Raw genomic sequence first — 192712 nt, 5'->3', positions numbered from 1 at the left:
TAACATAAAAAGTGCATAAATTCCTACATTTTGATGTTGGAACTTTTATGCACTTTCATATTAACATTTACAAATATTCTTGCTCATTCATCAAATTGTAAAACGCTTCTTGTGAATTTTCCCCTTTTGAAATACCTATAACTTGTAAATTCTCTATATCAGGTATATCAGAGTTTGACTTAGCTTGATAAGTACATCCCTCAGCTGTTAAAAATATATAATTATACATTTATGTTCTCCTTACATTAAAATATCAAATTTAATTTTATAAAAGAAGAAATCTAAACTTAAGTAATATTATTTATCTTCCTTTTCTATGATACTATGTAATTTCTTTCCCATGTGTTCTACTAAATTTACAACTAGCGCATTCCCCATACAGAAATATCTAAATGAATTAGTCATTCCTGTATTAGTCCAATTATCTGGAAATCCGTTTATTCTCTCACATTCAATAGGAGTTAATAGCCTTAGTTTTCCAGTTTCAATGTCTCTAACAACATGGGTACTTCTATTTTTACTACCTTCACTTGTCAACATCGTACGTGCAGGTTTATCTATAGGATCCGGAAAAGCTATTCCACCTTCTCTAAATACATATTTATGACCATCTTTAGAAGTTCTCTCAATAGCCTTTGGTCCTTTCATATAAGTCCATTTTTCCAAATCATCTTCAGATAATATATATTTTTCATCCACAGTTTTCTCTAGAATATCTTCTAACGTTATTGGCTTATTTACCAATAAATTGTTTGGAGTGGTTTCTACTGTATATATTACTCCATTTCTATATATACCAGAATTCTTAAATCCAAATGCAAAATTATTAGAAATTTCGAGTATATCTAAACTATACTTTTCTTTTATATCTATACTACTAATAGCATCTTCAGGAAATTTTTCTACGTTAAATGTAGAACTAAAGAATCCATAAGATTGAAGTTCTTCATATGGGCTTTGATTCTGCAACTCTTTGAAGTACTTAGTTGTATTATGTACTGCAAAAATAAATATACGTCTTCTTCTTTGTTGGAACCCATATTCAGCTGCATTTATTACTCTCCATTCAACTGAATATCCTAATTTAGCAAAACAACTTATTATAATTCCAAAATCTCTCCCACGTTGACTAGATGGCGATTTTAATAATCTATCAACATTTTCTAAAATCACAAATGGTGGTCTCTTTGCGTCCAAAATTCTTTCAATCTCCCACCAAAGTACTCCTTTTTTTCCTTGTATCCCACGAGCACCAGTACTAGCAACCGAATAATCTTGGCATGGAAATCCACCAACTAACAATGTATGATTTGGAATATGTTCTACAGGAACTTGAGCTATATCTATATTACTATATTTATCTATCCCACCAGAGGTTTCAAAATGACTCTTATAACATTCAAAAGCGTGCTGAACTTTTTTACTAGGTTCCCATTGGTTTGCCCACACTGTTTTCCAATCTAGTGAACTTTTTTCAAGCCCTACTCTGAATCCACCTACCCCAGCAAATAATTCACAAATTGTATGTTCCATATTGATAACCTCCTATTTAATGTATTGGATTATGCTATAATTTCAAACAAAATTTTACTAAACTAATATTAAATAAACTTTAATACTAATAAATCGCACACACCCAAACGATCGTTCTTCTTATATTTTTAGCACATTTTTAATACTTATTCAAGTATTATTTTTAATAATATTATTATATAGAAACTACTTAACTATAGTAAAAAAATAGATAACCTTAGTAACTTAGAAAATTAAAGGTTATCTATTATATAACTTATTCTACTTTGCTTACCTCACTGCTATTGTTAATAAAATTTATTTATCTGATCTTTAATATATTTAGCATTTAACCAAAAACATTTTCTTCTCTCATAACTTCCTTGAGGGGTAATAATCAAATCTTCCTTATTTCGAGCCTTCGGCCTTATATGTGCTATTTCATTATCACTTATTTTTATGAAAGATTCGTATTTAACCTTCTTAATTTTATCAACCGTATCAAGCCATACCCTATACATACTTCCTTCTAAATCAGATATAGGCATGTTCCAAAACATTACTTTATCCAAAATAATATCATCCAAACTTAATTCTGATTGTTTTTCAAAATTAATTTTACTCTTAAAAATTACCCACAAATGTTTTTTATTTTCGAATTTATCTTTTATAGTTGATGTTTCCCATTCTTCATTTACTATTTCGCAATAATCAATTTGTTCAAAGGACATAGATTCCTTTGGCATTCCATTAGGTTTAAGTACTATTGTTTTAAGCTCAATTGAAGCCTTTTTAAATTCCTCAAAATTTTCAAGCTTGTCTCCAAATACCGCTTTACATACATCATCTACCACTAATCTAATAAAATTTTTAGCCTTTCTTTCTCTATTTATTGAGTAAATACTCATTATTTCAGATACGCTTTTATTCAAAATTCCATTAAATATATTATAAATCTTTTCGTCAAATAGAATATTATCATCTGATAACGACTTTGATGCTTTTACTTTTTTATACTGCTCTTTTTCAAGTAACTCATCTATTATATAATCAACATATTGTCTTTTATAAGAAAATGCCCTTTGTTGGGCCATAATTTCTGAATTAGGCTGAGCTCTTTTACTTTTTTCTGCTGTGCTGCCTTTAGTGCACGCTCCTAGATACATTGTATCTCCTTCAGAAATCTCATGGGCTCTTCCCTCTTTAACCTTATTCGATATTATATTCCAATCTTTCTCTATAATCTTTATATCTTTTTCAGATGGACTCCATAAGCTTATAATTTTAAATATTAATTCTTCTTTTGGAATATCTTTCTCATTCATGTAGAACATTAAAAGAAGCTCTTTACATTTTTGCATTATAGAGTTATTTTCCCAAGACTCTTCATTTAGTTTAAAATAATCTATAATGCTAAGGACTATTCTTTCTTTTGCTGAATATCCAAGTTGTTCTCTCATACTATTTGATTTCGATTTCTTAGTAATATTCTTTAACGGACATACTTTTAATTCTACTCCAACTTCTTTGAAATCAGCTTCCTGTCTGCTATTAACTTTATATCCAAAATACTCCTCTTCTACAACTTGTCCTAATCTCCCCTTAGATTTTTCATTGTTAAATTTACTTTCTTTGCTACTCGTATTTATATTACTCAAACTTTTGTTAAGTAACCTTCTTGCATATTCCTCTATTGATTCTTTATCATTTCTATCATAGTTATATTTCATAATTTTTCATCCTCCACATAATAATCTCTATATAGATTATTATACTAAATATTCTATATAATTTAAAATTTCAGTATAAAACTTATAACTATTAATAAGAATGTACTCTAATTGACTCCTTTATTACTAAAATTATAGAAATCAATATCTAGTACTATATATTAATTATTTATAGGTACTTTTTAATTATATTAATAATATCTTCCCCATACTTACTTATCTTCACGTCTCCAAATCCAGATACCTTTTTTAATTCTTCATTACTTAATGGCATTTTAGAAATTAAATCATTTAATTGTTCATTATTGTATATAAAATATGGTTTTATATTTTCTTGCCTACTTTTATTTAACCGAAAAGATTTTAATTCCTTATAAATTTCTGTATCTTCTATATTTACTTTATTACTTATGTATTTATTATAAGTTTCTTTAACTATATTTATATTGCTTTTTATATAATCTGTTTTGCCATCTTCAACTAAATATTTATTATATTTTTCTAAGTAAGATATATCTTTTTCTTTATGAATTTTAAGAAAGGATTCTGCCCAAGAAAATAATGCTTTCTCTGACATTTCTAGTTCTTTAGATTTATTGTAATTATCTTTTATATAGCTAACTAATTGATCTGCCCTAATAACCTTATCTTTAATTTCTTTCTTTGCAAATCTTGAATTAAGTAAAGTTTTAGGATTAGCTAAAACTACTACTGTCTTATATGAACTTTCAAATAGCTTGTCTGTAATAAATTTCATTATTACATTTGACTTATTTTCTATAGCTATTTTTTTCATTAACTTTAAGTGTCTCTCATTCTGAGTTATTGGTGAGTATATTCCTTCTTTAATTTCCTTACTACCGAAATCCATATTTCTAATAAAGTCACCTTGATTATTTATTTCTATATTTCCAAATAAATTTTTACACTCAATTACAAAACAAATCTTTTTTGTAATCACTAGATAATCTATTTGAGAACTCAAGTCATCACTTTCTATATACAAATCATGTATTATATACATTGGCATATGACTATTTCTTAGTTCAAATTCAATATTTTTTTCACCTATGATTCCATACTCAATACATTTTATTTCTTTTTTAATTTTTTCTTTTCCTTCAGAATTTAATTTTGGTTCTAATTCCTTTAACTTTTCTATTTGCTCTATAGCTTTACTACTTTCCTTTAAAAACACAGGTTCCCTTAACCTATCAAATAATCCCATATATGCCTCTCCTCTGCGTAAAGTAATTTTTTTGCATTTGTAATATAGTTATATTTTTTACAAATGTCCCCATATAATAAAATTCTATTACAAAGTTTTTTTCATGTCAAATTTTGCAAAACTTACTTTTTTGTTATAGAAAATCAAGAAAAAAGCCAGCACTTGATTTTAATAAGTACTGACACTTTTGAATTTCTGTATAAACTTAATCTTTCTTCTTAGTCTTTTTACTATGTTTATTCCCTGAATTATTTAATTTCTTTTCTGCCTCCTGCTGAGTGTTAGCAATCTTTTTTTCTGCCATAGCATGTATTCCTCCTAAATAAGAATTTATAATTGTATCATTATATATCTTGTTCAAAATAAGTGTTAATAATACTCTTACTATTTAGAATACTTTATAATGATATTTTATTAAAATCTTGGAATTTTATAATTAAATTCCCTAGTTAAAATCTATTGAACATATAAATTAAAAGTGTTATTATAATTTCATAAAGAAGAGCCAACTTGAAAACAACTCTTTAAAAGTTCTGAAATATGCGTTAAGCTCCTATTTTGAACCTACACATTTGCTACGGGAGTTCAATATTTAGATAAGGAAATGTACCATCATGTGAGGCCCTTAGACGGCATTGAAGGAGATTGATATATCTGTGAGGACACCCACCTATCGAGAGATAGGGATCAAAATCGGAGTACCGGTATTTTGGATAATTTTCTAGGGAAAGCTAAGACTATTACTTATTTTTAATAAGTAATAGTCTTTTTATAATTTCCTTCAGTTTTAAGTAAAAATATGTAAGTTTGCGTTGACTTGGAGCAAAGCGAGGTCATAAGCAAACTTACATATTTAACTTTATCTTATAAAGTTAGTTCTAACTGTTTCTTCTCTTTTTGGATATTCTATCCCTGCATTTTTACCGGCTTCTATACATCTAAGAAGCCAAGCCATATTTTTCCCAAGAGTCCTCATTGTTTGCATTCCTTCTTTATCTTGAAGAACTTCTTCTCTTGTATTTCCATGAACCATGTTCCAATATTGAGAAGATACAATTGGCATACAGCTAATTGTAAAATATTTGTTTATTTGATCGAAAGCTGAACTTGCTCCACCACGACGACAACTAACTATAGCTGCACCTGGCTTATTTTTAAATATACTGCCATCACTATAATAAACTCTATCTAAAAATGAAGTTAACATTCCTGAAGCTGAAGCATAATGTACAGGTGATCCATATATAAATCCATCTGCGTCTTTAGCCTTGTCCAAAAATTCATTAACTATATCATTTCTAAAACATCTTTTACTATCACGACATGCACCACATCCAATACATCCAGCTATAGGCTTATTTCCTAACTGAAATATTTCTGTTTCGATGTTTTGTTTTTCTAATTCCTTTGCTACTTCTAACAGCGCAGTATAAGTACATCCATTTAAATGTGAACTTCCATTTACTAATAATACCTTCATATATCTTACTCCCTTTTTAATTTAAAATTTATATACCTCTTAATATATGTTATAAAAAAAAATATTTATTATCAACATCTATTATAAAACTTTTATTCTTAGCTTTCTAATTTTCTTTATAAATTTAAGAAGCCAAGAATTATTGACACAATTATACACATTAGTATATAATTTACTTGAATTTAAAAGGTAATAATTTATTTTATAAATTTTGAAAACTACTTTATGCTTGGGAGGAAATAAATATATGAGTAAAGATAATAATGGCTTGAGTTTTTGGGGAGTTGTAGGTGCTGTACTTGTAGCATTAATAATATTCTCATTATGTGGTTAATATGATACGATATAATTTCTATAACGAAGATGATAAACAAAATGTTTTTTTTATCTTATTATCGGCAATCCTTTTTTATATTAATGAACTAATAAAATTTAAGGTAGATGTACCTTATTTAGGATATTTACTTAGAAATCATTATAATGATTTTTGGGGTGGATTTTCATTCATGGCTTTATTAAACGTTATCCTACTTTTTAGTAAATATAATAAAATAAAAAAACTTACAATTATTCTTCTTTTCGGGCTAATGTGCAGCATATTTTGGGAAGTAATCACACCAATTTTTTTAGTTACTAGTACGGGAGACTTTTGGGACTTTGTTTCATATATTTTAGGATTTTCATTTTATTGGCTAATAAAAAAATTAAAAAACAAAGATACAACATATAGTATTTATTGATTTCTTCTCAATTTTAAATCTTTTAAGAAAAATTAAAGCCATTACTTAATTTTAATAAGTAATGGCTTTTTTATATTTATTTTATATTTATTTATAAAATTTAGATGATTAACCCTATTAATTATCTAATAGGGCAAATTCCACCTTCGCACCCTTCATTTCCAATATCAAATTCGACCTCTTCTTTTTCGTATTTAGATATTAATGAAGGTACAAAAGGCTTCATTTCTTTCACTCTCTTTTCATATTCTTCCTTATCTATAGCTTCATATGGTAATAACTCATAAAAACTATCATCTAGTGGCAGGAATGATACAGCAACAACTGAATCCCAATTATCCCATACCCACTGTTCAACTTCTTCCCACTCATGATTTCTAACATGAACAGTTATTGAACAATTATGCTCAACATAGTTTTCCATAAACATCTTGTAATTTTCAAGTTGTTCTATAGCACTTACTTCATACTTAGTTTTTCCTTCTGGAGCCTTAACTGGGAATTCCACTACTTTAGTTGTGCAATTTTCAATACTTTGCCCTACCTCTGGTACTACTGGATAGCCTAATTCCTCACATACTTTAACTAATGGATCATCACTTGATATTCTAACACGTCTTATAAAGTATGGTGAATGTGAATAATGCACTCCACTTGATACTGTAGGTAATTGAGATAATGTACCTTCTGGTTTAATTGTAGTTACTAAAATTGGTTCATTTTGTCCTAATTCCTTAGCATACTCTAATGCGGCATCTTTTGCTGCCTTTTTTAGTTTTCTAAGCAATTCTGCTTCTTGCTCCTTAGTAAAGCTAGTTGCATTTATCATGTCTTGCCATCCAGTTAATGAACATCCAATTAATTTATCTCTTTGCTGTACTCTATCCCAGTCTGGAAGTTCAAGTTCTACACAAGTCATTCTATATCCTGCTCTTGCTGATAATCTTTGTGCTTCAAGTAATTCTTTTTCATCGAAGCTTCCATCTTCTTTAACAAAAGCAAATACATTTACAGTTGTTAAATTACATAAGCCTTGTGAATCTAATAATATTTCACCACATGGATTAACTCCATTCATATTTGGCCTTCTCTTCTCAGCAGCTTCAGCATTTATCCATCCTGGTTCCCCTGAATATCTCATTTTTTCTATATTCCATTTTAATCTTTCTCTAGATGGCTTCTTTGTATAATAAATTGAATTATTGCTCATTTGTCTATGAATTAAATCTTTATTAACACTCCACTTGCCATCTTCTTGCTTATATAAATTAGATTTTGCTTCTATACATTCTTCATCATTAGCATCAATTATTACCATTTCAGCAGTTCTTCTAACGCCACCTACTACAACATTTTCTCCAATAATGTTAGCAATGTCTAAACAGTCTATAGGTGAAAGCTTAATATTATCTTTTTCTAATAAAAGTGATTTTCTTTTTATTACCTTATCAATTTTGTAGAACATGTTTTTTAAGCTTTCATGTCCAGATGCTGTACCTCCAAAGGTTCTAAGTCTTTCTCCTTTTGGTCTTACATGAGAATAATCTATAATTATTGTATTTATATTTCTATATTGGCTTCTTCCAACAAGATTTAAGAAATGCTCTAGTGCTTGAACCCATCCTTCTTTTGAGTCTCCTATTACAATTTCAGCTGAAGTATTATTATAAAAAACTAATGATGTACTATCTTCTCTAAGCATTTTAGGCTTCTCTACATAATCCTTATGAATTAATTTATAATTAGTTCTAAGTTTAGGTATCTTATTTACATCTTCTCTAAGAACTCTTACTCCAACTCCAGAACCTATCATAAGTAAATAAAACAAATCTGTAAAAGCCTGGAATGAATCAATTTTTTGGAATGCACAATTAAAATTACTCATAGGATATTGCTTAGAAACATTTGTATTTCCTACCCAAAAAGTTCTTCCAGATAAAAATTGCCTAAGGTTAAATACATTATCATATAGTTTTTCTGCTTCTTCCTTTGATGTTGGCACTATAGAAGTATTATATTCTACAGCTCTTCTTACAGTTTCCCACCAATACTCTCTTCTTCCTTGTTCCATAAGAAATCTAGAATATGTTCTATAATAAACAAAGTTACCTAATTGACCCATAGGAGATGAATTGTGTTTGTATTTGCTTACAAAATCATCTTTTATCATCTTATAGGCTTCTTTACTTAAATTTTTTCTTCTTTCTTTTTCTTTTTCACTTCTATATATTATATATCTTTTTGCTACATCTTTTCTTTCACTATCCATCAATTTGAACTCTACAACATCTTGTATATCTTCAACTTCATGATACTTTTCAGGTCTATTAGATAAACTTATAAATACCTCATTTGCTATTTGCTCACTTAAATTATGATCTACTCCAATTTTAGTTTCTTCCATTGCCTTTTCAATTGCCTTAACTATTTTATCCTTAGTAAAATCTACTAAGTTTCCATCTCTTTTTCTTACTTTCATATTAACACCTCATAAATTATAGTTAAATTAATAATACTAGATAAATTTCATTATTTATCCATCTATATAATTATACTACATATTGTGTATTTATCCATAGTATTTTTAAAAATATACAATATATTGTTATTATGATGTGAATAAGTTAATATTAGTATCTTCTTTATCTGCAAATTGACTATTATAAAGATCTTTATAAAAACCGCCTTGCTTAATTAACTCTTCATGAGTTCCTTGCTCTATTATATTTCCATTGTTAATTACTAGTATTAAATCAGCACTTTTTATTGTTGAAAGTCTATGCGCTATAACAAAACTAGTTCTACCCTTCATTATATTTCTCATAGCTTTTTGTAGTAATAATTCTAATCTAGTATCTACCGAACTTGTAGCTTCGTCTAAAATTAATATAGCCGGATCTTTAAGTATTGCCCTAGCTATAGTTAAAAGTTGTTTTTCTCCTTGAGATATATTTGATGCCTCTTCGTTTAAAATCATATTATATCCATCTGGCAAGGTCTTAATAAAGTGATGAACATTTGCAATCTTAGCAGCTTCTATTATTTCTTCTTTTGATGCACCAAATCTACCATATTCAATGTTATCATAAATACTTCCATTAAATAACCAAGTATCTTGAAGAACCATACCAAACATAGCTCTTAAATCTTCGCGTTTCATATCTTTTATATCTACACTATCAATTTTAATTGAGCCGCTTTGAATTTCATAAAATCTCATTAAAAGGTTAATTAAAGTAGTTTTACCTGCTCCAGTTGGTCCAACTATAGCTACCATTTGACCACTTTTAATCTCTGCACTTAAATCTTCTATTAATATCTTATCTTCATTGTAACCAAACTTTACATGTTCAAAACTTACATTTCCTTTTGGATTTTCAAGTTTATTAGTATTATTTGAAACTTTCACCTCTTCTTCTTCCTCTAAAAATTCAATTACCCTTTGAGCTGCAGCTACTGCTGATTGTATTGCTGATGATAATTGAGTTACTTGAGATAAAGGTTGATTTATTTGCCAAATATAACGTATAAATGCTTGAAGATTACCAACAGTTATACCTCCTGATATTACTGTTATAGCACCTACAACACCTATTGCTGCTATTCCTAAATAGCTAACAAGACTTACTAAAGGAGACATGATACTTGATATAAATTGAGCTTTAAAGCCTGCTGCACACAATTCTTCATTTGCTTCTATAAAATCACTTAATGAATCTTCTTCTTTACCATATAACTTTATTTCATTAAAGCCAGTATACATTTCTTGAACTCTTCCATTAAGTCTTCCTAAAGCTGCTTGTTGCTTATTAAATAACCCTTGTGATTTTTTTACTATTATATTAGTAATTAAAATACTTAATGGTATTATTAGAGTTGCTAATATTGCAAGTTTAATATTAATTGAGTACATCATTATAAGTGCTAAACTTAGTGATAAAATAGCATTTATTACTTGAATAAAGCTTTGCTGTAATGCATTTGAAATAGTATCAACATCATTTGTAATTCTACTTAGCACATCACCATAACTATGACTATCAAAATATCTTATAGGAAGTCTACTTATTTTTCTTTGAACTTCATTTCTAATATCCCTCATAGTATTTTGAATTGCATTTGTTAATAAAAAGCTTGCTATAAAAGTTGAGCCAGCACTTCCTATATAAATCAGAAATAGCAATATTAATACTTTAATTATATAATTAAAGTTAACTGAAGCTCCGGTAACTCCTTTTACCATATCTTCAACATCTTTAATTAATTGAGTAATTATTAATCCTTCAGTTCTTGGCGCTATTGCTACAAAAACTGCTGATGAAATTATAAATAAAATAGCTCCGAAGAAAGACCATTTATACTTATTAACAAAAGGAGAAATCTTTTTTACTACTAACTTGAATTTATTCATTATGCTAATTCCTCCTCTGTAAGTTGTGATATTGCAATTTCATGGTATATTTCACAATTTTTTAAAAGTTCCTTATGAGTACCTATTCCTACAACTTCTCCTTCATTTAATACAATAATTTTGTCAGCATCCATTATAGAACCTATTCTTTGAGCCACTATTAATACTACCGAATCCCTTGTCTCAGCTTTAAGCCTTTTTCTTAAAACTGCATCTGTTTTAAAATCTAAAGCTGAAAAACTATCATCAAAAATATATATTTCTGGCTTTCTAACTATAGCCCTGGCTATTGAAAGCCTCTGCTTTTGTCCTCCTGATACATTTGATCCACCTTCACTTATTGGTTCATCAAACTTTTTAGGTTTACTAGAAATAAAATCATATGCTTGAGCAACTTTAGCTGAATATTCTATTTCTCCAGTTTTTGCATTCTTCTTACCAAATTTTATGTTGCTTGCAATACTACCTGTAAACAAAAGATTTTTCTGTGGAATAAAACCTATCTTTTTACGTAAAGCCTTTAAATCATATTTTCTTACATCTATACCATCTATTTTTATACTTCCTTTGGTAACATCATAAAACCTTGGTATTAAATTAATCAATGTACTTTTACCACTACCTGTACTTCCTATAAAAGCAATAGTTTCTCCCTTTTCAGCTTTAAAGGATATATCTTTAAGAACAGGAACTTCTCCATTGGGATAAGTAAATGATACATTATCAAATTCAATAACACCCTTTATTTCTGTTTCCTTAATCCCATTTTCAGGATTTTTTATTATAGGATTTTCATTTAAAATCTCGGTAATTCTATTAGCAGATACTTGAGCTTTAGGGTACATAACAAATACCATTGAAAATAGCATAATAGAAAACATTGCATGGAATAAATACTCTATAAAAGCTACTAATTGACCAACTTGAAGTACTCCTATATTTATCATCTTACTTGAAACCCAAAATATAACAATAATTGCTATGTTAAGTAAGAAAAAGAAGGTAGGCTGAGAAACTGCCATAAGCTTATTTAACTTTTTAGATGTATCTGCATACAAATCATTAGTTTTCTCAAATCTTTTTCCTTCATATTTATCATTTCCAAAAGCTCTAATTACCCTTATTCCTGTTAGATTTTCTCTAGAAATTCTATTTAGTTTATCTAACCTCTCTTGTAATTTTTCTGATAAAGGTTCTGAAGTTTTTACTATTACTACAACTCCTAAAATTATAAATGGAATTACTACGGCTAAAATCAGAGATAATGATAAACTGGTTCTAAGTATCATTATTAAACTTACAGTAAACATTACAGGTGTAAGTAAAGCTGTTCTTAAAAGTGTATTAGTAAACTGTAAAAGAACAAAAGCATCATTTGTAGTTCTTGTTATAAGTGATGACACTCCAAATTTATCGTATTCTGTATGCGAAAATTCCTGTGCTTTTTTAAATATATCATTTCTTATATCTCTAGTAATACCTGTTGAGATTCTAGATGAACAATACCCTAATAATATTGTTCCAATAACTCCAATTATAGATATAAATGCTATAACAAATCCCATTTTTCTTATATAAGTAATATCATTATTGATTATTCCATTGTCTATAACCTTAGCCATAATAGTAGGAATTCCAAGCTCTACTAAAGCAAATCCAAATACCGATATTATGTTTAAAAGAATAAATGGCTTATAGTTTTTTAAATATTTTAGTATTAATTTCATTACTGTATTTCACTTCCTTTCTTTAATTGAATCAATATAAAATAAAAATGAAATTTCTTCATTAATAACATTTTAATTTTCTTATAATACTTAATTCAAATTATCCCAACATTTTATCATAAGTTATGTTAAAAAGCTATTTTTTATAAATATTGTAAAACATAGATATATGTAATCTTTTTATTCATTGCTTTTAGGTAATCTAAATTTAAATAAAATTATAGCTTTTTATCCTTATTGCAATTTATTGCCCCCTTTGATAAACTGAATTTATGATGATGAAAGGGGGATATTTATTGTTAGATTCTATTGATAATGAGGTTTTAAGTAATCTCACTAAAAGTGAATTATCCATATTACAATATATTGATAATAATGCATCTAAAGTCCTAAGTATGAGTATCCATGAGTTATCTGAGAATGTATTTTCATCAACAGCTACAATTTTACGTTTATGTAAAAAGCTAAATTTTAGTGGCTATTCGGAATTAAAATTTGTATTAAAAAATAACCTTGCTTCTAAAAAAACTTTAAATAGTAATCCTTTGTCTGATGATAACATATTATTAGATTTATATTCTCAAGTTGAAAATACTGGTCGTCTTCTAAATACTAAGAATATAGAATCAGTAATAAGTTACCTCTTGAGTGATAAAAAAATCCATTTATTTTCTACGGGGATAACAAATGTAATTTCTGAATATATGCAAAGATATCTCTTGGCAGTTGATCGATCTGTAATCTTATATAAAATAGATAAATTGTCTTTGGATTCTACTATTAGTTTTACTAAAAATGATGTTTTAATTTTAGTAAGTGTTACTGGAAATGAACCATCTATACTAAAAATTGCTAGACTTGCCCAAAGCAATAACGTTCCTATTATAGCTATTGCTCCACTTACAAGCAGTCCTTTATCGCAAATAGCTAATATTACTCTATACTTTTATTCAAAAGAACGTTCTTTTTCTAATTATGATATATCAAATAGAATTTCTATTTTTTATATAGTTGATATGTTATTAGAGTATTATTTCTATCATTTAAGTAGTTCTAAAAATAATAATAATGTTTAAAGGAAGGAGAGATAAAGTGCTTAATAATTTTGATTCTGATGCTGTTAAATCTTTAACTTCAAATGAGGATATTATATTACAATATATTATTTCTCATAAGGATGAAGTTATAAAAATGAATATTAATCAATTAGCACAAAATACTTATGTATCTACTGCGACTATCTCTCGTTTATGCCATAAATTAAATTTAAAAGGATTTAGTGATTTAAAATTCAAATTAAAATCTGATAATTTACATAAAAATGATTTATTATCTAATAATACATTAGAAAATAAATCTTCTGAAATAAATGATATAATTCCAAATAGCCTTAAAAGATTAAAGAACACTGTTGAGAAGCTCAATGTAGAGGATTTAAATTATATAGTAAATTGCTTATGTAGTGATAAAAATATTCATATTTTTGCTAGAGGTCTTACACAAATGCCTCTAGAATATCTCTCTAATACGCTATTATCCTTAAATAGATCTTCTACATTTTATATTGATCCACCACTTATTTATCGTGCTGCTTCTCGTATGACTTCAAATGATATTATGATTATTGGGAGCTCAGGTGGAGCTACAATACCAATTATAAAGACAGCAGCCCTAAGTAAATCCAATTCTGCTATCGTAATTGCAATCACCTCAGACCCTTCTAGCGAATTAGCTAGTATTGCTGATATAACCTTATATGGTGAAATTGAACGGAAGGACTTTTTTGGAATAGATATTAATTCAAGATTATCAATTCAGTTCATTATAGAAGCTATTTTAGAACTTTATATTAATAAATTAAAAACTAACAACATTTTATAATTATTGAATAAAAAAAGAGCAACATAAAAGTTGCCCTTTTTTATAATCTATCTTTTCATTGCGTCTTTTACTTGCTTAGCAATTTTTTCAATCTTTGGTCCATAAACCACTTGAATATGAGTATCTGATGGTTTAACTATTCCCATTGAACCTGTAGATTTTAAAAGTGCTTCATCTGTTAAAGACATATCTTTAACATCTACTCTTAATCTTGATATACAATTGTTTACAGCAATTATATTATCATATCCGCCTAGTCCATCGATGATTTTTATTGCTAAACTTGTTACTCCTCCAACATTTTCTTCTTTAGAAAGCTCTTCTTCATCTTCACTAACATCTATTGAAATATTTCTGCTTGAAAAATACCATTTGAAAACAAAATAGTATATAACTGCAAATACTATACCAACTAACACTATTACATACCATCTTGAACCTGGAACTAAAACACCATAGATTAAAAAGTCTATAACTCCGCCTCCTGTATTACCAACTCCAACACCTAATAAGCTTAGTAGTCCAAAAGAAATTCCTCCCATAACAGCATGGAATAAAAATAATTGTGGAGCGATAAACATAAATGCAAATTCTAACGGTTCAGTAATTCCTGATACAAAACATGCAGCTACTCCTGCAATCATTAATGCTTTTACTTTTGACTTTTTCTCTATTGGAGAAGTCTTGTAAATGGCATATGCTGCTGCTGGCAGACCAAACATCATAAATGGCATTTTACCTTGACCTAAGAAAGCTGTAAATTGTCTTAATTCTGAAATAGGAACTGAATCAAAGAACTTTAAGAAAATATTTAAGCATCCTTCAACTCCTTGATATACTCCACCAACAGATGTAGTACGGAATACTCCATTTAAAACATGATGTAATCCAGTTGGAATTAATATTCTTTCTAAGAAACCAAATATAAATACTCCTACTGATCCTAAACTTGCTATTAAAGATCCTAACCAGTTAATTACTGATGAAACTGGAACCCAAATAAATGGCATTACTTGTCCTAAAAGCGTCATAGCTCCAATAACTACAATAGCAACAAATCTTTTTCCTCCATAGAAAGCGATTGCAACAGGAAAATCAACATTAAAAAACTTATTATGAAGAACTGCGGTTAATATACCTGTTATCATCCCTGCAAATGCACCCATCTCTATTGTATCTGCTATACCTAAGATAGTTGACATTTTTAGTGAACTAAAATCAAAGAATCCTGATCCTATTACTAAAGATGCACTTAATAGAAAAACATAATATCCTATAAATCCTGCAAATGCAGCAATTTCTTTTTCTTCTTTTGCTAGTCCAAATGCTATACATATTGAAAATAATACCGGAATCATACCAAATACAGTTGAAGTAATCGTTTTTATAACGGTTATTATATAATTAAATGATTGTAATTTTAAAAATGGTAGCAAATCTTGAACTTGTGGTTTTAGAAGTGCAGATGTTAATCCTAATAATAGCCCTGCTGCTGCTAAAGTAGCTATTGGTAACATTAAGCTTCTACCAAGAGCTGAAAAAAAACCCATAACTTTATTATTATTTTTTCTCATTTATAATTCCCCTTTTCTAAATTTATTTTAAAGGCTTTTATAGCATGAGCTGCCAAATTGAGCTTTCAATATAGGCAGCTCCATACACAATTACTATTTAAACTCTGGCCAGTAGCCTTTGTTTGCTTCTATTAATGCATCTAATACTTTTCTTGCTTTCTTAGCATCATTAACTAATCTATTTAAAGTAAATGCTTGAAGTGCTTTAGAATAAGACTTTTCATAATAAGCATCCACTAGTAATTTTTCACTTGATACTTGATTAACTAATAATCCTAAATAAAATTGAGGTATATTTCCAACACCCATAGGTCTTGGTCCATTTATACCAAGTTCTGCAACTACTTCTACCATTGCATCATCTTGCATATTGTTTATTGATCCATTATTTTCTGTTATTATAATATATCTTCTATTTTGATTGTAAGCTATTGATTGAGCTACTTCTATCATCATTTCAGCATGAGCATCACTTTCAATTTTTACTCTGCCTTCTGTTGTACCAGCAGCTGCAACTTCTCTACATTCATTAAATACACGATTTTCTCTATTAGCCATAACTTCATCAGCTCTTGTAAAGTTTGGATCAAGATGTGAAACTTTATATTCTGGATATAAATAATATTGATCATAAGTGTTTGGTAAGTAATCAGGGAAGTCTTCCATTATTGTTTGGACCATTCCATAAGTATCTAACCAAGATTTATCTCTTTGCTCTGCATCTTGAGGTAAAAATCCTCTTTCTTTTATTAATTGCTTTAATTTAGGTAATAAATCTTCTCCTGTCTTTCTATCATATATATTAGTAAACCATCCATAGTGATTTAATCCAAAATATACAGGATCTAAATCCTTCCAGTCACATCCTAATAGTCTACTGCATGAACGTACAACATTTTCAGGTTGATCGCATATGTTTAAAATTTTCTTATCATTTGGAAATTCTCTTCTTAATGCTTCTGCAACTATAGCTGCTGGATTAGAATAATTTAATATCCATGCATTTGGAGAATATTTTCTTATATCATAAACAGCTTCAATCATTCCTACTATAGATCTTAATCCATAAGCCATTCCACCAGCTCCACAGGTTTCTTGTCCAATAAGCCCCATACTTAATGGAATATGTTCATCTTGGGCTCTCATCTTAAGTCCACCTACACGCATTTGCATAAATACAAAATCCATATCAGTATAAGCTTCTTCGATATCTGTAGTATAGCTAAATTCAACCTCTGGATATCTTTCCTTCATTAATATTTTTCCAAACTCACCAATTGGTTCTTGTCTTTCTGCATCTATATCAAATAAAACTAATTTATTTAATGGAAATTCTTCCTTCAATCTACAAAATGATTTTAAAAATCCTGGTGTAAATGTACTTCCACCACCAACTATAACAACATTATATCTTTTCATAACAATCACTCCTAATATTAATTTTATAATTACTGCGACTAAGTTTTAAATTATAACTAAAATTTATAAAAACGGCCGTTTCTTTTCTATACTCATATTCTATATTCTGATATCGTTTTAATCAATAAGTTACAAGCTTATAGTCATGAATGATTCAATATGTTATTTGTGACATGAAAAGTAATTTTTTACTCTATTTATCTTATTTATAATAAGTAAAAATAAATATAGTAAAAGGAGCCATATTTTTAGGCTCCTTTTACTATATTTATGGAATTCTATAATAACTCTTTTCTTAATTCTTCAGCTGATTTTGGTGATAAATAGCTAAATGGTATATCTAGTACAGTACGAGCTCCCCTTTGACCTTCTTTATATAATCTATAAACTGCTCTTGCATAAGCTACTAACACGCTTGAAGTAAACTCTGGATTACTATCAAGTTTTAAACTGAATTCCATTCTTTGATTTGTACTTTCTCCAGTAATTCCTGTACGAATAACAAACCCACCATGTGGCATCCCTTTATGATTTGTATTCATTTCTTCTTCAGTTATAAAATTTACTGTTGTATTATAGTGCGCAAAATAATTTGGCATATTTATAATTTTATTTTTAATATCCTCTAAATCAGCTCCATCCTCTGGCACGACATAACAAATTCTTTCATGTTTTTCTTTAATTGAAAGTTCTTTATTTTTTCCAGTACGAACCATTTCAATAGCACTCTCAATTGGTACCGTATATTGAACTCCATTTTTAACACCTTTTACTCTTCTAATTGCATCTGAGTGCCCTTGACTTACACCTTTTCCCCAAAAAGTATAATCTTTTCCTCTTGGAAGTACTACCTCTCCTAAAAGACGATTTAATGAAAATAATCCTGGATCCCAACCAACTGATATAAGTCCAATAGTACCAGAGCTTTTTGCTACATCATCTAACATACTGAAATATTCTGGTATCTTAGCATGAGTGTCAAAACTATCTACCGTATTAAACATTTTTACAATCTCCGGCGTCTGTTGTGGCAAATCAGTGGCAGAACCTCCACAAAGAATCATAACATCAATTTTCCCCTTATAATTCTCAATTTCTGAAATATGTAACATTTTTGAAGTTGCTACTAACTTATCTGGATTTCTCCTTGTAAAAATAGCCTCTAATTCAAAATCTGAATTTTGTGCTAACGATAATTCTACACCTTTTCCAAGGTTTCCATACCCTACAATACCTACTCTAATCTTATTGCTCATAAATTTTCCTGACTATAAAGTCAGGTGCCCCCTTTCTATAATTTATATTTTTAATTTAGCCATTCTTCTATTAAATTTATAATAGCTATATCATGTGATATGTTTAATTTTTTACATTTGTCATCAAATTTTTCATATAGTTCATTTGGTACATTTATAAAGAACTTCGATTCGTCTTGTGATATATTCCTCTTTATACTAATGTCATCATTATTGATATTATCATTATTAATATAATTATTATTATATTCTACAATAGCATTTTTAGCAGTTTCATCTGCTAAGTCATTATATATACTTTCGTTACTATGAGCTTTAACTTTTATAAAACATATTTCAATTTCATTACTAAATTTCTCAATATTTTTTACATATTCTTGTGTATATTCATTTTTGGCTTGCCATTCTCCGCTAGCCCATAATGAAATGTTTTTCAAATCATGATATATTGCTACTCTTTTAGCCTTATATTCTTCTTTTGCTATATTTAAAGCTAATTTTGTTGCCTCTAACTCTCCTACGATATTCCATTGATTCCATTTATCATAACCAGCACAAGAATAAAGCTTATGCTCATTATTTTCTAAATTTAAGACTACTACACCTGAGCCATATGTTTTGCTTTCTTTATCATAACTCCCATCTACAAATGCAATAAATTCATATTTATCTTTTAATTCATTATAATCTATATAAGATTTAAAAACATTTATTTTAGCAGAACTCCTGATTGGTGTAATAAGGCTTTCTTTCTCTAAATTATACTCTACTTTTTTCTCTTTACTTTTTATATCTTCTTTAGAAATAACTTTTCCTAAAAAGTCGTTAGCTTCTTCAAGTGTTGAAAATCCTTGATATTTTGCTCCTGGAAAACCATCTATGCTTTTTTTACACTCATCCCAATTATCAAATATACCTATTTCTCTACCTACTTTAACTGCATAAACCTTTTTTTTAGCCATATTTAACTCTTCCTTTTTTATTATATTTAACATAACTACTTATAAATATAAAATTTAATTCAAAATTACTGTAATATCTGAATTTTACTTATATTATTTGAAAAATAGCCTTTATTTTCATTTTATCATATAAATTTAATTTATGACTATTTATTTTAGCTTATATAATTCTTTAAGAATGTTATATTAATGATTTATATATAAAAAATAAACAAGTTGCAATATATTATTGTCACTTGTTTATTTCTCTATTTACTATATTACTTATATATTACTAAATAGTATTCATTATTAGTCTATTCGCGTTAACTTTAGGGTTTCTCCATTACCTATGATGATAGGAACTTTCTCTATTCTAACAATACTAGTATCTATTCCAAACCACTTCTCTGGTGAAACAGTTAATTTCTTTATTAATAATTTAGTACTTGTAACAAAATTATCCCATCTAGATAATTCACTTTCATTTGAAAGTATTTCTTGTAATAATACAAATTTAAAATCTCCAACAAGATGCTTATTACTATGGCCAATCATATATTCCTTTGGAGTATATTTTATCTCCTCGCTACGTACAAGATCTTGAATAACTTGATATAAAAATATATTAACCTTTTGTTCTACACGAAATCCAAGGTTAAATTGAATATAAAATGCTTCATTTGGCACTATTGTTTTTACATTATATTCTTTTGTATATGGTTCATCTGTTACCTTAACATTTACAAACCAATAAAATTTTGCACGCTTAGGTTGCTTATTAAAAATAGAAAAGATTATTTTACTTTCAATTTCTTCATAATTTTGAGATTCTGTTAAATATACAAGATTTGTTGCAAATAAAGGTAATTCCTTATCTTCTTTTAATGCCCTAAAGTGTTTTTTAAAGCATAATATTCCAACATACTGACTAAATCTCTTTCTTATAACTGTACCATAAATCCATATGTACATTAAAAATATTAATGCGCCTGCAATTATAATTGTTACATATCCACCATTAATAAATTTAAATAAGTTAGCATATAAGAAAGCTGCCTCTATAACAGTAAAAACAACAAAAACTATTATTGCCATTGATGCTTTCTTTTTAATATACCTTATGTATTGTGACAATAATACAGTTGTCATAAGCATTGTTATTGTAATTGCTAGTCCATATGCAGCTTCCATATGTTCTGATTTTTGAAATTTTAGTACTAATAGTACACATCCAATATAAAGTAACATGTTTACTGCTGGTATATAAACTTTGCCCTTATCTTCATTTGGATATCTAACTTGAAGCTTTGGAAATAAATTCAACTTAATAGCTTCAGAAACTAATGTAAATGAACCAGTTATAAGGGCTTGACTAGCTATTATTGCTGCAATTGTAGCTATTATAGTGCCAGGTATTATAAACCATTCCGGCATAATTAAGAAAAATGGATTTTCTTTAATCACATTTCCTTCTCTTAACATAAGCCATGCACCTTGACCTAAGTAATTAAATATTAAACTTATTTTTACAAATACCCATGTATAATGAATATTTCTTTTACCACAATGCCCAAGATCTGAATAAAGAGCTTCTGCTCCTGTAGTACAAAGAAATACTGCGCCTAAAATATATACACTTCTAGGACTTGTTATTAATAAGTGTATACCATAATAAGGATTTATAGCCTTTATTATACCAGGGAATTGTGCTACTTGAACTATACCTAAAATAAATAACATTACAAACCATATAACCATCATAGGTCCAAAGACTTTTCCTATTACATCTGTTCCAAATCTTTGAAGCAAAAATAATAGTGTTAATATAGTTATTACAATTATAATTATACCTCTTGTTTCAATTGGTATAACTAAGTTTAGTCCTTCTATTGCAGAAGTTACAGTTACAGGTGGTGTAATCATTCCATCTGCAAGTAATGTTGCCCCCCCTACAACAGCAGGTATTATTAGCCATTTAGCCTTTTTTCTTACCAAGGTATATAATGAAAATATTCCTCCTTCACCTTTATTATCAGCTTCTAAAGTTATCATTACATACTTTATTGTTGTTTGAAGGGTCAATGTCCATATAACAAGAGACACCCCTCCTAAAATAAGATCTTTTGATACATGTCCATTGTCTACCATAAGCATTGATTTCATAACATAAAGCGGTGATGTTCCTATATCTCCATACACAATACCTAGTGCTACTAAAAGAGATGCTATACTAACTTTTTTGTTAACTTTCATTTTGTATACCTTCCTACATTTCTTACAATATTAATTCATATAACTACATATTACGCAATTTTTTAATCTCTATTTGTAAAAGTTATTATTTTATAGAATAATGTCGCTCTCAAAATCAATATTTTATAGCAATATTATATTTAAAACAACATGCTTATATCCTTATATGAACGTTAATTTTATCTATCTATCCCCGTTATCTCAAATCTTGCATATATTATCTCTTTATTTATATTTTTTATGCTGATTTTCTTTAGTTTTTATAAAAAAAGGACTGTGAAATAATATATTTTTAATATTATTTCCACAGGCCTTATACTTCTGTCATATTAACTTTTATATATTAGTGTAACGTCTTCCTTTTGGTACTATAAATGGTGAAGAGGATATTCAATCTGTTAATATATATTCTCCTTATCTATTTTATTGATAGCTTAACAGCAGCTGCTAATGCTGCTCCAGAAGATTATCACAGTTTAGTAGTGAATTCCTCTTTCTTAATTAGAATAGTCATTTTAGTTCCTTCACCTATTTTACTTTCACAGTATATTTTCCCACCTAAAAGCTCTAATATCCTTTTTACAATAGAAAGGCCAAGACCATTTCCTAAATTTTTATGCGATTCATCACACTGATAAAACCTTTCAAAGATTCTAGTTGTTTTTTCTTCTGAAATACCAATTCCTTCATCACAAATTATTACCTCTACATTATCATCTATAGAAGTTAATATAATTTTAATAGTACTTTTAGGCCTTGAGTATTTAATTGCATTATCAATTAAATTTGTCCATACCTGATAAAGTAAATCATAATTACTCTTAATAATGACTTTATCTAGCTGCAGATCAAAATTATTCTCTCTGTTATCCCATTTTTCTGATAACATAATTATGCATTTACGAAGCTGTTCATCTAAAGAAAATTCTTTGTTCTTATCAACAATAGACTGATTGTCTAACCTAGAAAGCTGTAACATATTTTCAGATAGTTTTGATAATCTTACTGATTCATTATATACATATCCTAAATACTCTTGTTCTTCTTCTTTACTTAATCCACCATCCATAAGTAGTTCTGAAAATCCTGTAATAGCAGCAACAGGAGTCTTTACCTCATGGGATACATTGCTCATAAAGTCTTTTCGCATATAATCCATTCCACTTAATTCAGCTGACATCTTATTAACACTTTCAGCAAGTTCATCAATCTCATTGCTATACTGATATTTTCCTCTTAATTTTTCATTTCTCTTAATTTTAACTGTAAAATCACCTTCTGAAACTTTTTTTACTGCATTACTAACTTCTATAATAGGCTTTATAAAATGTGCTGTACCTACCCAAAGAAGTATTCCACCTAATACAATCGTCATAATACAAGCAAAAATGCACATAAAGATTGATATTGGCATTGTAACTTCACCCTTATAAAAAAGCTTCATGCCTAGCAGTACAATAACACAAGAAATAATACATGAAAAAGTCAGTGTAGCAATTGCTACTAATGAAAAGTGTATTCTTAATGACATTTTTAATTTTTTTTGCTTTTTCTTAGTTCTAATATTACTTAGTTTCTTCATAATTCTCTCCATTTAAAGCTTTGCCTTGTATCCTAATCCCCTGACTGTTACAATTTCAAAATCATTACTTTTTTCAAATTTTCTTCTAAGCTTTTTAATATGTGAATCAACAGTACGATCATTAATATCATTTTCCATTCCCCATATTTCATCCATCAATTCATACCTTGTGAATATTTTATTGGGATTGCTAAGTAATTTAAATAGTAAATAAAATTCCTTTGGTGGCATATCATAACTTTCAGTATCTGTATTAACAGTTAATGCATCATAATCTAATATAGTATTTCCAACTATTATCTTTTTTTCATTTGCAATTTGTGCTCTTCTAAGAAGTGCCTTTACTCTAAGGACCATTTCTTTCATATTAATAGGTTTTATCATATAATCATCACTACCTACCATAAAGCCCTTTTCCATATCTTCCATTTGGTCCTTTGCTGTAACCATTAGAATTGGTAGCATATATGAAGCATTTCTTAATTCTTTAACAAGTTCATATCCATTTTTATTTGGCATCATTATATCGCTAATAATTAAATCGATATGGTTTTTATCCATAATATCTAATGCTTGCTGTCCATCAAAGGAGGAAAAAACCTGGTAGTTTTCTTTTTTTAATTTTGCAGATATCATCTTATTTAGAGTCATATCATCTTCAACAACAAGAATAGAAAACAATACCTCCACCAACCTCTCTATGTTAGTTTTCTTTTAATTATCTCTCACTAATACGCCTTTGTCCATACGATAAATTACATCTACTAAGTCTAAAATACGTTCATCATGTGTTACCATAACTGCAGCTTTATTATGCTTCATTACTTCTTTTTTAATCATTTCAACTACCTGTCTGCCTCTAGTTCCATCTAAACTAGCTGTAGGTTCATCTGCTAAGATAACATCTGGATTATTCATAAATGCCCTAGCTATAGCAATTCTTTGTTTTTCCCCACCAGACATATTACTTGGATATTTTTTTGCACAATCTTTTAATCCAAGCTCTTTTAATGTTTCATTTACATCAAGAGAAACTTTTTTATTCATATTTTTAACTAATTTCAGCTGATCCTCAACTGTAAGATAAGGTAGTAACTGATGATTTTGAAAAATGAACCCAATTTGCTTTCTTCTAATTTTAGTCCAATTTTTTTGTTTTTCATCTGATAAGCATTTACCATTTAAAACTATCTCCCCACTATTTGGAGATAAAAGCATCCCCGCTATGGAAAGCAGTGTACTTTTCCCAGAACCTGATGGCCCAACTATTGCTACAAATTCTCCATGTTTTACATTTAGAGAAATATCTTTTAAAACTATATTTTCACTTTCTCCATCATGATATTTTTTTGTTATATTCTTAAGCTGTAATGCATATTCATTCATTATTCGTTACCTCCACCTATTGTAATCATTGGATCTACTTTTGCTACTTTTCTTGTAGAAATAATACTACATAAAATTGATATTAAAATAAATATAACTGAAATTGAACATGCAGAGCTTACTTTTAAATAAAAAGGCATACTACTTGGAAGTATTGATGCTATACCAAAAGCTAATGCATTTCCAAAAACAACTCCTATTAATGCTAGCATTATAACTTGGCTAACAATAAAATTAGTTAATTCTTTCATCTCCATTCCAATTGCTTTTAACACTCCAAACTGCTTTTCTTTTTGAATAGTTATAACATAAAAGAAAACACCTAATATTGCTGCTGAAATAACTACTAAAACCCATAATATCATTTTTATTGTAGTTTGCTCTGCAGAATAACCTGGAATATTTTCAATAATAGTTCCCTTATCAACTACCTTTACTCCATCAATATTAATTTCTTCTATATTTTCACCTTGTACTGCAATTGCATTATATTGTAGTTCGTAATTAGGATTCAATTCTTTTCTTATATCTATATATGTTTTTATAGATATAAACCCAACTGGTGTATGACCATACATTTCATCACTTGTAAAACCTACTACTGTCATTTTAATTCCTGTTGATGAATCTTCTACTATATCACCTATTATTATGCCCTCTTCTTTAAAAGAATCATTTAAAACAATCGTATTTTCAGAATCCGTATCTATAAATGCAGTCCCTTCTGTAATTTTAGGCAATATGAAGCTTTCTGTATCAATTGCAAAATATGTTAAATTAATCTTACTTTCTTCACCTGATTTTAAAATATACATTCTCTGCATATTTAATACTGCTACATTATTTTGTGTCTTGTCTCTAATCATTTCATAATCCTCTGTAGATAAATTAGAAACTGTAATTAGGTTTTCAGAATCCTCACTAATTATAAAATTCTTTGCATCTACATTATCAATTGCTGAACTTACTGCTCTTCCAAGTCCATTTGCAAGCCCTGATAAAAAGAGTACCATAAATATCATTAAAACTAATATCATCTCAACTAATAAATATTTCTTCTTATTGTATTTTAATTCTTTCCATGCTAATTTCATTTGTTACCTCTTTCTCTATGTTTAATATTTTTAACTTAATATAGTTCAAGAATATGACCTGAATATGACGCAAAAAAACTTTGTATAAAAAAAGCGGATTCACACTCAAATCCGCTTTCTTATCATATAGTATTAAATTATATTAATAATTAATGACTACAACCTAACAATCTATACTCACTTGTTATATCTATGACTAATTTACAACTTCCTATTTTATGATTATTGTCAATTACTTTAATTAAGAATTTACTTGATTAAAGTAATTCAAATTAATCTATATTAAATATTTCTAAATTTGCAATTCCATTTCCTTTTAGTTTTAAAGTAGTATCTATAGCATCATTGTAAATTCTAGTGCTAAACACTTCTTCTCCACCATTTAAGAAAATTTCTAAAGAAGAATTGTCCGAGAATATTCTTAAAGAGTTTACTAAGTCTATCTTTACTACTCTCACATCTCTTCCATAACCTGATTTTCCAAGTTCTAATTTAAATACTCTATTACTAAATGAAAGCTTACAGTTTTCTCTAAATTCAATTTCAAATTCAGTAGAGTTTTCAAAGTTAATTTTTAATTCAAAGGTATGATTTTCAAATATCTCTAAAATAGGATTTTCATTTAATAAAACTTCATTCTTTACTGAATCTCCTTTTCTTAAAGCTTCTAGTTCAACAACAGGAATTTGATATATCTTATCATTTCTTAAAACCAATTCTCTTGGAATAGTTAATTGATGTTGCCAAAAGTTATCTATAGTTGGATTTTTATGCTCAACTGCATCAGGTACACCCATCCAACCTATAATTATTCTTCGCCCTTTAGAATCTTTAAATGTTTGTGGAGCATAAAAATCAAAACCTCTATCTATTTCAACAAACTTTCCATGATTAAATTCTTTTTTATTATTAATAAATTCTCCTACAACATATCCGCATTGATATACATTATTGTACTTATATCCTTCTGCCTTTATTCCTTGAGGTGATAATAATAACACATCCTTATCCCCTAACTTAAAAGTATCAGGACATTCCCACATATACCCCATGTTATCTAATTTTCCTGCTGGTACTGAAACAAACTCCCAATTATGAAGGTCTTTTGATTTATATAATAATATACATCCCTTATCATCCTTAGTTCTAGCACCAAGAACCATATAGTAAGCACCATTTTCTTCCCAAACTTTAGGATCTCTAACATGTAAAGACATATTTCCTAGGAAATCTTCATTTCTAAGTAATACCTTCTTCTCCGAGAAATTTATACCATCTTTACTTGTTACTAAGATAACATTTTGTTCTCTTCCTGTTAATATATAATCATGCTTTCCAGGATGCTTTACATTACCTGTATAGAAAAAGTAAATTGTATCATCTTTAACAAATGCTGAACCTGAGTACACACCATCTTTATCTTCTTTTATATCAGGATATAGAGCTACCCCTTTATCTTCCCAATTAACTAAATCCTTAGAGGCAGTATGTCCCCAGAATTTTAATCCTCCTGTAGGAGACAATGGTGAATATTGATAATAACAATGGTACTCTCCATTAAACTCACATAATCCATTAGGATCATTTATCCAACCTATTGGTGGCATTATATGATATTTATTTCTCCATTTATCACTATTAACTAATTCTAAATTTTTATCCATACACTCTTTAATTCTTACATCAAATTTTTCTTTTAACATAAACTTATCTTCCTTTTACTAATGCTAATACTTCATCTTTATTTGGCAGTGCTCCTATAGCTCCCCTTTTACATACTGTTAATGCTGCTGTCGCATTAGAAAAAGTTAATATTTCTTTTATCTTTTCTTCTTCTAAAGTAACTAAACTTTCTAAAGTATTATTTTCTTCAGCTATCTGGTATAAAAATGAGCCTATAAATGAATCTCCAGCACCTGTTGTATCTTGTGCTTCTACCTTAAAAGATGAAGAAAACACTTTTCTTTCCTTAGTTATAAATTCTGCTCCATTAGTTCCTTTAGTATATATTATGACCTCAACATCTCCTTGCATTAAGAAGTTTAATGCCTCTGTTTCATCTGATATTCCAGTTATAAATTCTAATTCTTCATCACTAATTTTAACTATATTTGAAAGGGGTAAGAATTCTAATATTGCCTCTCTGCAAGCTTCCTTACTTTCCCACAATGGTAATCTAACATTTGGATCAAAGCTAATTAAACAGTTATGCTTTTTAGCAAATTCTATTGCTTTTCTATGAGCCTCTTTAATTGGTGCATCTATTAAGCTTACTGAACAAAAATGTAATATTCCTTCATCTTTAAAAACATCTTCATCTATTTCAGATTCATTTAATAACATATCTGCACTTGGATTTCTATAAAATGAAAAATCTCTTTCCCCATCTTCTTTTAACGAAACAAAAGCTAATGCAGTATTTGCTTCTTTTGTTCTTAAAACCTTTGAAATGTCTACTCCTAAAGGCTTAACTTCCTCTAATATATGGTCTCCGAACCCATCCATGCCTAGCTTAGTAAGCATTTGAGACTTACCACCTAGCTTTGCAACTGCTGCTGCAACATTAAGTGGAGCTCCACCTGCAACTCTTAAAAAGTTATTTACATCCTTTAATGCCACTCCCTTTTCATGTGGAATAAAATCAATTAAAGCTTCTCCTATTGAAATTACCTTTTTCATCTATTATCCTCCTAACAACACCCTGGGGAACATTCCCTCAAAAATCAACATCTATAATTCTAGTCAATATATTTCACTAATCCAATTATATATAATAACAAATTAAACTTGTATATATGATTTATAAGCTTTTGTAAAAAAGTTACCACAATTAGAATTTAATCCTCTATTGTGATAACCTCTTAATAATTTTGTTACTTTTTATTATTTTCTAAAAAATCAATAATTACATCAATTATTTCCTTACAATAAAAAACATTTCCTCCATGATCTCCATCATCTACACAATAAAAATCAACATTCTTATTATAATTAACGCATTTTTCATATAGCTCTATACTTTGCTCAAATGGAACAACACGATCTTTATTCCCATGAATTATTAGTAATGGATCATCATTAGAATTTTCATTAATATAATATATAGGGGATGCCTTTAAAGCTATATCTAAATTATCTGAAATCCTATCAACTCCAAGAATCATAGTTCCTGGTGAATATTTATCATGATCAAAAGCTGAACAGTATTTATGCATCGTTGATAAATTACTTATACCATATAAGTTTATAAATCCTCTTACATCACATAATGGTTCATCTGTATAATCTAGTTTATAATTCTTCCAAGTAGCCCAACACATAGTAGATGTATGTCCTCCACTTGATTCCCCTGACACAAATACATTATTCATATCAATTTTTAATTCTTCACTATGTTCTCTAATATACCTCATTGCACACTTTGCATCTAATATCTGTCCAGGAAATAAGGCTACATCACTAGGACGATATTCTACAACAGCTAAAATGTATCCTTTAGTTACAATATCCTTAAAATCTAAAATATGAGCATTTAGATTTTGTTTCAGCCAAGCTGAACCTTGAACGTGGAAGAATAAAGGATATTTTTTATTTTCATCAAGATTCTCTGGATATACAAGCCTTAACTTTAAGTCAATTCCATCTTTCTTGCAATATACAACATCTTTTCCAATAAATGCTCTTATATTATTTTTATCACCCTTAATAACCTTAGTTCCTTCTGGATAATTAATAACTTTCGGCATTTCTTCATAAGTATATCTCATTTCAAATATCATATTTTTCTCCCTTCTAAAAATCACTCAAAAAATATCTCTTTTAAAAAGTCAGCCATCATCTTCCATGCTCTTTCAGCTTCTTTCTCATTATATTCTTTAAGCCATTTATGAGTAAAACCATGTTGACAATCCTTAAATATCTCAAATTTAACGTTATTACCTTGAGCTTTAGCCTTATCTGCAAACTCCTTTTCTTCTTTTAACAAAGAATCATATTCTGCAGCTAATATAAGCATTCTTGGAAGATTACTTAAATCTGCTAATAATGGAGAAGCTAGTGGATCATCTAAATCATTAAGATCTTCAAAATACCAATTTATATATTGCGCTATTCTACTTGGATTCATTGCTTTACTAGGATCAAGCGCCTTCCTATCTTCTTCACTTAAGGATTGTTTTAAAGGAGAATAATCAATAATTTGTCCACTTATGCCAATTTCTTTTTTTTCACGATCTAATAAGCATAATGCAGCTGAAATATACCCTCCAGCACTATGACCACCTACAACAATTCTACTTGGATCAATTTTATATAAATAACTATTTTCTTTTATTTTTACTATTGCTTCATATGTTGAATAAATTGGTTTTGGAAATTTAAATTCAGGTGCTAAACAATAATCCATGTTTATTACTGCACAATTAGCTTCATTAGCTAACCTTTGACAGTAAACCCCATCTACTTCTGCATATCCAAGAACATTTCCACCACCATGGAAATTAAACATAACTGGTAAAACTTCATCTTTATCACAAGCTTCAGGTCTATATATATATCCATCTACATATCCAGAAATACTAGTTCTTACAGAAATTTTTTCAAATTTTCCATTTAATCTTTCATTATATACTACTTCATGATTTTGTATTTCTTTTTGCATTCTGTATTCATAAATTGAATAATCTTCTTTTTTCATATTAACTCCTTTCTATAAATCATCATATGTTATTAATGAAATATTATTTTCTTCTAAATATTCTTTTGTTTTTATATCGCATAACATTTCAACTTCATAAACTCTTGGAATATTAACTGAAGAATTTTCCAATATAAATGCATCAATATATCCAGGATGTGTAATAACCATATCACAATCACCAATATGATTATGTTCAACAGCTTCTATTAATGGATCAATAGATTTTTGCTCACTTGAAGTTACTATATGAACATAAACATTAGTATTACCAACTAACATAGGAATTTCTCCAAAAGTTAATCCTGAATATTTTAATCTATATTTTTTAGCAACTATTTCTAACCCCTTAAAAAAGTTTTCGCTTTTAATAGCATGCCCATCTAAATATCTAGGCTTATCTCCTGTTAATTCAATAAACCTCTTATATTGTGCTTCAATTTCAATTATAACTTCATCTAAATCAACAATATCTTCATTTGAATTGCGATAATTACTAGATGCCTTAAATTGCCCATTTTCATTAACTAAACTAGGAATTAATTTAGGGTCACTAACAGGTTTTCCTACACAAATATTAGTATGTTGCCCTAAGCATATATTATATTCTTTTATTAAATTAAAGCCATGATTAGCAGCAGGCATGTTTGTCATCATGCCTACTGATTTAACTAATCCATCTTTTATAGTTTTTTCTATCCCATAATTTACTGCTTCACTATATCCAAGATCATCAGCTCTTATTAATATTTTTTTTACTTTATCATTACTAATATTATTTTTCGCCATTTATTTGTTCCTTACTAAATCCAAAGAAATAAGTAACTGCTGCTGCGACAATAACAGAAATTAAAGAACCTATAATACCATGAACTGTATTTGCAGTTGTATGTCCTGTAAAGCATAATAAACTAATTATATTTGTAACTGGAATTAAAGTATAGTGACCTATATTTAAAATACCAAAGTATAATCCACCTGCAAATCCACCTGCAATCATTCCTAATAAAGGTTTCTTATATCTAATTGCTACTCCATAAAGACCTGGTTCAGTAATACCACCAACAATTAATGAAACAAAATATCCCCATGATAATGATTTTTCTTCTTTATCTTTAAGTCTTAAAGCAGCTCCTAAGCACATACCAAGAACTGCAAATGTTGCAGCAGCCATACCTGGGGCAACAAAGGATTCACTTCCATTTATCATAAATGTTTGAATTAAAGCTGTGATTAAAATAATATGCATTCCTGTTAAAACTAATAATTCAAATGTAGCTCCAATAAGTGCAACTCCTATAAATCCAGCAACACCATTTAAATTTAATATACCTTGGCTAATTGAAGCACCAATCCATGCACCAGCTGGTCCTACAGCACATAGAGTTATAGGTAACATAACAGCAATTGTAAGAGCTGGAGCTAAAACGCTTCTTATAGCAGAATGTAAGTGTTTATTAAAGAACTTCTCAACATAAGACATAACCCATACGCTCATAATTATTGGTAACATAGTACTTGAATAGTTTTCTACAGTACTTGGAATACCAAATACACTAAATGCTCTTCCCTCTTCAACCATCTTCATAAATGTAGGATGAAGCATGATAGCACCTAATAATATTCCTAATAAAGGATTAGTATTAAATTTCTTAGCAGAAGTGTATCCAATTATTATTGGGAAGAAATAAAATCCAGCATCACCTACGAAAGTTGCTAGAACATATAAATCACTTGTTTCAGAAATTAAATTTAACATTGTTGGTCCAAAAATAGCAGGTATCATCTTAAAGAATGCTGCTATTGTTATAATTGGAATAGCTGGTGTTAAACTTCCTGATAATGCATCAAGTATTCCATTTCCTATTGATTTTAAAGTGATCTTCTTCTTTTCATTTTCTGATTCGCCACTTAATTTAATATCAGCTGAAAAGTTTCCAATATTACATACTTCTTTATAAAGTATTGAAACATCTTGACCAATTATGATTTGAAGTTGTCCACCTGCGTGCATAACCCCAATAACTCCTGACAAGGCTTTTAATCTTTCATCATTAGGTATACTTTCATCCTTTAAGTTAAAACGTAATCTTGTAGCACAATGAGCTACATGCATTACATTTTCCTTACCACCAACCTCTTCTAGAATTCTTTTGGCTAGTTCATCATAATTTTTCTTTTTACTCATTATTATTCCTCCTTAAAATATAAAAAAACCAAAGCAAAAATAAGATAATCTTATTTCACTTTGGTTATGCCTCCATTACGAGTAACAATCCTTATAAAGTTTAATTATTCACTTTTTTACTAATCCTATTTATATGAATCATTAAATAAAACAATTCATCATCTGTATGCTTAGACTTTAATTTTTTATCTATATAATTTGCAACTAGAATAGAACATTCATAAGCTTTAGGATTATCATTTTTTAATTTTTCCATCAGACTTCCAACATTATCAACAAATTGTTCTTTATTTTGAACCCTATTTAAATAATATCTAAGGTGATTAGCAAACCTATTAAATATAAAGTCCTTACGATTAATTTCCATATTAAAATAATCTTGTATAATTGCAGTAACTTCATCAATTAAATCTTCACTATTTACATCTTTATCAATACTTTCATTTTCTTCTTCCGCACTAATAAAATGCATAGCTATATTAGTAACTTCACTTTCTGGTAAATTAACCATTAACTTTTTCTGAATTAAATTAACTGCCATTCTCCCAAGCTCTGTTTCTTTAGGATATAATCTCTCAATTTCAAATGAAAAAGCAAGCTTCATTTCCTTATATTTTTTGAGTCTAACCATTGCAAAATTAATATGATCTGCTAAGCTTACTACTAAATTAGGATTTAAATTACAATTTAATGTATTTTGAGCTATATCAACAATCTGTGCAGATACTTGTAAAATATCGTCTGGTATTTCTTCTATCATCTTGTATAAGTTTGAATCAATTCTATAGAAGGTCATTTGAATTACTGATAAATCTGTTATTTCATAAGGCATTTTAGGAAATCCTATTCCTTTTCCAAAAGCTATTAATTCTTTAGCATTGTTATCCATGCATATTGCAACATTATTATTAATTTTTCTTATAGCCCTCATTCATACCCTCCTTTACGCAAAAAAACTCCTCAAAGCATACCAAAAATAAATCTGGTAATGCCTCAAAGAGTAACAATCCGTATCTGTAAATAAATAATAACATCTAATGTAATTGTTGTCAATATAATTTTATATTTATACTCACTAATAATTTAAATTAATATTCTAACAACATTCTCTACTGTTTTTTCTAAATTTCTTGATCCCTCCTTTAGTGCTTCATCTAAAGAAGTTACTCCTCTTAGTATTCCAAAAATAGAAGTTATTCCTATATCATATAGATTTTCTGATCCATCTTCTACTTTACCAGCAAAAGCAATAGTTTTTACCCCTTGTCTTTTTGCTGCTGACGCAACCCCCATGGGAGTTTTTCCAAATATAGTTTGACTATCTATACCCCCTTCACCAGTAAATACAAAGTCAGCTCCTTCTATTTTTGATTCAAGGTCGGTATGTTTAATTATTAATTCTATTCCTCTTAAAAGCTTTGCATTAAGAAATGCTAAAAGTGCCGCTCCAAGGCCTCCTGCTGCACCTGCTCCTTCAATATAAGCAACATCTTTTCCTAAATCATTTTTTATTACATTAGCATAGTTTTCTAAAGCTTTATCTAAAGATACTATCATTTCTTCTGTAGCACCTTTTTGAGGACCAAATATTCTTGATGCTCCCTTTTCTCCTATTAATGGATTAGTAACATCACAAGCAACTTCAAAGGTCACTCCGTTAAGACTTTCATTTAAATTACTTAAATCTATCTTATTAAGCTTTGATAAAGCAGCTCCACCAAAATGAAGTTCATTGCCCTTATCATCTAATAAGTGTCCACCTAAAGCTTGTATCATACCAGCTCCACCATCGTTAGTAGCACTTCCTCCTATTCCAATTAAGATATGCTTTGCTCCATTTTTTATTGCATCTAATATTAGTTCCCCTGTTCCAAAGGTTGTAGCTATTAAAGGATTTCTTTCTTCTCTTTTTACAAGTTGTATTCCGCTTGCACTTGCCATTTCTATTATAGCCTTACTTCCATCTCCAAGAAGTCCATAAGTTGCTTTTACTTTTTCTTTTCCAATTGGAGGAGTTACAAATGTTTCTACAAGTTTTCCTTCTGTAGCCATAACTAAAGCTTCTACAGTACCTTCTCCGCCATCTGCCATTGGAACTTTTATACATTCTGCATCTTTAACAACTTTTTTTATAGCTCTTTCCATTGCATCACAGGCTTCTTTTGCTGTCATACTTTCTTTAAATGAGTCTGGTGCTAATACGAATTTCATTTTTTCTACCTCCACTTTTACCAGTTAACAATTAATAATTAACTATTAATAATTTTCTATATTTACTATTCTATAAAATTACTCCAAATACTATTGTTGATACTATTGTCATTACTAAACCTACTAAAGATTCATAAGGTATAAGTTTTAATCTTTCTTTTATTTCCATGCCTACACTTCCACCTGTTGCATGAAAGAAGCTTCCATGTGGAAGATGATCTAGTACAGTAGCTCCACTATGTATCATAGCTGCTGCATTTAATCCTGGTATTCCAAGTTCAAGGATTGTAGGTCCAAATACAGATGTTCCAACCGCTGTTCCTGAGGTAGTTGATGCTGTTGCTGCTGACATTAATATACCAGCTATTGGTGCTAATAATATACTAGGCAAACCAACTTTATCAACTCCATTTATAATTAAATCTTTTAATTGTGAGTTAGAAATTATACCTGCTAAAGTTCCTGTTCCAAGTAAAAGAATTGCAACACCACTCATTTTATTTAAACCAACTACTGCATAGTTTGAAATTTGTTTTCCCTTACCCATTATTATTGCTCCAATTATACCTCCAACCGGTAGTGCTATTAATGGGTCTATAACTATTCCTGCAATAGGTCTTAACATAAGTAATATTATTGTTATTATAGGACCTGAAATTGCTGCTATAAAGCTTGGTAACTCTTTAGATTCTTTTTCTTCACCTTCTATATTTTGAATTTTTACACCTTTTTTATCTATCCATTTTGCTAACATACAAGTTACTATAACTCCAAATATTGCTGGTATAATTCCTGCAATCATTAAACTTGTTAGAGGTACTTGTAAGTTTTCTGATGCTACTATAGCATTTGGATTTGGTGACATCAAATTCCCTGCTTTTCCTCCACCTATCATAGCTAACAAAATTGCTGGCTTACTAAGATTTGCTTTCTTTGCAATTGCTATAGCTATTGGAGAAACTGTAATAACTGCTACATCTATAAATACTCCAACCATAGTTAAAAGCATTGTAGCTATTGCTAATGCTATAAGCGCTCTTTGCTGACCTATTTTACTAACTATTGTTTCTGCTATTTTAATAGCTGCTCCTGATTCAATAAGAACTCCTGCTAAAACACCCGCTGTTAAAATTCTAAGGATAGCAGTTATCATTCCCTTTGCACCATCCATCATGAAATTAACAGTATTAACTAATGAAACTCCACCTACTAAGCCTCCAATTAATGCTCCTAAAATTAGTGCATATGCTGGATGAATTTTTTTAATAATTAAAGTGATTGAAATTATAAGTGCAACTATTGCACCTAACGCTGATACTGAAATAACATCCATTTTCTAAACCCTTCTTTCAAATCTTTTATTAATAATTACAATTTTATTGTAGCTTCATTAGAAAATGTTTTCATTGTGAACTTGCACAATCTTTATTTAAATATCTTTGTTAATGTGAATATATATTGTAATAAATATAAGTATTTATTAATCTAAAAATATCAATGGAATTATTAAAGGATAACCCTGTTAATTCTTCTATTTTAGATAATCTATAGCTTAAAGTATTTCTATGAATATGTAATAATTCTGCTACCTTACCCCTTTCAAAATTTTCACTTACAAAAACTCTAAAAGTATCTATAAGCTCTTCTCCCCCTTCTTGTATCTTCTCTAATAATAATTTTGAATCTTTATTTTTTACTATTTTCTCTATTTCAGAATAAAAAATAGCATCTTCATCTCTTATTACTTTTTTCTTTATACCTAAAGCCATTGCTATATTTACAGTACTTATTCCTTTATAAAAGGTCTTTGATAATATATCTGATTTTTTTAAAAATATCATTAAATTTACTTCTTCTTTTGCTTTTTCAAGCAAATCCTCTATTAAATTATTATTTCTTTCTATATTGTTATTAAGCACAATACATATCCTAGATGAATTTAAACTAATTATATCTACTTCTTTATTAAAATAAATTTCTATTATCTTTTTAATTTTTTTACTATATTGCTTTTTATAATCAATTATTAGAAGGTAACCTTTTTCTTCTATATCAATATTAAGTTCCTTACCTCTGTCTATAAACTCATCATCATAAATTTCTTTTCTATGAATCCATTCATACAAATACTCTTCTTTTAATTTATTTTTTATTATATACTTTTCAATACTATACTCCTGTTGAATCAAAAGTTCTGTTGTAACCTTAACTAACTCACCAAAAGACCTTACCTTTTTGGGGCTTCCTGTTATTCCAACTACACCTATACTTCGTTTATTAAACATTATAGGCATATTAACGCCTGGTTTTACCCCTTCTCTTTCTTCATATACTTCTATAGCTGAAGTTCCCTGCAATGCTTCTTGAGCTCCTAAATGCAATGTATTAATCCTATCTCTATCTCCACTTGCTATAATTATTCCATCCTTATCCATAATATTTACGTTATAAGGTATTATGTCCATCATTCTATCAACTATTTTTTGTGCTAAAGATTTACTAAGCATAATATATTTCTCCCTATAAATTATTAATATTCTTTAATTAAATTAATATCATAAAAAACACTTTATATTTTATCATATTTAAATCATTAGATATATTTTTATAAAGTAAAAAGTGATAGCTACTATTTTTAGTAACTATCACTTTTATTATATTTCTTTTAAAGAATTTACTACAAGTATATCAGCTGGTAACCAATAAAGAAAAAAGATAACCTACTATTATTAGTAAAATCATCTTCCCAGCTTAATTATACCATGTAAAAAATATAAAATATAGACTTATATTTTTCATTTTGTCTATGATAAGATAATGTAAATATATTATTCTACTAAAAAGGAGAATTCATATGAGTATTGAAAACAAACTAACTAACAGCCCTAAAGCAGATATAATTTTAGATAACGGACCTTTTTATCATGGAACAAAGGCTGACCTTAAAATAGGAGATTTAATTAAAATAGGATTTTCATCTAATTATGGTAAAGCTAAAAAAGCTAATTTTGTTTATATGACAGCAACTTTAGACGCAGCCATTTGGGGGGCAGAACTAGCATTTGGGGATACTAGTCAAAGAATATATATAGTTGAACCTACTGGTGAATTTGAAAATGATCCTAATTTAACTGATAAAAGATTTCCAGGAAATCCTACTCGTTCTTATCGTACAGCCTTCCCATTAAAAGTAATTGGAGAAATAACTGAATGGAAAGGCCATTCACAAGAAGAACTTAAAAATATGAAAGATAATTTAAATAAACTAAAAGAACAAGGAATTGAAGCTATTAATGAATAAAGGGAGAGGTTAGTCCTTCCCTTTCTTTATATTCTCTTACAAAAAAGCTATTTTATTGTTAAGTTTTATGTCGTAATATAGCTTCTTAACTTCAATAAATTCACCATTACTTTTATTAAAAATCGCTCTTGTGTATTTAATATTAACTTTTTAATTTCTATAAAAATCCACCTCAAATACTAAGTATAAATACCTAATATTTGAGGTGAACTTTATAAGTTGTTTCTATTAGACTGAACTTATTTGGAAAATCCTACAATTCCAAATGAACCTGGTCCTCCATGAGTTGTAATTACACAGCCTGTTTGCATCCATGTAACTTTTTCAAATCCCATTTCCTTTACTTTATCTTCAGCCAATTTACGGATGGCCTCTGATAATCCTATTGACCACAATAGATACACTTCTTTTTTATCTAAATTTTTATCATTGCTGTATTCTTCTATTAGTTTGGGAATTATACTTTCCATTTTTCCCCTATACTTTTTCTTGGCTACTAAATATCCATTTTCAATTTCAATTGATGGATGTATTCTTAGTATTTTACCACCTATAAATACGGCATTACTTACACGGCCTCCTGCTCTAAGGTACTCCAATTCAGCAGGAACAAAACACATTTTAGTATTATCACTTATTCTGCTTACTTCTTTTAATAATTCTTCCATAGTAACATCAGGATTTTCTTTTAGATATTTAGCTGTTTGAATAACAACTGCCGCCTGACCAACTGATACATTCTTAGTATCAAAGCTTGTAACATAATCTCTATGCTCTGCAGCTATTAGTGCACTTTGGTAAGAACAAGTTGTTACCGCTGAATATGCCAAATGTAATATTTGTTTATCTGGATATAATCTGTGAATATCATCAAATACCTTTTCAAAATCCTGTGGTGAACTTCCACTTGTCTTTGGTATTTTATTTGTATTGTTATAATACTCACAAATTTTTTCTACTGGAAAAGTTCCATCATCATAAGTATTATCTCCCATAGTAACATGCATTGGAACAAGGAAAATCCCCATTTCTTTTGCAATGTCTTTTGTAATATCTGAACCTGTTTCTGCTACTAATATAATATTATTCATCCTTAATTACCCTTCTATTGTTTATTTGTATATAATCAACTTTACATATATATTTATATTATACCATTGTTTCAATAATTTTATAATTTTTTCTTACTTTCTAATATCTCTACAAACTTTGTAGAAGCTAGCGAAAGTGGAACCTTCTTTAAATAGCACACACCAATACTTCTGCTTGGTATTTCTTCTAAAATCTTAACTTCATAAAGCAATCCTTTTTCTAAATATTCTTTTGAAAATTCTTTTACTACACAAGCAATACCTAAGTTTATTTTTGCAAACTCTAATAATAAATCAAATGATCCAAGTTCAAACTCTGGAGATATTTTTACACCTTTTGATAACATAAACTTTTCTACATACTTTCTTGAATTTGAACTAGGCTCTAGAAATATTAAAGGATATTTAACCATTTCCTCTAATGGAATTTTTTTATTTGTTAAGTCCTTATATTTTTCTCCACAAACAAAAATATCTTTAACCTTTCCACATGGTTTTACTTCTAGTGAAGAATCATTAATTGGAAGGTTACAAATTGCAATATCAATTTCTCCACTCTTAATTAAATCACAAAGTTCTGATGTAGTTCCATTTATAATTTTAAATTTAAGATTAGGATATTTATTATGAAATATTTCTAAATATGGAAGTAAAAAATATTTAGATATAGTGTCTCCTACTCCAATTTTCAGCTCTCCCACAGTTAAATCCTTAGATTCTAATATTTTTTCTTCTCCTGAACTTATTAAGTTAATTGCTGAGTTTACATATTCAAATAAAAGTTTTCCTTCGTTAGTCAAAGTTACCCCTTTTGGTGTTCTATTAAAAAGTCTAATATCTAATTCTCTTTCTAACTGCATTACAGCCTGACTTACAGCTGGTTGTGTCATATAAAGCTCTTTTGATGCTTTTGAAAAGCTTTTGCTCTTTGCTACCTGACAAAATACTTTATATAAGTCTAATTTAGCAATCATATAAGTACTCCTTATATCATTTATTAATTCTATTTATTTTACTTATACCACTTATTGTTGTATAGTACAAGAGTATTAAGTATTTAAAACAAATTTAAAATTGTTAGGAGAGATTGTTTTGGAAAGAGTTGTTGGTACAGTTGTTAGAGGACTTCGTTGCCCTATCATTAAAGAAGGGGATAAAATTGAAGATATCGTTGTAGAAAGTGTACTTAAAGCTTCTGAAGCTGAGGGCTTTACTATAAATGATAAAGATATAGTTACTGTAACTGAATCAATAGTTGCACGTGCTCAAGGAAATTATGCTTCAATAGATAATATAGCTACAGATATTAAAGCTAAATTTGGTGACGATACTATTGGTGTAATATTTCCAATTCTAAGTCGTAACCGTTTTGCAATTTGTCTTCGTGGTATAGCAAAGGGAGCTAAAAAAATAGTATTAATGCTAAGTTATCCATCTGATGAAGTTGGAAATCACTTAGTTGATTTAGATATGTTAGATGATAAAGGTGTTAATCCTTGGACAGATGTTTTAACAGAAAAAGATTTCCGTAATTTATTTGGATATAATAAACATCCTTTCACAGGTGTTGATTATATTGATTATTATAAATCTTTAGTAGAAGAATATGGTATTGAGTGTGAAGTAATATTCTCAAACAATCCTAAAACTATATTAAATTATACAAAGAGTGTTCTTACTTGTGACATTCACACAAGATTTAGAACTAAGAAAATTTTAAAAGCAAATGGCGGAGAAAAAATTTATAGTCTTGATAATATATTATGTGAATCTATTGATGGAAGTGGATGTAATGAAGCTTATGGATTATTAGGTTCAAATAAATCAACTGAAAATACTATTAAACTATTCCCAAGAAACTGTCAACCTGTAGTTGATAAGATTCAATCAATCTTAAAAGAAAAGACTGGTAAGACAGTTGAAGTTATGATTTATGGGGATGGCGCTTTTAAAGATCCTGTAGGTAAGATTTGGGAACTAGCTGATCCAGTAGTTTCACCTGCTTTCACTAAAGGACTTGAAGGGCAACCAAATGAAATTAAACTTAAATATTTAGCAGATAATGAATTTGCAAACCTTAAAGGTGAAGAACTTAAAAATGCAATTTCAGAATATATTAAAAATAAAGATTCTGATTTAACTGGTAATATGGCTTCACAAGGAACTACTCCTAGAAGACTTACTGACCTTATAGGTTCATTATCAGATTTAACTTCAGGAAGTGGAGATAAGGGAACTCCTATTATATTTATTCAAGGTTATTTCGATAATTATACAAAGTAATAAATTAAAAAGTATCTACTACGAACAGATAAAAAATCTATTAGTAGTAGGTACTTTTTAATTAAAAATATTTTTAAAATTGTTTTTATAAGTATTTATTAGTTGCCTATTTATCCATATGATTTATCTATCAATATCCTAATAATCTAGCTTATTACTTTCAATAACACCTAAAACATTTTTATTTGTAGTAACTACTCTTGGTATCTTAATTTGATTTTTAGAAATTCCTTTCATGAATAGAAATTCTTTCACCTTATTAAAAGTTCCTTCTTCAAGCATTATTACTTTTGGCATCGCTAATCCACTTTTACTTCTAAAGCGCTTGTACGCTAAATTGCAATTTCTAAGTTCTTCATCTAGCGTAATCTCTATACTTCTAACTAATTCTTTTGTAACTTTTCCTTTAACTTCAAAGTAAAATTGATATCTACCTGGTGTTATTGAATTGTCAGCCACTGTTGTATAATCTATCAAATCAAGTTTTAGTCTATTTTTTGTGTTTCTAATTGCATCTGTTAAATGTTCCTCAGTTGTTTTTTCTGATACCATGTTTAATACTTGATTTCTTCTATATAAAAATTCTATTTCAGGTGAATTATTATAAAAGCCTACTACCTTAACAACATCACCTATCCTATACCTATAAAGACCTGTATAGGTAGTAATAACTATTTCATAACTTTTTCCTATCTCTAGTTGATCTGAAGAAATTGCTTTTGGATTATTTTTACTTAATTCTTCTGATGGAATAAACTCATAAAAAACTGTATCTGGTATTATTACATATCTTATATCTTTAACATATGGATTTATTCCCATAATACCTTCTGATGCAGCATAACAAGGTGAATATATTTGAACTGGTCCTAAATAATACTTTACCGCCTCATCATAAATTGTAAAATTAGCCCCTGTAACAGAAGCTATATACTGTAAGTTTGGCCATACTCTTTTGCATATTCCTTTAAATCCCTTTTTAAATTCATTTTCTAATTCATCTGCTCTGCTTGCATTTGGTGTTAAGTATTTATTTAATTCTTTTCTAGTTTCTTCATCAATATTCAGTGTTTTACTTATCCTTCCTTGGCGGATATCTTTTACTAATTTATCTGAATTCTTTTCCATAACTCTTAATAAATCTAGTATATTTGAAATAAAAACCCCAGATATATATAATAATTTTTTCTCTTTTAACCCAAAAAGTACGTGTAAATAAAGTGCTACTTCTTTCTCTTTAATCTCCATAACTTCATAAGGTGAAGTATATAAATATGGTAATAGAGTTTTTATACCATTAATTCCACCTGAAGTAGCTGAACAAATAGGGATTCCCCCCTTAGTATAAGTACTCATAACAATATCTGCAATCATTAATCCCTTACCATAATTCCAATCTTCTTTTAAGTTATTATAAGAAAACCTGGTAATTAATAATGCCATATACTTTGCACCCTTCATTTTAGTACGCTTTGTTACGGGAATTAACTTTTGTTTACCCGTAGTCCCAGAAGTATGCCCAAAATACTCAACCTTCCCTTTTATTAGTATATTTTTTTCACCATTAGCCATACGTTCAATATAATTATCGTAATAAGAATATTCAGTTAATGGTACTTTCATCTTAAAATCCTCTTCCGAAAGTATATTTCTAAACTTAAATTTTTCTCCTATCTCACTACTAGCATTTTTAGATAAAATATCAAGTAATAATTCATTATTTACTTTTTTAAAGTTTTTAGTTTCTTTATTAAACTTTTTTTCTACAACTCCTCCACAGCCAATAATTGTCCTATAAAGTAAATTACTTATTATGGACATACTTGTACACTTCCTATGATAGTTTTTCATAAGCATTATATGAAATTGACTTAAAACTGTTAATAAATTGTTACAATAGAAATCTCAAATTTTCATGTGCAATACGTTTTAACTATATTTATTACTTATTCTTATTTCTCACAACATATAATAATTTATCTACATATCTTTTATCCATTTGTACATACCTTGAGCCATTTTCACTAGAAGTTTTTTCAGCTCCACTATCCATAATATATTGATCTATATCAACATATTCTTGCCATGAATCATTTTCATATTTATCAGAAGGCTGAGTCATAGATGGGTAAGCCAATTTTATCTTTTTACTATCTTTCAATTGAATATTATAAAAGAATTCTCCCTTATTTCTTCCTCTATCAACAAATCCAGTATTTACATATTCTACATCACTAAAGTTGTATTTCTTACCCTTTAAGTTATAAAAGCTATAATCATAAATACCATCTTCTGTAACCACAACTACGCTAGTTATTACTATGTATATAAGTGGAATTATTATTAATATCAAAAATTTATTAACTCCTCCCCATATAACTGAACCTTTATTCCTAGAATATTCTTTCTCTTTTCTTAAAAATAACATTCTAATTGTAATAGCAGCTATTGCAAGTATTACAAATAATAAATATGAGTATGGAGACTTTATAAAATAAGTTAAATACTCTCCTTTTACAAATAACTTTCTTTGTATAAATGCAATTCCTATATAAAATGCTATAAAGGATATTACTATTACTGCTATCAATAGGATGTAAAATATAAAGGATACTATATGCCTTAGTAGATCTACTGGAGCACTGTATTTTTTATTGTACACTTTTAAATAATTTCTAATATTATAAACAACTAAAGTAAGCCCAAGTATAACAAAAACTATGTTAAGCACTATATTTTCATAATTTTTATCACATATGTTTATAAATAGCCAAAGTACTGGCCCCAAAGCTATAAGTATAGATGAGAATAGTCCATATTTAATATACTTTTCATCTTTCATGTATATATCTCCTTAAATTTCTATATTTTTAATTAATTTATATAGTTATATTGCATATAAAAAATATAATTAACTTATAATACTAATACGTATAATTATATATATTTAATTATATACAAATAAAGGAAAAATGAAAGTAAAGAACAATATTTATAATGGATTTCTTATAACATTGTTTAAAAATTAAGCAAGAGAGCTATTTTATAGCTCTCTATATGTCTAGGTTAATATAATTTTTAATAGAAGAAAATTTATTTAGTATCTATTAGTTTATATTGTAAGTCATTCAAAGTTTAATATTTTACTCTAATTATAATACCAAACTAATTTCGAACTTCAATTTCCTGTCTCCTTATTACCTGCTTTATCTTTATTTCTCACTGGTACAAACTCTGAAGTAGTATCATTTGGATCAATATAAACATAATCTCCATTATTATCTTTTTTAAGACCTAAAGATGCCATTTTCTTTTTACTATTTTTATATTTTGTACTCATTAACTTCACCTCTTAAATGTTATCTGCATTATTTACTTTTTACATACATAAAATACATATAAGAAATTGAATAGTTTTATTTTAGAAGCTCTCTTTTAGTAAAAGGAGACATCATAAATCTCTTTGCTGACTTCATATTTGTAAGCCAAACTAAATGTGCATCTTGTTTTGTATTATTAAGAATTCTAGGAACAAAAAAATTAGCTACTGTTTCAGGTTCATCTGCAAGAGTATTAAAAACTTTTTTAAATTCGTGGTCTTGAGTAACAGATGATGTCTCCCCAGTAGGTGACTTTGTAATAAACTCAGTAAGCATCATTCCTGGTGATAACCTACCTACTTTTACCTCCGAATTCTTTAATTCCTTAGCTAATCCTTTGGTAAAATAAGTAAGCGCTCGTTTGGAAGTACCATATAAAATAGTTTGCTCAATAATCATGTCATTTGAGCCTAGCCCCTCCATATTCCAGATTTGACCATAACCTTGTTTGATCATATTTTCAGAGGCAATCCTAGAACCATACATAACTCCCTTGATATTTGTATCCACAACTGCATCAATATAATCATCAGGTGTATCCCAAAGAGATTCACGAGGACAATTCTGACCAGCATTATTAATCCATATATCTACACTTCCCCATTTATCAACTGATTTTATCCATAAGTTTTTAATATCTGATTTGTTTCTAACATTACAAGTAATGTATATATACTTGTCTTTAAATTTATTAAGCTTTTCTCTTGCATTATTAAACGATTCAGGTTTTGATCCAGAAATAGTTACATTACAGCCTAACTCTAAAAACTTCTTGGCCATTTCAAATCCCAACCCACGAGTACTTCCTGTTATTACTACATTTTTCATTTTAAGACCCCTTCACCCTTTTAGTTTATACATTTATATTCGTTAAACTTTTTAAAAATCCTTTGAATAATCTATCTTATAAAAGTTTTTTTCATTATACTTCTTAAATACTTTATATAAATCTTTTCCTTTTCACATATATTTTCTATTTTATACATATTTATTATATCCTTAACAAGCAATTTATTTTTTATTCTTTTAAAATATTCTACATTCTAAATAACATAATAGTTTAAAAGATAGTAACCTAAATCTTAATACCATTTCATAAGTAAAAAAACATTACTCAGCTATAATATTAAAAGAATTTAACACTTAAAAATAGAACCTTTATAAATAACTCTTTTCTCAAAGTGTCTATTATATAGGTTCTATTTTAGAAATTACTCTATGTATTTATTAATCAAATCTATCTATCTTAAAAAGTTCTAAATCTTTATCTACTTCTCCTAAGTATAATTTACTTAGCATAATTCCACCTAAAATAGCAAATAAAATTCCATTTGCACCATAGCCTAAACAATACCACAATTTAGGATTTTTAGGGTCTTTACCTAAAAATCCTAAATTATCTGGCGTAGATGCAAAAGCCCCACAGTATTTATATTCTATTTCTATATCTAATTGGGGAAATAAATTTTTAAGTCTTTGTTCTAATTTTTCATAACTTTTATTACATAGCTCTTCATTAAATATATCTGGCAAAAAATTTATATCTTCTCCTCCAATTATTATTCTATTATCATCTGTGGTTCTTAAGTAATTATAAGGATCTTCATTGTCTCTAATAACTGTATTCTTATAAATATCTTCTATGTTGTTTAGTGGCTTTGTTGCAATATTAAAGGTTGTAGTTTTAATACCAAGGTTTCTTTTTGTAAAAAGAGTTGTATTATATCCCGTAGCCACAATAAGTATTTTTCCTTTAACTTTATGACCATAAACTGTTTCTGCTATTACTCCATCTTCATTGTATTGAATTTTTATAACTTCAGTATTTTCATATACCTTTAAACCCTTTTTAGTACTTACATCTAGCAAGGCATGAGTATATTTATAAGGATCGAAGTGTGCTCCTCCAGCCTTACTTGAAACACCAGCTTTTACATCTAAAGAAAATGGATTATTCTCTTTATTAATAAATTCTACATCTAATCCACCCTCTTTTCTGATTTCATATTCTTCTTCCATTTCTTTTATTTCTAAATTCTTTGCTGTATATAAAAAACTATCTACTCTTTTAAAATCACAGGCATTACCATATTCATTAATGAACTCTTCAATTTCATTTAATGCCTTTAACCCTAACTTATAAGATTTTATAACATTATCAATAGATGTATAAGATTTTAACTCCAGAGCATTACTATCTAATTCATATTGAAGAAGAGATGTTGTTATACTAGTGCTTCCATGAGCTATTCTAGACTTTTCTAAAATTACTGCATTAATATTATTTTTAGTAAAATAATATCCTAAAATAGCTCCTGTTACTCCTCCTCCTACTATTATTACGTCTGTATTTATGTCTTCAGTTAAATAATCATATTGCTTAGTTACTTTGTTTATTCTAGTAAAAATACAATCTCCTTGTACATATTGAATATCTATAATAATCCCCTGCCTTCTTATCATAATCAATTTATATATTTGTTTATATTTGATATTTATTATTTCAAACATTATTATTTTTTTAAATTTCTCTTTATTTATACATTGGTAGCTTTATATTCTCATAAAAAAATTAAGCGATTATACAGGTTAACTTTTAAAAATTCTATTAATTAATAGAATTCTAGAATAACTTGTAATTTATAATATTTTCTACTAAAAATCAAATACTATTATTAGGAGGTGAAGATTTGAGAGCAATAAAAGTTAGAATAAAAGACAAACATATAATTAGTTATTTAAAAGATAAAATTCTTATTACTCAACATCTTGAAAATATGATGATAATTTTAATTAATCAAGATTTAAATCAAAATAATGGTAACAACTTTAAATTTTTAACCAACGGAAGAGTTATGAGAGCCGTATTCACAAATAGTAGTGGTGGCAAATTGAAAAAAGATGTGGATTATATTAAAAACTATTATAAAAATAATTCTCTAATGAATGATATAATAGATGTTACTAAGGAATTAAAAATCCATAACATTGTTGAACAAATTAAAAATATAAGAAAGAATTATATATCTACTTATACCAAATCACAAATGGGTGATTTCAAAGCAAATAAACCATCTACCAAATCATTAGCTCTTGCAAATCATATAACATTATATATGGATGGTTATAAATCTATGACATTTAAAAGGAAAAATATAATAGGCCTAAATTTAAATGATAAAATGATTTATACTCATGTAAAGCATGAGCCCTTATTGAGAATAGTAAAAGATTTAAATAATATAAAAAATATTAACTTGAACTATTCAAATGGTTATATTTATATGATAATAAATTATACCCATCCTAAAATACATATTATTCCTGCTGAAAAAGTAAAATATGCTGGATTAGATATTGGAATTAAAAATTTAGCCTCAATATATGTGCACGATAACACGACTAAATCATTAATAATTAGTGGAAAAAAATTTATTAGCTATAATTCTAGCTTTAATAAACTAATTTCAAAATTAGATAAGGATATTAATGAACTTGAAAAGACTAGCAACTTCGAAAAAGTTAACTATTTAAATTATTATAAAAAATTTCTTTATGAAAAAAAATATAATTTCTTTTTTTCAGAATTTCATAAACTCTCAAAATACATATTAATATATTTAAAAGATAACGATGTAACACATTTAGTATTATCAAAAACAATAAACGAATTAAAAAACAATGGTAAATGTAAAATATCAAAAAATATAAAGAACCATTTTCTTCAAATACCTATAATAAAATTAATAAATGATATTTGTTTAAAAGCTCCAAGTTTTAATATAAACGTAATAGAAATTGATGAATCATATACATCTAAGACTTCGTGTTTAAGTGGTGACATTTTCGAAGTAAAATCAAAAGCCTTTAACAATTCAATCTCAACTGATGTTTTCGGAGGAAGACGAGTTAAAAGAGGATTGTTTAAAGACTATAAATACAATAAAATAATAAATGCTGATTTAAATGCAGCCTTTAATATTTGTAAGTATGGTAGCTTTGAAATAAATAATTTTGAAAATATTAAAATTCATTACTATAAATTATGTAATCCCATAAAAATATATACGATGGCAATCTAATATTAGTAGCTTAATCGAATAAAAGGATTTTTCCTAACGTAAAATGTTTACGGCGAGGGGTCAAAGCAAAAATTAAATATTTCAGCCAAACCCTACTTATTAATAATTTTAAATACTTATTATTTTTACATAGAAATTTATGAATAATATATTATTTAAAAGTTATACTATTAGTATCTAATTAAATATATAAAAAAGCCGTGAATTTCTTCACGGCTTATTATGGTGGAGGCGAGGGGTATCGAACCCCTGTCCGAAAGCAGACCAGCCTGACTTTCTACGAGCGTAGTTTGTGACTAAAATTTCGGTCCTTAGTTTGCTCACAAACAAACTCCTAATTCCCTAGCTTCATGAATACCCCTTTAGCTCAAAGCTTTGCTAAACTTCGTTTCCCACTTCAATGACACCAGTGATCCAGAGCGTGGGCACCCTGGGCTGATGAACAGCTATATTAAGCTGCTAATGCAAAATTGTCTTCTGCGTTTATCTTTAATGCATACTTTATTATCGAGGTGACATGCTTGCCTCGGCCCGCTTATCAAACCCATCTTACCCCCGTCGAAGCCAAAACGCCCCCATGTTAGGTAAATTAGTTTAACGCGAAATATTCAATTTTGACTATGTGTAAATTATATATTATATAATTTACTGTGTCAACTTAGATTAAATCCTTGATTCCCATGATTTTCTTATAATCTAAAGTTAACTTTATATAATGTATAACTTTTATATACTTATATTATAATACTTTATATTTATTTTAAAGTTAATCTTATTAGCATTTTGGGAAAAAGCTTCTTATATTTCTATTTTTATAGTTAACTTAATAGTAAAAACAAGAAAAAGCTATTGCACTAATTGAGCTTAATCTGTTAATGCAATAGCTTACTTCTATTAATTGTTATTCTTTGAAGAATTCTTATTTTCTGTTTTATTTAAATTTTCTTTATTATTTTCTGTTTTATTAACTTCACTTTTATTTGAGTTATTAGTTTTTTCATTATTTTCTTTTATATTATCTTTATTTGCTGCATTGTTTGTTTTTTCTTCATTTTTTTCTAAGTTTACATTGTTATCTTTATTTGAAGAGTTCTCATTATTCTTTTGATTTTCTTTGTTAGTGTTTCCATTATCATTAGAGTTTATTGACTCTTTTGTCTCTTCTAAATTTTGATTTTCTTCAGTTTCTGTTTTGCTATTTTCTATCTTACTTTCCTCTTTTGCTTCAACTCTTTGTTCTTTTATTTTTTTCATAATATCTTTAACTGATGAGTTTGCATAATCATCTAAGTTAGCTTCTGGTAATACTGCTTGAAGCTTTTGAATTAAATTTACTTTTCCAGGTGATATTCCTAATCTTTCAGCTTCATCAAATCTTTCCTTATTAATATTTTCTTTTATTATTTCAGTGTTTTCTATTTCTTCTTCTTTTAAGCCTTCGTCTACACCATTTTCTGCTTCCTCTAATATCTCATCACTAGTTGAAGCAAGCATAACTGCGTTTTCATCATCTTTAGCTATGTAGCCATTGTCTACTGCTGATTCTACCAATAACTTAATAGCTTCTTTAACATTTTTATTCTTTATCTTTAACTCTTTACTTATAGTTTCTCCATCTGAATTTAATGCTTCTGCCTTTATTACTTTATCATATCTATTAGTAGTTAGTTTTACACTTGGATTTATATCTAGTGTTAAATAATCCTTTGGAGCTGCATAAGAGTATCCATATCCCCCTACTCCAGCTAATAATACACATGTCATTGCAAATACTATACCTTTTTTCATAGCTAATCCCTCATTTCTTTCATATTCATCGCCAACTTTTAAATTCAATTTATTTTTAATTTTCTTAAATCTACCTTTATTATCAAGAACAATCATATTATTATCATTTATTTCTACCACTAAGGCTTTTTTCATATCAAACCTCCAAATTTATATATTCTTTTATATATTGATAATCGCCTAAAAGTATTATCAGTACTGATATTATATATTTTCGTGATCTCTCTATTGTTTTTCGGGGTACACTAGTATTTTTTTGAATTTTTAATATTGGAATTTTATTATTTAGATATATTTCTTCAATAATCTCCCCATCTTTTATTATGTAATTAATTATTTCATTATATTGTTTTCTAGTAGATTTCCATTTAGGAGAAGCTTTTATTAACTCTTTAAAAGTTATGTTATATTTTGATAGTTCATCAATTAAATTTTCTATTTCAAGTTTCCTTAAATATGAAACATCTTGCCTCTGATAACTTTCTATAGACTTACTTAGTAAAAATTTATCTTTATTATCTTCATCTTCTTCTAAGGATTTTTCATTTGATACTTTTTTATTTTTTCTATAATAATCTATTAATCTAAATTTTATAACTCTTTGGGCATATGAAAAGAAATTTCCTTTATTTATGTCATAACTTTTTATAGATTCAAAAAAAGCCATAAGAGCTATGCTATACTCATCATCATTATCTGTATCTATGTACCTATTTAGTGACTTATTACAATAAGCTATAATAAACGGTTTATAATTATCTATAAAAATATTTATTTTCTCTTTATCATTTTTAATCATCATAATTTCTTCATTTATATTTTCTAACATAACTCACCTCTTTTAATAAAATTCGTATGATTGAATGCCTTTTTTAAGGTAACTAGAAAAATATTTATCTTATTGTATTATTATTTAATTTATAAACAATATACTTTTAAATATAAAAAATAAACCAGATATTATCTGGTTTATTTTCATACTATTAAAAATCCCACTGTCCTGGCAGTTTTAACTTCTGCATATAAGGAAATTTCTTGTCAAATTCTTCTACTTTTTCTTCGATTAACTCTTCAAATACTTTAGATTCATAAAACCTTCCATGTACATCCTTAAGTCCATTTGGCACAAGTTCAATTGCCATAAATGCAGGAAAGTTTTTAGAATCTTTGGTAGTTATTCCAAAGTTATCACAAGTTTTAAAACCATACCTTGGATAATATTCTGGTTCCCCGTATATTATAATTGCCCTATGTCCATCTTTCTTTGCTAACTCCATAGTTGTTTCTAATAAAGCTTTGCCTATACCTTTATTTTGATAACTTGGCTCTACACATAAAGGGCCAAAGGTTAAAACCTCGGTGCTATCTGTTTCATTTATAACATAAGATTTTGTGTACATTATTGTTCCAACAATTTCTCCATTAAGTTCAGCTACCCTACTTAAATCCTCAATATAATCATCACTTTTCCTGAGAATATTAACTAAATAATGCTCACTACATCCAGGTACATGTAAATTCCAAAAAGCCTTCTTAGTCATATATTCAACATTAAAATAATCCTCTTCTCTTTCTCTTCTAATTATTAAATTCTCCAAATCATCATCCCATTTTTTCAAATTCATTTTATTATATTATTGTCCATTTAAATCCTCAATTATTAATTTACTTCTATATTTTCTTAACAATTGCATTCATCTTTAAGTAATACATATTCATAAGTATCTTTCCAAATTAGATTACCATCTTCATCAGATAAATATCATACAAATCCTCACCATCAGTTTCCCTAAAACCTCGTATTAATAAATGCTCTGTTACTAAATCCTTCAAAATTCCTATGCCATAACTCCAACTGTGAACCGTGCCTTGTGCACTGTGAACTATAAACCTGTTACCTGTTACCTGTTACCTAACCCAACTGTGAATTGTGCACTGTCAACTGTCAACTAACCCAAGTCTGCTGGATAAACAACTCCAATTTGTTTTCTTGCTTCTTCAATAACTTCAATTGTATTTCTTGAAACTTCTAAAGAATTTATCTTAGATTCTCTTTCTTTATTTTTAATCAAGTTAGCGAATTCTTCTACTTCATAACACATATTTGCTTCTTTATGTTCTAGTGTTAAATCTTCTTCTCTGCCATCTCTATATATTATTTTTACATTTTCAAAGGTATTGATTTTATTTATTATAATGCTGCCCTCTTCTCCTTGAATTTCTGATGGGAGATATGAATTGCTTATTTTAGAGTATATAACAACTCCTTCCATATCATCATATCCAAAGACTACACTACCTTCTCCATCTACTCCAGTTTCTAGCATTATTCCATTTGCTTTTACTGTATTTGGCTTACCAAAAAGATTCACCATTGGTGCTATACAATAAACTCCTATATCCATAATAGCTCCATTTGATAATTCTTTCTTAAAAGCATTTAAAACTTCTCCAGCCTTATATTTATCATATCTTGAAGAGTATTGGCAGTAGCTTGCAAAATACTTTCTAACTTTACCAATCTTATGAAGATTATCTTTTATAACTCTAAAGTTTGGTAGTAATGTTGTTTTCATAGCTTCCATTAAAACAACATCATTTTCCTTTGCTGCTTTTATCATTTCATCAACTTCTTTAGTATTTGATGCAAAAGCTTTTTCCCCTAAAACATGCTTTTTATGCTTTAAAAACAATATAGCTTGCTTAGCATGCATTGAATTAGGTGAAGCTATATATACTGCATCTATTAGATCACTCTTAGCCATTTCCTCTAAGTCTGTAAATATATTTTTTATATCAAATTTATTTGCAAACTCTTTTGCCTTCTCCTCTGTTCTTGAATAAACAGCAGATATATTTACTCCTTCAACTTCTCTAGCTCCAGCTATTAACCACTCAGTTATAAAATTAGTTCCTATAACACCAATATTAATCATAAATTATCCCTCCAACTCATTAGTAACCGTTTTTATTTTTATTATATCCTATATTGTTATCATTATCTATTAACACTTTAACACTATTTTTGCAATTTTTAATTTTTTAAAATATTTATCCATTTTATGCACATACTACTATTATTAATTTATATTTAATTGTTAATGGTTATTTGTTAATTAGAATATGGAGGTTTTTATATGAAAAACATCTTTAAGGATTTAGAAAAGAAAAAAGTATTAATTGCAATAAGCTATGCTTTATTTTCAATTTTTCTTGTAGGTAATTTTATTTTCTTTATTTCTAAGACCTCAACTTCATCTTTTGTGCCTTCTGTTTTTTTTAGCGAAGGTTATGATAATGAACCAATTGCAAATGTTGGTACTTTTATAACTGATGCTGATGAAAATGTTGAAAGTTCAATTATTTCATTTTTAAATGATTTATATGATACTAGAAATGAATCTTTTACAACTGGTAATGTTGAGGAGCTTTATAAATTTTATGATACTTCTCAAACTTTTAGCTGCTATTCTTTAAATCATGAATTCAAAAGAATTGCTTATTTAAGAGATTGGGCTAATGAAAGGGATGTAACCTTTAAAAATATAGAATCTATACCTAAAATTAAAGCATTAAAAATTAAAGACAATACTTATAATTTAACTTTAAGTGAAGAATATAAATTTGATTACATATATAATAATGTGCCTGAAAAAGTTAATAGTTTTGGGGTTTCTTTGATTCATACTTTAGAATTAAAAGAATTTGGAAAGTCCTTTATCGTAACTAAGGATTATTATCAAGATTGTTTTGAAAGTGGTCTTGAAGGTTATAACTTTAATTTAACTGAAAAAAATATTCCTTTAACTAAATTTAAAACATATAATTTAAATTTCAATATTGATGATAGTACTGAATATAGTGGAATTTATAATCGAAAGGCTGCTGTGGACTATGCTAATAAGTATTCTGGAGTATCTCTTTCTACTAATTTAAATAATACTTATAATTCAAATTACTATACTTATGTTGCTGGATCAGGAAATTCAACTAATTTTATCTCTCAATGTTTAGCTGATAATATTGAGGGGGGTGGGCTTTCTCAGGATAAAGACTGGTCTTATAAATATACTGTATCAAAAGGTGTAATGGCTAGTGATACTTGGGTTAATTCTGAAAAGCTTTTAGATTATCTTTTATCTAGTAATAAGGCTTTTGTATCTTTTTCTGGTACTTTTGATGAAATACTAGAAAATATGTCTAGCTCAAATGATAAAATTAAGATTGGTGACTTAATAATGTATAAGTATGGTGATTATATAGAACATAGCGCTATAATTACAGGATTTGATAACTTTGGATATCCCTTAGTAAATTCAAATTCTATTGATAAATATAAGATTCCTTTTGATTTAGGTTGGAAAAACTCCTCCTGTGAATTTTATGTAGTTTCCTTAAGATAAACATCTCTAAAGAGAAAATGAGCTATAATTACATTATTGTTCTTATAGCTTATTTTCCTTTTTAACTTCTTCGCTTCTTAATAACTAAATAAAAAATAATTAACTAAATGGTCTGATATGACTTTAATTTTAATAATAAATTTATTAATTTCTTAAATTATTGCCTAACTTTTATGTTATACGCTTATATTTTCTTGCTTAAGCAAATCTTGAAGTGTATATTGTGAAAATTCATTTAAAAAAGCACTTAATGAATTTTGCATTATTCCTTTTAGTTTGCAACCTGAATTTATAAATGGACAGCAATCATCTTTATTGAAGCATTGTGCAATATTTAGATTGTCTTCTGTTACAAGAATAACTTCCCCTAAGTTGATATTTTGTGGATCTAGCCCCAGCTTTAATCCCCCTGTTCTTCCTTTCATAGATATTATCAAGTCTGTCTTTGCAAGCTTATGAATAATCTTTTTTAAATGATGTTCTGAAATTTCTAGCTTTTTTGCTAACTCTTCTACTGTGCATAGCTTGTCTCTGTTTTCTGCTAAATATACTAATGCCCTAAATGAGTAATCAGTAAATTTTGATAAGTACATGGAAAATCCCCCTCTTTCGTATATAAGTGGCGCTTATCCTTTAAGTATATATTCCATTCATTTTGTTGTGTTTCTCAAATAAGTCTATTTAGTATTTAATATATGAATATAAATTGAAACATATATCATAAAGTAAGCATGAATATTTATTCGTAAACTTAAACAAATTATTTTTTTCAGCTAAGGTAAATCAACTAGTTTAACCTTTACATATTAAATATTCACTATGTATAAAAATTTAATTGTTTTGATTATACTATAAAGTAACATTAAATTACTAAAAGATATAAAAAATATTTACAAATTCTTAACATTTAACTATTTATTTAAGTATTTAGTTATTAAGTTCATATTTAAGTATACTAAAAAGAGTTATTCCTAGCAACTTATATTAATAAGTATTATGCTAGAAATAACTTCTTTGTCAATTATTTTTCATTTAAATATTCATCTATAGCTTCTGCCGCTTTTTTTCCAGCTCCCATTGCTAAAATAACAGTTGCTGCTCCTGTAACAGCATCTCCTCCAGCATAAACTCCTTCTTTTGTTGTAAGTCCAGCTTCATCTGCAATTATACATTTCCACTTATTAGTTTCAAGTCCTTTTGTTGTTGAAGATATAAGCGGATTTGGTGAAGTTCCAAGAGACATTATAACTGTATCAACATCCATAATATATTCTGAACCTTCTTTAACTACTGGCTTTCTTCTTCCTGATTCATCTGGCTCTCCAAGCTCCATTTCAACACATCTCATGCCTTTAACCCAACCATTTTCATCTACTAAAATTTCTGTTGGATTAGTTAATACATCAAAAATTACGCCTTCTTCTTTAGCATGATGTACTTCTTCAACTCTTGCTGGAAGTTCAGATTCACTTCTTCTATATACTATATGTGATTCTGACCCCAATCTTAAAGCAGTTCTTGCAGCATCCATAGCAACATTTCCGCCACCTACTATTGCTACTTTTTTACCTATTTTAACTGGTGTATGATATTCTTCTTTAAATGCCTTCATTAAATTTACTCTTGTTAAAAATTCATTTGCTGATAAAACTCCATTTGCATTTTCACCTGGTATTCCCATAAATTTAGGAAGTCCAGCTCCTGAACCTATAAATACTGCTTCAAAGCCTTCTTCTTCAATAAGCTCATCTATAGTGATAGTTCTGCCTATTATAACATTAGTTTCTATTTTTACACCTAATTTTTTTATGTTTTCAATTTCTGGTCTAACCACATCATCCTTAGGTAATCTAAATTCAGGAATTCCATAAACTAAAACTCCACCTGGTTCATGCAGTGCTTCAAATATAGTCACATCATATCCTCTTTTAGCCAAATCACCTGCACAAGTTAAGCCCGCTGGTCCACTTCCTATAACTGCAACCTTTTTTTCTTTAGATTCTTCTGTTTCTGCAAGCTCTATATTATTTTTTCTTGACCAATCTGCTATAAATCTTTCTAGTTTACCAATAGAAACTGGCTCACCCTTAATTCCTAATACACATTTACCTTCACATTGACTTTCTTGTGGGCAGACTCTTCCGCAAACTGCTGGTAATGCACTGTATTTTGCTACTTCTTTAGCTGCGTTTTCAAATTCTTCTTTCTTTATATATGATATAAAGCCTGGAATATTTATTGATACTGGGCATCCATCTACACATTTTGGATTTTTACAATTTAAACATCTATTTGCTTCTCTTACAGCTTCTTCATCTAAATACCCTAAGCATACTTCTTCAAAGTTTTTTGCTCTAACTTCTGGAGCTTGTTCTGAAACAGGTACTTTTTTCATTCTATCTTGTATATTCATAATTATTCCACCTTGCATCCACAACCGCCATGATTATGAGTGTCCCCTTCCTCAATTTTTAACTGAGCTCTTCCTTCCTCAGACTTATACATAGTTTGTCTTCTCATTGACTCATCAAAATCAACTAAGTGTCCATCAAATTCTGGTCCATCTACACAAGCAAACTTTACTTTTCCTCCTACAGTAACTCTACATGCTCCACACATTCCTGTTCCGTCTACCATAATTGGATTTAAGCTTACTGTTGTTGGTATATTTAATTCTTTAGTTAGTAAACTCATAAATTTCATCATTATCATAGGTCCAATTACTATTGCATGATCATATTTATTTTTCTTTTCTTCAACCAAATATTTTAAACAATCTGTAACTCTACCATTAAAACCATATGTTCCATCATCAGTTGATATATATAAATTACCTGCTACATTCTTCATTTCATCTTCTAATATTAGCAAGTCTTTAGTTCTACTACCTACTATTACGTCGCAATCAATACCATTTTCATGCATCCATTTAACTTGTGGATATACCGGTGCTGCCCCCACACCACCAGCAATAAATATTATGTTCTTATTTTTAAGATCTTCTAAATTTTCATGTATAAATTCACTAGGTTGTCCTAAAGGTCCAACAAAATCAGCAACATAATCTCCTTCTTCAAAATTAGCTAATTCCTTTGTTCCTCTTCCTACTGCTTGAAATACTATAGTTACAGTTCCTTCTAATCTGTTATAATCTGCTATAGTTAAAGGTATTCTTTCACCTTTATCATCATTTTTTATTATTATAAATTGACCTGGTTTAGCAGATTTGGCAACCCTTGGCGCTTCTATATCCATAAGATATATATTGTCTGTGAGTTCTCTTTTCTTAACTATTTTATACATGTTTGTACCCCCCTGACTTATTTTTCCTAATAATATAATCTTATCATTTTTTAAATATTCATACAATTAATTACTGTAAATATTATTATATATTACTAAATACTTTAAACTTTTGATTATTTATACTATAAATAAAAACCTTAAATTAAGGTTACCTCAAAAAGAAGAAACTTCTGTTTAAGATAACCTTAAAATTCAATTTATTATATACTATAAAATTTAACCTATTTTAGAAATTAACTTTAGTTCCATAATATGTGCATTCAAATAGTTTTTCCATTGTTGCATCGTCAATTTCTCTTGGGTTAGATCCTGTACATGCATCTAAAACTGCATTATGAGAAATAAATTGTAGATTTGCTTTAAAGTCTTCTTCTGTTACTCCGTATTCTTTAACTGTATGTGGAATATTTAATTCTGTATTTAAATTGTTTATCATTTCTATTAATGAATCTGTTAGTTCTGCATCTGTTTTGCCTTCTAATTTTAACATTTTAGCTATATCTGCATATCTATTTTCACATTTAGCTCTGTTATATTGAATTACATATGGTAAGAATATTGCATTTGCACATCCATGAGGAATATGGAATACTGCACCTGTTTTATGAGCCATTGAGTGAACTATTCCAAGTAAAGCATTAGAGAATGCCATTCCTGCTAAACATTGAGCTTCATGCATTAAATTTCTAGCTTCTTTATCACCTTTATAAGATTCAACTAAGCTTTCTTTAACCATTTCTATAGCCTTCATAGCTAATGGATCTGAGAAATTAGATCTAAGTGATGCAGTATATGCTTCTATAGCATGAGTTAATGCATCCATTCCAGTATGTGCTACTAATTTTGCTGGCATAGTTTGTGCTAAATCTGGATCTACTATGGCAATGTCTGGAGTTATGTTAAAATCTGCTAGAGGATATTTAATTTTTGCTTTATAATCTGTTATAACTGAGAAAGCTGTTACTTCTGTAGCTGTACCACTTGTTGATGGAATTGCTACAAATTTAGCTTTTTGTCTAAGTTCAGGTAATCCAAATGGAACAACTGCTTGCTCAAATGTAAAGTCAGGATATTCATAGAAAATCCACATTGCTTTAGCTGCATCTATTGGTGAACCACCACCCATAGCAACTATCCAATCTGGTTCAAACTTTCTCATAGCTTCTGCACCACTCATAACAGTTTCAACTGATGGATCTGGTTCCACGCCTTCAAAAAGTTCAACTTCCATTCCTGCTTCTTTTAAATAACTTTCAACTTTATCTAAGAATCCAAAGCGCTTCATTGAGCCTCCACCAACTACAACCATCGCTTTCTTTCCCTTTAATGTCTTTAATACTTCTAAGGAACCTTCTCCATGATATAAATCTCTTGGTAATGTAAAACGTGCCATAATAAAAACCTCCTAAAATATATATAATTTATTTCTTACTTATTTACACTTAATATAATAGCAATACTCATGCCAAAAGTTTTTTATTTAACAATATTGTTAAATTATTGACTTTCCCTAAGATATATTTTTTCTGCAAAAATAAATATGTCCTAAAATAAAACAACTTTCAAAATGAAATCGTTCTATTTTAGGACACTGTCCTGTTATAATACAGTTGGCTAGTTCACAGTGCACAATTCACAGTTTAGGATAAAACTACTGTGTAGTTTTTAAAATTTAGTTTCTTTTAACTATTTTAAAGTTATTAAAAAATTTCTTAATTCAGCTCTGCTGAATTATTTCAATAACTGTGAACTGTGAATTGTGAACCGTGAACTAAAATAAATTGTGAAGCAATTTATTTGACGTCAATATTATATTTTTTTATTTTAAGGTAAAGTGTATTTCTACTTATTCCTAAAACTTTTGCTGTCTTTGTCATATTGTGCTTGTTACTCTCTATTGCATTTATTATTGTTCTTTTTTCTATTTCTTCTAAATTAAATGATTTTTCCTTTATATTTTCTTCTAAGATTTCTTTATTATCTATAGTTAAGTTTGTACTTACTTTTTCTTCGTATTCATCTATTATATCTACTGAAAGTTCTCCATTTAAGTTAACTATATTTTCTATGGAATTTTCTAATTGTCTTATATTACCTGGCCAATTATATCCAAGTAACTTATTGTATAACTCATTACTTATTACAGGAATATCTTTATCTAATTTTATTGATTTCATATTAAGGAAGTATTCAATAAGCTTTGTTATATCTCCTTTTCGTTCTTTTAAAGGCGGTAGTTTTATTGGAATTACACATAATCTATAATATAAATCTTCCCTAAATTTTCCTCTTTTAACTTCTTTTTTTAAATCCTTATTTGTTGCTGCTATCACTCTCATATCTACAGATATTTCTTTGCCTCCTCCAAGTCTAGTTACTCTTCCCTCTTGAAGTACTCTAAGTAGCTTAACTTGCATATCAAGTGGCATTTCTCCTATTTCATCTAAAAATAAGGTTCCTCCATTTGCAAGTTCAATTTTTCCTATCCTTCCACCCTTTTTACCACCAGTAAAAGTTCCATCTTCATATCCAAAGAGCTCACTTTCAATTATATTGGCTGGTATAGCTCCACAATTTATAGCTATAAATTTATTATTTTTTCTTAAACTATAATTATGAATTGATTGTGCTAAAACTTCTTTTCCTGTTCCACTTTCTCCTTGTATTAAAACTGTTGATGGACTATTAGCTATAATCTTACAATTTGTTATTACATTTTTAATTGCATCACTTTCTCCTATAATATCATTAAATGTAAAAAATGCACCTGTAAAATTATTACCTTTATTTTCTTCCTTTAGCCTAGTTAAGGTTGCTACAATTCCTATTATTTTTTCATTATGTTTAATTCCTTTAAATATAACTTCTGTTTTATATTTACTAGCATGACTTAATTTTATTTCCTTTGTTATAGGTTTGTTGTTTTTTGATATTTTATCAACTACATTTTGAAAATTCGGTATTATGTGATTTATATCTTCATTTATTAAATTATGATTTCTCTTATCTAAAATATTTAAGCCAAGTTCATTTATATTTATGATTTTTCCATGAGTATCAACAATCATTATACCTTTGTCCACATTTTCTATGACAGTTTTCATATAATTGTAAGTTTGATTTAATATATAATTTGCTTTAATTCTATATAATTCATTTTCTATTGCTGTTACTCCAAAAATAACTAATCCTAAAGTGTGTGGATGTTTCATATTACTTTTTCCTGTTAAATTTAATGTACCTATTATTTCACCTTTACTATTATGGATAGGTGCTGCAGAGCATGTTAAACTTTGAAATATATTAACATAATGCTCTTTTGCTGTTATTTGAATACATCTATTTTCTTTTATGGCTGTTCCCATTGCATTGGTTCCAATATTTTTTTCATCCATATAAGCTCCAATTTTTAAGTTTAGCTTACCTAATTCATCTTTTATTTCATTGGCTCCCTTAATATAAAGAATACATCCATTATTATCTGTTAAAATTATTATAAAATCTCTATCTTCAACAGATTCAACTACCATGTCTATATAAGGCTTTGATATTTCTATTAATTCTTTATTTAATTCTAATGCTTTCCTAAGTTCATCTCCATGCAATATCATCTTTGAATGATTACTATCTTTTTCAATACCATAATCTTCACTTCTTTTATGAGAATTCTCAATCAATAAACTCTTATTATACATACCCATACCCCTTAGCCTTTTTTATATTAATATTTATGTCTGTTTATGCCTATAATATAAGTTTACTATTAGATTGATAATTTTTCTACAAATAAATAAAACTATAATCTATTTTTAAATTTATAGATTATAGTTTTATACATATAAGTTCACGTTATTGAACTATTAACTTTTCTTAAATACAATAAACTTCAAATAAGTTTAACTAATTTTAAATATTTATTGTTTTTATATAATTTTTAATTTTAATATCTTGTAGAATTCTTTAATTGTCTTTCTATATCTCTCTTATGAGCTTTTTCTAGCATAGAATCTCTCTTATCATAATTCTTTTTACCTCTACAAAGGCCAAGTGCAACCTTTACTTTACCATTTTTCAAATATAATGATAATGGCACTAAAGTAAAACCTTGTTGTGATACAAGCCCTGCAAATCTTGATATTTGTTCTTTATGAAGTAAAAGCTTTCTTTCTCTTAATGGATCTACATTAAAAATATTACCTTGTTCATAAGGACTTATGTGCATACCTTTTATAGTAATTTCACCATTTTCTACATCTGCATAAGATTCTTTTAAGTTACATTTTCCTGCTCTTATTGATTTAACTTCTGTACCAACTAAAGCTATCCCCGCTTCTATAGTTTCTTCCACAAAATAATCATGCCTAGCTTTTCTATTTTCAGCTAGCGTATTACTATTTTTCTTTCTTACCATACTCTCACCACTCATCTTATTTTTCTTTAAGTATAACAGAATTGATATAAATTGCGAAGCAATTTATTCAATTCACAGTTTACAGCTCTTCAGTGCTGTTATCTTCTTCTATTAATTCACTTTTCATTTCTTCTTTTACTTCTTGAATCTTTTCGCTAAGCTTTTCGCTAGGTATTATTTCTTGTTTAGGTTCTTCTTCTACTAAATCAAAGTAAACCTCTCTATTATCAATATCTACTCTAGTACATTTTACTTTAACCTCATCACCTAATCTGTATATCTTTTTAGTTCTTTCACCAATTAAACATAAATGAGCTTCATCGTAAATATAGTAATCGTCGTCTAAAGCTGTTATGTGAATTAATCCTTCTATAGTATTTGGAAGCTCTGCAAACAACCCAAAAGATGTAACAGATGATATAATTGCTGAGAATTCTTCTCCAATTCTTTCTTGCATGTATTCTGCTTTCTTTAAATCATCTACTTCTCTTTCTGCTTCTTGTGCTAATCTTTCCATTTCTGATGATTGTTTTGATGCTATTTCAACAATATTTGTTAATCTTCCAGCTCTCTTTTCATCTATTTTTCCATTTAATTGTTCCTTTATAATTCTATGAATTTGAAGATCTGGATATCTTCTTATTGGTGATGTAAAGTGACAATAGTACTTAGCTGCAAGACCAAAATGTCCTACACATTCTGGAGAATATTTGGCTTGCATCATTGAACGTAGTAAAAGTGTACTTACTACTGTTTCTTCTTTTTTGCCCTTTACTTTTTCTAATATATCTTGAAGAGCTCTTGGATGAGCCTCTTGACCCCATCTTACTACATAACCTAAATTATATACAAACTCTTTAAACTTTTCTAACTTTTCTTCATCTGGTTCCTCATGAATTCTATATACAAAAGGTAAATTAGTCCAGAACATATGCTCAGCTATTGTTTCATTACATACAAGCATAAATTCTTCTATTATTCTATTTGCAATTGCCCTGTCATAAGGTTTAATATCTATTGGCTTTCCTAAGTCATTTAAAATTATTTTTGACTCTTCAAAGTTAAAATCTATAGCTCCCCTCTTCATTCTTTTTTCACGAAGAATAATACATAATTCTTCCATAGCTTTAAAATCATCGACTAAATAATCATATCTTTTAATAAGATCTTCATCATTATTTTCTAAAATTTTTGTTACATCTGTATAAGTCATTCTTTCACTAGTTTTTATAACTGTTTCTTCTATTTCATGTTGAATAACTTTTCCACTCTTATCAATAACCATAAAGCAGCTCAAAGCTAATCTATCTACCTTAGGATTTAATGAACAAATACCATTTGATAATTTTCTAGGAAGCATTGGGATAACTCTATCTATCAAATATACTGAAGTTCCTCTTTTTAAAGCTTCTTTATCTAGAGGATTCTTTTCTCTTACATAATGAGTTACATCCGCAATATGAACTCCTAATCTAAATTTGCCATTATCAAGTCTTTCTATTGAAACAGCATCATCTAAATCTTTAGCATCTTCTCCATCTATTGTTACCATTCTTAAATTTCTAAGATCTTTTCTTCTTGCATATTCCTTATCTTCTATTTTTTCCTCAATATTTTCTGCATAGCTTAAAACCTTTTCCGGGAATTCTTCTGGTAGACCATATTTCTTAATTATTGTAAGAATATCTAGTCCTTTATCTCCCTTTTTACCTAAAACTTCTTTAACTATTCCTTCAGGACTTCTTCTTTTATCTCCCCATTTAACTATTTCACAGATTACTACATCTCCATCTTGTGCTCCATTTCTATCCTTTTTAGATACAAATATATCTTGATTTAATCTTGTATCTTCTGGAACTACAAAGCCAAAGTTTCTACTATCCTCATATACGCCTATAACTTTATTATTTGCTCTTTCTAGTACTTCTTGTACTTCACCTTCTCTTTTCTTACCATTTAAATCTTCTCTTGTTATTTGAACTAAAACTCTATCTCCATTCATTGCACCCTTCATAGATGAGCTAGGAATGAAAACATCCTTTTCTCCTTCTGTATCTGGCAATAAAAATCCAAAACCTTTTTGATGAACTTCTAATTTACCTGTAATTAATCCAAGTCTTTCTGGAACACCAAATTTATCCTTCTTAGTTCTAACTATTACCCCTTCTTTTTCCATTGATTTTAATACTTTTTTAAAAGATTTATATTCATCAGGATTTATATCAAATACAGAAACCAATTCTTGTATATCCATTGGTCTATATGCTTCTTCCCTCATAAAACTTAATAATGTTTGTTTAACTCCCATATATATTATTTCCTCCATACTATTTTTTAGTGCACAGTTCACAAGGCACAGTTCACAGTTATTAAAATAATTTAAGCAAAGCTGAATTAAAAAATCCATATATAAGCTATGAAAGAGTTTATATAATTTATTTTTTAAAACTACAAAATAGTTTTATATTCAACTGTGAACTGAGCAAAATTGCTTTACAACTTACCACACTTTATATTTTAACCAACTTACTTTTATATTACACAACTTAAAGGCATTTGCCTATTAAATTCACTAAATTCCCTTCAAATGTTTTATTTACCAATATATATTTAATCAAAAAAATAGACAATCAACAACCCACATTGCCAATTGCCCATTAACACTATAAATTATAAATTTATCTGTTGTTATTTGTATATTTATTCTACAAACAACCATTCTTCATAATTCAACCAACGTGAATTACTTTCTAAACTTTTTCACTCTTTCATTATTTCCTATAATTCAGTTCGCTTGAATTATCTTAGGCAGTATTCTGCCAGTACAGTTTGTAGTTCATAAATATTTAAACTACTATTAAATTGTTTTTCTATTGGAAGAGCCGTTCCCGAAATCCATATTTTTAATTCTGCATCTAAATCCAAATGTCCTGCTGTTTCAATACTAAAGTGGGTTATTGATTTGTAAGGAATTGAATGATATTCTGTTTTCTTTCCTGTCATACCTTGTTTATCAACTAAAAGTAACCTTTTATTAGTGAAGATAAACATATCTCTTACTAGTTTATAGGCTTTTTCTATAGTTTCTGTTGATGTTAATATTTTTTCATACTCTTTTCTTAAAGAACTTAAATCAACTTCTGATGCATTTCCCATTAGTCCATTGAATATACCCATAAAATCACTCCTAATTTTATAATATAAAAGAGCTACCAATTAACAGCAGCCCCTTCTTATAACATTATATTAAAGATAATGCTATTGTATTCACAGCAAATAAAGTCATAGTAATAATGGTTACTTTAATTAACATAGATTCCTTAGTTCTAGCCTTATTCTTTGAAAAGAAAGTTTCATTTTTACTTCCTTGAATTAATCCGCTTAATGCATCTGTTTTACTTGGTTGCAGTAATACTGATATTATAATTGCTATTCCTAGTATTGCTTCTAAAGCTAATAAAAAATTCTTCATAACTATACCTCCCATGGTAACTTAAAACGGTCGTATTTAGATAAGGATATCTTAACATATTAAATTCTATATTACAAGTGGATAATTACAAATTAATACCTTTATACAAAAATAAGGATAAGTTTTTTACTTATCCTTATTACTAATTTTTAATTACTTTTTAATATTGAAGAATGCTTTTCTTCCTCTGTATTCTGCTACATCGTCTAATTCTTCTTCAATTCTTATTAATTGGTTGTACTTAGCAACTCTTTCAGATCTTGCTGGAGCACCAGTTTTGATTTGACCAGCGTTAACAGCTACAACTAAATCAGCAATTGTAGTGTCTTCTGTTTCTCCTGATCTATGAGAAATAACTGCTGTATAACCAGCTCTGTTAGCCATTTCTATAGCATTTAGAGTTTCAGTTAAAGTACCGATTTGGTTTAATTTTATTAAAATTGAGTTACCAACGCCTAAGTCAATTCCTCTTTCTAATCTTTCAGTGTTTGTAACGAATAAATCATCACCAACTAATTGAACCTTCTTACCTAATCTTTCAGTTATTAGCTTCCAACCTTCCCAATCTTCTTCAGCCATACCATCTTCAATTGAAATAATTGGATATTTATTAACCCAGTTTTCTAAGAAATCAACCATTTCAGCTGCAGTTAAAGTTTTTCCTTCATGTTCTAATACATACTTTCCATCTTTGTAGTATTCTGATGAAGCAGCATCTATAGCTATAAACATATCCTCTCCAGCTTTGTAGCCAGCTTTAGTTATAGCTTCTATAATAACTTCAATAGCTTCTTCGTTTGACTTAAGGTTTGGAGCAAATCCACCTTCATCACCGATAGCTGTTGAATATCCTTTATCGTGTAAAGTCTTCTTTAATGTGTGGTAAACTTCAGCACACATCTTTAATGCATCGCTAAATGTCTTAGCTCCAACTGGCATAACCATGAATTCTTGTAAATCAACTGAATTATCAGCATGTGATCCACCATTGATTATGTTCATCATAGGTACTGGTAAAACTTTTGCATTTACTCCACCTACATATTGATATAATGGTAAATCTAATGATTTAGCAGCTGCATTAGCAACAGCAAGTGAAACACCTAATATAGCATTAGCACCTAATTTGGCTTTATTTGGAGTTCCATCTAGTTCAATAAGCATTTTATCTATATATGGTTGATCATATACGTTACATCCAATTAACTCTTCTGCAATTGTATCATTTACGTTTTGAACAGCCTTTAAAACACCTTTTCCTAAGTAATTATCTTTATCTCCATCTCTTAATTCAACTGCTTCATACATACCAGTTGATGCTCCTGATGGAACTGCTGCTCTACCTACAGTACCATCTTCTAAGTAAACTTCAACTTCTACTGTAGGGAAACATCTTGAGTCAAGAATTTGTCTTGCTACAACGTCTACTATTTCACAATAATTTTTCATTATTTTTTCCTCCTTTATTTTAAATGTAATTTGTTTTTTCCTATATCTATACCTTTATTATTATTTCATTCACCAATAAAATTATTCATTAATGTGATTTCGTATAGACCTTTATAGGACCAAATAACATTTTTTAGCAAATAATAATCATTATCACATTTTCAATATTATTATACCACTTTGTCCATATTTTTCAATATGTTTTTACTTATGTATACATTTAACTAGAAACTTTTTATAATTCCCCAAAGAATAAAAAATAACCTGTAAGATGAATTGTTTTATTTCAATTCATTTTATAGGTTATATCTCACTAAATAAAATATTTGTATAACTTTATTCTAAATCATTATTTTGAGCATATTGTTGAAATTTCTTTTCCCACTCATTAGCTACCTTCTTATTTATTTGCCTAATGTCTTCAATAAAGCTTTCTAGTACTCCAACTTTATAAAGTCCCTTCATAAGATGCCTTGGATAATTTACCTTTCTCTTATAGCATTGCTTTGGATCTATTACCATAACTTTATTATCATTTGTTATGTAAATATCTCTGCATCTAGCATCTAACTTAGTAAATTCAAGTTTTTTAAATTCCTCTATCAAATAATATAGATTCTCTGCGATTTCATAATTAAAACCTTTTTTCTTAATATAATGATCTAACCTATGTCCCTCAACCTTATCTCTTACTATATAGAACTTGCCTGTATTATATATCTTAGGAAAATACTTTGACCTACTTACTTTTTTAAGTATATCTCCTTCTTCCCTGCAACATTTTGCCTCTTGAAATATCTTTATTGCTTTATTATCAGGTAGTTCATAAACAATACCATTATGACCTTCACCAAGAAAAACAGCTTCCTTAAAAAGTTCTTCAGTTTCAGAATCAAAATCTGCTGAATAAGAATAAGTTCTAGCCATATAACTCTCCTATAAAAATGTTATTATTATATATTATTAGTTCATAATCATAATGATGACAAGTTTCTTGAATGAAATTTAATAGCATTATATTTAATTTATTTTTTTATATATTTTTTAATAATAGCCTTAACTAATATTACTGATAAAAATATAAAACTCCAATTTAAGAAAGCATCTCTATAAGCTGTTTTTGATAGTTCTCAAAAAAGACAGATATAATTCCAAATTTAATCATACCTATCCTTTTTTCTATTAATTACTATATCATTTTTTTTACAAAAACTCTCTCTTCTTTGCTTTTAATTAAAAATAACTGCTTCTGGTTTTATTGTATCTCCATAAGCTGGAACTAAAGTTTTTTCAAAAGCTTCCTTAAAGAATCCTTCTGAAGTAAGAGTATCTATTTCTTTGTTAACCCAATCTAAAAGTTCTGTATTTCCTTTTTTAACTGCAGGTGCTATCGCATCTTCATCTCCTAAGCTTGAAATAAAGGTTGTATATCCTTCATTTTCTCTAGCCCAAGCAAATAATAAAGTATTATCATGAGCTAAAGCTGCTCCTCTTCCATCTTTTAATGCTGCAAATGCTTCTGTATTTTGTTCAAATTTTACTAACTCTATATCAGGATAATTCTTTGCAAAATATGTTTCTGCAGTTGTTCCTTTATTTACTACTAATTTTTTACCCTTTAGGTCATCTACTGATTTTATCGGACTTCCATCTGGTGATACTACTCCTAATGAAACCTTCATATAAGGATTTGCAAAATCTACTTTTTCTTTTCTTTCTGGTGTTACTGTAAAGTTAGCTAGTATTATATCAACTTTATTTGATTGTAAATATTCAACCCTATTAGCTGCTTCAACTAATACAAATTCAACTTTATTTTCATCTCCCAATAAATCTTTAGCTATTCTTTTAGCTAAATAAACATCATATCCTTGATTGGCTCCTTTTTCATCTACGAAACCAAATGGTGGTTTATCACTAAATACCCCAATTCTTATTTTTCCTGCTGCTTTAATTTCATCAATTGCTGATTTGCTTTCTTCTGCTTTACTTCCACATCCAACTAATGCTCCTAATGCTAGTACTAAAGTTAATAATAATGATAATATTTTTTTCATTTTATTTGCCCCTTCCTTTTACTTTTCTTTATATAGATCAAATGAAGCTAAAAAGCTTTTTGCTCTTTCAGTTTTTGGATTTGAGAAAAATTCTTCTGGAGTTGATACCTCTACTATAGTACCTTCCTCCATAAAAACAATTTTATCTGCTACATGTTTTGCAAACTCTAATTCATGAGTAACAACAACCATTGTCATTCCATTTTGTGCTAATTCTAGTAACACTAAAAGTACTTCTCTAACCATTTCTGGATCTAATGCTGCTGTAACTTCATCAAAAAGCATCATTTCTGGATTCATACATAATGCCCTTACTATTGCTATCCTTTGTTTTTGCCCTCCTGAAAGTTCTCTTGGATATGCAAATTTTCTATTAAATAAACCTACTCTTTTTAGTAGTTCATCTGCTTGTTTTGTGACTTCTTCTTTATCTCTATTTTGTGCCTTAGTTGGTCCAAGTAGAATGTTGTTTATAACATTCATATGAGGAAATAATTCATAGCTTTGAAAAACCATTCCTATTGTGCCTCTTACTTTTTCAAATTCTACTTCCTTTCCTAAAATTCCATGTCCTTTTAAAGTTATTTCTCCTTCTTTTATATTTTCTAGTCCGTTTAAGCATCTTAAAAACGTACTTTTACCACAACCTGAAGGACCTAAAACAACTACGACTTCACCTTTTTTAACATCTAAATCTATTCCTTTTAATGCTTCTATTTCTCCATAACTCTTTTTTAAATTTCTAACTTTAAGCAATACTTCTTCCTTCATAAGATCCCCCTAATTTAATTTTTTCTCTAATGCCTTTGCTCCCAAGGATATTGGAAAACAAATTAAAAAATAAATTATCAGTAATAGTCCATAAATCCAAAATGATGCCATTGGCTCTGTTAAAACTGTTCTTTCTATAATTTGTTGTCCAACTTTAACTAAATCTACTGTTCCTATTAAAGTCATTAAAGTTGTAGTTTTAATCATTCTTGTGCTTAAATTTATAATTCCAGGTAAAACTCTTCTTATACTTATTGGAATTATTATATATCTATAGGTTTTTGCTTTATTTAATGAAAGTGCCATTGATGATTCATAATATATTTTAGGTATTGATGTAATTGCACCTCTCACTAAGTCTCCAATTTCTGCTGTTCCCCATAGTGTAAATACTATATATCCAACTATTACAGAATCTAGATGTATATCTAAAAGTGTTGGTACCCCAAAATAAAATATGAAGAGCCACACCATTATTGGAATTATTCTTATACTCTCTAGATAAATATTGCATATAATTTTTACTATCTTTTTTTTACTTGTCATAACTATTCCAAAAATTATTCCTAGAATTGTTGATAATACAACTGATACTACTGCAATATTTAAAGTTACTAGTAATCCTTCTATAAGTCTTTTTCCATTATCAAAATTAAAAATTATGTTATTGCCCAAACTCTCCATGTCTTAACCTCCTCTCTAGAATTCTACTTAGTATTGAAATAGGAAGTAATATTATAAGATAAAATATAACAACTAATATTAAGGCTTCAGTTGTTTTATAATACATTCCTATAACATCTTTAGTCACAAACATAAGCTCTGCAACTGCTATTGATCCTATTATGGAAGTTTCCTTTACTAAAAATAGACAATTTGCAGCAATAGATGGAATTGATATTGAAATACTTATAGGCAACACTATATGCCTTAATATTTGCATTTTATTTAATCCTATAGCTTGGCCGCTTTCTATTTGTGATTTCGCTACTGCATCTATTCCACCTCTAAAGGATTCAGCCATATAAGCTCCACCAAGAAATGATAATCCTATTACACCACAAGTAAATCCGCTTAAGGTTATTCCTAATTTGGTTAATCCATAATATAAGAAAAATACTTGTAATAACAAAGGGGTATTTCTCGAAAATTCTATATATGCCTTTGATATAATATTTACTAATTTTACATTGAAATATCTTGCTATTTCTATTATTAATCCAATTAAAATTGATAATATAATAGATATAAAAGCCAATTCCACCGTAATTATTGTAGCTTTTAAGAAATTTGGTAAACTACTAATTATAAAATTTAAATCCATCTCCATGTAACATCCCCCAATTTTAAAGCAATTTAAACATAAAAAAAGCTCCATCTCTAATACCTTATAAGAGACGAAGTTATACTCCGCGGTTCCACTCTAATTGAACATAGTTCCACCTTAAAAATTCGCTATAAACGGCGATCCGTTAAAATGCTACTATTATTTCACATTTTATACTCCGAAGTGCACTTCATATATTAACTGCTAAAGGTTCTCATCAATTCCTTCTTTCTGTAAGCCTCATTAAAATACTACTTTCTTCATCATCATATTATTCCTACTATTCCGATATGTTTATTTTTATTATACTATTATCTTTTTATTTGTCAATATTTTCTTTGCTATATTTTTCTCATTATTTATTTTCACTTATATATTATGCTTTGTCTAATAAATAGGATAATAATAATTTCTTAAATAACAAAAAAACTCCCGTAGGAGTTTTTTTAATTAAAATATTCTTTAATAATGATAACAAATTGCATAATAATCTTTTAATTTTGTTATATTTATGATGTCATAATTCTATCTTTCAGTTCCTATAAATACTACGCCTAAAGTCCCCGGTCCACCATGAGTTCCTATTACTGATCCTATAGATGTAATTATTATATCCTTAACCGTAACTTCTTCAAGTATCATTTTCTTTATATCTTCTGCCTCATCCTTACAATCTGCATTACATATAAAGATTACTTGTTCTTCTGGATTTATTGCTTTGTCTTTTAGTTGTTTAACTAAGTATTTTAAAGCTTTTTTTCTTCCCTTTATTTTATCCCCTGGGATTGCTTTTCCTTCATCATCTATTTTAAGGGTTGGCTTTATTCCAAGTAAGCTTCCTACAGTAGCAACGGCTCCTGAAATACGTCCTCCTCTTTTTAAATGATTTAAATCATCTACTGTTATAGCATGTATAACATGTCTTTTAGTATTTTCTATAAATTTTACTACTTCATCTATATCTATATTGTTATTTAACATTTCATTAGCCTTATATACTAATAATCCTTCACCTACTGATGCACTTAACGAATCTATAATATATATTTTTGCATCTGGATATTCCTCTAATATCATTTCTCTTGCTGTATTAGAACTATTATATGTTCCACTTAATGCTGAAGACAATCCTATATATAAGATTGTTTCCCCTTGCTTCACATATTTTTTAAATATCTCTAAAAAAGTACCAACATTCACTTGTGTTGTAGATGGCATTGCTCCTTCTTTTATCATTTTATAAAAATCTTCATGTTTCAAACTTTGTCCCAAATCATCTGGTATAAATTTTCCATTTATATTAACCATTAATGGTGCTACGTCTATTTGGTTTTCTTCTATATATTCTATTGGCAAATCACATGCTGAGTCTGTTATAAGCCTAACCTTCATAATATTCAACTCCTATAAATACTTTCATTTTAGTAATTGATATTATACATTCAAAATTTTTAATTGTCAAATCTTTTGACTGTCAAAGTATTTTTTGTTTGCCAAATCATTCATCACTTAACTTAATAGTAAAGTTTGTATAGTGTTGTCTTAAGTTATCACTAAACATTATATTTTCCTTTTCTATTTCAGTATACGGAATTCTAAATGGATGATTATAATTAATATAATTTACTATATTTGCACCTGATATAGTTCCTTTTTGGACACCTATTTTATAGAAAATATACCCTCTTTGTTTTTTGGAGTTATATGGATAATTTATAGCCCCTGTAATCTTATTATCTTGCCTTTCATCTCCAAATACATTAATACTTTTAATCATTCCTTCATTTAATCTAGGTATTTCAGCAAAGTAATTAATTCCATCTTTTTCATATAATATTTTACCATTTACCAATTCTAAAGGCCATGTATTACTTATTGCAAAACCATTTTGCCAGTAAGATCCTTCTTCCCCCCAATTAAAATATTCAATTGTATATATTTCATTATCAATAAGTTCAAAAAAGATAGTTGTTACCTTCAATTTACTTCTATCTTTATTTAAAATAGATTTAAAATTTAAATTTTCACTAAAAACTTCAGCATTTACTAAATTTTTAAGCTTAATAATGTCTTTATCTTCTATGTCTTTAACTATTTCTATAGGAATTCCTTTGTCTATTAACATATTTCTAGTTCCAAATTCCTTTACCTCAATAACTTCAGAAGAATCTAGTTTAATGTGATTAGAAATAATACAGCAAACTCCAACTATAAAAATACAAATAGTTGAATATATAAAAAGAAACTTTTTATTACTAATTCTTTTGTTCTTTTCTAATAATTTATAATTAATGGTTTCAAGATCATAACTTAACTTATAAAGTAATCTAAAAATATAAAAATAGTAAATGATTATTGGAATAACTATAATCCAAATTTCTCCTAAGTTTGTTATAGCACAAATAAAAACTATGATTTTAAAAATAATTATTTTTAAAATAGGATCTCTTTTTTGTATTACATTTGAATTATTAAATACTTTTTTTATTCCTTTTCTAAATATAATAAGAAATATTATTTGAAAACTTATTGAAATAAATGCAATTATAATATTATTTTCAAAGATAATATTTAAAGGTGTACTTATATATATTAAATTCAACATATGCAATACTATATTTATTATAGAAAATATCCAGGCTCTATTAAGTTCTTTATTTTCTATTCTTAAATCCCTGAAACCACTGTATAAAAGTACTACTGATATTGTAGGCAAAATATAATTTAATCCTAATAAATTAAAAGTCATACAATTAAGCATAAAACCAAGTGTTATTTCTTTTATAGGCCTATGCCAATAATTTCTTTCAATAATTTTATATTCCATATGTCCTTCTCCTTAATATATTTTAAATAGATACAATACAATTATATAATAAAAAAGTTTATATATGGAATTTTTTTGTGCAGAGCTTAACCCATTTTATCCACGGCATAGTTAGTGGTTTTTAATACAATAAAAAAACGCAACCTTCAGGCTGCGTTCTTTATTGATTACTTATTTATTATTAAAGTTTTACCGCTCATTTCTTCTGGTATATCAAGTCCCATTACAGTTAGCATTGTTGGTGCTATGTCTGCAAGTTTTCCTTCTTGTAAAGTTCTACCTTCTGTATTATTAGCTACCCATATAAATGGAACTGGATCTGTAGTATGTGCTGTGAATGGATTTCCTGTTGAGAAATCTATCATTGTCTCTGCATTACCGTGATCAGCAGTTATAAATAAAGTTCCTTCTTTTTCTAGTATTTTATCTGAAATTTTTCCTAAGCACTCATCTACAACTTCTATAGCTTTTACAGCCGCTTCCATTACTCCTGTATGTCCAACCATATCTGGGTTAGCAAAATTAAGTATAATCATATCATACTTATCTTCATTAATTCTATTAATTAATTCTTCTGTTACTTCATAAGCACTCATTTCTGGTTTTAAATCATAAGTTGCAACTTTTGGTGATGCTATAAGAGCTCTATCTTCACCTGGATTTTCTTTTTCAACTCCACCATTAAAGAAGAATGTAACATGGGCATATTTTTCTGTTTCAGCAATTCTTAATTGATTTAATCCCTTGCTTGATACATATTCTCCTAAAGTATTATTTATGCTTTCTGGTCTATATGCAACATTAACGCCCTCTAAAGTCTTATCGTATTGAGTCATTGTTACAAATGTTAAGTTTAAAGTTTCTCTCTTAAATCCTGCAAACTCTTTATCGTTTATAGCTCTAGTTATTTCTCTAGCTCTATCTGGTCTAAAGTTAAAGAATATTACTGAGTCTCCATTTTTAATCATTCCATTTGAATCTACAACAGCTGGTAATACAAACTCATCTGTTTTATTATCATGATATGATTTTTCCATTGCTTCTACTGCTGAAGTTGCAATTTCACCTCTACCAAGTACCATTGCATTATATGCAAGTTCTACTCTTTCCCATCTGTTATCTCTATCCATTGCATAATATCTTCCTGAAACAGTAGCAATTTTACCTACTCCAATTTCATTCATGTAATTTTCAAGCTCTACTACGAAATCTTTTCCTGATGATGGTGGAACGTCTCTTCCATCCATGAAGCAATGTACATATACTTTTTCTAATCCAGCGTCTTTAGCTAGTCTTAATAATCCTTTTACGTGATCTATATGTGAGTGAACACCACCATCTGATAATAGGCCCATTAAGTGAAGTGCTGAATTTTTTTCTTTTGCATTATTAACTGCAAGAGTTAATGCATCATTTTTGAAAAATCCACCTTCACTAATTTCTTTTGTTATTCTTGTTAATTCTTGATATATAATTCTTCCTGCGCCTATATTTAAATGACCAACTTCTGAGTTACCCATTTGTCCATCTGGTAATCCAACATATAATCCACTTGCTTGTAATTGAGTGTGTGGATATTTTCCAATTAATCTATCAAAGTTTGGTTTTTTAGCTGCTTCTACAGCATTTCCATCTGACTTTGGAGCTATTCCAAATCCATCTAATATCATTAACATTACAGGTTTCTTCGCCATAATTCCCTCCAAATTTTTATCAAAATCTATATTTGACAATATTTTAGTATTATCTTTCTTAATTTATATCTATATTATACTATAATTAGTGACTTTAAACAATAAAAGCACTTATGAGGTAAACCTTTGCAACAAATTATTTTAATCCTAAAAAAGAATATTTTAGAATTTTGGTTTTTTTTTCTTTGAAAGTACTAAAATATGACTTCATATATCTGTACAATATATTATTGAAATATTAGAGGTACAATAGCAAACTCATATTTTTTAATTTACTATTTCTTCCCCATTATAAGAATTTCAGAAATAGCAAATTCTTTTTTATTACTAAACTCTACAACTATTTCTTTTGTATTAACTTCATCAAAAGAAATTATAGTAGCTTCTCCTGGTAATTTTGCCAAACTAGAATCAATCCCTTTAAATATTTTATCTTTTGAAACTTTTATTTTCTTTATATCTGGTCTTTTACTTTCTTCGATATTACCATATATAAGTATATCTGTAGCTTTTATTTCTTCTCTAAATTTTATAGTTAGTTTATTTTTCCCATTACTTCTCCACTCATAATCATTAAAGTTATTATGAAAAACTATTTCTCCATCATATAATAGTTTTTCGTTTTTTTCTGATTTACCTTGTACTTCAATAGCTTCTATTAAATAATTAAGATTATCACTACTACCAGTTCCTGATGGTAAAGGTTGAGGTGTTACACTAGGACCATTTATATACATTGTCCCATCTTCTCTAAATCCAAGTTTATCTATGTTTATTGACCTTCTACTTCCCCCCTCTTCTGGATTCATATGTGTATGATAAACTGAATATATTTCCTTGCCATCTTTTGATCTTATAACAGAATTATGCCCTGAACCTGAAACATGAGTCCAGTCTATTTCACTTGTTAAAATTGGGTTATTTTCATATTTGCCAAATGGCCCTAAAGGATTATCAGAAATGGCATAACCTATAGAATACAATTTATCCCAATATGGATAAGCTGAATACATTAAATAATATTTACTATTTTCCTTTAAAATTGTTGGACCTTCATTCCATGCCCATTCTCCAGGTATACTTTCCCATTCTTGTTCTGGGGTAGTTAGTAATACTGGTTCTCCTTTGAAAGTCACCATATCATCACTTAACTCTACCCCATATATTTGACTAATATTTTTACCACTTATAGAATTTGTAGAACAATCTTTAACATAATAAAGATACATTTTATCATCTTCCATAAGTATATTTGCATCAATAACAGCAAAGTCTTCACCTATTATAGGACTATTTGTTATGTCTTCAAAAGGTCCATATGGATTATCACTGGCAGCAACACCTAACCCAAGATTTTTTGTTTCTCTATCTCTTGCAGTATAATACATGTAATACTTTCCACTTTTGTAATATACCTCTGGAGCCCAGTAATCTCTATTGGACCAACTTCCCTTTTTAGCCATATAGGCAACGCCAACTTCTTTCCAAGTAATTAAATCATCTGACTCCCAAACTAAATATCCAGATGCTTGAATTTTATCACTTGTTCCATATGCATAATACTTTCCTTCCTTAGTCCTTAATACAAAGGGATCTGCTATTAAATCTATATTTTGTGGATTAGTATAGAACTTACTTTGGTCATAGTTATCTAAAGTAACTTGAATAAAACTCTCTCCTTTGTTCTCACAACTAATTAAAGTTCCCATTATTCCTCCAAGTATAAATCCTACTAATATTTTTTTATATTTCTTCATTTTTACCCCCACAACAATTATTCCTATCTGTTAAGTTATGTGAATATTACTTCCCTAAATCTTGATATCTGCAAGAAGTATTACATTATTTAATTTCTAAATTTTTAATATAAATCTTTGAACCATCTGCTCTAAAGCCAATTTTTCCGTGAATATATAAATCCAAATCAACATAAGATAATACTTCCTTATCATTAATCTTAATGACTATTGTATTTTCTTTAATTTCTATTTTAAAGTTAATGAACTCTTTTGGACTTATTTTAACTTCTGTGCTTATCAATTCTTCTCTTCCATAATTTAATTTGTGCAATATAAGTTTTTCTTCTTGGATTTGTAGATAATATCCAAACATTGAATCAGTCACTTGCTCTTTATATAAAGACTCATTTGTAGCATTAAAATAAATTCCAACATCTTTTACTACATTTCCTAGAGCAAAATCAACCGATAATGACTGTATCTTAAATTCATCCTTTCCATAAAATACTCTGTTTATTTCATCTCCCAAACTTTCAGTTGCATCATTCAAACTTGTCCATCCCGCTATCAAATTCCATTCTGTATCGCTTGGTACTTTATATAAGTTATTTTTATACTTTACCTTTGTATTTACTTTATAAATGTCTAGGCTTTCAATATTTAACAAACCTTCTTTTAACTTTAATTCTATTTGATGATAACCTTTCTTTAACTTCATTTCTCCTAAATATTCTTTGAACCACTCATTTACATTTTCATTTTTCTCTATAGTACATGTTAAATATTTTTTACCGTCAACTAATATATCTACTTTTCCCTTTATATCAGCACTTTTTACTATTGCATCTATTCCATAGCTATAGTCCTCTTTTACATTTATGTTATACAATACCGACTTACCTTTTTCATCTAATGTAATTGCTGAAATACTATCTTCATATTCTATTACAGGTATTTCATAAGCACTTTTATTGTAATGTATTGCATCTATTCTACCTGGAATAGCCTTAATAGTCTTACTATCACTTGTTCCAAATGATTCATTACTAAATGCTAAGAATGAATAATCTGCTGGATACTTTGCGTATTTATATCCAACTGAACCTGCTTTAAATCCATTATCTGTAGTTAATACCTTTATATTATCTAAAAGTACTTCCATCTTATTTGGATTATTTTTTATTCTTATAGTATGCATCTTACTAAAATCAAATTTATATGGTAAAGTATTCTCACTAATCAATGATTCATTCCCATTTTCTATTAATTTCATAGATACTTTATTATCCTCGATATCTATATTAGTTTCTCCATAATTTTTACTATCTTTATATGAAGTAACTATACAGACATTACTATCTTTTACATCTGAAAAAGAAAATTCAGCAGTAAATACTTCACTTGTCTCATCATTTGAAACAATAAACTTTTCTTCCCCTTCTTCTATATTTTTCATTTTATTATCTGTGTCATTATTTACCCATGTGTAAAACTGCGGCATATTAGGGCTTGGTTGATTAAAATTCGTAGGTCCCAAGACAGACATTTTTTCTCCATTAAAAACTAATCTATCTATATTCAACTTTCTTAGTGGAAACCCATTTTCTCCAACTAAATTATGATATGCTATATAATAAGAATCTAAATCCGGTCCTAAAACACTGGAACTATGTCCTAATGCATAAAACTCTTCTGAAGTATTAATTAATATAGGATTATTAACCCCTTCTTTATATCCCGTAATAGGAGATTCCAATGATGTTGAGTAATTCACTCTATATCCAGTGCTTTTAACATGATTTCCTGTATAAGTCATATAGTATATGTCATCCTTTTTTATAACACTCGGCCCCTCTGTCCACCAATTCATAAATGTATTATCAACGACCTTTGTTTCTTCTACTTCAGTTGGAGATTTCATAGGCGCAGCCATTATACCTTTAGGTGATGCATAATAAAAATACCACTTTGCATTATCATCTATGAAGACACTACCATCTATACTCATACCAATATTATCTGATATTAATTTAAATGGCCCTGTAGGTGAATCACTTTGTAGTACATAATGCCCTTTACCAGCTGGGGATGTATACATATAAAAATCTCCATCCCAATATATTATTTCTGGTGCATATGCTCCTAGTGTTTTCTTTTCCTCTGTAACTAATCCCTCATACTTCCAATCTACTAAATTATCTGAACTCCAACATTTTACCCCTACCTTATGATCATGAGTTGATACATATAAATAATATCTCCCATCATACCTGAAGATATATGGATCTCCTATTCCATAGTCATCTTCCCATTCATCCTCTAAAGTAAAACTATTTAAATATTCATTTTCCACATTAACATTATTCTCATTACCTACATATTTTGATGTACATCCTACCATTAACACGGTTGTAAGCAACAACCCCATAATTAACCTCCTCATAATCTCCTCCATTTAATGTATTTCTTTTTTATCTATATTTTCAATAATAATTCCTAACATTAATACTATTAGCACTTTGATATCTATTTTATAAATACAAAAAGCCAGATATGTTTTAAATACATTTTTCAATATATTTTTATACACTCTAGCTATAACCCTAAGTATATAGGATTTTATAAGATCTAATTTTTTAATTTACTAATCCATTATTAATTTTTAAAATAGCTTTATTTTTAGATAGCATAATTACTCCTGACACCATAAATAAAATAGCAGAAATTATATCCATAAAGAAATAAGAAATTACTGAACAAATAATAAGCCAAATTCCTTTTCCTTTTTCAATCATATTATTTTTAGTTTTTTTATAAATATATAAATTTACTAATCCCATAGCTATAAATAGAAATCCTACAGTAGTTGTAACTATATAAACATTGTCTAATAGTAATTGAATAGATGTAACATCTACTTTCGAAATATCTTCTATCCCCACTCCTTTAGTTTTTATATACGTTGCATAAATAAATATAGTAGCTAGTCCAGATAGTATTTGCCATACTGAACCTATAAGAATCATATTTCTTTCAAGCTTTCTATTTAACACTTTCATAATTATGCCTCCAATTTATAATATATAGTTGAGGCTGTCGCAGAAGATACTTAATATAAAATTTCAAAATTACTTTGAATCCATTTTACCTTAATTCCGTATTCTAAATTTTATATTTTCAATTATGCGACAGCTCCACTTATTTTAAATAAGGATTAACTTTATTTAATATCTGGTATCCATCTTCCTTCATTTATTGCCTTTATAATACTTAAGTCTACTTTTGGTTCTCTTGCATAGGTTAGTAAACCATTTATTTCTTGCTCTACATCAGTTACTTGAGTATAACAAAATCCTTGAATTAATTTCGATTTTAGCATTGGCGATACTACATTATAATATCTTAAGATGAAATCTTCATCAGATGTTGCTGCGGAATATCCCCAGCCTTCCCATTCACTTTTTTGATATGAAATTCCACCCATTTCTGAAATAATTATAGGTTGTCCTTCATACCCCCACTCTTTAGCAAACATACCTCTTCCTGAGTGTTTTGTCTTTAAAATATTATCTATGCAAGAATATCTCTCTGTTAAAATTTCATTTCTATACTCATAATCATGAATTGTAAGAAGATCTGTTTTTGTGTGTTCCCATCCATCATTAGAGACAACTACTCTTGTTTGATCAAATGACTTTGTTAACCAATACATAGCAGCTGAATGAGCTTGTTGATCCTTATTATTCATTATTGAATCTACACCCCAAGACTCATTTAGAGGAGTCCATGTAACTATTGAAGGATGATTATAATCTCTTTCTATCATTTCAATCCATTCATTATTTAGCATTTTAACATATCTTCTTGAATAAACATATGCGTTAGCCATTTCCCCCCAAACTAGCATACCTAATTTATCTGCCCAATATAAGAATCTTGGATCTTCTATCTTTTGATGCTTTCTCACACCATTAAATCCCATCTCTTTACACAATTTAATATCTTTAATAAAATGTTCGTCTGTTGGTGCGGTAAGTAATGATTCTTCCCAATATCCTTGATCTAATAATAATTTTTGGTAATACGGTCTGTTATTTAACATAAAGACCCCATCTACTACCTCTACTTTTCTTAATCCAAAATATGATTTAACTGTATCAATGATAGCATTTTTCTTATAAACATTAAACTTAATATCAAACAGTATTGGATTTTCCGGACTCCACGCTAAGGATTCATGATGATTCCAATCCAATGTTAATTCTTGATTTAATCCAAAAGCTCTCTTTTCTCTGCTACTCATTAAAGTTATTCTATCATTGACTATTACTGTATTCTTAACTGATATTTCTACTCCTAATGAGGTTTCAGTAATATTTCCTTCAAATTCATACTCAACTAAAACTGTCTTTTTATCCAAATCAGGAGTAAGCCATACTTTCTTTAAATATGTTTCACTTACTGGCTCTATCCAAACTGATTGCCAAATTCCTGTTGTTCTTGTATAGAATATTCCATGAGATTCTTTTCTCCAAAATTGTTTTCCTCTTGGCAATTCTAGATCAGTTGCATAATCTTCAACTCTTAAAACAATTAGATTATCTTTTTCCTTTATAACATTTGTTATATCTACCGAAAAAGGTACATGTCCCCCTTTATGGGTAAATAAATGTTCACCATTTACCCATAAATCTGCCTTATAATCAACAGCCCCAAAGTGCAGTATGTTCCTTTTATTTTTCATGACTTCATCTAAGTCAAAAGTTTTTGAATACCATACTATATCATGAAATTCCTTTATATTTATTCCTGAAAGCTCAGTTTGATAAGCATAAGGAACTAATATCTTCTTACCTAGCTTTGGATTTTTGTACCATCCATCCTTTATTCCTATATTATTGTCATCAAAATCAAATTCCCACTCCCCATTTAAATTAATCCAATTTTCTCTTACGAATTGTGGACGTGGATATTCATTTCTTGGTATATTAACTGTCATATCTATTCCTCCTAAATTTTAGCCCTTAACTCCTGATTGTAAAGACAATCCTTCCATAAAATACTTTTGTGCTACTAAATATAATATTAAAGTAGGTAAAATTGCTAATACTGTTACAGCCATTAAGTGGGCTACTTTTATGCTGTAGCCTGCTTGTAATGTTCTCAATCCTGCTGTCAATGTCAACCTTTCTGTGTCATTCATAATAATTGTTGGCCATAAGAAATCATTCCAAGAACCTGTAAATGAGAATAATCCAATTATTATTAATATTGGTTTACATAATGGTACTATAATCTTAGTATAAATTGTCCAGGTACTTGCACCATCAACTCTTGCTGATTCATCATACTCTTTTGGAATTCCCATCATAAATTGTCTAATTAAGAATATATTAACTACTCCTCCGAGTCCGGGAAATATTAATGCCCATGATGTATTTACCCAATTTAAAGTATCCATTATTTTATATAAAGGAATTAAATTCACAACTGACGGAAACATCATCGTCATTAATAAAAATCCAAAAATTGAATTTTTCCCTTTAAACTCCAATCTTGAATATGCATAAGCTGCCATTGAACTAATTATTACTGCCAAAATGGTATGTGTCACAGAAACAAAAAGTGAATTACCAAACCACTTAATTATTGGTGTAACTGTTGTATCTGACAATACATCAATATAATTATCAACTACCCATTTTGCGGGTAAGATACTAAATCCAGTTGTTTGTACTTCTACCTCTGACTTAAATGATGTCAAGACAGACCAAATCAATGGTGTAATCCATACTATAGCAAGCACTAAAACTAATAAAAAGCATGCTATTTTTTTATAATTGAACTTTTTCTTTTTTAGTTTATGCCCCATATTATTTTCCTCCTTCACTTAAGTTATAGGTAACATCAGTAATTTTCCTTTTGGCTTTATTTAATTTCCTATTCATTTTTCTTTGCTTTTTAGCTAAAACCTCATCTCCATCTCTTGATAGAACTGCTTGTAAAATGCAAATGAATAAAATACATATACCAAGCATTGCAGCCATCGCTGATGCAATACCTGCTAATGAAGTTCCTTGTCCAAATCCTAATTCTCTTATGTACATTAATAAAACTCTGTTAGCTCCATTTGGTCCACCATTATTAAACATAAGAGGTTGTCCATATATATTAAATTGTGCAATAGTTGTCATAACTAACGTATATAAAATTTGATTTTTTATTGATGGTAGAGTAATTTTGAAAAACTGTTTTATAGCTCCAGCTCCATCTATAGACGCTGCCTCATAATAATCACTAGGAACACTTGCAATGGCTGCTTGATATATTACCATATTGCTACCAATGCACCACCAAACAGTTATTATAATTAATGCTATCCAATACCAAGGGAACGTACTGCCCCAATTTACATCTGATTTAGTAATATTATTAACTAGTCCAAAAGTCTTATTAAACATAAAATTCCATGCTAACATTACTGCTGAAATAGAAAGTAATCCTGGAACGTAAAATACAGATTGAAAAAATTTATAGCCTTTAGGCTTAGTATTTAAAAGAACAGCGAATAACAATGGAATTGCTATACAGAAAGGAATTGTTAAAATTGAAAAAGTAAAAGTATTTTTTAATCCATTCCAAAACTGATCATAAAAAACAGATTCATTATTCACTAATATTTCATAATAGTTCTTAAAACCTACCCATTGCGGTGCTGAGTATATATCCCATTTAGTAAATGAAACATATATTCCAACTACAGCCGGAATTAAAAAGAATAGAACAAAAAGAATTAAATGTGGTGCTATAAATGAATATGGTGCTAAATCTCTCTTTTTACTCATATTTACCTCCTTGTAATATTTTGCAAAGCAATTTATATAGTTCACAGTGTGCAATTCACAGTTCACAGTTTATGATGAAGCTACTTCGTAGTTTCCGAATTTTAAGTTATATCAACTATTTGAGCGTTGATATAATTATTTCCATAACTGTGAACTATGCCTTGTGAACTGCAAACTAGAAATTTGGCTTTGCAATTTATTTTCTATTGTGCCATCTGAATCTTTTCGCTAGCTTCCTTTTGCATTGCTGCAGCTGCATCCTCTGGTGTCATTCTTCCAAAGCAGGCTTCAAACACAACCTTATCTAAAGCTTCCACAACATTTCCGTAGTATTTATAGTCATATATCTTTAATTTATTTGAATCTTCTAATACAAAAGCTTGAGGCATAGCTTTGAATTCTTCATTTTCTCTAATTGCATAGTTAGCTGGAACTTGTCCTGCTTTAGCCCATTCTAAACTATTCTCACCAATCCAATTGATAAACTCCATAACTCCCTTTGCTTTTTCATCCGTCATCTTATCATTCTTAAGCATTACAAATTGATGTGAAGAACTCCAATCCTTTGGATTATTTTGATCCATTGTTACCATATGTGTCATTCCCCAGTTTATATCTATGCCTTTAAGTGAATTTTGCATCCATATTCCTTCAGGCCAAAATACTAATTGACCTGCTCTAAATAATTGACCTGGATCATCTCCGTCTTGACTAGCTATTTTATCATTTACTAAACCATTTAACTCTGCAAATATTTTTTTAGCTTCTGGAGAGTCAAGGTTAACTGCTTTTCCATCCTTTGATACATCTCCATTTAATTGAGCTAAGTAAGATAAATATTGAACTCTCATCCAAGTTAATCCTAAAGCCGCTATATTGTCAGTAGATGATTTTTTACCAACTTCTTTTACTTCATCAAATGTTATAATTCCATCATCCAATACATTAGGCCCATATTTAGCTAAAAGATCTTTATTGTAATAAGTTACAAATGAGTGTACATCTAGAGGGATACTATATTGTTCATTATTTATATTTCCCATTTGCCATGCATTTTCCACATAGTTTGATTCTTTTATTACTCCACTTGTATCAATATATTTACCTAATGGTTGAAGTAGATTTTGTTCTGCAAACAAAGCAAGTCTTTCAGCATGAACTATAGTCACATCTGGTACATCCTTACCTGATCCAACTACTGTTGGTATTTTGGTATATAAGTCATCACCTTCAATAGGCATATGTTTTACTTTATATTCAGGATTTGTTTTATTATACTCGTCTATCATCCTAGTCATATTTTCCCCATCAGCTCCAGTAAAAACTGACCAAAATACTATTTCTTTCTTTCCACCAGAATTACTATCTGATGAATTTTCTTTTGAATTACCACAAGATATTAGACCTACTGATAATATTCCAGCTAAAATAACACTTAAAACTTTTTTCCTTTTCATAAAATCCTCTCCCTTTTAAAACAAAATTTTTGTTTAATTTCAAATTTATTATATCATTTAACTTATACGTTTTCAATCATTATTTAGAAGTTTTTTCTATTATTTTTGTTTCAATTGCTGATTTTATATGTTTTTTAGCTGTTTTTAAGACTTTAAAACACTTTTTCTGTTTTTAATATTAATTATATTCACCTATTTATTGATTTGTTTCAAATTAATTGTTTTTATTTGTTTGTTTAATTTCACCTATCATGTTATAATTTATATAGATATAATCTTTTATCTTCAACAATTTTACTATTTATATAAATATTTATAATTAAGAAAGGAAACTAAAAATGAAAAGCTTATCTGTAAATTTTAACGACATCGATAAAATGGCATCTTATGCTAAAGCTCTATCATCGGAAGATAGAATAAAAATTTTAAAAATAACTGCCAATAGTAACCCTACAGTCAACGAACTTTCAGAATCACTTTCTATCCCTCTTTCTACAACTGCAATGCATGTAAAGGTTCTAGAGGAATGTGGTTTAATATTAACAAGGTTAGAACCAGCCGTAAGAGGAACTAAAAAGGTCTGTTTCAGAAACGTAGATGATATTTTTATAGATCTTAATCTTCAACAAGAAGAAAACAAACACCGATGCCACTATATAAACATGCCGATAGGTTCTTATGTAAATTGTGAAATAAGCGGAACTTGTGGTATGGCTAACGAAAATTCACACATCGGAATTTTAGATAATCCCCAAACCTTCTATTATCCTGATCATTATACAGCACAAATAATCTGGTTTGAAAAGGGATTCTTAGAATATCGTTTTCCATTAGATATATTATCTTTCGGAGATTTAACTAGCTTTGATTTATCTTTCGAATGTTGTTCTGAGGCTCCATCTTATAATTCATATTGGCCATCTGATATAACTGTATGGATGAATAATGTAGAGTTACACACTTGGACATCTCCAGGAGATTTTGGAGGAAGATCAGGAAAACTAAACCCAGGATGGTGGCCTCACAGCTCTACACAATACGGTCTTTTAAGATCTTACAAAATAGATAGTTCTGGAACATATTGTGATGAAACTTTAGTTTCATCTGTTACTTTAAAAGATTTAGAAGTTACCAAAAGCCCTTACTTAACAGTAAGAATAGGAATAAAAGAAGATGCCGAAAATTCAAGAGGAATCAATATCTTTGGAGAAAAATTCGGAGATCATCCTCAATCCATATTACTAGGAATTGAATATAATTCTAAAATATAATCTTAAATACAAATAATTAACGTAATCTAAATGTTTCACCAAAATATAGTGTAAAAAAAGATGCTTTCTGTCTAATACAGAAAGCATCTTTTAGCTTAGATTGTTTTTTATCATCTTTAATTAATAGTAGATTTTATTAATATTAAATTAAACACCAACTAATACAATCATCTATAAAATTCAATATCTATCTAACTATAAACTTATAACTAGTTTCACTAGAATATTCTTTACCAACTTCAAGAATAGAATCTTCTATAAATAAATTAGATTTTCCAACAGGAATACTCTGAGTTTCAAGACAAACAGCATCTCTAGCTTCTATATTTCTACCTATAGACAACTTACCTTCACTTATATAATTTCCACTATAAACTACAATACCATTACAATCAGTAGAAATTAAAAGCCCTCTTCCAGACTCTTCATCATAAAGTTCAACTCTATTTTCAGTATCTATATCATCTCTAAATTTAAAAAAGTGATCATATCCTTTAGTTATATTAAGTTGATAATAATCTTCATAAATATCTCGTCCAATTTTTTTAGGTTTAGTAAAATCAAATGGTGTATTTATGACATCAATCATTTTTCCAGTAACAATTGACTCTTCATCTAATTCAGCAAATTCTTCAGCTTTTATTTGTAAAGTATGTCCAGTAATTTTTCTTTTACAATTCCCACTTAAATTAAAATAACTATGATTTGTCATATTTAATATTGTAGTTCTATCAGATACTCCATTATAAATAATCTTAAACTCATTATTATTATTTAATAAATAACAAACTTCAATCTCAACCCTTCCTGGAAAGCCGCTTTCTCCACATTCGCTAATATAATGAAAACTAACAGCAACATAATCGTTTGCCTTAATAGTTTCAAAATCAAATATCTTAATGTTAAATCCATTTTTTCCACCATGCAGAGTATTATTTCCATCATTTTTGTTTAATTTATATTTCATGCCATCAATTTCAACCTCAGCGCCCCCTATTCTTCCAGAATTTCTACCTATAATCGCGCCCAAATAAGCTGTACTAATTAAATTAGAATCACAATTTTCATAATTTAAAACTATATTTTCATATTTTCCATATCTATCAGGAACATTTATTTCTGTAATTATACATCCTAAACTAATACACTTAACCTCAATTCCATTATCATTAATTAAAACAATTTCTCTGTATTGATTTTTACTTTTTTCTCCAATAAAATTAGTTAAAATATCCATTCAATCCCTTACCTCTCATATTATTTTCACAAAAAGAGCTTTAAAATATCTTTTTCTCTTAATTTGAACTATTATTATTGTTTTATAACACTATTTATGTTTTAATTATAATCTAAATTACCTTTTTTTCAAATATTAATTTATATTTTTTAAATATAATTTTTTCGTTATCAGATATTATATTTTTTTCAATAACATAAAAAAGAGTCATGTAATGATTTATAAAATACATCACATAACTCTTTTTTAAAATAATATTAATAATTAACTATTTGTGAGAAATCAGCTGCTACTAAGCTAGCGCCTCCAACTAAAGCACCATCTATATCGGACATAGCCATTTGATCTTTAATTGTGTTTGGCTTAACTGATCCACCATATTGAATTCTAACTTTATCTGCTACTTCTTTTCCAAACATTTCAGCAACAACATTTCTTATTGCCATTATTGTTTCGTTAGCTTGTTCGTTTGTTGCAGTCTTACCTGTTCCTATTGCCCAAATTGGTTCGTATGCAATAACTACCTTTTCAGCTAATTCATTTGATAAACCATCTAAATCTGCTTTAATTTGAGCTCCAACAACTTCGTTAGTTGTTCCATTTTCTCTTTGTTCTAAAGATTCTCCACAACAAAGAATTGGAATTAAGTTATGAGCAAATGCAGCTTTAACTTTCTTGTTTAAAGCTTCATCAGTTTCATTGAAGTATTCTCTTCTTTCACTATGTCCTAAAACAACATAGCTAACTCCCATAGCTTCTAACATTCCTGGAGCAACTTCTCCTGTGAAAGCTCCTTTTTCTTCAAAATGCATGTTTTGAGCAGCAACCTTAATGTTTGATCCTTCTACTGCTTTTAATACAGCATCTAAACAAACAAAAGTAGGGCATACTACTACTTCACATGTAGCATCTTTTACTAATGGTTTTAATTCTTCTATAACTTTTACAGCTTCAGCTGGAGTATAATGCATCTTCCAGTTTCCTGCTATTATTGCTTTTCTCATTTATAAATCACCTCTTATATTTAATTTGAATAATGAAGGAGTGAAAGAATGAAAAAATTAAGGTAATTATTCACCGAAGCTGAATAATTAAAATTAAATTCAATTTATAATTTGACTTAAGTAGAATTATAAATATTTTTTTATTTTCTTAATCCAGTTCACTGGATTATTTCCTCAACACTCTCATTTATAGTTGAAAGTATAACTTTTAACTATAATTTTCACTTTTTCATTCTTCACTTTTAATAACTAAACTCGTTTTATTTATTATTTAGTGCTTCTATTCCTGGTAATGCTTTTCCTTCTAAGAATTCTAGAGAAGCTCCACCACCTGTTGAGATGTGAGTCATCTTATCTCCAAATCCTAAGATATTAACAGCTGCAGCTGAGTCTCCTCCACCAATAACTGTTGTAGCATCTGCATCTGCCATAGCTTTAGCAACTGCAATTGTTCCTTTGTTAAAGTTTTCGAATTCGAATACTCCCATTGGTCCGTTCCATATAACTGTTTTAGCATCTTTAATTGCATCTGCATATAAAGTTTCTGTCTTTGGTCCGATATCTAATCCCATGCTTCCTGCTGGAATGTTTTGATCTTCTGTAACTACTGGTTCAACATCTTTGAATTCTGCAGCAACTCTGTGGTCAACTGGTAATAAGAACTTAACGCCTTTTGCAGCCGCCTTTTCGATCATTTCTTTAGCATATTCAACTCTATCAGCTTCTACTAATGATGATCCTACTTCGTATCCTTGAGCTTTTAAGAATGTATAAGCCATTCCACCACCGATTATTAATGTATCAACTTTTTCTAATAAGTTGTTAATAACAGCTATCTTATCTGAAACTTTAGCTCCACCTAATATAGCAACGAATGGTCTAACTGGATTGTTTACTGCTTCACCTAAGAATTTTAATTCTTTTTGAATTAAGTATCCACATACAGCTGTATCTAAGAATTCAGTAACTCCAACTGTTGAACAGTGAGCTCTGTGAGCTGTACCAAATGCATCATTTACAAATATGTCAGCTAATGAAGCTAATTCTTTTGAGAATTCTTCAACGTTCTTAGTTTCTTCTTTTCTACATCTTGTATTTTCTAATAATACAACATCTCCATCTTTCATTTCTGCAACAGCAGCTCTAGCATTTGCGCCTACAACTTCTTCATCTCTTGCAAAAACTACTTCTTTGTCTAACATCTCGCTTAATCTCTTAGCAACTGGAGCTAATGACTTTGATGCATCTTTTCCTAAATGTGAGCAAAGTATAACTCTTGCTCCATTGTTAACTAAATATTTGATTGTTGGTAGTGCACCATTTAATCTGTTTTCGTCTGTTATAACTCCATCTTTTAATGGTACATTGAAATCACATCTTACTAGAACTTTTTTGCCTTTAACTTCTATGTCTTCTATAGTTTTTTTATTAAAACTCATTTATTTCACCTCTTAAATTTATTTTAATGAAATTATTCATTACTAAATAATAAAATCTTTAATATATGTTTAATTTAAAATTGGTCTGGCCTCATAGATTTTCTATAAAACCAGACCAACACTTAATGTTTAACTTTATACTTAACTATTTAATTATCTAGTTACGAAGTATTTTAAAGTTCTTATTAATTGGTTAGTGTATGACATTTCATTGTCGTACCAAGCAGCAACTTTAACTAATTGATCTTCACCAACTGACATAACTTTTGTTTGAGTTGCATCAAATAATGAACCATAAGTGATTCCGATTACGTCTGATGAAACTATTTCATCTTCAGTGTAACCAAATGATTCGTTAGCAGCAGCAGCCATAGCAGCGTTAATTTCTTCTACAGTTACTTTCTTATCTAAAGTTACTACTAATTCAGTTAATGAACCAGTAACAACTGGAACTCTTTGAGCACCACCATCTAATTTTCCTTTTAATGCTGGAATAACTAAACCAATTGCTTTAGCAGCTCCAGTTGAGTTAGGAACGATGTTTGCAGCAGCAGCTCTACCTCTTCTTAAGTCATTCTTTCCGTGAGGACCATCTAAAGTATTTTGATCGTTAGTGTAAGCATGGATTGTAGTCATAAATCCTTTTTGAACACCGAATTTGTCATTTAATACTTTAGCCATTGGAGCTAAGCAGTTTGTAGTACATGAAGCACCTGAAATAACTGTTTCAGTTCCATCTAATATATCATTATTTACGTTGTAAACAACAGTCTTGATGTCTCCAGTTGCAGGTGCTGAAATAACAACTTTCTTAGCACCAGCTTGTAAGTGTAAACCAGCTTTTTCTTGAGAAGTGAAGAATCCAGTACACTCTAAAACTACATCAACATTTAATTCTTTCCATGGTAAGTCTTGAGGGTTTCTTTCAGCTGTAACTTTGATTTCTTTTCCGTTAACAACGAAAGCTCCTTCTTTAACTTCTATTTCACCGTTGAATCTTCCTTGTGAAGAGTCATATTTAAATAAGTGAGCTAAAGTTTTAGCATCAGTTAAATCGTTGATTGCTACCACGTTAAATTCTGGGTTTTCAATCATTAATCTTAATGCTAATCTTCCTATTCTTCCAAAACCATTAATTGCTACATTTACCATTTGCAATTACCTCCTAAAATAGTTATATTTAAAATTTTTAAAATTTTAAGCTTGTTTAGTATGTTCCTTAATAAATTCTACAATTTTTCTACCTGCTGCTTCATCTGTTACTAATACTGCATTATGATTTTTCATCATTGTTGCAATAATAGCATCAACTTTATTTTCCCCAGCTGCTACTGCAATATGTGTGTTAATTTTTCTTGCTTCATTAATATTTATTCCAATTGAAGTATTTTCTGAAACTACTTTGGAATCTTTATTAAAATAACACCCAAATGCTTCGCCAACAGCTCCAAGAGATTTTAGTTTATTAAACTCTTCTTCTGAAACATCTCTTTTCTCAGCCATAACTAAAGCATCTCCAATACCATAAATCAATATATTCGCTTTATGAATATTATCTATAACTTCTTTAATTTCTCTTTCTTTTAGTAATGTATCTAAAAGCTCTAGACTAAGATTTTCTGGGAGATGAAGTAATTTATAAGAGCCATTTAACTTTTTAGCTAATGATGCCGCTAGTGTACTTGCTTGTATTTCAACTTTTCTCCCCATACCTCCTCTTGCTGGAACTACGAGGGTATTTGAAACATTATTTATTTTAGGTAACGCTTCTACAAATTCTTTAATAGTATTTCCACCAGTAATAGCTATTATATTATTATCTTTTATAATAGACTTTAAATAATTAGCTGTAGCTTTACCAATTTCTTTTAAAATTATATCATTTGTTTCTGCATCCCCTGGAACGATTATTACTTCTCTTAACCCTAGGAAGGACTTTATGTTTTCTTCTATATCTGATAAGCCTTTAATTTCATGTATAAAATCCTTTAGCTTATCAACTACTTCTTGTCCCTCTTCAGTTACTGTCATTCCTGGAGTATTAATTTCTATTAAGTTTTGTGATTTTAAAAAACTTATTTCAGTTCTTACTATTCTTTCTCCAAGATCCAACTGATTTGCTAAAACACGTCTTCCGATAGGCTGATTGTAATATATAGTCCTTAGAATATTGTATCTTTTTTCTAGGACTTCTACAAGTTCAGGAATTATTTTTTTCTGTAAAGACAATATTTCCTGCACTTCCAACCCTCCTTTGGCCTAAAAAGGTCCCACATATAATATATATGTCCCACATTTATTATTATAAAACACTTCTATGAATTTTAAAAGTACTTTCTTTAAAGTTTTACATTTTTTTAGCATTATGTCCTTTTCTTATATATTAAATGCTTATTTTGTTAACTTATTTTTCTTTTTCTTATAATAGAAAAACTAACCTTAGTTTAAATTATTTATCTTAATATTTTTTAATACTAGAGCTAGCTTTCTATTATAAAACCCCTTTATAATCCTTTACTCTATCCTTTTTCTTTTGCTTGAAGATTTTATTTCCATCTCTTCTCTATATTTTGCCACTGTTCTTCTTGATATATTCAAGTTTTTCTTATTTAACTCATCACATATTATTTGATCTGATAATGGTTTTTTCTTATCTTCATTATCTATCATTTCTTTTATTTGTTTTTTAATATTTACTACAGCTATATCTTCACCGCTACCTTGTACTTGACTCAATCCTGTTGTAAATAAATCTTTTATTTTTATAGTTCCAAAGCTTGTTAATATATATTTATCTTTTATTGCCCTACTTACTGTAGATTCATGTATTCCAAGTTCTTCAGCCATATCTTTTAACGTCATAGGTCTTAAGTACTTTTGTCCCTTATCAAAATAGTCCATTTGCTTATCAACAACTTTTTCTAATATTCTAAGTAAAGTACTTTTTCTTTGTTCTATGCTTTTTATTAAAAACATGGCATTGTTTAATTTCTCTTTTACATAATTTTCTGTTTTCTTGTCATCTTTATTATTTAAGATATCTTTGTATATACTACTAATTGATAGTCTTGGTATTACTCCATCATTCATAATAACAAAATATTGCCCATCAATTTTCCTAATAGCAGCATCTGGAATTATAAATTTAACTTCTTCCCCTGTATAAAACCCTCTTGAAGGTTTGGGTTCTAATTTTTTTATTACATCTCCTAGATCTTGAGCTTCTTTTGGAGTTATTTTCAGGTTCTTAGCTATTACATTGAATTTATTATCTGCTATTAAGTCTAAGTATTCGTCTATTATTCTTTCTAAATTATCATCTAACATTCCAACCTTTATTAGTTGTATTTTTAAACATTCCTTTAGGTTTCTTGCACCTATTCCATCTGGTTCTAAGTCTTGAAGTATTTCTAAGGCTTCTTGTCCTAATTCAAGTGAAATATTTAGCTCCTTACATATGTCTTCTAGAGGCATGTCCAAGTAACCTCTACTATCTATGTTTTCTATCATATAAGATACTATTGCTTTTTTATATTCATCTTCATCACTTTCAATTAATTGATTATTTAAATACTCTGTAAGTGATTCTTTTTGAGATATAAAATTAAATGGTGATACATCTTCATCCTTATTATATTCTCCATAACTTTGAGAACTATAATTATCAAATTCTAAATATTTTATCATTTCCTTATAATCAATTTTATCTTCATATGCCTTATCTTCTTGGACAAAATCAAAGTCACCTTCTAATATTGGGTTTTCTACAAACTCATTTTCTATGTATTCTCTTAAATCATAAGTAGACATTTGTAAAAGCTTTATAGATAACTGCATTTGTTGAGTCATTATTAACTTTTGTTCTTGTGTGAGATTTAAATTAAAATCTAATTTCATAAAGTACACCTTCATTTCAATAAACTACAAACTATAACTTTTACTAGTATTAAGGATAAATCCTTAATACTAGTATAAACTGTTAGTAAACGTTATATCAAGTCATTATAGTACTTTAAATTCTTGCACTTCTTCTTTTTTCTTAGGAATTTCTATTTTTTCTTTAATTACTTCACTTTTATAATTATTAATTAAATTTATTATTTCTGAATTAACTAAGTTATCATTTATAATAAATTCTATAGTATTTTCTTTCAATCCTTCATTAATTTTATTTATTTCTCCACTTTTAAACATACCTTTGTTTGCTTCTGATAAACTTTCGTATAATACTTTATCCAAATGTACTACTAATGAAGCAAGTGAATTGTCTATATAATCTTTATAAACTTCCTCTGCATTCATTCCACTATTAATTACATATTTACCTTTTTCCTTAGCTGCTTTAAAAACTCCTTCTGAAGCTTTTCCTGCTGCTGTTAGTACTATTTCACAACCTTTATCATATAATTTCTTTGCTTCTTCGTAAGCTAAATCTACGTTTGCACAATCTTCAATGTATTTTACATTTTCACCTGATAATAATCTTGTTACAGCTGACATATTAGTTACTTTAATTCCTGACATATATCCTGATAAAAGTAATTTATTGGGCTCATTATCTTTAATTGCTATGTATCCAACTTCTTTATTCCCGCTTTTTTTACCTGCTAATACACCTGCTAAAAAACCTGATTCTTCATATTTAAATGCTATATTTTGAACATTACTTTCTCTTATTTTGTTTGATGTAACTATAAACTTCTTATCTCTGTAGTTAGTTGCTGTCTCATTAACTACATTTTTGAATTCTTCTCCTACTACAATTATCAAATCATTAGTTTTGGCTGCTTTTATAAAATTCTTTTGAAAAGCTTCTTCATCATCTTTATCTATTTCTATAGTAGTTAATTTAACTCCAAATTCAGTTATAATTTTATTTATTCCTTCTAATCCTAGTTGATTTAAACCTTTATCTTCTAAACAGCCTTTATTTACAACATAAGCTACTTTAGGTTTATCTAAATCTATTATTGGGCTATTTAGCATTTCACAACTTATAAGTATAAATATTAAGCATATACTTAAGCTTAATAAAAGCAATCTTTGTTTTTTCACTATAACCACCTTCCTTTTTACTTTAGGTTGCCCAAATAAATATATAAAAATTCTTTATGTTTTATTCAAAAAAAATAAAGTAAATCATATCTAATATAACTTACCTTACTTATATCCCTTATTATTATTGTTTATCTCTATCTTTTTAAAGATTATTCTTTAACTATTATTTTTTAAAATTATTTTATTATTCCGCTAATAAACTTAATTATATATATCAATATAATTATTTATTATAAATTCTACTTACTTAAGAAAAATAGACCACTTACTCTAGTTCCTGAGTGTATACCAACTGCACATCCCGGAGTTGTTTCTATGTATCTTAAATTGTTTTCTTCTAAATATTTTTTAAGACTGTCTTTCATTTCTGGACTTTCAATTTCTATTAAAATAACAGGTTCATCTTTATCTGGATTGCTTGACTCATAATCTGATATTATTTTCTTTAGAGCCTTTTTATTTCCCCTAATTTTATCTTTCGCTGTCATCATTCCATCTTCAAATCCGATTATCACCCTTAATCCTAAAGCAGTTCCTATAGCACCTGCTGTTTTAGAAATTCTCCCACCTCTAACTAAATTTTCTAGAGATTCAAAACATAAAGAAGCATTCATTTTAGGTATTAATTTAAGTAATTCTTCTTTTATTTCTTCTACCTTTAACCCCTTATCTCTAAGTTCGCATGCCTTTAATACAAAAAAGCCTTGGGCTGATGTTATTACTTTTGTATCTACTATTACTATATCATCGCTTTCTAGCATATCTTTTGCTATACATGCTGAATTATATGTTCCACTCATATTTGAAGACATAAGTATAGCTAAAACCTTATATCCTTCATCTAAGCTTTCTTTAAAATATTTTGCAAATCTAACTGGAGTTATTTGTGCTGTAGTTGGAAGTATCTTATCCTTCTCTATTTTTTCTTGCATTTGTTGTAAGTTAATTTCTTCCCTATCAATATAACTCTCATCACCAAAATTAATTAAAACAGGCACTACTTCTATATTATTTTTTTTAATTAATTCTTCTGGAATATCTAAACAGCTATCTGTTAAAATTTTTATTTTTTCCACGCCTACTCCCCCTAAATCTATTTCATTTCAGGAAAACCAATTTGCCTTAAAGCCTCATATGCTATAATTGCTACAGTATTTGAAAGATTTAAACTTCTAGTACTTGTTTTAATCATAGGCACTCTTATTCCTGCATGATTTTTATGTACTTCTTCCGGAACCCCTGATGACTCTCTACCAAACATTATAAAATCCCCTTCTTTAAAAGAAGCTTCATCATAGTGTACTCCTCCATGAGTTGTAGCTAAGAATATTCTTTCATTTCCATACTTTTTCATAAATTCTTCATAGCTTTCATGTATTTCAAGCTTTAATTCACTCCAATAATCTAATCCCGCACGTTTTACTTGTTTATCATCTATTTTAAATCCCATTGGCTTAATTAAGTGAAGAGTTGAGTTTGTTAAAACACAAGTTCGCGCAATATTCCCTGTGTTTTGTGGTATTTCTGGTTGATATAACACTATATTTAAATTCATTTCTTCGTAACCTCCCATTAAAAAAGTAAGATGACCTCATCTTACTTTAATGAAACTATATAAAAAATGATACTATATCAATCTTCATTAGTCAAAGATTTTAGTATTTGTTAACAGAATATTTTCTTCTATCTTATGAAAACTAATTTATTTCTTTAATTAATATAGAAATTGATGTAAAACCATATTTTAAAGTTTAAATATTTTCTTTATGGCTTTTGCAACTCCATTTTTCTTATTTGTATCAGTTATATAATCTGCTAAGTTTTTAACTTCAGGTATTGCATTTCCCATGGCAACTCCTACACCTGCATATTCAATCATCGAAACATCATTTTCATTGTCTCCTATACAAACTATTTCTTCTCTTTTGAATCCATAATAATCTGCTAATGCTTTTACTGCATTTCCTTTTGAAACTCCTTGATTATTAATTTCAACGCTTCGACTTCCTGCTCCAAAATATACAATTTTGTCTATCCCATTTAGTTTTTCTTTAAGCATTGATATTCTTTTAGGATTTATTGAAAAGACTATGCATTTAGTTATTTTTCCTTTATTTTCTCTAAAGAATTTTTTCCAATTATCTATATCTTTAATAACATAATAATTTATTTTTAAGGTATCATATCCAACTTGTTTTGTCATATATAATTTAGTTACAAACTTCATTAATTCACTGCCACAATATATCCCATCTAATGTATAAAAATGAAAATTAAAATTCATTTCATATAAAGTTTCAACAAGCTTAATGCATTGCTCAGTTTCTATTGGGTTTTCATATATAACTTTATTAGTATGCTTTTCTCTAACTATTGCTCCATTTGCTGCAATAACAGGTGATTCAACCCCTAAAAGATGAGAGTAATACGCTGCATTATTATATATTCTACCTGTAGTTACTACTATTTCTACACCTTTTTCATGAATTTGTTTTATTACTTTTTTACTTTCTTCTGATATTTTTTTCCCTTTACCTAGTAAAGTTCCATCCATATCAATACAAACCATTTTGTATTCCATAAAAAACTCCTTTACTCACCCTTTAATATTACTATAATATCATTCTACTATAATTTCGACAATAAATTTAATATAAGAAAGAATTTATAATATATATTGTATTTGTATAAAAAAAGAATGATATCATTTTTAATATCATTCTTTTTATTTATTTAATTACTACTTTTTAATTTTATTTATTAAAATTCTATCATTTTAATTTGCTTCTGTTGGATTTACAGGTGCTTCATTTGGTTTTGTATTAACCTCTTTCTTTTTAGTTCCCTTTTTTATAATTGTATTTGTTGTTAGGTAGACATCTGTTGCTATAAAATCTCTAGAAACTTCCACTCCATTTTCATATGTTACTTGATAGGAGCTTGCTTTGTATCCAGGCATTCCATAAACTTCTACTTTTTCAGTTCCTTCTTCCATAGTTGGATCTTCTTCATAGGTTATTTCAGGATTATATTTTTCATGAACTTCATTTACAAGTTCATAAGTTTTTCCACCCATTGCGTCTACATTACCATATACACTAAATGATACTACTCCACCACCTACATACCCTTGAATATATACTGGGAAATCATATGAATTTTTGAACTTATAATCTATAACTCCATTTGCTACAGTTGCATCTAATCCTGGTTCTGAATAAGAAACCGTTAGAGAATGATTCATTCTTTCTGTTGACCTTAAATTTGCTCTCATAGCTGCTCTATAAAGAGTTGTTGATACTTGGCATATTCCTCCACCATAATCTGGTACTATTTTATTTCCTACATAAGTATTTGCTTTTTCATATCCCTTATCTGGAGTTGTATCACCTATTAATTCATTATAACTAAATTCTTCTCCAGGCATAACTATTGTACCACTAACAATTTGTGCCGCAATTTCCATATTTCTAACTCTTCCATCACCAGTATTTTTATAACTACTACTATACCCACTAATTTTTCCTGTTATTTTATTTAAATCATCAGCTTTTATCTTAGCTTGTTGTTCCTTTAATTCAAAAGATAATTCCTCCATACTATCAGGATTACCATTAATATTTTCTATTAATTGGTTATGAAGTTCTTCATCATCTATTCTCTTTCCATTAATATCTGGCGTAACTGTTATATTCCCTGAATTTATTTCTATTTCAGCATTTTTAGCTACTATATTCACTTCAGATTTTACTTTTTCTTCAAAGGCTTTTAAGCTTTCTTCATCAAATGAAATCTTTGATTCCATATTAACAACATTATTATTTTTTATCATCGAATTCTTTGCCATGATGCCTTTATCTTTTCCATAATTGATAGCATCTACTACAGTAGCCTCTATATCATATTTAGGATTTATATCCTTATAATTTAGCTCTAACTTCTTATCTCCAACCAAAACTGCTAGTTTCTTGTCCATAATTACGTTAGGTAATTTCTCATTTAGCAATGCTATGGCTTCATCTTTATTTAATCCACTTAAATTTACACCATAAACACTAATCCCTGGATAAATTTTATTTTCCCATGCTTTAACTCTGTTATTAACTGAAACAATATATGATATAATTCCTATAACTAATAATACACTTACTACTCCTGTAGTTATTAATAAGTTTTTATTCTTTTTTAGTATTAAACTTTTTTTGTTTTTATTTTTTTCTTCCAAATGCCCCACTCCTCTCTAGAATAAATTTATTATAATTTGAGAAAACATAACTTTTACTATGATTATAATATTACTATATCATTATTATTATATTATATTCTATAGTTTATTTTAATATATTTATGTAATGATAATAATTATTTTTTCTTATTTATATCTTGTGATAATATTTCTTATATACATTAAAAAGTGTACCTTTTTAATTACAATATAATTAAGGCCTATAATACTAAATTTAACTTTAATATTATAAGCCTTTAGATAAATTTTAAACTTAAATATTTTATTAAATATTCTATACAGTAACTCTACTTCTTACTTGAGAAGTTTCTCCATCATAATCAAAAGCCTCTATTGTTATATTAACAGGAGACGTTGTTGGAACTGGTAGTTCTGATAATGCAACTTGGAAATTGGTATCATCTTTTCCTACTGTTCCAATCCAATATCCATTTTCAAATAAATTATATCCTAATAAATCTACATCATCATTTCTTCTCCAAGAAACCCTTAATAACCCACCTTCTTTACGAGCTTTCAAGTCTCTTACTTGCCTTGGTTGCATAAGTAAATCTAAATTGTCTGGCCCCCAATTAGCATCTACTGGATTTCCTACGCCATTAACTTTTGCTGTTTCACTATATTGCCATATCCTCCATCGTTTCCATCCACCCACATCTGGTGGAAATGGAGGATTACTTGGAATAGCTGTGTACATTGCTATCCATAATGGCATACTTTTTAATGGTTGAGATCCATTTGGTAATTTAAAATTATTATATAATTCTACAAAGAACACTCCTGTATATAGCATTAATTTTCTTCTAGTTTTTCTTTCAAATCTTTTTCTAAATCTTTCTACCCAATCAACTAATGCCTTAGTACTTATTTTATTATCTGTTGGTGTCTCAACATCTAGTACTGGAAATAAATCTCCATAATTTCTTTCCCCAAATCCTTCCTGCAATATGTTTATGAAATCATCACATTGAGAATCTGCAGTAGTTAAATCATAAGATGGCACAGCATAATGATAAGCCCCTACTGGTATTCCATAATTTCGAGCTGCTTTTGCAAACTCCAAAAATCTTCTATCAACTCTAAATCTCCCCGAACCTGACCCTGATGACCTTAAATATAAAAAGTCTATAGTTCTTGCTAGAGTTTCAAAATTAACATTTTGAGTATATTCATTTATGTCTATTCCAAATCTACTATTAGGATTTTTATTTTGCATTTTTCCTCCAAGAAAAATAATCTCTATATTAGTTTATTACTATCTTTCTTAAAGGTTACTTTATTTAATGTCTTATTGACTTTAATTTTATAAAAAAGCTTACATCATTATCTATGCATTCAGCCCATATACTTCCACTATGTAACTCTATTATATTTTTTGAAATAGCAAGACCAAGTCCACTTCCCTTTGTATTAGAATTTCTAGCCTCATCAACTCTATAAAATCTATCAAACAGTCTATCTACCTTTTCTTTTGGAATATTTTCTCCTCTATTATTTATTACTATATTTACAAAACCTTCAGATTCATATGAAGATATTTTTACCTGTCCTGGCTTAAAGGAATATTTAATTGCATTAGAAAATAAATTTTCAAAAACTCTAACCATTTTTCCTGCATCAATTTCTACAATACTTTTTTCATCTACAAACTTTTTAACTACTTCTATTTCATTTTCTTCAAAAACAGGAATATACTCTTCTATAATCTGAGATAAAAACTCTACAATATTAACCTTAGTTTTCTCTAATACTATTCCCTTATTATTAAGCTTTGTATATTCAAATAAATCTTCTATAAGTTCTTTAAGTTGATTAGACTTATTAAAAGCTATATTTAAATATTCCTTCATAATACCTTCATTTTCATATTTTCCATCTTTGACTAATCCTATATACCCCATTACAGAAGTTAAAGGGGTTCTTAAATCATGTGAAACATTTGTAATAAGCTCACTTTTGGTTTTTTCTGCTCTTCGTTCTCCTTCAATTCTATTTTCTATTTCAAAAGCCATATTATTTATATTCTCCGCTAATTTCTTTATTTCATCTTTTCCCTTTTCTTCAATTCTATAAGATAAATTACCATTTGATATAACTGTTACTCCAGATACTATTTCTTCTATGTATTTCATTTTTTTATTAGTTATTATTATAAATATTGATATAAACATAATAACTGATAAGAAAAGAGCTAAAAATGAATTTTTATCTACATAATAATCATAAGATATATATGGTGTTGGTATTTTAAAATATATAAGATATGCTCTATCTTGACCTATATTAACTGGATAAAGAAAAACTCTCTCATCTCCGTCTTCCGCTACTGAATTACTCTTATCTATTACTGCATATATATCTAATTTTTCTTGAAACTCTCCATTTATCTTATATAATATCTTTCCATCTAAATCTGTTATATATATCTTAGTCTTTTCGTTATAATTTTGCTCTAAGATACCTTTTATTTTAGTTTCATCCTTTAGACCGTCTATTTCTTCTCCATACTCACCACTTAATCTTTTAGCTATATTATTAGCTTCTGATTGGATTTCACCAATATTATATTCAAGATTAGTTATTGTTTTATTTTGAGATAACATATTGTTAGCAAAACCATAAAACATAAATGATAGAAAGAAACATATTCCGAAAACAACCATAAGCTCAAATCTTATACTTTTCTCTATTCTTTTATATATCCATTCAAAAACTTCTCTAATTCTCATGCCTATTTTAGAGTTATAAAACTTGCTGATAATCCTAACTATAAAATTTCCTGAACTTCCTATTGATTTAGTACTATCTTTCTCAAGCTTTTCTTTTTTTTCTTTCTTCTCCTTTTTCTTTCTACCTATCAATTTTATATCCTACCCCCCATACAGTTTTTATGAACTTTGGTCTTCTAGGATCATCTTCTATTTTCTCTCTCACTTTTCTTATATGAACCATAACTGTATTATCAGATTGCATAAAATCTTGTTTCCACACACTGTTATATATATTTTCAATACTAAATACTTTTCCTCTATTTTCTCCTAGCAAAACTAATATATCAAATTCCGTTGGAGTAAGTTTTATTTCTTCCCCCTCTTTAAAAACTTCATGTGTTTCTAAATTTATACTTATTTCATCAATATATAGAATATTATCTTCTCTAACTTCAAGCTCTTCCTTAACAATTGTTTTATTAAATCTTTTATATCTTCTAAGTTGTGATTTAACCCTAGCTACAAGCTCCAATGGATTAAATGGCTTTGTTAAATAATCATCAGCACCTGTGTTTAGCCCTAATATTTTATCCATATCTTCAGATTTTGCAGATAACATTATTATAGGCATTTCCCTTTCTTCTCTTATTTTTAAACAAGCCTCTATACCATTTACCTTAGGCATCATTATATCCAATATTATTAAGTCAACATCATTATTTGAAAGCATATTTAATGCCTCTTCACCATTTTCTGCTTTTATTGTTTCATATCCTTCACCCTTTAAATATATATCTATTAAATCTCTAATTTCCTTTTCATCATCTACTATTAAAATTCTTTCTCTACTCAAAGAAATTCACTCCCCTCTACTTCTAAGAATTAGTTTACCATAAAAGAAGCAGTCTTTTAATTCTTCATTTTAATTTTTTACTTCAATTATTTGTATTAACTATTTATTTATATTTTAGTTAAAATATCTTAATATTAAACTTTATTATTCCTTAAAAAAACCTTAATATCTGATACTTTAGAATTATGCTTTGTAAAGACATACTATAAATATAATATATTTATTTAAACTTATATAAAAAAGAATGTTTAAAAGTAAATCAAGTTCTAACTTACTTTCAAACATTCTTTTTGTCATAAAATCAATCTTTACATTAATTAATCCCAATTTTACAGCTATTATTAGTTAACCTTAGTTCATTTATAATAGCATTTGTTATATTAAATTTCTATATCCTTAGCTAAAAGTAAACTTCCTATAATTCCTGCATTATCTTCAAGTATTGGTGGCACTATAAATTCTTCAAGATTAGGCATTTCAACATACTCTGCCATAAGTTTTTTTAATTCTCTTCTTATTAACGGAAAGACTTGCCTTTGCTTCATAACTCCACCACCTAAGATTATACGTTCAGGACTCAATATTAAAACATAACTCATTATTGCTTGGGCAATATAGTAAGCCTCTATTTCCCATGCTTTTTCATTTTTCTCTAATTCATATGCTTTCACTTTATATCTTTCTTCAATAGCTGGTCCAGCTGCCATACCTTCAAAACAATTTTTATGATATGGACATTTGCCTTCATAATTATCTTCCTCATGTCTTCTAACTAAAATATGCCCCATTTCTGGATGGCTAAAACCTTCTAATATTTTACTATTTACTACTGCTCCACCACCTATTCCAGTTCCAATAGTTAAATAAATACAACTGTTTAAACCTATTGCTCCACCCTTTTTAAGTTCTCCATAAGCTGCTGCATTTACATCTGTTGTCCATGCAATTGGAATATTATACTTTTCTTTTATTGCACCTATAAAATTATAATTATTCCATCCTTTTTTAGGAGTACTTGTTATATAACCATAGGTTTTAGAATTTTTATTTATATCTATTGGCCCAAAAGAACCTATTCCTATTGCACATATCTTATATTTATCAAAAAATTCAAAAACTTCTTTCATTGTTTCTTCTGGAACTGTTGTTTTTATACTTACTCTCTCTAAGATATTTAAGTTTTCATCACTTACTGCACAAACAAATTTTGTTCCTCCAGCTTCTATTCCTCCATATAGCATAATAATGCCCTCCCTTAGTTTTATTAATTCCTATATTATAATATAGAAATGTGTAATTGGAAATATTTTGATTGATTCATTTTAAAATCATATAATCCTATTAACTTTTATAATATTAACAGTATAACCAAGATTACATTGTTTATTTTGGTCTATGGTAATCATATATGGCTTCTCTTCAAAATACTTACTATCATCCGTCATAGCTGGTAGCCCATGCCAGGGTTCTAAACAAATAAAAGGCGCTCTCTTTTTAGGAAAGGTCCATAACGCTAATACAGGAAATCCCTCAAAACAAAATCTAACTCCATGATTTCTTTTATTATGTTTAAGAACAACTGAATGTGATTGTATTTTATCTAAAATTATTGCACCTATATCAAAAATTTCATAATTTAGCGGTAACACATTAGTGTTGTTAATATATGGAATAGATTCCTCTTTGCTAAAAGCCTCATCATTAGGAGGAATCATCGCTTCGTTTGTAATTCTTTTATCAAAAAGTATTGAATACTCATCAAAACTTTCATCATTATTCAAAGGCACTTTAAATCCAACATGGCCACCTATGCAAAAACTTATTGGCTTATCATCTATATTCTTTATACAATAAGATGTTTTAAATCCATACTCAATTAATTCATGCTTAATATATAATTCAAATTCATAAGGGTAAAATTTACGTGTATCATCATTACTTCTAAGTAAAAACAATATAAAATTGCTTCCCTTTTCAGCAACCAAGAAATCACTATTACGAGCAAACCCATGTTTATTAATACTAAACTTTTGTCCATCAATAATAGTCGTATTATCTTTTAAAGCCCCTATTATTGGAAAAAGATGAGGTGAGCGCCCTACCCAATATTTTTCATCTCCATTCCATAAATACTCTAATCCACTTTCGTCCTTATAAGAAATTAATTCTCCTCCAAATGTATCAGCAATTGCAGTAAATTCATTTAATTTTAGTTCAATTAACATAAAAACTACTCCCTATTAGCGAAAAAATACTTTACCAGAATTTCAAACCAGCTTATGCCATGAGCCTTTAGCCCTTTAAGATTAAAATGAGCACTATTATTAATTCTATTATCTCCCAAAATATTATCTGTGTTAGGTCCCAATAAAACATCTTTATCATTACAACAATTTCTTTGAGCCTCCAAAATAGCTTTCTTATCTATATTTTCTGCTTTTGGATGATAAGATGCATTGGCTATTACCCAAGGAATATTTAATCCAGTATCTCTACGGCTTCTATATATTAAACTCTTTAATAATACTTCATATTCTTCTCTAGTAGTTTTATTAACAGCATCAGTTTCTCCTTGATGCCACAGCACAGCTCTTGCTCCATTTTCCTTTATTGTATTTAGTGCATTAATTATTCTTTCATATTTAATAGTTCCTTCTCCGAATTCCTTAATTCCAGCCCCTCCCCATCCTGTTGCTAAAAAGCCTATTGGCATATCTAACTCTTTGGCTAGGGCTGACCCTAAAGTCGGCCAAATTGAGCCTCCATTCCCCATATCTACTTCCGGTCCAATTTCACATGGTTGAGGATCATTACATTTAATCCATTGGTTGATTTGTGTATTCCAAGATAATACTCTATTATCATCACTTTCAGTTAATACTTCTCCAAAATTCAGGGAATTTGATTGGCCACCTGTGATAAAAATCTCTCCTACACCTATATTTTCAACGAAGTCCTCTTCAACAACATTCTCATCTTCGTCAAAGGCTTTCATTCTAACTTTATACCATCCAGTGCATGGTAATTCTATTTTCACAGTTCCTCTACCATAATATAATTCTAAATTAATCCATGGAGTTTCAACATCTTTACCAGTTGCCTTAACTTTAATTGCTACAACAGGTCTTGTATAAATAATTTCAATAGGTATAATTGCTTTATTTTCATTATTTCTTTGATAAATACAAGGACTTAATGGTTTATTTATTATTGTACAACGTGGTTGCATTAATATCCCTCCTTAAAAAGACCATATCAGGAAGTAATTATAAGCTTCTTAATATGATCCTTTCATTTAATTCTATTTATACCTTAATCTTCTCTCCCTTTTTAGCAAATATAAATATTCCTATTACTATAAGGATACTTGCTATATACGGTAGTTTAGATGATGCATCCCCTGTATTCGGTAGATATCCAATCTCATTTGATTCTTCAATAGGATTAGTAGGCTTCTCAGCTGGATCTGTAGTTCCTTCTCCTGGATCTTCAGGCTGTTCACCTGGATCTATAGGCTCTTCTCCTGGATTTTCAGGCTCTTCACCTGGATCTGTAGGTTGAACTTCTATTACAACTGAAGTATGAGCAATCCTTGAACTAGGAATTGATCCTGTACCTGTAGTGCTTCCTGCTGTATAATACATGTGTAATATATTATCTTCCTCATAAAACCAAGCATCTGATGCTTTATTTGAATCAGGTTCTTCTAAAACCGAATCATAAAGTGTACCAATTCTCTGTACAGCTCTAAAATCATCACTTATAGATTCAATCTCTATATCTCCATTTGAATTATGAAAAACAATATATTTATTATTATCCCATATCAGCAACCTTGGTGATGCAATATTACCTTTATCCTTATCTATTGGCGTGATTAATGCCTCTTCATTTACTTCCCAATCTTCTCCATTCTGAGAAGTTGCATAGTTAACTTGTCTTTTACCTCCAACATTACCTGTTAGTAACATTGTATATTTATTTCCATTGTCAGTTATCTCATTATTATAAACACTTACTTGATAGGCTTGACTACTCTTTCCATTAAAGTCACTTAAATCTATGACTTTCTTTTTAAAATTAAAGTTAATACCGTCTTTAGAGGTAGCTAACATTACTGAATTCTTAGCTTGACTATAATACATATTAAGCTCACTAGATTCATTATTCCATATTGGAGCTGCACCTGTAACATCTCCTTTAGAATCTCCGCTTAAAGTGCTTGTTATAATTGCTGCTCCGTAATTATATGGAGTCCATGGTCCTTCTGGACTTGGAGCTGTAGCTAAAGCAATTCCACCACTTCCACTAACATAGCTAAAATACATATAATAATTATCAATAGGACTTTCAAAATAATCTTTTGCTTTAATTACTGAAGGAAGTTGAATGTTTGATCCTGTTCCTTTAGTTAGTTGATCACTATTTAATATTGTTTCTCCAGCTTTAAATTCAGGTAACTCTATATTTTCAAAAATTCCTAGGGTTACTATATCACTAGTTATACTTTTGCCATTATAAGTTGCAGTAACTGATAGTTCTACTGTTCCTTGAACCAATGCAATTAAGTTACCATTTTCAGACTTTAATATATTTTCATTGCTACTATTAAACTTAAGGTCTATATTCTTTAAGTCTGAAATTCTATTATCCTTTAATAATACTTCAACCTCTGGTTCTACAGTTTCACCAACTATTAAATTTGGCTTATTAATTTTAAGAGAAACATATTTAATTTCATTTTTCTCTTCATCACTTAATTCTTTTGCATGAATTATATTGGCATGAAGACGTTTTCCACCCTCATAAAACATATGCCAAACACCTTCATCATCTTGTATAAATACAGGAGCACCAGATCTTGCGTAGTCTGGATAACTATCTGATGAGTCATAAAATACACCCCAATGGATTTCTTTATCTAGACTCTCTCCAACTTCCACTGAATACATATTTCCTGTACTTCCATGACACATTATATAATATCTGCCTTCCCATTCCATAAAATATGCTCCAGATATATTTCCAGCATAATTCATATTTGGGTCACTATCTGGCGATACCAATGCTTCCTTTACAGGAGTCCAATCTATTCCATCCTTCGAATGAGCATAATAGATTTTTCTCATATTGGCAGTGTTATTTATCATAATTGTCATTATATATTTATTATCTAATCCAGGAATTTCATGCTCCACTACACGTGCATAGCTTGATTCTGTCAGACCTTTACCTGTTGGTGAGAAATCATTAGCTCTAACACATTCACCACCATATGTCCAATTTACTAAATCATCTGATGTAGCATATCTTGTTACATTATTTTCTCCATGGAAGTACATAAAGTACTTATTATACGTAGAATTCCACATTACATCTGGAGATGAAACATGTGTTACATTATAATAGTAATTCCCATTCTCACTTTCCCAACTATTGGATATTAAAGGATTACTTCCATATTCAGTCCATGGTCCATCTAAAGTTGGTGCTGTTGCTAAACATATTCCAGCTGGAGCATCATGTGGTGCATAGAACATATAATAACGATCAATTGAATTTTCTATTGGATGAACCTTTGTATCTACAATTGAAGGAAAATTAAATTCCTTTGTTGGATTATACTTATAATCATCAATTTTTATGATTTCATCTATTGAATAGAAGGTAGGAAAAACTGGTGCCTCTAAGTTTTCAGTAATTATATATTGATCAGAATTTCTTGAAATGTTATCAAATTTAACTTGTACATAGTATGTCCCTATTTTAAGAGAATCTGGCAAAATTAAATTTATCTCACCTTGATTATTTATAATAGTACCTTCATTTCTTATGCCACTAACAGGTATATTTTTTGAATCTACCAATAAAGCTTCAAAAACTGTGCCATCATCAACTAAATTTGTTTTAATTGATGTTCTTATAGTATTTTCACTTCCCTCTTTATGAGTGTAAGATGAAAGTGTTACTTCGGATATTTCTTTTCGTTTCTCAGGTAGAATAGTACCATTCCCTATTTGTACTGACTTAACATCTAGATTGCAAAGATTTCCTACATCTGCACCTAATCTTACCAAGTCTCCATCCTTCATTTTAGCAGCATCTATCTTTTCGAATAACTTATTATCATCAATGTACAAATCGAAACTTCTATTTCCAGTAGTTTTATCACGTTCTCCAATTAGGAATGTATATTCGTGCCACATAGTCGTATCTATATTAACTACTTTATTATCTCCATTCCAATTAATTGCAGTAACCTTACCTGTTTTATCATCACCGTATGTTAAAAATATTTTTGAGATTCTTCCATTTTCATTGTTATCAATCCCCTTAGTCCTTATTGATATCTCACTACCACCGCTAGCAATAGGAGCTGGAACTCTAGCCTCTATTTTCACTGTAAAAGCTTCATTGTCCGGTAAATCTAAATTGGAAGGTGAGGCTAACCATAGATATTTTCCTTGTTCATTATCAGATAAAGTTGATTTTGAAATGTTAGCATACCCTTCATCTTCATTAAAAATCACTTTACCATTACCAGCACCAACTTCTCTCCAATTACCTATATTTGACATACTCTTGTTGATTATATTCCATATATCCTGCTGTCCAATATTATAAGCGTAAGCAGATGTAAAATTTGCAAATATCATTACAACAAGATAAATTATACTTGTCCTTTTCAAAATATTTTTTTTCATCCCTATCTCCTTTATGTTTAGACTCTTTTTGATATACTTTACAAATTCTTATTACTATCTTTGACTTCTACATACAATAGTTCTTGTACATATCCGCCAATTCATCTAAGTATGTATCTTTTATCTTGCCTATATTCATAAGATATTTATAATCATAAAAATTGGGAAGACAATCTAACTTTAGTATCTTTTTAGTAAATCCATGGGCTGCTATTTCACTGCACCTACTGATATTCGCCTTACGCTTAAAATTCATAAACTTTACTGTAACAACTGGGTCTAAAACCTCTGAAACTACTGTGTTATTTGATAATTCATGATAATGAAAAAATTCATGACCTAGATGAATCTTTAGTGATAATTCTTCTGATATACCACTAATATTAGCTAGTTCTTTTATAGAATCTTTATAAATTATAACTTTGCTTTTATTATGTTTATCCCACTCAAATTGTGCTCTGAAATTAACATTATAAAAGTTACCATTATTTTGTGAGTATTCAATATCTATTTCATTAATTTTATATAATTCAAATATATCATGAACACTATATAAATCAGCTACTTCATATCCAATCTCTAAGCTTTTTAATATATAGTCTTTCACCTTATATTTTTCAATTTTATGAAAAAGTAAATCTTCAGATATTTCACCAAAAGCAAGCACCTGATCTAAATCTTCAATCCTTGTCATGATATTCCCTCATTTCAAAATTATTTATATGCTACAGCAATTATATTGTCATCATCTTTTAAGAATTCAGTTTCTAAGTCAGTGATTGATAATAACTGTTCTAAATTTTGCATACCAGTTAAATCAAGCATCTTTTCCTTATAAAATAGAAATACTTTAGGTATAGTTGCGTTTGCATCAGAGAATGTAGTGTTTTCATCAACAAATTCAACAAATTTGCTGTGGATTTCAGATTTTGAGAATTCCACAAAAAATGCCTTCTCCTTCTTTAATCTCACTACACCTTCACGATCTATTACACAACTACTACTTTTTTTCTTTTTGATTAATCCAAATAACTTACTTTCCTCAACTAAGGATTCAATTAAATGCCATCTACCTGTACTAAAAATAGGAGACACATTAGTTAAATTACTTCCTAAAGCCTCAGAAGCAATTTTTAATAACTCTTCTTGGTTAAGTGATTTTGCATTCAAATCCTTGTTTCTAAATTCAGTGGCACCAGTTGCTACTGCACGTACAATATTCTTTTGACTATCAATTTCTATGTTGACATCTACCGTTTCTTCATTTGCTCCAGATTGAATAATCTTTTCTATTACATCTGCACGTATACGCTTAATGTCTTCTTCTGTAGGATTAACTATTGTACGTTCTATCTGCTCTCTTACCATTGCAAGGGCAACACCTATAGTTGAAATAAATGGTGCATTTTTTGCTAACTTCCATTTGAAATCATAGTGTTCAGCTAATGCATTTACTACAACTGCACCACTTCCACCTCCACCTACAAGGACTATGAATTTTCTATCTAGATCATATTCTTGAATTAATTCATCAATTACTATAGATAATTTATTTATTGCAATCTTCATTACTTCCTTAGCAGCTTCTTCTATACTTAAGCCAACATATTCTGCTAAAGTTGCCCATGCAATTCTAGCACTTTCAATATTTCCTCTAGCATAATCACCTTCTGGAACATAATTTAAAATATTCGCAGCACCTGCTAGTGTTAATGAATAATCATTACCACCTCCACTTTCAACTACTGCATATTCCTTTGGATCATCATCTCTTGGTGAAATAAACTTGATTTTAGGTAATGAAAACTTCTTTTCCTCTGTAAAGCATTCATATTCAATTCCTGCAATATGGGCACTTCTTGGTCCAACATCTACTATCTTCTTATCCTTAACTCGTATCATACTACCACCAGCTATGGCTAATGTTCTAACATCTAAAGATCTTAAGTATGTTTTATGACCTCCAACTTGAGCATATTTAATCATTACCTTACCATTTTTTATTACAGAAATATCTACACTTGTACCACCAACCTCAAAGAATATTCCATCAGAAACCTTTTCATACATTAATGCACCAGCAACTCCAGCTGCAAGTCCAGATAACATTGTTAAAATAGGTCTTTTTCTAACTTCATTTATACTCATTACACCGCCATCACAGCGCATAATCATCAAGTTTGATTTTATATCCGTATCTATTACAGCCTTTTCTGTCATATTTGCTGTCTGCATCATTCTAGGTATTAAACTAGCATTTACAACTGCTGTCCTCGTACGCATTTTTAATCCATATAATTCAGAAATTTCATGTCCACCTGTAGCAAATAAACCCTTTCCATTTGCAATTTCAATTACTTTCTGTTCATTTTCTGGATTATCTACGCTATATGCTTCTGAAGCAACAATTACATCACATTTATCCTTAATTAAAGTATTTATTGCTTCATTTATTGAAGCTTCATTAACATCTTTAGAATCAATAAATAAATGCTCTGATTTTAAATACTTACCTTGAGCTAATTCAATATTCTCTACGTTAGTTTCCTTCTTTGCACCTCTTGAATCAAAACCTGTACCCATACCAATAATACCAACGCTTGCTACATCACCTTCCAATAAAGCATTTGTAGCCTGCGTTGTTCCATGAGCTATGAATACAACGTCATTAGGAGAAATATTATTCTCTTCTAATATTGCTTTTATTATCTTTACAACTCCTACAGCTACCCCTTCTTCATGAGTAGTTGGAATTTTCATTTTAGCTATTAATTCATATGTTTCATTATCTATTGCTACAGCATCTGTAAAAGTTCCACCAACATCTATCCCGATTCTTACTTTATTCATAATAAATCCTCCTATCTTATATACAATGTATAGTTCATCTAAGACTTCCATTATTTAAGGTAGTCTTAGATGAATCTAATTCTAATAAATCATGAATGCTGCTACTATTAAACCAACAATTGTTGATAGAAAAATCCAAGGAATTGTTTTCTTTATTATTTCATTTACATCTTGTTTAGTGAAATCCGCAACCCATACATTATGAGAATTAGTAGGATCACATACAGCTTGCACATTTGAATCTAAACGTAAAGCTACCATAGCAGCTATAGGATTCATTCCTCCTGCAGCAAGTAAAGCAATAATTCCACTTCCTAATCCCCATACATTTAAAGGTCCACGATAAATTGCAAGTGGTGATAATAAACCAAATACTAATATATACATAATTGGATTTGATGGTATTAATAAATTAATAGCTGGTTGAAGGATTGCTGCTACTTCTGGTGACATTACAGAATTTAATAACATACCTATACCAATCATTAATCCTGCTGCACCTGCAACATCTTGAATACCTTCTACAAAAGCACTTGATACTATGTGTAAAGGATTTTTGGGAGTAGATAAAATAAGTGCAATTAAAATTCCTATAATAACTGCTGGTACTAATTGTAGTTTAAAAGCGAATACTAATACTACTGGGATAATTGGACTAATTAACGCTATAGTTCTAACTTTCTTTTCTGTTCCTCTTGCTTGTGCGTCTGTAGGCATTGCCCACGCTTTTCTAATTTTTCCTTGATACTTAACAAAATATACTATCATAAGAACTGCTACGATTATTAATGGGATTCCACATAACCATGAATACTTTGTAACTGTTTCAAGCGGTAAACCTAAAACATCAATATAAACTGCTAATGTACTAACTGAGAATGTTACTCCAATTCCGTTTGAAAGCAATAAAACTATTCCACTAACTAATGGGCTTAATCCTGCTGATATCATAATTGGTATAATGATTGTACCTACTAGGATTACCATACCAAGACCATTAGATGCCGCAAATATTACTGAAGATACAGCTAAGAATGCTAAGGCTATTGGTAACGGCTTATCTCCAGCAAGTTCAGCAGCTTTTTTTATAATTGTACTTGTAATACCAACCTTACTTAAAACTTTACCAAATAAGGATCCAAATATGAGACCAGCAATTGCTGTACTCATTCTCATGGAGCCTGCTTCTAATACATTTTTAGCTATAGTAAACTTTTCTGGGTCTTGTGCCATAAAAGGAATGCCAGCTATAAATGCTATTGCTATTGCCATAATTGGTAATGCTAAAATTGTTGAAATCTTCCTTCCTACCATTAGCCCTACCAAACCGAGAAATACCACTAAGATCAAAATTAATTGTAATGTACTATTCATAATTATTCCCCCTATATTTCAATATAACTTCCTTGTTTAATTAATAAAGATTGTAATTCCTTAATATCTATATTCCTAGTATCACCATATTTAACTGCTAATGCTGCAGCTACCCCAGCTGCTTGTCCTAATGCTGTCAATGTTGGTGTTGTTCTAATTGCTGCTTGAGCTTCGAAAGTTGCTGATACACATCTTCCTGTGACTAATAAGTTCTTAAATTCATTAACCACCATAATATCGTATGGAATGCTATAATAATCATCAAAAGATTTAGCATGAACACTCATAGTACCTTCTCCCTTAGGGTTATGAATATCAATTGGATAAGCGGAATGAGCTATTACATTTTCAAATCTTTTCCTATCCAAAACATCCTCTGCAGTCAATGTATATTTCCCACATATTTGTCTACTTCCTCTAACTCCAATTGAAGGTCCCGTTATTACAACTTTTGCATTTTTAAATCCTGGTATTCTTCTTACTAGAAAATTGTATAGTTCTTCACATTGCTTACGACCAATGAATTCAGCCTCAGAGATACTTTTTGCATCTACTCCACTATGTTCAATTATTCTTGTTGTATTTATAATAAATTCTCCAGGTACTGAAGTTTCGAAAAATAGTATATCCTCTCTAGGTATTGATAATTCACCTTTTCTCTTACCTTCCTTAAATTCTTCATCAAATCCTATAAAAGATAAGGTTTGAGCTGAATCTAATAAACTAATATCCTTATTTAATCTAGGAAATTTTTCTGAATGCTCTCTAGCATAATTTCTTAGTTCTTTGCTGTCAACATTGTATAATTTCATATTCATTGTCATTGGTTGCATTGCACTGTCAGATTCTCTTCCTAATTTACATGGAACTTTACAGTAATTTGCAATATCCGCATCACCAGTTGCATCAATAAATATCTTTGCTTTATAAGAAGTTAGCCCATCCTTATTACAAATATAAATGGATTTTACTTCTTCATTTTCAAAATCTACCCCAGCAATAAATGAATGATATAACACATCACATTTAGCTTCAGTTATCATTTCATCTAATATTATTTTCATTCCCTCAGTACTAAAGGGGGTTAAGTAGCTTATATAATTTGTTGTATCACGAACATGTCCTGGAGAGTACCCCCTAGCTTTTAAGTTTTGTACAATCTCTTCACCTATTCCTAATATAACTTGTTTTTCTCCTGCGTGAAAGGTCATCATTGGTCCTACCCCACATGCAGTTAAGGCACCGCCTAAGTATCCATTCTTTTCAACAATTAAAACCTTTGCTCCATTTCTAGCAGCCGAAAGGGCAGAAATAGTGCCTGATATTCCCCCACCAGCTACAATTAAATCATAAACCTTACCATGTTCTATAATATTTAGCATTAAGCATTCCTCCATAATTAATTGATCTATCTAAACTTACAATTACCATAATTCAATCATAAGTTTATCATGGAATACAGATATATTATCAATTGTTTGTTAACGTTAACATTAATTAAATATTACCATCTTTTTCATTCCCAGTCAATGCTTTTGAATATTTTTTTCAAAAACTTTCATACTTTTTGAAAATAGGCCATTTATTTTTCTACTATGCATATTTATCGCTTATAATAATTATCAAATATTTTTACCTATTATTACTAGCTATGAATATTGTTTATAATAGAAAAATTTGTTATCATATAAGAAACAACTTTTTTATAGGAGGATGTTAAATGACATCTGTTGTAATTTCGAAAATAATCTCGTTACAATCTAGCTTTACAGTTAGTGAAAATGAAATAAGCCAATTCGTAATTAATAATACAGACTTTGTAATTACAAATACGATAACCAATTTAGCTAAGGCAATTGGTACTTCAGAAGCTAGTATTAACCGTTTTTGTAAAAAGGTAGGTTATAAAGGTTTTAATAATTTTAAAATAGCATTAGCTCAGAGTACTTCTAATAATACTAGAGAAATTCAAAATTATTTAAACAAAGATACTAATATAATTGAATCAGTATCACTTGATTATAGACAACTTATTAATAATACATCAGCTATGCTAAATGAAGAAGCATTAATTAAAAGTGCAAACCTTATTAAAGAAGCAAATAATATTCATATTATCTCTTTAATAAATACATCTTTTGTAGCAAATGAATTTGCCTTTAAATTATCACTAATAGGGTTAAATGTAAAATCTCATACTGATATTTTAGATATTCATCTATGTACTTCTAATATATCATCTAAGGATTTATTAATTGTTATAGTCCCTACATTACTATGTAAGGATATCTATCCTGCTTTAATAGCTTCAAAAGAACGTGGAGCTAAAATAATTTCAATAACAAGTAATGACTCCCCAAAATTAAATGACATAGTTGATGTTAAGTTAATTACTGCTGATAAAATTATTGCTGCTAATTCATTATCCCTTTCTAATAGCTTAATGACATTGTTTACAATTGATTTAATCTACTCCTTATTATTAAGAGATAATAAGAGTTTAAGGCAATGTAAAATGAGCAGTGATACAATTGTTAGTACACATCAAACGATTGACAGATATTTAATCGACTTTTAACTATAAAAATAAGAGCACTAAAGTGCTCTTATTTTTATCAGGAATATATAAAGTTTTTTGGCTAATTAAAATTTTATTTCATCTAATATATTTTTTAATTCATTTATATCTTCTTTAGTTAGATTATCCGATTTAATAAAATTTACTAACATTTCATTTACAGATCCATTAAATACCTTCCTTAAAAAACATTCGCTTTCTTCTTTAATACATTCTTCTTCAGAAATAAGAGGAAAATAAAAATATTCCTTTCCAAATTTTTTGAAGCTAATAACTTCCTTATTCAACAATCTACTAATAAGACTTTTTATAGTAGTTTTCTTCCATAATTGTTTTCCTCTAAGGCTTTCAATAACTTCACTTGACGTTACTTCTTCTAAACTCCATATTACTTTCATGACTTCCCATTCTGCATCTGATATTTTCGGTAAATTCCCCATAAATTTTCCCTCTCTTGATTACGATTGTAATTCTTAATTCAAGTTTACAACCGTAGCCAAAGCTTGTCAACAAATAATGGAAAAAGTATTATCTTATTAACATTTATACCTATTATATAAAGTATATTAACTTTATCGTTAGTATAAAATTTTAGCTATTAATAAAAATGCATATTCCCTTACAATACTATTATCAGAACAACTAAATAGTGTAGTAAGGAATATGCATTTTCTTTTATATTATATTCTAATATTTCTAATAAAGAGTTAATTTATTATATTTTAAATAATTTTAGAGATTTCCAAAAGCAAGTATTAATGCACCAAATACTATTGATACCATTGACATAAGCTTAATTAATATATTTATAGATGGTCCTGTGGTATCTTTAAATGGATCTCCTACAGTATCTCCAACTACAGCAGCCTTATGACAATCTGAGCCTTTTCCTCCTAGAACTCCTGATTCAATATACTTTTTAGCATTATCCCAAGCTCCACCTGAGTTTGACATCATGATTGCAATGGAAAATCCAGTTACTGTAGATCCTGCTAATAATCCTGCAACCCCATTTGGTCCTAATAATAAACCAACTACAATTGGTGTAGCAATAGCAATTACTGCTATTGTTATAAGTTCCCTTTGAGATGATTTTGTACAAATATCAACACATGAAGCATAATCTGGTTCTGCCTTTCCTTCCATAAGTCCTGGAATCTCTTTAAATTGCCTTCTTACTTCCACAACAATTTTAGATGCTGCCCGCCCAACTGCATCCATTGTCTTTGATGAAAATAGAAATGTAATCATTCCTCCAATAAATAGACCTATAAGAACTTGTGGATTTAATATAGATAAATTGAATTCAAATTTGTAAACTCCACTTTTAACCATATTTTCGATTGAATCTTTATACGCTGCAATAAAAGCAAGAGCAGTAAGTGCTGCTGAACCTATTGCAAATCCCTTTCCTGTAGCTGCTGTTGTATTTCCTAGGGAATCTAGAGCATCAGTTCTTTTTCTAACTTCTGGATCTTGATTTGACATTTCTGCTATTCCTCCAGCATTATCTGCTATTGGTCCATAAGCATCTGTTGCTAGCGTTATTCCTAAAGTAGATAACATTCCTACAGCTGAAATTGCTATTCCATATAAACCTAAATTAAAATCATTTGAGCCTCCTGATAAGTTAAAGCTTAGTAAAACTGATATTGAAACGATAATCACCGGAATTGCTGTTGATACCATTCCTAAAGATAGCCCCCCTATTATTGTCGTTGCTGGACCCGTCTTCGTCATATCAGCTAATTTTTTTGTTGGACTATAATTATCTGAGGTATAGTATTCTGTAAAAAATCCTATTAATATTCCAGATAATAGTCCTGATAGGATACTAAAATAAATTCCTATGTTTTCAGTTCCTAATAATGCTTTTACAATGAAAAAGGCTCCAACTGCTACAAATATGGATGATATATATACTCCTCTTCTTAAAGCTTTCAAAAGATTTTTTTGTGTTGCATCTTCCTTAGTTCTAACAAAGAATGTAGAAATTATAGATGCTACTACACCTAAAGCTGCAACTAATAAAGGAACTGCTACTCCTTTTACAGATAATCCTGCAGCTACTGCTAATGCACAAGATGAAACTAGTGAGCCTACGTATGATTCATATAAGTCTGCTCCCATCCCAGCAACATCTCCAACGTTATCTCCAACATTATCAGCTATAACTGCTGGATTTCTTGGATCATCTTCTGGAATTCCTATTTCAACCTTTCCAACTAAATCCGCTCCAACATCAGCTGCTTTAGTGAATATTCCTCCTCCAACTCTAGCAAACAATGCCATAGAAGATGCCCCTATACCAAATGTCAATATATTTGATGCTATTTCAACTACTCTCTCACCTTCTGGTAAGTAATTATAATAACAATTTAGAAATAAATACCCTAATGCTATATAAAATAATCCTAAAGAAACTACTACAATTCCAATTACAGCTCCACTTTTAAAAGAAATATTTAAAGCTCCATTCAAACTTTTTTTAGCAGCGGCTGTTGTTCTTCCATTTGCATTAGTTGCAACTTTCATTCCAATATATCCGCTTAAGCCTGATAAGAAGCCACCAATTATAAAAGAAAATGGTACAAAAATTGAAACATAATCAAATATGCTTAGAAATAAGAATATGACAAACATTAAACCGAAGAATATTCCTACTCCTTTATATTGTCTTTTTAAGTATGCATTTGCTCCTTTTTTAATACTGTTTGAAATCTTTTGTATAATTTCATCTCCATCATCTTCTTTTAGTATTAGATATAATTGATAAGCTGCAAAGAGTAGTCCTAAAATAGATACGATTAGAACTATAAAAATTAAATTCACAATAATTCCTCCCATTTTTATATAAATATATTATCTTCACTTTATTATACGTTTCATATTTTTGGAAAATACTTCACTGTAATAAAAAATTGCGAATATAAATTAAGTTATTGGTAAAAAATCATTGGTGAGAGAAATTTAAAACTAATAATAAAAAGTACACTTATTAATTAAAAAACAAGTGTACTTTCATTATTAATAAAATAATTTATTTATTTTTTATTGATTTATAAATGTAAAATGCAATACTACCAAAAATAATAATTAATTCTATTGGTAAAAATATTAGGAATGAATTACCATTGTTATTTCCTGTTATATCTAATCTTATTTGCATTGATACAAATATTACCATAATCTCAACATTGATAACTCTCATAAAAGTTGATGCCATATTGTATTGTTTTTCTTTATTCTCAGTAGTTATATTTACTGCATAATTGTATATTTGAGGATATCTTCCTAAAATGCTCATAGCTATATATATTATTAATGCTATTGGTAATATATATAATATTGTATTTCTTGAACCATATCCGTCAACCTCACCTCTCATATTATAGTGAGTTGGTACTATATCAGCTGCATCTTTCCAATGCATAAATGTAATTATAACTAAAAATAAAGTTAATATAACCCCCAAAATGTCTATAATTTTATTAATACTTTTATAAGCTTCACTACTTTCCCATTTCTTCATTTATACCACCTAATTTTCTCGAAATTAATTTTTCCTGATAAAATTAAACTTCCTACTCCTTACGACCGAATTATAAATATATTTTTCTTATTTAAAATTCTTTAGTGAATATTCTATTATCATATCTATAAAATTGGTATAGCTTATTCCCTTTTCTCCTGCACTTTGTGGGAAAAGACTAGTTGCTGTCATTCCTGGTAAAGTATTTACTTCTAAAACATATGGAACTCCTTGCTCTGTGATTATCATATCTATTCTTGCATATACAGAACATTTTAGTGCCTTATATGTGTTAAGTGCCATTTCCTTAACTTCTTTATAAAGCTTTTCTTCTAAATTTATAGCAAAATGCTCTGCTCCGTTTGCTGAATACTTTTGTTCATAATCATAAAAATCTGTTTTAGCCTTTATTGCAAGTATTGGAAAAAGTTCATTTTCAAATACAGGGCAAGTTATTTCATCTCCTTTTACAAATTCCTCAATCATAACTTCATTGTCCCATTTTAAGCCTTCTTCAACAGCATTTTCAACATCTTCTCTTTTAGTTACTTTAAATGTTGCAACACTTGAGCCTCCATTTGTTGGTTTTATAAATACTGGATATTTCATTTCTTCTATAGCTTCATAATCAATTTCTTCTATTGATTTAACATTTAACCATCTTGCTGTTCTTATGTTATTAGCTTTTAATATAGTTTTGGTTAAATCTTTATCCATACATAATGAACTACTTAATGTATCACAACCTGAATATGGAATTCCCAAAGTTTTTAGTACAGCTTGAACAGTACCATCTTCCCCAAATTTTCCATGTAGTGCAAGTAAAGCAAAATCTATATCCTTCACCTTTTCTATAACATCTTCCTTCTTATCTATTACAATAGGAACAACTTCATACTTTTCTTTATTTATATGTTGCATCATAGACTTTCCACTATTTAATGATACTTCTCTTTCTGAAGATATTCCCCCCATTAATATTCCAACCTTCATAACAAGTCCTCCAATTTACTATAAAATTTACTTACTTAAATCTTTATTAATTATATCACTATACAATGTATGATTAAAGCAATAAAAGTAAACTAAATTTATAAAAGGGTGTAAAATTTATAACTTTACACCCTTTTTATATACATATTTGTTTCATTTATTTATTATTTTCAACTCATTTACTATTTTAAATTTATTAATTTTAATTTATTTTTATGTATTAACATTAATTATAAACTTAATACTAAATCTGATACTATAATTTTATATTTTTATTAACTTTACTTTTACTAACTTTGTTTTTGCTAATTTCTTTATAATATTTACATTGTTTTGTCAAACTGCATTGTTCACATTTTGGATTCCTAGCAATACAACATCTTCTTCCATGAAAAATTAACAAATGGTGTGCTAAACTCCATTCTTTTTTAGGAAGTTCTTTTTGTAATTGCTTTTCTACTTCTAATACATTGTCTGAATCTGCAAGGCCTAATCTATTTGAAACCCTAAATACATGAGTATCTACAGCTATCGATGGAACTCCAAAGGCATTGGATAAAACTACATTTGCAGTTTTTCGTCCTGCTCCTGCAAGTGATGTTATTTCTTCCATAGTTTTTGGAACTTCACCATTGAAATTTTCTTTTAACTGGTTACACATCATTATTAAATTTTTTGCCTTACTTCTATATAATCCAATTTGTTTTATTCTCTTTTCTAATTCTTCTGTTGTAAGCGTTAAAAAAGCATCTAAATCTGGATAATCCTTGAATAAAGTTTCAGTTATTTCATTTACCTTTTTGTCAGTTGTTTGAGCTGATAATATAGTAGCAACTAAAAGTTGAAAAGCAGATTCATGATTTAGCTCACACTTTGCATCTGGATAATCTTCCTTAAGCTTTTCTAATATTGTTTTTGTTCTTTGCTTCATAAAAATCACCTATTTATATATTCCTCTATATTTTTCAGGTAGTAAAATAGAAATTGACTTCATTATATGCTCCATACATCTTTCATCAAAAACATGTCTGTCTTCATCTTTTTCTTTTACTGGTAATTGTAGCGGCTCACCAATTTTTATATTTACATCTGCATAATTAAACTTTTCTCCACCCATATCACCATTTTTATTTATAGGTAAGAGTATTTCTGTTCCGTACATTCCAACTGGTATTATTTGTGCTTTAGTAAGTCTTGCTATTAATAATACTCCCTTTTTCCCTTCAATCATAGCACCTGTTCTACTTCTTGTTCCCTCTGGAAAGATAACTAAGTTTTCTCCACCTTTAACAAGCTTAACTATTTTTGTTATCGCCTCTTTATCTGCTGAATTTGGCTTTATTCCTACATTTTTTATCATCGCTGTTCCAAGTTTCGTTACAGGGTCATTTGAAAGTTTTATTCCAGCTACGAAAGTTGGATCATATTTTTCTTTAAGAAGTTTATCTAATATTAACCCATCTGCATTACTTAGATGATTGCATATAAATATTTTAGTTCCTTCTACCTTTTCTATATTTTCAAAACCTTCTACTTTAATATTAGCATATTTTTTAAAAAATCTATTTACAATAACTTTTGTTATCTTTATTACTAATGACTCTGGTAATATGTTTATTACCTTTACTAATGTTGGTGATAACATTATTCTCCCTCACTTCCTTTAATTATATTTATATTATATTTTATTACTATTTAAAAGTCTATCCACATAATCTTTTAAATAAGGGGAATCTGTTTTTATTGATTTTATATCTTGATTATTATTATTTATTTTAATTAAAGCATTTCTTTTTAAAACATTTTTACCTCTCCATCCACAAGATGTATTTAAAAAGCTTTCCTTAAATCCTCTATTATTTATGTTAGCTAATTCATGACTATTTTCTTTATTCATAAAATCAAAAGGATAAAATTCATTTATGTTTGAGAAATTTATTTTTTCATTATATGGACAAGTATTTTGACAACTATCACAGCCAAAAACTCTTCCATTTAATAACTTTATATGTTTATCTTCTAAATCTTTTTTTTGGGTTAAATAAGAAACACATATATTGCTATTTTTCTTATATGGATTTATGGATTTACTTGGGCAAGCTTTATAGCATAATTCACATTCTCCACATTCCTTAAAATGTGAAAGTTCTTTAAAGTCTCTTTCATCACAATCTATTTCCATATCAGTTATTATTTCTCCTAAAAAAACATAAGAACCATATTTTTTTGTAATAATCAAATTATTTTTCCCTATAAAACCAATACCTGCTAAATAAGCAATATACCTTTCTGGCAAGAAATTGCTATCTACAAAAGGGATTGCTTTCCCACCAATACTTTCAATGTATCCACATATTTTCCCTAAATAAGATTTTACTACTTTGTGGTAGTCTTCTCCTCTAGTATAAACAGAAAAACCATTATCAAAGTAATCTATATCATGAAGATAAGGGAAAGCTATTGATATAATAGTTTTCCCTTCACTCATATAATTAAACGGATTTATTCTCTTATCAATATCTTTTTCTTCGAATTCATTTTCAAGACCTAGACTTTTTCTTTTATAAAAGAACTCTTTAAGTTCTGTAAACTCTCTACATTTTATAAAACCTAAAGTATCTAAACCTATTGAATTACAGTAATTTATTATATTTTCTTTATTCATGATAACCCCTATATAATCATATTGTTATATATTGTTTTTTTATTTCCATCTTCGTCTATTACTTCAATTATATCATTAATATTTCTAATAATATTTCTTCCAGCACATCCTACAACAGTAGCTTTTTCTGGCACTTCCTTTAAAACTACAGTATTAGCTCCAACTCTAGAACCCTTTTTTAGTGTTATGGGGCCTAAAACTTTTGCTCCTGCTCCAATTATAACATCATCTTCTACTGTTGGATGCCTTTTTCCTTTTTCTTTTCCTGTACCTCCAAGAGTAACACCATGATATATAGTAACATTATCACCAATTTCACTTGTTTCTCCAATAACAACACCCATTCCATGGTCTATAAATAGACCTTTACCTATTTTGGCTCCTGGATGAATTTCTATTCCTGTAATAAATCTAGCTATTTGTGATAATAATCTAGCGCAAAAGAATCTTTTATGACTATATAAAAAATGTGCTATTCTATATGCTATCATAGCATGAATGCAAGGATATAACAAAAGCACTTCTATCTTACTTCTTGCAGCTGGGTCACTTTCTAATATATTGTTTATATCATATCTTAAATTTTTAAACACAGCTATTCCTCCCTTTGTAAAAATTACTTGTAACTAATACTAATCATATATTCCCATAGATATATATTTTTCTCCACCATCTGGTGCTATTACTAAGACTTTTTTCCCTTTTCCAAGTTTTTTTGCTTCTTGAATCGCAACAAATATAGCTGCTCCTGAAGATATTCCTAACAAAATTCCTTCCTTTGACGCAAATTCTTTAGTAACTCTAAAAGCATCGTCATCAGAAACCCTTCTAATTTCATCTATACACTCTGGATTATATATTTTGGGTATAAAACCGGATCCTAGTCCTTGTATATTGTGGGCGGCTGCTCTTCCTCCACTTAAAACTGGTGAACTTTCTGGTTCTACAGCAATTATTTTTATTCCATCTATTTTCTCTTTAAGCTTACTTCCTACCCCAGTTACAGTTCCTCCTGTTCCTACCCCAGCAATAAATACATCTAAATCATTTATGTCAGAGTATATTTCTTCTGCTGTAGTTACATAATGTTTTTTTGAATTTGCTAAATTTTCAAACTGCTGAGGCATAAAGTAATTATCCTGCTTTGCTAGAGCTTTAGCCTTTTCTATGGCGCCATTCATTCCTTGTGCACCATCTGTTAATATAAGTTCTGCACCATATGCCTTTATTAGATCTCTTCGCTCTTTGCTCATGCTATCTGGCATAATTATTATAACCTTATATCCCTTTAATTTTCCTATCATAGCTAGTGCTATTCCTGTATTTCCACTTGTAGGCTCTACTATTATTGAACCTTTTTTTAAAAATCCTTCTTTTTCAGCTTTCTCAATCATTCCTAAAGCTGCTCTATCTTTAACACTTCCACCTGGATTATATTTTTCTAATTTAACATATATTTCAGCACTATCTTCATCAACTAAATTATTTACTTTTAATATTGGTGTTTTCCCTATTAAATCTAAAACGCCATTGTATATCATATTTTCCTCCCTATATATAAGTTCTAATTTAGATAATTTATTTTTAAAGTTTATTACAATTTTATTTCTATAATTGTATAGCTTTCTATAAAAAACAGACATATGTAAATTTTATCATTTCATTTCTCAACTTCAAGTAAACTAAACTTATTTATATTTACTTAAAAACTTAAGGTAATAAATTATAAAAAACTTCGCCTCCAAAATATAGAGACGAAGTAAAACTCTAATTGCAAATCCACTTACTTTTATCTTATTTTTTTCTTCCAAAGTGGATATAATATTTCATCTATTAAATCATGAGTATTTACAGCTCCAATTAACTTGTCTTCTTCATCAATTACTGGTATTGCTAACAAATCATATTTAGCTGCAAGTTCTATTGCTTCATCTACATTAACATCATGTCTAATAACTTCTATATTTTCACTCATTATATCTTTAACTTTAACATCAGGCTTATTTAAAATTAAATCTGATGGGTTTATTGATCCTAATATTCTATCTTCCTCGTCTGTAATATAAATTCTATATAATTCATCTTCTTCTGGTTCTTCCATTTCTCTTAATATATCTATTATTTCTCCTATTGTTATATCTAAATTAAAAGAAATAAAATCTGTGCTCATTATACTACCAACGGCTTCATCTTCATATCTTAAAAGTTCTTTTACTTCTTCAGCATCTTCTTTTTCTAAGTTTATAAGAATTTTTTCTCTTTCTTCGTCATCCAAATCATCTAATATATCTGCAATCTCATCATTTGGCATATTCTCTAAAAGTTCAGCTGCTTTTGTTTCACTTAATTCTTTTATAATACTACCTTTATATTCAGGCTCTATTTCTTCCAATGTATCTGCTGCCAAGTCTTCATCTAATGATTCAAAGATTTGTTTTCTTGAACTTGCATCTAGATTTTCTAGTATATCTGCAAGATCTGCTGGATGAAGAGTTGAAAGTTTTTTATATGGAACTGCTATTTGTAAATTATTATTTACCATTTCTAAAGATTCAACATCATCCCACATTAAAACTCTATCATCATAATCTTTCCTAAGTATCTTGTATATAAAACTACCAAGCTTTGCACAATTCATCCTTCTAAATCTTGCAAGAGGGCCTGTTTCTACTGCTATTACCCTGTATTCTCCAGCAATTTCTGCTATTCTTAAATCATCAACTCTTACTACTTGCTTTCCATTTATATCTACTATTTTTTTATCAAGTAAATGTTCTGATAAAAGATAAGAATAAGTTCTTGGGAGTATTTCTTTGCTTCCTCTTGTCACTATTTTTATCCTATTTTCTTGCTGATAAAAATTAATGCTTCTAAATTCATAGTGAAAAGTTGATCCATCTCTTTTGACTTTATAACCAATTACTCTAGGATACCCATCTTCAGTGGTTACATATATATCTTTAAGTTCTCCAAGACTTTCGTCAAATTCATCAAAGATCTTTCTTCCCAGGATATTTGTATATAGAAATACCGATAATTTCTTCATATCTTTTCCTCCTCACTTTTAGAGGAGTTAAACATAAATTTAATAAAATAAAATGGAATACAATTAATTTATAATGAAGTTTATCTCCCCTAAAACTCTAATATTCAATTTTGATAAGTTAATACTCTGAGGGACACCCTCCATTTAAATTCACCCCTTATTTATTTAGAATAAATATCTTTTATTTTGTTGTACATATATTCTCCAATATTATATTATATTAAAAACCACCAAAAAGGCAACCTTTTTAATAGTTAAATATTAAAGAATGAAAAAGTGGAAAAATTAGAGAAGGTTTTAAACACTTCACTATTCACTTTTTATAAAAATACACATAAAAAACACCTATAAACTTAGACACCTTTTATAAGTGTCTAGTATATAGGTATTTTCAAACTATCTTTTTTTATTTAAATGTATATATAGACTTTAATAAGCAGCCTAATATTAATACTTCTCCAATTATAACATATGGATATAAGCTTATTCCACCTAACAATAAAATGTATTCTACTATGTAGATAATTAAGCTTATTAAAAGCATCCTCATACCAGCTTTATTAGAAAACGGTTTGTCTAAATTAATTAATATAAATACTGCTAAAGACGCTAATATGATTAAATATATTAAAATTGGTATTATTCCATTTTCTATTGAAATAATGAATCCAAAATTATTAGTTATACTTATACTAAACTTATATGTATATACTAAAAGTCCATATAGTAACCCTAATATTACCATAAAAATATAATTTCTACTGAATTTTATTCTTTCATTTCTTAAAAAGATATATAAGGATGATAGTATAATTAATGGAATACTAAAGTAATTGAGCAATGCATATTCTTTTAAAAAATATATTATTCCTTGTTTTTCTATTATCACTCCACATAATAGCACTATACATCTTAATATCATTGGTATTAATAAGATACTTATAAATAATTTAATTTTTTTAGGTGATAAGTCTATATTCTTTTTCCCTAGATATAAAATAAATGTAATTATAAATAACAAAAGACATAAATAGCTGAATTCTAACAATTGCACTCCTACCTTTTTATTACTGCTACTTATAATTATTAAAAAAAGTCTTATTTTATTCTAGTTTTATATTATTTTACTCCCAAAATTTTTAGTCCACCTTTTATACACTTTATATTAAGTGGAAAGTCTGGTCCCTTTTCACCATCTATATCAGTTACGATATCTTCATAAGATTCTATATATAAGTTATTAGTTTTAAAATAAATAACATTATCTGAATCTAAATGTTCTCCTCTTAATACTTTAACAAATAAAGGTATTAATTCTATTATTGGAATTGCCTTAAATATAATAACATCTAATTGCCCATCAGTAACATTTGCTTGTGTTGCTAGCTTGAAATTACCTGCTGTTTGACCATTAAAAACTAACATAAAATACATTTTACCTTCGTATTTCATCTCTTCTGAATCAATTTTTATGTCAAGTTTTCTAAAGTTTGGAAGTTCTTCTAATCCCTTTAGATAATATGCTAACTTTCCTATTGTATTTTTTAAATTTACATCTGTCTTTTGTGATACATCAGTAAATAAACCTGTGCTTGCAACATTTACAAAGTATTTATCATTTATACTTCCTAAATCTACTGGTGTAACTTCTGATGATAATATTTGTTTACATGCCTTTGATATATCTGATGGCATTCCTAAAAATTTACCAAAATCGTTTGCTGTTCCAACTGGTAATATTCCTATTGGAACTGATATTCCACATTTCGCCATAGCATTAACAACATTATCTATGGTTCCGTCTCCCCCAGCAATCAACACGTAATAATAATTATTTTCTTTAAAGTCATTAAAAGCATTTATAACATCTACTTCTTTATTTATTCTATACGGGACAATCGTGTATCCTGCGTCTTGGTGTATTTTTATAACCTTATCCAATTGATCTAATATCAAATTTTCTCCTGAGTATGGGTTATAAATAAATTTTACCTTTTTCACATTACCCCTCCTAGGTTTATTGTATTATTAATTATATAATTCCATATAATAAGTATAGAAGTTGCAATAAATATTCTACTCTTAACTAAATTATTTTAAAAGCTTATATTAATTTAAGTAAAAGATGATGTAGATTATTGATTGAAACATATATATAGTATATTACTATATTTTACATATAAATCAAATTAAATATTTCCTTAATTTATTAATTTTATCTTAATTTATTAATTTTATCTTAATAATTAATTTAATCTCTAAACATCTTATATTTATTTTAAATATATGTTATAATATTGCATTGATAATAAAATATTAAGAAAGCATTAACTTTGCTTAGTATTTTTTAAACCAGGAGTGATTTTATGAAAAAGAGTTGTATTCCAAATGTTTTTACATTCATTAATTTATCGTGTGGCATAATATCTATTTTATACACATTTGAAAAAAATTATTTATTTGCTTGCTTCTTTATAATAATAGCAGCACTTGTAGATAGATATGATGGAAGAATAGCTAGATGGTTAAATGTTACAAGTGAGCTTGGAAAAGAATTAGATTCTCTAGCTGATTTAGTATCCTTTGGAGTAGCACCATCTATTCTTACATTTTTAATGTATGATTTAGAAAAAGTAGGTCCAGCTGGAATAATAGGCTTTGCTGTTTTATTAGCATTTCCTATATGTGGAGCTTTCAGATTGGCTAGATATAACACATCTTCTTTTGACGGTGTTTATACTGGAATTCCTATAACTATTGCAGGAAGCTTTATAGCCATATTTGTATTTTTTACATTAAACTATAAAATAACACCATGGATTCCAATTGTTCTTTTAATGCTTGGAGCTTATCTTATGGTTAGTACTTTCAAACTAAAAAAACTATAATAATGAAATTAAATCTAAAGCTATTTCAAATATATTTGAAATAGCTTTTTTAAAATAATTTATTCTTCATATTCCCTTTCTGAATTATCGAATTGTACTTCATAATCGATCTCTGTCAATATATTATCTTTATTTGTTTTTTCATCAACATATTGTTTTTTAATTTTACAATACTTTGTATAAGATGTACTACATTCGTCTAAAGTCTTAATTATTTCATCTATTATTTCACCTAAATCATCAGCTCTTTTCACAGCTTCTTTAACCTGACTTTTTTTAGCTTCTGATATATTATTTAGTTCATTTGCTCCTCCTACTAAAAGCCTATATGAGTTCACCATAGAACTAAGTAGATTTGTTAGGTTATTGATTTCATTATAATGAGATTTAATTAAATTTCTATATTGCAATTAATCACCTCTCTCTATTCTGTAAGGTAATATATGCTAAACTTATATATTATTTTTGTTTTTTTCTGCTTTCATTTCTATGGATTCACTTGAAAATTCATCATCTATTTTGTTATAAATTTCAGATGCATATTTAAATCTGTCTTCTACTTTTTGGTTATTTTGTTTACGTATAATATCATCATTTAAAGTATTTATGCTCTCTTTTAATATCCTTCTTGTTTGCTCTAGCACTTCATCTATTGCTCTACTTATATATTGATAGTCTTCTTCTTTGCACTTTAATGAAGCTAAATGCTCTTGGTACATTGCTTCAAATTCTCCCATATAGTAATTTATCAAGCTCTCTTTATCAACATCACTTAAAGGTTCTTTAATATCTGAAATTACCTTTTTATATTCACCATATATTTTTCTAAATCTATTTGCATATTCATTTGCCTTCTTTAATTCTTCTTCCTTACTTTCCTTTTCACAACTTTCTTCAAGAGCAACAATATATATCATGAATGCTTTCATATAGCTTGCTATCTTTTCTTCCATGATTTTATCTTCTATGTTTTGAATTTCTTCTTCTATCCTTTCTTCTGTTTCATTTCCTTGATAATTTTCTACAGAGTATTCTTTGTCTGCTAATTTCCATCTATAGCTTTCAACTTGTTCTTCCTTTATTTCAATTTCAGTATCATAATCCATAGTATTAGATTCAAAATTATATCTAAACTCTTCATTAAACAATACAGGGACAAAAAATTCTTTTGGTATTGATATAAACACTATACTATCCTCCTTAATCATTGCTGATCTTATAATATGGTTTATAATAAGCTCTAGGATATTTACATAGTGGACATATTATTGGAGCCTCTTCACCTTCATGTACATACCCACAATTCATACATACCCACAATGATCCTTTTGGTCCCTTGAACATTGTTCCATCTTCAATCCTGTCATATAGAACTTTAAAAGTTTGAGCATGATTTTCTTCTGTTTCTGCTAATTCTTTATAAAAATCAGCTATTTCAGTGAATCCTTCTGTTCTCGCCTCTTCTTCGTATCTCTTGTAAATATCTTCGTATTCTGATCTTTCCCCTAAAATGCAATCTTCCAAATTGTTCTTTGTACATATTACCAAATTCAAGAACTTTCCATATACTTCTCTTGCATGAGCTAATTCATTATTTGCTATTTCATCGAATATTTCTCCTACCCATTGATAACCATCAAGTCTTGCTCTTTCAGCGTATAAATTGTATCTACTTCTTGCTCTTGATTCCCCTGCAAATGTCTTATATAAATTTTGTTCTGTTTTACTTCCCTTTAGTTCCATTCTTCTCTCCTAAAACTTTATACGCTTATATTTTATGCAATATATCATTTAAATGTGACCTTATGTAATATTTTGCGAAGCATTTTTCAGTTCACAAGGCACAGTGCATAGTTGTTTTTATTTTTTTAGATAACAGGGAACAGGTATTAGGTAACAAATGCTAAATGTAAACTTTAGATTTATTTTGCGAAGCAAGCTTCTTAGGTAAAAGGTAACAGTTAACAGTTAACAAACTCAATTATAGTCTGCTACGCTTAACTAAATTTTAATGTCCCTCACCAATTATTTTTTACCAATAACTTAATTTATTATTAATTTAAATTCTTAATATGAGTTGGCGAAGGTAAATAGACGGTGAAATAAGCATATAGCGAGAAACTAGAAGTATTTGGTGAAGGAAGAACTACTCTGCCTTAGTGTTGTTGGTTTGTCTGAGCGCAGCGAGTTTAACCAAAACTCTTGGCATAGTAGTTCTCCGAGCCTAGTACTTCTTTTCGTAGATATTTAGCTTATGAAACATATCTATTTATCGTAGCCTTTATATTTGCAATTTAAAACTTACTTTAATTAATAAATATTTTTCTGTCTTCATTACAAACTATTTCTACACTTTTACCTTCTTTTGTTTTTGTTATTAAAGTCACCTTATGCCCCCATAAGTCTTGAACATATTTTAGAGTTTCTTTTGCGTATGACATTTCAAGCTCACGCCCATCGAAAAAATGTTCTAATGTTAAGCTTAAATCCCTTTTATTTAAATCAGTAACTCTTATATATGGAATTGATGCAACACCACAAGTATCTGCTAAGTAATCTCTTATTTGCTTCCAACCAATTTCATCTGGTACTTCTTCAATTACGTAATCAAAACTTTTTTTAGCATATTGAAATAAATTAAGCTCTTCGCAAAGCTCTTGAGTTAAATACCTTCTCAAGAATGAACTATCTCGCTCTAATTTTCTAACCTCAAAAATCTTATCTCGTCCGTATCTTCTTTCAATATCTTGGAATACTTTAAACCCTATATAATACGGATTTAATCCTCCTATAATAGGTGCTACAACATCATTATGCCTTTTTAAAAATTCAAAATGCAGTCCTTCCTCAAGATCTAGTTCTTTTAATATATTATAATGCCAAAAGCTTGCCCATCCTTCATTCATTATTTTGGTCTCTATTTGTGGCATAAAGTATTTGGTTTCTCTTTTTACTATTCTTAATATATTTTTTTCCCATTCTTCTAAGGAGCTATATTTAATTATAAATCCAATAACATCATCAAATGGCTCTACCGGTATTTTAGATATATTGGGAAATGGAATATCCTTATTTTCCTCTAATATCCCTCTATTTTCTTTTTTTAAATAATAATCTTCAATTAAACTCTCTTTTATCTCTTCACTACTTAATTCTTTTATTCCAACAACTCTAGGTATTTGAAATTTAATTGCATGAGCTGCATCTAGTATTTTTTCAACTTTTTCATATCCTATACTTGGGTCGTTAATATATCCCCTAATTATTTCTGCATCTAGCTTAAACATCTCTAATGCACCTTTGGCATTAGTTCCTTCTACAAACATTCTATTATTTGCAAAGAAATCATTATGCCCATAAACATGTGCCATTGTTAGTATTTGTAGAAGTAACGTATTTTCTCTCATCAAATATGCAAGACAAGGATTTGAGTTTATTACCATTTCATAGGCTAATCCAGTCATATTTAATGAATATAAGGTTTTATTTTTATCATACGCTTTTCCATAACTCCAATGAGGATATTTAGAAGGCATACCAACATATGCCTCATATCCTAACATTTCATTAAACCCTATTATTTCAAATTCTTGCGGATAAAAATTTAGTCCAAATTCCCTTGCCTTTGCTTCAATAATTTCATTCCAAGCTTCTAAAGTACTCACATTGTATTCCATAGCTATTCCTCCTTTAGCTCTTTAGATAACATTATCTTCAATGCATCCCATAAATCCTTCTTTTCTTTTACTATTACAGAAACAAAATTTTTATAATTTATTTCTTTATTAAATCTATAGTACATTGTTGTAGAGTAAGTGGAAGGTAATAGCTCTGCATATCCAAACATATTGCTTACTTCACATAAATCTCTTACAGATTTCATAGCTCTTTCGTTATCCTCGCTCCAGTTATCCCCATCACTAGCATATATAGGATAAATATTCCACATTTCTGGTGGATATTTTTGTGCAATTAAATTTAAAGCTACATTAAGTCCACTTGAAATATAGGTTCCACCTGATTCTGCTTTATGGAAAAATTCATATTCATTTACTCTTTTTGCAACCGTTGTATGAGATATAAATTCAAAAGCTATATTATTATATTTTCTTCTTATAAACCTAGATAAAACAAAGAATAATGATCTCGCTAAATACTTTTTACTGCTATCCATAGATCCTGATACATCCATGATAAATATCATTACCGCATTACTTTCCTTTTTGGGTTTTTTCTTGACTTTGTAATACCTAAGGTCTTCTTCTCTAAAAGGAAATCTAGATATTTTAGTGTTTATTCCTTCTTCTAATAAGGCTCTCTTTTTTCCTTGCTTCCTTGCCATTTTTGCTATAACTGTCTTTTTCTTTGCAAGCCTTGGATTTATTCCATATCTTTGATATCCCCGCTTTCTCCCTGCACTTTCAGTTATTATTTCAGAGTATTTTTTCCTATCCAAATTAGGAAGTTCTAGGTCCTCTATAATATAATCCATAAGCTCTTCCATTGTTATTTCAGTTTCATAGACATCATCCCCTGGAGAATTTCCTGCTCCTTTATTCCCATTCTTTCCAGATCCCTGACTTCCATCTGAAATCTTATCTCCACGCCTCTCATTTCCGACTCCTGTGGCAACCCCCTTATTATTTCGCCCAAATACAAATTGATATTCTTTTATACCCCTAATTGGAATTTTAAACTTCTTATTTTTACTTTCCCCAATTATACTTTCCTCTGAAAGAATATCTCCCAAATTTTCCTTTATGGACTTTTCTACTAATTGCCTATGCCTTCTTCTATCTTCTATGGATCTATCATGCTCTAATGGGTTATCTGCACTGTCTCTAAAGATTGCCATTCTTATCAATCCTTCCACAAGTTGTTTGCAGCATATTTTAATATGACATCACAACAATGTAAGCAGTATCCATTATTTTGCATTTCCTCAACCATAGAGTTATATTTTTCAGCTTGTTCTGTATCTCTAACTCTAGATTTAGTTATTATTCTTGAAAGATCCTTAACAGATGCCATAAGTTTCTTTTCTATAGCTTCTTTTAAAGGTTCATAGGATGTATAGTCTATTTTGCTTCCATTTCTAATTAAATAGAACATATATGAAGTAACATCTGCTCTAAATCCCTTACATGAATTTTCTGAAACCCCAATTTGTTCTTCTATACTTCTCATAAATTCTTCATCTGGATTTAATTCTTCACCAGTAGATATATCCTTAATTTTACTCTTATTAACAAAGGCTTCTGCATTATCTATATAGTTATCAAATAAACTTTCAGCCTGTTCTCTAAAGGAATGAATAAATGCTTTTGTAATTTCCTTTTCAAGAATCTTGTTATATTCCTTTCTTATAGTATCTTGCATAAAGCCAAGATATTTTTTCTTATCTTCCGCTGCTATGTCCATTTCCTTAACTGATTTTATTATACTTTCCATTATACTTAATGGATTTATGCAGTTATGCTCTGAACTAGATAAAGCATTATCTATTGCTTTAATTATAAATCTTGTACTTATGCCCTTCATGCCTTCATATGACCCTGCTTCTTCTCTTAACTCATTTATATCAATTCTCTTAGTACCACCTTTTTCAACTATATCTTCACCATTATAAATTTTAAGCTTTGTTATTGGATCTATTTTAGCAGATGAAGACAACCTTGAAAGAATAGCAAACATAGCCGCAATTTCTATTGTATGTGGAGCTATATGGGCATTAAAATTACTCTTTTTTAATATTTTTTCATATATCTTTACTTCTTCATCAAGTTCTAAACAATATGGAACTTCTATTTTTACAATTCTATCTAAAATAGCTTCGTTTGTATGATCTGACTTGAATTTATTCCATTCAGCTTCATTTGAATGTGCAATTATAAGCCCATCAAAGTAAATCATAGAGCCTTTACCTGGTGATGGAATAGATTTTTCTTGTGTTGCTGTAATTATTGTATGAAGATATTCCACATCATTTTTAAATACCTCTATAAATTCAACTAACCCTCTATTTCCTACATTAAATGCTCCATTTAATGAAAATATTCTTGGGTCATCTTCTGAATACAAATCCATTTTAGAAATATCAATTGACCCTGTTAGTATTGATGTATCTTGATTATTAGGATCTACTGGTGGGACAACTCCAATTCCTTTTCTAGATCTAATAGAAAATCCCTTTCTTTCAACGGGGAACTTTTCATATTCTCCATTTAAATTATTAAGCAGCTTGTACTTACAAACTGGGCATAAATCACCTTCTATTTTTACACCTAATAATTCTTCAAATTTTGGTCTTAAATGCTTAGGTATCAAATGTAATGGTTCCTCATGCATTGGACATCCTTTTAATGAATATATAGGATCACAATCTACTAATGCTTTCTTTAAAGCTTCTACTAGAGATGACTTACCTGCTCCAACTGGACCAACTAAGTATAAAACTTGTCTAGATTCTTCAGCATTCATTGAAGCTGAGTGTAGATAATTCACAAGCTTCATTATAATTTTGTCAATACCAAAAAAATCATCCTTAAAGAAACCATATTTTCTTATAGATTCATTTCCATATATTTTCTTAACCTTAGGGTTTTCTTCTCCCTTTAGTACTTCTATTCCCTTGCTAACTACCATATCATAAATTCGCTTATGTGAAAGCTTAGCTATATCTGGGTTTTCTTTTATTATTTCTAAATAATCAAGGAATGTTCCTTCAAACTTTTCTTTATTTCTGCTTTCTCTATCACTTTTTATAAATTCTTCAAAGTTCATTTACTCCCCCCCTTTTACTAAAATATATTCATTGCCATACTTTATATATGACAAAATATTTTAGATGAATCTTTTTATTTAGATTTTCCAACTTAAATTTATTAATTTAAAATATATTATATAAAAATTATGAAAATGTGTTACCAAATAAATCTTTGAATAAAATTTTTATAAATTGAAATACTAAAAATACTAAAAACTTTATTATAAGATTTATTAATAAATAAACGATATTTTATATTTCAATTAATAATCTCCATAATTGCAAAATAAATTTATAGGAAAATTTTTTAATATAAAATATACATTATATTGATAATTTAATAATTATCAACCTTGATATAATAATAACAATTATTATTTAGTAACTTTTATTGATAAATTGATTATAATATAGTATAATAACATTAAAGAAAAAGAAGATTTAAAGGGGTGTTGTACATGGATGGATTAGCATGCATGCTAAATAAGAAATGTAGAAGAGAAAAATCAGAAGAAATAGTAAAAAATATGAATAATGAGCAAAAAACTTATGAAGAAATATATGCAAAACAAGAAACTAAATAATAATTTTAGTAAGTAATTAGTATTATACCTAAATCATAATAAATAATTTAAAGCTAAAAATATACACTATGAAATAAAATTCATAGTGTATATTTTTGTTCACCACTGATGTGCAGATTTTTTCTAATTTTTATTTTATCGCATTACATTTATATAAGCTTCTATACGCTTTGCCCCTCCTCCACTAGGTCCACTACCAATTACAGTATTATTATTAACTCTATATTTAAAATATCTATAACTATAAGATATATCTAGTGTATTAAAATCATAAAATTCCTTATCAAAACTTAATCCTTTAGACACTTCAAATACATATTCTCTTTCTTCATTAGGTGCAAAGAAAGAACTATAATTATATTTATCTCCTGGCATATAATTTAATAATGCTTTTCTTTCATCATTATCATACCCAGTAAATATTGGTGCTCCTTGAGAAACCCCAGTAAACTTCAAAGCTATATTATTAAAACTAGCATAATAATCACTATTGTTCTTTATACTTACTTTTATCTTATAAGCACCTTTATCCTCCTCTATTCCCCTATAACTTATTTCTTGCTCACCATAATCCAAATCTACAGAATCGTTATACAAAACTTTATCTCCTAAAATAAAGTTAAATCCTAAAATAAAAATAAAGCTAAAAAGAAAAATAATTATACTTACTTTTATAAACTTTTTATTCATTTTAATCTCCTCCTAAGCTAAATCTTTATTTTTATAAATTCTTAAGGAAATATAAAGAGATATTATAAATAGCGTTAATCCAATGACAAATAAAAGAATCAAATATACATTCATTGACATAATTTTATAATCATAATTTTTAAAATTAAAGATTTTATAAATTAAAGCCCCTATTTTTCTTGAAAAACTAATTAGTAATGTTTCTTTTCCTGTATTTATAAATTCATACGCATTAGTATTTTTATAAGTCATATACCCTATAAATATTATTATAATTGGTGCAACAATTCTCCCTATTTTATAACCATACTTTAATATAATAGGTATTATAATTGAAAAACTTAATAATATAGTTACCATGCTAACAGATATATCTTGAAAAACCATTACCCTTGCAGAATTTAGTATGTTTACTCCATATAATACATACATCATGATTAATGAGACAAAAAGTAGTATTAATGTTAATATATATTTTGAATAAACTATATCTTCTCTTTTATGGGCAAGACTTGCTATGAAACTTTCACTTTTATTTAAACTATCATAATAAAAGCTATTCATAACTACAATAAAGGTAATCATCATTGGAAGTAATGTTGGAAATATATATGAGAAAGTGGTTAATAAAAACAATCCTAATATAAATATAATGCTTGTAACTTTCAATGACTTAATCTTTAATCCAACTAATAAATCTTTTTGTATAAGCTTAAACATTATTCCCCCTCCTTTACATAGTGAAACATTACATCCTCTAAATTTGGAATACTTACATTGTCACTATCTAATCCTTTTCTATTTATAAATAAGCCTTCTGTATAATACTTTGTTTCTTTTATAGAAATAAAATTTAATTTGCTTTCTTCAAGTTCTTCCTTTGAACCTCTAAAAATTCTATATCTTTCTTTTATCCATTCCATATCTTGTGAGAAAATTAACTTTCCCTTGTTAATAAATGTTATATAATCTGCTATTCCATCTAAATCTGAAGTTATATGAGTAGAAATAATAACACTTCTTTTTCCATTTTCTATTTCTTGTTGAAGTAACTTTAATATATCTTTTCTTATAATAGGATCTAGTCCTGCTGTAGGTTCATCTAATATTAAAAGCTTTGCATCATGAGACAATGCATTAGCGATCATAAGCTTTATTGCTTCACCTTTTGAAAGTTCTCCAATATATAATTTTTTATGAATTCCAAATCGCCATAAATAAGAATCAAAAAGATTTGAATCAAACTTTGAATAAGCTTTACTGACTATTTTCTTAAAATCTTTAACACTTAAGTGAGAATAAAAATTTAAATTATCAAAAACAAATCCAATATTATCTTTAATATAAATTTCATCTTCAAAAATATCCTTACCAAATATTTTTATTTCCCCACTATCACTTTTAGTTAATCCAAGAAGCATTTTTATTAATGTTGTCTTTCCAGAACCATTAGGCCCAATTAACCCCATTATATAGCCTTCTTTTAATTCAAAAGAAATATCTTCTAGTTTAAATTTACCCCTAGTTTTATTTACATTCTCAACCCTAATCATACTATTCTCCTTCATATAACAAATCTATCATGCTATAAATATCTTTCTTTTCTAATTTTATTGCTCTTGCTATTTGCATAATTTCTTCTAACGTTTCTTCTATTTCCTTAAGTTTTTCTTCATAAATAAGTTCCTTATTAAAGTAAGATACATAACAACCCTTTCCCCCAACAGTTTCAATGAATCCTTGACTTTCAAGCTCTTCGTAAGCCCTTTTAGTTGTAATTACACTTATATTTAAATCCTTAGCTAGGGACCTTATAGAAGGTAATTTTTCATTTGGCTCTAATGTTCCATTTATAATCTCTTCTTTTATAGAATTAGCTATTTGTTCATATATAGGAAGCTTAGATGAATTACTAACTATTATTTTCATATTTCACCTCACATAACCGTATTTTCTGTATATGTATACTATATACAGTATATACATAAAAAGTCAATATTTTTTTACATTTATTACTAAATATATTTATTTGATATATAATTAATAAAAAAATTTTATATTAATTATTGTCAATCATATAGTAATTACTATTATTTAAAACTTAAAGGAAGTCACAAAATTAACGCAACTCCCTTTAAAATTATTATATACTCTTGTTTTATAAATTCTATAAGGTCTACCGCTTCATGAGTCTCCTATAAAATTAATAAAAATTCCCTACTCTAAAATTCGGTTTATCTGAATTTCCTCCTTAACTTTCACTATTAGCTATTTAACTAGCTTACTTTTATTTCACTATAATTCAACGAAGGTGAATTATCTCCTTAACTTTTCACTCTTTCATTTTTTCTCCATTCTTATATTCTTCTCCACCATTCCCATAGCCTTATAAAATCCTATTGCCTTTTCATTAAAACTCCAAACACCAAGTTCCAAACTTTCAGCTCCATTAAACTTTACTAAATCATAAGAATACTCAAATAACATTCTTCCAAATCCTTCTCTTCTATTTTTTTCATCTATACTAATTTCATCTATATAAGCAAAGAACTTATCTTGCAATAAATCTATATTTTTAATTTCTATATACCTTATTATTGTGTATCCTACTACTTTTTTATCTCTAGTTATTACTATAATTTCCACATTATCATCATTTAATAATTCTTTATAATATGATTTATAAATTGTCTTATTTACTTCTTTATATACATCGGGCCTATTTTTAATATGAAATGTGTGTAGTTCTTTTGAAATGTTACTTATATATTTATAATCTTCTAATTTAGCATGCCTTATTTCTACCCCAAGACAATCACCTCATAATATTTGTATTACGAATATTATAAGATTGTTACCTATTAAACATATAAATGAAAGTAACAATTTCAACTACACTTTCTTATAATAATTATAGAAATACTATATTAGGAGTGTATCAATGAATTTTAATGATGATGATTCAATCTTGTATCCAGATGATTCAAGATTACAACCTCCTCCCCCATTCGGAAATTTATTTCCAGGTTTTCCAGCAAGTAACTCTCCTTTTCCTAGTGGTAGCGCTTTAAATATAGGTCCTCCACCAAATTATACACCGAATAAAAATAGCCCTGAGGTAAAAAAACTTAATTCAGGAGCTAGTACTAAAAAAGATTCTAAGTCTAAAGATTCAAGCACAAAAGCTGTAAGTCCTGGTTCTATTAGTTTTTGCTTATTCAAATTTACTTATATTTGGGAGACTAATGGTAGAAATTATTGGGCATTCTTGCTAAATGTTGATCGTAAAACTGTTTCTGGTTTTAGATGGTTTAGAGGAACTTGGGTTTATTTTGGAGTCGATTTAAGAAGAATAGATTCATTTATTTGTTATCGAAATAACTCTACAAATGATTCTAAAATTGAACCTACTGAAAATTCTAACTCCTTTAGAAATACAAAAAAAGAATATTCATCTAATGGTGTAAGAAATATTTATACAAAAGTTTTAACATCTATAGAAGTTCCTGAAATAAGAGATGACTTCTTAATCAATTATTTAGGTGAAGTAGATGGAGAAGAAATAACCTCTAAGATTCCTTGTAGACAAACAAGAATAACTAATTATAGAATAGTTCTTCAATTAACATATCCTGAAGAATTTAATGAACAATTAATAGATAAAATAAATTTATGTGCAAATGATGCTGTTAAAGACGCCTCCAGGTACTTAGATGAATTTAGAGATAGTAAAAACTTTTTAACACCTTTAGAGATATTTAATTCTTCTACTAAACAAATAGGAAAATCTTTAAAAGTATTTTCTAGCAACTTTCAGCTAAAATTAAAAAAACTTAAACTTCCTAGAGAAATCGTTAAAGAAGTAGACTATACAATTCTTCAAGAAAAAATAGAAGAGCCTTGGAGAATACTTTAAATAACTCATAATAGATAACTTTATGTAGTAAATTAAGGGGTGCCTAGGCACCCCTTATTAAATAGACTATATTATTTAATTTGCAAATAGACTTTATAGTTATATGGTAAAAGTTCAATTTCTTTATCTATTAAAGTATAATTTTCTTCTATACAATCTTTAACTTTTATTCCTTTTATCTCTTCTGGAAATGCTATTTTCTTACTTATATTATTATTATTTAAAATTACATATAGAACTTCCTTTTCACATTGCTTTTTATATATTACAATATTGTTTTCCATTTCTATATTCATCCACTGAAAATTTTCTATTCTAAAGCTTTCATAAGTTTTACGCAATTGTATTAATTTTTTTATAAATAGAAATAGTTCCTTATTTTGCTTGGCTTCATCCCAAATCATTGGTTGTCTATTTTTATGCTCTCCACCTGACATACCAACTTCACTGCCATAATAAATACATGGAGAACCTGGATAAGTAAATAATAACAAGTATGCAAGCTTAGCAACCTCTACCTTTTCATTTACTATACTAAAAAATCGCTCTGTATCATGGCTATCTAGAAGATTAAAAAGATTTTTAGTTAAATGCTTTGGATATCCTACTAATAACTTACTTAGCTCAAATTTAAAGTCATTAGAGCTATATTTAATTTTAGCAGTATTATTTAAGCGAAAATAAGACCAAATAGGAATTGAAAACTCATAATTCATAACTGCATCAAATTGATCGCCTTTTAGCCAAGGATATGAATTATCCCAATTTTCACCTAATATATATACATCCGACTTTATTGACTTCAATCTTTTTCTAAGCTCTCTCCAAAAATCATGAGATACCTCATTTGAAACATCTAGTCTCCAACCATCTATATCATATTTTTCAACCCAATAACATGCAACATTTAAAAGATATTCTCTTGCAATAGGATTACTTGTATTCCACTTTGGCATAGATTGGGTATAAGCAAATGTATAATAATTTAACTCTTCTCTTTCTACTTCTTGTGGTACACCATTTTTCAAATTTCCATTTACTATAGGCTTATCTGGATTTAGTATATAAAAACAATCATAGTATTTAGATTTTTCTCCATTCCTTACTACATCTTGCCAATACGGATGAAAAAATCCACAATGATTAAATACTGCATCTAACATTACTTTAATTCCACGTTTATGGGCTTCTTTAACTAATTCACCAAAAATCTCATTATCACCTAACTCTTCATCAACTTTAAAATAGTCTGTGGTATCATACTTATGCTGACTAGGTGATTCAAATATAGGATTTAAATAGATTCCATTAAACCCAGCTTCATTAATGTAATCAAGTTTTTCTATAATTCCAATCAAATTTCCTTCTGTACTAGTATTTCCTCCATAAAAGCTTTTAGGAAATATTTGATACCAAATAGTATTAGATACCCAATCTGGGGCTATATATAAATCTTCTTCATTTATATATGGATAATTAAAGTAATTAAATAAATCATATAATTTACTTTTATCTTTTGTATAAGGAAGCCTATAATGGCTTCCTAATATATATTTTTCATCTTTATTTTCAATTATAAAACAGTATTTAATTCTCTTCCATTTTATATCGCTAATTTCTGCAAACCAACAATCATGATCCCTTGTAATTTGTTCCTTTACCATTTTAATTTTATATACTGAATCTATATCAAAATCATATACTCCACTTCCATCATTTCTTGGAATCCAATTAAATGGATCTACTGCTAAAAGTTCGACATTATCTACATCATTTTTGGCTGTTTTTATCCTTATATGAAGCTTGTCTTTACTATATGCATATGAAAAGGAACTTTTAGGTTCATGTATAATTGCTGCAAAATTCATAGTAATTCTCCTTTCATTATTCACTTGCTACTAATGCTTCAAAATCACTTTGTGCTTTTTTAGCTCCTTCTTCTGGTGTTAATGTTCCATCAAATACAGCATTTAATACTCCTATCATTGTTGTCCAATAATATGATATTCTTTTTGTACTTGGCATAGGAACAGAGCTTTTAAATGCTTCAGAATATACTCTTAGTTCTTCATCATCTTTTAATCCTTTTATATTTGATATATCATTTTTTGCAGTAATTCTATATGATTTATCATATAGAATTTGTGCTGCTTCATCTGAAGCTAAGAATAGAGCAAATAATTCTGCTGCTTTAGGATATTTTGAATAAGATGAAACATATGCATTTTGAACTGCACTAAATGATTTCATTTGTTTTCCATCCATAGTAGGTAGTGTTGTAACACCAAAGTTCACATTCTCATTTTTTAATGATTTAATTAACCATGGCCCTATTGGATAATAAGCTGTTTTACCATCTTTAAAATTTTGCTCAAGAAGTGACATTGTCTCCATTTTTAAATCTTCTGACTTAATTGGTATATATTTTTTTAATTCTGCAATTTTTTCTAACCCTTTTGTAAATTCTGTTGTATTAAATCCTGGATTATCTCCATCCTTTCCATCAGATCCAAATAACTCAAAACCATATAAACTTAAGAAAGGATAAGCAGGATACCCATCTGTTGGAACTGTTAAATACCAAAACTTATTTGAGCTAGCATCATTATATTTAAGTGCTTCTTCTCCAATTTGCTCCATAGTTTTAGCAGGTTCCCCCTTAACTAAATCTTTATTATACAGTAATGCATATGTTTCAATAGATACTGGCACTCCATAAACTTTTCCATCATCTGTAACTGTCTTTACAGCAACTTCATTAACTTCATCTTTTATAATGCTTGAAACTTTTTCATCTAATTCTGCTAAAATGCCTGCATCCTTAGCTGTTGTAAATTTATCATGAGCTGCCATAAATACATCAGCTCCATTCCCTGCTGGTCCATCTAACATCATTTTATTAACGGAATCAAGACCATTTTCTTGAACATTAACTTTTACACCATATTTTGCTTGGAAGGCTTCTGCTATAGCACCTCCAAATTCAGCATCTCCAGATAGTGTCCAAAAGGTAATTTCTGCTCCTTCTTCAGGTGTAAGATCACTAGTTTCCTTAGATTTATTATCATCTTCAACTGGAATTTCTTTTTTAGCACATCCACCCATAACACTAATAAACATTGATGATACTAAAAGTAAATTAATTATTTTTTTAAATTTCATTTTCATTCCCCTCCAAATTAACTTTTATCAGCTCCTGCTGAAACACCTTGAACCAAATATTTTTGAAAAATAATAAATACTATCGTAATTGGTATAGCTATAAGTATTGCTCCTGCTGCAAAAATTGTGAAATTAATACTCTCCTTTCCATTTATTAATGCAAATAATCCAACTGCCAATGTCTTAGATTTATCACTAGATAGTAAGATATTAGGCAAAATAAAGTCCATCCACGGAAGCATAAATTGAGATACTGCGCAATAAGTAATAATTGGTTTAGACATAGGAAGTATTATTTTATAAAAAGCTTGGAATTTAGTACATCCATCAATATATGCTGCTTCATCTATTGCAAATGGGACTCCATCTAAATATCCCTTTACTAGCCATGTATTATAAGGGATTGCCCCTACCGAATATACAATTATCATACTAATTGGATTTCCTACTAACCCTAATAATAGAAATAAAGTATATATAGCTGTCATTGATAAAAATGTTGGGAACATAGAAATAATCATAATTGTCATAAGACTTGCTTTTTTGCCCTTAAATTTAAACCTTGACATAATCCAAGAGGTTAGCATTATTAATATTAGTGAAAATATTGTACTAGCAACTGCAATTTTTAATGTATTAAAGAACCATAGCGCATAATTCGTTTCTGCAAAGAGCCTTCTATAATTATCTAAAGTTAAATTAGCAAAATTAATTTTTGTTAATGGCCCACTTCCTTTTTGAAATGAAGATAATATAATCCATAAAACTGGTACAATTACAACTAAAGACATAACAATAAGCTCTAAATTCACTAAAATTCCTGTTATCTTCTTTTTCATAATATTCCTCCTATAATTCCTTGAAGGATACAGTTCTCCTAAAGTTCCAATAAGAGACAGTACCTATAATAATAAATAGTAAAACGCTCATAACAGCTGCAATATCATACATTTGCTGATTTAATGTTAATTTGTATATCCAAGAAATCAAAATATCTGTATCACCTGCAAACTGCATTTTTTCATTTATAGGACCCCCTTGAGTAAGGAAATAAATTGCACCAAATGAATTAAAATTAGCTGCCATACTCATGATCAAGTTTGGAATTGTAGCACGAAATACTAATGGTAAGGTTATTTTCTTAAAAGCTTGAAACTTTCCTGCTCCATCAATATAAGCCGCTTCATAAAGACTTTGATCTAAGTTTGAAAATACACCAAGCATCATAACCATAAACATTGGAAAGCCAAGCCATAGATTAACTACTAATACAGTAACTTTAGCCATATAAGGATCAGATAAAAATGGAATATTCTCTGAAATAATTCCTAAATTTAATAACAAACTATTTAGTGGTCCAAATTGTCCATTTAAAAGATTTCTAAATACTAAAAGTGATATCATTTGAGGAATTGCCCAAGGTAATATTAAAATTGTTCTAAAAAATCTTTTAAATTTTACTGATTTATGATTTAAAAATATTGCTTGTAACATTCCCATAAAATATGATGATAATGTACTTACGAGAGTCCAAATAATTGTCCAAAGTAATACTTTAATGAAAGTTTTCGACCAAATAGGAACTGTAAATAATTTTTTGAAATTAGAGATCCCAACCCAATCTAATAGCTTTCCTGGTGGTAAATGGTCTCTATTATAATTTAGAAATGCTGTTAATACTGAAAATATTATTGGCATAATGACTACAAATAAGAATGCGATTCCTATAGGTATTAGTAACATATAAGGAAAATTTCTATTTTTAACTTTGCTGAAATATTCCTTTGAAGTTACATATTCTCCTGTTTCATCAATTTTTTTACCTGTTATATATGCATCTCTAATGTTAAATATATAAATAGCTACAAATAGACTTAAAGTAAATATAGCTATCACACCATTGATTAATAGCATGGTAGAATGATCCCCATACTTTCCTCCTACCTTTTCCCCTAATGTAACTATTCCCCAAAATCCCTTTACAAAAAAACCACCATGAAGCCTAATTGAGAAATCATTTACATGACCCATAAAATACTCAAGCCAATATCCACTAAATAACTCAATGGTTATCATTAATATTTGTAATGCAAAAATAATAAGTCCTTTTAATCTTTGTTTACAAATGAAAAATTGACCACTCCCCCAGAGAAAAACTGATAAGATTAATGACTTTTTTCTTTTCATCCTAATCTTCCTTTCCACTATAATCTAATCAAAAGCATCTTTTGTTAAGTTAATTTTTATTATTACTTATGCGTTTAACCTATTGAAATTATAGCCTTATTAATTAGTAATATCAATTGATTTTTCTCTATTTAAACAATTTCAGAAATTTAAACAATTCCCATATTATGTGATTAAAATTTAACTTACTTAACTTTTTTTGTTAAGTAAATTTGAAAAGGCTAAAGCTTAGCAATTATAGTTCTAATTAGATATAATATTTTTTTGTTAATTACTTAAAATTTTATATTAATAAAAAAAGAAAATTGCACTTTTGTTTATTTGTACAATTTTCTTAAATATTTTATTTATTTTTTAATGGTTTTATATATGAAACATGATTAATGTTTTTTGTACTTTCAAGTCTCAATAATTTTTCCATGACTTCTATAGCTTTTTCTGCCTTTTCTTTATTACTTACAGTAATTACTTTAGTATCTGATAATAACATAATGTCTCTTTCAGAATTTACAACTACGCAAATATTTTTATTATCTATATAATTTTCTACCTGCATACCTAATACTTCTCCAATAACTAAGCCTTTTTTGTCTTTCCGTTCTTTTAAGAACTCTTTTAAATTATCTTCATATTTATTAATAAATATATCTTTCATAGATATCCTATTTAATACAGTATTTAAAATTCTTTTATTTGAATAATCATCCATAATAACATAATATTCTTTGCCTAAGTATTCCTCTGCCATATCTAAAACTTCATCAAAATCAGTTAGAATCTTACAAAAAATATCGTCTTCTATATACCCATCTATAAAAATTGCAGGCACATAAAATTGATTAGCAATTTCCTTAAATCTTTCCTTATCTAAGTCTACTATAAATACTGCATCAAGAGATCGCTTTTGTCCTATTGTTACATCTTTTGTCATTTCTTTTGTAGGCAATAAAAGTACATCATATCCTAAAGTATTTAATTTTCTTTGTATTTCCCTTGATAAATCATAATACTGATACAATTTACTTTTTTTGTTTTTTGCTTCCATGTTAATTATTATTCCAACCATATAGCTTCTCTTACTAGCTAAAGATTTTGCATTCATATTTGGAACGTATTTAAGTTTATTGGCAGCTTCAAATATACGCATCCTAGTTTCATGACTTATATTTTCCTTACTTGAATAATTTAATACATATGAAACAGTAGCAGTTGAAACTCCAGCTTCCATAGCTATATCTTTCATAGTAACTCTTTTTGTAGACATGTAACCACCTCTATTCTACTTGCTTATGGGCTTAAGTATAGCATTAGTAAATATTTGCTGTCAATTTTTACACCTTATATTGCTTATATATGATTATATCTATTGTGATGAATATTATATAAAATATAAAAGAGGCATATTTCTATACCTCTAATTTTATTTATAAATATTTTTCTTTTCTTTCATTATACATTGTTATTCCAAGAGTTAATGCTAATCCTCCCCATAGAACAATTGCACCTAATGCAAAAAATGAAGTTGCTATTCCAGTCATTATAAATCCTCCTTTTTTCAATTACTCTACTACATTCTTACTCTTCCAATGTCTTTTACTTATTATTAATGCTAAAATTATTCCAAAGCCGATTATACTCCAACCATATGCTAATAGTGCCGATAACTCATATCCTCCATAAGGTGTTTTTACTTCTGTAAGGATACTTTGTACTAACATAAATACTAGTATAGCTGGTGTTACGAATTTTACACAAATATTCCACCACTTACCTATTCTAAAGTATGAAATTTCATTTGTATGATTTCTAACTGTGTCAGGACTAGATATCCAGCCTATCAATATTACTTCTAATAAGCCAACTACAACTATTCCATAGTTATTTATAAAGTTATCTATTATATCTAATAAATATAACCCTGCTCCTGTTGAATATAATATTCCAATTAAGAATCCTATTGTACATATAACTGCAACAACTTTATTTCTTGCCCATCCAAATTTATCTATAAATGGCGCAGATACCGCTTCTATAAGAGAAACTGAAGATGTTATTCCTGCAAATAATAAACATAAGAAGAATAATACGCCTAAAATAACTCCAAGTGTTCCCATTTCCGTAAATACTGCTGGAAATACTACAAATGCAAGACCAACTCCACTTGATACAACTTCATTTATAGGTACTCCTTTTGATGTTGCCATAAATCCTAATATAGAAAATACTGCTATAGCTGATAAAAATTCAAATCCACAATTGGCAAAAGCAGTCATAAATGCACTATTATTTATATCTGTTTTCTCTGGTAAATAGCTAGAATAAGTCATCATTATTCCCATTGCTAAACTAAGAGAAAAGAATACTTGTCCATAAGCAGCAATCCATACCTTGGGCTCCATAACTTTTGACCAATCTGGTGTAAATAAAGTATTTAAGCCTTCTGTAGCTCCTTCTAAATTTACAGATCTTATTGCTATTATTATCATTATTACTACTAATGCTGGCAAAAGAATTTTATTAGCTTTTTCTATTCCACCCTTTATTCCTTTATAGCATATAATCCAGTTTATAAACCAAATTACAGCTATTCCTATTAGTATTGGTAAAATAACTCCACTAAATTTAAATGGTGATTCTGTTAATTTTATAAAATCAACATGAAAAAATGTATTTGTATCACTTCCCCATGCTTTAGTTAAACTAAATCTTAGATAATTTACTGCCCAACTTAAAATCATAGAGTAATATGTTAATATTATAAATGCATTTATAGTTGGCCACCATCCAAGCCATTCCCACTTTTTATTTACTTTAGCAATTGCAAGTGGTGTTGAACCCTTAAACTTATGTCCTAATCCATATTCTAATATTAATAACGGAATACCAGCTGTAAATATTGCAAAGAAATATGGTATTAAAAATGCTCCTCCTCCGTTAGAATATGCTATATATGGAAATCTCCAAATATTTCCTAACCCTACTGCTGAACCTATTGCAGCAATTATAAATCCTAATTTTGATCCCCATTGTTCTCTATTTTCTTCCATAAAATCGCTCCCTTATAAAGTCATAACTTACGTAACTTATTAATATTTAAATATATAATATATCAAATTATCAATAAAATCAATAATTAATTATTAAAATATTATGCTATATTTGACAAATATATCATTTTATCATTTTTATCTATACATAATTGCTACTTTTTTAAAATACATGTCATAAAAGATGTAAAAAATAATCATCTCATAATTTAATAAGATGATTACTTTTAATATTACTCATATTTGTTTATTTTCAAATTTCTAATTTTCTATAAGAAACTCCTTATGTAACTTCCAGTTATTATCTACCCATTTAAATATACTTATATTATCAAAGTAACAATTAAAGTTAAATGAATATTTATTTACATATTCCCATACCTGGTTATATATTGGTGGAACTTTCTTTGAAGTTAATGTAACATGAAGAATTTTATCTTTTCCATCTTTTTTATTAAACTCAATATAGTCAAAATCATTTAAAACATCTATTAATTTATCATGAAGAACTTTACCTTCATTAGACATATTAACATTCATATAAATGACTCTATCATCAAAATGATTATACTTGTTCATTTTAAACTCTGCTTTTTTTTCTTTTTTACTAAACTTATATAAGGCATCTTCTAAATCTTTTATACTTTTATCATATTCAAATGGTGCTTTAATTGTAAAATGCACAGGAAGCTTCGATGATTTGGCTTTAAATTTCTCAAAGATATCTTTTCTCATTTCATCATTAAAGTTACCAGCTTCTCCCTTTACAACGCAAACTATAACATATCTCATAAAGATAAATTTCCTTTCACAAAAATTCTTTAAAAACATAGTTAATTATTGCTTAACTATGTTTTTAAAGAATTTGATTTTTTTAATTTAATGGATATCCTATTTTATATTAATGTTTTTTCTCTATAGGTAAACATTCAATTCTATACCCAATTTCTTTATTAGCCATTCTATAGCCCTTATTTATCATTTCTTCCCTACTCATTTCATTACCTAATAAAGCCTCTATAGTTATTTGTAATCTCTCTGGAAAATATTTATCAAGCAATCTTTCATCAATATATTCTTGATCTTTTATAGAATAATCATCTAAAATATGTTTTACGTTAAATCCATATTCTTGTAAAGCTCTTCCAACTAATATACTTCTATGACATCTTATAGGATCTTGCATAGCCCCCATTAAGGCAATTCTATAGCCCTTATTACAACCATCCTTTAGCCTTTCAATCCCTTTAATAAAATCTTCTTCATGAATAACTTTTTCAAAATCAGAATATCCCTCTTCATTGTAAGAGATTTTATTAAGCCTCTTTGCTGCAAGTTCCTTAGCCATATAAATATATACAAATCCAGCTTTAGTTAAAGTATACTTTATAGTTTCCTTATCAAATTGAACATTATACTTTGAATAAGGTGTTCCTCTAATATCAACAACAGTATCAATATCATAATATCTTAACATATCTATTAATTTTTCAACTGTATAATTTGAATGTCCTATTGTATATATATCCATTAAAACTCACCTCATATCATTATATTTAATTCTCATTTTATAATTAGGTAAATAGTTTTAGTAGTTCTTCCTCTGTTATTGTATTTAAAGTTTCTCCAGTTAAGGTATCTCCATCTATTATTTTGCTTATCAATTCTTTCTTTTCTTCTTGTAGCTTTATTATTTTTTCTTCAATAGTATCTTTAGATATAAGTTTTATTACTTCAACTATATTTTTTTGTCCAAGTCTATGAGCTCTATCTGTGGCTTGATCTTGAACTGCTGGATTCCACCAAGGATCAAAATGGACTACAACACTAGCTGAAGTTAAATTTAATCCAACTCCACCAGCTTTTAAAGAAATTAAGAATATATTTTTATCTCTATTATTAAATTCATTAACTAAATTTATTCTTTCTTTTGCTTTAATACTTCCATCTAAATATAAATAACTAATATTATCCTCTTTTAATTTATTTCCAATATTCTTTAATACAGATGTAAATTGCGAAAATATAATTACTTTTTTATTTGAATCTATAGTTTCTTGTATTATTTCTTTAACTGCTTTTATCTTTGCACTTTCTTCTTTAAAATCATCTATTAATAAAGATGGATCTAAACAAAGCTGACGTAATTTTGTAAGATAAGATAAAATAACTATTTTATTATCTTTAATCTTTTTATTTTCCTTAAGTTTCTTTTTAATATCTTTCATATATGAATTATAAATTTGCTTTTGACTAAAAGTCATTGGTATTAAGTATTCTTTTTCTATTTTATCTGGTAATTCATCTAATACATCTTCTTTTAATCTTCTTAATACAAATGGAGAAATAAGTTCTTTAAGTTCTTTTAAACTTTTGTCATCTCCATTTAAAAACTTATATTTAAATTTTTCTTCATTATACAAATATCCTGGAGTTATAAAATCAAATATTGACCATAATTCTAGTAAATTATTTTCTATTGGCGTTCCAGTTAAAGCTAGTTTACAATTTGCTTTTATAGATTTAACTAACTCTGTGATTTTAGACTTTTTATTTTTAATATTTTGTGCTTCATCTATTATACAAAAATCAAATCTTTTCTCTTCATACCACTTAAAATCACTTCTTAAAGTTCCATAGGTAGTTAGAAGTACATCATATTCTTTATAATTTTCTTTAACTTTCTTTCTTTCACTAACACTTCCATGAATTACTCCTACTTTTAGAGTATCTGCAAATTTTTCAAATTCACTTTTCCAATTATATACTACAGAAGTTGGCGTTATTATTAAACTCTTTTTATTCTTATTTGAAAGTAGTAAAGTTATTGTTTGAATAGTTTTACCAAGCCCCATATCATCAGCTAATATTCCACCAAAGCCTAAGTTTTCTATTGACTTCAGCCAATTATATCCTTTAATTTGATATTCTCTAAGGTTGCCATTTAAATCTTTTGGAACAGCATAGTTTTCTTCTTTATTATTTAATTTATTTACTAGTTCTTTTATTTTTTCTTCTCCAGTTATAAATGGGATGCTTTTATTTCTTATTTTACTGTCTAAATGTATTAGGCTAAATTTATCAACATATATTTCTTCTTTATATACATTATTAAATAAATTTAGCTCTTCTATAGTTTTAAAAAATTCAACTACTTCCGTGTCCTTTAAATCTAAAAAGTTATTTTCTTTTGTTTTATAAAAAGAACTTCCACTTTTTATTCTTTCCATTATATACGCTATTTCACTATAATCTACTTTATCTATCTTATAACCAAAATTATAATAATCATCTATTTCTTCTATTTTACTTATTATATCATTAGATTTTATAAGCTTTATTTCACTAAACTCATTAGATAAAGTTACATCTCCAATTTTACTTAAATTATCTATCCCTTCACTTAATAATATATATTTATCCTCATCATTCCCTATAAATATAAACTTATCTTTATGTTTTATAAACTTATATCTTTCAAGCTCCATTTCTATTTTTTCTTTTGCCCTACTATCTTTTAATCCATTTAAACTATTAGCATAGTTTATATCAATGCTGCAATATATATTGTCATTTTCTTTTTCTATATAAAATCTTGGAGTATTAACTTTATTTATTTCATTTTTTACAGTTTCATCTATAATTATGTCCTTTGAAATTTCACCTACTATAAACAATAATTTCTTTAAATTACTTTCTGTATTTTTATAAATCAAACTATCTTTTCCATCCAATTTATCATATATTGCTTTATAATATTTTAATTGCTTTTTTGTAGGCAAATATATTTTCTTATCATATATCCAAGCCTCTTTTTTGTCATCAATAGGTATTATACTCTTCTTTTGAGATTTTAATATTAAAGCTTCACCTTTTTTCTTTAAAGTAAAAATTAAAGGAATATCTTCTTTATAAATAACTGAGTTATAGTTCATATAATCATAAGTTAAAACTATATTTTTATCATTATCTATTAGTTCTAAAAAACTCCTAAGTTCATCTTTATATAATATAAAGCTTCTAGCATTTACAATTCTACTTTTACCTTCTTTAAATTTCGCTTTTAAAAAATCTATTATTACAGTATTACTCTTGTTAAACTTATTATTTTCATCAAATAAAAATTTACCTAATGATTCTACTGCAATTGTATTTTCTTCTCCCGATCTAAGCTCTAAATGATATTCTTCATTTTTATTTATCTTAACTTGCTTTATCTTTATATCTAATTTTAATATTTTATTATTAATTTCAGATTTTGCTTTATTATGGCCTTCTTTTTCTTTGTTATTTAATGCCGCATAATAAAACTTATATATAGTAGCTACTAAATGGCTGCAAATATAATACTTTGTTTGCTTGCTGTTTTCTTCAAATTGACTACAGCTGCATTTAACATCCATTACATTATTATTTAAATCAAACTTTATATGAGTATTATATTCATTCTTATTTCCCAAAACTCTTCCATATATATGATAAGTATCATTTATCTTTTTACTTACAACCTTAGATACTAACCCATTCTTAAATAAAGCTATTCCGCTATTCTTTGAAATACTAGAACTTAACTTTAACAGTGATTTCATCATAGCCTTTATGCTCATATACATCCCTCCCTTTTAAGCTTACTTAATATTATATATTATTTTATATTACTTCATTTATTTTTTCTTCCTATATTATAACCTTTACTTAATAAAATAGCTTTGTTATTTGGTGTACTTTTATTAAAGTCTATATTTCTTACTTTATAATATATTTTATCAAGGTAAATCTTAATATTGATATTTATTAAATAGAGATCATTATAATACATTAAATTTTATTTTAATAATTCACATAAAAATGAGAGAAGCTTGTACAACTTCTCTCATTTTTAGATGCCTAATATATTTAAGTATATCTATATTTTATATTTAAATATGTAACGGTAATTTTATAATAAATTCAGTTAATGTTTCTTCACTTTTTACTTGTATATTTCCATTATGCTTATTAACTAATTCTTTTACTATATATAAACCAAACCCATTTTCTTTATGTTTATTTTCTTTAGTTGAAAATCCTTGATGAAAAATTTTATCAATTATATCCTTATCTATTTGAGGACCATTATTTTGTATGCTTATAACTATATGATTATAGTTATAAAAGCTTTTAATCATTAACAAACCTCTTCCATTTAAAGCTTCTATAGAATTTCTTAATATATTAGAAATAATTCTTTGTAGATCCATTTCATCTATATTTGTATCTTCTAATTTAGCTTTTTCATCTATTAAAATATCTATATCTATGAAATTAATAGAATTAACTATTCTAGATATAAGAGAATTTTCATCACTTACAACTTTAACTTGTGTTGAAATATTATTTCCCTCTATTACGCTTTTAAATAATTCTCCTAACTTATCATAATTTTTCATTAGATATGCTCCATATAAATATGAAATCTGAGAACCATAATCATGTTTTATTTTTTTCAATTCATTAATCTTATTTTCTAATTCCGTGTTTAAATTATATATTTCACTAGACTTCTTATTTACACTTGCAAAATACCAAGTAACTAAAATAATAAATCCACCTAATAGTAAAAATACTATTTCTTCAAATATTGGATTGTCTTTTCCATTAATAATAAATGATAAAGATATTATAAAATCAAGTATTATTGTTATTATTATAAAAGTAATTATAGATGAAATTCTTGATTTAATCGTTAAAAAGACTTTATACATAAATTTCATATTACTCAAAACAAAATATGAAATAATATATGAAGGGATATAAACAACTAATATCAGTAATAAATTTATATTAGTGCTATCAATAGTTATTACATTACTAACGAAGTTAATTATAATATTACTAACTATTGAGTTTATACAAATTATAAAATATATTATACTAAATCCAATAGTGGCTGATAGCTTATCCTTGTAATAGGGAAGAACCGCCAAAACTAATGATACTATATGCATTATTATAATTGCTAAACTATAATTTCCCATAATAGAAGTAATTAATATTATTACTAAAGATATGCCCCCTATTAATGAAAAGGTTTGTATTTTACTTTTCTTATATTTTTCATCAATGCAATAATTTATCGTCATAATGAACATAGTACATTGAAGAATACTATTAATAATGTCAAAAAAACCAGTGTACATATCCTATATTCCCCTATCTAAATTTTTTAATTGATTGAATTTATTTTATTGTTTTATTTCATAATTATATTTTATTGTTAACTTATTAAATTATACAATATTTCCGTATAATATGCTATGTTTTTTACTTATTATTTAATTATTTAATCTTCTTTTTCGTAAATTTTTAATTCAATTTTATTTTTAATCAAAAGTCATCATAAGTGATTTATTTTTTGAAAACCTTTTCTTTTGTATCTAGATTAATTTAACTTTTATCATATTAAATATATAAAATAATATAAGCCTATAGATTAGATTTTTATATCCACTCCATAGGCTTATATTATTTTAATTTATATATAAGTTAAAGATTTAAAGGTAAATTTATAATGAATTCAGTTAAATCTTCATTACTCTTTACATATATATTACCATTATATTTATCAATCAATTCTTTTACTATGTATAAACCAAAACCATTTTCTCTATATTTGTTTTCCTTAGTTGAGAATCCTTGTTCAAAAATTTTATCAATATTATTTTTATCAATTTTAGGTCCATTATTTTGAATACTCACAACTATATTATTATAGTTATAGAAGCTTTTAATCATTAGCAATCCTTTTCCATTTAATGCTTCAACAGAATTTCTTAATATATTAGAAACTATTCTTTGTAAATCAATTTCATTTATTTTTGTATCTTCTAATTTAGCTTTTTCATCTATTAAAATATCTATATCATTTAAATCAATAGAATTAACTATTCTAGATATGAGAGAATTTTCATAACTTAAAACCTTAACTTGTGTTGAAATATTATTCCCTTCTATTACACTTTTAAAGAGCTCGCCTAACTTATCATAATTTTTCATAAGGTATGCTCCATATAAATATGAAATTTGAGAGCCATAATCATGCTTTATTTTTTTTAATTCATTAATCTTCTTTTCTAATTCTTTATTCAAATTATATATTTCATTTGACTTTTTATTTACAATTGCAAAATACCAAGTAACTGAAATAATAAATATACCTAGTAATACAAATATTACTTCCATAAAAATAGGATTATCTGTACCATTCACAATATATGAAAAAGATATTATAAAATCACATACTATTGTTATTATTATAAAAGCAATTATTGATGAGGTTCTTGATTTAATCATTAAATACACCTTATATATAAATTTCATATTCCTCATAATAAGATATGAAATAATATATGATGGTAAATACATAATTAATATCATTACTAAGCTTATATACTTATTATCTATACTTATAATACTTGTAAATAAAGAAAATATAATAAAACTTACTATTGAAATTATGCAAATTATAAAATATATTATACTAAATCCAATAGTTGCTGTTAGTTTATCTTTATAATAAGGTAAAATTGCTAACATAAGCGATATTATATGCAATATTATTATTGATAAACTATAGTTTCCCATAGCTGAAGTAATTATTATTATTACTAATGATATTATTGCTATTAATGCAATAATTTGTATTTTATTTTTTTTATATTTATGATCAATGCAATAATTTATTGTTATTATAAACATTGAACATTGGATAATACTATTAATAATATCAAAAAAACCAGTGTACATATCTAGGGTCCCCTATCTACTTTTTAGTTGCTTCTCTTTATATCGTATAGCATATTGCTTATACAGATTAACGTCCCCTATCTTAATTTTTTAATTGCTTCCGGCATTTCTTCTGCCCCTATTCCTGCTAATGATGATGGACCTATGTTTATTAACATTGCTGCTAATAATAATGTAAATGATCCTAAATACTTCTTTATTTTCATTGTTCCACCTCCCTATTTTTATCATATTTTAAATACTGTAAATCTCTTTATTGTCCAAACTAATAGTACACCATTCTAGATAGGTTTCCCTTGATATTTATTAAACATTAATATAGCTTGTACTAAAATTGTCCAAACTATTATTTGAGAAGCCCATGTAACTTTAAAAATAATAATTGATACTAAAATTAATGCTAAAGAATTTATAATTCCTATCTTCCTATTCTTTTTAATAAGATCTTCTCTTGTTATTGGCATTCTATTATCTATTATTGGTGCCTTATTATAGATAGAAAATATACTTACTAAATTTAATATAATGCAACCAATTAAATTTAACTTATTAGTTTCAAATAAAACTATTATTATTGCAACTACTATTAACGTAGCAATAAAACATTTTATTTGAGTGTCTTCATGATATCCACCTATAAATGGCTTTGTAATTGACATTATAAATATTATAAGTAAGCTTTCCTTAAAATATCCTAATAAAGAAAATATAAAAATTATTAGTGAAAATTTTATAATTTCATATACAAGAATCTTTAAAGCATACTTAGCTTGTTCTATTTGGTCATTATTATAATTATTATACTTTCCTAAATCATCTACAAACCTATATATTAGCTTTTCTACCATAAAACCCCTTTTTTATTTGTTATATTTTATTTAATATTATATTTCTTATTATATCACTTATTTGTTTATGATTCTACATTTTTCACTGCATTTAGTGGGTATTTTTGTATTAGTTCCAAAAAATAAGATGTTATATAAACTTCTTTATATAACATCACCTTAATCTATAATTTTTCTGTTACATGCTACCTGTTCCCTGATACCTGTCACTTTGTTATGCCCTTACTCTATAAACTGTGAATTACTCTAAGTACTTCTTCCCCGTATTTTTCAAATTTCTTTTCTCCCATGCCTCTAATATTAAGTAATTCTTCCTTGTTTTTCGGAATTTTATTAGTAAGCTCAATAAGAGTAGAATCTGAAAATATAATATATGGTTTGATTCCTAGCGTATTTGCCTTTTCTTTCCTCCATAATCTTAACTTATTAAACAATTCCTTATTTTCCATTTTTTCTTCAATATCTTCGCTTAACTTACAAATTACTTTTTCTTTTGATTTTAGTACTCTTATCGATTTAGGATTTAATTTTAACATTGAGTATGTACCTTCCTTTAAATTTACATATTCTAAATCCAACAATGTCTTAATTAAATCTCTTATAAATTTGCTACTATACTCTTTCATTATCCCATATGTACTTAAATTATCTAACTTATTTTGAATAATTTTAGGGCCTTTAAATCCTCTTAAAATATCAACTAATACAGAAATTCCATACATTTCTCTTGTCCTATAGACACATGATAAAATCATTTGAGATTCTACTGTAAAATCTCTAAGTTCTTCATTATTTAAACAATTGCTGCAGTTATTACAGTATGGTCTTACCTTTTTATCTCCAAAATAGTTTAAAATTAAATTCCTATAACATTTATCATACTCACAGAAATCAACCATATTTTGAAGTTTTCTTATTTCAATTTCTTTTCTTGTATCTCCAGCTGTGGTATATATTAAATATTCTAATGTTCTTATATCTTCTCTATTGTACAAAAGATGGCACTCTGTTTTTTCTCCATCTCTACCACCCCTACCTATTTCTTGATAATAAGATTCAAGATTTTTGCATAATGTAAAATGTATTATATATCTTACATTAGATTTATCAATCCCCATTCCAAATGCATTGGTAGCAATCATTACATTAAAATTATCTTTTAAAAACTCTTCTTGATAATAACTTTTTTCTTCATCTTTTAATCCACCATGATACTTTGCTGCTTCTATTCCTCTTTCCCTTAGATAATAATATAAAGCATCAACTTCTTTTCTTGTTGCACAATAAACTATTCCTGAGCTTTCTTCATGATCCCGTACATAATCTTTTACAAACTCTGCTTTATCTTCTTCTTTATGCACACATATTAATAAATTTTCTCTATCAAAGCTTCCTAAATATATATATGGATTAATAAATTCTAAAAGTTCTAAAATATCTTTTCTGACTTCACTTGTTGCCGTTGCCGTAAATGCAGTAACTACTGGTCTTACATTTAAACTTTTTATAAAAGGAGCTATATACCTATAACTTTTCCTAAAATCATGTCCCCACATTGAAACACAATGCGCTTCATCTATTGCAATTTGACTTATCCAAAGTTTTCTTAACATTTTATTGAAATATTCATTTTCTAATCTTTCCGGGGCTATATACAAAAGTTTGACGTCTCCATCATAACATTTCTTTAATATTTCCTTTATTTCATCTAAACTTTGAGTACTATTTATATATTCAGCCTTTATTCCTATATCATTAATTGAATCAACCTGATCCTTCATTAATGATATTAAAGGAGATATAACTAAAGTAATTCCATTAAAAATTAAAGCAGGAATCTGATAACAAATTGACTTACCTCCACCTGTTGGCATAATGCAAAGGCTATCCCTTCCTCTTAAAATATTCGATATTATCTCATTTTGGCCTTCTCTAAAGGAGTTATATCCAAAATATTTTTCTAAAATCTCCATTGCTTTATTCATAATGTTAATCACTCCTTTCTCCTTAAGATTCTACCATATTTTTCACTTCTTAAAACAGCAATAAAAAAAAATTGCGAAGCAATTTATTCAGTGCACAGTTAACAATTTACAATTCACATTTTCTTGGATAAAGTAACAAGTATAAGATGGTAGATTTTTAAACGAAATACTGACTAAATATATAATCTTAATTTATTTTAAAATAAATTCCATCTTATTTTTGATTATGTTTACGTTTGTTACCTGATACCTGTTCCCTGTTACCTATAAAATGAGAACAACTGTGAACTGTGCCATATGAACTGCGAACTAGAAATTTTACTTCGCAAAATATTACATTTATTGATTTAACATTTTAATTATTTTTTCATTTTGATCTTTTGTCAAATTAAGTTTTTCTGTTACATTTAATAGTTTATCGAAAAGTTCATTTTCTCCTATCAAATTTCTTAAATAACTAGTTATGGAATTACTTATTTCTAAAACTATTTGAAGACCTTCTATTCTTTCTTCATCATTAAGTTCATTTTGCTCTATTGCTCTATATAATATATAGCCGTAAACAGAACATAATTCAACGTAGTCTATTATTTCATCTGATGATATTTTGCTAATCATATATTCAATTTGTACTGGTGAATATTTTTTATAAATATCATTATTTATATTAAAATGTAGAGATGCATTTATAAATTCATCTTTTAGATTATTTGTTACTTTCGTATTTAAGTAATTTAAAACTAGTCTATATATTATAACATTCATTACGATTGTCCCCCTAAATAATTCCTATAATTATAATTTATCATAATATTGCAAATTTTGAAATTGTATTATATAAAATTTATTATATATTTTTATTGACAACTAAAAGAAGTTCATATATTTATAACATTATTTTTAAGTCAGATTTTTAAGATATAATATTTATAATAAGAATCTATATAAAAAAATACCTATGCAACCATAGGTATTTTTTTGTTTATAATATTTCTTTTACAGCCTTTATAATTTCATCACTTGTTAAACCATATTTTTTCATTAATTCATCAGGAGTTCCTGATTCACCAAAAGTATCTTTTATTCCTATAGATTTTACTTTTGTTGGTTCACTACTTGTTACAACTTGAGAAACAGTTGCTCCAAGTCCACCTATTATGGAATGTTCTTCTGCTGTAACTATTCCTTTAGTTTCTTTTGCAGCTTTAATTATTAATTCTCTATCTATTGGTTTAATAGTAGATATATTTATAACTCTTGCATTTATTCCTTCTTCTTTTAGCTTATCAGATGCCTCGATTGCTTTTTGAACCATCATTCCAGTTGCAATTATAGCTACATCATTTCCATCTCTAAGAGTTACACCTTTTCCTATTTCAAATTTATAATTATCATCAAATATATCTTCTGTATTACATCTTCCGAATCTTAAATATACTGGACCTTCAAAGTTAGCTGCTGCTTTTGTAGCTTGCATAGCTTCTCTATGATCAGCTGGTACTATTACAGTCATATTTGGAAGTGCACTCATAAGTGCAATATCTTCAACAGATTGATGTGAACCACCATCTTCCCCAACTGTTATTCCTGCATGAGTTGCAGCTATTTTAACATTCATCTTTGGATAACATATTGAGTTTCTTATAACTTCAAATGCTCTACCTGTAGCAAATACTGCAAAGGTACTAGCAAATGGTATATTACCAACATTAGCAAAACCTGCTGCCATTCCCATCAAATTTTGTTCTGCAATACCAGCATTGAAAAATCTATCCTTAAACATATTCTTAAAATCACATGTTTTTGTAGACTTAGAAAGGTCTGCATCAAGTACTACAACTTTTTCATTTTCTTTTCCTAATTCTACTAATGCCATGCCATATGATTCTCTTGTTGCTTTTCCCATTATAAATACCTCCTATTTAGTAATTTCCATTATAGCTTGTTCTGTTTGCTCTTTGTTAGGTGCTTGTCCATGCCATCCTGCTTGATTTTCCATAAAGCTAACACCTTTACCTTTTACAGTCTTAGCTATTATTACACTTGGCTTTCCTTTAACTTCTTCAGCTTTCTTAAATGCTTCATCTATTGAATCAAAATCATGTCCATCACATTTAATTACATTAAATCCAAAACCACTAAACTTTTCATCTAAAGGATTTATTCCCATTACTTCTTCATTTTTCCCATCAATTTGCAATCCATTAAAATCAACTATTGCAACTAAATTATCTAATTTATAATGAGCTGCTGCCATAGAAGCTTCCCAAACTAAACCTTCTTGAAGCTCTCCATCTCCTAGTATTACATATACCTTTGAATTACTTTTTTGAGCTTTTAATCCCAATGCCATTCCTACAGCATTAGATATTCCTTGACCAAGTGAACCTGTTGATACATCAACCCCAGGAACATGTTTAGAATCTGGATGTCCTTGAAGTAATCCACCTGTTTTTCTTAATGTCTTTAACTCTTCCTTAGGGAAAAATCCCTTTTCAGTTAATACTGAATAAAGCGCTGGAGCCGCATGCCCTTTACTTAAAACAAATCTATCTCTTTCCTCCCATTTAGGACTACTAACATTTATATTCATTTTTTCATAATATAAATATGTTAATATATCAGCACAAGATAATGATCCTCCTGGATGCCCTGACTTTGATTCATAAAGCATTTCAATTATATTTTTTCTAACATTCTTTGATACAGAAATTAAGTTTTCTTTATTCATAACTTACACCACCCAATCTATTTTACTGTTTTTCTCTCAACTAAATAAGGTTTCAAATTTATAACTTTTTTTGTGTTATTATTGTTTTTTGCAATATCCATTAATAGAGCAAAAGCTTCTTTTCCCATATTATAAATAGGTTGTGCAACACTTGTCAATTCTGGTTCTATAAAGGAACAAATCCCAATATTATCATATCCTAATATATTTATGTCTTTTGGTATATTAAAACCTTTTCTTATTAGAAATTTAATTCCACCTATAGCCATTACATCACTACTATAAAATATTGCATCTATTTTTTGATTCCTATCTATTAATCTTTCTGTTGCTTTGATTCCACCTTCTAATGAAATTTCATCTTCCTCTATTAACTCTTGATTAAAAATATTATATTTACTAGCTATTTTACAAAAGTAACCAAGCCTTGAATTAGATATAATTTCATTTTTATTAGAACCAATGAAGGCTATATTTTTACATTCCTTTTTTATTAAATAGTCTAAACCTATTTTTATCCCCTGTTCATTGTCACAAAAAACACCATTGATATCTTCTTCTATATCATCTATATGCCTGTCAACAATTACAAATGGAACTTCATTAGCCTTTAACATATTAATTGAATTATTTTGCTTACTACTTGCTACAAGTATTACCCCATCTACTAACTTACTTATTAATAACCTTATGTATTCCTCTTCTCTTTTTCCGCTATTAAAAGTATTACATAAGATAATGCTATAACCTTCCTTTTCAGCTTCTATCTCTATAGCTTTTGCCATTTCTGCAAAGAATGGATTTTCTATATCTGGAATAACAAAACCTATGGTATAACTTTTTTTGGTACTTAACCCTCTTGCAAATGAATTTGGTATATAGTTAAATTCCTTTGCTGCTTCTAAAATTCTATTTCTTGTTTCTTCTGAAACACTTATATCTTTATTATTTAATACCATTGATGCTGTAGTTCTAGATACATTTGCATATTTTGCTATGTCTAGAAGTGTTATCTTCCTCATAAATTCCACTCCTTATTGCAATTTTACATATAGAATTATATCATAATTTATTAATATTTATTTGACAATTTTGCTAATAATTTTGATTACTTATAATTTTTAAATCTGCTGCTATTTCTTTATCTACTGATTCTCCATTATATATCTTAGAAGCAAGCTCTACTCCTAATGCTCCAATTAGATCTGGTTGTTGTGCAACTGTTGCAATCATTTCACCCTTTTCAACAGCATCTAAAGCATCATCATTCCCATCAAATCCAATGACCATAGCATTTATATTACTTGTTCCTATTGCTTTTGCTGCTCCAAGTGCCATTTCATCATTATGTGCAAACACCACTTGAATATCATCATTACCCTGTATTATATTTTCCATAACTGAAAGACCTTTTTGTCTGTCAAAATCTGCTGCTTGACTTGAAACAAATTTAATATTTGATTTATCATCTAAAATACTATGAAATCCTGCTCCTCTATCTCTAGTTGCTGAGGCACCTGGAATGCCTTGAAGTTCAACTACATTTATAGTAGATTCAGTACCTATTTTTTCTAAAACGAATTCTGCTGCCATGGCTCCGCCCTTTATATTATCTGAAGCAATATGACTTGTAACTTCTCCGCCATTTGATTGTCTATCTAAGGTTATTACTGGTATATTTGCTTCATTTGCAACTTCTACTGATTTAACAACTGCATCACTATCTGTTGGGTTTATTAGCAAGGCTACTACACCAAGTTGTATTAAATCTTCTACATTTGCCCTTTCTTTTGCTGGATCATTTTGTGAATCTAAAACTATTAATTCAAATCCTAGCTTTTCTGCTTCCTTTTCTGCTCCTTCTTTCATGCTAACAAAGAAAGGATTATTTAAAGTTGATAAAACTATTCCAACTTTTTTGTCACTATTTCTTTTTGAGCATCCTATAAAGAAACTCATTGAAATTATGGCTGCTAGAGAAAATGCTAATATCTTTTTTATACCTTTCATGTTATCTCCTCCTATTTCAATTATGCTTTCTTTCTGCTCTTTTTATCTAATAATACAGCTATTAAAATAACTAATCCTTTTACTATTGATTGATAAAATGGTGATACATTCATTAAGTTTAATCCATTATTTAGAACTCCTATGATAAGAGCACCTATTAGAGTTCCTGTTATTTTTCCTTCTCCACCTGAAAGTGATGTACCACCAATAACTACTGCTGCTATTGCATCTAATTCAAATCCTGTTCCTGCGTTAGGTGATGCTGATCCTATTCTGCTAGTTATAATTACACCTGCAATTGCTGATGCAAAGCCTGAAACTACATATACTAAAGTCTTAATTTTATCTGTATTTATGCCTGATAATCTAGCTGAGTCCTCATTTCCACCTAGAGCATAAAGATATCTTCCAAATCTTGTTTGTGATAATACATAAATTGCTATTATGGAAACTATTACAGTAATTATAACTGGAATTGGTATAAATCCTAATTTTCCATTACCTATATTGACAAACTTCTCTGCTAACTTTGAGATTGGAGTTCCATTTGTAAAGACTAAAGTTGCACCTCTAAATACTGTCATTGTTGCAAGCGTTGCTATAAATGCTTGTAACTTACCTTTTGAAATCAATAGCCCATTTACTAACCCTATTGCTATACCAACTAATGCTGCAACTATTACTGCAAGTGTAACACTTCCTGTTGATTTTATTATTGATGCTGATAATGCTCCACTAATTGCTAAAGTTGAACCAACTGACAAATCTATTCCACCAGTTAAAATTACAAAAGTCATACCTACTGCAATTATTGCATTAACTGAAACTTGTGTAAAAACATTTGTAATATTTGATATTGTTAAAAATGCTGGTGTAACAAATGTGATTATTACACATAGTAATACTAAGCCTATAAGTGATTTATATTTAGATACAGTCTCTTTTATATTAATATTCATAATTTTATCCTCCCGACTATTTATTCATTCCAACAGCTAATTTCATTATACTTTCTTGTGAAGCTTCTTCTCTTTTCAACTCTCCTGAAATTCTTCCTTCACTCATAACAATTATTCTATCGCTTATTCCTAAAACTTCTGGTAAATCTGAAGATATCATTATTATTGCTTTTCCAGAAGCTTTAAGTTCATTTAATAATTCATATATTTCTTTTTTTGCACCTACATCTATCCCTCTTGTAGGTTCATCTATTATTAGTACTTCTGGAGATAACATAAGCCATTTTGCAAGTATAACTTTTTGTTGATTTCCACCACTTAAATTCTTTATTAATTGATCTCTATTCGGCGTCTTTATCTTAATTTTATCTATATAATAATCAACATCTTTTACTGCTTTATTTTTATCTATAGACATCATTTTACCTTCATATTTCTTTAAATTAGATAAAATCATATTTTCTGCTACAGATAAACTTAAAACGCAGCCTTCTTTTTTTCTATCTTCTGATAAGTAACAAACTCCATTATCTATGGCTTCTTGAATATTTTTTATATTTATTTCTTTTCCCTTTATTTTTATAGATCCTGAAGTCTTCTTGTATTCTCCAAATATTGTTTTTGCAACTTCTGTTCTTCCAGACCCCATAAGCCCAGCTATTCCTAGGATTTCTCCTTCTTTAACATTAAAGCTTATATCCTTTATTCCAACATTTGCACTTAAATCTTTAACTTCTAATATATCCTCTCCAACTTTTATTTCTCTATAAGGAAATTGATCTTCTATTTTTCTTCCAACCATCATTGATATCAATTTATCATTATCAATATCTTTTATTAAAGCATTTCCTGCATACTTTCCATCTCTAAGAACCTCAACTCTGTCACATATAGCAAATATTTCTTCCATTCTATGAGATATATAAATTATTGCAATTCCCTTTTTCTTTAAACTATCTATAACTTTAAATAAATTCTTAGTTTCTACTTCTGTTAAAGCAGTAGTTGGCTCATCCATTATTATTACTCTTGCATTTTTAGTTAATGCTTTTGCTATTTCTACCATTTGTTTTTCTCCAACATTTAAGGTAGCAACAAGAGTATTAGGATTTATATTTGCACCTATTTGATCTAAAAATAATTTACTTCTTTCAATAAGTTCCTTTTTATTTATTTTCCCTGTAAACTTTTGATATTTTTCATTTCCTAAAAATATATTTTCTGCAACTGTTAAGTTGTTTAAAACACTCATTTCTTGATGGATAATAGTAATACCATATTCTTCTGCTGACTTTATTCCTTTTATATTTGCTTCTTCTCCATCTATAAATACTTTTCCTTGGTCCTTTTGATATACACCACTTAATATTTTCATTAGAGTAGATTTACCAGCTCCATTTTCACCCATTAAAGCTGTAACTTCTCCACCATAAGCTGTTATATCAACATTGTCTAGAGCCTTAACCCCTGGGAATATCTTAGATACTCCTTCCATTCTTAGCATTGGTATCTTTTTACTCATATAAATACCCTCCTTAACTAAAATACAACTCCTGATTTTAAAATTATATTTGCATAAGGTGTTTGTTCACCCGTTCTAATTACTGCCATGCATTCCTTTAAATTTCTTTTTAGTTCTTCATGAGATACAAATGTTATTTTTACATCTCCTATAACTTTTTTTATTTCTTCAAAAAGTTTTGGACTTACACTTTCAGTTTCCTTAGCTAATATTACCTCTTCAATTTGTAGTTCTTCTAATGTTGCTTTTAAAGTTTGTATAAATGTTGGTACTCCCTTTATTAATGCTAGATCTATTCTTTCACTTTCATTAGGTATTGGTAATCCACAATCTCCTATTGCTAACATATCTGTATGACCCATCTTTGATATCACTGAACTTAAGTTACTATTTAATAATACTGTCTTTCTCATTTGATTTACTTCCTTCCATAAGCCTCTTCTACCTCTTTTAAATATGGTATTGAAGGTTGTGCTCCTTTTCTTTGAACTGCTATTGATGATACTTTATTTCCAAAGGTTACTGCTTCTATAAGATTTTCTTTATTAATGTTTTTAACATCTAATTTTGAACTTAATCCGCCTATAAAACTATCTCCTGCAGCTGTTGTATCTATTGCATTTACTTTAAATGCAGGAACTACTTCATTAAAGTTTTCTCCTATTACCGCAGCTCCTCTTGAACCTAAAGTTATAATTACAAATTTAACTCCTTTATTTAAGAAAACTTGTGCTGCTTTTTTGGCATCCTCTAAATTTTCTACTTTTATACCAGTTAAAACTTCTGCTTCTGTTTCATTTGGTATTATGATATCTGTTACTTTTAAAAGTTCTTCATCTATTTTTTTAGCTGGTGCAGGGTTTAATATAGTTATTTTTCCAAGCCTCTTTGCTCTTTTAAATGCTTCTAAAGTAATTTCTTCTGGTGTTTCAAATTGAGATATTAATATATCACTTTCTTTTAAAGCCTTTTCTGATTTATCAATTTCTTCTTCATTCATTGTCATATTTGATCCTGGAACAACTATTATTGAATTATTTCCATTTTCATTAACCATTATAATTGCCATTCCAGTTGCTTCTTTTTCATCTTCATATATAAAATTTACATCTATATTATCTTCTTTTAATTTATTTTTAAGTATTAACCCATTATCATCTTTACCTATCTTAGATATCATTATTACATCTGAGCCACACCTTTTAGCTGCTACTGCTTGATTGGCACCTTTTCCTCCTGATATCTTTTCAAAAGATTTTGATAAAATAGTTTCTCCTACTTGAGGGATATCTTTAACCTTTAAAACTAAATCCATATTCATGCTTCCAAGTACACATATCTTATTCATAAATCTCTCTCCTAATTATTATTTTTAGTAAAACGGTTTACTAAATCGATTAACTATATAATAAATCATTTGTAAACGTTTTTCAAGTAGTTTATTAAAAAAAATTAAAAATTTCTTTTATATTTTGCTTTACTTTATCATATAATAAGACTATACTTAACCTACTGGCTGAGGTCAGCAACTTAATATCGCGGGATGGAGCAGTTGGCAGCTCGTCGGGCTCATAACCCGAAGGTCGTAGGTTCAAGTCCTGCTCCCGCAACCAAAAAAGCTTTGGATTTTCCAAAGCTTTTTATATTTATTTTATCTTACAAATGAATATTCTACTTTTGCTAATCTATTTAATTTCTCTGCATTTATATTAATTATTTCATCTAATAAGTATTCCTTTAGCCTTCTATTCTTTTTAGGCTCTAAGTTCTTTTGTATAGCTATTTTTTCACTTACTGCTATAGTCATAATAGCAACTAAGACGGCTCTAAATCTTTGTTCATTATTGCTTGCAGATGCAATTCCTACACAAATTAATCCACATAATATAGATTCAGTTCCCAATATATTACTAAACTCATTTTGATAGCCTTCAACATAAAATTCACTAAACCCATCAGTTAAGTAATAATCTTCACATTGGACAACTAATATTATATTATGCCTTTTTGAAAAGCTTCTTAAATCAACCCTAGCTTCTATATTTTCTTTTAATTTTAAATCCTTAAAATCTTTGTTCTTTAATTTATCATCACTACTGGTTAATATCTTAAACTCCTCTACTCTTCCTTTCACAACACTTATATTGTATCTATTTATGAATCTTAATGCTATTTCCTTTCTAAGAAATGAAAAATCTACTCCCATTATATCTAAAACAACTGGAATACCTTTTCTTCTTGCAACCCTAATTGATTTTTCAATTGCTTCTACCTTAGCCCCACTTAAATCTTCTAAATTAATCAATAGACAATCACATTTAAATGTTATATCTGGTGCTTCTTCAACAAAATTTGCAATTATAGGATTACCATCATAGCATAAAATTCCTTGCGCTAAATCTCTTACCGAAATTGAATTGGAGATACAGTGTATAAGAGGTTTTTTTTGCTTCTGCAAGTTTAAACTCTCGTCTAATGCCCTTATACCAATTTGCATTTTTGTATCCTCTCTTACATCCTGAACTTAAATTCTAGCAATATAGTAATGCTTATACTATATCTATACATATTATTCGACTATATTTTTATATGTTACATATATTTAAGTTACCAATTAATAATTATAAAAATATGAAGGAATTAGATTAATATAAAATATATGCAAATTTTAAGGAAGGTTAAGAATAACCTTCCTTGATTTAGTTAATATTATATTTTAAATTACTCCTAATATATTACTAAATATAAAATATTTTAACTTTCCTAGTTTCTTCTTGCAATAAATAGGAACTGTATTATAAAAATCAATTATATTTTGAATTTCTTTTTTACTAATAGGTTCATTACTATAACAAGCCTTATTGAAAATATCTGTTATAGTTTTAAAGGATAAATCATTAGAATCTAATATTTCATCTACCCTTTGTGCATATTGTAATGGTGTTTCTCCAATATTTATTTTAAGTCCTTGTAGTGAAAAACCTCTTAAAAGACGCTTGTATATTTTAATTATTTCTTGCTTTGAAGAATACTTTTTCAATCTATAAATAACAATCTTCCGTTTAAAATAAGGAACAATAAATATCCATAATAATGAAACAACCAATAGTTGTATAGTAATTCTTATAAATAATTTTGATTTTGATTCTATATCATTTACATTATTTGATACCTCTTCCTTCAAGGTCTCATTGTTATTCTTTGGTTTACTATCTTCAACCTCATCATCGATTTCTTCTTCCTTTTTTGTTTTGTTTTGTGTATTTAAAATCTGTTCTTCAGTTGTATTATTTAAAGATTCTAAAAATGGTGCAGTAGGCTCAAAGGGCATCCATCCAAATCCTTCAAAATATACTTCAACCCAAGCATGTGCTTGTTTATTTGTAACTTCATATATTCCATCTGTAGATCTCTCTGGCAAAACATATCCCTCAACATACCTAGTTGGAATGCCTATTGAACGAGCAAGTATTGTCATTGCTGAAGCATAATAAGTACAGTAGCCTTCCTTTGAGTCAAATAAAAAATAGTCAACAAAATCTCTATCCTCTGGTACACTTCCAGGCATTAAAGTGTATTTATAATTTTGTGAAAGGTAAGATTCTATAGCTTTTGCTTTATCATAATTATTGTTTACTGATGAAGTTATTTCAAAAGCAAGATCAAAAACCCTTTTAGGAAGTTCATTAGGTAACTGAAGATATTCATTATAAATATCCTTTGACTTTGCTTCTAAACTTATAACATAATCTCTACTTCCTTCATTACCTTCAGAGCCTATATAATTATGTTCTATGTATTCACTATATAAACCTTGTTTGCTTCTTCTCAATAAATTATAAATATCTTCATTATTTTTATCTATCTTATATAATTCTGCATTATATTTGAATCCCTTTTGCATTATACTTTCACTAAATAGTATTCCATAAAGATCCTTAACAACATATAAGGAATTCTCTGGTTCAGAACTTAAGTTACTTACCTTTGATGGTATAAATATTGTTTTTATATCTAAATTTTCATAAGTAATATCTATAAAGCTTTTATCAAAACCTTCTTCTAAAATATTTGTTTCATTTGACACAATCTTACTCCCTTGAAGAAGTTCAAATAAATCATCATCAAAATTATTAAGTTCAAGCATACTACCTAACTTAATTGATCCGAACTTCTTGCTTTCCCATGAATAACCTGTATATATTTCTTTAACTGCTCCTTTTAAATATATTCCACTTTCAGGCGCCTCCACTTTCATTACGAGTGTATTATCTATAGAAACATTCCCTCCTAGCCTTGAATTATCATCTCCAAAACCAGTAGAACTTATTTTGAAATAATTATTACTTCCAGTATTAGATCCCTTTTTAGTATTATTACTAACATGTCTTGCTTTGGAATCTATCCAACTAAGTTCTATAGGATTATCTCTAGATGATAAGAAATAAGATGAAATCAATACTATTGCACAAATTGGAATACAAGAGATTAAAAAGCTTATTGGAACTTTATTATTTTCTTTACTTAATTTAATATTTCTTAAGTAAATATATTTTAAATAGTATATTAAAATAATAAATAAAAATATATAAAAGGAAAAATAAATTCTAAAATTTTCAACTATCCATTGTCCCACAAATACGCTTGCCCCACCAATTAATAGGATGTAAAAATTAAATTTCTTTACTGAAAATATATACACAATTAATGGAATAATAGCGCTTAAAGCTATAAATATATTCCTTTGATATCTTATGCTAAGAACTATTTCACCATTTACTTGCTTATCAATTAAAGCCGTTAATGAGCTTATATTCTTAATAAATAAAGTAAGCTCCAATGGATTTGTAAAAAAAGTAACTAACATACCTACTAAAATAAAAGATAAACAAATAGCAAAAATCTTTAAAGATAACTTATTAATAAATAAAATTGAATATATAATTGAAGCAATACAAACAGCTATAAATACATTTTGTGCTTTATAAGCCAATTTAAAAGTGGAAGTAAAAGCATAAACTAAACTAAAACTTAAGGTTATTGCTAGTATTAAGTCCATAGTATAGCTTAAGCCCTTCTTTACAAAACTCTCCATTTAATTTCTTTTACCTCCTTGCTTAAATACTACTTGTATATCCTCCTCTATATTAATTTCATATAATTTAATCCCTAATTCTGATAATGAAGCAAGTATAGTTTTTGCTTCATTATCCTCATGAACTTTACTTAGATTTTCTTTATCCTCTGCTTTGTTGTTCTCTATCTTTTCGTTACCATATATATAAATTAAGGTTATATTGCACCCCAATAATATTGCCTTATTTAATTCTTCATAAAGAATATAATTAATATTAAAAGTAGCAATTATTATATCTGCCTTACCTATATTGCAGTTAACTTCACTTTCAATTATATCCTTAAAACTTGTCTTTTGATTAAATTCAACTTTCGCTAAGGCTTCATAAGCTTTTTGAAAATCTAAAGAATTACTGTAATTAATAGCATTAATGCCTTTACTATCATATATAAGCTTTACCTCTGCATCATTGTATATACAATATCTTAATATGGCAATTGTAGTTTCAAGCAACTTATCTTCAATAGCAGCATTCTTTTCTACTTCAAAATTATTACTTTGTAAATCAAGTATAAGTATTGCACTTCTAGAACCAACCTTTTCATATTCCCTTATCATTAACTCATTTGTCTTAGCTGTTAACTTCCAATGTATTTTCCTTAAACTATCACCATAATTATACTTATTTATCTCCTCAATTGTGGATATATCCTCTTGTCCCCCTCCAATACTTGACACATTATCTGAAAGGTAACCTGAACTTAAATAAAACTCATCAATATCTATAATTTGCGGATACACTGTTATATAAAGTGGGGTTTTATTTTTTAGAGTGAACTTAAAAATCCCAAGAAAATCTTGTACTTCAATGGTACTTACCCCTAGCTTAAAATCTCCTCTATATTTATATATATAATCAATAGAAACTTCCCTCTTAGAAAAAGGTTGTAGTGATATATTATTTATTTTATGTTTTTGTATAACTCCACCTTTATCATTTAAGAAGCTAATACTTATATATGGAAGAATAAAAAAACTTCTGTTAGTTATATTTACTGTAAAAGTTACTTTATCTCCCTTAAATATTAAATCATTATCAAGACTTTGCTCATACTTTAGCATAAAATAGCCTATTAGCATATATGTAAAAGAAACTATAGGAAGGACTAACACTGTATAAAAAAACATATTTGGTACTTTTCCACCATAATAATATACAAAAGTAAATGTTATAATAAGTAAACTTAAATATAAAATTCTATTTAATTTCATTTACTTCACCATTGGAATATCAATATCGTTAATTATTGAGTTTAATATGTCTTCAGTAGATATTTTTTTAATCTTTGCTTCTTGTTTTAATATTATTCTGTGAGAAAGTACTGGTACTGCCATTTTCATAATGTCATCTGGAATAACATAATTTCTCCCTTTATAATAAGCCCATGCTTGTGAAGCTTTAAATAAAGATATAGAACCCCTAAGACTTGATCCTAGTAATATTTGTGGATGATTACGAGTTTCTCCAATAATATTAACTATATAATCTCTTAAAAGCTTATCTACATGAACATTTCTTACTTCATTTTGAACAAGTATTATTTCTTCACTATCAACTACAGGGTCAAGTAAATCTATTGGATTCTTAAATTTAAGATTTGATAATATCTTGCTTTCTTCATGTGGTGATGGATATCCTATTGATACCTTCATAAAAAACCTATCCAGTTGTGCTTCTGGAAGATGATAAGTACCTAAGTATTCAACTGGATTTTGAGTTGCAAGAACCATAAAAGGTTGTGGAACTTTATATGTTATTCCATCAACTGTAACTTGATTTTCCTCCATAACTTCAAGAAGACTTGCTTGAGTTTTTGGAGAGGTTCTATTTATTTCATCTGCAAGTATTATTTGACTCATTATTGAACCAGGGCGATATTCAAATTCTCCTGATCTTTGATTATATATAGTAAATCCAGTAACATCTGATGGTAGTATATCTGGAGTAAACTGTATTCTCTTAAATGTAGAACTTATTGATTTAGCTAAAGCTGAAACAAGACTAGTTTTTCCAACTCCTGGTATATCTTCAATAAGAACATGTCCACTACAAGCTAAAGAAATAACAACCAACTCAACAGTTTCTCTTTTTCCAATTATAACTTTTTCAATATTGTCAATTATTTTTTTTACAATTTCTGAATTATTCCCCATTTTATCCTCCATAGTTGTCTTTATTTTGCATTATTAACTTCTAAATATTTTTAATATACTTACAATTATATCATACCAAATCCATATATTACCTATATTCATCATATAAAAAAGTAATTTCTCGGATTTCCATTCCAATAAAATTGGATTACCTTGCATCACTATATAACATAAGATAAAATTAAACCATAATAAATAAGCACCTTTGTTAGAACTATGTAAACTAACATTACTATGTTTTTATAAGTAAAACTAAAAATTTATATACATTAATATTAAGGAGAATTTATTTTATGAATTGGATAGAACAAATTAAAGAATATAAACCATATAATGAGCAAGAAGCTGCAGATAAAGAAGCTATTTTATTTTCAACAGATAATTTTAATAATCTTTTAACCAGAGAAAACCCCCTTGCTCATATAACAAGTTCTGGATATATAGTAAATAAAGATAAAACAAAAGTCCTTATGATTTATCATAATATCTATAATTCTTGGTCTTGGACTGGTGGGCATGCAGATGGAGATAGTGATTTGCTTTATGTTGCTATAAAAGAAGCAAAAGAAGAAACAGGAATTAAAAACATCAAGGCCTTAGATAATAAAATTTTCTCATTAGATGTTTTACCTGTACCTGCTCATATTAAAAGGGGTAAAAATATAGCTTCTCATTTACATTTATCAGTGGCTTATCTTTTAGAAGCTGATGAAAATGATGAACTTATTGTCAAAGAAGATGAAAATAGTGGAGTAAAATGGATTCCAATCGATGAAGTTGGAGTTTACTCAACGGAAGCTGATATGATTGTACTTTATGAAAAGTTTAATAAGAAAATAAAAGAAAAATATTAATAAATTTAATCAATTCACAGTATTAAAAATAAAATAACAGGTAACAAGGAACAGGTAATAGATGTTATATTTTCTAGCTAGATAATATATATCTATCTTATGTCAATTCCCTGTTACCTACAAAATGAAAAAAACTGTGAGATGTATCTTGTGGCCTGTGAACTAGAAATTTTCTGCGCATCTTAAATCTAATGCTTTTTAAAACAACTAATTAAGTTTTTTAGTATATACTATTACAGCTTATCAATTTCAAAGTGTCTAATCTTTTTTTCTATATCTTTAATAAATTTATTTTTATCATCTTCACTCTTGAAAATATTAATAGGAATTATTATTTTATTTTTATATCCACTATCTTTAATATTAAATATCGTTATATATTTATCAATTACATCAAATTTAATATCTTCATTTAATTTCATTTTAAAAATACTTTCTTCATAATTTATAGTAATTGATTCATCGCTTATGCTTAAAGTTTTTTCAGAAGCCATATCTTTATACTTATTAAAGTTTTTTAAAACTATTTTGTTGCAAATTTTATTTATATAATTAGGCTCTATTTTTCTTAATAAATAAAACACTATAGAAGTCATTGCTATTGAATTAGTAAAAAAATATATTATAGTATCTAACTCAATTGAATAATATATCCCACTAATAAATGCAATAGAACTAATAAAGTATTTAATTTTATCAAAATGTGCATACTTATAAACAAAATATTTTGAAAAGAATACATAATCCTCAATCTCATTTCTATACCTTATATCCATAAGCCTACTCCTACATAAATTATTATATATTTTACAATATATCTTAAATTACTTTTCTACAAATATCTTCAATATAATATCTTTCACCTAAGAAAATTGTCTTGCAATTTAAAGTTTTATAGTGTTTCCACTTTTGTTCATTAAGTCTATAATTTGATACATATTTCCTATTTCCCCAACCTTAAGTTCTTCCTTTAAGTTGTAAAAATCAAGGCAAGCACCACAGCTTATTATGTTAACTCCTTTTTCCTTCATTGAATTTAAGCTATCTAAAACATCTGAACCAGTACAAGTTAACTTTACGCCACCATTTATAAACATTAAATTTTCTGGTAATACCTCTGCTTCTGCTAAGGTATTAATATATACTTTCATTAAGGTTTCACCTAGTTTATCATCTCCACTTCCAAGTAAATTTGATGAAACTAATATAGTTGGAGCTGAAGTTTTATTAACTACTAATTCTTCATAAACCGCTTCATTTATTTCTGTAAACTCGCCTCTTGATAATTGTATTTTGTACAATCCATTTTCTTCTTCAAAGCTACTATTTAACTTTAATCCTTTAGCTAATCTTAGTATATTATTTTTAGCTACCTCATTATCTACTATAACTAAAGTTTCCTTTGAATCATCTAAATCAAAATATTTTTTTGTTTTTATAACAGGCATAGGACACGCTAAGCCTTTACAGTCTATAATATTCATATTTACACCTCTTTTTATAATTTTAATATATTTTTTAATTGAAAGTTAATAATAAAGCTACTTCTTTATTTAGTGAACCATGAACAATTCATAGTTTCTTTTATAAAGTCACTTCTCATTAAAAAATTATTTAATAACTTTTTATTTTATATTTTAATTATTTAATTTTATATTTTTCATAATTAATAAAGCCTCCAATACGCCTCCGCCTATATTTCTTGCTTTATCTGAAATCGTAGTGTAATTTTCTATTTCCTTTAACCTTGGATCTACATCACCTATTTTTAATCCCTCATAAACATAACTACCATCTTTTATAAGTCCTCTTAATAATCCATCTATAGGTGATAGTATTTGTATATCATCAACTAAAGCTAAAATATCTCCCTTTTTCACTATATCACCTATTGCTTTTAAATTTTTTATTTTTCCATTTGCTTTGCTATATATTACTCTTTCTTTAGAATAACCAGCAATTTCACCAGGAGTTCCAGTATCCGGCATTGCATACCCTTTAAATATTAATCTTCCTAAATTATGACCTCTCATTGTTTCAACTACTATGTCTACATCAACTCCAGCATTAAATCCTGGCCCAAGTGCTATTGTTATTGGCGCCATATATTTATTGGTCCCTAAATTTTTTTTGGCTAATATTGCATCAATAACTGCTATTGGATTAACTTTTTTTATAAATTCTCCATTTTCATCTATAATTACTGGAACAAGTTTATTTTCAAAGGCTCTATTTATTTCTTCTAAATTATGAACATGTACAGCCTTTATTCCTTCAACTATATTTTCTCCACTATATATAGCTTCACTAAATGATACATTTCTTCTTATAGCTGTAGGCTTTTCTATTTCTAAAACTAATACATTAAATCCACTTCTATATAGCTTTTGTATTGTTCCTGATGCTATATCTCCTCCACCTCTTACTACTACAGTCCCTAAATCCATAGTTTTCCCCTCTTTCTTTTCTTCAAATTATAATTTTATAATATTTATCTTTTAAACTTCCAACTATAATTTTATTTATATACTTATTATTTCTTTTATTTATTTCAGAAATAAGTATCCTTAAATCTTCTTCATTTACTTTATCTAATTTATTTAAAAATAACACTTTCTCTCCTTTAGAATATTTAAATAATCCATTTTCATTAAATATGATATTTATAAATTCCTCAATACCTATGTCATTTCCTATTTTACAATTAGTAAGCTTTTGAAATTCTTTTAATCTATGAACCTTTTCATTATTTATTTTCATACCTAAAGCTCCTAAACTTAGGACCCCTATTGTTATATTGGTTTCATTACAAATTACAGGTTCAGTGCTATTCCATCCCTTAATTTGTTTACTTTTAGATCCATCTGCTTCTATTAATGTATAATCAAAGTCATTTACATATTTTGAAGCTTCATCCTTTTCTATTCCTATAAGTTTATTTTCATTATTAATAAATTTCCCATAAGCATATATACCATAAGCTTTATTATTTCTTATTGTATTATATTCTTCTCCTGTAGCTATAAAATCTACTTCTTCTTTAGATGGACAGTATATTTTAGTAGTAGTTGATACCATAACCTTATTTTTATTTTTAAGTTCCTTTGCTAAAGTGTACATTAATGTAGTTTTACCACCTGCACCAACTATAGAAATAATAGACTTTTTTTCGATTTCTAAAATACTATTCAACTTCAATTCAAGCCACTCCCTAATTTATTCAGTTCACAGTGCACAATTCACAGTTCACAGTTTATGATGAAACTACTTCGTAGTTTCTGAAGTTTAAGTTATATCAACTCTTTGATTGTTGATATAAGAATTTCTTAATTCAGCAGAGCTGAATTATTTCCATAACTGTGAATTGTGCTTTGTTAACTGTGCACTAGAAAAATGCTTCGCATTTTATTACTATTTGACAGTTATCGCTTTTCCATTGCTTCCCTTTTTAACTACCTTACCTATTATCTCTGCTTTTATTTGACTTCTCTTATTTATATTTTCTAATAATTCATTAGCTTTGCTTTCTTCAACAGAAATTAATAGTCCACCTGATGTTTGCGGATCAAATAAAGCTAATCTAAACTGTTCTGAAATCTCTTCACTAAAGTTAACCCATTTTTCAAAATATTTTTCATTAGAATATGCTCCACTTGGAAGGCAGTATTCTTTTATCAAATCCATTACCTTATTCATTACCGGTATTTTTTTACTATATATCTCTAATTCAATTTCACTTCCACTTGCCATTTCATATGCATGTCCAATAAAGCCAAAACCAGTTATATCAGTGCATGAACTAACTCCTGTTTTTTGCATTTCTTCTGAAGCTATTTTATTTAATGTTGCCATAACAGTTGCTGCTTCTAAAAATTCTTCTTCTGTAATAAAATCTATTTTTAAAGCTGTAGTTAAAACTCCTGAGCCTAGCGGTTTAGTTAAGATAAGTACATCTCCCTCTTTTGCACCTGAATTGGTTACTACTTTTTTGGGATGAACTATACCTGTTACTGATACTCCATACTTCACTTCTTCATCTGTAATTGTATGCCCTCCAGCAATTGTAGCTCCTGCCTCTCTTATTTTTGCTGCTCCACCTTTCAATATTTCTGCCAATATTTCTGCTCCTATAGTTGCTGAAAAACAAGCTAAATTTAATGCAGTTAAAGGTTTTCCTCCCATGGCATAAACATCACTTAAAGCATTTGCTGCCGCAATTTGCCCAAATGTATATGGATCATTTGCAACTGGTGTGAAAAAATCTACAGTTTGAACTAAAGCTAGATCTTCTGATATCTTATAAACACCTGCATCATCAGATTTATCAAATCCAACAATTAAATTAGGATCTCTCTCTTCTTTTTTAACTTCTATATTTGATAAAACCTCTGCCAATTCTTCAGGAGTAAACTTACCAGCACATCCACATCTTTTTGATAACTGCATAAGCTTTTTATTATTTATGTTCATATCTTCACCTCATACACTATTTTTATATTATTCTTTAAGCTTTTATATAAATTGCAATAAAAATTTAACACTTAATCAAAATACTTAATAATGATAATATAGTTTACTTAATAATTAAATTATACCACTAAATTTACAGAAAAAAATAGATAGGTCTTTCTATCTATTTTCCTCTTTCCTCTTCAGTTATATTTCTTATAGATTCTAACTCTGTACATTCAGTTTCACAATTAGCGCCTCTATGCTCTAATCCATTGGTAAAATTAAATGTTAAAAACATTAGTTCCACATTTTCTTCTCTAAGTATTCTTAATATATCTATATTTATTTCTTGTTTTAGTTTTTCATAATATGTGTAATTTAGTTCATTTGTATAAAAATAAACAAAAATTCCAAACCCATAACTTGATAATTCATTAAAGCTTACAATAATTAAATCTTTATCTATTTTTTCATGATTATTAAGTAACTCTTCAATTTTATTTAAGCAACTTTTTATTTTATCTATTTCTGTATCAAACTTTATAGTGAATTTAAAATGTATTCTTCTTAATTTTCTTTGAGTCCAGTTAATAATATTTTCATTTGCTAACTTAGAATTTGGTACAGTTGCTACAGCCATAGAAAATGTTCTTATTTTTGTACTCCTAAATGTTATATCTTCAACTATTCCTTCAACTTGAGATGTTTGTATCCAATCTCCAATTGCAAAGGGTCTATCTAGTACTATTATCATCCCTCCAAATAAATTCGAAAAGGCATCTTGTGCCATTAAAGCAAAGGCAACTCCACTAATACCAAGCCCAGTAATAAATCCAGTAAACCCAAATTCTCTAGCTATTATACTTATTCCAATAACTATAATAATTAATCTTATTACTATAGAAATAAAAGGAAATACTATAGTGTTTCCTCCACCATTTTTATGCATCCTTGTATATAAAAAAGAATTTTCTAAAGTTAAGTTGTATAAAAAATAGCACAACACTATTACTAAAAATATCTTTTTTAATCTATCACTTGTAACTGTATTAATGTTTAATCCATCAAAATCTATAATTTTTAATGATATATAGAAAGAATACAATGTTAGATATAATTTAATAGGCTTTTCTAGTGCTCTAAATAAAGTATCATCAACATAAGTTTTAGTTTTTTTTACAGCTCTAATTATATAATCAAATATTTTTGTTATTATATATTTGTTTATAATTATAGCTAATGCTATAACTATAACTGCAATTAAGTATTTACTCATACTTATTTTAAATAATTTTGAAACAATATATTCTAATTCTTTCATAGTTCCTCCTAAAAGGATTTCTACAAAATGTTAAATATTATTTTTATAACATTTTTATATCAAATATTATTTTTACCTAGAAGTATTAATTTTATCCAAGTAATAAATTTGTTATTTATTTTTTATAATTTTTCTCACATAAAAAATAGAGAAAGCAAATCTGCTTTCTCTATTTTTATGGAATTTTTCATTACGATTAAAATAATAATATATTTTTATACTATTATTTTAATTCAAAAGAATTACAATCTGTACATTTTGGTTCTGTTGGATTTTTTTCATGAGTTCCAACTTCAATCATTGATAATGTACAATATCTTTCATTTGCATTATTGTACTTACATTGTTCAACTGTACATTTTATATTTGGATTTTTATTCATTATAATCACCACCTTACGAACTTATTATTTACTTTTAAATAGATACTATTCATAGAAAATAATAGATTTAAAGTGATGATATTCAATTATTCTTTCTAATCCTTTATTTCACATTAAATTTATGAAATTTAGAATTCCTTTGCAATTTCCTTTGCTTCTTCAATTGCTTTATTAACAATTGCTTCTACATCCATTCCTTGTACATCAAGATTTTCTGCTGCAACACTCTTAATATCCTTTACTCCAAAGAAGCCTAATATTGTTCTTAAGTATCTTTCTCCCATTTCAAATTGTGAAGTTACTGGGTTTGTATAATCTCCACCTCTTCCTGAAACTATAATAGCTTTAGTAGCCTTACATATTCCAACTGGGCCATTTGCAGTATATTTAAAAGTTATTCCAGTTACACTTGTATAATCAAAATAAGCTTTTACTATTGCTGGAACACCTAAATTCCACATTGGTGCTGCAATAACAATTTTATCAGCTTCTGCCATTTGATAAGCATATTTTAATATTGGGTGATTTTTACTTTCTTCAGTTTTTTCACCAAATACTGATTGTAAATCATCTAGTCTTAAAAAATCTATTTTTTCATTATATAAATCTAAAACTATAATTTCATCATTTGGATTATTCTTTTTATATTCTTCAATAAAACTATCTGATACCCTAAATGTTCTTGATTGTCCCTCTGGTTTAATATTTGCTTTTACATATAGTACTTTACTCATGTCTTCCTCCTAATTTCAATTAATGCATATAATCTGCATTTAATTTTTTATAATTCTATAATATAAATATTAAAGTATTTCAGAATATTTTTCAAGAAATAATTATCAATTAATAATAATTATTTCTTTTATCTTTTATTTAATACTTAACAAATATATTATTTCCCTTCTATATGCAAAATATTATAATAATTCACTAGTTTTAAAAGGGAACAAGTGTCAGGTAACAGGGAACAAGTAGCAGATAATATATAATTTAATTTGTATAAGCAAAATTATAAATGAAAAACTTATAGAGAAAATTATTAATGAATTTTTTATATTTTATACAAAAATAATCAGTCTATTATTAACCTCTTATTAATAGACTTTATGTTAAAATATAATATGAGTTTGTATAAAGCTCCTCTATTTTATCTATTAACTTATTTTACTTATATACATTATATTAAATCTAATAATTAATATATTACTAAAGCCAGATTCTAAAATATTAAATTTAATTAATCACTTTTAAGCTATTTCAGTCGAACTTAAACTAAATAGATTATGGTAATTCTATAATTCTAAAAAAACAAATTAAATATATTAAAAGTTGTCATATATATCGGAAATTATCCCCAATAATTCGAATATGGATCTACATACGAGTATCCATATTCTTTTTCAATTTCTTCTATATCCTTTATCACCTCAATATTTTTAATAGATTTTTTATTTTCTATTATCCATAAATAGATATTCTCTAATCCTAATCTACCAATTATTATAAAAATCAAATCCATTATTGGGTATGAGTCTAAATCAATTATTTTAAATAAATAATTCTCTAATTTATTTTTTAAAGGCTTTGAAATAAGCTCATGTGTATTCCATTGTATTTCTGATAATTCAACTAATTCTTCTAAAATCTCATCTATATTATAATAGCAATTTTCATAATAATTAAGAAATTCTTCAAAATATGATTCTAATTTTTCTGATGTTATATAAGCTGGTATATCTAAAAACTTTTTTTCCAATCTATTTTCCTCCTATTAGTGGAATATGTGTTAAATTACTCGGATTTTTTCTTGGATAAAAGTTTCCATCTAATCCTAACAATTTACCTCCCACTCTTATTTGAGCAGTCCAGCCACTTCCTGAATTAGACATATTACCAAATTTTGTAGCTGCAAATGAATCTGGTGAATGCCATTTCACTTCCATTTTAGTTCCATTAGCTGTGAAATTATATTTATATCCATCACTAATTGTACTTGATGGTTTAAATGTATTTGGAACTCCTTTTGGAACTAAACTTTTTAATGAACTTTCTGAAACTTTACCACCATTTAATGTTTGCCTTGCTGCAAATTGAGGATTGTATCCTGTTAATGATGTAGAGCCTGAACTTCCACCTGTAGCATTAGAAGGTACTGATGACGCCATAGATGCCAATGAAGCTGCAGCTAATCCTAAAGTCATTGCTGTATATCCCCAACTTGCTCCATATGAAACTGCATAAAGCCAATCAACTTTACCTGTTGCTTGCTTTTGCTTAACAGCACTATATATTGTCCCTGCTCCCCAAGCTACTAATCCACCTATCATTATTAATGTTGAAATAGCTATATTTCCACTTGGATCTTGTAAATTTACTGGATCATTCATACAATAGGAGAATAAATTATGTGACAACAATCCACCATCTCCAGTATATGAATCTGCATTAATAAATCTTCCCCACTCAGGATTATAGTATCTTGCATTTAAGTAATATAGTCCTGTTTCTGTATCATACCTATATCCCCTGTATCTATAAGGATTCTTTACTCCTACAGTATCTTTTAAACTTCCTTCTATTGATATAAGTTTACCCCATGTATCATAGCTATAACTTACTACTTCAGCACCACTTTTATCTATTAATCCTATTATATCACCTTGAAGATTTCTTATATAGAAGTATTCTCCATTTATACTTGGATTGCTACCGCTTGTTATATTCATACTTACTAGGTTGTTTGATGAATCATAAGTGTAGTGTATTTTTTCATCACCTGTTGTTTCTAATAATACTGAATCCCCACTTAAGGTATAAGTAGTTTTTACTCCATTTACTATTTTTTCTGTTCTTATTCCATTGTCATTATACTTATAACTTATATTTTTATTGTTTCCTGCTATTGCTTTTAGTCTTCTTCCACCTTCCCAAGAATATGTGTATCCATCATAGGTTAGTGGATTTCCTATTTCATCATAAGTAATAGCTTTTCCATTATATGATGTAAGTTTGTCCCTCCAATTTGCATCACCATATGAGTAATTTATTGTTTTAGCTGTTGTTCCTAATGTTCCTGTGGTGTAAGCATATTCCTTTTTAGATAATATGTTACCTCCAGCATCATATTCATAGGTTATTGTTTTATTTAGTGTTCCATTATCTTCTCTAACTAGTTCATTTAATTCATTATAAGTAAAACTTGTCGTCTTACCATTTTCAACTATACTCTTTATATTTTTAAGAGCATCATAGGAATATTGAATTTTTTTACTTCCATTTGTATAGCTTGAAACAAGATTTGTTTCTCTTTCTGCATAGTCCTTTACATATGTTACTGAAGTATTATAGGTTGTACTTCCTGTATTTATTGATTTTTTATTTAATCTTCCTATAATTTACACATCCACTATATCATTTAACGTTATACTATTATGTTACTATTTGTATATAAATAAACTTTCCTTTAAGCTTAAGCAGTAATTTATATAAAGAAAAAGAGCTAAACAACTATATTGCTTAACTCTCGAATTTTAAGTGAACTTTTTGAAATTATTCATTTTTTGATTTATAATGCTTATGGTGATGTTCAAAACCATAACTTACATATTGTTTTAAAATTAAGCATTTATTAAATAAAGATTTGTCCCTTGCAAACAATATGCTAACTAATTCCTAACTTCTTTCTATTTTCATTTGTAATTCCCCATATTTCTTCAATGGGTAATATTCTCCTAGAACGTTTCTCAATAGCATATCCTTCTGCCCATAAAAAATTATAAATAGAAATACCTTCATCTCCTAGCACATATTTAACTTCATCTTGCCAGCCTGTCCATCTAAAATCCGCATAAAATTTATTTATATCACCTGTAAAGGTCCAGTATACAAGTTCTAAAAAAGTTATCTGCAAATCTTTCCATTATAATGTATCTGGAGCTAGATAAAATACATTAACAATAGCACTTCCAAGATTTCCAGCATTTATTGCATGAAATTCCCCTAAACATCATCAGTAACTAAAAGTGCTCCATCTATTCTTGGTTTATTATTATTTAGTTTATTCCATATAGAAATGTATCTTTTTAGTTTTTTGAACTACTACATAATACTCTTAACCACCCATATTATATTAATATTCCATCACAAAACCATCTAGTACTCTTTCAGAATCTTCATTTGTTCATTATAAAATTTCCACTTTATTTAGCCATTCATTAATAATTTTTCAGATTGACTTTTTATTTAACTGCTTTTATTACTTCGTAAATTTAATGCACATCTTCCCATATTATAATTATTCTCTATACTTGACCCTTACTAAAGCTTCAAATTAATTAAATATATTATCTAGAGAACCATTTGAATCTTCAAGAAACATCCAAATTTTTTCCATTGGGCTATCCTAGAATTCATAGTTTTTTTATAATCCTCAATTTTCAATCTTAATATTAGGATTACTTGGATCTACTAAATATACCCCTTTGCCAATGAATTTAAAAATTAAATCAGTAGTTATCGCCTCTTCATCAACATAACTTGTTTCAATTGTAAACTCATAAATTCCATTATTTATTTCTATTGCATAAATATCATAAATTTGGTCATTGGGAAGTAATCCCGACTCATCCAATACAACATTATTAACACCATATATAACTATAACTCCCTCTTCAATATCCTCATCATAATAATATTCCCAAATTCCTGATTTATCTCTAATACGTGAAATACGATTCACCTTGATATTAACTTCTTTTTTTTCATGATCTATATCTAAAGATTCACAATATCTATCACCTAAATATATTGATTTTAAAAACTCAATTGGACTCATTTCTCTATCATCTCCCTATTATCTTATTTGCCAATGTGCACCTGCACTATCCCACGGAACTACATTTCCATTAACATCAATTGATGGTCCTTGTCCTTTCATACCAGGGCCTGTACCTTTTAAATGCCCATGTCCATGAGGGATAGTTGAATTAGGAGGATGTCCGTTTGGATTATATCTATGATAATTTGATCCATTTGGATATAAAGTATGTGTATCCACTCCTCCTTTACCGGCGCTCACTGTTCTTCCACCTTTTGGTTCAATCATTACATTTCCTTTATCATCGGCAACAAATCGCCCTACTTCTTCACCGGTATTTCTATCTATAGTTGGAGATGGCTCTCTTCCTTTTTTAGATACCTCTAGGTTTTCATCATCTGAATCTGATTCACTAGAATATGTTATGCTATTATACGTTGCAATTCCTACCACAGCAATAGTTGCTACACTGGCAATAACAAGTCCAACTAAATCTCCTATTGGTAATGGGCCATCTCCTAATGCAGCTCCACCAGCTACTGCATATACAGGTCTAAGTACATTAATTGCATTTGCAATTTGGGATACAAATGCCTTAATAAACCCCCAAAGGTATCCATTGCTATCTTCTCTATTTACAGGGTCATTTCCACAATAAGCAAACATATTAGCTGATAAAAGCCCCCCTGGAGTTCCAACAATACCATCTGCATTAATAAACCTTCCCCATTCAGGATTATAATATCTAGCATTTAAATAGTACATTCCTATTTCAGTATCATACCTGTAACCCCTATATCTATAAGGATTTTTTACTCCTACAGTATCTTTTAAGCTTCCTTCTATTGATATAATCCTTCCCCAGGTATCATAAGTATAGCTTACTACTTCAGCACCACTTTTATCTATTAATCCTATTATATCACCTTGAAGATTTCTTATATAGAAGTATTCTCCATTTATACTTGAATCACTACTTCCTGAAATATTCATGCTTATTAAGTTATTTGATGAATCGTAGGTATAGTGTATTTTTTCATCATTTGTTGTTTCTAATAATACTGAATCTCCACTTAGTATATAACTAGTTTTTACTCCATTTACTGTTTTTTCTGTTCTTATCCCATTGTCATTATATTTATAACTTATATTTTTATTGTTTCCTGTTATTACTTTTCCATCATAAGCTGTTACTTTACTAACAAAAATAAATCTTTTTAAGTGGATTTATTTCTGTTATGGGGGTTCACCTAAGATTTAAAGAGCTTCGCTTTATTTAAAACTAAGTTTCACTCCCTCATTCCAATTTTCATCACCATATGAATAATTTATTGTTTTATTTAATATGTTTTAAAGAGCTTTAGTTATTTTTATCTAATAAAAAATAAACAAAACATTTGTACACTAAGTTAATACATCTGCTTTGTTTATTTGGATTAAACATAATCTACTAAGTTACAAATTTAATAAAGCCTTATCCATGCTAAAATAATTTAGTGGTTCATGGGTTGATCATTTTGTGTTTATCATTACATGATCGTAGTTATAATTATAAAAAGCATAATAACACCAAATAGAACTGAGCTTATCTTCCCAATTATATTAATAACATGTCCTATAAAATATTTCTTTAATTTTAATATTTTGCCAATATTAATATAAGCAAATATTGATATATATCCTCCAACAAGAATTAATAACTTTCCAACTATATCTGCTGATGGTTTCATAAAGACTAACCCCGTTCCAGCATATACTATTAACAATCCAATAATAAAAATTATAATATTTTTCTTCATTTCATTTCCCCTCTAAGTAGTTATTTTTCCTAAAACTGGTATTTTTTATAATTATTTATCTTGATTAGGTAACCAGTTTTTATCAAATTTTCTTGGAGATGCTATGTGAATTACTTTATAATATTCAGGTTCCTTATGGTGTGCAAATGTGAAGCATTCAATATCTGTAATTAAATTAAGAATTATAATCACCTCCTTAGAAACATCATCATTGCAATTAATGTAATAAATATCTGCATACCTATTCATTCTTTCTCTCTCTATTAATGCAATTTGTTTATCATTTTCATATACAGAAATATAGTTATTATATAAATTCCATGCTTCATATTTAGCCCCATTTATTACAGCTTCAATATGAATGCCATGTTTAGTTGTACTTAGTATATATCCTATTTTTTCTCCTAATTTATAAATATAAAATTTACACCTATCAACAGGAATAGGACTTATTTTTTTCAGAAAATTAAAAATTATTTTAGGAACTGTATTATCTTCCTGTTTTATTTCGTATATAAGACTATTATCACTATTAGATATATATAACTGTTTCATAATCCAATCTTTTCTAGAATTGAATTTTGCATGATATATTTTATTATTAGTGTTCTCCAGAAAAATTTCATATTCATAGCTTCTTTTTTGGGATATATCTTGTTTAGCTATTAATTTCATTTAAAATCCCTCCTTTTCTATTTTTTTCTTTTAGATATTAATTTAATTTATTAGTAAACAATGATATTTATTAAATATAGTTTTTATATATTTATACCTATTAATTTATTTAATATTTACAAATAACTACCTACGTTACTTTAAACTCTTCAAAGTTACATATACCTTTAAAAATCAACTTTTCATTCTTCTATAATAAATATAATTAACCTAAGATAATCCTTAAATAATACTAAAAAAATAAATTTATACATATTCTCACTTGTTATTGCTATTCTATTCCAAAAATTAAATCAACACCTAATCCTAGACTAACACCAATTTTTCCTCTTCCATTTTCTATCGAGCCTCCTAACCCTATAGTCCCAATATTAATATTTACTCCCAGTACTAGCTCATTTTGGAAAATTGGTATAATAATTTCTCCCCCCATTGTAGCAGCTGATGCATTTCCATATACCCCCATATCAATTCCTTTCTTTGTTAGCGAAGCTCCTATATTCGTTGTAACTTTCGGTCCAATAATAGTCCATTCTGAATATTTATATTTCCCATTTGCCACTCCTAAACTAGATTCTCCGCTTAAAAGATCGACTCCGATAATTATATTACTATCCTGTACTTTCAATTTCTTATCAAATGAAACTGATTTTCCTAAAAATCCAACTTCTGTGCCACTCCATTCAGAATGCCAAGCCTTTCCACTCACATGATTGCTATTAATAATTAACTTTTCATCATAGTCCGTAGTACCTATCGTGTACCTAAATCCTGTTGGGTCTTTAAACATTATTGGATTATTTTTACAATATAAAAATAAATTATGTCCTAATAATTCTCCCACACTTCCTGCAATGGCATCAGAATTAATAAACCTTCCCCATTCAGCATTATAGTATCTACTTTGTAGATAGTACATTCCTGTTTCAGTATCATACCTATAACCCCTGTATCTATAAGGATTCTTTACTCCTACAGTATCTTTTAAACTTCCTTCTATTGATATAAGTTTACCCCAGGTATCATAGCTATAACTTACTACTTCTGTACCATTTTTATCTATTAATCCTATTATATCACCTTGAAGATTTCTTATATAGAAGTATTCTCCATTTATACTTGGATTACTGCCACTTGTTATATTCATACTTACTAGGTTATTTGATGAATCATAAGTATAGTGAATCTTTTCATCACCTGTTGTTTCTAATAATACTGAATCTCCACTTAGTATATAGTTAGTTTTTACTCCATTTACTGTTTTTTCTGTTCTTATTCCATTATCATTATACTTGTAACTTATATTTTTATTATTTCCTGTTATTCCTTTAAGTCTTCTTCCACCTTCCCAAGTGTAGATGTATCCATCATAGGTTAGTGGATTTCCTATTTCATCATAAGTAATAGCTTTTCCATTATAAGCTGTTAACTTATCCTTCCAATTTGCATCACCATATGAATAGTTTATTGTTTTATCTGCTGTTCC

Annotated in this window: 164 protein-coding genes, 1 tRNA gene, 2 other RNA genes, 1 pseudogene and 1 other annotated feature; of the genes and pseudogenes, 14 read left to right on the top strand and 154 right to left on the bottom strand. The window is 28.0% G+C overall.

From position 1 onward, the window contains the following. Positions 1–67 precede the first annotated feature (67 nt). The 4 genes from ABDZ60_RS09835 to ABDZ60_RS09820 form a co-directional block, all read right to left on the bottom strand. Positions 68–229 (bottom strand): hypothetical protein, encoded by a 162-nt coding sequence (locus tag ABDZ60_RS09835; protein WP_343777843.1) that lies wholly within the window; start codon positions 227–229, stop codon positions 68–70. A gap of 68 nt (positions 230–297) precedes the next feature. Beyond that, entirely contained in the window at positions 298–1533 is a 1236-nt protein-coding gene (gene dcm / locus ABDZ60_RS09830; RefSeq protein WP_343777841.1) for a DNA (cytosine-5-)-methyltransferase, read from the bottom strand. Positions 1534–1820: 287 nt separating this feature from the next. After that, positions 1821–3242: a Sau3AI family type II restriction endonuclease gene (locus ABDZ60_RS09825; protein ID WP_016208229.1), complete on the bottom strand. Its 1422-nt coding sequence runs from the start codon at positions 3240–3242 to the stop codon at positions 1821–1823. A gap of 169 nt (positions 3243–3411) precedes the next feature. Then, a complete protein-coding gene (locus ABDZ60_RS09820) occupies positions 3412–4470 on the bottom strand; it encodes an NERD domain-containing protein (RefSeq protein WP_343777838.1) in 1059 nt (352 codons plus the stop codon). A 527-nt stretch (positions 4471–4997) separates the two neighbouring features. On the opposite strand from ABDZ60_RS09820, the gene ssrS reads away from it, so the two are divergent. After that, positions 4998–5190, top strand: a non-coding RNA gene (gene ssrS, locus ABDZ60_RS09815) — 6S RNA. Positions 5191–5329: 139 nt separating this feature from the next. Here the strand turns inward: ssrS and ABDZ60_RS09810 are convergent. The 4 genes from ABDZ60_RS09810 to ABDZ60_RS09795 all read right to left on the bottom strand — a co-directional run bounded on the left by ABDZ60_RS09810 (position 5330) and on the right by ABDZ60_RS09795 (position 12828). Next, a complete protein-coding gene (locus ABDZ60_RS09810) occupies positions 5330–5950 on the bottom strand; it encodes a flavodoxin family protein (protein WP_047002260.1) in 621 nt (206 codons plus the stop codon). 861 nt (positions 5951–6811) lie between these two features. After that, positions 6812–9169, bottom strand: a complete 2358-nt coding sequence (nrdJ, locus tag ABDZ60_RS09805; RefSeq protein ID WP_343777836.1) for a ribonucleoside-triphosphate reductase, adenosylcobalamin-dependent — start codon at positions 9167–9169, stop codon at positions 6812–6814. 129 nt (positions 9170–9298) lie between these two features. Then, positions 9299–11101 carry an ABC transporter ATP-binding protein gene (locus ABDZ60_RS09800; RefSeq protein WP_047002263.1) on the bottom strand — a complete coding sequence of 601 codons (1803 nt, stop codon included), beginning with the start codon at positions 11099–11101 and terminating at the stop codon, positions 9299–9301. Further along, positions 11101–12828: an ABC transporter ATP-binding protein gene (locus ABDZ60_RS09795; RefSeq protein ID WP_343777833.1), complete on the bottom strand. Its 1728-nt coding sequence runs from the start codon at positions 12826–12828 to the stop codon at positions 11101–11103. Before ABDZ60_RS09795 ends, ABDZ60_RS09800 begins: the two co-directional genes overlap by 1 nt. Before the next feature lie 296 nt (positions 12829–13124). Between ABDZ60_RS09795 and ABDZ60_RS09790 the strand changes: the two genes are divergently transcribed. Further along, positions 13125–13904, top strand: a complete 780-nt coding sequence (locus tag ABDZ60_RS09790; RefSeq protein WP_047002265.1) for a MurR/RpiR family transcriptional regulator — start codon at positions 13125–13127, stop codon at positions 13902–13904. 16 nt (positions 13905–13920) lie between these two features. Further along, a complete protein-coding gene (locus tag ABDZ60_RS09785; RefSeq protein WP_343777830.1) occupies positions 13921–14709 on the top strand; it encodes a MurR/RpiR family transcriptional regulator in 789 nt (262 codons plus the stop codon). A 47-nt stretch (positions 14710–14756) separates the two neighbouring features. Here the strand turns inward: ABDZ60_RS09785 and ABDZ60_RS09780 are convergent, their stop codons facing one another. The 19 genes from ABDZ60_RS09780 to ABDZ60_RS09690 all read right to left on the bottom strand — a co-directional run bounded on the left by ABDZ60_RS09780 (position 14757) and on the right by ABDZ60_RS09690 (position 37819). After that, a complete protein-coding gene (locus ABDZ60_RS09780; RefSeq protein ID WP_343777828.1) occupies positions 14757–16283 on the bottom strand; it encodes a PTS transporter subunit EIIC in 1527 nt (508 codons plus the stop codon). A gap of 93 nt (positions 16284–16376) precedes the next feature. Beyond that, on the bottom strand, positions 16377–17702 hold the full coding sequence (locus ABDZ60_RS09775) for a 6-phospho-alpha-glucosidase (protein ID WP_016208221.1): 1326 nt from the start codon (positions 17700–17702) through the stop codon (positions 16377–16379). A gap of 278 nt (positions 17703–17980) precedes the next feature. Then, positions 17981–18958 carry a diaminopimelate dehydrogenase gene (locus tag ABDZ60_RS09770; protein ID WP_343777825.1) on the bottom strand — a complete coding sequence of 326 codons (978 nt, stop codon included), beginning with the start codon at positions 18956–18958 and terminating at the stop codon, positions 17981–17983. A 50-nt stretch (positions 18959–19008) separates the two neighbouring features. After that, complete coding sequence (locus ABDZ60_RS09765; RefSeq protein ID WP_343777823.1) at positions 19009–19920, bottom strand: ribonuclease H1 domain-containing protein; 912 nt, start codon at positions 19918–19920, stop codon at positions 19009–19011. Positions 19921–20211: 291 nt separating this feature from the next. Then, on the bottom strand, positions 20212–22155 hold the full coding sequence (locus tag ABDZ60_RS09760; protein ID WP_343777821.1) for a KUP/HAK/KT family potassium transporter: 1944 nt from the start codon (positions 22153–22155) through the stop codon (positions 20212–20214). Positions 22156–22624: 469 nt separating this feature from the next. After that, positions 22625–23737 (bottom strand): sensor histidine kinase, encoded by a 1113-nt coding sequence (locus ABDZ60_RS09755; RefSeq protein WP_343777819.1) that lies wholly within the window; start codon positions 23735–23737, stop codon positions 22625–22627. Between the two features lie 12 nt (positions 23738–23749). After that, complete coding sequence (locus ABDZ60_RS09750; RefSeq protein WP_047002271.1) at positions 23750–24418, bottom strand: response regulator transcription factor; 669 nt, start codon at positions 24416–24418, stop codon at positions 23750–23752. Between the two features lie 33 nt (positions 24419–24451). Further along, positions 24452–25123, bottom strand: a complete 672-nt coding sequence (locus tag ABDZ60_RS09745; RefSeq protein ID WP_343777817.1) for an ABC transporter ATP-binding protein — start codon at positions 25121–25123, stop codon at positions 24452–24454. Then, positions 25123–26217, bottom strand: coding sequence for an ABC transporter permease (locus tag ABDZ60_RS09740; RefSeq protein ID WP_016208203.1), 1095 nt, complete (start codon positions 26215–26217; stop codon positions 25123–25125). Before ABDZ60_RS09740 ends, ABDZ60_RS09745 begins: the two co-directional genes overlap by 1 nt. Before the next feature lie 272 nt (positions 26218–26489). Beyond that, positions 26490–27920, bottom strand: a complete 1431-nt coding sequence (locus tag ABDZ60_RS09735; RefSeq protein ID WP_343777815.1) for a glycoside hydrolase family 32 protein — start codon at positions 27918–27920, stop codon at positions 26490–26492. 4 nt (positions 27921–27924) lie between these two features. Then, positions 27925–28896: a PfkB family carbohydrate kinase gene (locus ABDZ60_RS09730; protein WP_343777813.1), complete on the bottom strand. Its 972-nt coding sequence runs from the start codon at positions 28894–28896 to the stop codon at positions 27925–27927. 194 nt (positions 28897–29090) lie between these two features. Further along, the gene (locus ABDZ60_RS09725) at positions 29091–29996 is read right to left on the bottom strand and encodes a prolyl oligopeptidase family serine peptidase (RefSeq protein WP_343777811.1); all 906 of its coding nucleotides are present in this window, start codon (positions 29994–29996) and stop codon (positions 29091–29093) included. Positions 29997–30016: 20 nt separating this feature from the next. Continuing rightward, on the bottom strand, positions 30017–30913 hold the full coding sequence (locus ABDZ60_RS09720) for an alpha/beta hydrolase (protein ID WP_343777809.1): 897 nt from the start codon (positions 30911–30913) through the stop codon (positions 30017–30019). A 12-nt stretch (positions 30914–30925) separates the two neighbouring features. Next, a complete protein-coding gene (locus tag ABDZ60_RS09715; RefSeq protein WP_343777807.1) occupies positions 30926–31702 on the bottom strand; it encodes a ChbG/HpnK family deacetylase in 777 nt (258 codons plus the stop codon). Further along, entirely contained in the window at positions 31689–33101 is a 1413-nt protein-coding gene (locus ABDZ60_RS09710; protein ID WP_343777805.1) for a PTS transporter subunit EIIC, read from the bottom strand. Before ABDZ60_RS09710 ends, ABDZ60_RS09715 begins: the two co-directional genes overlap by 14 nt. A gap of 100 nt (positions 33102–33201) precedes the next feature. Further along, positions 33202–34032, bottom strand: a complete 831-nt coding sequence (locus ABDZ60_RS09705) for a PRD domain-containing protein (RefSeq protein ID WP_343777803.1) — start codon at positions 34030–34032, stop codon at positions 33202–33204. Positions 34033–34184: 152 nt separating this feature from the next. Next, the gene (locus ABDZ60_RS09700; RefSeq protein ID WP_343777801.1) at positions 34185–35312 is read right to left on the bottom strand and encodes a glycerate kinase family protein; all 1128 of its coding nucleotides are present in this window, start codon (positions 35310–35312) and stop codon (positions 34185–34187) included. A gap of 70 nt (positions 35313–35382) precedes the next feature. Continuing rightward, complete coding sequence (locus tag ABDZ60_RS09695) at positions 35383–36645, bottom strand: GntP family permease (protein WP_343777799.1); 1263 nt, start codon at positions 36643–36645, stop codon at positions 35383–35385. Positions 36646–36754: 109 nt separating this feature from the next. Continuing rightward, complete coding sequence (locus ABDZ60_RS09690; protein WP_047002276.1) at positions 36755–37819, bottom strand: CdaR family transcriptional regulator; 1065 nt, start codon at positions 37817–37819, stop codon at positions 36755–36757. 347 nt (positions 37820–38166) lie between these two features. Between ABDZ60_RS09690 and arr the strand changes: the two genes are divergently transcribed. Continuing rightward, positions 38167–38613: an NAD(+)--rifampin ADP-ribosyltransferase gene (arr, locus tag ABDZ60_RS09685; protein ID WP_343777796.1), complete on the top strand. Its 447-nt coding sequence runs from the start codon at positions 38167–38169 to the stop codon at positions 38611–38613. Positions 38614–38852: 239 nt separating this feature from the next. Here the strand turns inward: arr and ABDZ60_RS09680 are convergent, their stop codons facing one another. Beyond that, entirely contained in the window at positions 38853–39704 is an 852-nt protein-coding gene (locus ABDZ60_RS09680; RefSeq protein WP_343777794.1) for a DegV family protein, read from the bottom strand. Positions 39705–39784: 80 nt separating this feature from the next. Then, positions 39785–40678 (bottom strand): LysR family transcriptional regulator, encoded by an 894-nt coding sequence (locus ABDZ60_RS09675; RefSeq protein ID WP_343777792.1) that lies wholly within the window; start codon positions 40676–40678, stop codon positions 39785–39787. 118 nt (positions 40679–40796) lie between these two features. Here ABDZ60_RS09675 and ABDZ60_RS09670 point away from each other — a divergent pair, with 118 nt between their 5' ends. After that, positions 40797–41987 carry a coenzyme F420-0:L-glutamate ligase gene (locus ABDZ60_RS09670; RefSeq protein ID WP_343777790.1) on the top strand — a complete coding sequence of 397 codons (1191 nt, stop codon included), beginning with the start codon at positions 40797–40799 and terminating at the stop codon, positions 41985–41987. Between the two features lie 138 nt (positions 41988–42125). Here the strand turns inward: ABDZ60_RS09670 and ABDZ60_RS09665 are convergent, their stop codons facing one another. The 5 genes from ABDZ60_RS09665 to ABDZ60_RS09645 form a co-directional block, all read right to left on the bottom strand. Then, on the bottom strand, positions 42126–43808 hold the full coding sequence (locus tag ABDZ60_RS09665) for a GH3 auxin-responsive promoter family protein (protein ID WP_343777788.1): 1683 nt from the start codon (positions 43806–43808) through the stop codon (positions 42126–42128). Positions 43809–43929: 121 nt separating this feature from the next. Next, on the bottom strand, positions 43930–44829 hold the full coding sequence (locus ABDZ60_RS09660) for a hypothetical protein (protein WP_343777786.1): 900 nt from the start codon (positions 44827–44829) through the stop codon (positions 43930–43932). 336 nt (positions 44830–45165) lie between these two features. Then, entirely contained in the window at positions 45166–45327 is a 162-nt protein-coding gene (locus ABDZ60_RS09655) for a hypothetical protein (RefSeq protein ID WP_343777784.1), read from the bottom strand. A 76-nt stretch (positions 45328–45403) separates the two neighbouring features. Continuing rightward, positions 45404–46195, bottom strand: coding sequence for an SDR family NAD(P)-dependent oxidoreductase (locus ABDZ60_RS09650; protein ID WP_343777782.1), 792 nt, complete (start codon positions 46193–46195; stop codon positions 45404–45406). Positions 46196–46594: 399 nt separating this feature from the next. Continuing rightward, on the bottom strand, positions 46595–47806 hold the full coding sequence (locus ABDZ60_RS09645; RefSeq protein WP_343777847.1) for an NAD(P)/FAD-dependent oxidoreductase: 1212 nt from the start codon (positions 47804–47806) through the stop codon (positions 46595–46597). A 251-nt stretch (positions 47807–48057) separates the two neighbouring features. On the opposite strand from ABDZ60_RS09645, the gene ABDZ60_RS09640 reads away from it, so the two are divergent. After that, entirely contained in the window at positions 48058–49449 is a 1392-nt protein-coding gene (locus ABDZ60_RS09640; protein ID WP_047002282.1) for a transposase, read from the top strand. A 223-nt stretch (positions 49450–49672) separates the two neighbouring features. Here the strand turns inward: ABDZ60_RS09640 and ssrA are convergent. The 5 genes from ssrA to ABDZ60_RS09615 all read right to left on the bottom strand — a co-directional run bounded on the left by ssrA (position 49673) and on the right by ABDZ60_RS09615 (position 54173). Then, positions 49673–50026: a transfer-messenger RNA gene (gene ssrA, locus ABDZ60_RS09635) on the bottom strand. A gap of 317 nt (positions 50027–50343) precedes the next feature. After that, a complete protein-coding gene (locus ABDZ60_RS09630) occupies positions 50344–51372 on the bottom strand; it encodes an anti-sigma-I factor RsgI family protein (protein WP_343777780.1) in 1029 nt (342 codons plus the stop codon). Between the two features lies 1 nt (position 51373). Next, on the bottom strand, positions 51374–52066 hold the full coding sequence (gene sigI / locus ABDZ60_RS09625; protein ID WP_047002283.1) for an RNA polymerase sigma-I factor: 693 nt from the start codon (positions 52064–52066) through the stop codon (positions 51374–51376). A gap of 154 nt (positions 52067–52220) precedes the next feature. After that, on the bottom strand, positions 52221–52835 hold the full coding sequence (locus ABDZ60_RS09620; RefSeq protein ID WP_343777777.1) for a GNAT family N-acetyltransferase: 615 nt from the start codon (positions 52833–52835) through the stop codon (positions 52221–52223). Between the two features lie 351 nt (positions 52836–53186). After that, a complete protein-coding gene (locus tag ABDZ60_RS09615; RefSeq protein WP_343777775.1) occupies positions 53187–54173 on the bottom strand; it encodes a Gfo/Idh/MocA family protein in 987 nt (328 codons plus the stop codon). Positions 54174–54374: 201 nt separating this feature from the next. Between ABDZ60_RS09615 and ABDZ60_RS09610 the strand changes: the two genes are divergently transcribed. Then, positions 54375–55640, top strand: a complete 1266-nt coding sequence (locus ABDZ60_RS09610) for an amidase domain-containing protein (protein WP_343777773.1) — start codon at positions 54375–54377, stop codon at positions 55638–55640. 176 nt (positions 55641–55816) lie between these two features. Here ABDZ60_RS09610 and ABDZ60_RS09605 read toward each other — a convergent pair whose 3' ends face one another. From ABDZ60_RS09605 to ABDZ60_RS09485, 26 genes and pseudogenes are all read right to left on the bottom strand, one after another. Next, on the bottom strand, positions 55817–56233 hold the full coding sequence (locus ABDZ60_RS09605; protein ID WP_016208186.1) for an RrF2 family transcriptional regulator: 417 nt from the start codon (positions 56231–56233) through the stop codon (positions 55817–55819). Between the two features lie 428 nt (positions 56234–56661). Then, complete coding sequence (gene gltA, locus ABDZ60_RS09600; protein ID WP_047001102.1) at positions 56662–58053, bottom strand: NADPH-dependent glutamate synthase; 1392 nt, start codon at positions 58051–58053, stop codon at positions 56662–56664. Positions 58054–58055: 2 nt separating this feature from the next. After that, positions 58056–58943, bottom strand: coding sequence for a sulfide/dihydroorotate dehydrogenase-like FAD/NAD-binding protein (locus ABDZ60_RS09595; protein WP_343777770.1), 888 nt, complete (start codon positions 58941–58943; stop codon positions 58056–58058). 229 nt (positions 58944–59172) lie between these two features. Continuing rightward, positions 59173–60339, bottom strand: coding sequence for an iron-containing alcohol dehydrogenase (locus ABDZ60_RS09590; protein WP_016208183.1), 1167 nt, complete (start codon positions 60337–60339; stop codon positions 59173–59175). A 400-nt stretch (positions 60340–60739) separates the two neighbouring features. Beyond that, complete coding sequence (locus ABDZ60_RS09585; RefSeq protein ID WP_343777768.1) at positions 60740–62641, bottom strand: sigma-54-dependent Fis family transcriptional regulator; 1902 nt, start codon at positions 62639–62641, stop codon at positions 60740–60742. 245 nt (positions 62642–62886) lie between these two features. Then, positions 62887–63357, bottom strand: coding sequence for an SsrA-binding protein SmpB (smpB, locus tag ABDZ60_RS09580; RefSeq protein ID WP_016208181.1), 471 nt, complete (start codon positions 63355–63357; stop codon positions 62887–62889). Positions 63358–63436: 79 nt separating this feature from the next. Beyond that, on the bottom strand, positions 63437–65665 hold the full coding sequence (gene rnr / locus ABDZ60_RS09575; RefSeq protein WP_343777764.1) for a ribonuclease R: 2229 nt from the start codon (positions 65663–65665) through the stop codon (positions 63437–63439). Between the two features lie 491 nt (positions 65666–66156). Beyond that, a complete protein-coding gene (locus ABDZ60_RS09570) occupies positions 66157–66534 on the bottom strand; it encodes a PH domain-containing protein (protein WP_343777762.1) in 378 nt (125 codons plus the stop codon). Positions 66535–66598: 64 nt separating this feature from the next. Continuing rightward, positions 66599–66829, bottom strand: coding sequence for a preprotein translocase subunit SecG (gene secG / locus ABDZ60_RS09565; RefSeq protein ID WP_343777760.1), 231 nt, complete (start codon positions 66827–66829; stop codon positions 66599–66601). 153 nt (positions 66830–66982) lie between these two features. Further along, positions 66983–68278 (bottom strand): phosphopyruvate hydratase, encoded by a 1296-nt coding sequence (eno, locus tag ABDZ60_RS09560; protein WP_047001097.1) that lies wholly within the window; start codon positions 68276–68278, stop codon positions 66983–66985. A 336-nt stretch (positions 68279–68614) separates the two neighbouring features. After that, positions 68615–69205, bottom strand: a complete 591-nt coding sequence (locus tag ABDZ60_RS09555) for a hypothetical protein (RefSeq protein WP_016208176.1) — start codon at positions 69203–69205, stop codon at positions 68615–68617. 98 nt (positions 69206–69303) lie between these two features. Then, positions 69304–69396: pseudogene (locus tag ABDZ60_RS18665) on the bottom strand (hypothetical protein); the annotation flags it as partial. A gap of 111 nt (positions 69397–69507) precedes the next feature. Further along, positions 69508–70335, bottom strand: coding sequence for a cysteine ABC transporter substrate-binding protein (locus ABDZ60_RS09550; protein ID WP_343777756.1), 828 nt, complete (start codon positions 70333–70335; stop codon positions 69508–69510). A gap of 18 nt (positions 70336–70353) precedes the next feature. Continuing rightward, on the bottom strand, positions 70354–71106 hold the full coding sequence (locus ABDZ60_RS09545; RefSeq protein WP_343777754.1) for an amino acid ABC transporter ATP-binding protein: 753 nt from the start codon (positions 71104–71106) through the stop codon (positions 70354–70356). Between the two features lie 9 nt (positions 71107–71115). Further along, complete coding sequence (locus tag ABDZ60_RS09540) at positions 71116–71790, bottom strand: amino acid ABC transporter permease (protein WP_343777752.1); 675 nt, start codon at positions 71788–71790, stop codon at positions 71116–71118. After that, positions 71771–72436: an amino acid ABC transporter permease gene (locus ABDZ60_RS09535; protein ID WP_040436880.1), complete on the bottom strand. Its 666-nt coding sequence runs from the start codon at positions 72434–72436 to the stop codon at positions 71771–71773. Before ABDZ60_RS09535 ends, ABDZ60_RS09540 begins: the two co-directional genes overlap by 20 nt. A gap of 60 nt (positions 72437–72496) precedes the next feature. After that, positions 72497–72709, bottom strand: a binding site (T-box leader). A 249-nt stretch (positions 72710–72958) separates the two neighbouring features. Next, a complete protein-coding gene (locus tag ABDZ60_RS09530; protein WP_343777750.1) occupies positions 72959–73825 on the bottom strand; it encodes a DegV family protein in 867 nt (288 codons plus the stop codon). A 106-nt stretch (positions 73826–73931) separates the two neighbouring features. Next, complete coding sequence (locus ABDZ60_RS09525) at positions 73932–75260, bottom strand: hypothetical protein (RefSeq protein ID WP_242849783.1); 1329 nt, start codon at positions 75258–75260, stop codon at positions 73932–73934. Positions 75261–75427: 167 nt separating this feature from the next. After that, positions 75428–76954: a 2,3-bisphosphoglycerate-independent phosphoglycerate mutase gene (gene gpmI / locus ABDZ60_RS09520; RefSeq protein ID WP_047000324.1), complete on the bottom strand. Its 1527-nt coding sequence runs from the start codon at positions 76952–76954 to the stop codon at positions 75428–75430. Positions 76955–77229: 275 nt separating this feature from the next. Then, positions 77230–78711: a glycoside hydrolase family 43 protein gene (locus ABDZ60_RS09515; RefSeq protein ID WP_343777747.1), complete on the bottom strand. Its 1482-nt coding sequence runs from the start codon at positions 78709–78711 to the stop codon at positions 77230–77232. Between the two features lie 85 nt (positions 78712–78796). Further along, complete coding sequence (locus tag ABDZ60_RS09510; protein WP_343777745.1) at positions 78797–81121, bottom strand: family 43 glycosylhydrolase; 2325 nt, start codon at positions 81119–81121, stop codon at positions 78797–78799. A 208-nt stretch (positions 81122–81329) separates the two neighbouring features. Next, the gene (locus tag ABDZ60_RS09505; protein ID WP_047000322.1) at positions 81330–81752 is read right to left on the bottom strand and encodes a hypothetical protein; all 423 of its coding nucleotides are present in this window, start codon (positions 81750–81752) and stop codon (positions 81330–81332) included. Positions 81753–81913: 161 nt separating this feature from the next. Then, entirely contained in the window at positions 81914–83692 is a 1779-nt protein-coding gene (locus ABDZ60_RS09500; RefSeq protein ID WP_047000321.1) for a glycoside hydrolase family 2 protein, read from the bottom strand. Between the two features lie 18 nt (positions 83693–83710). Further along, the gene (locus ABDZ60_RS09495; RefSeq protein ID WP_047000320.1) at positions 83711–84565 is read right to left on the bottom strand and encodes a carbohydrate ABC transporter permease; all 855 of its coding nucleotides are present in this window, start codon (positions 84563–84565) and stop codon (positions 83711–83713) included. Between the two features lies 1 nt (position 84566). Further along, positions 84567–85538, bottom strand: coding sequence for a carbohydrate ABC transporter permease (locus ABDZ60_RS09490; protein ID WP_047000319.1), 972 nt, complete (start codon positions 85536–85538; stop codon positions 84567–84569). Between the two features lie 203 nt (positions 85539–85741). Beyond that, positions 85742–86995, bottom strand: coding sequence for an extracellular solute-binding protein (locus tag ABDZ60_RS09485; protein WP_047000318.1), 1254 nt, complete (start codon positions 86993–86995; stop codon positions 85742–85744). Positions 86996–87333: 338 nt separating this feature from the next. Between ABDZ60_RS09485 and ABDZ60_RS09480 the strand changes: the two genes are divergently transcribed. Beyond that, positions 87334–88266, top strand: a complete 933-nt coding sequence (locus ABDZ60_RS09480; RefSeq protein WP_047000317.1) for an ArsR/SmtB family transcription factor — start codon at positions 87334–87336, stop codon at positions 88264–88266. Positions 88267–88453: 187 nt separating this feature from the next. Here ABDZ60_RS09480 and ABDZ60_RS09475 read toward each other — a convergent pair whose 3' ends face one another. From ABDZ60_RS09475 to ABDZ60_RS09370, 22 genes are all read right to left on the bottom strand, one after another. Next, positions 88454–89503, bottom strand: a complete 1050-nt coding sequence (locus ABDZ60_RS09475) for an aldose epimerase family protein (RefSeq protein ID WP_047000314.1) — start codon at positions 89501–89503, stop codon at positions 88454–88456. A 257-nt stretch (positions 89504–89760) separates the two neighbouring features. Further along, positions 89761–90507: a triose-phosphate isomerase gene (gene tpiA, locus ABDZ60_RS09470; protein ID WP_343777738.1), complete on the bottom strand. Its 747-nt coding sequence runs from the start codon at positions 90505–90507 to the stop codon at positions 89761–89763. A gap of 260 nt (positions 90508–90767) precedes the next feature. Beyond that, positions 90768–91946 carry a phosphoglycerate kinase gene (locus ABDZ60_RS09465; protein ID WP_016208722.1) on the bottom strand — a complete coding sequence of 393 codons (1179 nt, stop codon included), beginning with the start codon at positions 91944–91946 and terminating at the stop codon, positions 90768–90770. A gap of 153 nt (positions 91947–92099) precedes the next feature. Beyond that, the gene (gene gap, locus ABDZ60_RS09460) at positions 92100–93098 is read right to left on the bottom strand and encodes a type I glyceraldehyde-3-phosphate dehydrogenase (RefSeq protein ID WP_016208723.1); all 999 of its coding nucleotides are present in this window, start codon (positions 93096–93098) and stop codon (positions 92100–92102) included. A gap of 45 nt (positions 93099–93143) precedes the next feature. Further along, the gene (locus ABDZ60_RS09455) at positions 93144–94187 is read right to left on the bottom strand and encodes a sugar-binding transcriptional regulator (protein ID WP_343777735.1); all 1044 of its coding nucleotides are present in this window, start codon (positions 94185–94187) and stop codon (positions 93144–93146) included. A 273-nt stretch (positions 94188–94460) separates the two neighbouring features. Then, positions 94461–95843 carry an RNA polymerase factor sigma-54 gene (rpoN, locus tag ABDZ60_RS09450; protein ID WP_343777733.1) on the bottom strand — a complete coding sequence of 461 codons (1383 nt, stop codon included), beginning with the start codon at positions 95841–95843 and terminating at the stop codon, positions 94461–94463. Between the two features lie 105 nt (positions 95844–95948). Continuing rightward, positions 95949–97001, bottom strand: a complete 1053-nt coding sequence (locus tag ABDZ60_RS09445; RefSeq protein ID WP_343777731.1) for a BMP family ABC transporter substrate-binding protein — start codon at positions 96999–97001, stop codon at positions 95949–95951. A 242-nt stretch (positions 97002–97243) separates the two neighbouring features. Next, entirely contained in the window at positions 97244–98080 is an 837-nt protein-coding gene (locus tag ABDZ60_RS09440; protein ID WP_016208727.1) for a DegV family protein, read from the bottom strand. 17 nt (positions 98081–98097) lie between these two features. Next, positions 98098–98559: a tRNA (cytidine(34)-2'-O)-methyltransferase gene (locus ABDZ60_RS09435; RefSeq protein WP_016208728.1), complete on the bottom strand. Its 462-nt coding sequence runs from the start codon at positions 98557–98559 to the stop codon at positions 98098–98100. Between the two features lie 189 nt (positions 98560–98748). Next, a complete protein-coding gene (locus ABDZ60_RS09430; protein WP_047000308.1) occupies positions 98749–99585 on the bottom strand; it encodes a Cof-type HAD-IIB family hydrolase in 837 nt (278 codons plus the stop codon). Positions 99586–99780: 195 nt separating this feature from the next. Beyond that, a complete protein-coding gene (locus tag ABDZ60_RS09425; RefSeq protein ID WP_343777728.1) occupies positions 99781–101238 on the bottom strand; it encodes a VanW family protein in 1458 nt (485 codons plus the stop codon). A gap of 286 nt (positions 101239–101524) precedes the next feature. Then, on the bottom strand, positions 101525–102466 hold the full coding sequence (locus ABDZ60_RS09420) for a glycoside hydrolase family 25 protein (RefSeq protein WP_016208731.1): 942 nt from the start codon (positions 102464–102466) through the stop codon (positions 101525–101527). 64 nt (positions 102467–102530) lie between these two features. Beyond that, positions 102531–104111, bottom strand: coding sequence for a sensor histidine kinase (locus tag ABDZ60_RS09415; protein WP_343777725.1), 1581 nt, complete (start codon positions 104109–104111; stop codon positions 102531–102533). Next, entirely contained in the window at positions 104101–104814 is a 714-nt protein-coding gene (locus ABDZ60_RS09410; RefSeq protein WP_047000305.1) for a response regulator transcription factor, read from the bottom strand. Before ABDZ60_RS09410 ends, ABDZ60_RS09415 begins: the two co-directional genes overlap by 11 nt. Before the next feature lie 380 nt (positions 104815–105194). Further along, the gene (locus ABDZ60_RS09405; protein WP_016208734.1) at positions 105195–106055 is read right to left on the bottom strand and encodes an ROK family protein; all 861 of its coding nucleotides are present in this window, start codon (positions 106053–106055) and stop codon (positions 105195–105197) included. A gap of 87 nt (positions 106056–106142) precedes the next feature. Beyond that, positions 106143–107039 carry an aldose 1-epimerase family protein gene (locus tag ABDZ60_RS09400; RefSeq protein WP_343777723.1) on the bottom strand — a complete coding sequence of 299 codons (897 nt, stop codon included), beginning with the start codon at positions 107037–107039 and terminating at the stop codon, positions 106143–106145. Positions 107040–107044: 5 nt separating this feature from the next. After that, a complete protein-coding gene (locus tag ABDZ60_RS09395) occupies positions 107045–108043 on the bottom strand; it encodes a sialate O-acetylesterase (RefSeq protein ID WP_016208736.1) in 999 nt (332 codons plus the stop codon). Positions 108044–108119: 76 nt separating this feature from the next. Continuing rightward, positions 108120–111518, bottom strand: coding sequence for an LPXTG cell wall anchor domain-containing protein (locus ABDZ60_RS09390; protein ID WP_343777720.1), 3399 nt, complete (start codon positions 111516–111518; stop codon positions 108120–108122). Positions 111519–111585: 67 nt separating this feature from the next. After that, entirely contained in the window at positions 111586–112212 is a 627-nt protein-coding gene (locus ABDZ60_RS09385) for a hypothetical protein (protein WP_343777718.1), read from the bottom strand. Positions 112213–112232: 20 nt separating this feature from the next. Then, positions 112233–114368, bottom strand: coding sequence for a hydantoinase/oxoprolinase family protein (locus ABDZ60_RS09380; protein ID WP_047000302.1), 2136 nt, complete (start codon positions 114366–114368; stop codon positions 112233–112235). An 81-nt stretch (positions 114369–114449) separates the two neighbouring features. Then, entirely contained in the window at positions 114450–115742 is a 1293-nt protein-coding gene (locus tag ABDZ60_RS09375; RefSeq protein ID WP_343777715.1) for a citrate transporter, read from the bottom strand. Between the two features lie 11 nt (positions 115743–115753). After that, entirely contained in the window at positions 115754–117124 is a 1371-nt protein-coding gene (locus ABDZ60_RS09370; RefSeq protein WP_343777713.1) for an FAD-dependent oxidoreductase, read from the bottom strand. Between the two features lie 338 nt (positions 117125–117462). Between ABDZ60_RS09370 and ABDZ60_RS09365 the strand changes: the two genes are divergently transcribed. Then, positions 117463–118320 carry a MurR/RpiR family transcriptional regulator gene (locus ABDZ60_RS09365; protein WP_016208741.1) on the top strand — a complete coding sequence of 286 codons (858 nt, stop codon included), beginning with the start codon at positions 117463–117465 and terminating at the stop codon, positions 118318–118320. A 65-nt stretch (positions 118321–118385) separates the two neighbouring features. Here ABDZ60_RS09365 and ABDZ60_RS09360 read toward each other — a convergent pair whose 3' ends face one another. The 12 genes from ABDZ60_RS09360 to ABDZ60_RS09305 all read right to left on the bottom strand — a co-directional run bounded on the left by ABDZ60_RS09360 (position 118386) and on the right by ABDZ60_RS09305 (position 130557). Then, the gene (locus ABDZ60_RS09360) at positions 118386–118760 is read right to left on the bottom strand and encodes a BlaI/MecI/CopY family transcriptional regulator (RefSeq protein ID WP_047000301.1); all 375 of its coding nucleotides are present in this window, start codon (positions 118758–118760) and stop codon (positions 118386–118388) included. Positions 118761–119052: 292 nt separating this feature from the next. Then, positions 119053–121152 (bottom strand): sodium-translocating pyrophosphatase, encoded by a 2100-nt coding sequence (locus tag ABDZ60_RS09355; protein ID WP_156174280.1) that lies wholly within the window; start codon positions 121150–121152, stop codon positions 119053–119055. 208 nt (positions 121153–121360) lie between these two features. Continuing rightward, positions 121361–121852, bottom strand: coding sequence for a DUF1648 domain-containing protein (locus ABDZ60_RS09350; RefSeq protein WP_343777710.1), 492 nt, complete (start codon positions 121850–121852; stop codon positions 121361–121363). Between the two features lie 87 nt (positions 121853–121939). Further along, entirely contained in the window at positions 121940–122845 is a 906-nt protein-coding gene (locus ABDZ60_RS09345; protein ID WP_343777708.1) for a D-alanine--D-alanine ligase, read from the bottom strand. 256 nt (positions 122846–123101) lie between these two features. Beyond that, on the bottom strand, positions 123102–123776 hold the full coding sequence (gene nth, locus ABDZ60_RS09340; RefSeq protein WP_343777707.1) for an endonuclease III: 675 nt from the start codon (positions 123774–123776) through the stop codon (positions 123102–123104). 9 nt (positions 123777–123785) lie between these two features. Further along, positions 123786–124490: a lysophospholipid acyltransferase family protein gene (locus tag ABDZ60_RS09335; protein ID WP_343777705.1), complete on the bottom strand. Its 705-nt coding sequence runs from the start codon at positions 124488–124490 to the stop codon at positions 123786–123788. 33 nt (positions 124491–124523) lie between these two features. Next, positions 124524–125510 carry a tRNA epoxyqueuosine(34) reductase QueG gene (queG, locus tag ABDZ60_RS09330; protein ID WP_047000297.1) on the bottom strand — a complete coding sequence of 329 codons (987 nt, stop codon included), beginning with the start codon at positions 125508–125510 and terminating at the stop codon, positions 124524–124526. Between the two features lie 8 nt (positions 125511–125518). Then, positions 125519–126103 (bottom strand): serine O-acetyltransferase EpsC, encoded by a 585-nt coding sequence (gene epsC, locus ABDZ60_RS09325; RefSeq protein WP_016208750.1) that lies wholly within the window; start codon positions 126101–126103, stop codon positions 125519–125521. A gap of 39 nt (positions 126104–126142) precedes the next feature. After that, complete coding sequence (gene cysK, locus ABDZ60_RS09320) at positions 126143–127051, bottom strand: cysteine synthase A (protein ID WP_016208751.1); 909 nt, start codon at positions 127049–127051, stop codon at positions 126143–126145. Positions 127052–127299: 248 nt separating this feature from the next. Beyond that, on the bottom strand, positions 127300–128556 hold the full coding sequence (locus tag ABDZ60_RS09315; RefSeq protein WP_047000296.1) for a magnesium transporter MgtE N-terminal domain-containing protein: 1257 nt from the start codon (positions 128554–128556) through the stop codon (positions 127300–127302). A gap of 406 nt (positions 128557–128962) precedes the next feature. Beyond that, positions 128963–129610 (bottom strand): hypothetical protein, encoded by a 648-nt coding sequence (locus ABDZ60_RS09310; protein WP_343777699.1) that lies wholly within the window; start codon positions 129608–129610, stop codon positions 128963–128965. 65 nt (positions 129611–129675) lie between these two features. Next, positions 129676–130557 carry a YegS/Rv2252/BmrU family lipid kinase gene (locus tag ABDZ60_RS09305; protein ID WP_047000295.1) on the bottom strand — a complete coding sequence of 294 codons (882 nt, stop codon included), beginning with the start codon at positions 130555–130557 and terminating at the stop codon, positions 129676–129678. Between the two features lie 365 nt (positions 130558–130922). Here ABDZ60_RS09305 and pssA point away from each other — a divergent pair, with 365 nt between their 5' ends. Continuing rightward, positions 130923–131444 (top strand): CDP-diacylglycerol--serine O-phosphatidyltransferase, encoded by a 522-nt coding sequence (pssA, locus tag ABDZ60_RS09300; RefSeq protein ID WP_047000294.1) that lies wholly within the window; start codon positions 130923–130925, stop codon positions 131442–131444. 59 nt (positions 131445–131503) lie between these two features. Here pssA and ABDZ60_RS09295 read toward each other — a convergent pair whose 3' ends face one another. The 6 genes from ABDZ60_RS09295 to ABDZ60_RS09270 all read right to left on the bottom strand — a co-directional run bounded on the left by ABDZ60_RS09295 (position 131504) and on the right by ABDZ60_RS09270 (position 138227). Further along, positions 131504–131854, bottom strand: a complete 351-nt coding sequence (locus ABDZ60_RS09295) for a hypothetical protein (protein ID WP_047000293.1) — start codon at positions 131852–131854, stop codon at positions 131504–131506. A gap of 42 nt (positions 131855–131896) precedes the next feature. Next, a complete protein-coding gene (locus ABDZ60_RS09290) occupies positions 131897–132631 on the bottom strand; it encodes a hypothetical protein (protein WP_343777694.1) in 735 nt (244 codons plus the stop codon). A gap of 13 nt (positions 132632–132644) precedes the next feature. Further along, positions 132645–133187, bottom strand: a complete 543-nt coding sequence (locus ABDZ60_RS09285) for a rubrerythrin family protein (protein ID WP_047000292.1) — start codon at positions 133185–133187, stop codon at positions 132645–132647. A 563-nt stretch (positions 133188–133750) separates the two neighbouring features. Beyond that, a complete protein-coding gene (locus tag ABDZ60_RS09280) occupies positions 133751–135121 on the bottom strand; it encodes a SpoVR family protein (protein WP_343777692.1) in 1371 nt (456 codons plus the stop codon). Between the two features lie 2 nt (positions 135122–135123). Further along, positions 135124–136299 carry a sporulation protein YhbH gene (gene yhbH, locus ABDZ60_RS09275; protein ID WP_047000290.1) on the bottom strand — a complete coding sequence of 392 codons (1176 nt, stop codon included), beginning with the start codon at positions 136297–136299 and terminating at the stop codon, positions 135124–135126. A gap of 5 nt (positions 136300–136304) precedes the next feature. After that, positions 136305–138227: a PrkA family serine protein kinase gene (locus ABDZ60_RS09270; RefSeq protein ID WP_343777689.1), complete on the bottom strand. Its 1923-nt coding sequence runs from the start codon at positions 138225–138227 to the stop codon at positions 136305–136307. A gap of 441 nt (positions 138228–138668) precedes the next feature. Here ABDZ60_RS09270 and ABDZ60_RS09265 point away from each other — a divergent pair, with 441 nt between their 5' ends. After that, positions 138669–138794: a hypothetical protein gene (locus tag ABDZ60_RS09265; RefSeq protein ID WP_343777687.1), complete on the top strand. Its 126-nt coding sequence runs from the start codon at positions 138669–138671 to the stop codon at positions 138792–138794. A gap of 135 nt (positions 138795–138929) precedes the next feature. On the opposite strand, the gene ABDZ60_RS09260 is transcribed toward ABDZ60_RS09265, so the two are convergent. From ABDZ60_RS09260 to ABDZ60_RS09240, 5 genes are all read right to left on the bottom strand, one after another. Further along, positions 138930–139484, bottom strand: a complete 555-nt coding sequence (locus ABDZ60_RS09260) for a hypothetical protein (RefSeq protein ID WP_343777685.1) — start codon at positions 139482–139484, stop codon at positions 138930–138932. Positions 139485–139496: 12 nt separating this feature from the next. After that, complete coding sequence (locus tag ABDZ60_RS09255) at positions 139497–140204, bottom strand: ABC-2 transporter permease (RefSeq protein WP_343777683.1); 708 nt, start codon at positions 140202–140204, stop codon at positions 139497–139499. Then, a complete protein-coding gene (locus ABDZ60_RS09250) occupies positions 140204–141037 on the bottom strand; it encodes an ABC transporter ATP-binding protein (RefSeq protein WP_343777681.1) in 834 nt (277 codons plus the stop codon). The genes ABDZ60_RS09255 and ABDZ60_RS09250 overlap by 1 nt, the downstream gene beginning before the upstream one ends. Before the next feature lies 1 nt (position 141038). After that, entirely contained in the window at positions 141039–141413 is a 375-nt protein-coding gene (locus tag ABDZ60_RS09245) for a GntR family transcriptional regulator (protein ID WP_343777679.1), read from the bottom strand. Between the two features lie 411 nt (positions 141414–141824). Further along, a complete protein-coding gene (locus tag ABDZ60_RS09240; protein ID WP_425544851.1) occupies positions 141825–142172 on the bottom strand; it encodes a GNAT family N-acetyltransferase in 348 nt (115 codons plus the stop codon). Positions 142173–142425: 253 nt separating this feature from the next. Here ABDZ60_RS09240 and ABDZ60_RS09235 point away from each other — a divergent pair, with 253 nt between their 5' ends. After that, the gene (locus ABDZ60_RS09235) at positions 142426–143400 is read left to right on the top strand and encodes a hypothetical protein (RefSeq protein ID WP_343777677.1); all 975 of its coding nucleotides are present in this window, start codon (positions 142426–142428) and stop codon (positions 143398–143400) included. Between the two features lie 71 nt (positions 143401–143471). On the opposite strand, the gene ABDZ60_RS09230 is transcribed toward ABDZ60_RS09235, so the two are convergent. From ABDZ60_RS09230 to rbsK, 24 genes are all read right to left on the bottom strand, one after another. Continuing rightward, entirely contained in the window at positions 143472–145268 is a 1797-nt protein-coding gene (locus tag ABDZ60_RS09230) for a glycoside hydrolase family 13 protein (RefSeq protein WP_343777675.1), read from the bottom strand. A gap of 16 nt (positions 145269–145284) precedes the next feature. Then, entirely contained in the window at positions 145285–146562 is a 1278-nt protein-coding gene (locus ABDZ60_RS09225; protein ID WP_016208980.1) for a sugar ABC transporter substrate-binding protein, read from the bottom strand. Positions 146563–146579: 17 nt separating this feature from the next. Beyond that, complete coding sequence (locus ABDZ60_RS09220) at positions 146580–147401, bottom strand: sugar ABC transporter permease (protein ID WP_016208981.1); 822 nt, start codon at positions 147399–147401, stop codon at positions 146580–146582. 10 nt (positions 147402–147411) lie between these two features. Further along, positions 147412–148749, bottom strand: a complete 1338-nt coding sequence (locus ABDZ60_RS09215) for a carbohydrate ABC transporter permease (RefSeq protein WP_016208982.1) — start codon at positions 148747–148749, stop codon at positions 147412–147414. 343 nt (positions 148750–149092) lie between these two features. After that, the gene (locus tag ABDZ60_RS09210) at positions 149093–150013 is read right to left on the bottom strand and encodes a LacI family DNA-binding transcriptional regulator (RefSeq protein WP_016208983.1); all 921 of its coding nucleotides are present in this window, start codon (positions 150011–150013) and stop codon (positions 149093–149095) included. A gap of 160 nt (positions 150014–150173) precedes the next feature. Beyond that, on the bottom strand, positions 150174–150287 hold the full coding sequence (locus ABDZ60_RS09205; protein ID WP_016208984.1) for a MetS family NSS transporter small subunit: 114 nt from the start codon (positions 150285–150287) through the stop codon (positions 150174–150176). A 21-nt stretch (positions 150288–150308) separates the two neighbouring features. Next, entirely contained in the window at positions 150309–151796 is a 1488-nt protein-coding gene (locus ABDZ60_RS09200; protein ID WP_047000277.1) for a sodium-dependent transporter, read from the bottom strand. A gap of 261 nt (positions 151797–152057) precedes the next feature. Next, positions 152058–152588, bottom strand: a complete 531-nt coding sequence (locus ABDZ60_RS09195) for a 2'-5' RNA ligase family protein (protein ID WP_343777669.1) — start codon at positions 152586–152588, stop codon at positions 152058–152060. A 109-nt stretch (positions 152589–152697) separates the two neighbouring features. Beyond that, positions 152698–153327 carry a DUF488 domain-containing protein gene (locus ABDZ60_RS09190; RefSeq protein WP_343777667.1) on the bottom strand — a complete coding sequence of 210 codons (630 nt, stop codon included), beginning with the start codon at positions 153325–153327 and terminating at the stop codon, positions 152698–152700. Positions 153328–153370: 43 nt separating this feature from the next. Then, complete coding sequence (locus ABDZ60_RS09185; protein ID WP_343777665.1) at positions 153371–156403, bottom strand: DEAD/DEAH box helicase; 3033 nt, start codon at positions 156401–156403, stop codon at positions 153371–153373. Positions 156404–156715: 312 nt separating this feature from the next. Next, a complete protein-coding gene (locus ABDZ60_RS09180; RefSeq protein ID WP_343777663.1) occupies positions 156716–157975 on the bottom strand; it encodes a sensor histidine kinase in 1260 nt (419 codons plus the stop codon). A 346-nt stretch (positions 157976–158321) separates the two neighbouring features. Next, the gene (locus ABDZ60_RS09175) at positions 158322–159581 is read right to left on the bottom strand and encodes a sensor histidine kinase (RefSeq protein WP_343777661.1); all 1260 of its coding nucleotides are present in this window, start codon (positions 159579–159581) and stop codon (positions 158322–158324) included. 77 nt (positions 159582–159658) lie between these two features. Further along, the gene (locus ABDZ60_RS09170; protein ID WP_278245141.1) at positions 159659–159787 is read right to left on the bottom strand and encodes a hypothetical protein; all 129 of its coding nucleotides are present in this window, start codon (positions 159785–159787) and stop codon (positions 159659–159661) included. Positions 159788–159862: 75 nt separating this feature from the next. Further along, positions 159863–160429, bottom strand: coding sequence for an accessory gene regulator ArgB-like protein (locus tag ABDZ60_RS09165; protein WP_047001710.1), 567 nt, complete (start codon positions 160427–160429; stop codon positions 159863–159865). Positions 160430–160656: 227 nt separating this feature from the next. Next, positions 160657–162414: a DNA helicase RecQ gene (gene recQ / locus ABDZ60_RS09160; RefSeq protein WP_047001711.1), complete on the bottom strand. Its 1758-nt coding sequence runs from the start codon at positions 162412–162414 to the stop codon at positions 160657–160659. Between the two features lie 339 nt (positions 162415–162753). Further along, positions 162754–163179, bottom strand: a complete 426-nt coding sequence (locus ABDZ60_RS09155) for a hypothetical protein (protein ID WP_016208993.1) — start codon at positions 163177–163179, stop codon at positions 162754–162756. 217 nt (positions 163180–163396) lie between these two features. Next, on the bottom strand, positions 163397–164320 hold the full coding sequence (locus tag ABDZ60_RS09150) for a transketolase family protein (RefSeq protein ID WP_047001712.1): 924 nt from the start codon (positions 164318–164320) through the stop codon (positions 163397–163399). 12 nt (positions 164321–164332) lie between these two features. Beyond that, on the bottom strand, positions 164333–165145 hold the full coding sequence (locus ABDZ60_RS09145; RefSeq protein WP_047001713.1) for a transketolase: 813 nt from the start codon (positions 165143–165145) through the stop codon (positions 164333–164335). 17 nt (positions 165146–165162) lie between these two features. After that, on the bottom strand, positions 165163–166167 hold the full coding sequence (locus ABDZ60_RS09140) for a LacI family DNA-binding transcriptional regulator (protein ID WP_047001714.1): 1005 nt from the start codon (positions 166165–166167) through the stop codon (positions 165163–165165). Positions 166168–166240: 73 nt separating this feature from the next. Then, positions 166241–167155, bottom strand: a complete 915-nt coding sequence (gene rbsB, locus ABDZ60_RS09135) for a ribose ABC transporter substrate-binding protein RbsB (protein ID WP_047001715.1) — start codon at positions 167153–167155, stop codon at positions 166241–166243. Between the two features lie 20 nt (positions 167156–167175). Beyond that, positions 167176–168114 (bottom strand): ABC transporter permease subunit, encoded by a 939-nt coding sequence (locus ABDZ60_RS09130; RefSeq protein WP_047001716.1) that lies wholly within the window; start codon positions 168112–168114, stop codon positions 167176–167178. 16 nt (positions 168115–168130) lie between these two features. Continuing rightward, complete coding sequence (locus ABDZ60_RS09125) at positions 168131–169636, bottom strand: sugar ABC transporter ATP-binding protein (protein ID WP_047001717.1); 1506 nt, start codon at positions 169634–169636, stop codon at positions 168131–168133. Positions 169637–169653: 17 nt separating this feature from the next. Further along, positions 169654–170049, bottom strand: a complete 396-nt coding sequence (gene rbsD / locus ABDZ60_RS09120; protein ID WP_343777652.1) for a D-ribose pyranase — start codon at positions 170047–170049, stop codon at positions 169654–169656. A 5-nt stretch (positions 170050–170054) separates the two neighbouring features. Continuing rightward, positions 170055–170984, bottom strand: coding sequence for a ribokinase (gene rbsK, locus ABDZ60_RS09115; RefSeq protein WP_047001719.1), 930 nt, complete (start codon positions 170982–170984; stop codon positions 170055–170057). 189 nt (positions 170985–171173) lie between these two features. Between rbsK and ABDZ60_RS09110 the strand changes: the two genes are divergently transcribed. Then, positions 171174–171249: transfer RNA gene (locus ABDZ60_RS09110), tRNA-Met, on the top strand. 38 nt (positions 171250–171287) lie between these two features. On the opposite strand, the gene ABDZ60_RS09105 is transcribed toward ABDZ60_RS09110, so the two are convergent. From ABDZ60_RS09105 to ABDZ60_RS09090, 4 genes are all read right to left on the bottom strand, one after another. Next, entirely contained in the window at positions 171288–172133 is an 846-nt protein-coding gene (locus ABDZ60_RS09105) for a hydroxyethylthiazole kinase (protein ID WP_343777649.1), read from the bottom strand. Between the two features lie 219 nt (positions 172134–172352). Next, a complete protein-coding gene (locus tag ABDZ60_RS09100; protein ID WP_343777647.1) occupies positions 172353–174731 on the bottom strand; it encodes a transglutaminase domain-containing protein in 2379 nt (792 codons plus the stop codon). Continuing rightward, entirely contained in the window at positions 174732–175985 is a 1254-nt protein-coding gene (locus ABDZ60_RS09095) for a DUF58 domain-containing protein (protein ID WP_343777645.1), read from the bottom strand. Continuing rightward, entirely contained in the window at positions 175986–176927 is a 942-nt protein-coding gene (locus ABDZ60_RS09090) for an AAA family ATPase (RefSeq protein ID WP_343777643.1), read from the bottom strand. A 293-nt stretch (positions 176928–177220) separates the two neighbouring features. On the opposite strand from ABDZ60_RS09090, the gene ABDZ60_RS09085 reads away from it, so the two are divergent. Continuing rightward, entirely contained in the window at positions 177221–177781 is a 561-nt protein-coding gene (locus ABDZ60_RS09085; RefSeq protein WP_343777641.1) for an NUDIX hydrolase, read from the top strand. A gap of 233 nt (positions 177782–178014) precedes the next feature. On the opposite strand, the gene ABDZ60_RS09080 is transcribed toward ABDZ60_RS09085, so the two are convergent. The 16 genes from ABDZ60_RS09080 to ABDZ60_RS09005 all read right to left on the bottom strand — a co-directional run. Continuing rightward, positions 178015–178557, bottom strand: coding sequence for a hypothetical protein (locus ABDZ60_RS09080; protein ID WP_343777639.1), 543 nt, complete (start codon positions 178555–178557; stop codon positions 178015–178017). A 108-nt stretch (positions 178558–178665) separates the two neighbouring features. Next, positions 178666–179265 carry a sulfurtransferase-like selenium metabolism protein YedF gene (yedF, locus tag ABDZ60_RS09075; protein ID WP_343777637.1) on the bottom strand — a complete coding sequence of 200 codons (600 nt, stop codon included), beginning with the start codon at positions 179263–179265 and terminating at the stop codon, positions 178666–178668. A 153-nt stretch (positions 179266–179418) separates the two neighbouring features. Further along, a complete protein-coding gene (gene yqeB, locus ABDZ60_RS09070; protein ID WP_047001725.1) occupies positions 179419–180228 on the bottom strand; it encodes a selenium-dependent molybdenum cofactor biosynthesis protein YqeB in 810 nt (269 codons plus the stop codon). Positions 180229–180250: 22 nt separating this feature from the next. Beyond that, positions 180251–180979: a selenium cofactor biosynthesis protein YqeC gene (gene yqeC, locus ABDZ60_RS09065; RefSeq protein ID WP_343777635.1), complete on the bottom strand. Its 729-nt coding sequence runs from the start codon at positions 180977–180979 to the stop codon at positions 180251–180253. Positions 180980–181192: 213 nt separating this feature from the next. Then, positions 181193–182251: a selenide, water dikinase SelD gene (gene selD, locus ABDZ60_RS09060; RefSeq protein WP_343777633.1), complete on the bottom strand. Its 1059-nt coding sequence runs from the start codon at positions 182249–182251 to the stop codon at positions 181193–181195. A 163-nt stretch (positions 182252–182414) separates the two neighbouring features. Further along, positions 182415–183554: a mechanosensitive ion channel family protein gene (locus ABDZ60_RS09055; RefSeq protein ID WP_343777631.1), complete on the bottom strand. Its 1140-nt coding sequence runs from the start codon at positions 183552–183554 to the stop codon at positions 182415–182417. Positions 183555–183777: 223 nt separating this feature from the next. Beyond that, positions 183778–183936 carry a DUF1540 domain-containing protein gene (locus tag ABDZ60_RS09050; RefSeq protein ID WP_084820779.1) on the bottom strand — a complete coding sequence of 53 codons (159 nt, stop codon included), beginning with the start codon at positions 183934–183936 and terminating at the stop codon, positions 183778–183780. Between the two features lie 128 nt (positions 183937–184064). Beyond that, the gene (locus ABDZ60_RS09045) at positions 184065–184670 is read right to left on the bottom strand and encodes an FMN-dependent NADH-azoreductase (protein ID WP_343777629.1); all 606 of its coding nucleotides are present in this window, start codon (positions 184668–184670) and stop codon (positions 184065–184067) included. A 614-nt stretch (positions 184671–185284) separates the two neighbouring features. Then, positions 185285–185692 carry a hypothetical protein gene (locus ABDZ60_RS09040; protein WP_047001728.1) on the bottom strand — a complete coding sequence of 136 codons (408 nt, stop codon included), beginning with the start codon at positions 185690–185692 and terminating at the stop codon, positions 185285–185287. A gap of 1 nt (position 185693) precedes the next feature. Next, positions 185694–186662, bottom strand: coding sequence for an RHS repeat-associated core domain-containing protein (locus ABDZ60_RS09035; RefSeq protein ID WP_343777627.1), 969 nt, complete (start codon positions 186660–186662; stop codon positions 185694–185696). A 935-nt stretch (positions 186663–187597) separates the two neighbouring features. Then, entirely contained in the window at positions 187598–187846 is a 249-nt protein-coding gene (locus ABDZ60_RS09030) for a DUF2625 family protein (protein ID WP_343777626.1), read from the bottom strand. A gap of 519 nt (positions 187847–188365) precedes the next feature. Beyond that, complete coding sequence (locus ABDZ60_RS09025) at positions 188366–188770, bottom strand: DUF6258 family protein (RefSeq protein WP_343777625.1); 405 nt, start codon at positions 188768–188770, stop codon at positions 188366–188368. An 18-nt stretch (positions 188771–188788) separates the two neighbouring features. Beyond that, entirely contained in the window at positions 188789–189745 is a 957-nt protein-coding gene (locus tag ABDZ60_RS09020) for an RHS repeat-associated core domain-containing protein (protein WP_343777624.1), read from the bottom strand. Positions 189746–190281: 536 nt separating this feature from the next. After that, entirely contained in the window at positions 190282–190551 is a 270-nt protein-coding gene (locus ABDZ60_RS09015; protein ID WP_343777622.1) for a hypothetical protein, read from the bottom strand. Between the two features lie 51 nt (positions 190552–190602). Next, positions 190603–191226 (bottom strand): hypothetical protein, encoded by a 624-nt coding sequence (locus tag ABDZ60_RS09010; protein ID WP_343777620.1) that lies wholly within the window; start codon positions 191224–191226, stop codon positions 190603–190605. A gap of 271 nt (positions 191227–191497) precedes the next feature. Beyond that, a partial coding sequence (locus ABDZ60_RS09005; RefSeq protein ID WP_343777618.1) for an RHS repeat-associated core domain-containing protein occupies positions 191498–192712 on the bottom strand: 1215 nt, incomplete at its 5' end.

The sequence above is a fragment of the Clostridium sartagoforme genome (genome assembly GCF_039521405.1).
GTDB classification, from domain to species: Bacteria; Bacillota; Clostridia; order Clostridiales; family Clostridiaceae; genus Clostridium; species Clostridium sartagoforme.
This window is presented reverse-complemented; position numbering and strand designations above follow the sequence as displayed.

Bases quoted from the DNA above. Each gene is read 5' to 3' on its own strand.
- ABDZ60_RS09835 (WP_343777843.1), bottom strand. From the start codon at position 229: ATGTATAATTATATATTTTTAACAGCTGAGGGATGTACTTATCAAGCT.
- dcm (WP_343777841.1), bottom strand. From the start codon at position 1,533: ATGGAACATACAATTTGTGAATTATTTGCTGGGGTAGGTGGATTCAGA.
- ABDZ60_RS09825 (WP_016208229.1), bottom strand. From the start codon at position 3,242: ATGAAATATAACTATGATAGAAATGATAAAGAATCAATAGAGGAATAT.
- ABDZ60_RS09820 (WP_343777838.1), bottom strand. From the start codon at position 4,470: ATGGGATTATTTGATAGGTTAAGGGAACCTGTGTTTTTAAAGGAAAGT.
- ABDZ60_RS09810 (WP_047002260.1), bottom strand. From the start codon at position 5,950: ATGAAGGTATTATTAGTAAATGGAAGTTCACATTTAAATGGATGTACT.
- nrdJ (WP_343777836.1), bottom strand. From the start codon at position 9,169: ATGAAAGTAAGAAAAAGAGATGGAAACTTAGTAGATTTTACTAAGGAT.
- ABDZ60_RS09800 (WP_047002263.1), bottom strand. From the start codon at position 11,101: ATGAATAAATTCAAGTTAGTAGTAAAAAAGATTTCTCCTTTTGTTAAT.
- ABDZ60_RS09795 (WP_343777833.1), bottom strand. From the start codon at position 12,828: ATGAAATTAATACTAAAATATTTAAAAAACTATAAGCCATTTATTCTT.
- ABDZ60_RS09780 (WP_343777828.1), bottom strand. From the start codon at position 16,283: ATGAGAAAAAATAATAATAAAGTTATGGGTTTTTTTTCAGCTCTTGGT.
- ABDZ60_RS09775 (WP_016208221.1), bottom strand. From the start codon at position 17,702: ATGAAAAGATATAATGTTGTTATAGTTGGTGGTGGAAGTACATTTACA.
- ABDZ60_RS09770 (WP_343777825.1), bottom strand. From the start codon at position 18,958: ATGAGCAATAAGATTAGAGTAGGTATTGTAGGGTATGGAAACCTTGGA.
- ABDZ60_RS09765 (WP_343777823.1), bottom strand. From the start codon at position 19,920: ATGGCTAAAAAAAAGGTTTATGCAGTTAAAGTAGGTAGAGAAATAGGT.
- ABDZ60_RS09760 (WP_343777821.1), bottom strand. From the start codon at position 22,155: ATGAAAGTTAACAAAAAAGTTAGTATAGCATCTCTTTTAGTAGCACTA.
- ABDZ60_RS09755 (WP_343777819.1), bottom strand. From the start codon at position 23,737: ATGAAGAAACTAAGTAATATTAGAACTAAGAAAAAGCAAAAAAAATTA.
- ABDZ60_RS09745 (WP_343777817.1), bottom strand. From the start codon at position 25,123: ATGAATGAATATGCATTACAGCTTAAGAATATAACAAAAAAATATCAT.
- ABDZ60_RS09740 (WP_016208203.1), bottom strand. From the start codon at position 26,217: ATGAAATTAGCATGGAAAGAATTAAAATACAATAAGAAGAAATATTTA.
- ABDZ60_RS09735 (WP_343777815.1), bottom strand. From the start codon at position 27,920: ATGTTAAAAGAAAAATTTGATGTAAGAATTAAAGAGTGTATGGATAAA.
- ABDZ60_RS09730 (WP_343777813.1), bottom strand. From the start codon at position 28,896: ATGAAAAAGGTAATTTCAATAGGAGAAGCTTTAATTGATTTTATTCCA.
- ABDZ60_RS09725 (WP_343777811.1), bottom strand. From the start codon at position 29,996: ATGATATTTGAAATGAGATATACTTATGAAGAAATGCCGAAAGTTATT.
- ABDZ60_RS09720 (WP_343777809.1), bottom strand. From the start codon at position 30,913: ATGAAAAAAGAAGATTATTCAATTTATGAATACAGAATGCAAAAAGAA.
- ABDZ60_RS09715 (WP_343777807.1), bottom strand. From the start codon at position 31,702: ATGGCGAAAAATAATATTAGTAATGATAAAGTAAAAAAAATATTAATA.
- ABDZ60_RS09710 (WP_343777805.1), bottom strand. From the start codon at position 33,101: ATGAGTAAAAAGAAAAATTATGATGAACTAGCCAAAAGAATTCTAGAA.
- ABDZ60_RS09705 (WP_343777803.1), bottom strand. From the start codon at position 34,032: ATGAGGGCTATAAGAAAAATTAATAATAATGTTGCAATATGCATGGAT.
- ABDZ60_RS09700 (WP_343777801.1), bottom strand. From the start codon at position 35,312: ATGAAATTCGTATTAGCACCAGACTCATTTAAAGAAAGTATGACAGCA.
- ABDZ60_RS09695 (WP_343777799.1), bottom strand. From the start codon at position 36,645: ATGGATGTTATTTCAGTATCAGCGTTAGGTGCAATAGTTGCACTTATA.
- ABDZ60_RS09690 (WP_047002276.1), bottom strand. From the start codon at position 37,819: ATGCTTAGTAAATCTTTAGCACAAAAAATAGTTGATAGAATGATGGAC.
- arr (WP_343777796.1), top strand. From the start codon at position 38,167: ATGAGTATTGAAAACAAACTAACTAACAGCCCTAAAGCAGATATAATT.
- ABDZ60_RS09680 (WP_343777794.1), bottom strand. From the start codon at position 39,704: ATGAATAATATTATATTAGTAGCAGAAACAGGTTCAGATATTACAAAA.
- ABDZ60_RS09675 (WP_343777792.1), bottom strand. From the start codon at position 40,678: ATGATTGCTAAATTAGACTTATATAAAGTATTTTGTCAGGTAGCAAAG.
- ABDZ60_RS09665 (WP_343777788.1), bottom strand. From the start codon at position 43,808: ATGTCCATAATAAGTAATTTACTTTATAGGACAATTATTGGCTGTGGA.
- ABDZ60_RS09660 (WP_343777786.1), bottom strand. From the start codon at position 44,829: ATGAAAGATGAAAAGTATATTAAATATGGACTATTCTCATCTATACTT.
- ABDZ60_RS09655 (WP_343777784.1), bottom strand. From the start codon at position 45,327: ATGAGTACAAAATATAAAAATAGTAAAAAGAAAATGGCATCTTTAGGT.
- ABDZ60_RS09650 (WP_343777782.1), bottom strand. From the start codon at position 46,195: ATGAAAAATGTAGTAATAACAGGAAGTACTCGTGGGTTGGGATTTGAA.
- ABDZ60_RS09630 (WP_343777780.1), bottom strand. From the start codon at position 51,372: ATGAAAAAAGCCTTAGTGGTAGAAATAAATGATAATAATATGATTGTT.
- sigI (WP_047002283.1), bottom strand. From the start codon at position 52,066: ATGTTAGAAAATATAAATGAAGAAATTATGATGATTAAAAATGATAAA.
- ABDZ60_RS09615 (WP_343777775.1), bottom strand. From the start codon at position 54,173: ATGATTAATATTGGTGTTATAGGAACTAATTTTATAACTGAGTGGTTA.
- ABDZ60_RS09610 (WP_343777773.1), top strand. From the start codon at position 54,375: ATGAAAAACATCTTTAAGGATTTAGAAAAGAAAAAAGTATTAATTGCA.
- ABDZ60_RS09605 (WP_016208186.1), bottom strand. From the start codon at position 56,233: ATGTACTTATCAAAATTTACTGATTACTCATTTAGGGCATTAGTATAT.
- gltA (WP_047001102.1), bottom strand. From the start codon at position 58,053: ATGAATATACAAGATAGAATGAAAAAAGTACCTGTTTCAGAACAAGCT.
- ABDZ60_RS09595 (WP_343777770.1), bottom strand. From the start codon at position 58,943: ATGTATAAAATAGTTAAGAAAAGAGAACTCACAGACAATATATATCTT.
- ABDZ60_RS09590 (WP_016208183.1), bottom strand. From the start codon at position 60,339: ATGGCACGTTTTACATTACCAAGAGATTTATATCATGGAGAAGGTTCC.
- ABDZ60_RS09585 (WP_343777768.1), bottom strand. From the start codon at position 62,641: ATGTATAATAAGAGTTTATTGATTGAGAATTCTCATAAAAGAAGTGAA.
- smpB (WP_016208181.1), bottom strand. From the start codon at position 63,357: ATGGTAAGAAAGAAAAATAGTAATACGCTAGCTGAAAATAGAAAAGCT.
- rnr (WP_343777764.1), bottom strand. From the start codon at position 65,665: ATGGGAGTTAAACAAACATTATTAAGTTTTATGAGGGAAGAAGCATAT.
- ABDZ60_RS09570 (WP_343777762.1), bottom strand. From the start codon at position 66,534: ATGGGTATATTCAATGGACTAATGGGAAATGCATCAGAAGTTGATTTA.
- secG (WP_343777760.1), bottom strand. From the start codon at position 66,829: ATGAAGAATTTTTTATTAGCTTTAGAAGCAATACTAGGAATAGCAATT.
- eno (WP_047001097.1), bottom strand. From the start codon at position 68,278: ATGAAAAATTATTGTGAAATAGTAGACGTTGTAGCAAGACAAATTCTT.
- ABDZ60_RS09555 (WP_016208176.1), bottom strand. From the start codon at position 69,205: ATGGCTAGAACTTATTCTTATTCAGCAGATTTTGATTCTGAAACTGAA.
- ABDZ60_RS09550 (WP_343777756.1), bottom strand. From the start codon at position 70,335: ATGAAAAAAATATTATCATTATTATTAACTTTAGTACTAGCATTAGGA.
- ABDZ60_RS09545 (WP_343777754.1), bottom strand. From the start codon at position 71,106: ATGAAGGAAGAAGTATTGCTTAAAGTTAGAAATTTAAAAAAGAGTTAT.
- ABDZ60_RS09540 (WP_343777752.1), bottom strand. From the start codon at position 71,790: ATGGAGAGTTTGGGCAATAACATAATTTTTAATTTTGATAATGGAAAA.
- ABDZ60_RS09535 (WP_040436880.1), bottom strand. From the start codon at position 72,436: ATGGAGATGGATTTAAATTTTATAATTAGTAGTTTACCAAATTTCTTA.
- ABDZ60_RS09530 (WP_343777750.1), bottom strand. From the start codon at position 73,825: ATGAAGGTTAGGCTTATAACAGACTCAGCATGTGATTTGCCAATAGAA.
- ABDZ60_RS09525 (WP_242849783.1), bottom strand. From the start codon at position 75,260: ATGGAATATAAAATTATTGAAAGAAATTATTGGCATAGGCCTATAAAA.
- gpmI (WP_047000324.1), bottom strand. From the start codon at position 76,954: ATGGCGAAGAAACCTGTAATGTTAATGATATTAGATGGATTTGGAATA.
- ABDZ60_RS09515 (WP_343777747.1), bottom strand. From the start codon at position 78,711: ATGAAGAAATATAAAAAAATATTAGTAGGATTTATACTTGGAGGAATA.
- ABDZ60_RS09510 (WP_343777745.1), bottom strand. From the start codon at position 81,121: ATGGGGTTGTTGCTTACAACCGTGTTAATGGTAGGATGTACATCAAAA.
- ABDZ60_RS09505 (WP_047000322.1), bottom strand. From the start codon at position 81,752: ATGAAAGTGTTAAATAGAAAGCTTGAAAGAAATATGATTCTTATAGGT.
- ABDZ60_RS09500 (WP_047000321.1), bottom strand. From the start codon at position 83,692: ATGACAGTTAATATACCAAGAAATGAATATCCACGTCCACAATTCGTA.
- ABDZ60_RS09495 (WP_047000320.1), bottom strand. From the start codon at position 84,565: ATGGGGCATAAACTAAAAAAGAAAAAGTTCAATTATAAAAAAATAGCA.
- ABDZ60_RS09490 (WP_047000319.1), bottom strand. From the start codon at position 85,538: ATGAGTAAAAAGAGAGATTTAGCACCATATTCATTTATAGCACCACAT.
- ABDZ60_RS09485 (WP_047000318.1), bottom strand. From the start codon at position 86,995: ATGAAAAGGAAAAAAGTTTTAAGTGTTATTTTAGCTGGAATATTATCA.
- ABDZ60_RS09480 (WP_047000317.1), top strand. From the start codon at position 87,334: ATGAAAAGCTTATCTGTAAATTTTAACGACATCGATAAAATGGCATCT.
- ABDZ60_RS09475 (WP_047000314.1), bottom strand. From the start codon at position 89,503: ATGGATATTTTAACTAATTTTATTGGAGAAAAAAGTAAAAATCAATAC.
- tpiA (WP_343777738.1), bottom strand. From the start codon at position 90,507: ATGAGAAAAGCAATAATAGCAGGAAACTGGAAGATGCATTATACTCCA.
- ABDZ60_RS09465 (WP_016208722.1), bottom strand. From the start codon at position 91,946: ATGAGTTTTAATAAAAAAACTATAGAAGACATAGAAGTTAAAGGCAAA.
- gap (WP_016208723.1), bottom strand. From the start codon at position 93,098: ATGGTAAATGTAGCAATTAATGGTTTTGGAAGAATAGGAAGATTAGCA.
- rpoN (WP_343777733.1), bottom strand. From the start codon at position 95,843: ATGAAATTAGATTTTAATTTAAATCTCACACAAGAACAAAAGTTAATA.
- ABDZ60_RS09435 (WP_016208728.1), bottom strand. From the start codon at position 98,559: ATGAATTTAAATATAGTGTTATATCAACCAGAAATACCACAAAACACA.
- ABDZ60_RS09430 (WP_047000308.1), bottom strand. From the start codon at position 99,585: ATGGAATACAAAATGGTTTGTATTGATATGGATGGAACTTTACTAGGT.
- ABDZ60_RS09420 (WP_016208731.1), bottom strand. From the start codon at position 102,466: ATGCAAAATAAAAATCCTAATAGTAGATTTGGAATAGACATAAATGAA.
- ABDZ60_RS09405 (WP_016208734.1), bottom strand. From the start codon at position 106,055: ATGCTATATGGAGGAATAGAAGCTGGAGGAACAAAATTTGTTTGTGCA.
- ABDZ60_RS09400 (WP_343777723.1), bottom strand. From the start codon at position 107,039: ATGTTAATTGAACTAAAATTAAATGAATTTACTGCAATTGCTGATACA.
- ABDZ60_RS09395 (WP_016208736.1), bottom strand. From the start codon at position 108,043: ATGCAACCACGTTGTACAATAATAAATAAACCATTAAGTCCTTGTATT.
- ABDZ60_RS09390 (WP_343777720.1), bottom strand. From the start codon at position 111,518: ATGAAAAAAAATATTTTGAAAAGGACAAGTATAATTTATCTTGTTGTA.
- ABDZ60_RS09385 (WP_343777718.1), bottom strand. From the start codon at position 112,212: ATGACAAGGATTGAAGATTTAGATCAGGTGCTTGCTTTTGGTGAAATA.
- ABDZ60_RS09380 (WP_047000302.1), bottom strand. From the start codon at position 114,368: ATGAATAAAGTAAGAATCGGGATAGATGTTGGTGGAACTTTTACAGAT.
- ABDZ60_RS09375 (WP_343777715.1), bottom strand. From the start codon at position 115,742: ATGAATAGTACATTACAATTAATTTTGATCTTAGTGGTATTTCTCGGT.
- ABDZ60_RS09370 (WP_343777713.1), bottom strand. From the start codon at position 117,124: ATGCTAAATATTATAGAACATGGTAAGGTTTATGATTTAATTGTAGCT.
- ABDZ60_RS09365 (WP_016208741.1), top strand. From the start codon at position 117,463: ATGACATCTGTTGTAATTTCGAAAATAATCTCGTTACAATCTAGCTTT.
- ABDZ60_RS09360 (WP_047000301.1), bottom strand. From the start codon at position 118,760: ATGGGGAATTTACCGAAAATATCAGATGCAGAATGGGAAGTCATGAAA.
- ABDZ60_RS09350 (WP_343777710.1), bottom strand. From the start codon at position 121,852: ATGAAGAAATGGGAAAGTAGTGAAGCTTATAAAAGTATTAATAAAATT.
- ABDZ60_RS09345 (WP_343777708.1), bottom strand. From the start codon at position 122,845: ATGAAGGTTGGAATATTAATGGGGGGAATATCTTCAGAAAGAGAAGTA.
- nth (WP_343777707.1), bottom strand. From the start codon at position 123,776: ATGAAGCAAAGAACAAAAACAATATTAGAAAAGCTTAAGGAAGATTAT.
- ABDZ60_RS09335 (WP_343777705.1), bottom strand. From the start codon at position 124,490: ATGTTATCACCAACATTAGTAAAGGTAATAAACATATTACCAGAGTCA.
- queG (WP_047000297.1), bottom strand. From the start codon at position 125,510: ATGAATAAAGAAAATATAATAAATTACTGTAATTCAATAGGTTTAGAT.
- cysK (WP_016208751.1), bottom strand. From the start codon at position 127,051: ATGATATACAATGGCGTTTTAGATTTAATAGGGAAAACACCAATATTA.
- ABDZ60_RS09315 (WP_047000296.1), bottom strand. From the start codon at position 128,556: ATGAAGAAATTATCGGTATTTCTATATACAAATATCCTGGGAAGAAAG.
- pssA (WP_047000294.1), top strand. From the start codon at position 130,923: ATGAAAAAGAGTTGTATTCCAAATGTTTTTACATTCATTAATTTATCG.
- ABDZ60_RS09285 (WP_047000292.1), bottom strand. From the start codon at position 133,187: ATGGAACTAAAGGGAAGTAAAACAGAACAAAATTTATATAAGACATTT.
- ABDZ60_RS09280 (WP_343777692.1), bottom strand. From the start codon at position 135,121: ATGGAATACAATGTGAGTACTTTAGAAGCTTGGAATGAAATTATTGAA.
- yhbH (WP_047000290.1), bottom strand. From the start codon at position 136,299: ATGGCAATCTTTAGAGACAGTGCAGATAACCCATTAGAGCATGATAGA.
- ABDZ60_RS09270 (WP_343777689.1), bottom strand. From the start codon at position 138,227: ATGAACTTTGAAGAATTTATAAAAAGTGATAGAGAAAGCAGAAATAAA.
- ABDZ60_RS09265 (WP_343777687.1), top strand. From the start codon at position 138,669: ATGGATGGATTAGCATGCATGCTAAATAAGAAATGTAGAAGAGAAAAA.
- ABDZ60_RS09260 (WP_343777685.1), bottom strand. From the start codon at position 139,484: ATGAATAAAAAGTTTATAAAAGTAAGTATAATTATTTTTCTTTTTAGC.
- ABDZ60_RS09255 (WP_343777683.1), bottom strand. From the start codon at position 140,204: ATGTTTAAGCTTATACAAAAAGATTTATTAGTTGGATTAAAGATTAAG.
- ABDZ60_RS09250 (WP_343777681.1), bottom strand. From the start codon at position 141,037: ATGATTAGGGTTGAGAATGTAAATAAAACTAGGGGTAAATTTAAACTA.
- ABDZ60_RS09245 (WP_343777679.1), bottom strand. From the start codon at position 141,413: ATGAAAATAATAGTTAGTAATTCATCTAAGCTTCCTATATATGAACAA.
- ABDZ60_RS09235 (WP_343777677.1), top strand. From the start codon at position 142,426: ATGAATTTTAATGATGATGATTCAATCTTGTATCCAGATGATTCAAGA.
- ABDZ60_RS09230 (WP_343777675.1), bottom strand. From the start codon at position 145,268: ATGAATTTTGCAGCAATTATACATGAACCTAAAAGTTCCTTTTCATAT.
- ABDZ60_RS09225 (WP_016208980.1), bottom strand. From the start codon at position 146,562: ATGAAATTTAAAAAAATAATTAATTTACTTTTAGTATCATCAATGTTT.
- ABDZ60_RS09220 (WP_016208981.1), bottom strand. From the start codon at position 147,401: ATGAAAAAGAAGATAACAGGAATTTTAGTGAATTTAGAGCTTATTGTT.
- ABDZ60_RS09215 (WP_016208982.1), bottom strand. From the start codon at position 148,749: ATGAAAAGAAAAAAGTCATTAATCTTATCAGTTTTTCTCTGGGGGAGT.
- ABDZ60_RS09210 (WP_016208983.1), bottom strand. From the start codon at position 150,013: ATGTCTACAAAAAGAGTTACTATGAAAGATATAGCTATGGAAGCTGGA.
- ABDZ60_RS09205 (WP_016208984.1), bottom strand. From the start codon at position 150,287: ATGACTGGAATAGCAACTTCATTTTTTGCATTAGGTGCAATTGTTCTA.
- ABDZ60_RS09200 (WP_047000277.1), bottom strand. From the start codon at position 151,796: ATGGAAGAAAATAGAGAACAATGGGGATCAAAATTAGGATTTATAATT.
- ABDZ60_RS09195 (WP_343777669.1), bottom strand. From the start codon at position 152,588: ATGAGATATGTTATAGTTTGCGTTGTAAAGGGAGAAGCTGGTAACTTT.
- ABDZ60_RS09190 (WP_343777667.1), bottom strand. From the start codon at position 153,327: ATGGATATATATACAATAGGACATTCAAATTATACAGTTGAAAAATTA.
- ABDZ60_RS09185 (WP_343777665.1), bottom strand. From the start codon at position 156,403: ATGAGCATAAAGGCTATGATGAAATCACTGTTAAAGTTAAGTTCTAGT.
- ABDZ60_RS09180 (WP_343777663.1), bottom strand. From the start codon at position 157,975: ATGTACACTGGTTTTTTTGACATTATTAATAGTATTCTTCAATGTACT.
- ABDZ60_RS09175 (WP_343777661.1), bottom strand. From the start codon at position 159,581: ATGTACACTGGTTTTTTTGATATTATTAATAGTATTATCCAATGTTCA.
- ABDZ60_RS09170 (WP_278245141.1), bottom strand. From the start codon at position 159,787: ATGAAAATAAAGAAGTATTTAGGATCATTTACATTATTATTAGCAGCA.
- ABDZ60_RS09165 (WP_047001710.1), bottom strand. From the start codon at position 160,429: ATGGTAGAAAAGCTAATATATAGGTTTGTAGATGATTTAGGAAAGTAT.
- recQ (WP_047001711.1), bottom strand. From the start codon at position 162,414: ATGAATAAAGCAATGGAGATTTTAGAAAAATATTTTGGATATAACTCC.
- ABDZ60_RS09155 (WP_016208993.1), bottom strand. From the start codon at position 163,179: ATGAATGTTATAATATATAGACTAGTTTTAAATTACTTAAATACGAAA.
- ABDZ60_RS09150 (WP_047001712.1), bottom strand. From the start codon at position 164,320: ATGGGAAAAGCAACAAGAGAATCATATGGCATGGCATTAGTAGAATTA.
- ABDZ60_RS09145 (WP_047001713.1), bottom strand. From the start codon at position 165,145: ATGAATAAAGAAAACTTAATTTCTGTATCAAAGAATGTTAGAAAAAAT.
- ABDZ60_RS09140 (WP_047001714.1), bottom strand. From the start codon at position 166,167: ATGAGGAAGATAACACTTCTAGACATAGCAAAATATGCAAATGTATCT.
- rbsB (WP_047001715.1), bottom strand. From the start codon at position 167,155: ATGAAAGGTATAAAAAAGATATTAGCATTTTCTCTAGCAGCCATAATT.
- ABDZ60_RS09130 (WP_047001716.1), bottom strand. From the start codon at position 168,114: ATGAATATTAATATAAAAGAGACTGTATCTAAATATAAATCACTTATA.
- ABDZ60_RS09125 (WP_047001717.1), bottom strand. From the start codon at position 169,636: ATGAGTAAAAAGATACCAATGCTAAGAATGGAAGGAGTATCTAAGATA.
- rbsD (WP_343777652.1), bottom strand. From the start codon at position 170,049: ATGAGAAAGACAGTATTATTAAATAGTAACTTAAGTTCAGTGATATCA.
- rbsK (WP_047001719.1), bottom strand. From the start codon at position 170,984: ATGAATAAGATATGTGTACTTGGAAGCATGAATATGGATTTAGTTTTA.
- ABDZ60_RS09105 (WP_343777649.1), bottom strand. From the start codon at position 172,133: ATGCAAATTGGTATAAGGGCATTAGACGAGAGTTTAAACTTGCAGAAG.
- ABDZ60_RS09100 (WP_343777647.1), bottom strand. From the start codon at position 174,731: ATGGAGAGTTTTGTAAAGAAGGGCTTAAGCTATACTATGGACTTAATA.
- ABDZ60_RS09095 (WP_343777645.1), bottom strand. From the start codon at position 175,985: ATGAAATTAAATAGAATTTTATATTTAAGTTTACTTATTATAACATTT.
- ABDZ60_RS09090 (WP_343777643.1), bottom strand. From the start codon at position 176,927: ATGGGGAATAATTCAGAAATTGTAAAAAAAATAATTGACAATATTGAA.
- ABDZ60_RS09085 (WP_343777641.1), top strand. From the start codon at position 177,221: ATGAATTGGATAGAACAAATTAAAGAATATAAACCATATAATGAGCAA.
- ABDZ60_RS09080 (WP_343777639.1), bottom strand. From the start codon at position 178,557: ATGGATATAAGGTATAGAAATGAGATTGAGGATTATGTATTCTTTTCA.
- yedF (WP_343777637.1), bottom strand. From the start codon at position 179,265: ATGAATATTATAGACTGTAAAGGCTTAGCGTGTCCTATGCCTGTTATA.
- yqeB (WP_047001725.1), bottom strand. From the start codon at position 180,228: ATGGATTTAGGGACTGTAGTAGTAAGAGGTGGAGGAGATATAGCATCA.
- selD (WP_343777633.1), bottom strand. From the start codon at position 182,251: ATGAACATAAATAATAAAAAGCTTATGCAGTTATCAAAAAGATGTGGA.
- ABDZ60_RS09055 (WP_343777631.1), bottom strand. From the start codon at position 183,554: ATGAAAGAATTAGAATATATTGTTTCAAAATTATTTAAAATAAGTATG.
- ABDZ60_RS09050 (WP_084820779.1), bottom strand. From the start codon at position 183,936: ATGAATAAAAATCCAAATATAAAATGTACAGTTGAACAATGTAAGTAC.
- ABDZ60_RS09045 (WP_343777629.1), bottom strand. From the start codon at position 184,670: ATGAGTAAAGTACTATATGTAAAAGCAAATATTAAACCAGAGGGACAA.
- ABDZ60_RS09035 (WP_343777627.1), bottom strand. From the start codon at position 186,662: ATGAATATAACAAGCGGTAGCAATCCAAGTATAAATGGAGAATACTTC.
- ABDZ60_RS09025 (WP_343777625.1), bottom strand. From the start codon at position 188,770: ATGAGTCCAATTGAGTTTTTAAAATCAATATATTTAGGTGATAGATAT.
- ABDZ60_RS09020 (WP_343777624.1), bottom strand. From the start codon at position 189,745: ATGAATATTTCAGGAAGTAGTGATTCAAGTATAAATGGAGAATACTTC.
- ABDZ60_RS09015 (WP_343777622.1), bottom strand. From the start codon at position 190,551: ATGAAGAAAAATATTATAATTTTTATTATTGGATTGTTAATAGTATAT.
- ABDZ60_RS09010 (WP_343777620.1), bottom strand. From the start codon at position 191,226: ATGAAATTAATAGCTAAACAAGATATATCCCAAAAAAGAAGCTATGAA.